We start from the raw sequence: 230,686 nt of genomic DNA, 5'->3' as shown, positions 1-230,686 counted from the left end.
CAAGAAAAGACTTAATGAAACATACATTAACAAAAATTCGTTCAGCGATATCATTAAAACGTCTATAGTTTAAGGAAGTGTCTCTTATGGAAAATTTAGTTATTGGTCTAGATATTGGCACCACCAGTGCCAAAGCAGTCTTATTTCAAAAAAACGGGCTTGTCATTGAGGAAAGCGAAAGCCTTTACCCTGTTCATCATCCTCAACCATCCTGGGCGGAGCAAGATCCACTTGTTATCGAAAAAGCGGCCATTGAGGCTATTGGTACTGTTATTAGAAAAGCAAATGCTGAGAAGAAACAAGTGGTAGCAGTTGGTTTATCCACAGCAATGCACTCGCTTATTTGTATAGATGAAAAACATATGCCACTTTCTCCATCGATTATTTGGGCGGATGGTAGAAGTGTCGAGCAGGCAACACGGCTCCGTTTACAAACCGACATTTATTTAAAGACAGGCACCCCTATTCATCCGATGTCTCCTTTATGTAAATTAGTCTGGATGAAAGAAACGGACTATGAACCATACAAAAAAGCAGACAAATTTGTTTCTATTAAAGAATTTTTACTATTAAGGTGGTTCGGTGAAGCTGTTGTCGATTATTCAGTCGCCTCTGCCACAGGATTATTTAATATCCACTCATTTGAATGGGACGAGGAAGTTCTAAAGGTTGCTGGGATCCGTCGCGAGCAATTATCCAAACCAGTAGCACCTACAACGATTTGCCAGGGACTAAGCCATGAGTTAGCTTCTGAAATGGGACTTGATACGAATACTCCATTTGTCCTTGGTGGAAGTGATGGACCATTAGCTAATTTAGGGATTGGTGCTATTGCTCCTGGAGATGTTGCGATAACCGTTGGAACAAGTGGCGCGATACGACAAATGGCATCAAAACCAAAAACTGATGAATTACAAGAGATATTTTGTTACGCGGTAACTGATGAACGTTGGATTATGGGTGGACCTACAAATAATGGTGGCATCGTTTTCCAATGGCTTCGTGATGTGTTAGGTGAAAAAGAGGTAGAACTAGCGATACAACGCGGCGGGAGCGCTTACGATTTATTAACAAAATCAGCCTCTTCAGTTGCTCCAGGTTCTAACGGTTTATTATTCTTGCCTTTTTTAAACGGAGAACGGGCACCATACTGGGACGCTAATGCCCGTGGTAGCTTAATCGGATTAACGTTGTCACACAAAAAGGAACACATAGTTCGAGCTGGACTAGAAGGCGTTGTTTATAGCCTGTATAGTGTAGGCGAAGCATTAGAGCGCCTTGCTGGACAACCTATTCATTTATTTGCAAGTGGAGGGTTTGCTCGCTCGCCATTGTGGTTACAAATTGTAGCCGATATCTTTGGTCACCCGGTCCAAGTACCTGAAAGTCATCAAAGCTCAGCTTGGGGAGCTGCTTGGTTTGCCCTTCTTGCCGTCGGTGAAGCATCTTCTTTAGAAGAAATTAAGCAATCAATTCCAATGAAGCAAACGATTGAACCAAACGGTGAATCACATAAAGTATATAGAGAACTTTATGAAACCTATCGTCAATTGTACATGGCGTTGAAACCTCATTTTACCACCTTAGCGAATTTTCAACGCAACCATTAGTATAAGCAAAACGCATGGATTTGGAAAATCTCATGCGTTTGCTTTGTTTATTGATCGGTTATCTAAATAAGTCTAGCGTTTTCTATTTCTTATGAGAAAAATAATCTGAATAGTAATTGTTATAAGAAGCGTAGAAGGAAAAACAACGATAAAAGAGGCTATTGAGGCTAAATCCCCCCAGTCTGGCGTTGTAAAATAGACATAACTAGAATAGAGTAGCGAGATTACTAGTCCAATGACCACTCCGTACACAGATATTTTGTACTTCCCCATCAATATCCCTCAGTTCTGCTTAATTTTTCGTAAACATGCTAATGCTTATCTTTCGTTTCAGGCAATTAGCTTTATTATTTAGACGCTAATTCCAATTTAAAGTTACTAACTTTTAAACTCTTGAATGACTTTTTTATCGACTGTTCTCTCTGTAAAATTACCATTTGTGTATTCAGATATAACCTTACGCCAAAAATACTGGGCTGGCACGTTTTTTTCAATTTGAAACACTTCCCAATTCCCTGGGTGTAAGCTGAACATTTCAGTCGCTACAACTCTTCCTACCCCTGTACGGCGAGACTTTTTCATAATGAAAAACTCAGCAATTGAAAAATATGTTCTTTCATTTTCCTCAATTTGTCTCACCAACACAAAGCCAGCATACTTTCCATCCACTTCTACTAGATAAGGAAATCTCGTCTTCTCCTCCCAATAGCTATCCAAATAGGGATAATCACCAAAGCGACCATCCTCCTCCACATGTGCCTCCACGAATTCCGAAAAATCGTAAAAGTAAAATTGCATTAAATTTTTGATGAGTTCTTTATCATGTAGAGCAGCTTTTTTTATTTTCACATTCATGTAGAGATCCCCTTTAATTAGTATTACTAGTAGTATAATTGGGATCTTCCTACTTTGATAGCTTTTTATGGGAATGCGCTTTACAAATTGGTTTGGAGGGATTTCTGCTACAATTTTGCTTGTTTCTTCTTGACTTTTCTTGCATATTAAATCCGTCCTCTAGTTCTTCGTCAATAGAATGATATTTACTTTTGTAAAAAAACTCCCTTGGCAAAAGTAATGGGTTCCGTTTCCTATCACAAACATTAAAAATGCAAGTCAAAATGAGTGCAAATTTACACTCAATTTTTATTGGTGTAAAGCCATTTGGGTAGGGATAACATAAAAATTTGTATAGTGAAATGCACTCCAGAATGTAGGGGTACAATAGCTGTTGTACCCCCACAATTTTAGCCTCAAGTTGATATACAATTTATCTTACGAAAAATTTAAAATAACCGTAGATTTTCCGGTTAAATTGCAGATAGAGTTCGGTACAGGGGAAATAAGCGGAGATTTTCCGGTTAAGCAAAGCAAAATCAACCATTTTCACGTTTTTTGAGTAAATAGTCGGAATTATTCCGTCTATTTAAGCTATTTTTAGTGCTATTTTTTAAATAAGGGAAATTTCACCGCTTATTTATGAACCCCTGCTGATTCCCTCATCTGGTTCCGTTCTTTTATGATTGGGGAAGGAGCAAAAGATTTCGGGGGCATTCAACAGGCAACCAAAAAGGCTCAGAATAGTGAACTGAGCCTCTTTTTTGGTTGCAAAAACAGATACAAAACACCCTACAAATTGTGCTACATTTTCGTTTGCATTTTCGGGTTTTGCGACAGGAAACTGAACCCGTTATGGCAAAAGGGAGTTTCATTACTTCTAAAGTTTTCTTATCCCACCAGTAGCTGCTGATGAAGCAGTGTTGGCATACATCCGTAGGTATTTACTTGCTTCTCGCTTTAAAACCTCTAGGCTTTCTGCACGCTTAGCTAACTCTACCTCCGTTACTTCTAGTTGGATAGAACGATTTGGAATATCAATCTTTATGATATCTCCATCCTCGACCAGTGCTAAAGTGCCTCCTTCTGCTGCTTCTGGACTTGCATAACCAATTGAGAGTCCGGCACTTGCTCCTGAAAATCGTCCATCAGTAATTAGAGCGACACGATCAAACTTACCTAATACTTCTGTACAGCGGTGTAGCTCACGCATTCCTGGCCCACCTTTTGGTCCTTCATAACGAATAACAACGGCATCGCCTTCAAATATTTTGTCAGCTTCATATGCAGCAACAAAATCTTCTTCAGAATTAAATACTTTCGCTGGTCCTGAGAAGGTCAACAAGTCTTTAGAAACAGCTGATTGCTTTATTAACGCACCGTCTTCTACTAAATTACCTTTTAGAACTGCAATGCCACCTTCTTTATTGATTGGCGTTTCCAGAGCATAAATAATCTCACGGTCTAATACATCATGCCCTTCAATATTTTCTCCAACCGACTTTCCATTGACTGTTAGAGCCTCAAGGTGTAACAATGAACGCAACTCTTGCATTAAAGCTGGCATTCCTCCTGCTCTTTGTAAATCATTTGTTGTATATTCGTTATTATTTGGGGTTACTCCAGCTAAGAATGGTACTTTGCGGCTAATCTCATCAAATAAGCTAAATGGTAGTTCTAATCCTAATTCATGGGCGATCGCAGGTAAGTGTAGGCAAGCGTTTAAAGATCCACCCATTGCCAGTAGTACTGAAATTGCATTTTCAAATGCCTCTTTTGTCATGATATCTTTTGGTGTAATTCCTTTTTGTACAAGAGCAACTGCTTGACGACCCGCTTCCTCGGCTGCGTCTAATTGCTCATCAGAAAGTGCTTGCATCCAAGAAGTCTTTGGCAAAGCCATACCTAACGCTTCTGAAAGTCCTTGCATTGTATTAGCAGTTCCTAAAAATGGACAAGCTCCAGCACTCGGATAGTATTGGTTTGTAATCTTCACTAAACCTTCCTCATCAAGTTTGCCTGCTAAGAAATCCTTTCTAGCTGCTTTTGATTCATAAGGTTTAATATGGTTAGGCATGACACCGCCTAAAACTACTAAACTAGGTAAATTTAAACGTGCTGCTGCCATCATCATTCCAGGAACAATTTTATCACAAGAACTTAAAACAACCATTCCATCAAACATGCCATGGCCTTTCACCATGATTTCCACACTGTCAGCAATTGTCTCGCGACTAGGTAATGAATACTTCATTCCATCATGTCCTTGGGCAATTCCGTCACAAACAGCTATCGTATTGAACTCTAGTGGAAGTCCGCCAGCTTCACGAACACCTTTTTTTACACGTTCTGCTAGCTCGCGCAAATGAACATGACCAGGAACGATCTCATTCCACGAATTCGCTATTGCTATTACTGGTTTGTCCATATTTTTATAATCAACGCCACATGAACATAAATGAGCTTTTAAAATCGCTCTCGTAAATGGGGCAATTTGTGATAATTTGTTTTCCATTTTCTACATCTCCTCAAAAATAGTTTTATATGAACCGAGAGTTTAACTTTTGAATTTGATTTGTTATAGCAAAAGTACGCATATACTTAAAGTAAGTTAAGCGCTTGTAAACCTGTTTTTAATGCATCTTTTTCCGTTTCAGTTAATGATCGTAGTGGCAATTTCACTTCTCCGATATCAAGCCCACGTAGTCTTAACGCTTCGTAATATGGTGTAATGTATGAACCTAATTTCAAAACATCACGAACTTGGTTCGCACGGTATTGAAGTTCTTTTGCTTTTTTCATATCGCCTGCTTGATAAGCCTCGTAAAGCTCTACCATCACTTCTGGAAAACAATTACCTACAGCAGAAACCACCCCAGTTGCACCCATTGCTAAAGCTGGATACACTAAGGCATCTGTTCCAACAACAATCTCATACCCATCACCAAGTGAAAATATATAATCTTGCAAACGAGATAAATCCTTAGAACTGTCTTTGATACCTCTTATATTCTGATGTTTTGCTGCTAATTTCTGGACAAGCTTTGGCTTCAGCTCGTTTTTAGCATTGCCAGGGATGTTATATAAGTACAATGGTAAATTCGGGATTGCTTCTGCTACTGCTGAAAAATGCAGTTCCAAGGAAATATCGTCATGCGGAAAATACCAAGGTGTAACGATTGCTGCTGCATCTGCTCCAGCTTCTGCAGCATGTTTTGTCATTTCGATTGTTTCATCTGTCGAGATTGCTCCAGTATGCACAATAACGGGAATTCGATTGTTTGTTTCTTCCACAACAATCGTGATTACTTTCTTACGGTCTGCCACAGACATTAGTGGACCAGATCCATTTGTTCCTAATGGGAATAGTCCATGTACGCCTTTTTCTATCAAGAAATTAACATAGTTACGTAACGCCTTTTCATTCACATCTCCGTTCGTTGTAAATGGAGTAAGTACTGCAGGAATAACACCGTGGATCACAAAAATGACCTCCTAAATGAAAATTATTTTATATTTATTATGATTATACGAAATAAAATTTCTTTTTACTACAGAAAATAAAATTTTATTTCTTAAATATTTAGTTTTAAGAAATAAAATTTCACAAATTGTTCTTAAAAAATGGTTATGAATGAATAACCACTTTTTGGTAATGCTAATTGCATTATCCTGAAAAAAAGTGGTGAATAGTATGTCTATTATTGCTTCAGTTAGTACTTTTAAACCACCTCATACCCTAAAGCAAGAGGTGACAACAGAGTTTGCTAGAGAATTGTTTGGTGATAACTTTCATGATCTTGAGCGCTTATTAACTGTTTTTTCAAATGGTCAAATAGAAGAAAGACAATTTGCCGTTCCTTTAAAGTGGTTTCGGCAAGAGCATTCTTTTCAAGAACGTAATGATTTGTACATCGAATTAGCGACATCCTTTAGTGTTGAAGCAATTAAACATTGTTTAGATAACAATGTGTTTCTTAAAGACAAAATAGCTGAAAATGCAATTGATGCGCTAATAGTTGTTTCTAGTTCTGGGTTATCAACCCCTAGCTTAGACGCTCGTATTATGAATGCCCTACCTTTTTCTCCTTATACAAAGCGAATTCCACTTTGGGGCCTCGGTTGTGCTGGTGGAGCTTCTGGTGTTTCTAGAGCGTTTGACTATTGTCAGGCATATCCTGAGGCAAATGTACTAGTTGTTTGTGTTGAACTTTGTAGCCTCACCTTCCAACGGAATGATCGTTCGAAAAGTAATCTTATTGGGACATCGCTTTTTGCTGACGGGGTGGCATGCTGCTTAATTATGGGTAAAAACTCCAGTTCTCTCAGCCTGCTAAAACAGACACTTCAGCCAAGAATTTTAGGAACACAAGCAACATTGATGCCAAATTCTGAAGATGTCATGGGCTGGGAAGTAAAGGACAATGGTTTACATGTCGTTTTTTCAAGAGATATTCCTAATATTATAAAAAAATGGTTAAAACCAAATGTTGAGAGATTTTTGCAAGCACAAAACATTACATTTCAAGATCTTACAGAGTTTATTGCACACCCTGGTGGAAAAAAGGTGATTGATGCTTACATTGAGGCACTTCAACTCGATCCTAAAATGACTCAAGTTAGCCAACAAATATTAAAGCAGCACGGTAATATGTCCTCGCCAACAGTTCTTTATGTCCTTGAAGAAATTATGAAAAAAGAACACGGAAATGGCGATTTAGGTTTAATGGCCGCTCTTGGCCCGGGCTTTTCCTCTGAACTTGTACTACTTGAATGGAAGGGGTTTTATTCATGATTGGGTTTTATATTTTTATATTCTTTGTAATTTCACAGCGGATCATTGAGCTTTTCATTGCCAAGCGGAATGCAATTTGGATCATTAAAAAAGGGGGATATGAAGTAGGACGTGAACACTATAAATTTATTGTTATTTTACATGCCCTTTTCTTCATTTCGTTACTTACAGAGGTAACACTTAACAAACCTTCTTTCGCTAACTGGGTGATCATACCTTTCATCATTTTTCTGTTTGCACAATTTGGAAGAGTATGGGCTCTGACTTCTTTAGGACCGTTTTGGAATACAAGAATAATGGTACTTCCTGGGGCAAAAGTCATTGCTAAAGGCCCTTATCGGTTTATGCGCCACCCCAATTATTTTATCGTAATTACGGAAATAGCCTTGCTTCCCCTGATTTTCCAAGCATATTGGACAGCTCTTATTTTTACGTTGTGCAATGCCTTAATTCTTTCTGTAAGAATTAAGGCAGAGGAACAGGCACTTCAAGAGGCGACAGATTATCAGGATGTCTTTAAAAAGCGAGGACGTTTTGTTCCTAGTTATGAAAAGTAATTCCCTACAGCCTTGTCTTTCTTTAGTTTTCTATTATGCTATAGATATCACTATTATTGGAGGTACATGATGGAAATTAAAGAAGTTACTAATGACATTCATCTAAAGCTAGCTAAAGATTTATTTAATCTAACATGGGATTTAATCGAGAAAAGCGAGAGAACAGCAGAAGATGACGAAAAAATGATTTATGCAGCAAATGCCTCACGTTTTCATTGGGGGTATGTAGGAACATCGTTGAATTTTGCAAGAGGCGAATGGCAAATCTCTAGAGTGTATGCTCTTTTAAAGAGAAGCGAACCTGCCCTCTATCATGCAAAGAAGTCATTAGAACTGTGTTTAATTAATGAACTTGGTGAATTAGATTTGGGGTTTGCCTATGAGGCAATGGCTCGGGCTGCTACCGTGCAAGGCGACCAGAGGGCACAAGAAAAATACCTCGAACTAGCAGAGGAAGTCGCTTCAAAAATGACGGAAATAGAAAATCAGAGCTGGTTGTTAAAGAATATTAAAACAGTTAAGACGAATACAATTCCTACCTGGTAATCTCATTTAAAGACAATACTTCTAAGGAACTATAGTTTCTTCCTATGTTTAATAGAGGTATACAAATGCCCTTTACTGAAAATAATGGTCTTGTAACTGAGTGAATTTCTTATTCAAACTATATTACCCTTTGTAGTTCGATTGGTTTACACTCAACTACATTAGCTTGACTTAGTGGGAATGATGAAACTCATTAAATTACAATTAATTTTACCAAAGGGGCAAATTTTCTTGGAGTATACCTACATTGTTACCGCCATTCTTGCTATCCTTGTTTGGTTTATGCCTAAGCGTATGAAAAGAAGTGATATGCTAGTCATTTGGATCTTTGTATCCTATATAGAAATAGTAGTAGACTTATTTCTTGGACATCTAGTTGGATTATATTATTTCGTTGGAGAAACCCAAATTAGCCCAGAAGCATTAGGCCTGAAGCTGATCATGTCACCATTGTTTGGGATCATTTTCATTAATTTCATGCCAAAAAAATTCCTACACTTTATCCCGTATTGGCTCGTTTGGGTCATCATTTCTACAGTATTCGAGTGGACTACAGTTCTATCAGGATACTTGACATATTCAGAGTGGAAACTATGGTATTCTTTTTTGTTTTACATCGTAGCTATTCCAGTCACAAGATGGTTTTACTACTATGTAAAAGCGGATCATCCTTAAGGACGATCCGCTTTTTTATAATCTTAAATGGAAGAGATGCGATTTTGCTCTGCCATAAATTAATCTACGATAATACTTGTGATGATTAACTGACCATTTTCTTCATAATACTTAATTGTTACTTTTTCGTTTTCTGGAATGCTTTCTATATACGTCTTTACATCTTCTGAAAGCCGATATACCGTTATATTTCCTGCCGCATCTTGCATTTCAATCGAATTATTATCAATGATCCCATTTAATAAAGCAGTTGCAGTTGTAATATTAGCTATAGTATCTGTGCTTAATGCTAGTTCAATCTCTGTTCGAAGACCATCACTTTCTCTAGCAGATGACCAGATTTCTAGTGAATAAACACCACTTTCTAAAGTAGAAAGCACCTCTGTTAAGTCGATTTCAAAACAAGCTCACCATTAGCTGGAAGTGTTTTCTCTACAAAGGCTTCTCCAAACATCATTTCATCTGAATATTGATGAAGTTTTTTCCCATCCAGTCCTTTAATAATGAAATCAAACTCTTGTAAGCTTGCAAAACTTAACTCGATCTCCTTATCAGTTGTATTTACTAGCTTAAATAGGTACTTCATATCTGCATTTTCTTTTGCTACCATTTCTACGGCAATGGCATCTTCTTTAATAATTGTACCATCGGGATTTTCAGCTGGCTTTTCGTACCCAGTACCAGTGCTACCACCTACTACTTCTTTATTGTTTGTATCTCCTGTGCCACATGCGGCCATAAGTAATGCTGCTAATGCAATACTAGATATTACTTTTGAATACTTTTTCATCTTTCATTCCTCCAAAATTTTTAATAATATATTTTTTATGATTTATTTTTGCTTTCATATTCTTAGTCGACAGTAAAAAGTAAAGGTTACAAGAACATTTCAAATTTATTACAAACATGTTAGTTGCCTATTAGTGATGTTAAGTTTACCTAAACAGCTTAATGCTTGGCTAGGTCTAAAAGCATATTGTTATTACGAAAAAGCTTAATTTGTTTTTTCTTAAATTTAACAACTAATTTTTGTGCAAATCTGCAAAAACACACAAAGAATATTAATAAGATGACTCTGTCTCTTGTCTTAATCAGCACGATCAAATCAACTCATTGAAGCATACCTTCAATCCATTTATAAAACATATTGTCAGTGCAACCTTTTGCTAAAAAAAGCGACTAATTACTGGGGAGTTATAAAAATAATAATGTTTGATTTCTAGCTTGTAAGTTTGTTACAATTGAAAACAGATTTACTTAGGAGGCTAACATTTCATGATTCGAAATATAGAGGAGAATATTGGCTATCATATAGGTGTTGTAGCCCATTTTATTCAAAATAATTATAATGATAAGCTATCAGACTATGATCTAACCGTTTCACAAGCAAAAGTTTTGTACATGCTTGTCAATCATGGTGAACAATTGCAAACAGAATTACAAAATCGCTTATATATCAAGGGTTCCACAATGAATGGAATTATTGAATCGATGCTAAAGAAACAACTGATTGACAAACAAGATAGTGACAACGATCGCCGTTCCAAAGTGATTACCTTAACTAAAAAGGGAAGAGAACTTGAAGAAAAGCTCTGGTTAGGAAGCCAAGATATGGATGCAGAATTATTGAGGGGCTTCTCTAATTCTGAAAAACAATTATTCCTTTCCGCCTTACAACGAATGAAGAAAAATCTACTTGTAGATAATGAGGAGAATAGAGATGCAACAAAAAATTCAAAGTGAACGCTTAGGAAGTGAACCAATTCCTAAATTATTAAGAAACCTTTCTATTCCAGCCATGGTTGGAATGTTCGTAATGGCCTTATACAATATTGTTGATACGATTTTCATCTCATATGCTGTTGGAATTTCTGCTGTTGCTGGCTTAACAATTTCATTTCCAGTCATTATGATTATTATGGCCATTTCCGTCGCCATGGGTATCGGTGGTGCTTCAGTTATCTCGAGAAGGCTTGGAGCCAAGCGAGAAAATGAAGCTAACCAAGTTTTTGGGAATATTATCACCATGATTATTTTGGTAAGTATTATTGGGATAATCGGAGCCTTTACAATTTTAGAGCCGATGCTCGTTTTGTTTGGGGCAACACCTGATATCCTTGGATATTCTTATGATTACATGTTTCCAATCTTAATTGGAACATTTCTTTTTTCTTTTGGTTTTGCAACAAATAGCATTGTTCGTTCTGAGGGAAATGCCCGCTTTTCGATGAATATCATGATTATTTCTTCGGTTCTTAATATTATTTTAGATGCTATCTTTATTTTTGGTTTTGATATGGGCGTTAAAGGGGCGGCCTATGCGTCGGTACTATCCCAAGGAGTCATTACGGTCCTTTATCTACAATATTTCCTTACAGGTAAAAGCTCACTTTCACTGAGATTAGTAGACCTAAAACCAAATTTTGCGATTATTAAAGAAGTATTTTCAGTAGGTTTACCAGGCTTTATGCAGCAGGCGGCAGGCGGAATAATGTTTATTGCAATTAATGCTATGCTCATTCGCTTTGGAAGTGAGTTCCATGTAGGTTTGTTTGGCATTGTCCAGAGAATTTCAATGTTTATGCTCATGCCACTCGTCGGAATTATGCAAGGAATGCAACCAATTGTCGGCTATAATTTTGGTGCCAATAACTTCTCTCGGATGAAGGAAACGATTTGGATTGGTTTAAAAGTCTCAACAATTTTATCTACTGCTATCTTTGTGATTATGATGATTTTTCCTAAGTATTTCTTGATGATGTTCTCTGCAGACCCGGAGGTAATCAAAGCCGGTTCTGAAGCTATTAGAATTTTGTTTGCGACCGCCTTCTTAATAGGTGTTCCAGTCATTTGTGGCGGGATCTTTCAAGCCTTAGGAAAAGTGAAAGAGTCACTTATTTTATCAATGTCACGCCAAATTTTATTCTTAATTCCATTAGTACTGATACTGCCACACTTCTTCGGAGTAAATGGTGTTTGGATCGCTTTTCCAGTCGCTGATCTCTTGTCATTTGGGTTAGCAGCAGTTCTATTATACCGAAACCGCAAAACCATACTCAGGGAAGACGAAGTTATCGATCCTGCTGTATATGAACAAAAAATTAGTTCTCCTGCACAATAAGTTAGAAGAGGCTGGGACAAAACAAAGTGTCAGACACCGCTAGGCACCGCATGTAGACATATTATTAATCTGATTGTCTATACTTAGTAGGATCCGCGTGGTGTCAGACACTTTTGTCCCAGCCTCTTTTCATTTACTGACCGGGTACATCCACAAGAACCCAACGACCAGTCGGGGATTCTCTTTGAGCTTTAAATACATATGTTTTCTCGACTTCCGCTTTGTCTTTTTCCTTAATTTTATAAGTCACAGGCATTTCAAGGACAAGATCGGTTTCTAAGGAAGGGACCAATTTCTTATCCATAATCCTAACCAATTCAATGTCTTCAAGAAGAATTGAATAGTTTTTGTCATAACCATGATAGATCAGTTTTAGCAGATCAAGATCCTGCTGATTTAAGCTGATGAAAAATAACTCAATGACTTCCTGAGCGCTAAGCTGATTTACAAATTCGGGAAGAAGTCCGGCTGCCTTATAGACCATAACCTGGTGAGACAGATCCTTTTTTCTCGTTTTATGGGTAACACTGTCTTTGAAATGTATACAAAAATGGCCAGGAAATCCATTTGCCAATGCCCCTGCTCCATGTGGCATCCCGTGCATTGATGCTGCTATTTTCTGATCATCAACATGAACAACAATCGCTCGTCTTTTCCAGCTCCATTCTCCATCATAAATCTCTTTCATTATTTTTGTGTCTTTTCTTGTTAACGGTTGAACATCCGCATGATTTCTTCCGGCTCTTCTTTGTGCCTGAAAGCTTAATCCTGTCTCTAAATCAGTAATTCTATATGTTGAATATTTCGGTAAGCGTTCATCAACTTCAGTCCAATCAAGGAGCTTGCCGAAATGTTTTCCCTCTAACACCTTAAAATATACATATAATTTTTTGGCAGTAGTTACTGGCACCGCTACCTTCTCTTTACGTAGCATATCAAAAACATCCCCATGTTCATCCATTAGGAAAATCCTTATTTCATCCATATCTTCAATTAATAGATAATTATTGGTATGTGGTAATTCAGATACTTTTTGAAGTGGTTTGGAGGTAATCAAGGACTGATATAATGATCCCGAATTAACAGATAGTACAGACTGGAATAATGAATGACTAGATGCTTTGACTAGAAACGTAAGCTTCGCTTCTGACTCGTTAGCATATGTACCTGAAGTAAATGGTTGGACCCACAAAAGCAAACATAACAAAATAATTATTTTTCTCACGCTTATCTCACCCCATGTCAAAATAAAGAGCCTACTTTACTAAATAAGAAATAAACTTTACGAAAAACAGCCTAATATAATAACTATTTGCTTTTACGTAGTAACCTAATCGGAGTAAATATTGGTATAGGCCTCAAACGAAACAAAGAGGCTGTCCCGTAAACGTTCAGCCTCTTCTAGGAATTTATTATTCTTTTTTCAACGTGAGAATTCCCTCTTTTTTTGCTGGGGTTTTTCCTTTTGATTAATGACAATGCTGTCTTTAGCTTCTAAATTTGTAAAGATAACTGGAGTAACAAGTGAAGGAACACGTTCTTTGACAAAGCTAAGATCTACTTCTAAAAGCAACTGTCCTTGTGTTATACGGTCTCCTTGTTGTACGTGAGTTTTAAACCCCTCACCTTTTAGATTAACTGTGTCTATTCCGAAGTGAATTAATACTTCGAGACCACCTGTTGATTTAATGCCAATTGCATGTTTTGTTGGGAATAGATTAACAATTTCCCCTGCAACGGGTGCAAAAACCTTTCCATCCGAAGGAACGATTGCAAAACCGTCTCCCATCATTTTTGAGAAAACACCTGATCAGGAACTTCGGTAATAGATATTATCTCCCCATTGATTGGATTTAATAGTGATGAGATTTCGTTTGAAAAACCGCTATGTCTCTTTGCCACATCTTCGTTTTCCAGCACATCTGGGAATACATCTTCAATTTGCTCCTGATTTTCAATTTCTGGAGAAACAGGTTTTGGAATTGGTCTTTTACCGTTAATAATATCTTGCATTTGACCTTTAATCGTGTCTGATTTTGGCCCAAAGATCGCTTGAATATTGTTTCCTACTTCCATAACCCCTGCTGCCCCTAATTGCTTAAGACGATTTTTATCAACATTCTGTATATCTTTAACTGAAACACGAAGTCTAGTTATACAAGCGTCTAAGTGCGAAATATTCTCTTTTCCACCCATAGCCTCTAATACTTCGAATGGTAAATCACTCTGTGGGCTATTAGGCGCAGTTCCCTCGTCAGCAGATACTGCCTCACGCCCTGGCGTCATTAAATTCCACTTTGTAATCGCAAAACGGAAACCAAAATAGTAAATAACTGCAAACACTAAGCCAACTGGTATGACAAGCCACCAGGCTGTTCGATTTGGAAGTATTCCAAAAAGGAAATAGTCAATAATTCCTCCTGAGAACGTCATCCCGATTTTTACATTGAGAATGTGCATGATCATAAATGATAGACCAGCAAAAACCGTGTGGATTCCAAACAGAACTGGTGCAACAAACAGAAATGAAAATTCAATTGGTTCTGTGATCCCCGTTAAAAATGATGTGAGTGCCGCTGACGCCATAATCCCAGCAACGATCTTCTTTTGATCAGGTCTCGCACAATGGTAGATCGCTAGGGCTGCTGCAGGTAGACCAAACATCATAAACGGAAACTTACCAGTCATGAATGTTCCAGCTGTAAGCTCGACTCCATCCTTGATTTGTTCAAAGAAGATGCGTTGGTCCCCACGAACAATTTCACCGGCTATATTCGTGTAAGAACCAAACTCAAACCAAAATGGTGCATAGAAAATATGGTGTAAACCAAACGGAATTAACGCCCGCTCAATGACACCAAAGATGAAGGCGGAAAGAGTTCGATTCGTATCAACCATATTATGTGAAAGTACGTTTAAGCCTTGTTGGGCGATTGGCCAAATATATATCATCGCGATCCCAACAATTAAGGCTGATACTGCAGTAATAATCGGTACAAATCGTTTACCTGCAAAAAAGCCTAAGTATGACGGTAATTCAATTTCAAAATAACGATTAAAGAGATAAGCTGCTAAAACACCTATGATAATCCCGCCAAAGACACCTGTTTGAAGGGTATTTATTCCAAGTACATTTGCATAACCTGGATCAGTTGCCACCATTTCTGGAGTTACCCCTAAGAGCACTCCCATTGTCACATTCATGACTAGGTAACCAATAATTGCGGCTAGGGCTGCTACCCCATCCCCTTTAGCTAACCCAATCGCTACACCAACTGCAAATAGTAGTGCTAAATTTGCAAAAACAATTCCCCCGGATTGCTCCATGACATTCGATATCATTGGGAACCAACCTGTTTCAAGAACAGGCAAACGTCTAACTAAATCTGGATTTTGCAATGCATTTCCGATAGCTAGCAAGATACCTGCAGCAGGTAAAATCGCTACTGGTGTCATTAATGCTTTACCGACTTTTTGTAACGTTCCGAATGCATTCTTCAAGTTATATCCTCCTTAAATTCATATCAGAAAAAAACTGATTCTTTTAACAAGTAGGATACCCTAACTCAAAAATTTGACTCCTATCGTCTAATTAAGGAAATACAAGGTAACTAAGTTGACATTTAGAAAAGCGCAATGCGCCCGCCTATCTGGCTAGAGCTAGACAGTTATTATGTCTTAAACTACAAAAAAGACACGGAGAAAACTCATCCGCATCCTTTTTACAGTAGTTATTAAAAAACATTACTAAAGCTCGGAATCAGCTGGATAAATGATGCCGATTTGTTTTCTTGCTTCATCAATAATTTTCAATGTTAGCAGAGAATTTTGATGTGTATTTACTGATGATTCCAACTGTTTCTCTATAATTAACCTAATAAACTCCTCAACTTCATAATACATTGGATTGCTTTCTTGAACTTCAATTAATACTTCTGTCGATCCATCCCGGTACTTAATCTCGACTTTTTCAGGAGGATTTAGTTTGTCGATTATAATAGTCCCCAATTCTCCCTGTATCTCTGTTGGAAGATATGAATTTGATATTTTCGAATGCATAATTACCGCATCCATTTGATCATATTCAAGAATCAAGCTTCCTTCACCGTCAACTCCAGTATCTAACTTATGTCCAATAGCCTTAACATTCTTAGGCTCGCCGAACAAAGAGACTAATGGAAAAATACAGTAAATTCCAATATCCATTAATGAGCCATTTGAAAATTTCGGGTCAAATGCATTAAGAATAATCCCCTCTTTATAGCGATCATAGCGAGAGGAATATTGACAATATGATGCAACGTAACGTCTCACAGGTCCGATTTTCGCTAAATGATTTTTAATAACAGAAAAGGCTGGAACGAAAGTCGTTTTCAATGCTTCCATGAGCAAAACATTGTTTGCCTTTGCAGTATCGATCATCAGTTGAAGCTCTTTGACATTACAGGCCATTGGTTTTTCACAAAGGACATGTTTATGGTGTTTCATAAACAAACAAGCTTGATTGGCATGAAAAGAATTTGGACTTGCAATATAAACCGCATCAATTTCACTACTTTTGGCCATTTCCTCAAGTGAAGTGAAAATTGTTTCTACCTGGTATTTGCTGGAGAATTCCTTTGCTCTTTCTTCAGTTCTTGAGTATATGGCAGTAAGTTTAAAATCTTTATGTTTGCTAGCCGCTTCAATAAAGCTTTCAGTTATCCAATTTGTTCCAACTACTCCGAAACGTACCATCGTTCTCCCCCTATCACTTTAATAATCCTACTAACTGAAGACCATGAAGAATACCATCTTCATCAACATTCTTAGTTACGTGTTTTGCTGCTTTTTTTACATAAGCAGAGGCATTTCCCATTGCCACACTATTTTTTACGGAGGTCAGCATTTCAATGTCATTTAACTCATCACCAAAGGCATACACATGATCAGGATGAACCCCTAGGTGATTTATGACCGCTTCAATTCCTCTCGCTTTTGAGCCACCTGTGGGCACTACATCTAACGCCTGTTCATGCCAGCGAATAAAAGTAAAATCTGCATACCTGCTAATGTAAGGGTGTTCCTCCGCTTCTTTGCATACTAGCCATGATTGATAAATTTCCCGTTCAGAAAAATAGAGCGGGTCGGTTTCTGGATAATAGCTTTTCAAAGAGTTTACAGATTGTTTTAGTCGATGGTCTAGCTCTGTCGTTGATTTCATTCCTAAATGGTCTTGATAAACAATAGGGTGTTTGTTTATTAAGGCAAACTCTGACAATGACTTTAATTTATCTTTTTGTAAGGGATTTTTAAATACTTCTTGACCATCTACAACAACGTATTGGCCGTTAAAACTCACGTATGTATGAATTTCAAGTTCTTCTCTTAATTCTTTAAACATGAATGGCGCACGCCCAGTTGCTATTGCTACCTCGTGTCCTCTTATTTTCAATTCCTTAATAGCCTCTTTCGCAGATTTCGGTACCTGCTTGTTATGATCAAGTAGCGTACCATCTAGATCAAAAAAATGATTTGCTGTTTCTGATTCATGTATTTCACCTCTCAAATATTCTACCATATGAGTGAATTTCATAATTTCTCTAATCGAGCTATATCAATCTAAATAAATGTAGTTGCGAATGGTTTCTACGCAGCTACATTTAGAACTTAGTAGCGAAAATAATGGATGATAAAATTCAGATGAAAGCCTTTTTCCTAATCAACAAAACCTCACAATTAATGTGAGGTTTGTTATCTGTTACTTTTCTAGTACCTTTGCTCTAACTAGGTTTTCAACTTCATCTGAAGTACCAAGACTTAGAGCTTCTGCTACAAGTGAACTTAGCTCTTCTTTTGATAATTTTTTGATTTGACTTCGTGCAGGAAGGATTGAAGTTGCACTCATACTAAACTCATCTAATCCTAACCCAAGTAACAATGGAATCGCTACTTCATCGCCGGCCATTTCTCCACACATTCCGGCCCATTTACCTTCTTGGTGTGCTGCTTTAATAACCATGTTTACTAGGCGTAAAATGGCTGGATTATAAGGCTGGTACAAGTAAGAAACTTGCTCATTCATCCGATCTGCTGCCATTGTGTATTGGATTAAATCATTCGTTCCAATACTGAAGAAGTCTACTTCTTTTGCAAAAAGATCAGCATTAACAGCGGTTGATGGAATTTCAACCATAATACCAACTTCCATCGCTTCAGATACAGCCACTCCAGCTTCCTTTAACTTTTCTTTCTCTTCAGCTAACATTTGCTTTGCCTGACGTAATTCCTCTAAAGTAGCAATCATCGGGAACATTACTTTTAGATTACCAAATGCACTTGCACGCAGTAGTGCTCTTAGCTGTGTTCGAAAGATCTCTTTTTCATCAAGGCATAAGCGAATTGCCCTGTAACCTAAAAACGGATTCATTTCTTTTGGTAAATCAAGATAAGGAAGCTCTTTATCGCCACCAATATCTAATGTTCTAATAACAACAGGCTTACCTGCCATTTTTTCGACAACAGTTTTATAAGCTTCAAACTGTTCTTCTTCCGTTGGCAACTTATCTCGGCCCATGTATAAGAACTCAGTTCTGTATAGACCAATTCCTTCAGCTCCATTGTTAATAACGCCTTCTAAGTCTGCAGGAGTCCCAATGTTTGCTGCAAGCTCTACATGTTGCCCGTCTTTTGAAATCGTTTGTTCGTTAACAAGCTTCGCCCATTCTGACTTTTGTGCTTCATAAGCAGTCTTTTTAGCCAGGTAATCTGCCACTTCTTGAGCTGTTGGATTGACAATAACAACGCCATCAATACCATCGACAATGACTGTTGTTCCGGCTTCGATTTGGTCTGTTGCTGTTTTTGTTCCAACGACTGCTGGTAATTCTAATGAACGTGACATGATTGCTGAATGCGATGTCCGACCACCAATATCAGTGGCAAACCCTCTTACAAATTGGCGATTTAATTGTGCCGTATCTGAGGGTGTTAAATCCTCCGCGATAATAATTACTTCCTCGTTAATTGAGGCAAGTGAAGTTGTTTGCACCCCTAATAAATGACCAATGACTCGCTTTGATACATCTCTAATATCTGCTGCACGTTCTCGCATATATTCATTATCCATGCTCTCAAACATGGAGATAAACATTCCCGAGACATCGTCCATTGCCTTTTCTGCATTAACTTTTTCAGTAGTAATTTTGTCTTTTACATTGTTGACAAGTTCTGGGTCTGAAAGAACAAGAAGATGCGCTGCAAAAATTTCAGCCTTGTCCTTGCCCATTTCTTTTTCAGTATGATCTTTAATGGCACTAACTTCTTCACGAGCTTTTTCTAATGCTTTTTCTAGTTTTTGAATTTCATGTTCTATCGAGTCTACTTGCTTTTGTTCAATTTTATAATGAGCATTTTCTAATTTAAACGCTTTAGCTATAGCAATTCCACTTGAAGCAGCAATTCCGTTTATTGTAACTGACATTATTCGCCTAAACCACCTTTAATAACCTCATCAAGTGCAGCGATTGCAGCTTCAGCATCATTACCTTCTGCTGAAATCGTAATTTGCGCACCCTTAGCAATACCTAAAGACATGACACCCATAATTGATTTTAAGTTCACACTCTTACCTTTATGTTCTAAAGAAATTTCGGCATCAAATTTACTAGCAGTATTAACTAATGTTGTAGCTGGACGTGCATGGATACCTGTTTCATCTGTAATTGTGTAAGTTTTCGTTGTCATTTTAAATTCCTCCATATATGTTTGTTTTAAAAACGCTCTATTCTAAAAGATTGTTGCTATTAGCTTTTAGGTCGTAACCAAGCGAATGCTTGGTTCTTCACGCTTAGCGTGAAGCTTTTGAGAATAAATAAGCCATTGGGACAAATAAATTTGTCCCAAAAAGCTTATTTATTCTCAAAAGGACCTAAAAGCAACAAGTGTGCTTAGAACATAACTTTTATCAATAAATATTAGCTTTACTAATATGATCCAAAACTTAATTCGTTAGCAAAAGCCAGCATATACTTTTTCACAGTTTCAGTTCCAAAGACAATTTGGAACTGGCCACCTATATAATAGACACCATGTACTCCAACTAACTGTTCTATTTCATTTTTGTTTATCCTATTTTCATCTAGAATGCCAAGTCTTAAACGTGTTGAACAGTGCATTGTAGCAATGATATTTTGGCGCCCACCTACGAACGTAAGTAGCTTTTTTTGCAATTTCCTCATTTAACATTGAAAATTGCTCAATCAAAGAGCATTAGCAATATTTTGGATGTGAAGTGCGATATAGGCCAATTCTGACTCCGGAAATTCTAAGTCATAATCCCGTTTTAGGTGTTCTTTTATTTTCGAAGCACAGATATAGGATTCTTTATATTTCATTTTGATTAAGCCAAGCATTTCTTCATCCATTTGTTGCAGTGGATCATTAGTTTCCATTGCTTGTAGGGCAAAACGGATATGGGCAATTAGTCTTTGATATGAAATTGATTCATATTGAACTTTTACATTCAGATGCGCTTCAATAATTTCAATAATCTCTTTAACAATAGCCGCTTGCTTAATTGTACTTTCCATCGAATTAGACTGCTCTTTTGCTGTATGAATATGGAGTGCGATATGGCCAACTTCATCATCAGGAATTGCAATATTTAATCGCTCTTTTATAAGATTTTGCGCCCATTGTCCAACTTGATATTCCTTTTGATAAAGAGCTTTAATTTCATTAAGTAATTTATTTTCAATTAAAAAGCCTTTCCCAATTCTTTCAATTGCAAACGAAAGGTGATCTGTTAAAGCAAGATGAATATGAGTATTAAGCGGGACCCCAAGAGTCGCTTCCGCATAACTGATAATTTCTTCTGCAATCTCTATATGACTTACAGGTAACGTTCTTAATAATTCTTGAAAACGTTCATTTTCCTCAGCCATAACAAAGATTTTCTCAATCTTTTCTTTCTCTATTTCATCACCTTTTCGTTTATTAAAGCCAATTCCAGATCCCATGACGATTTTTTCGTAATGCTCATCATTGACTACAACTGTATTATTGTTCAAGACTTTTTTATTTTCATGCCGTACACTCCTTAACAAACCTTAATTTCGCCTTTTATTATTATTCTTACTTAATATGCCAGAGATTGAAACCTTTTTAACCACTCTATTTTAATAGTAACAATAACAATAATTTTACGAAATAAGCAAAAATAGCAAATCTAATTATGATTTAAGCTTCGTTTGTATGAGTGGTGTAATCCCTTTCTCACATTGTGTTTCATTAAGCTTTTCAATTATTTCCAAAATATCTCCATTTGTAATGACAACTGGGGTGATCGTACTAGCCGCTTTTTCTTTAATGAGTTCCAAATCAAAGCTAATAAGTTTGTCGCCAACTTTTACCTTATCTCCTTCATTCACATGGCCGGTAAACCCTTCTCCCTTCATCGTAACTGTTTCTAACCCAACATGAATAAGGATTTCTAAGCCAGTGGTTGACTTAATTCCAATCGCGTGTTTTGTATGAAAAAACTGGATAATCTCACCGTCAACTGGTGAAACAACTGTACCTTCTATCGGTTCAATAGCAATGCCATCTCCCATCATTTTTTGAGAAAAAACCGGATCTGGAACATCTTCAAGATTTTTCACCTTACCTGTTAGTGGTGCCAAGATTGTTTCTTCCGTCTTTTTAGGAGTTAATCCAAATAATTTTTTCAACATAACTTATAACCTCCTTTACTAATTCGCCAAACCCTCTGTTTTCAATACTTCTTCAATTTTTTCTAATGCTTGCTTTGCGTCTGTTCCATCTGCAGTAATTTTAATTTGTGCATTTTCAGGAATTCCTAAAGACATTACTCCCATAATCGATTTTAAATTTACCGATTTTTCTTTGTATTCTAAGTGGATGTCAGCCTCGAAACCACTTGCCGCTTGGACAAGTAATGTAGCTGGACGTGCATGTAAACCTGATTTGCTGATTACTATAAACTGCTTTTCCATTTTCAACATTCTCCTTTTGTTCGATGAATAGTTTTAGTATTTGTCTAATGTTCCATAAACATAAAAAAGGCATGAGGGAAAAGGTGTTCCAAATATAGACAGAAACGTCCTGTCTATCAACACCATTTTCACTCATGCCTGATCTAATCAGTAACACGTGAAGTTATATTTAATTTTTTATCGAATTAAGGATATCAATACTTTTAAAAAAATGCAACAGTTATACAATCTTTTCAACAGATAGTCACATCTTATTTTTGGTATGGGATGTTGAGTAATTCAGGCACAGTGACAAACTCATATCCTTGCTCTTTTAGTGTTGGAATGATTTGTCTTAGTGAATCGATTGTATTCGTACGATCAGCATCCCAATCACCACCATCATGCATTAATATAATTGCCCCTGGCTGAACGTTGTCCAATACATTAGCGGCAATTACAGCCGGTGGTTCCTCTTCCCAATCTAGGGAATCTACCGACCAAACGATGATGTAATAATTTAGTTCTGCTAACTTTTCAACCAGTTCATTATACAAAAATCCATATGGAGCACGAAATAGTTTTGTTCGATAGCCTATCAGATCATTAAGGGTATCTTCAGTTCTAGTGACCTCGCGCTCTAAGGTTGCGATATCTCCTTCTTTGACAAGGTTTGGGTGAAAATAGGTATGATTTCCGATAATATGCCCTTCATTAATCATCCGCTGGACAATTTCTGGGTAGGCTATGGCTCTTGAACCCATCAAGAAAAACGTGGCAGGTACATTATACTCCCTTAAAACATCTAAGACTTGCTCAGAAAACCGTGGATCTGGACCATCATCAAACGTTATAGCGATTCTGTTTTGGGTTGCCGGACCTTGTAACACGACTGTCTCAGGATACCTTTGTTGCAAGACAATGTTCGAAATCGGTTGTTGTCGATTACGTTCAGAGTTTTCTGACCCACCACCTAAACGGGGAAATTCTTCATCTTTCTTCGTATCTTTTTTCCACCAAAAATGTTGTTCTACTTCCCCTGAATTACTATCATTTGCATAGATAGTCAATTCTCCTGAAACAACAGTAAACACTACAAATAACATGATTAATATAAACTTTAGACATCTTACATACATTTTTTCAGCTCCTACTATTTTTCTTTTACTACCTAAATATTTTTTTCTAATAAAGGAAATCTATTCATCAAACAAAGTCATCTCGTTAATACTATTAGCGTTTTAACGCAGCGTGAAGTTATAACAAGAAAAGCGCAAGCACCCTGTTAAGCCCCGACTAGCAAATGTTCTTCGAGAAAAAAGTGTGCTCTTTCACTTTTATTCTCGAAGGTTATTTGACCTCGAGGGGCTGGGCGGTGGAGCTAGACAGTTATTACGTTGAAATTTTATACATTCTTATCTTTTTAGAAAAGCGCAAGGCGCCCGCCTATCGGGCACAAGCAAATGTTCAGTCAGATTAAAAGTGCTCTTTTCACTTTTATATCTGGCAGGTTATTTGACCTCGAGCCAAGAACATCCTCGAATCAACTCCATCGTACCTTTGCGACGAGTAACGGATGGCGCCTGTAGCTAGACACCAAGTACTAAAAACGCATATGCTTTCTTATCTTTCCATAAAAAATAGGAGTCCAGATTTGGACCCCCATACCTCTTTTACTCATTTACTTGAAACCAGCCATTACTGATTGTTTGCTTATACCAGTAAAAGCTATCCTTTTTTGTTCTCTCGAGTGTGCGGTAATTAACATGAACAATACCGAAACGTTTACTATAACCTTCTGCCCATTCAAAGTTATCTAGTAATGACCATGTTAAATATCCCTTAATGTTAACTCCACTTTCGATGGCCCTGTTTAAGGAAACTAGATGCTGCTGTAGATACTCAATCCGTCCTTCGTCCTTTACACGGCGATCAATTGGTTCGTCGTTGTAGCAAGCGCCATTTTCCGTAATATAAATTGGGGTTTGACCATACGTTTCATGTATATAACATAGTACCTTATAAAAACCTTCCGGATAGACGTTCCATCCAATGTCTGTTTTTTTATATCCTGCATCTACACGCTCATGATCAAAAAGACCAGCATTTTCCTTAAAACGCCCTACACTTCCTGTATAATAATTAATACCTAAGAAATCAATAGGCTGATGGATGATCTCCATATCACCGTCTTCTATCCTTAATTGAACTCCTTTTTTCCCAAACCACTCAACCATGAACTGTGGATAAGAACCCTTAAATACCGGATCAAAAAACCATTCAATAAACCATGCACCGGCTCTAGTACATGCATCAATATCCTCTTGCTTATTACTGTACGGTTCATTCCATTCAACGTTAGGTGCATAACCAATTTGTCCATCAATTTTTAACTCTCTAAATTTAATGACTGCTTTTCCATGGGCGACTAAGAGGTTGTGAGCGATGCTGGTTGCTAATTGCAAGTCTGTATAGCCTGGAGCGTGCAAACCGAGATAATTTGATAAATAAGAAACACACCATGGCTCATTTAATGTGATCCAAAATTTAATTTTCCCGGTGAATTCTTTAAACATAGTTTCTGCATAATTAACAAAAGCCTCGATGGTTTCCCGATTATCCCATCCGCCTTTATCCTGGAGACTTTGCGGGAGGTCCCAGTGGTACAGTGTACACATCGGCTCTATCCCGTTTTCTAGTAGCTTATCAACAAATTTATGATAAAAATCTAACCCTTCCTTATTTACCTTTCCTGTTCCTTCAGGAAAAATTCTTGACCAAGCTACTGAAAAACGGTAAGAGTTAATCCCTAAATCTTTCATAATTTCAATATCTTCTTCAAATCGATGATAGCTATCACATGCAATATCACCATTATCTCCATTTTTCACCTTACCAGGGGTCTTTGAAAACGTGTCCCAAATTGATAGACCTCTGCCCCCTTCCTTTACTGCACCTTCAATTTGATATGAAGCTGTAGCAGCTCCCCATTTCATTTCATTCGAAAATTTAACAATTGCCATTATTCGTCCTCCAATATTCCTGGATTATTTTAAGGTTTACCAAAAACTGAGCAAAGCGATCTTCTGATGTTAGATTATTTTAATAGTTTCAATATATCATAAGGGAGATCAAACTTTTCATTATTAATAATAAGTTTTGGCAAATCCCCTTCGTCAGCCCCTTTAAGTAAATTCATTTCTTTATGAATGCCTTCCATTTTTTTATCTAGTTTAGTAGCTGAAAGTGCTGCATCCTTCAGTTATAGTAAATTTTGTGCTCTAGACTTGCCCTAAAGTCCTTGGCGAACGTATGAATTTGAACTTCGACACAAACATTTTCTTCTCTGTCAGACGAGACCTTAATATATCATGTCGTTACTAGCTATTTTAAAAAGCAAATATCTTTGAGAAAACAGCTTTTTAAAACAACAAAATAGCCCTTAAGACAAGGACCTTATCTAAGAGCTCTACTTTTATAATCTATTTATCTATTTACTAGCTATAGTGTTACTAAAATAATAAAAATTCCAATAACCGATAAGATAGTTAGATGTGCTCCATTTGCTCTTAGACCAACTTGAACACCTGACCACCCTAAAAAGCGACTTACCATTAAATTCAATCCAGAAAATGGACTCAAGACCGTAGATATTGACCAGGAAAGCAAGAGTAAAATAGCTAAACTCAAGGTACTTATCCCTAATTGATGTGGATCTAACTGCATTGCTAACGCAGCTATTACAGCGATCTGATGAATTCCTATATACGTAAAAATTAATACTATACCCATGACAAAGAGGATAAACAGCAAAACAGACTTATTTGCAACCATTGTTAAGTAACCACTTAATTTAATTGCAAAATTTGTTCCTTGAATGGCATGTCCTAGCAACCCTGCACTGGTAAATAACATAATTTCATTGTTAAGCGCGGGAACCGATATATCTTTAAACGCCTTCCATTGAGGATAAAGCCTCTTCCAACCATTCGTCGTGATTCCCCAAACTATCGGAAAAGCAATTGATATTAAACTAACAATGACGAGCATCGACCATTTTGTTACAAACTCAATGACTAATGAAATAATTATTAGACCCGCCACAAACAAAGCCAACTTTATTAGCTGCTTTTGGTGATTACTTCCTATCGGAACTTTTAAATGTTCTTCCTGCACAAGCTGATTTTTCTTTGTCCAGAGAGCAAACATTATATTCCCTACTATTAATGAAACAAACGCCAAGCCGATCCCATATAGAATATATTGGCCAACTGGCATTTCCAAATAATAGAGGACTAAAGATACAGACCCAAAATATGGAGACCACATAATAGCTGTTGAAAATCCGACTAAGTAACTCTTGGCATACACGGCCGGTGGTAGTTTCAATTCTGTTAAGAATTCGTGTATAATTCGGACTGAGCCTAAGCTAAGTATCGGACTTAAAATAAATAATGAAGACGTAATTCCAGCAAACAATTTCCTTGGCTGATAGATTAGTTTCCTTAATAAAACGTTTACTGCTTCAAAATACCCATCTAGTTTTATCGGAACTGAAAGAAGTGGTGTGAGTATAACTAGACATAGTAAAGGTAAGATTACCAAAACCCCTTGACTAACTCCCGCTATCCCAGTACCTTTTTGATATTCTAAAAAAATTCCAAGAACCATCATAAAATCCCAATAGTTCTTGGAAAGCCGGATGACTTGATCGCACTCACTAGAAAAGCTAATAGTACCATAATGACAACAAGTATCTCCAACCAATTAAGATTTAGAAAATATTGAAGCAAAAATAACATACACATTAGTAAAATGACATAACTTCTCATAAAACGAAACACTTCTTTCTACTTAAATTAAATAAGTGAAGAAAGTTTACGTAATTGGTGCAGGATTAAACAACGTCAAATCGTTATGTAATCCCCATTGATCTGCCCAAGTTTTCTTCTTACCACTAGCAACATCTAGGATAAAATGAAACAACTCCCATCCTACATCTTCAATTGTTGCTTCACCAGTCGCAATTGTACCTGCATTAATATCAATTAAATCTCCCCATTGTTCTAAAAGTGCATTTCGGGTTGAAACCTTGATTACCGGTGCCATAGACAATCCATAAGGCGTTCCTCTCCCGGTAGTAAAAACCTGTAAATGCATTCCAGACGCTAATTGCAAAGTACCACAAACAAAATCACTCGCCGGAGTTGCAGCAAAGATTAACCCCTTTTCATTTGCTTTTTCACCTGGAGACAAAACAGCGACAATAGGACTTGTTCCGGACTTAGCAATAGATCCTAAGGATTTCTCAACTACATTGGCCAAACCGCCCTTCTTATTTCCAGGGGAAGGATTAGCACTGCGATCTGCCTCTCCTTTTTGTAAATAATCATCGTACCATTTCATCTCACGAATAAGTGCCTGACCAACTTCGTTACTTACAGCTCTGGGAGTTAGAAGATGAACTGCATCCCTCACCTCAGTAACTTCGGAAAATAAGACAGTTGCGCCAGCACGAACCAATAAATCGGCTGTAAAGCCTACAGCAGGATTAGCAGTTACTCCAGAAAAAGCATCGCTACCACCACATTGAAGCCCCACTACTAAATCTGACACTGAACAGGTCTCTCTTTGGCGACCATTTAATTTATTTAATTTTTGCTCTGCCATTTCCATGATAGTTTCTACCATCTTCATAAAGCCTTGTTGCTCTTGCAAAAATACAATATTTGAACTACTTCCATCAGGGGTAAGTCTTTCAGGAACCAATTTCTCGCATCCAAGACTAACGACCATAACCTCACCACCAAAGTTAGGGTGTAATGCAATATTTTGGAGAGTTCGGATTGGAACTTTTGCCTCAGGTGCATTAATCGCTACACCACAACCGTATGTGTGATTTAGCGCAACAACATCATCAACATTTGGATGCTTAGGTAACAATTCCTCTTTTATTTTCGAAACTACATGATTTAATACACCTGCGACACATTGAACACTCGTCGTAATACCAAGGATATTCTTTATACCTGCAGTTCCATTTTCGTTTCGGTAACCCTCAAATGTATATCCTTCCAAGGGAGGTAACAACTTAGGAATTTTATTTGCTACAGAAAGTTCATCTAGTTTAGGCGGGATTGGCATTTCTATCAATGACTCCTCGACCCAACTACCCTTTTTTATAAATTGATTAGCATAGCCTATCACTTCACCATATCGAACAATCGCTTGACCTTCTTCTAAATCTTGTAAATTCACTTTATGACCTTGTGGAACGCGTTCTCTTAATTTCAAACCACAAGAAAATTCTGTTCCAATCTCTAAACCTCCTGTGTTAACAATAATCGCTACATTATCTTCAGAATGCACTTTTATATATAGGGGAGCTTCTAAAAGCTTTTCATTCATGTTCATTCTTATCTCTCCTCAAGTCACCGAAAGTTATAGTTTATATAGAAAAAGGGACTTGAAACCACGGTCTTATCGTATGAGAGAATGCTAGCAAGTCCAACAAACCCTTTGCTAGTATCCTCCAATCCGTTAGAAACATAGTTTTAAGTACCCTCAATTATTCATACTGACTCTTATTGCATACTATTATATAATTCTTGATATTGTTCGCGGACTTTTGTCATATACTCAACTGCTTCAGCGGGACCCATAAAAGTAGGGGTAACAATATGTGACTCAGAAGAAGTTTTAAATTCTTCGTTTGTCGTAATTACCTTCTCCATTGCAGCTGAGAACTTGTTTACAATCTCTTCAGGTGTTCCTTTTGGGAACCCCCAGTAAAATAATTTATTAACTACTGCATCTACACCTTGTTCTTTAAATGTTGGTACTTCTGGCATTTCAGGTAATCTTTCCTCAGAGATAACTCCTAAAGCTTTCATATCCCCTGATTCGATATAGGCTTGCACTAATCCAAGTTGAGTTGGAAGGATATCAACATGCCCACCTAGTAAAGCGGCAATTTTATCTGCTGCCCCACCTGCGTCTACCAATCTTAATTCAGTATCAGTTGTGTTTTGGAAAGCGAGTAATTGCATGTAAGTATGTGCACCGATTTCAGTGGCAACTGTTACTTGGTTTGGGTTCGCCTTCGCATGTGAAATAAGATCCTCTAATGAGTTAAAAGGTGAATCTCCTTTAACTAGGAACGCATTTCCTTCATCTAAAACACTAATCCCTGCAATCTCAAACTCATCAAACGAGAATTCAGCTAATCCGAAAATATTATTCAAAATAGTTGCATCATGATAAGCAAAGTACAGTGTACCCATCTGCTGGAGAGTCGAGAACTTGTTGTGAACCTACAGTACCACCAGCTCCACCTACGTTAGAACGACAACTGGCTTCCCTAATTCATCTTCTAAAAATCTAGCTAAGTTTCTAGTATTTCGATCTGTGTCTCCGCCAGCACCTACTGGGGCAATTACTTGAATTGGTTTGGTAGGATAGTCAATTTCTTCTGCTGGCTTCTCTTCGTTTGGTGCTTCGGTTTTTGGCTCTTCACTAGGCTTTGGATCATTTTGAGTTTCTGAACTGCTACAACCTATGGCCATTGCCATAAAAAACATCGCTACTAGCAAAAGTAAAATTGACTTAAAATTCTTTTTCATTTAGACCCCTCCTGATACTTTCATTTTTTTTTGGTTATTGTAATTTTTTCCATAGTTTGAAAACTACAGAAAAAACTGCAATTGATAAGAAAAATACTGCAATTGGTTTTGTTAAAAACGGAAGAAAATCACCGTCAGTTAGCATTAAACCTCGACGTAAGTTCGTTTCTAGTAAAGGCCCTAATATAAATCCTAAAATTATTGGTGTTAATGGGAATTTAAATTTGATAAGTAAATAACCTAATACTCCAAAAAATACTAACGCACCTGCATCAAACAACGGTTATTTGCTCCGAAAGCCCCTACTACACATAAAGTAATGATAATTGGTAGTAAAATGTGTTGTGGAATATTTAGTAATCTTACAAAGAAGCGCATCCCACTTAGCATTAGAATAATCATTGCTATATTCGCGATAATTAATGCAGCGAAAATTCCATAAACGACTGTTGGAAATTGTGTAAAAATAATGGACCTGGCTGTATTCCGTGAATGATTAACCCACCCAATAACATTGCTGTAACGGTATCCCCTGGGATACCTAGAGCAATTAAAGGAACTAGTGCGCCTCCAACAGCAGCATTATTTGCCGATTCTGAAGCAACAACACCATCTGGAGTTCCTTTCCCGAATTTCTCAGGTGTTTTTGACTGATTTTTTGCTGCAACATAAGCAATAATATTTGCTGTACCCCCACCAATACCCGGAAGAATTCCAATGGCTATCCCGATTAATGATGATCTTAAAAAGTTCCAGCCTTGCTTGAAGAACTCAGCAATAGAAAACCCAAACCTTTTATTTTGTATTCAATCTTCTTAATCGTTGTCGGATCTATTTTTGTTTCTGCTATCCTTAAAATCTCAGATACTGCAAATAAGCCAATTAATACCGGTAAAAGATTAAAGCCTGCATCTAATTGCTTAAAACCAAAGGTAAACCTTGAGAAGGCATCAATAGGTGCTGAACCTACCATTGCCAAAGAAATTCCTATTAATCCACTTAAAACACCTTTTACAATTGATCCGTCTGAAAGACTCGATATAAGTGTTAATGCAAAGACAGTAATTGCAAAATACTCAAATGGGCCAAATTTTAAAGCAACTCCTGCTAATGGAGGTGAGATTAGTGTTAAGGCAATAATACTTAACAATCCACCTAAAAATGAAAAGACTATCGCTAAGCCAAACGCTTTTCCAGCCTCTCCTTTTTGTGCCATTGGGAAGCCATCGAATGTTGTTGCTATTGATGACGGGGTTCCTGGTAGCTTTAACAGAATTGCTGGAATTAGCCCTCCAGATACTCCCCCTATATAAAGTCCCATAAGTAATGACATCCCTTGGCTAGGACCCATCGCATACGTAATAGGCAAACATATCGCCACTGCCATCGTTGCTGTTAAACCTGGAATTGATCCGAAAATCAATCCAAGTGCTGTACCCAAAAAGATTAATACCATCGTATTGAGTGTAAATATTTCAGCGAACCTGCTAATATTAAGTCAAACATGGGGAAGCCTCCTTATCCCAATAAACCAGCTGGTAGCATTAAATACAGTAAATGCTTAAAAACGTAGTACACGGAAACCGAAACGAATACGGAAATAATTAGGAATAATACATATCTTCGTTGAGTTTCATGTGCCAATAAACACATTTGAATAAAAAGATAAAGAACCGTAGAGATAATAAATCCTAAAAATGGCATTAGAGCTACATAAACAATAATTAAACTTAGGGTAATAAGAACGGACAAGAACTTTTTTGGACTATCTTGATCATCGCTACGAATTTCCTCAGAACCAGTTTCAACATCGCTGCTTGCTTCCGCTGCCAATTCCCGCTCACTCTGCTCCATTACTTCATCTAGCTTTTTCTGAACTCTCACTTTATTAATTCCTTGAATTAGTAAGATTAAGCTAAAGAAGAAGATCCCCCCTGCTACGATTTGAGGTAAAAATTGTGAACCAACTTTTGAAACTGTTAACTGCTTGATACTTAAGGAAGAAAGATAATAAACAACTGCGAATGCTAGCAAGAATATTCCAGCATAAACATCTCCATATTTTTTTAGCATAATGACCTCCATTAACTCATGCTAGATTGCATAACAAATTTGATTAGGATGTAGCTAGTCACCTTTCTATTAAACCGCTTACATTTTCAAGCTGAAATAATTTATCGGAATTTCTATCACAATATAAATAAATTTTATTAAAACAAGAGGGATATTCATCGTTCACGAAGCTAAACTTTCTAACTATTTTTTGTTCAAATGACCAAAAGTTTTTGGCTACTAAACTTTAGTTAGTTAAGTTTTCTTGGATTGATAGGTTAGCCTTGCATTCTATCATTCGCTCTTGCTCAATAATTCTACATATATTTTCTACCGCAAGCTCTAAATTGATTTCGCCAGCTTTAAGTGCATCATCTAAAGAAGTTAGTTCATTTAGGATTCCAATAATAGCTGTAAATCCGTGACTATAAAGTTCTTGAACACCGTCACCTACACGACCAGCGAATGCAATAACTGGTACTCCATGTTTTTCTGAAATTGTCGCTACTCCGAAGGGGGTTTTTCCGTAGATCGTTTGATGATCTATACTACCTTCACCGGTGAAAACATAATCAGCACCAATTATTTTTTCTTCTAGGTTTGTATAATCGATGACAAGGTCGATCCCTTTTTTAAGAAAGGCATCTAAGAATGCAAGTAAACTAGCTCCAAGCCCACCGGCTGCTCCGCCACCTTCAATCTCGGCAATGTCCTTGCCTAATTGTACTTTTACTAGCTCTGAAAAGTGGGTTAGGTTTTGATCGAGCTGCTCCACCATCTCAGGGGTTGCTCCTTTTTGCGGACCGAAGATATATGAAGCTCCATTTTTTCCTATTAATGGGTTCGTAACATCACAGGCAACTTCAAAACTTACACTTGCTAAGCGTGGATCAAGCTGACTAACATCAATTTCATGTAACAACCCTAGGTTTCCACCACCATAAGGAAGTTCGTTTCCATTTCGGTCTTTAAATGAACAACCGAGTGCCTGGAGCATTCCAACTCCAGCATCATTCGTCACACTGCCACCAATTCCCATAATGATTCTAGTAACCCCTTTATCAACTGCGGCTTTTATTAATTGACCAGTACCAAAAGAGGTTGTTTTCAAGGGATTACGCTCTTCTTTTTTTAATAAATGAATTCCACTAGCACTAGCCATTTCGATAATGGCTAGTTTTCCATCACCACTTAATCCATATTGTGCAAATATAGTTTCTCCTAATGGGCCTACAACTTGAGTTTCCATGATTTCTCCATCTGTTAAATCTACTAACGATTCCACTGTGCCTTCTCCACCATCAGCCATCGGTACAATGACACATTTCGCATCAGGAAAAACCTTATGAATTCCCCTTTCCATCGCTAATGCTGCATTTTTAGCCGTCATACTTTCTTTAAAGGAATCTGGCGCTAATACTATTTTCATCTACATCGACCCTTTTCTAATAAGTGACATTCTCATCTCCACGTATTAAAGAGTTAGATAGGGCATTAAGAACTTAATTGTAACCCCCTAACACACTATCTAAATTTATCTCTCTTAATCTTTCTAATTGGTTATTGTTTACCGAACAAGGCAAGGACGCTTATTATTAAATTTCCAATTTGGGATTAGGTATTGCATAGCGACTGAATCATCGCGAGAACCTAGTCCCATATTGTTATACATTTCATGTGCTTTATGAACTTCATCCATATCAATTTCAATTCCTAAACCTGGCTTATCTGGGACTCTGATATGTCCATCTACAATTTTTAATGGTTCTTTTGTTAGGTGTTCAGTTCCTTCTTGCCAAATCCAATGTGTGTCGATCGCCGTAATCTCTCCCGGGGCGGCTGCTGCTACATGGGTAAACATCGCCAGCGAAATATCAAAGTGGTTATTTGAATGAGATCCCCACGTAAGGCCCCATTCGTTACACATTTGAGCTACCCTTACAGATCCTTGCATTGTCCAGAAGTGTGGATCAGCCAATGGAATATCTACCGATTGTAATGAAATTGTATGGCCCATTTGACGCCAGTCAGTAGCAATCATATTTGTGGCTGTTGGTAACCCTGTTTGCCTTCTAAATTCAGCCATAATTTCTCGACCAGAATAGCCATTTTCAGCTCCGCAAGGATCTTCTGCATAAGCAAGGATTCCATGCATGTCTTTACATAATCGAACTGCCTCCTCCAATGACCAGCCACCATTCGGATCAAGTGTAATTCTTGCATCTGGAAAACGTTCCTTTAAAGCTTTAATTGCTTTTATTTCTTCACTTCCTTCTAATACGCCACCCTTTAACTTAAAGTCTTTAAACCCATAGCGTTTTTCTGCTGCTTCTGCTAGTCTAACAACTGCTTTTGGAGTTAATGCTTCTTCGTGACGAAGTCTAAGCCATTCACCGTCAGCATCAAGGTTGCTATAATACGGTAGATCCGTTTTATTTCGATCTCCAATATAGAATAAATATCCTAGAGTTTTTACTTTATCACGCTGTTGCCCTTCACCTAGTAATGCAGCAACAGGGACGTTTAAGTATTTTCCCAATAAGTCTAATAATGCAGCTTCGATGGCTGTCACTGCATGAATTGTTATCCGTAAATCGAATGTTTGAAGACCTCTGCCACCTGAATCTCTATCGGCAAATTTATTTCTTACCTTATTTAAAACGTTATTATAATTTCCAATTGATGCACCAATAACTATAGACTTTGCATCTTCTAGCGTTTTTAAAATTCCTTCTCCACCAGGAACTTCACCCACACCTACATTTCCAGTACTATCTTTTAAGATAACGATATTACGAGTAAAATATGGACCATGTGCGCCACTAAGATTAAGCAACATACTATCTCTTCCTGCCACTGGATAAATCATCATTTCAGTAATAATAGGTGTTACGTTAACTAATTTTTGTAGAGTTTCCATTAACTAAATCCCCTCTTCTCTAAGTTCTTTTATGTACATCTAAGGTAATTATAAGTAAAACTAAATCTTCCACCTTTATATTGCATACGAATTGTCTTAAAGTGAAAGCCTTAGTTTTGCTTATACTCACAAAAGTTTAAAGTAGCAAAAGACTTCTCACTTTTTAAAAGGGGCATGATAGAGCTACTATGGTATGGTCACTCGTGTACTCCCATGCCCCTTTCAACATTACTCTTGTTTTTAAGGAACAAGAGATTATTATCTTCTCACTTCTGTGTTAGCTAGTTTTTCATAATACTTTACTAAACTAGAATGGTCTTCAATATCCAATCCATCTACTTTTAACGCTTGCATCATTTCCAATACTGAGGAAGTAAGAGGAGTTGGTGCTCCAACTTCATGACTTGTTTCAATTACATTTTTTAAATCCTTGATATGAAGGCTAATTCGGAAACCAGGATCAAACTTCCGGTCTAGGACCAAAGGTGCCTTCGCTTCTAAAACCGTACTTCCAGCTAACCCACCTCGAATTGCCTGAAAAACTAATTCTGGTTCAACACCAGCTTTTTGCGCTAAGACTAACGCTTCAGACATAGCCGCAATATTAACTGCTACTATCGTTTGATTTGCTAATTTAGCAATATTCCCAGCACCAATTTCACCTACATGAACGACAGAACCAGCCATTGCCTTCATCACGGCATAATACTTTTCAAAGACTTCTTTATTTCCCCCTACCATTACAGATAAAGTTCCGTCAATAGCCTTTGGCTCTCCACCACTTACTGGAGCATCTAGCATTTCAAATCCTCTTTCTGCTAATGCATGACAAACCTCTCTAGAAACAAGTGGAGCGATTGAACTCATATCAATAAGAACCTTACCAGGCTGAGCTCCTTCAATTAGACCACCTTCGCCTAATGCTACTTCTTTTACTTGTGGTGAATTTGGTAACATCGTGATCATAACATCTGTTAACTCAGCTACTTCTTTGGGGCTATTTGCTACTGTAGCACCTAAGCCTACTAACTCATCAATTACGCTAGGATTTCGATCAAGAACCACGAGTTCATACCCGGCTTTGATGAGATTTTTGCTCATTGGTTTCCCCATTATACCTAGTCCAATAAATCCAATTTTCATTTATCCTTCACTCCACTCATTTATTTTTTTAGCTGCTTTCGTATAGATTTCGTTTCAGTTAGAACGTTATAAAAAGTAACACTTTAGGTCTCACGGCGTCTTTTCTTAGTTATAAAAGGAAACTTTATTTAATCTGGTAAACTTCTAAATCTTTAAGTACTTGGATAAGCTTTTCTCTATTTTCTTTTGACATTTTGCCAATAGGTGCTAACGTTGAGCCTACATCAATACCAATTAAATTTAACGCCTCTTTCATTACTACCGGGAAGCTACCTAAACCAAATGCAATTCTCAAAGGTGCTAATTTGAATTGTAGCTCTCTTGCTTTTTCGAACTCTCCTGCGATATAGGAATTGTATATTCCAGAAACTAGCGCCGGTACAACGTTAGCGGTCCCTGCAATAGCTCCAACACCACCATAGCAAAGGTTTGCAAAAATTAATGTGTCGCGTCCAGATAATACTGAAAACTCTCTTCCTTGAGTTCTTCTGATATATTCAGCCATTTTGGTCATATCGCCACTCGAATCCTTAATACCGATAATATTTTCGACCTGAGAAAGTTCTTCACATGTATCTGGGTTGATACTCACATTTGTCTTCTCATCATTTCCGTATAAAATAATTGGTAATTTTGTAGATTGGGCAATTGACTTATAATGTTCCTTTAGTTCGTTTGATTTGGTGTTATAAAGTATGGAGTTAAAACTGAAACCGCCGATATACCACCTATACTCTCAGCTAGTTGAGCTGTTTTAATACAATCACGGGTTGTAACTTCACTTGCCCCCGCATAGATCGGAACTCTTCCTGCCGTTTGGTCAACAGTAATTTCAAGAGCACGTTTTTTTTGTTCCTCACTTAATCCATATATTTCCCCCGTACTACCTAAGATGAATACACCATGTACGCCACCCTCGATTGTATAATCAATTACTTTTCTTAAAGCATCCTCTAGAATGTTTCCATCTTTATCAAGAGGTGTAACTAGTGCTGGAATAATTCCCTTTGGCTTAAACACTCATAATTCCTCCGCTTCTATACAGTAAAATGTTACTCAATCTCTTATTATTTAAAATTGTAAACGATACCATTTCTTAAATCATCGTTCATGCTACTAAATTTAATATCTTTTTTTTGGTCAAATGAACAAAAACCACAAATAGTAAACTTAGTTAAATCTTTTAAAAAATTTGTCAAAATCACAAAATTTTCACAAAAAAGAAATAAAACTGTGCAAATTCATATTTATTGTAGTTATAATTATTGTAACTTTATCTACTTGCACAAAATTCCAATTTGGTAAAAAACACCCTAATAATTAGCAGTCACAACGCTTTTTAGTTATTTTCCCAAAATGTAGTCAACGTGTTGTCGTTCATTCCTAAAGGTGAGGAGTAGAAATTATGATAATAAATCGTGTACTTGCTGAAGAAATAACTCATAAAGTTATGAAAGTAATACCATATAATGTGAATATTATGGATGAAACGGGATTGATTATCGGAAGTGGTGATTTAGAAAGGATTAACACCTATCATCAAGGTGCCATTGAGGCTATAAACCAAGGAAAGATGGTTACGATTTATGATACTGAGGGAGGAGCAAAACCTGGTGTCAATATTCCAATAAACTTTAGAAATAGGATAATCGGGGTAATTGGAGTAAGTGGAAAACCAGACATCGTAAGTCCCTTCGCTTCTTTAGTACAAGTCACTGCTGAGCTATTAATAACTCAGGAATTTCTATTTACCGAACGAAGAGTAAGGGAACAATTAAAGGAAGAATTTTTGTATCAATGGGCATTTAGAATTCAGGAATATGATAATGCTTTTCAAACGAATGCGGAAACAATTGGAGTTAATCTTAAAATTCCAAGCAAAGCTATTATTCTTAAAGGAAAAAAAACGAAAGAAATTCCTTATATGTTAGACGATGAATATTACATTCGTTTTAGCCCTGATACCATTTTATTTATCGTAAAAGACGACAAAGCATTTCTAAAGCGAATTGAGGCCAATATAAAAAAAAGCAGTTCAATAAAAATTGGTATTGGTAACACCCATACCATTATCGGAAAATCTGTCCAAGAAGCACAAAAAGCAATTGAATTATCAGAGAAACTTCAGCTTTCTGAGAGGCTATGCTACTACGATGAATTAAAGTTCATAGATATTTTATCCCATGCATATCTTGAAAACGCTAACATTTGCAGTATTTTCAAAATGCTTGAAAAACATCCAAAGGGAATTGAATTAATAGAAACCTTCAAATCTTACTATGATAACAATGGAGATATAAATTCTGTTTCGAAAGAATTACATATTCACCGTAATAGTTTGACCTATCGCTTGCAAAAAATAGAAGCTATTACTGGGAAAAATCCAAAAAACTATAAAGACCTTATTCAACTTTATATTAGCTATTTAATCTATAATATCCAGAAAGAATAGTAGGCTAGCGAAGACATTGGTAGATAGAATAATAGAGGAGTGCTTTTAATAAAAAAACTTTCTCATTTAATCTGAGAAAGTTTTTTGTTACTATTTACAAGGTCCTTGGGGAACTTCTCTTTATTGCTAGCTGTTTCGTAACTTTTTGCTTTTTGACCATTTCTTTACTAAATGATAAAAAAAGAGTCGTTTTGCTTAGATACGATCAATATTTTAGGCTCTTTTCTAAAAGATTGTTGCTATTAGCTTTTAGGTCGTAACCAAGCGAATGCTTGGTTCTTCACGCTTTGCGTGAAGCTTTTGAGAATAAATAAGCCATTAGGACAAATAAATTTGTCCCAAAAAGCTTATTTATTCTCAAAAGACGATCTAAAAGCCACAAAGTTTACGAAAAGATCCATATTTTAATAACAACATTCTCTCAAAAAAACTAATTAATAAACTACACCTTTAAATTGCAAATTGATATCAAATATTTCTGTTTCTATATGACGTTTAAATCGATTCGCCTTTACTAAAGCATCCATCATTCCTGTAGCCTCAATTTTAAATTCTTCGTAATGTCCGTTTAGTCTGCTCGATCTATAGAAAAAGATATACTGTTTCATATCATACCTCCCTCATATTAATATTCTCATAACCTATCACTCTCATACTTCGAGGCGATAATTTTTCGTACTTTTATCTTATTCGCTTTGTTCTTTCCTCACCATAAGTTGGTGAGATAGTGTGCCATACTTTTTTACTCACAGAATAGCTAATTCAATTACTTAGAAGAGGGAAATAAAAAAAGGACATAAGTTTAGTGAGTTTCCTCCTAAACTTATGTCCTTTTATATGAAATCTATTTAACAATCATTACTGGGCATTTTGCACCTTTTGCAACTTTATGACTCACGCCACCTAAAACCATGCTTTGCAATCGATTAAGTCCTCTACTTCCGATTACCAAACAATCAAATTCACTCTCATTTGCAAATTCAACAATCGTTTCGCCAGGTTCACCGTGAAGAATTTTCAATTCATGCGGGATATTAGCATTATCCAGTAATGATAGAATATCCTTAAGCTTTTCTTTTCGCTTTTCAGCAATGTCGTGACTATCTTTATTGTGCAGTACATCAGCCTTTGATGTTGAACCATCAACTACATAAACTACCGTGACAAACCCGGTTTCCTTCTTTGTAACTAGGTGAATTGTATTTTCTGTTGCTCTAAGCGAATGCGCCGAACCATCAGCTGCTAAAAGTATTTTCTGAAACATTATGTAACCCCCTATTTTTATGGTACTTGTAAAATCATAATTATAATTAACCTCAATTAATAAAAAAAATGTCAGCCACCTAAACTCCAAAATAACTTTTTGAGGTGAGCTGACACTTATGAAGAAGATTTCGTTGTCTAGTGGCCAGAGTTCTTTGATAAACCACCAATTTGTTTCATTAATAATGAACTTTCTTTATTCAAACCTGTTAAGTTTACTGATATTCCATTTTGTTCATATTTCATTTCAACCTTATCTATGGCACCAATCGCTGAGTCGTCCCAAAGGTGAGCACGACTAAAGTCAATCTCAATTTCCTTGACAACATCTTTGAAATCGAATGAATTTATAAAGTCTGTAACCGATACAAAGAATAATTGACCTTCAACAAAATACGTCTTCTTTTCACCAGAAAGTGATAGCTTAGATGTTACATGAACCTTTGAAATCTTTGCTCCAAAGAAAATGGCACTTAAAACAACACCAGTTAAAACACCAATTGCTAAGTTGTGGGTTAATACAACCGTCAATACCGTTACAACCATTACTGTTGCATCTGTTCTAGGGATTTTATGCAAAGTTTTTAATGAATTCCAATCAAACGTTCCAATTGCTACCATGAACATGACACCTGCTAGTGCTGCCATTGGAATTTGGACTACGACAGAGCCAAGAACAATGATTAAGAACATCAAGAAAACCCCTGCTACTAAAGATGATAAGCGACCACGACCACCTGATTTAACATTAATAACTGATTGACCAATCATCGCACATCCTGCCATACCACCAAAAAACCCTGTAATAACATTGGCAATACCTTGACCACGGCTTTCCTTGTTCTTATCACTTTCCGTGTCAGTCATGTCATCAACAATTTGCGCTGTTAAAAGTGATTCAAGGATACCAACAACGGCTAATGCCAGTGAATAAGGTAAAATGATCATTAATGTTTCAAAAGTTAATGGGATAGATGGAATGAGAAAAATAGGTAGTGTACTTTGAAGGGCGCCCATGTCACCAACTGTACTTACACCTAAACCACCAAAAATTGCTAACGCTGTAACAGCAACAATGGCTACTAACGTTGAAGGGATAGCCGTCGTAAATCTAGGTAAGATATAAATGATCGCTAATGTTAAGGCAACTAATGCATACATTACCCAAGTTACATTAACAAAATGCTGTAATTGCGCCATAAAAATTAAGATCGCTAACGCGTTAACAAATCCGACCATCACAGATCTTGGGATAAATTTCATGTATTTTGCTAATTTGAAAACACCAAAGAAAATTTGTATAATACCAGTCAAGACAGTCGCTGCTAATAAGTATTGAAGCCCATGATCAGCAACTAGGGTAATCATCAATAATGCCATAGCCCCAGTGGCTGCAGAGATCATTCCTGGACGTCCGCCAATAAAGGCAATAACAACTGCAATACAAAATGAAGCATATAACCCCACCATCGGGTCGACTCCTGCAATAATCGAAAAGGCGATAGCTTCAGGAATTAAGGCTAACGCAACAACCATTCCTGCTAGGGTATCTCCTTTAATATTGCTAAACCATTCTTGTTTAATTGCTTGTAAGTTCAAGCTAACACCTCTTTCATTGTTCGTTTTATTCTTTCGACTTTCGACTCTCACGAAAGTCAGTCCGTTGTTAACAAAGTGAATTTTACCACGGATAAGCAATAAACAAAATCTCAATGTAAGCGTACGTCAATACTATTTTTCTCCTAGTTACTCTCTATTACGCTACCATACTATTTTTTTCACAAAACAGTCACAATTCCTTAAGTCTAATAAATCAGAAAATAAAACCGGAGGATCATTCTTGGAAATAGATTATAATGTGTTAGAATTGAGTATAATTAGTAAAAATTTAATCAAGCGGTGATGAAATTGTTAAAAGATACTGGGGAAAGAATTATCCCTAAAGAAATGAAACCAACCAATGGTATGTTATTAGAGCATACAGCTAGGTACTACTTTTCAACGCCATACGTCCGTGGACGTGTCCTTGATATTGCTTGTGGGACAGGTTACGGAAGTCAAATGGTCGCAAAAAAAAATAAGCAAGAAATTGACGAAATGATTGGTGTGGACATAGATGAGGAAACATTAAAATACGCAAAGCAACATTATTATCATCCTATATTAACTTTCCAAAAAGAAAACGCTCTTGATCCTCATCTCCCTGAAAAATTAGGTACATTTGATACGATCTTAAGCTTTGAGACGATCGAGCATATTGAGGACGACGAGTTGTTTATGAAAAATATGTACGAGCTATTAAAACCAGGTGGAACGTTAGTTTTGTCTACTCCTTTCGGAAAAGGTAGAGGCATACCTTCTGGGCAACCCTTTCATGTTCACCAGCTAACAAATGAAGAATTTATTAACCTATTTAAACCATTTTCTGAAGTAGAAATATTTTACCAACGCGGTGTAACCATCGAGCCACCTCGAAAAGGTGTCTATTACCCTTTAGGCGTTGCTGTTGCGGTGAAATAGTCCACTTATACCGAAAAACTCTCTACTTTAAAAGTGGAGAGTTTTTCGATTTTTCCAAAGAGCTATCTTTCCAACACAACAGTAAGTATAGGGTGCAACTTAAGACGCTTGTTGCTTTAGTTCGTTAGTTTTCTTAACAGGTTTTCTAGCCACAAAAGCAAATATTGCAGCAGCGAGTGGAAACACCATCATTAGATAAATGATTTCCTGATAACTTCCAAAACGATCATAAGCTAATGCAAAAGGCAAAGGACCAAAGGCCGAGCCAATCACCATAATCGTTGAGGATATACCTTTAATACTCCCAATATTGGCACGCCCAAAATAATTCGGGAAAATAATTCCTAGACTGATCGCTTCAAAACCACCGACAATTCCACGGGCAACCCCAAACAAAATCGCAGTAGTATAAGAATCTGTCTGAACTAAAAGAACCATGATGCAAATTTGCCCAAGAAACGCTAATGAAAGAACATAATTTGCTTTTACTCTCTCCACAATAAATCCAGCTAAAAATGTAATCGGAAATGATACCATGGCCATAATACTTAAAATAAATGCAGCTTGAGTGCGGCCAATTTCACTTTCCGCTAAGATCGGTACAAAATGAAAAACAATGCCTGTATTAACCATCGATGGCACAGCTACACAAAACAACAGTAGCCAAAGCACCTTGGTTCTCATCGCTTCCTTGAGTGTCCATGCTTCCTCATGAATGGCAGATTTCTCAGAGCCTCTTACCGACACTTCCTCGTCAGATAAATTATCTGGATGTAAACCGACATCTTCAGGTTTATTACGTATGAATAGAAAGGCAAGAGGCACAAAAATTAAAAATAGTAAACCTGCCCAAACAAGCCAAGAAGCTTGCCAACCAACTTTTCCAATTAACCAAGCATTGAAAGGTGGTAAGGCAGCAGCACTTAAAAAGCTACCAAAAGCCATAAAACTTAACGCACGTCCTCTTTTTCCTACAAACCACTGTGGAATAAGCGTCCCAGGGATAAGAGTTAGCGATCCCTGGCCAAATAGCCTTAACATGAAAAAGCCAATGAATAACATAGTTGGTCCTAATAAAAAACTATTAAAGACACAAGCCACTCCTAATAAGGACGCGACAAGAACTGTCATTCTTCTCTGTCCATACTTATCAACTAATCTACCAACAATAAAGAGTAAAAATCCTGCAAGTAAAGTGGCAAATAGATACATCGTCGATACCAATGTACTACTCCAACCGAAATGTTCCAAATAAGCATCAATAAAAATTGAAATGGAAAAGGTTTGACCAGGTCCAGAAAAGAAAATTGCCAATGCTGACATAAAAACAATAATCCATCCATAATAGAAAGGCGGATTAATAGGTAGGTGCGTATTTCTTTTCATTACACATTCCCCACTTCCTACAAAGTATTTCGTCTACCTAAATTTACTTACTAAATATAACAAATAATTGAGGAAGGGTAAATAATTTCTATTTTAGTTAAACAAACTTTATTATAAAACTTGCAAGTATCTTCCCCCCTTGTTTTACTTCAGTTCAAAAGTAAAACAAAGGGGTGGCGCTAAGTGCGCTCACCCCTTTCAGCTAAAACTTAAATAATTTGTACCCCCCTAGAAATTAATACCTCTAACTCATCGCTTTCTTTTTGAAGTCTTTTAAGGTCACGATGTACTTCCTCTTGTAAAGAAGGTAACCAATTATTTTCTTTTAATAGTTCTACTACTTCTAATCTTAAGAGCCAGTCATTTTTGTAACCGCTTCCAAGTTTTCGCCAGACACTTTCAATCACAGATACTGAGTTCTCTGGCTTTTTTTCTCTAACATCTCTAATTTGCTGGTAGAGATCCTCTAATGGTGATGACACGATTGAATGTTCCGTTGCTGTCTGTGAACCGACTTCAACCGTATAATAGGCTTCACCATCCGCTGCACCTGCATATACCGAAGGAATGCACTCACCTACAGCCATATCATAAATTCCCCAATCTGGTGCAAACAAAATTTGTCCTTGGTACGTAACTAGACAGTCTGTAAAGCTAATAATTTGGATTTTTTGATCCTGCTTAACCATTGATTGGACGGTTCCTTTTACTTCTACCCCACTTTCAAATGTGAGCAGGCAATCTCGATTAATTACGATCCCTAAGTTAGCTAACTCTTCCTCGGTTAGACATTCTAATGGACTTTCAACATCCTTTAACCGTCCAATGGGAGCGCCAAATCCTTCCTGGTGAGTTTCAGTCCCATGGCCGGGAAGTTCACAACTTTGATAAGCTAACGCTGTTGGTCCGCTCATTTTTATATAGACAGCTTCATTGTTGTCATTGTATAGTAGCTCGTTGATCACCCCGGTAACTTGTAGGCCAGAGCTATATTCCACTGTTGCTACATTCGCTGATTGTCTGGCTTTTTCGAGACTCTCTGTCCCGCCCTTCATAAACGCCATTTCCATAGCGAACTCTTTGACTCCTTCGATTAACTGCTCGAAACTATCACAAACAAACAATTGTGGCTGTGGCTTGGTGATATCAAAGCCTGTATTGATCATCGTTTGAAGGTCATACTGAATTTTTTCAACCTCTGCACTTAGAGCATTGCGACCTTCTGATACCGAAGACAACAGTCCAGCACCATAAATCTTTGGATGGTCAAGTTCACCAATTAATCCGTATTCGACAGTCCACCAATAAAGCCTTGAAATTCTTTCAGCTTCAGATATGCCTTTTATGGTAGCTGCTACTTCATCTATTTTCCGCTTCGCTTCAGAGATTTTCTCATCTGTAGCTGATCCCTTTTCAAGTAGATTTGAATAAGAACGGACAGCTTCAAAAAGATCATGCTCCTCTTTTGTAGCAATTGCTTTTTTTCCGATTTCTCCAAAAAGCTTTACATACTCTGAATATTTTTCATCACAAAGAATAGGTGCATGTCCTGCAGCCTCGTGAATAATATCTGGTGCTGGAGTATATTGAATATTTTCAAGCTTTCTTATTTCGGCTACTACTGGAAGAATGCCATTTGCTTGAAATTCAAAAAAAGCGACTCCTGGAATAAAGCCATCTATGGTCGCAGCTCCCCAACCAAAAGGTGCTAAGCATTGATTCATTTCTTCTACATCTGGAAGGCGATCAATCGTAATCCCTGATGCCTTAAGCCCGTCAGTATAGGCCTCGTGGGCGAAATCCTTAAGAGTATGATGGTTTTGCCGCATCACATATCGCCAAACTGCATGGTTAATCGCAGTATAATTGTGATATTCTTGCTTTACCGTGTACTTTTGTAAATGTTTTGGTATTTTTCTAGCTTGCATTTTAAACACCCCTTATTTAAGATCATAGTCAATCTACCATTCTCTCTTTCATAACTTTGCAGAAACATTTTTTTCATACTTACTGATAGAACTCATCAAACTTCCCGGCTAATTGAAAATCTAACTTTGTTAAGCCATTCGCACTCCAGGATGAAAGCTTAAGTCGAACAAGTTTGTAATCGATGGTTATAAAGGGATGATGGTTCACTTCTTCGGACAAATTCGCTACTTTTTGGACAAACTCAATCCCCTTTAAATAATCTTTAAAACGGTATTTCTTTTCAATCCATTTTTCGTCGACTAACTTCCAACCCTCTGCCTCGGATAAAAACTTTGTTACTTCTTCTTCAGTCAACCTATCCATTCAATCCATCCTTTCAACTAATATTTACATAGTGTTTATCTTATTATTCCTACTATTCTAAATATACATCAGCTTTACCTAGATAACTACTGAACATTTACATTCGACAAAAAAACCTAAACATTGATTTGCTTAACCACAAAAAAAGAGTGACGCTTTTGTTAACGGGTTCCGTTTCCTATCACAAACATTAAAAATGCAAATCAAAATGAGTGCCAATTTGCATATGCAATTGACACTCATTTTTTATTGGTGTAAAGCCACTTGGGTGGAAAAAACTTAAAAATTTGTATAGTGAAATGCACCCAAAATTTGATATACAATTTATCTTACAAAAAATTTAAAATAAGCGGAGATTTTTCGGTTAGATTGAAGAATAGAGCTCGCTTCTGGGTAAATAAGCGAAAATTTTCCGATTAAGCAAAGCAAATCACCCATTTTCACGATTTTAGAGTAAATAGACGGAATCTTTCCGTCTATTTAAGCTATTTTCAGTGCTATTTCCTTATTAAGAGAAATTTTTCCGCCTATTTATCAAATCCTGCTGACTCCCTCATCTATGTCCTTGAGGGTCGCTCTTTTATAATTTGGTAAGGAGCAGAATATTGAGGGGCGTCAACAGGGAACCAAAAGTCGATAATAAAAATGGCTCAGTATAGTGAACTGAGCCATTTTATTTTTTTCTGCAAAAACAGATACAAAAGGCAGTACAAATTGGGCTACATTTTTCGATTGCATTTTCGGGTTTTGCGACAGGTAACGGAACCAGTTTCGCTTTTGTTCACCCTCTAACTCGGATATGTTTCTTTCAAAAACGTTACAGATTGATTAATCAATGCCTTTAAAACATTTACATCAATATCTGCTACTTTATTGATATAGACACATGCTTTTCCTGATGTATGCTTGCCAAAATCCTTTAATAATTCTTCGCGTTTATCATCACCAGTCGCAAAATATAAACTAATTTTAGCCTTTCTAGGTGAAAATCCAACTAACGGGGCATCTCCTTCGTGGCCAGTTGCATATTTATAATGATAAGAGCCAAACCCAATAATACTCGGTCCCCACATTTTTGCTTCGCAGCCTGTCGTCTCTGAAAAAACCTCTAATAACCTATAAGCATCTTCTCGCTTTTTAGGACTTTCCACCGCTTCAATAAATTCAATGACACTGTGATCAGTTTCTTTTGTTTTTTGTTCATACATCAGCATATCACTCCATTTGCTTTGTTTGCTCATGATAAATGAAAAGAGAGGCACCATGCACATAGACTTAAATGTTAAAGGGTCATCGCTCACTAAATGAATTACAACCTCCTACAAATACATTCTCCACTACGCATGATGAATCCTCTTCATCACTATTTCTTATTGCCAACACATGTATACAAAATCCATTACATTTTTGCCCGTTTCGTCTCCAAAACAGCTTTATATTAGAAATTAAAAAAGCGTTCCTCATTTATTTATGAGAAACGCAAAATGTAATTTTATTTTAATGAACCTAAACTTGCACCCTTTACAAAAAAGCGCTCTATGTTTTTCTCAACGGTTGGGTCGGCAATTAATGGTGGTGCATGATGAGGTTTTGTACGGACATCAATAATGAGATTGTCACAGCCCCAATGTTTATGTTCATAATAACTATTTACTCCATGAATGTCGTGTGAAGGATTGCTTCGGGTAAAGGTAACCCAGAGAAAGTTACTAACAGATTCGCTAATAAATTCACTATCGTCACAAAGGATAATCATTGGACAAGTTGTCATCGAACCTTTTTCCTTGATCGCTGTTTTCAACTCATTCAGTTCCTTCTCAGCATTTTCATGTGTAGTAAAATTCGGTCCCTCGATCGCAACTATGCCTGGCATAATCAGACGTGGATTTCCATACTCTCGGATTTCCTTCAAATTATCAGGGACATCTTTACATAAGTCTCGTTTCTTATCACCATAGGCCGCAATAACAACTTTGCTTCCTGTATTTAAACCAGTACCAGAGTAATCAAGCGTATCAATCGTTGTATTCGTTTGGAAATGGATATCACGATGCAAATCAAGTCGCTCTAAAATGTACGTTAAAAACTCAACCTCTTTATGAGTATCTAGCGGCTGCCCGTCTTCTGCGGTTATAAACAAATACTTAGCTAGACTTAGTTGACCCGTTCCTAAAATCCGGTTGGCGATCGTGAGTAACTCCATTGGTTGTTTGGCATTATCATAAGGCGTATAACGTTCACTACCAATGGCAAAAAGGAGTGGGTGGACACCGGCAGCATCAACAGCATGTACTTCTTTTACGCCTGGAATTTCAGATTTAATCGCGTCACCAGTTAGCTCATGAATAAGATCACCAAAGGCTGTATCCTCCTGAGGTGGTCGACCTACAACAGTAAACGGCCAGATCGCGTTTGGTTTTGCATACACTTTATGTACTTTCATTAATGGGAATTCGTGCGTCAGACTATAATAGCCTAAATGATCGCCAAATGGCCCCTCTGGTTTTGTTTCACCTGGATGAATTTCGCCAGTAATGACAAAATCAGCATCATTACTAATACAATATCCATCAATATAGCTATAACGGAACCTACGTCCAGAAAGCAAACCTGCAAACGTCATCTCACTTAACCCTTCAGGTAATGGCATTACTGCTGACAAGGTGTGAGCTGGAGGGCCACCAATAAAAATACTTACTTTTAAAGGTTGTCCTAACCTCATTGCCTTTTCTTGGTGGACTCCAATTCCACGATGGATTTGATAATGTAAACCAATTTCATTATTTAGTTCGTAATCGTTCCCGCTAAGTTGGACCCGGTACATTCCTAAATTAGCGTTCATAATTCCTGGCTTTTGGGGATCTTCACTATAAACCTGTGGCAAAGTAATAAAAGCTCCACCATCATCTGGCCAGTGCTGGATTAATGGTAAGTCAGAAATATTAATTTCCTGATGTGTTACGGGAAGGCTCGTTGACTTTTTCATTGGTAGTGCTTTTGAAGCTGCTAAGCCAGTAGCCACATGTTGGAACGGATTTTTTAAAGCTGCTACTGGGTCATTTCTAAGTGCTACAACATTTTGCGCACCTTCCCACGTTTTCCGAAAAATAAACTTACTTCGCTCGACGGTTCCGAATAAGTTCGATACTGCTCGAAACTTTGACCCCTTTACATTTTCAAATAACAATGCTGGTCCACCTGCTTCAAATACTTTCATGTGGATAGCAGCCATTTCAAGGTAAGGGTCAACAACTTCATGAATGCGTACTAAATGACCACTATTTTCTAAATCGAGAATACATTCTTCTAAATTGCGATACATTTCACTAGCTCCTATTTCTATATTTTATTTTCATTAATACTGTTATCAAGTGAGTGAATTTCATCATCACCTTAAACCTTAATTATGAAATTCATTTAATTGGATAGTAGAACCATCGTACCTAAATCAATTATACCTTTTCTAGTATCTGTTGTCTTATCTCTGTTGCACGAAGATTTCGCGAGTTTTTGAACATTTTTAAAGGATTTCCTTAAGCCAGCGCGGTAATGAAGTTTTACCTCTCTCCAGAATCTAGGGAGATCCAATTTTCAGCCCAACTCTGAATATCTTGAAAAATTGGTTCTAACGCTCGTCCTTTCTCTGTTAACGAATATTCGACCCGTACTGGAACCTCAGGGTATAGTTGTCGTTTAACGATCCCCTCTTTTTCTAATTCCTTTAACCGTTCTGTTAATAGTCTCCCACTTACTGGTAGTGCTGCTTCTATTTCAGAGAATCGCTGAGGACCTATAAGAAGTTGGAATATCACTAGTCCTGTCCAGCGTTTGCCTAGCAACTGCAAGGCTAATTCAATTCTAGGTCAAAGATTATGCATGAATATCACCTCATTAGATATAGTATACTACGTTTAATTCTATCGAAAGTGTCTCATCGTAAAAATTGTTGTTAGACCTAAAATTAGGAACCAAAATTTGTTTGAGAATATTCAAGTGAGTTTCCTTGACGCATTACACTTACTATTATACACTAACTTACAAAAGGTAAGTAGTTTATTTTATATTGAGAGGAGAAGTAGTATGATTCCATCTTTATTTATATCCCATGGCTCACCTATGCTAGCCCTGGAGAACAACGAATATACAAAGTATCTCAAAAATTTAGGTGAAAAATATACACCAAAAGCAATTGTTATCTTTACTGCTCATTGGGAAAGTGAGATCACTACGATTTCCTTTCGTGATGATGAATATGAGACAATCTATGATTTCGGAGGGTTTCCTAAGGAGCTTTTTGAGGTCAAATATCCTGCCAAGGGATCTACGCTAGTAGCCACTAGCGTTGCTGAACGTTTTGAAGAAAGTGGAATTGCTTTTAAAAGAGACGAAAACCGAGGGTTGGATCACGGTTCATGGGTCGTTTTAAAACTTTTGTATCCTGATGCTAATGTACCTGTCGTTCAGATATCGGTTAATCCATACCTAAGTCCAAAAGAACAATTCCGTATCGGTGAAGCACTGCGTGGGCTAGGAAATGAGGATATCCTAATTGTTGGTAGTGGTGGAACATCCCATAATCTAGGAATGATTAAATGGGGGCAAAGTAATCCTGAACCCTGGACAGTAGAATTTGACGATTGGCTACTCGAACGATTACAAACTAGGGATTTACCTTCATTGTTTGAGTATGCTGAATTAGCTCCACATGCGAAATTGGCTGTACCTAGGGCTGAACATTTTGTACCTTTGTTTTTGGCATTTGGAAGCGGCGACGAAAAGCATCAACCTAAGCTTTTGCACCGAAGCTACCAATTTGGAACACTAAGTCACATTGCATTACAGTTTTAACTACTACTACGAGTTCTTCGTTTCGATAGGTCACGATCCTACTGATCGTGACCTTTTCGACGCTGATGCCTACAACTCCTATACAAAATGGAGCACGATTCCGCTGAATCGCACTCCATTTCTAGCATTCTTTATTTTAGGATATCGTGATCGACATAACGCTCGCCATTTAGCTCACTAATGATGTTAATTGCAACTGAAGCCCCATGACCTGCTGTAATGATCGTATGAACACTAACACCAGCAACTGTCCCTGCTGCCCAAATACCTTCAACATTTGTTTTGCCATCTTGATCTACATTAAGCACAGTTTTTATACGTGGCTCTGTACCTGGTTTCGTTTCTAGACCAAGTTTTTCAGCAAGATCTACAGCTAATCCTGTTGCGAAAATGACATGTTTCCCCTCAAAGCTTTGGTTATCAACTTCAACTGTAAAGCCAGCACTAGATTTAACTACATTTGTCACTTCGGCTTGGATGATCTCCGTACCAAATTTAGCGGCCTGCTCTTTGCCTAGTTCAAAAAGCTCCGGACCAGTAATTTCTAATACACCGTAGTGATTTTCAACCCATGCTTTTTTGGTAATACTTTTGTCACTATCAATAAGTAATGTTTCTTTTCCTGCCTTTGCTGCAAAAAGAGCAGCACTTGCTCCAGCAGGACCTGCTCCAATAATGATAATATCGTACATAACTCATCTCCTCCATTAATTTTAATACGCTCTTTTCTAAAAGATTGTTGCTATAAGCTTATAGGTCGTAACCAAAGGAATGCTTGTTTCATCACGCTTTCTGTGAAGCTTTTGAGAATAAATAAGCCATTGGGGCAAATGAATTTGTCCAAAGTTTACGACTACAGCCTTTTATAAAAAGGATGCTATAGCAACCTTTCCCCCTTAATAAATCGTAGTTCCTTGGTAATGAGACTACGTGAACACAAGTTGGTATAACAACCATTTACTCGCACAATATAAATTATTGTACGTTTTGACGCATTTTAGAAAGAATTCTTTTTAATTCAGCTAACTCCTTATCAGTAATTCCATGACAAACGATCTTATTAAACTTCTCAGCTAATGGAATCACACTATGACCTAACTTTTCGCCTTCTTCGGTAACAAAGAGTCGTTGTGTACGGCGATCATTCGGGCAACTCGAACGTCTAATAAAGCCTTTTTGTTCTAGGCTTTGAGCCATTCGGGCAATATTTGTTTTGTCTTTATCTAGTTGCTTTGCGATCTCATTTTGAGACTGACCATCTTTTTCCCAAAGTAACATCATAATAAGGTTTTGCTCTGGGGCAATGTTGTAGGGCGCTAGCTCTTCTTTCACATAACTTGTCAGGTGTAAATCTGTCTGATGAATAAAAATACTGATATAGTCCTTAAAAGACAAACTCATATCTTCACCTCAATTAGTTGCTATACAAACCTTTTTAACCGTATTTAGTATAATTAAAAAAGTTTAACTAGTCAAATTTTTACCTTCTAAAAAAAGAGATAATCTAAGCCCCAAAACAGAAGAAAGCTGATCAGGATTGTAATATTTGAAACTGTACCCGTAAATTTTTGATCGTAACCAAATTCGACTGAATAGGCTAGGGCAGAAACAGACATTGGCAAAATAAGAGCAACCAAGATGGTATATTTAAACATGGTCTCAAATGGTAAAAAGAAGAATAAAATTGCTCCTACACTTAAACCGACAACATATCTAATTGCCAAGTACTTTCCAATCCGCGAAAAATAACTTTTTTCAAATGAAAAACTCAAATACATACCTAATAGTAGCAGCGATAAAGGCATGTTTGGCTTTCGAGACAATTTCTGTCACGTTAATGATGAGATTTGGAAGGCCGATCCCTAGGATACTAAGTAGGCAAGCAACAGTATACGTGAGTAATGGAATTGACCGTGAAATTTTCACAAAAACACGCTTATAATCCAACTTTTCATCATCACTTGCATAAAAACTGGCAATTAGGTACGTTACGCCAAATACAACAAAGGCATTTCCTATGTCAAACATCCCAAAATAGACAAGTCCTTTATGCCCCCATATTGCTTCTACGAGTGGGTAGGCAAAAAGCCCAATATTAAAACCTGGAACCATCATGACGAGCATTCCCTTAATCCTTCTGGTCTCTTTTTTAAAGATTAGAAACGCTAGGATTGCTGAAAATATTCCATAAACAAAGGCAATTAATATCAGTAAAACGAGTGAGTATTCAAACTCAAATCCATTAAAACTGTAAATGATTAAAGCTGGTAAGGTAAAGTTAAAGATAATTCTCGATAGCGCCTCACCATCCGTTTCTTTAAGAACATGAAATCTTTTTAGTAAGTATCCTAATGTGATAATTGCGATTATATATATAAATTGATTATCAGACAAAAGCCGTTCTCCTCTCTATCAATCTAGTAACTTTACTACAGAAAAGTATTATAGCATGAAAAAATACAGCTTACCTTAAAGGTAGCTGTATTTTACTTTTCCATTTTTTGAAAATCGAATATTGTTTATTACATCGCATGTTAAAACCAAAAATTATTTACTTAACTGCATCAATTTTTCCCAATAACTTTTTTACTTCTTGGTACCTAGGCAAAGATGATATCGCTCCAAGTTTTGTACAAACGATAGCGCCGACTGTATTTGAAAAGACAATCATGTCTTTGATTTTGGCGAAGTCAGCGATAACAGTTTTCGGTGCTTCCACTTGACTTAACTGATAAAGAGTGGCACCAACAAACGCATCACCTGCACCTGTTGAGTCAATTGACTTGATCTTCATACTGCCAATGATTTCATTTTGTTGGCCGTTGGATAACAACGTCCCATCCTTCCCTAGTGTTACAGCTATTAACTTCGCCCCTAATTGATGTAGGATTTGAAGAGCTTCGTTTTTATTAGATGTTTGGGTAATGAGCTCTAGTTCTTCTTCGCTCACCTTCACAAAATCTGCCATTGAAATACACTTTTTAGACAGGCTTACAAACTCCTCTTCTCTTCCTTCCCAAAGCCCTGAACGGAAATTTGGATCAAAAGAAACAAATGAATGGTTCTCCTTTGCATCCTCCAGCAATTGAATATACGTGCTTTGGAATGGATCATTTAATAAGGCTGTTGCTGAACCAAAATGAAGGATTACACCCTCTTTTACTTTTTTTCTATCAATTTCTTCATACGTTAAATGTTGGTCTGCCCCACGATTAAAAACAAAATCTCGTTCACCATTTGCTTGCAATGAAACAAACGCTATAGTTGTTGGTGCTTCATCCGAAAGTAAGAGCATGTTTGTGTCTACACTTTCATCGTCTAAGGTTTGCTTTAAAAAGACTCCAAAAGAATCATTTCCTACTTTTCCTACAAAGGCACTTTTGCCACCAAGCCTTGAGATAGCAGCACACACATTTGCAGGAGCTCCACCTGCTTGCTTGACAAACCGACTTCCAGCTACTAAATTTACATCGATGTCCGTACAAAAGAAGTCTATTAATAACTCTCCGACACATACGACCAAACCGCTCTTTTTCATATCATAATAACTCCTGTTTGATTACTTATTATATACTTCCGTTTATATCCCACTTTTTAACAGTAACTAATTCAATCTCATCGTCTGCAAAAAAGCTAACCGCAGTTGCTTGCTCGCTAGGGTAGATCCGAGCTGTGATAACTTGCTCACCATCGTGAACAAACACTTCAATTGAGGATTTATCAACAAATATTCGTAAATGCAATTGACCATCCTTTAACTGAGCAGGAGCTTTGCGAATCCCTCCTGGTCCGCTCCCTGCTTTATCACGATTAAACGATAGTGTTTCTTCTTTAACATTGTAAGAAAGAACTGTTTCTTGATCGTTTTCTTCATCAACTCTTAGCTTTAATCCAAAATTTGTTGCTATTTTCGCTTGAATGATTACTTCTAATTCATAACAATTACCTGAAATACCTGGTATCTTTTTTTCACCTTTTAATGTGCTGTTTTCATACTGAACTACCTCACCTCGTAAGGCCTTTAACTCAGGTACCGGTTTAGAAATAATTTTTCCATTTTCAAGCTTTAATTCACGTGGCAATGTCATGGCTCCAGCCCAATCGAACTCTTTTTCCGGCATATGACTTTCCCACATCGCCATCCAAGCTACCATAATCCGTCTACCTTGATCATCGACGGTCGTTTGTGGTGCATAAAAATCAAACCCATAATCGAGAAGCTCAAAATTTCCGTGTTCAAGGATCCCGCTATCATAATCTAACGTTCCCATTACATAACCAGATTGGTGTAAATTATGATATAGATCTCCTTCAGGCTTCACTCCTTGGGGTGACATGACGAGAACATCTTTCCCGTCTAGGTGAAAAACATCTGGGCATTCCCACATAAATCCGAAATTCCCTTCTCCTTTTGCTGCAATACTAAGGAATTCCCAATCGGTTAAGTTAGAAGACCGGTATAAAAGGATTTGGCCTGTTTCTTCATTTGTTTTTGAACCTAACACACAGTAGTAGTGTTCACCATTTTTCCACACCTTTGGGTCACGGATATGATTAGGATTTATATTCCCCTCGGGAACATCTGAAATGACTGGATTTTGATCAAGCTTTTGAAAATTAACCCCATCTTCACTTACAGCTAAGCATTGAACTTGCTTTAAATCTGTATCTCGATTTTCACCAGTCCAGGTGTTGCCCGTATACATCAGATAAAGCTTCCCGTCTTTTTCTATCGCACTACCTGAAAAACAACCATCTTGGTCATAGTTTTCACTAGGAGCAAGAGCGATCGCCAAATGCTCCCAATTAGCTAAATCCTTACTTTTTACATGTCCCCAGTGCATCGGACCCCATTCGGCTGAATATGGGTGGTGTTGATAAAATAGATGATATTCTCCATCATAAAATACAAAACCATTCGGATCGTTTATCCAATTCGCTTGAGATGCTACATGGTATTGTAGTCTCCAATGATTATCCGCTACTTTTGTTCTTAGTTTTTCGATATTGCTATTCGCTTTTTCTATATACGTTTGATGTAGACTCATTTTTTCACCTCTATACTTCTACTTAGCTCTTGCTTCCTAATCCACATGACATAGAAAGGTTGTCCTTATTGCTCTTCGCTACTTTCTATAACCACAGATTCATAAGGTCTTAATAAATCTACCTTTAGGTTATCTGCATAAGTAGAAAACAATACTTTTCCATATGAATTTTCCAGTTTCGTTTCTTGATTTGAGAAGTTGCTAAGGACAATAAGTTTCTTCCCATTGTATTTCCTTGTGTAAGCAAAAATATGTTCATTTTCCTCTAACATTGGTTCATATTCACCATAGATAAGGACGTTACTATAGTCACTACTTTTACGTAATTGTATTAATTTTCGATAGTAATGTAGGGTTGATGTTTTCTCATTGAGCTCTTTCTCCACGTTAACCTCTGGATAATTCTCATTAACTTTTAACCAAGGCTGCCCTTCTGTAAAGCCACCATTTTTTGTATCGTTCCATTGCATCGGCGTACGTGAGTTATCACGACTGCGTCTCCAAATGGCCTTTAGTGCTTCTTCAGGTGAATAGCCTTCTTCAATAGCTGTAAAATACTGATCTTTCGATGCAAGATCATCATACTCATCAATCGATGAGTATGAAACATTTGTCATCCCAATCTCTTGCCCCTGGAAGATATAAGGAGTTCCCTTTAACAAAAAGTAGGTTGTTGCTAGCATTTTCGCAGCCTTTTGACGCTCAGAGCCTTCTAGTTCACCTAAATATTTATTCAATGACCTAGGATGATCGTGATTTTCAATATAAAGAGCGCCCCACCCTGTTTTGTTCAGAAGGGCCTGACTGTCGTTAATCGCTTTTTTTAGATCAAAAAGTTTCCAGCTTTTTGGTTCAAACCATTTCCCTTCTTTACCTAGATCAAGGTCAACATGATTAAATTCAAATAACATATCAAAATGACCTTTTTCTCCAATATAACTTGCCATATTTTCTGGACTAACTCCTGGTGCTTCAGCAACTGTTACAAAATCATAGTTTGAAAAAGTTTTTTTCTTCAATTCTTGTAGAAACACTTCAATTCCGTCTCTATTTAAACAAGCATTTGATATGTTGGATAGGCCATCACTATCTGAAGTTGGTAAATCCTCTGTCAACTCACCTTTTTTGATAAAAGTGATTGCATCTACTCTAAAACCACTTACTCCTCTTTCGATCCACCATTTCACCATTTCATGTAAAGCGTCACGCACTTCTTTATTTTCCCAATTTAAATCCGGCTGTTTTCTGGAAAATGTATGAAGGTAATATTGGTTGGTACTCTCATCAAATTCCCAAGCTGAACCACCAAAAATAGAACGCCAATTATTTGGTGGAGAACCATCTGCCTTCGGGTCTTGCCAAATGTACCAATCACGCTTAGGACTATTGACACTTTGTTTAGATTCTAAAAACCATGCATGCTCATCCGACGTATGATTGATTACTAAATCCATCATAATTTTAATCCCACGATTTTTCGCCTCTTCTGTTAGTTTCTCAAAGTCTGCAAATGAACCGTAAGTCTCAGAAATGTTATAGTAGTCAGAGATATCATAGCCATTATCATCCATTGGTGAAGGATAAATTGGACATAGCCAAATCATATCGATACCCAAAAATTCCAGATAATCTAATTTTTCAATAATACCCTTTAAGTCACCAATTCCATCACCGTTTGTATCATTGAAGCTCCGAGGGTAAATTTGATATACAACTGAATTTTGCCACCATTTTTGTTCCATTATTTAATCGCCCCATCTATTACGCCCTTAATTACTTGCTTTTGTAAAATAATAAAGAAAATAATGATTGGTATCATCGCTAGGATAAGTCCTGCCATAGCTGGTCCGAAGCTAGAAGTATATTGACCAAAGAAATAGAAGGTCGATAACGGGATCGTTCGGTTTGCTTCAGCAACTAAAACTAGTGAAGGAAGTAAGAAATCATTCCAAATCCAGAGCACATCTAAAATAACAATCGTTACTGTTATCGGTTTTAACATTGGAAAGACAACCAACCAAAATACTTGTAACCGCGAAGCTCCATCAATCAAAGCTGCTTCTTCAAGCTCTACTGGAATTGATTTCATAAATCCGTGATACATAAACGTCGCTAAACTTAATCCAAAGCCTAAATAAAAGAACATTAACATCCATTTGCTATTTAATAAACCTAAGTTTCCATAAATAGAAACGAACGGAATCATTAACGCTTGAAACGGAATTATCATTGAAGCTACTAATAAAAGTAAGACGAACCCGTTCATTTTCCATTTCCATCTAACAAGAAAATAGGCAAGCATAGATGAAAATACAACGATTAACAAAACAGAAATAGTCGTAATTAAAACAGAATTCCAAAGTGCAGACATAAAGTTCATTGTCTCAAACGCTGTAATATAATTATCAAAAGATAACGTTGTTGGTAATGCTAGAGGGTTACTAACAATATCTAGGCGGTCTTTAAATGAGTTAATCAACACTAATGCAAATGGGAAAAAGTATAATACAAATAGGATGGTAGAAAGACTAAAAAGTATAATTGATTTTATTTTCCTCTTTTTTTGCATTATGATTCTACCTCCATTTTCTTCATGATTTTAACTTGAGTAACCGCAATAGCGGCTACAATAATAAACAGAATAAACGCTTTTGCTTGACCAGAGCCAAAGTTTTGATAGAGAAACGCATCATTATATACGTGCATCGCAATTAATTCTGTTGATCTGAATGGTCCACCACTTGTCAAAGAAAGGTTTGTATCGTAAACTAGGAAACTTCTTTGTAACGTTAAAAATAAACTAATCGTAAAAGCTGGTATCATTAATGGAACTTTAATCTTTATCATTTGTTGCCACGCATTTGCCCCATCTAGATCAGCAGCTTCTAATAATGATTTATTAATCCCCATTAATCCTGCAATGTAGATAAGCATCATGTAACCAGAGCTTTGCCACACCCCAACAATGACAAGTGTCCAGAACGCTTTATCTGGATCCGCTAACCAAGAATAGGAAAATATCGTTAGCCCTGACGCTTCGCCAAAATGAACGACAACTCTAGTAAAAATAAATTGCCAGATGAAACCTAAAATGATTCCACCAATTAAATTAGGTGTAAAAAAGCCCATTCTAAAGAAGTTTTGCCCTTTCATACCACTTGTAACTAAGAGCGCTAAACCAAAAGCAATAACATTCGTTAATACTAGCGTTAATACTACATATTTAAATGTAATCTTCATCGAATCCCAAAACCCTGTATCTGAAAAAGCAATCAGGTAGTTTTCAAATCCACGGAATTCTAACAGTGAACCTGAAAAACCAGTCCAGGTTGTAAAAGTCATCACAACACCTAGTAGTAATGGCAGAATCATCACAACTAGGAAAACAAAAAGAGGTATAAAAGCAAACGTGCCTATTACTTTTAACTTATCAATCAATTTTTTCTCATTATACATTCGGGATACCTCCATCTAGTTCATTATGTGTCAGGTGATAAACAGCCCTAATTTAGAGCAATTGCCCGTCGCAAAACACCCGTATTACTTTCGTACAGATGCTTTGCGACAAGCAGCTCCAAGATATAGTAGCAGCGGGATAAGCGAGTTTGCTTATCCCACTCTACTCATTTATTTTTTAGCGTTTTTCCAATAGTTTTCAAACTCTTGGATAAGCCCTTCTCTATCAATGTTATCTGCTAGAAACTTTTGCATGGAAGCACCCATTGATGCCCATCCATCAGCAGGATAGTAAGAATTCATCCATTCTAATGTGTTATTACCTTCCATATAGCTCAGGATTGATAACGATAACGAATCTTCTGGTTGTACTGTAATACTGTCAAAAACAGGAATGAAATTTAAGTTGTTTACATAGTGATTTTGACCACTCTCAGAAGAGACTAACCAGTTAAGGAAAGCATTAGCAGCTTCTTGCTGGTCTGTCGTAGATTGTGAAGCATCAATTACCCAATATGATGGAACCCCAACTGAGATTTCGTTGTTTCCGAAATGTGATGCATCATTACTTACTGGAACAGGTAAAAACCCATATTCACCTTCAGGATCAATTTCATGTAATTGCGGATAAGCCCAGTTCCCCATAAACCATAAGCCGACTTTTCCACTAGCTAATGCTAACGGGCCATCATCATATTGTGGAGAAAGTGGTGAGTTTTTCACAGAATTATACTCTTTCATTAGTTCAAATGTTGTTAACCAATTGTTAAACACTTCGTTATCAGAAAGGGTAACGTTACCATCTAACATATCTTGCATAAATTGATGACGCTCGTCACGGTCGCTAGACTGAGCTGCAAAGAATGGATTAGATAGATGAGCACCTAAAGACCAATCCATTGGAGACACATGAATGGCACTCGCCCCATCTAATGCATCAATTTGTTCTAGCAAACTACGAAACTCGTCATGTGTGCTTACCGCTGCTGGATCAAAATCTCCACCTACAGCTTGATCAAGAATCCCTTTGTTATAAATAAAACCAAATGCTTCAACAGTTACAGGTTGTCCGTAAATACCACCATCAACAGCAACAAAATCGGTCATACCTTCTTGAACTGTTTCCACCCATGGTTGATCTGATAAATCTAGTAATCTGTCTTTGAACGTTTCAAATTCAGATGCCATCATCATAATTGTTGGAGCATTTCCAGATGAATAAAGCGAAGTCATTCTTTCAAAAGCATTAGCACCTGCTAACGGAATAATTGTCACCTTTACACCAGTTTCATTTGAAAAGTCAGCTACGGCTGCTTCAAACTCTTTAGCAATCTCTGGTTTACCCATTAAAATTGTAATCTCTGTTGCTTTTGCACTACCACCGCCTGTGCTACCACTCGTTTCCGGTGAAGTCTGATCATTTCCACTACCACACGCAGCTAAAGTCAAAAGAGCAGCTACTACTAAAAGTGAAAAAAGTTTTTTCATGTTCTAATCCCCCTTAATTTCGAAAAGCTTGTTTGAAAGTGCTTACAAGTAGTATATTACTACGTCAGTTTTTTTATGTCAAACGTTTTCATATTTAGTTTGGTGTTTTTTTACCGTTTTTTATTAATATTATGATTGTTTTTGGATGTTTAACATTTAAAATCATGTTAATAATCTAAAAAAATCACAAAACACCATCAGTGCCACCCTGTTCATAAGATCTCACTGCAATTAAATGTGGTAATGTTACCACATTGTTGTTATACTATATTTTATTAACAACACGAAAACGCTTACCACAGGTTTAAATTAAGAGTTATAATGAACTAAAAGCAGTGGGTTACTAAAAAACTCTATAGATGATTTTAATGAAAGGAGCTCGCCTATGGCTAACATAAAAGATGTTGCACTACGAGCTGGAGTTTCTGTTACGACCGTATCAAGGGTGTTAAATAATCGTGGTTACATTGGGAAAGAAACGAGAAAAAAAGTCGAGGATGCTATGGCTGCCATGAACTTCTCTCCTAACCAAATTGCCAGAGCACTCCAAAAAAGTCAGTCCTATATCTTGGGAATGATTGTTCCTGATTCAAATCACCCTTTTTTCTCAGAACTGATAAAGCACGTTGAGGTATATGCAAATGAACAAAATTATAAAGTCCTCATATGTAACTCTCTAGATCAATCCGATAAAGAAGCAAAATATATAAACATGCTTACTGAAAATAGAGTTGATGGCATTATCATGTGTAGCCACACCCTTGATGTGGAAGCGTACAAGAATGTAAATTTCCCTATTGTAACGTTTGACAGGATTATCTCTAATCAGTTTCCTTATGTAGCCTCCGATAACTATCGTGGCGGAGAACTTGCTACAGAGCACTTAATTCAGTCTGGTTGCAAGCACCTACTACACATCTCAGGACCGTTAAAGCTTGATTTACTAGCTAATAGACGTGCAGACGCATTTAAGCTCACGTGCATGAGACATAATTTACCACATCAAGTCATTGAGGGGTCTCATGATAATTTAACATTTGACTATTTTAAGGACTTTATCATGAATGAGGTTGCAGATAATCTTTCTAATTTTGATGGGGTCTTTTGTAGTAATGACATTGTAGCTTATGCGCTATATCTCTACGCTACAGAAATAGGGATTAAGATCCCAGAAGATTTAAAAATTGTCGGATATGATTATCATAGTTTCACAAGAATGCTCCAGACTCCAAAACTGACAACAATCGCACAACCTACTAATCGCTTAGGTAAGGTATTGAGCTCAACGATTATTAATATGATTGAAAACAAGGATAAAGATACGGTTAACAATACGATAGTTGATGTAGAATTAATCAAGGGACAGACTACCTGATTACGAAAACAGCTAAATAAAAAGACTAAAGGAAAAATTGAAATTATCCCTTTAGTCTTTTATTTTATTTATACTTACCCATTATTCACTGCTTGTGGATGAGTATCGCTTACGATATCAAGCTCTGCAGCACTAGCATTTAATCTTACTTGTTCTGAATTTTTACATCCAGGAATAACAGTAGTCACTGCTGGATGCTTTAGACACCAAGCTAACGCCCATTGGGCCATATTTACACCCTCTGGCACTTCGTTACGTTGAATTTCTTCAACAAGTCTTAGCTTTTTCGCTACTTCTTGTTGATCATGCCTATGGCGAACATCCTGTGTTCCAAACGTTGCACCTGGCTTATACTTCCCACTTAAATACCCACTAGCTAGAGGAACACGAGCTAGGACACCAAGATCTTGGCGTTCACATGATGGAAATACTTCGTCTTCCGGCTCACGTTCTAAGCGATTATAAACAACTTGTATAGCTCCAGCATTTACTTTTGACGCTAAATCGGTTTGATAAATATTTTGGTTGCTACCAATAGAAATTCCTAGATGACTAATTTTTCCTGCTTCTACTTGTTTATCTAAAGCAGTCCATAAATCATCGTTATTGAACATCTCATCGCTACCAGAATGGAATTGATATAAGTCGATATACTCTGTACGAAGAGATTTTAATGAAGCATCTAGTTGTTGAATGACTTCCGTAGCCGACCAATGATTCGTACGCTCAAAGTTATGATGAAAGTGATGCCCAAATTTAGTAGCTACAATCCAATCTTCTCTTGTGTCTTGCTCTAGAAACTTGCCGATTAAGCTTTCTGATAAGTGATCACCGTAGCATTCTGCAGTATCAATGAGATTAATACCTACTTCTTTAGAAGTAAATAATATGTCATCTACTTCTTTTTGGGTAAAATTCTTTCCCCATTCCCCACCAAATTGCCAAGTTCCTACACCTACCACCGAAACCTCTAAACCAGTTTTTCCAAGTTTACGATACTTCAATTTGTCCCAACTCCTTCTTAAATTTCACTACCTTACATCTGCAAACAGATTTTACAATTTAGTCGTATCTATTTTAACAGATGCCTCAAGCTTCATCGCTTCAAAACAAGCATCAATTACACGGCTATTTTGCACTGTTCGCTCAGTGAGGTCGATGACTTCCTCGTTATTTTGAATGGCTTTTGAAAAGAAATCAACTTGGATCAGATATTGATCGCCATATATGGTCTCAGTTCTAGTAGGTTGCCCTTCCTTCTCAATCACTAGTAATCCTTCGCCAGCGGTAAGATCAGGTCGATAGGCACGTGGTACAGTTACTTTCCCTTTAGTTCCGAAGACAGTGTACTCCTGCTTAAACGGTTGTTCGAAGCTAGATTTGAATTTTGCTTGGATACCTGAAGCATATGTCAATTGTCCTTCTGCAGAAAGGTCGACAGCAAAGTCCTGGTCAATATTGCCGATTACAGTTACATCAATAGGCATACTTTCTAAGAGAAGGTTAAATGTATGAAGGCAATAACAGCCCACATCATATAGGCTACCACCACCAAGGTTCTTATCAAGTCTTATGTTTGGTTTGCTGCGCTCCAATTCAAATGAGAATGTCGCTTGGATTTCTCTGATCTCACCAATTTCACCAGAACTGATGATTTCTTTCACCCTTTGATGCTGAGGGTGAAACTGATACATAAACGCTTCCATAAAAAGAACGTCATGCCCGTTACATACGTCTATCATCTTTATGAGGTTAGCCTCGGTTAATGCAGCCGGCTTTTCACATAATACATGCTTGCCCTTTTGAGCAGCCTTTTCGACCCATTCTAGATGCAAACTATTTGGCAGGGGAATATAAACCGCATCAATGTCGTCACACTCTAGCAGTTCATCGTAAGAGTTATAAACGTTTTGGATTTGGAACTCATCAGCAATTTCCTTTACAGCTTTATTGCTACTAGCAATCGCGATAATTTCACCGGTCGTTGATCTCATCACTGCGGGAATGAAAGATTGACGGGCAATATTGGCAGAACTTAGAACACCCCAACGGACTTTGTTATTCATTTACGCCACTCCACTTTCTATACAATTTTAGAGGCTGTCCAATTTGGTCAGCCTCTTTCACATTTTAACTAATTCAATTTGTTTCTAATAAACCCCGCGAATATGGTCGTGAACAGTTTCTTTATAAAATTGCTGCAATTGCTCTAATTCCTCTTTTGAAAACGAAGGTGTTTGTAGTGCTGCAAGATTTTGATTTACTTGTTTCACATTCTTAAATCCAGGAATAATACAACTTACTCCTGCTTGGTCCAAGATCCAGCGAAGTGCTGCTTGCGCCATGGAGTCTCTTCCATTGGCAATCCACTGTAATTGTTGACTTAATTCCACACCTTTATTGAACTCGAGACCAGCAAATGTTTCTCCGACATTAAACGCATCACCGTTTCGATTAAAGGTACGATGGTCATCTGATGCAAAGGTTGATGCTTCTGTAAATTTGCCAGTGAGTAAGCCACTCGCTAAAGGTAATCGTGCCAGGATGCCGACTCCTCTTTCTTTAGCTGCAGGTAGAAGTTCTTCTAAAGGCTTTTGTCTAAAGATATTTAAGATCACTTGAAGTGCACTCACATTTTCATTTTGAAGGCATAATAAGCCCTGCTCAGCTGACTCTACACTTACACCATAGTAACGAATTTTTCCTTCTGCTTGTAACTTATCTAATACTTCATAGACACTTCCATCTTGGAGAATTTCTGTTGGCGGACAATGAATTTGATATAGATCGATATAATCACGATCCAACCTTCGTAAACTATCTTCGCAATATTTACGGACTGTTGCTTCTGAGTAATTATTAGGATCATGGATGTTTCCAGCACGACAAAATTTAGTCGCAATATGAATTTTATCTTCGATCCCTTTCGTTGCTTTTGCTAATAACTCTTCACTATGTCCATCTCCGTAAACATCTGCCGTATCAAAGAAGTTTACACCCTCATCGATTGCAACTTGAAGAGCACGTAGTGATTCATCATCATGAACTTCGCCCCAAGTCCCACCTATCGCCCAAGTACCGAAGCTCACTTCACTAACTTTGAGATCTGTATTACCTAATTGTCTATATTTCATCTATAGTCCTCCTATTTTATCGTCGAAAACGTATATCTTGTAGACCTAGAATAAGTTTCACCTTTTTTTAAGATTGAAGTTGAAAAATTCGGATGATGAATGGCATCTGGTGGTCCTTGTGTTTCTAGGCATAACCCTAAATGCTTTTTAGATTGAATGCCATTGATTTGATAATGATCTTGAAGCATATTCCCCGAATAAAAAACAACGCAAGGCTCATCTGTTTCAATAATCAACTCACGACCACTACTTAGATCCCTTAGAATAATCTCTTTTTGATGATGTTCATTTAACAAAAACGGATGATCATAGCCATTTCCCACCAAGACATTTTGGTGAAATTCTGAGTTTACTCCATCACGAATTTTTCTACCATTTCTAAAATCAAAGGGTGTATTTTCCACTGGTAGAACTTCACCTGTAGGAATTAAGTCATTGCCAAGTTCTATAAATTTATCGCTTTTTAATTGAAGTTCATGGTCTAAAATATCAGTTTTTAAATCACCACTAAGATTAAAATAAGAATGGTTCGTAACATTTACGATGGTATCCTCATCACTAACACCATGGTATGTAATGTTTAGTTCATTCTCATTTGTTAGTGAATAGGTGACATCCATTGCTAAATTTCCTGGGTAACCCTCTTCACCTGAGAGGCTTGTTCTCGAAAATTTGACAGTTGAACTATCTTCAATTTCGGCATTCCAAATGACCTTATCAAAGCCAACTCTCCCACCATGAAGATGATTTTCACCATCATTTTTTGCAAGCTGATAGGTTTTTCCGTTTAATTCGAATTCTGCCCGACCAATTCTCCCGGCTACACGGCCACAAATCGCACCAAAAAACGGCGAAAAATTTAGATAGTCTTCTAGGTTATCAAAGCCTAAGACGACATTTTCAAAAAGACCATTTGCATCAGGAACACTTATCTCAGTAACGATGCATCCATAATTTATAAAAGAAACCTTCATCCCATGGTCATTTTTTATTGTATATTGGGTTACCTCTTTACCATCTAGAAAACCAAAATGATTTTGCGACAGTTCCATTTCTTCACCTTCTTAAAATATTCGGTTATTTTCGGAAAAAGTTGTTGCTACTTGGACCATTGATAGCATTTGCTAACTACTGGTCCAAGTAGCAGTAATAATAAATAATTTACTATTTAGCCAAACGAATGACGTTCCATGAAGCCTTAGATAACAATGCCTCTATTTGACCATTATTTAATGAAGAGACTCCTTTGTTATGTGGCGCTACTCTTTCTACTTCAATTGTATTAACTGCCTTAAGGTCATCGTTTTCTAACACCAAATGCTCAACAATTTTATAGCCTTCAAAACTCCTAACATCAATTGTTACATCTAAGCCTTCTTCAAGATGACGGTTAAGCGCAAAAATTGTTAACTCTTCTTTTTCTTCATTAAATACAATCGCAGTATCTAAATATGGTACATCAGTAAAATCTTTTGTATCATAAGCTGGAGATGAAACAACTGGTTTTAAGGAAACGCCTCGACCATACGTTGACACATGAAGATATGGATAGAAAATCGTCTGTTTCCATGCCTTCCCACCATTTTCAGTCATGATTGGTGCGATAACATTGACAAGCTGAGCCATACAAGCAATTTTTACTCGATCTGAATTGCGTAATAGGGTCATTAACATTGAACCTACTAATAAAGCATCCTCAAAATTATAATTATCTTCTAATTGAGGAGGTGCAATTGACCAAGGTTCAAGTTTGGCATCTGCATCATTGGAATGAAACCAAACGTTCCACTCATCAAAGCTAAGATTGATTGTTTTCTTACTACGTTTTTTAGCTTTAATAAAATCACACGTCGAGATGACTGTTTTAATAAATTGTTCCATTTCCATCCCGTTTGCTAAGAAGTTTGCAGAATCATTATCACGATTACCAAAATACTGATGAAGCGAGATATAATCCGCTACATCATACGTATGCTCAAGAGTCGTCGCCTCCCACTGTGGGAATGTTGGCATGCCAGAACCCGAACTACCGCAGGCAACTAATTCAATAGAAGAGTCAACTTGCTTCATTGCTTTTCCAGTTTCAGCAGCTAGACGACCATATTCTTCAGCTGTTTTTTGACCAATTTGCCACGGTCCATCCATTTCATTTCCTAAGCACCATGTTTTAATTTTATGAGGAGCTTCATACCCATGGCTTCGACGAAGGTCACTCCAGTAAGTTCCACTTGGGTGATTGCAATATTCAATAAAATTTCTTGCTTCTTCAATTCCACGTGTACCTAAATTTACTGCCATCATTACTTCTGCATTGACCTTTTTTGTCCAATCCATAAATTCATTTGTACCGATTTCATTTGTTTCAATCGTTCGCCAAGCCAATTCAAGTCGTCTCGGTCGGTCTTTTCTTGGGCCAACACCGTCTTCCCAATTATATGCTGAAACCATATTTCCACCTGGATATCTCAGGATTGGCACCTGTAATTCTCTTACAAGACTGATAACGTCTTCGCGAAAGCCAAGTTCGTCTGCTTCGGGATGTCCTGGTTCGTAGATCCCTCCGTAAACAGCTCTACCTAGATGTTCAATAAATGAACCATAGATCCGTTCATCTATTTCTGCAATTTTAAATTCTTTATCAATGACCATTTTTGCTTTTTTTATGTTTGTCATATAATTCACCGCTTTCGAGTTTTTAGTTAATCTACTTCTATCTGAAAATATTCTTTTGCATTGTTGTAGCAAATGCTTTGAACAATTTCTCCTAAGTGTTTATAATCTTCAGGTGCTTCACCTTTCTCAACCCATCCACCAATCAATTGGCAAAGGATTCTACGAAAATACTCATGACGAGTATACGATAAGAAACTTCTGGAGTCGGTTAGCATGCCGATAAATGTACTTAATAAACCAAGGTTTGAAAGATCGGTCATTTGACGGAGCATGCCATCTTTCTGATCGTTAAACCACCAACCAGAGCCAAATTGAACTTTACCCTTCACTTCTGACTGAAAGTTTCCACAAGCGGTTGCAATCACATAGTTGTGAACTGGGTTAAGTGAATAAACTATCGTCTTTGGTAATTCATTCGTTTTGTCTAATTCATTTAAGAAACCATTTAATTGTCTAGCTAATGAAAAGTCATGAATGGAATCAAAACCTGTATTTGCGCCAAGTAAAGCATGCATTCTCTCACTATTATCACGAATAGCACCAACATGCAGTTGCATCGCCCAGCCTAACGAATGATAGAGTCTTCCTAAGAATAATATTGTATGCGTTTTGTACTTCATTTCCTCGAGGAATGTAACTGCCTCTCCTTGTCTAACCTTTAAGAAAATCTTAGAAGCCTCTTCAAAGGTACACTCTTCAAAAGGCAACATTTCTAATCCATGGTCAGAAATTCGACAACCTACTTCGTGAAAATAGTGAGCACGATTATCTAATGCTCCTAATAACTCTTCATAGTTTTTAATTGGCACTTCAGATACTTCAGCCAACTTATCTACATACTCATTAAAAGTGCTTTTTGTTAGTTCGATCGCTTGGTCCGGACGAAATGTTGGAACAACTTTGGTTTTAAATTCTGAGTTCTCTTTCATTATCTGATGATAATGCAAATCATCAATTGGATCATCTGTCGTACCTACAACTTTTACATTAGACTTCTCAATTAACTGTCGGGGGCTAAAACTTGGCGTTTGTAATAATTCATTACAATGGTTCCAAACTTCTTCACTCGTGTCTTCACTTAATAGTAGATCTGTCTGAAAATATCGTTTAAGCTCTAAATGACTCCAATGATATAGAGGGTTTCCAATCGTATTGGGAACCGTTTTCGCCCAAGCTTTAAATTTTTCATAATCATTTTTCTCGCCAGTAATGTAGGGTTCAGGAATTCCAAAACTCCGCATTGCCCGCCATTTATAATGGTCACCATGCAGCCAGATCTCTGCTAAATTGCCAAACGATTTGTTTTCAGCAATTTCTTTCGGACTTAAATGGCAGTGATAATCATAGATAGGCATATCTTTCGCATAGTCATGGAAAAGAATTTTAGCTGCTTTACTATGTAATAAGAAATCTTCATGTATAAAAGGTTTCATAATCCCCTCCATATAATGACTATCAATGAGGATGTCCCAAAACAAAGTGTCAGACACCGCTAGGCACCGAATATAGACATATGTTATATCTGTACGTCTCTATTTAATAGGATCCGCGTGGTGTCAGACACTTTTGGGACATCCTCATTTTCTTAGTTAGTGCCTCTTGCCAATTTAACTTCGTTTACAAATTTCCGCGCTCGCTCCGTTAGCTCTGTGCAATAAGCCTCATCAATCACTGCCTTTGTATTCACTAATGTACTACCGACTCCAGCTGCAATTGCTCCAGCTTTTATATAAGCACCAACATTAGAAACATCAATTCCACCAGTTGGCATCATTGGAATGTGAGGTAATGGCCCGCGAACGTCTTTAAAATAACCAGGTCCTACGACGTTAGCAGGGAATACTTTAATAATATCTGCTCCGTGTTCATAAGCAGTCAGGATTTCCGTTGGTGTAAGTGCACCAGGCACACTCAAAACTCCATAGCGTTTTGTCATTTTAATTGTTTCGACATTTACAACCGGTGAAAAGACAAATTTAGCTCCTGACATAATTGCTGCCCTAGCAGTTTCAGGATCTAACACCGTACCAACACCGACAATGGCTTCTTCTTTTAATTCATCAGCAACCATTTCTACCAATGATAAAATTTTTGGCGTCTCTACCGTTAATTCTAAAGCTGTTACGCCACCTTTACTCAATGCTTTCGCGATGGGAATGATGTTGTCTTTATTCGCGCCACGAATAACCGCCACAATTCCACTATCCTTTATTTGATAAATAAGATTCATAGGACCTCCAAGAAAAATATTTGTATATTTTTATCTACTAACGTCTTCATCTGAAGAAGAATACATGAATTGGTTTAATTCAAAGCGGTCAGGCAAACCTTCAAAATCCCCCATCACCTGGGTCGCAAGGGCACCAATTGCATTCCCCCTCTCGACGATCTTTTCTAATGGTAGGTTATCTAATAATCCAGAAATGATACCCGCAGCAAACCCATCTCCTGCTCCTACCGGGTCGACTACTGTTTTCACAGAAAAACCTGGTACAAATTGCTTCTCGGACTCCGTAAAATAGTAAGCACCTTTTGCTCCTGCTTTTAAAATAACAACGGACGCTCCATGTTGTAAAAATAATTCTCCTAGTTTTTCAGGGTCAGTTTCACCGAACATAAATGAACCTTCATCGATACCAGGAAGAATGATATCTGCTAAGGCTGCAATTTCTAATAAAACACTTCTCGCTTTTTCTTCAGACCATAGCTTCTTACGCAGATTCGGATCGAAAACAACCTTTAACCTGTTTGCTTTGGCAATCGCAATTGCATGAAGGACCGTTTGATAGCAACTATCACTTAATGCAGGGGTTATTCCAGTAATATGTAGATACTTGGCCTTTGCGATATACGCTTCCTCTAGATCATTTGGAGTCAAGGTACTTGCAGCCGAACCTTTACGATAATATTGTACGCGTACATTATCACCACTTCTAACCTCTTTAAAATAAAGCCCTGTTGGTGCATGCGGATCAATTTTCACTTGGCTCACGTCAATGCCTTCCCCACGAACAAATGATAAAAGCGCTTTACCAAATTCGTCGTTTCCCGCTTTACTGATCCAGCCAACTTGATGCCCTAATCTGCTCAAACCAATAGCAACATTCGTTTCGGCTCCACCAAACCTCTGTGAGTAGGTGTGAGCGTATCTCATTAATGGTGATGAATCTGGGGTGAAACAAACCATTGTTTCACCAATCGTCACAACATCCATGTCTTAGCCTCCTTTGGAAAAAAACTTAAACTCCTGAATACGACATAAAGCCGCCATCAACTGGAACCGAAATTCCTGTGACAAAACCTGAAAGGTTCTCATCTGCTAACCATAGTAAGGTTCCAAACAAGTCTTCAGGTGAACCAAATCGTCTCATCGGAGTATGTGAGATGATTTTTTCAGATCTTGGTGTGAGTGAACCATCTTCATTTTGTAGTAATCGTCTGTTTTGATCAGTCAGAAAAAAACCAGGTGCAATGGCATTTACGCGAACTCCCACTGGTGCCATATGAACCGCTAACCATTGTGTAAAGTTATCAATCCCTGCTTTGGCCGCACTGTAGGCAGGTACTTTTGTCATTGGAGAAGGTGCGCTCATTGAGGATATGTTAATAACAATGGCACCTTTTCGATTGATCATTTTTTTCGTAAAAATTTGTGTCGGGATGACTGTGCCAATAATATTTAAGTTAAAGACATGGTTAAAACCCTCGAAGCTTAAATCAAAAAAACTTTTTATCTCAGGATTTTCAATGTCTTCTATGTTCAGCGTTTCATTTGTCGTTGAACCGTCAGGATGGTTACCTCCGGCGCCATTAATCAAGATGTCACAAGCGCCAAATTCGGCCGCTACAATTTCTTCTGCTTGCTTCACACTTTCAACATCAACAACATTACAAGCAATCGCTATTGCTTCGCCACCTGCTTCTCTAATTTCAGCGGCTACGATTTCTCCCTTTTCCTTGGTACGGTTAAGGATCGCTACTTTCACTCCGTGTCTGGCCAACTCTTTTGCCATCGCCCCACACAGAACGCCACCTCCGCCAGTGACAACTGCCACTTTCCCTTTTAAATTTTCATTTAAGGTTATCATTAATTAACCTCCTCTTTCATTCTCGTTAAGCTATCCCAAATCCCCCACATATACATAATTCCTAATCCACGATCATATAATCCATACCCTGGTCGACATTTCTCGTCCCAAATATGTCTGCCATGATCAGGTCTTGCGTACCCCGTAAAGCCTACTTCGTGATAAGCCTTAACAATTTCATAAATATCAACCGTTCCATCTTCACTGCGATGTGAAGTTTCAACAAAGTCACCATTTTCATATACTTTTACATTTCTAATGTGAGCAAACGGAATCCGATCGGCAAACTCTCTAACCATATCAGCAACATTATTTTCAGGGTTTGCACCTAAAGAACCACTGCAAAGGGTTAAACCGTTTGAAGGGCTATCTACTAGGCTTAGAAGTCTTCGTAAATTTTCTTTACATGTCATAATTCTCGGTAAACCAAAGATTGGCCAAGGTGGATCATCCGGATGAATGGCCATTTTAATATCATTTTCTTCAGCTACTGGAATGATTTCTTCTAAAAAATATTTCAGGTTGTCCCAAAGGTCTTCTTCTGAAACTTCTTTATAAGCTTCGAATAAACTAGATAATTGCTTTAAGCGCTCTGGTTCCCAACCTGGCATTGTAAAATCTGGGTTATCTGAAATCATCGAAACAAGTTGTAGTGGATCCATATCATCAACGATCGCTTTTTCATAAAATAAAGCTGTAGAACCATCCTCTAATTCCTTAAAAAGATCGGTTCTCGTCCAATCAAAGACAGGCATAAAGTTGTAGCAAATAACCTTTACTCCTACTTTTCCTAATTTTTTAATTGTCTTTTTATAGTTTTCAATATATTCATCTCTCGTCGGTAAACCTAGCTTAATATCTTCATGGATATTGACACTTTCAACGACATCAATATTTAAACCTACCTCATCAGCTTGCTTTTTGACCTCAAGAATTTTATCCATCGGCCATTCAACTCCAGCTGCAAGATCATGTAACGACCATACAATTCCTTCTACACCTGGAATATGCTTTATATGCTTTAAACTAACAGTATCGTTTCCTTCTCCAAACCATCGAAACGTCATTCTCATAATAAAAACCTCCTTCATCTTTTGCATAAGGATCCTGAAGAGGCATTTAACCTCAATGGATTCTAAAAACAATCCAAAAAGACAACTTGGCTATTCACCAAGTTGTCTTTTTATGGCGTAAGCCTAATTCTTATTTTTTTGAGTACATCCTTTTAGCTAGGGTGAATGCCCCACTTTTAATAGATCTTTCTATTCTTCTCATCAGCAATACCTGATTTACGATAAAAATAGGTATTAATGATATCGCGCCATTCTTGTGAATGCTCAGCTTGCTCTTCTTGCCTTGCTAACACATGCTTAAATCTTGCATCGTCAATTTTCCCTTCTAAGGCCAACCAACGATTTTTTAATTCTTCTGCTTGTTCAACACCTTCAAAGTGTGTGTTATAAATATGCTGAATGACAGTAATGCCAGACTTTAATTCGTGCGTGTATGGTACGTGATGGAAGAACAATAAGAGTTCATCAGGACAAGTCTCCAGCGATTCGTAAAGACTCGCATTTTCTTCGAAGTATTGCCCCGTAAAGCCAGTCCCTGTTGCCACCGTTCGATCAACACCGATCCCTTTGCAATCCGCAAAGTGATATGTGCCCCATCTATCGTATTCATAGCCGTCGACATTCGGACCATAATGATGATTTGGATTTACCATCCAACCTACACCAAGTGGCGATGTGTAATTTTCATAAATCCCCCAAGATGAAAGAAGCATTTCTGATACTGTTTCGATTACATTTGGATCAGTTCCAAACGTAGCTTTTACCCACTCATCAGTAATTTCTTCAGAAGACAATTCTGGGTTCCAAATTAAGCGACCGTAACCATAAAGATTCGCTTGCGCTAATGTGTGTCCAGTCCAGTTTTCGTCGTTACCAACATTGACAACTGCCGTTATTCCTGAATATTTATACTGATACATACTACCGTCAACAACAGACTTCACGGTTGATCCTTCACCTTTAGCATACGTGTCAAAATCAAGGATTTCTTTCCATTGCGGAATTAAATAGCATAGATGTCTTTGTTGCCCCGTATATTCTTGGGTTACCTGGAACTCTAAGATTTGATTGGTGTTAGGCATTGCACCAAATAGTGGTGAAACTCCTTCACGTACTTGGAAGTCCATTGGACCATTTTTAATTTGTAACAATACATTCTCTTTAAATTGTCCATCTAAAGGTTTGAAGTGGTCATAAGCCGCCCTTGCTCGGTCTATCGAACGATCACGCCAGTTTTGTAAGCAATTGTAAACAAAGCATCTCCAAAGCACGATACCGCCAAACGGCTCTAGTGCTTCTGCTAACATGTTTGACCCATCGGCATGATTTCTACCATACGTAAACGGGCCAGGACGGTGTTCTGAGTCAGCTTTGACCACAACCCCACCAAAATCAGGGATATAGCTGTAAACTTCTTTTGCTTTCTCTTTCCACCAGTTGCGAACATTTACATCAAGCGGATCGGCTGTTCCTAAACCACCAAGTTGGATCGTACTAGCATAGTTAACACTTAAAAACAGTTTTACTCCATAAGCTCTAAAGATATCAGCAACCCTTGCTACATCAGGAAGGAACTTAGGCGTAATCAAATACGTTTCAACCTCATGGACATTTACGTTATTAATCGTCGTCCCATTAATTCCAATCGAAGCTAAAAGTCTTGCATAATCCTTAATTCTTGAGAAATCTTCTACAAAACGATTGTCTTCAAAGAAAATGGATTTCCCAGCGTATCCTCGCTCAATGCTCCCATCCATATTATCCCAATGATTTAACATCCTAAGCTGATTTTTCGGATTTTCTATGACCTCTAAATTGATCAAACTTGTTTTAGTTTGTAACAGTCTAAGCAAATGAAAGACACCATAAAGTACTCCTTTATCTGTGTTTCCGTAGATAACAAGCGCATTATTATCATTAATAGCCTTAATTAGGTAACCTTCATCATTAAGCTGAGAAGGAAGGTTGTTACTAACTATTCCACTTAGTAAATCAACGTTACTTTTCGTAATTAACTGAACATACGAATGTCCTTCAGGAATATTCGTAACTTCTAAACTAGTGTCTAAAATCGATGAAAGACCGTTCAACAGTTCGTCTTTTGCAGAAGTTAATACTTCTGTAGTTTCAGTTACAACGATTTTTTCAAAGAAAGAATGATATTCTTTACGTAATTCAGAATTTGTAAGTTTACTATAACGTAACCAACCTTCATAACCTGTATTTCCTTTTAGGTCGTTCATGCTATATACCTCCAACCTGTTTCATGGATGACATGAAACTGCTTTATTTATTTGATATCAGTAATTTTCCAAAACGATTCTTTTGGTGTACCTTTTTCATCCAAGACAAATGGCCAATTTTTTCTTCCAGGCACCGGAAAATTACTTAACCACGTATACGCATCATTCGCTCCCCAGAACGTTACATTTGTAATAACGTCACGATATTCCCGGAAAAGTTTAAAGAACTCTTCATACCTTTTTGCTTGTAGCTCAAGAATTTCCTCTGTAGGTTGTGTTAAATCTGTACGTCGGTCATCCCAGGCAAAAGCAGAAACATCCATTTCCGTAATTTGTAGTTGTAAGCCTAATGACGCATAACGTTCGATTGCTGCACGAATATCATCTAAGTTTGGTGCATACAAGTTCCAGTGGGCTTGTAAGCCAATGCCATGAATTGGGACATCTTTTTCTAGTAAAGATTTGACAAGACGGTATATTTTCTCGCGCTTTTCTGGATCAGACTCATTATAATCGTTATAAAATAACGAAGCATTAGGATCTGCCTTATGAGCAAATTCAAAGGCTTTTGCAATAAAGTCCTCACCAATGATTTCTAACCATTTCGATTGGCGCAAATATTCCGCATGATCATCAGAGATCGCTTCATTGACAACATCCCAACTATAGAAGCTCCCTTTATAACGACCCATTACGGTTGAAATATGAGCTTCCATTCTTGCAAGAAGCGTATCACGATCCACTTGCAATCCATCTTTATTTGTAAAAATCCAGTCGGACGTTTGGTTATGCCAAACTAGTGTATGACCTCTTAGCTTCATCCCATTTTCATCAGCAAACGCCACTAGTTTATCAGCTTGATCAAAAGTATATACACCTTCTTGTGGTTGCAGAAGTCCAAATTTCATTTCATTTTCAGCTGTTAAACTATTAAAATGCTTTTTTAATAATTCTTTGTCAGAACTTAATGTCTTCGAATTAACTGCCGCACCAATTGAAAAATAGTCTTTATAGACTTCATGAAGTGCAGGTATAATTGTACGTTTTTGATCCATGGTTTTCGCCTCCGAGTGCTTTAACATTAAAATTTCACCCGTCTACTGGGTAATCGAGATAGACGGGTGATTTTGTTTTTATATGGCTGTTTCTAAAAGATTGTTGCTTTTAATATAGCTAGTATTAACAAGCTATATTTTGCCTCTTACTAGGGACTCTACTTATTCTTCTAGCCAAAGAATGCTTGTGACTCCACGAGGATAATATTTACTACCTGAAATTTCTCCAGAAATGATCTGATCACTCCAACTCCAAATAGATAATGTCGGATGTGTTAACCATTCAACGTGAGCAGCATCTGCTTTCGCGCCTTTTTCCTCCCAAGGTAGATGTAAAATGTGACGAGCAATAAATTGAGATAGATAAATTTTACTTAACCACGAATTATTGCTAGTAGAGGAAATTTTCCATCCACCATTTTCGAATAAGCAAATACCTTCTTCTAAGACCACTTCTAAATGGTTTTCTAATACTTGAATATAACTTGCAAAACGTCCATTACGATCTAAGGCTTCCTGGCAATTTGTAAAGTAAGGGAATACTAATCCTTCAATAGCAGGAATTATCTTTGAGTCATTGCCTTCTCCGATAACTGCAGGAATATACCCATGCTCCGTAACATTTTCTGTCATTGTCTTCGCTGCTATATCTGCTTGAGTTCCAGCAGCCTGCGCCAACTCAGCTAAACCTTCTCTAGCAAAGATCTTTTCTAGTGCAACATAGGCTGCCCAACATTTCCCTGCTAAATAGATATTATTTCGGGCCTGACCTAAAGAAACATCAAGGCTGTCGTAAGTAGTAATTTCTGCTCCACCCATCGTTCTTGAGCTATCAAGACCCATTAATCCATTTCTTTTGTCTGGTTCAGGATGGTCACGATTTAACATACTTTGGAAGCATTGTTCAACTACTGATAGGTTTGCTTGTAACCACTCTTGGTCTCCTGTTTGCTCAACATATACAGCTGCACATAAAATCCAGTTTACTAACTGCTCTTGTGTCATGTGGGAGAAACACCCATCTAAACCGTATAGCTCATAAGACGAGTAATGTTGTCTTGAAAACGTGTTGGCAACTCCCATATCATGGGTAAAGCTTAGTCCACCCGGATACTCTGTATCATCACCAGGAAAGCGAACTTTGTCTTCATAGCTGTACCTTGCAACAAACAAATCAAGCACATTTTTTACAGTCCAAGGGTTCATTTTCATTTCAAAGAATAATTGGTCTACCGTAAGATCGAACGTATTCATCATACGATATTCCCCTTCGTTAACGACCCATAATGGCTTGCCTTCATGTTCTAATAATTGTGTACAACCATAATAACTTCTAATTGCATGAGCCATCATAAATTTTTGATCATCTGATAGCTTTGCTTCTGTTATCATGCCATTAGATTTTACTGCTTTCTCTACTAATTTTCCGAAATTCGCAAGTGCATACTCGCCAACCTCTTCAATATTTTTAAAATACTTAGTATAAAGATACGTTGTATCTAAACCAGCTGTAGCAAACCCATGACGATGGAAGCAAATCGCAAATTGATACGTTTTTACTTCACCAGCTGGTGTATCCATGATTAAAGCGCCGACCTTACCTAATCCAAACGTCCAATTCTCTTGGAGGGGATTAAGCAAAATATCTTCCATACTAAAGTGCATAGCCGACTTAATACTAGGATCGTTGGATACGATCGCTGTTAAGCGTCCTTGGCCAACACCTACTAAATTTGATGTATCGTCAAGACGACGCATTGAACTATATGGATCAGAGCCTTCATAGCCGAAAAATGCTCGTCTTGTTTCTTTCCCATGTGAATTGTCTACGGTTAGTTCTGCAATTACTGCAGGCACTAGCGCTAACTTCAAGTCTGCTTCCAAAGCACTTGAAGGATCAGGAACAGCCTGTATTGGGGAATAAATTGTAAATGTAAGATCCCCTGCCTTCCAAGTATCAGTTGAAACATTAAATTCTCGCTTCAATTTTTCATTTGCGTAATGTACTAATATTTCCGGCTTATTCGGATTCGGATCAGGATTTTCAATATCATAACGTGCTGCTTCACTTTCAGCATCTAAATGAAATGGGAGTGTTTCGAAAATCCCCTTTTCCGCTGTTTCAAGTCCAATATAAACGTTTTGTCTTGGGGAGCGGCCTAGTTCTAAATCTAAGCCGCCACCATTACCTGGAAAACCTAATGTAAAACTTGAGAATGCCCCAATAGGAGAATGATGTGCATTAAAAAAGATATTTTTTGGAGTAGACATAAATTAACTAGATTCCTTTCTGAAACAAATTAGAATGATAGTCTTGTACTCCCAAAATGAAAGTGATATACTTTCTCAGGGTACATATTAACTTTTTTAAGTTGACAGAAATGACTATCCTTTTACTCCACCTAAAGTTAATCCTTTTACGAAATACTTTTGTAGGAATGGGTAAACACAAATAATTGGAATACTTACAATCATTGTCATCGCAGCTCGAATTGATGTCGGTGTTACAGTATTAGCACTTACGTTTTGTGCATTAGCAAACGCATCAGCCGTTGTTCTTGATGCTGTATTGGCACTTGAGCTTTGGAGTATTTTCATTAATTCATATTGAAGCGTACTTAGTTCTGGCTTTGATGAGTTGTAAAGAAACACATCGAACCATGAGTTCCACTGACCTACAGCAACGAACAATGAGATTGTTGCAATTACTGGAATACAAAGTGGTAAAGCAATTTTGAAAAACATTGTGAATTCGCCTGCACCGTCAATTTTCGCTGACTCGAAAATTGTTTCTGGTAAACCTTCAATAAACGAGCGTACAACAATTAAGTTAAATACACCGATAATTCCTGGTACGATATAAATCCAAAATGATCCGATTAATGAAAGCTCTCTCATTAATAAATAAGTTGGAATTAGACCACCATTGAAGTACATAGTTAATACGAAAGCAATCGTAACAAACTTACGTAAAACAAAGTATTGACGACTAATTGTATAAGCTACCATTGCTGTACAAATAACTGAAATCGCTGTACCAACAACAGTCCTTAAGACTGAAATTACCCCAGCTTGTAATAGTTGGGCTTCTCCAAACACATGCTGATAGTTATATAGCGTGAACTCCCTCGGCCAAAGGTAAATCCCGCCTCTAACAGAGTCAGTCGCTTCATTAAATGATACCGCTAATGTATTTAACATCGGGTATAACATGACTATACAAAGTAAAATCAGGAAAACCGTATTGGTTGAATCAAAGATAATATCATCTACTGAACGCTTACGGTTCGTTAATTTTCGTAAAAATTTCATGATGCCCCTCCTATCTAGAATAGTCTTGCTTGTCCTAGTCGTTTCGCAATATAGTTTGCGGAGAATAAGAAGATGAAGCTGACTACGGTTTTAAATATCCCTGCTGCTGTTGCTAATGAGAAATTCCCCATCGAAATACCATATCTTAAAACGAAAATATCTAGATTTTCTGCATAATCCATATTCATTGGGTTCATTAATAAGTATTGTGCTTCAAACCCTGAATCCAGGATATAACCCATGTTCATAATTAATAGAATGATAATAACTGGTTTCATAGCTGGTAGTGTAATATACCAAATTCGTTGAATTCTCGTAGCTCCATCCATCTCAGCTGCTTCATATTGTTCTGTATCGATCATCGCAATTGCCGCTAAATAAATAATGGAATTCCAACCAACGTTTTTCCAAACATCTGAAGCTCCAATAATACCCCAGAAATACTCTGCCTTTCCTAACCATAAAACTGGCTCGCTAAGAATTCCTATGTTAACTAAAACAATGTTTACGATACCGTTTTCCATTGATAGTGCATAAGAAACGATACTTGCTGCTACTACCCATGATAAAAAGTGAGGCATGTAACTAATTGTTTGGACGATTCGCTTGAATGATAGATTACGAAGTTCATTTAGTAGGATTGCCAACCCAATTGCAGTAACAAATCCGAGCACTAAATTAATAAAACTCATGGCAATCGTATTTCTCATTACTTCCAAAAATCTTGGATTAGAAAATAAAAATTCAAAATGTTTAAACCCAGCCCATGTTTGTTCTAAAATTGGTCTTGCTGGTTTAAAATCCTGAAAAGCCATTGTCCATCCGTACAGTGGAACATATCTAAAGATAAATAACCAAATTAAAAACGGAAGACTCATAATCAGTAAAGCTCTTTGTTCTTTACATCGGTGTAAAAACAACTTAAAACCTTTAGGTCTTTGTACTGGTCTCATTGGATTTTGTCCAATTGGTGTTTGCGGTAGTGACAATGTTGCTCCCTCCTTGTTGTTCAACGTAGAATGGTTAGGAAAAGCAAGGATTTTCGCCACACTATGAGGCTAGCCTTGCTTTTCCTAATACATAGGATCTTCATTTTTTTGCATCTAATTTAGAGATGCTCCCATAGCTTTGAAAAAGTGAAGCTGTGACAATCCAGTTATTCGGTTTGTCACAGCCTCTACTTTTACCAAACTGTATTTATTACCATTCGCCTCTTACTCGTTGCTTTACTACTTCTGTATAGAAGATTTCATATGCATCTACATCTAACTTTCTATAGTCAGTTGTGAAATCGTTCCACTGAGCCTCAAACTCGGCTTCAGAAGCTGCAAGAACAAGTCTTGGGTAATATCTTCTAACTAACTCATCAGCTTGTTGGTTAAAGATTTGCTGTGGTGAACCTTGCTCCATGTTTGCACTCCAAGCAGGGTACCAAGGACGATCGTCTGGATCAGAGAATAATTGTGCGAATGTTTCAATTCCGTAAGCATTTAAATATTCTTTATCGCCTTCTGTGTAAGAAGCTAAAGCAACTTCTGGTTGTCTACGTGGCTCAACAGCGTTTCCGTCTGAGAATGAACCGTTGATACGTGGCCAGCTCCACTCGAAGTAAGTCATACCTAGTGCTTCTCTCTCTTCTTGTTTTTCTGTTAATAATAATTGCTCTTCTGTGCGGTAGTAACGACCGTTAGCATCTACAGTGTAATGCTCGCCTTCAAAGCCCCACATTACTAATTTTTGTGTTTCTTCTTTAATTAACTCATTCCAGAATTGGATAATACGCTCTGGATTTTTCGCACTTACAGTGATACCTACACCACGGTTGTTTGTGAACGCTGGTGGATCTAAATATTGGTCTTTAGTATTCTCATCAAATACGATTGGTAATGCCATAAACTCACGTTCAGGATTTCCAGCAGTTCTTAACGCGTCACGAGCTTGACCCCATTGCCAGCCGTAATCGAAGAAACCAAGTACACGTCCTGAAGTTAATTTTGCTAAATACTCATCGTAGTTCGCAACGAACATTTCTCTGTCTAATAAACCTTTAGAGTTAATTTCATTTAACTTTTGTAAATATCTCTTAGCATACTCAGAGTCTGCATAAACAGATGCTTCGTGAGTATCCATGTCAATCATAACGCCACCGTCATTTGGGTAACCAGCTAAGTGGTTTGGTGCGTTAGAGAAAGCGAAAAACCTCCAGTCATATGTTAAACCTGTGTATGGAATTACATTCATTCCATCGATTTGCGGATTTGCTTTTGCATAGTTTTCGATTAATTCGAAGTATTGATCTAAAGTTTTGATTTCTGGGAACCCAGCCTCTTTAAGAATTCCACGTTGGATCCAGAAAGCACCTTGGTCGATGTTTGGATTAGGAATATATTCGTTAACTGTTGGTCCGAAAGGAATATAGTAGATCTTCCCATCTTCGTGAGTCATATGTTGAATATAGTCACCATAAGCCGCTAATAGATCTGGGCCATGCTCTTCAAGTAAATCGTTAAGTGGAATTAACGCACCTGCATCTAATAATGTATCGATTGCAGCATCTGGAACGATTACGTCTGGGTAATCACCACTCGCTACCATAACCCCGATACGTGTGTTCATATCTCCTACAAGATGCTCAACTTTAAAGTTAACACCTGTTTTTTCTTCAAGTATTTTACCAATTCTAGTTGTGTTTGTATCAATGTCTTTTAATGATGTTGCTGCATTAAAATATGAATAAGTTACTGGTGTTGTATCAATCTTAGCTTCTTCAGAACCCTCAGTAGGTGATTCTGTTTTCGGATCTTCTTTTGCTACTTCGTCTTTGTTCGAACATGCAGCAAAGACTAGTACAAAGGACAACATTAATAATAATAACAAATTACTTCTTTTTAACATTTTGCAACCCCTCTCTTTTTTAAAAGATGCTTAACTCTTGTAAGCACTTTCATTATAGCGCTTTCAAAACTTAAACATGACCCACTAAACTATAGTTTTAACCCTGAAAAATTTAGTTTATTTTTGAATTCATAATTTAATATTTTTCGCTACTAAGTTCTAAATGTAGTTGCGCGAGTGCCATTCGCTACTACATTTAGATTGATTGATATAGCTTGATTAAGGTAATTATGAAATTCACTCTATTCCCCCAACTTTTTTCTAGTTCCAAATTAATGAAATGATGGTTCAAATAAATATAGATGAAAGAGGCTGGGACAAAAGTGTCTGACACCACGTGGATCCTACTAAGTATAGACAATCAGATTAATAATTTGTCTACATTCGGTGCCTAGCGGTGGCGGTGTCTGACACTTTGTTTTGTCCCAGCCTCTTTTCTTTTTCTTATAAATTCCCTCGCGGGTCACAACGTAACTTGATAATTACGGTTGTCCCCACATTTGCTGTACTTTCTATTGTAAAACTAAAATCATCTTTAAAATATAGTTTCAAGCGATAATAGACATTTTTTATACCTACACTATCACCCATGCTATTTTCATTTTTTAACCCTTCAAGTAACTCTTTTAATTTTTGTTCAGACATACCAGCGCCATTATCGGTGAGTGTGTAGACTAGCTCACCATTGACCAATTGAATTGAAAGATGGATTTCACCTTTTTCTTTCACTGCCTCTATTCCGTGAATACTTGCATTTTCAACAAAAGGAAGGAAAGCTAAATTTGGAATAATACAATCATGAGCAGCTTCATCAACTTCGATATGATACTCTAATTTATCCCCAAAACGGTACTTCTGTATTTCAAGAAAACAAATAATTAACTTCATTTCCTCTCGTACTGTAACCCATTCCTTACCCCATGTTAAAGAATTTCTAAAGATTTTAGCCATATTTTGAATGATCTTTGCTGTTTCACTCTCATCTTTCATCACACTACGCATTCTGATTGTTTCAAGTGCGTTAAATAAGAAATGAGGATTGATTTGACTTTGAAGTGCACTAAGTTGAGCTTGCTTCTCTTTAAGCTCGAGATCTTTCTTTTCAAGATTTGCAAGGTAAACATCATTAATGAGTTTTTTAATCGTGCGTGACATTCTGTTAAACTCTTTTGTTAATTCGCCTATTTCGTCCATATCATCAGATGAGGTAATTGTCGCAAACTCTTGATTTTTCATTTTTTTCATATGTCTTAAAATACGTGACAGACGAACATTAATCGATCTAGAAATAAGGACAATAACGAGTGTTGGTAACAAGAAGTTAATACTAGATAAGATAATAATAAAAAGTCTAGAGTTTTTGACTTCTTCTAATATTTCCTCTTGTGAAATGGTACCAACAATTTTCCAATCACCGAAATAATTCGTTGGTAATTGCTTTTCATCCAAGAAGATTGTGTCCTTATCCATTGTTAATGAATGAAAATTAATAATCTCACTACGCCAGTCAACATAACTATTATTTGAATATTCAATGTTACCTTCATCGTTTATCAAATATACATTTCCTGGATAGGCGACGTTATCAAAGATTGATCTTATTGTTAAAGGATTGATATCAATTTTAATGATTTTTTGAAACTTGTCTTTCGTTCTGTAATAATCTAACTCACTGATAACACTAAATGAGTTGCTATCTACAATTGGGTTCGCCCTGATTACGATTGGATAACGCTCTTCTTTTACAAGATTGTACCAACTAGTATAAGTCGTTTCCTCTGTAATTGGTCGGACACCACCAGCATAAATCATCGTAGGGTTATCCGTATAAAACGTAATAGATTGAATCGAGTAATATAGTGGGCTAAAACGTGAGTACCCCCGCAAAGTAATATCATATGCTTCTATGTACTCAATTGTCGTTTCATACTCTTGTTCAAAGAAATCATATAAATTGTTATCGGTGTAAAATCGCGTTGAGATCCCGACAGCTTGGTCAACTGTAGAAACGAACTCATTTGTGATTTGATCTAATACAAGTTGAACGTCATGCATTTTTTGTTTTTTGATATTATTGATTGTGACATTATAGAACGCTACATTCGTAAACACAATCGGAATAAACACTAAAAAAATATATAAAATTAATAATTTATTTCGTAACTTAACATTGTTAAAGCTATATTTAGAAGGTTTCATTTTTCATTCCTTCTCAATCTTTATTTTTTAATAGTTGATTTCTGTATTCAGTTGGCGTCATTTTGTTTATTTTCTCAAACTGAGTGACAAAGTAATCTGTACTTCCAAACCCTATTTTATCCGCCACTTCATATACCCGCATATCCGTTTGCCTAAGAAGTTTCTTCGCTTCATCAATTCTAATCTTAAGTAAGAATTCCTTAAAGTACACACCAAAGGTTTTTTTAAACAATTGCCCCATATACACAGGGTTCATGTAGTATTTATTCGCAATACTCTTTAAGCTAATATTTTGGTGATAATTATTTTCAATATAAGTTTTTATTTTGTATATATCACCCTTCATATTGTCTTTGCGTAAATTCTGAATAATCGCTGAGCATTCAAGAATAAATGTAGTGAATGTTTCTATTAATTCTTTTAATGTTAGGTTACGCTCCCCCCATGAAATCATCGATTGAAGAGTTGAAATATTTTTTTCATCACCTTCCATATTATTGATCGTTTGAATCATTCCATGTATACATCTGTTAATAGATGTCTTTACTGATCTAGGTGCGAACCTCTTTGTTTGGAATTCGAGAAAAATATCCTCAACAATTTTCTTGATCCCAGCGACATTATTTTCCTCAATCATTTCCATAAGTGATATATATATTTTACTATCTAGCTCGTTATAGTTAACATCGATATCTTTGATATTTTCGTAATTAATCGGCGCCTCATCAGTAAGAATGTATTTATAACTCCGGACATGGTTAGCCGTTTCATAAGACATCTTTAGATCCTCTAACCTATTTACTTTCTGCCCAATACAAATCGTGATTGCATGATTTGTAGTTTGTGACAAATTCTTTTTACATTGGCTTGCAAACTTTGTAACATCACCATTATACTTTTTTAAGAGTCCATTTGGTATTACCATTCCTAAAGCAAAATCAGACTGTTCATATAGTGGTGTATCTTGAGAGCTACCTGACATTTTAATTATCACTTCCGGGATAGCGACTCTCAAATGATCTAGAGAAACATCAGTAACATCAGTAACTTCCGCAATGTTGTTAACCTCTACTAAGGCATAGTAAAAATATTCTTCATTCGTAATATGTAGTAATTCGGCTAAATCATTGACTTCACTTTCGTCAAAAGCGCCCTCTATTAGTTGTGCAAATGCCTGCTCAATTCGACCTCTTTGTTTTTCAGTTGTTTCCGTTTTTTCTTGGTTCAGCGTTTTCGCAAGTTTCTCCAGCGTTTCTTCAAGTTCATCCTGGTCAATAGGCTTTAAAACAAAATCAAGAACTTTGTACCTAACCGCCTGTTGAGCATATGAAAAGTCATTATAACCAGATACGATAATAAATTTTGTTTCATTATTATCTAATTCTCTAACCTTTTTTATTAAAGATAAGCCATCAACTACAGGCATTCTTACATCCGTAATAACTAGGTCTGGTTTCTCTTCTTGAATGATGTTAAAGGCGTCCTCTCCATTCTCTGCCTCCCAACCTATCTCGAAGCCGTATTTTTCCCAGTCAATTAAACTCATCAAACCTTTACGTACAAACACTTCATCATCAACTAAAAGAACTTTATACATTTTAACAACCCTACCCTTCTCTTTGAAGAATTTTTTAGGAATAAGACTATTTATTGAGTTTTTATATTAGCTCATGTAGCCAGCTGATCACTTGCCTGAAGCTAGACAACAATTCTAAAAAAGCTTCCTTTCTTATCTAGAAAAAATGAGCCTTGAGACAAGTTTTTGTCTCTAAAGCTCATTTTTCTCTAAAGACTCTCTAATGAGCAACAATGTTAGAATGAATTCTAATTGCATAAAATCTTTATTAAAAATATTTATTGAGTGAAATTCTTAGTTTTTTTCAGAACTTACGCTAGTATACTGTTTTTTTGGATAATCTTTTCCTTCTTTTGCTCCACCCGTGAAAATGCCATGGAAGCTGGCCACATGATAGCCATACCGATCATAGAGATACTAAAGAAAGGAATTAATCCTGGAACTAGATAAAAAAGATAAAGAAGAAGAAGTAAACTTGCCAGTAATGTAATAAGTGCTAATGGGTTTACTAATCCAATAATAAACGCCACCTTAACATACTGAACTAGTTTATAGTCATAATGAACGTAAACAGGAAAAATAAAGAATAAGGTAATCAAATAAATAACTGTAGCAATTCCCACTCCCACCAAAAGCACCGTGTGCATAAAACCACTTAACGTACTTAGATATAAGAAGTTAAAGTAAATGACATAGCCTATACCAGCAAAAATAAGTCCTAGTACATTTATTTTAATAAATTCATTTTTGTAGGTACTAAGAAACGTTCGAATAACAGAAATATCTGGTTCTTTCATAACCCACTTCCGTAATACAGCAAACATCGCTACGGTTGCTGGTAAGATCCCAAATACGACTAAACCTGCTAATGTTGCAAATAGCCATAATAAGTTCACATAAGCAAACCTCCATATCCACTCACATGTACGGTAAAACTTACTAGACATCCAGCTTACATTCATTTTTTTACCCCCTTTTTTATACTGTATGGCATCTCAATGACTCATAATAATTGCTCTAATATTTGTTTCCCAATCTCCTGATAAGGGCTGTGTTTGACAATAACAGCTAGTAAAGGTGTTGAGCTTTCCAAGCCTAGTTTTTGTAATAGTTGTGAGTCATTAGACAACGGGACTGCATATAAATGAAGCTCACCACTTTCATCATCCTCCAGAATATATTCTTCATAGGAGATTGAACTTGGGATAAAATCGATAAATTCATCTAACGGCGATAATCCATAAGAATCTAATATGATATGTCTAAGTGAGTAATCGACAATAAATAGATCGACCTTCTTTGCAACAATCTCAATCGCTAACTTTTCATGAGAAGCCGGAAAAAGGTTTAAATCTAGTTCAACTTCTCCCAAAATAGGAGAAATCATATTGACAACACCCTGCTCATAGGCTGAAGGGATTTGTGAAAGAAACATGACATGTAAGGATTTATCTTCCTCAACGGCCTGCTTATTTCCACAAGCTGTCATTAGAATTAACACCAGAAATGGTAGTAGATAGAAATGTATTTTCTTCTTCAAGTAAGTCCACCGACCTTTCTTTACTCTTGGCTCTTTTCTAAAACATGTTGCTAAAATAATTTGGAAATCCCTTAAAAGAAGAGATCACCCAATAAATTTAGTAAGAAATGAAATCTAAATATTCATGTGTAATATCCGGCTTTTGGGATTTTTACGAAAGCAAACAAACTTCGCGAAAACAGCCCTACTCTTTGAAAACGCTTTAATAACTTCAAATGTGAAAATCCCCTTCAACAAAAGTAAGGAATACTAAATTTTAACTTAAAAAAGAACAGAAAAAAAGGAATAAAACTAAAGTTTATACCTAAAAAAACTTACAATTTTATTGGAAAATTTCACAATATCGATCGGCTGCGAAAGGTTTAACGCAACTACAATTAGAACTTAGTAGCGCAAATAATGAATTTTGGAACTTAAATAAATTTTATTAGTATACTAATTCATTTTACCATAATGACGTTGTGAAACTTACTCACTATTTTTTCCAGAAGGTACGCTTTAAATTTTTCATTTTACCCGTAGCATATATACTCAACGTTATCCGCTCTTAATAAGAAAACTGACTATAACCCTGAAAAAAATCTTTATTTTGCAATGTAAATCCTTTATTTTACATCCTTACTTTAAGGATTAGAGGTTGTTATACTTACAAAAGCAACAAGAAGGTTACAGTTAAGCTTTGTGAGCTACTCTGTAAAAACATCAGGGATGGTGAACGTGAACTTCTATTTTGGAACTGACTTTCTTTATTTTTGTAAATGTAAGCGTTTCCCATTTTTGCGTTTTGATAGCCTATAATTTATTTGAGGAGGTTTTATTTTAATGAAGAAAACAGATGGTGCTTTTTATACAGGAGAATACCGAAATGTATTTAAGGAATATGGATATTCAGAAGTTGAAATCTCTGCACGTGTTCAAGATACGTGGGAACAATTATTTTTTGGTGACGAAGAAATGAGAATTTACCACGAGGTTGGCGATGACCTTGGTTATATGCTCGATACTGGAAATATCGATGTCCGTACAGAAGGAATGTCTTACGGGATGATGATGGCAGTTCAAATGAACAATAAAGATGTTTTTGATCGACTTTGGAAGTGGACTTATACCTATATGTTTATGACAGAAGGAGAGAATGCCGGTTACTTTGCTTGGTCTTGTAGCCCTGAAGGAAAGAAAAATTCTTATGGTCCTGCTCCTGATGGTGAAGAATACTTTGCATTGGCATTATTTTTCGCCTCACATCGTTGGGGTGATGAGACTGAAGCGCCCTTCAACTATAGTCAGCAAGCGAAGGATTTACTTCACACTTGTATTCATAAAGGCGAAGATGGTGTTGGTCACCCAATGTGGAACCCAGAAAATAAACTGATCAAGTTTATTCCTAACTGTGAGTATTCGGATCCATCCTATCATTTGCCTCATTTTTATGAGCTATTTAGCTTATGGGCATATGAAGAAGACCAACAATTTTGGAAAGAAGCAGCTCAAGCTAGCCGCGAATATTTAAAAATTGCTTGTCACCCTGAAACAGGACTTTCTCCTGAGTATGCCCATTATGACGGCACACCTAATGACGAGAGAGGGTTCGGGCACTTTTACAGTGATTCCTACCGTACAGCAGCTAACATTGGCCTTGACTACGAATGGTTTAGAGGGGATGTTTGGGAGACTGAGGAAGCAAATAAAATACAGGCCTTTTTCTCTGACAAGGAACCTAGTGATTATCGACGCTATAAAATTGACGGAGAACCATTTGAAGAAACAGCTCTTCACCCAGTTGGTTTGCTTGCAACAAATGCAATGGCTTCTTTAGCAACGGTGGACGGCCCAAACGCTCGGGCGAGTGTGGATCTATTCTGGAATACACCGTTACGTACAGGAGTAAGACGCTATTATGATAACTGCTTATACTTGTTTGCAATGCTTGCTTTAAGTGGTAACTTTAGAATTTGGATGCCGAAACTTTGAGTTTTGAGTTGTTTCAGTGATGCTTTGAAGTGCATCCCTCAAAAACCTTCACTAACTCATAACTCATACTTCAAAACTCAACACAATTCAATTTCGAATATGTCGACCCGTTACCTACTCCCTTTGTTTTTCCCAACGACAAAGTTCTATTACAGGATTAACTGAGTAGAGATGTAATATAAAAGCTATTTTATATTTTAGGAGGCGGTATTATGTTATGGTTAACGGTTATTGTGGTCGTCCTCGTCATTTTCATCTTTACTGCTATGTATCTTAAGAAAGCCACTCCTGCACCAGAAAAAGAAGTTATGGAGAAGCATTGTAAAAGTTGTTTAAATATCATTCCACAAGATTACACCAAATCATTATGCCCTCATTGTAGAAAGTTTTTGATGTAGAAGTCACATAATAAAAAAGCTCATACTTAGTCAAAGAACTAAGTGTGAGCTTTTCCTTTATTTCAATATTTTCTTAAACTGAGAAACAACGTTCTCAACTGTAAACCCGTATTCGGATAAAATTTTGTCCATTGGTGCAGATGCCCCGAATTCATCAATCGCTAGTACAGCGCCTTCGTCACCAGTGTATTTATGCCAGCCAATGGAAGAACCCATTTCAATTGCTAAGCGAGCCTTCAAATGTTTAGGAAGAACAGTTTCTTTGTATTCTGTTGTTTGCTCCTCAAAGCGTTTCCAGCTTGGCATACTAACTACTGAAACAAAGATCCCTTCTTTTTCAAGCTCTTTTTGCGCTTCAACTGCAAGTGGCACTTCAGAGCCTGAAGCTAATAATAAACCTTGTTCCGTGCCTTGTGCTTTTGAAATGACATATGCACCTTTTGTCACACCTTCATAAGCTGCTTCGGCTGTTGGAACAGTTGTCATTAAATCTTGACGACTTAATAAAAGGATTGTTGGTTCATCTTTACTTTCTAACGCTACTTTCCAAGCGGCAACCGTTTCATTACTATCCGCAGGGCGAATGACGTTTAAGCCCGGCATTGCTCTAAAAGATGCCAATTGCTCTACTGGCTCATGAGTAGGTCCATCTTCACCAACAGCAATACTATCGTGCGTAAACACAAATGTAACCGGAAGCTTCATTAATGCCGATAATCGAACCGCAGGGCGTAAATAATCTGAGAATACAAAGAATGTAGCCCCGAATGGTTTGACACCACCGTGTAATGCCATTCCGTTTACGATTGCTCCCATCGCAAATTCTCGAACCCCGTACCAGACATTACGTCCGCTGTAGTCATTGCGTGAGAAATTTGCCTCTCCCTTTAGTAACGTTTTATTTGAAGACGCTAAGTCTGCAGACCCACCAAAAATTGCTGGAACTTTTTGAGCAAATGCATTTAATGCCTCTCCACCAGAGTTACGAGTTGCCACTGCTTTTCCAACTTCATATACAGGAGCATCTGCATCCCAACCTACTGGCAGTTCACCTTTGATTGCTACTTGCAGCTTTTCAGCTAATTCTGGGTAAGCTTTGCTGTATTGCTCAAGTAACTCGTTCCAACTTTTTTCATGTTCCCCGCCTTGCGCTTTTACTTCTGAAAAAAATTGGGCAACCTCCTCTGGAACATGGAACTCTTCCGAATAACTCCAACCATACACTTCTTTTGTTTGCTTAATTTCATCTAAACCAAGTGGAGCCCCGTGTGACGCTGATTTTCCTGATTTATTAGGAGAACCATATCCAATCGTCGTTTTTACTTCAATTAAAGTTGGACGCTCATCTTCTTTTGCTTCGTTAATCGCTTGATTAATGGCTTCAACATCGTTGCCATCTTCCACACGAATGTAGTGCCAGTTATATGCCTTAAAACGTTGTTCGACACTTTCAGAAAATGACATATGAAGATCTCCATCTAGAGAAATATCATTCGAATCGTATAGCACCACTAATCGTCCTAACTGTAAATGCCCAGCTAATGAAGCAGCTTCAGCAGAAACGCCTTCCATTAAATCGCCATCACCACAAATGCAGTACGTATAATGATCGACAACATCAAAATTCTCTTTATTGAATGTAGCAGCTAAATGCCTTTCAGTCATCGCCATCCCTACCGCCATGGCGAAACCTTGACCAAGTGGGCCAGTTGTAGCATCAACACCAGCGGTATGTCCAAACTCAGGATGTCCTGGAGTTTTGCTCCCCCATTGACGGAAACTTTTAAGATCATCTAGAGATACATCATATCCTGTTAAATGTAAAATGCTGTATAACAACATAGAGCCGTGCCCAGCTGATAAGACAAAGCGGTCACGATTAAACCAATTTGGATTAGTAGGGTTATGTTTCATTAAATTGCCATATAGAGCAAAGGCCATTGGAGCTGCTCCCATCGGCATCCCAGGGTGTCCAGAATTCGCTTTTTCGATACTATCAATCGAAAGCGTTCGAATCGTATTAATCGCTAATTGTTGAATTGTCGCTTGTTCAGTTGCCAAAAAAATCACTCCTCGATTTGTTTTGTCACTACTTGGTTATTTTTAAAAAGCAGAATACTCGATTCCTCTTTGTTGTTCAGCCATTCTAAAGACTCACGAACAAACTTCTGTGCCAGCACTCGGTCTAATGCCGTTGGGTAAGGACCCATACATTGTGCTTCATCGATTGTCGTTAACCTAAAGTCAAAAGGTTCAATCAACTTCGCTTTCACCTCTTGCGGATCAACTTCTTCATTCATTAGTAAAAATACGAACGTTTCACCACGAACAACTTTTTTTTCAATTTCAGCTTGTACCTGAGCCATTGTTTCCAAGCTTTTGATTTCAACACCATCTACGGCAATGGCTGCATCCGTAAGAAGAGTACCTCGGGAGTTCCCTGGAATTTGAATGCAAAATAAACGAGTTTCTTTTAGTACTAATGAACTGGCCGTATCTTTCACTTGTAGGATAGATTTAACTACAGAGTTTAAGGCTGTATCATATCCCAACGTGTAATCAGACTCAGAAACATCATTATAGATCGATGAAGGTACACATAAAACAGTTGTAACTCCTTTGAGTAAGCGTTGAATTTGAAGAGCATCCTCTAACGGTCCGATAACAATCAATTTTTGAAGCGCCATCTTCGCAATCGAATTTACAAATAGCTTACTTGAGTCTCCTTTAAACTGAAGGCTTCTTAGTTCAGGTAATGATTGTCGTCCACTAATCGTAGTTGCCTTTTTTTCAAATGGTTTAAACACATAATGGGAGTTTTCATAATCAAATTCAACTCCTATTAGAGAAGCATCTTCAGGCATATTCTCATTTAAACTTTTTAGAAATTGTTTAAGACCGCCATGAAAGGATCCTACGTTAACAACACCAATTTCCATATATTCGTTCACCTCTTTAGGAAAAGCTCTGACCAGAGGCAGAGCTATATATTTCATCTCATTAAATTAGTTTTTGCGGAAGCTTTTTAAACCTTCGTTTAACCCTTTTGTTTGTTGATAAACATCTTTATATAATGTAAATAATGCTTGATATTTTTCCACGTTTTGTGGAATTGGTTCGTAAACCTTATCCTCAGCCGTAAACACTTCTGCACATTCTTGTAAAGAATTGAACCATCTAGATCCGTAGGCTGCGAGCATTGATGCCCCTACTGCTGGTCCTTGTTCACTAGACAACTTGACAATTTTTGCATTAAAAACATCCGCTTGGATTTGTAACCAAGTTTCGTTTTTAGCGCCACCGCCAATCGAGATAATTGTATCAATTGTTTTGCCACTTTCTCTAAAGATTTCAATTGATTCGTTTAGCGAGAATGTGATGCCTTCAATAACCGCCCTTGCAAAATCAATTCGCTCATGTGAGGCATCCATGCCAATAAAGCTTGCACGTATCGTTGCGTCCGCATAAGGAGTTCGCTCACCAACTAAATAAGGGGTAAAAAGAAGTCCATTAGCTCCAATCGGTACTTCGCTTAGTCCATCTAATAGAGCTTCAAACGTTTCCGTTTTGGCAAATGTATCTTTAAACCAGCTCAAGCTATATCCTGCAGCTAGGGTTACACCCATGGTGTAATAGGCATCTTCTTGTCCGTGATTAAAGTAATGAACCTTTCCACCAAAATCACGATCTTTCGTTTCTTCATAAGAAAGGACAACACCTGAGGTTCCGATACTACAAAGTGTTTTTCCTTCTGTTAAAATGGCTGAACCAATTGCTCCACAAGCATTATCTGCGCCACCAGCAAATACTTTTGTTGTCTTTGCTAGTCCGGTAGCTTGGGCAAAAGTTTCTGTAAGTTCACCAACGAAACCATGAGATTCAACAAGTGGTGGGCACAATGATGGATCAAGTCCAACAAGATCGCAAATTTCGTTGCTCCATGCTTTTTCTGCAATATTTAAAAGTAGTGTACCAGCAGCGTCCGAGTATTCACTATGGATTTGCTCTGTCATTTTATAACGTAAGTAATCTTTTGGTAGCATGAACACAGCAGCTTTTTCTAACACTTCCGGTTCATATTGCTTCACCCATAAAAGTTTTGGTAAAGTAAACCCTTCTAAAGCAGGATTTTTCGTGATTGCAAGTAGACGTTCTTCCCCAACAAGATGATAAATTTGTTGGCACTGTTCCGTCGTTCTCGTGTCATTCCAAAGAATGGCGTTGCGTAAAACCTGGTTATTATCATCCAATAAAACCAGTCCGTGCATTTGGCCTGAAAAGCTAATACCTTCGATCGAAGCAACGTCTCCATCAAACTGTTCAACCAAATCTTTCAAAGCCAATGTTGTTTTTTCAACCCATTCATGAGGATCTTGCTCACTAAACCCGGACTTCTCTTGAATTAATGGATATGATTTCGAAACTTCGTGACAAACTTTTCCTTCTTGATTCATTAACAATACTTTTACTGCGCTTGTACCAAGATCTACACCAATTACGTATTTCATTCACTGATCACCCTTATCCATTTTCTATCATTAGAATGTTTTGTAAAGGCTCTTTTCGTAAACAAGTTGCTTTGGCTTTCTAACCTATTTAAAAGAATAACTAAGGACTTTATCCAGGTTCAACTTCTATTAGTTAGAAAAGTGCCCCAGAGAACTTAATATTTCAGGGCTTAATTGAAAAACAACAAACTATGCGAGAACAGCCTTTGTAAAAAACATGCTGGAAAACTAATGTCATCCAGCATGTTTTTGTTCATTAATTTTAATATTCTTAAGCTTTTACAGTTGCATATGCCTCAAGGATGTATTTATTTAAAGTGCCTTTTAGGAACTCTTGTCTGCCTGACTTGTTCTTGATTTCTCCAAGACTTAAAGCATGCTTCTCTAATTTGTGGAAATCTGTCTTACCTTCAACGATTTCAAGACCAATTCCTTCAGTGAAACTGCTATAACGGTCAGCAACAAAGTTTTCTAATACTTTATCTTCTAATAAACGTTGTGCTACTTTCGTACCAACTGCAAATGCATCCATACCAGCGATATGAGCGTGGAATAAATCTTCTGGATCAAATGAACCACGACGTACTTTTGCGTCAAAGTTTAAACCACCTGAACCTAATCCATCATTTTTGATGATTTCATACATTGCTAATGTAGTTGAGTATAAATCTGTTGGGAATTCATCTGTATCCCAACCAAGAAGTGGATCACCTTGGTTTGCATCTACAGAACCTAACATGCCATTAATACGAGCTACATGTAATTCATGCTCAAATGTGTGACCTGCTAATGTTGCATGGTTAGCTTCGATATTAAATTTGAATGTATCTTTTAAGCCATACTGCTGTAAAAATGCCATTCCAGTAGCTACATCGAAATCATATTGGTGTTTAGTAGGCTCTTTTGGTTTTGGTTCAATTAAGAATTGAGCATCGAAACCGATTTCGTTAGCATAATCCTTTGCCATATGGAAGAAACGAGCAAGGTTGTCTAATTCAAGCTTCATGTTTGTGTTTAATAATGTTTCGTACCCTTCACGACCACCCCAGAATACGTAGTTTTCTGAGCCAAGCTCTTTACCAACTTCTAAACCTTTCTTAACTTTCGCTGCAGCATAAGCAAATACGTCTGCGTTTGGAGCTGTCGCTGCCCCATGTAACCAACGTGGGTGTGAGAACATGTTAGCAGTATTCCATAATAATTTTGTTTTACTTGTCTTCATATAGTCTTTTATCATCGCAACAATAATATCAATGTTCTTAAATGTTTCACTTAAGTTATCTGTTTCAGGCGCAACGTCAAAGTCATGGAAACAGAAGTAAGGAACATCTAACTTTTCGAAAAACTCAAAAGAAGCTTCAACACGAGCTTTCGCTAAGTCGATACCAGATAGGTTATTGTATGGACGAACCATTGTTCCTTGACCAAATGGGTCAGTACCTTCTCCAGTAAATGTGTGCCAATAAGAAACTGCAAAGCGCATGAAGTCTTCCATTCGTTTACCGTTAATCATTTCTTCCGGATTATAAAATTTATACGCCAGTGGATTAGACGAATTTGGTCCTTCAAATTTTATTTTGTTAATGTTATTGAAATATGTCATTTATATTTCCTCCATTTATGTTCTATTTATTATATTTGGCTGTTTTCGCAAAGTATGTTGCTTAAGTAAATACTAAGATTTCATTACTTATTTTGTAAGTACTGCTCTTTTCTTACAATTTATTGAGTGTTATCTTCAACTAATGAATTTTTTCATTTACTTTAGCTTAAAAAGTTACCCCTTATATTTCTAAAATAGCTGGGCGCTTAATGGTCTCACCAGTTCTCACTTGAAAACTCTGTAGCGGCCAACCACTTTCTGATACCGTAATAATTTCCGGTGTTGTATCCACAACTATAATAGTATCTTCTGACTTGGTTCCTTTAATCGATGGATTCCATGCAAATGCTTGGTTTTGTTGGATAAAATACTCTGTAGTAGCATTTACTAAATATTCACGGTTTTGATACCCAATCGCGCCACCTTGGTGATGTTGTTGCCATTCGCCATAGTACCCTACATCTTCATAAAGCTTCTTCATTTGATCAAAGATTTCTATTGTAGATTTCCCAACTGTTGATGTAGCTATTAGTTCCGAAGCCACTTTTGCTGTTAAAGTGAATTTTTCACTTAGTGCTTGTGGGAGTTTTCCTGAATAAACCATTCTTGTAAGGGCAACAACCAACCCTTTATAGGAAACACATGAGACAACCATACATTTTTTTACGAAACGATTTTTTGTTGCAATTGGATGGCGGAAGAGGTCTATTCGATCTTCACATCCGACTAAAGTTACGGTTGGAAGCAAACCATTCGCTAAGTAAGTTCTATTCAACCCTGCAGCAATTTCTAATTCAGTTTGCCCTGGAACAATTGACATGCAATATTTTTCCATTAGTGTTGCTGCTGTCTCACCTAAATATCTGTACCTAACCTGCTCCAACTCCGTTAACGAAAAACGCAGTTTACTTAGCTCAATTGTTCTAACGTCCATTCCCTCTAGTGGAGTATCGGAAGCTACTCTTCCTTTTCGGACAGTTTTCCAGACAGTTTCATTTATATCCTCATACCATGGATAATCAATCACTTGAATTGGTAATGAGGCAATCTCTTCATTGACGACACGAGGTTTTTCACTGGAATTTGTAATTAAGTAAACAACTTGCCTAGTGACTAATAAGCCACATTGGCCATTCTCACTATTGTACAAAATTCCATTATGACCTCCGCTTGTTAGCCACGCGAAATTATCTTGGCGTTGATAAAAAACGGCTTCGTACTGATAATCATCCAAGAAACCCCTTACAATTTCTAGTTTGATGTTCATGTCTTCTTTTTGCGAGATTACTTCTTTTAGTGCTTCAACCTCTCTAAGCATTTTCCACCCCATTCCAAGAAGCTTTTGTACCTTAGTTGAATTGTAGCATGTAAAACTTAGTTTGTATATCGAATGAACTAAGTTTTCACTTAAAAAAGTATAGTTTATACCGTGTAAATTTAATTATAAGATCTTTTTAGCGGTCATATTTTCCAAATGAACTTCAGTTAGTACATCGGTCAAACAAAGTTTTTCTTTTTAGGTTCATTATGTTATTATGATGTGAAACAGATCAAATTTAGGGAGTAGAAAACCATGAGCTGGAATCAGCAATTAGTAAAACTAAACAATAAATCGCTTGTTTTACAATCCATTAAAGATCATGGCCCCCTGTCTCGAGCTGACATCTCTCAACGTCTAGGTTTAACCAAAGGCACTGTTTCTTCGTTAGTTACCGAACTTTTGAATGAACAGCTTTGTTATGAAACTGGACCTGGCGAGTCTAGTGGAGGACGTCGTCCTGTTATGCTGGTTTTTAACCAGACATCAGGTTATGCAATCGGGATTGATTTAGGGGTCAATTATATATTAGGCGTATTAACAGACCTTAATGGAAACATCACTAACGAACAGACAATCTATTTAAATAAAACAAATTATGATGATACTTTAATAGCAATCAAGAAGATCATCCGGAACCTAATTTCAAGAGCTCCCGACAGCGTTTATGGGGTCGTTGGAATCGGCATCGGTGTGCCCGGTATCGTAAATAAACTAGGAGAGATATTGTTAGCTCCCAATTTAGGATGGAAAAACACCAAACTTCAAGAACAAATCGAACAAGAGTTTCAGCTACCTGTCATCATTGATAATGAAGCAAATGCAGGAGCCTATGGAGAAAAGTGCTTTGGTGCGGGGCGGGATTTTGAAGATATCATTTATATAAGTGCCGGCATTGGAATCGGAGTAGGTTTTATTTTAAATAATGAACTTTACAAAGGGAAAAACGGTTTCTCAGGCGAATTGGGTCATATGATCATTCAAGTAAATGGAAGAGAATGTAGTTGCGGAAGTAAGGGATGTTGGGAACTCTATGCTTCTGAAAAAGCACTCTTACTTGAAGCCAGGCAAGTAGATAGTTCAATGAGCGAGGAGCTTAGTTTAGAGCATTTAATTGATCTCGCACCAACGAACCATGAGGTGCAGGAACTATTCCAACATGTGGGCCACTATTTAGGAATTGGCATTAACAACATTATCAACACCTTTAATCCTGAGCAAATTATTATTGGGAATCGCTTAGCGATGGCGAAAGAATGGTTAGACAGTCCATTAAAACAAGTGGTAGAAAGCTACACTCTAAAGCAACATCAAGCGAACTTAGAGATTACTTTTGCAGAGTTGTCTATTTACTCCTCCGCTCTAGGGGTTTCAGCATATGCAGCAGAAAACTTTTTGAGATCTGATTTATTAAACCAATAACATTTTTGCACACCAATCCATAGGTTGGTGTGTTTTTTGTTAACAAACTTGGCTAAGGTGCCTTCATAGTGATAGATTTCTAGACAATTACTCATCTCCTTAGTAACAGTCTACAGGATAATGTGGACATATTCGTGGATAACTAACGATTTGCTGTTGGTAAACCGTTAACAACCTGTTGATATGTTCATAACTTTGTTAATAAGTTATCTAAGTACATTGAATTTTGTTAAAAAACAAAAAATATTAGGGCCTTATTACTATGAGATAACACTTGGACAGTACTTTTGTTTTAGTTTTTATGCTCGTACCTCGTACAAATCGTTAATGAAAAGCAAAAAATATTTTTTTAAATTTAGCTTCGTAATTAACATTCTCATTAGCCAGCAAAAATAGCCGAGTTCAAACTGCCCTCGGCTATTTTTGCATATTTACTTAAGACAAAGCTTCATACCTGACCCAGTCAAAGAAGGCTGGGGTCTTGCACATCTCGCCGTTCCCTGTAGCATAAAGACCGATACAAACACCTGTAAATCCTCCATTTTTTTCAGGAGATAGGGATGCAGCTAAAGCTTCGCCAAGAAGTTTCCATTCTTCATTTTCATCAGCATATAAAAAGTAATAATTTTCCTCATCTGATCGAACGGCCAATTTAACAACGTCTGCTTTCACTATTTTACGACCCAGTTCGTTTGTTTGTCCATTTACAGTTTCACTTACAACGATAAAGCGCTCATCATTAATCATTTTAACACCAATTTCAATATGGGCTTTCTCATTATATCTGACAGCTAGTCCCGCCTCTTCACCGCCCTGGTGAGGTACAAACTCCATGAACGTACTTAATTCCATCTTTACATGTTGCTGACGTCTGCTGACAAATAAAGTTGCTCCTAAATCGGTTAAGTTTTTTTCGTTCCCCAATAGTTTCAACCAGCTATAACGATCTGTTAACGAATATGCTGTTTTATCTTCCTGGCGTAAAAACGACCATGAAGGTACCAAATTCTCTAAAGTAAAATCGTCATAAAAACTAGGAACTTGAGTTTGCTCAGTTCCTAGCAAATCCGTTTCCACAATTAATCCTACGCTACCTTCATTGTTATCTATGGTTGGCCAGTCGTCCTCTGTCCAAGTAATTGGCGCTAGAAACGTTTCTCTTCCTAGGACACTATACTCGCCGTTCACTGGTCGAACACCTAAGAATACCGCCCACCAATTGCCGTTTAAGTCTTCCACAAAATCAGCATGACCCAAGTTATGGATCGGGTGTTCCGGAAGTTGATTGTGCGTTAATATCGGTTGATCATAAAGCTCATAAGGACCATACGGTGCTGAGCTTCTAGCAATAATTGCCCGGTGCTCATATCCTGTTCCGCCACAAGCACTCAAGATATAATACATGCCGTTAATTTTATATAAATGAGGTCCCTCCGTCCATTCTCCCCCATCTCCCCAAAAGACTGCGACAGGTTCTGTTAAGGCTTGACCGGTTTTAATATCAATTTCGTATTGGATCACGTGGGAATTATCAGCTTCACCATTTTGGGCAGTCACATAAACCTTCCCATCTTCATCAAACATTAACGAGGGATCAATATTTCCATATGGAATTTTTATTGGATCAGACCAAGGACCAGTTGGATCTTTGGCTGTGACATAAAAGTTTCCGATACCATAAACATCCGTGGTAATCATGTAAAAGGTACCCTCATGATATCTTAAGGTCGGTGCAAATATCCCTTCTGAGCTTTTACGTGTTCCTAAATCAACTTGACTTTTACGTGTTAAAACATGGCCGATTTGCTTCCAATTTACAAGGTCTTTGCTATGAAAAATCGGCACACCTGGAAAATATTCAAAAGAACTCGTAATCAAATAATAATCCTCTTCCACTCGTATGATACTTGGATCTGGATGAAACCCTGAAATAATCGGATTTTTATATTTTATAGTCATTAACCATACTCCTTCGCCTGCAAAATGTAATCGCATTCATACTTCAAAGTATATCCCAGTAATAATGAAAGAGTCATTGAAGTTACTATACTTTCTATTGTAGTAATTAAAGATGTTCGCTTTTCATTATTGATTTTTATGAGAAAAAAAATGATTATAAAAGGATACTAGTTTTAAGGAGCTTATCATGGAGAAAAGCAATGTCAAGAAACTAACCCTTTTTGCGATTACATGGCCCATCTTTATTGAATCTTTGTTACATATGTTTCTAAGGACTGCTGATACATTTATGCTAAGTAAAGTATCGGATGAAGCTGTTGCTGCAGTTGGGGTCGCTAATCAGTTAGTCATGTTTATGTTCTTTCTGTTTAATTTCGTATCAGTTGGTGCGGCAGTTGTGATTGCTCAGTATCTCGGGGCAAAAAGATATAATGATATTCATAAGTTCGCTGCAAATGCGCTTTCATTGAACTTTTTGTTTGGGATATTTATTAGTCTTACCATTACGCTTTTTAGTACGACCTATTTAAATCTATTTAATCTAGACGCATACTTATTTTCAGAAGCTAGAATTTATATGTTAATCGTTGGTGGAGCTTTATTTTTACAAGCATTGATGCTCACGGTTTCTGCGATTATCCAAGCTCATGGTCATACAAAGTATACGATGTATGTTTCGGTAGGGATGAACATCCTCAATATCACAGGAAATTACCTCTTTATTTTTGGAGCACTAGGTTTTCCACAACTAGGGGTAACAGGGGTGGCCATCTCCACCGTTGTCAGTCAATTTTTAGGATTAATTGTGAACTTCCTTATTCTATTTAAAAAAGTAAAAATTCAATTACCAACCAAAGATTTACTTCATTTGCAGAAGCAGCGTGTAAAACAACTATTAAGTATCGGCGTACCATCTGCAATTGGTCAAATCTCTTATGCTGGTAGTCAGGTGGTAACAACCGGTTTTATTGCTACGCTTGGCACACAGCTGTTATCAACAAGAATTTATACTTTAAATATTTTATTCTTTGTGATGATCTTGTCGATTTCCTTAGGAAGAGGCACCCAAATTATCATCGGTCACTTCATAGGCGCTGGTGAAAAAGAAAAAGCCTATCAAGAGGCCTTCAGAAGTTTAAAATTAAGTATGGTACTGACTCTTTCGGTTACAACTGTTATGGTTTTCTTTAGAGAGTCCTTGTTAGGTCTTTTTACAGATAACCCTGAGATTATTGTTACCGGGGCAGTTTTACTACTCATGGGCTTTCTCTTAGAACCTGGGCGATGCTTAAACATTGTTCTAGGCCAATCTCTTCAAGCCGCAGGTGACGCCAGGTTTTTAATGGTTTCAACAATTCTTGTTATTTGGGGTTTTAGTGTACCACTCTATTATGTTTCGGGAATATACCTTGGGTTTGGATTAATTGGCATTTGGGTCATATTTATTGCTGATGAATGGGTACGCGGGATTTTACTTTGGTGGCGTTGGCGATCAAGGAAATGGGAACAAAAGGCGTTAGTAGGTAAAACGAAGCAAGAAGCAACTGGTTAGTTAGTAGATTTACTGCTTTTGGGAGAAAAAGGAGCCTACAAATTGAATTGTCTGGCTCCTTATTTTTAAAAGCTTTGTTATACGAACAGCGGTTTTACATACCAAACAAAAAGGGTAGCAAAAACAATAACGGCTATAAACATTGTAATAGTAGCCTGAGTTTTCTTTCGCGGTTCCTTAACAATTGTCCGATACCGATATAGTAACACTCCGAAAATCGTTAGTCCTAACAAAAAGTGGATTAGGGAATGTTCTACCTCAAAAAAGTAAAGTCGCAATACATAGATCCAAAATACTAAAAATATTATCATTAAAAAGCGGTTTTGATACATTTAATTATTCCTTTCTAACTCGTTATATGACAGGTTCGTCCAGTATGAGACCACAAATACAGCTGGCGAATTCCAATAAATGGTCACTTCATTTGTAGAATAGCTATCTACGTGATCGATATAACAACAAGCAGGTGATCGCCCAGCCAGATTCGTCTTTGCACAATCATCCTCTAGACCTCGGTTAGGACCTCCTAAGACAAGCCCCGCTACCGGCTCAATAACACCATCACCAACAGATGGCCGATGATGAGGATGTAAAACTTGATTCGTCCCATGTCCCGTGACATAACTAACATTTAGGACATTTCGACCTAATAAGTAATGTAGATGATTTAAGGCACATTCAGCATATCTTTCATTATTATGAAAAAAGTGAGCAATGAGTAAAAGCATCCCATGGTTCAGGACTACCATATTACTTCCCCAAATGTACTCGGTCTCTGAGAGTGAGATGAGATAACCATTATCAGTACTTTTCTCAACTAGTTTGTCTGCTTGTATTCGTAATCCCTCTAGCAATTCACTATAAACCTTACTATTCCCTTTTTCTTCGCCATTTAAAAGATAAGCTATCGTTCCATAACCACCGACATTTGCCCACCCAAGTTCATACTTTGGAAAGTCAGCCTCTACCAATAAAAGAAATGCCTGCTGATACCTATCGTGACCTGTTGTTCGATAAAGCTCAGCAGCTGCCCAATATCGTTCATCCTGATCTTCGTCGTCTCCATACTCCCCTGTTAGAATGTCATCTGGATTTTTATAACCGCTAACCTCTTTGTGTATTTGAAGCCAGTCCCACCCTCGTTTTGCTGCAAAAAGACATTGCTCAGAAAGAACCTTATCAATATTTTTGTAGATACGAGCGGCTATTGACATTACCGCTACAAAACAACCTGTTGCCGTTGCAGATATCGGTGACAGATATAAATCACCAAGATCATTTTCTGGCATGACATCTAAACTAGGAAACTCTTTGGTTGTGACCTTATGAAAGACCCCACCTGTGAGAGGATCTTGCATTTTTAATAACCAGGTTAGCTCATACCGACATTCATGAAGAATATCAGGAATACAATTGTCTGTTTCAGGAATAGGCAAAGCTCTACTAAATGCATGCGGATAGAATTCATACGCCAATAACAAATCGGCAACCGCCTTTGCTGCTGGGACGACATACTTACCGTAATCACCAGCATCATGCCAGCCGCCACTACAATCTATTATTCTATTTTGGTCAGTATAGACAATTGCAGGAATTGTATGACATGCCTTATGGCTCCAACTTCCCGCATATTTTTCTGGTAAATCACTCCCACAACGGTAAAAATAAAACGCTTTCAGTAAACTTTGTTGAAGCTCATCGTAGGGTTGCTCAGTTACCAAAAAACTAGCAGAAACAAATTCGTTAGCTCTCACTCGGTATTGTCCTGGTCTTTTTAAGAGAGAAAAATCAGCGTGGCTTACTGAAGAACCACTAGCATTGTCCAGTGTCAACTCTCCCGTTTCTCCACAATAAACGACAGACCCATTCTCATCATCAACAATTTCAAAGGCTCCTTGAAACTCGTTAATAATCGCTACTTTCTTTTGGCTACTAGGATAACCTACTTGATTGACTTGAATGTCCAAAATCTCAACTCCCTTTTTATATAAAATGGTGTATTTTTATCAGGCTCTTTTCGTAAACATTGTGGCTTTTTAACGTAAAATAATTGGGGGAAATTGCTTAGATGAAGATATCACTCAATAAATTGAGTAAGAAAAGAGCACTACTTACTAAATAAGTTGTGAGATCTTAGTATTTTTGTGTAAAAATCCGGCCTTTGGGATTTTTACGAAAGCAACAAACTTTGCGTAAACAGCCTTTTACTAATCAGGAGATACTAACATTTAACTTTTTAGACAGCATCAAACATAAATTATACCCTTCCCTGTTGACTTGGACATTAGAAGAACTAAAGGCGATTTCGAAAAAATTAAAGTTTTTTTGCTTGAGTCTATTTTTTCGTATATCAAAGTACAATGTGCAGGAAAACTTAAAGAACTATATAACATACTGTATAAAATGAAGACCTTTGTGCAGAACGGTTGTATCACACTCTAGATCTCGTTTAATAAAAGCGTTCTTATTCCATAACTTTAAAGGGGCGGATAAAATGTTTGGGGTTAATTATATTGAACATACGTTAACAAGCGAAAATTTCAAGCTTGCCCATAACAACGAAGCTGCACCAATCTATGTAGCTAGTTATGACTATTCTGGTGTAGTTAGAGCAACGCATGATCTGCAGGCTGACATTCAACGAGTAACAACCGTCATTCCGACGATAACTCACGAAATATATACATTAAATAGAGGTATCGTAGTCAAGTCACGTAGACTCGTTCTATGTGACCCACTCTCCTGAATTATTGTAAATCTACTACCTAGATTCGTTCTACGCGCCCAATCCCCCTAATTACTGAAAAACCCAGTCTAATACAATCGTCTTAGGAACCGCATCCGATTACTTAAAAAAAACATGCTTGGACCTCAGTCCAAGCATTTCCTCAATCTCATTACCGGTCCCAATCAAAGCCGATCTCACGCAAGAAGGCTCGAGCAAGGACCATATGTCCAGTTGCTGTGGGGTGCACACGATCCCATGCTAGTGTCGATGAATAGAGATCCTTTAGCACAACATTAAAAGCCGCTTGCGTATCGATAAAGATGCAGTCATATTTTTCAGCTAACTGTTTTACAACTTCACCATATTGATCCATGGTTTGGCGCATGGCATCCTGCTCATTGCTTTCTAAGTAATAAGGAGTCATTAGCACTAGGCCTTTCACCTTGGGCTTCGTTTCCTGAATTAACTTCTCTAGAGTCTCCTCATATTCTTCTATATACACATGCCAGTCTTTTATGAAAGGTGTATCGTATTGGCGCCAAACATCGTTAATACCAATCATAATTACTAACCAGTCTGGGTTTTGCTCGATTACATCTGCTTGCCATCGATCCTTTAGTTTCCTTACAGTGTTGCCGCTTATCCCTTTATTGACGACTCTGATCCCTAGTTCAGGGTAAACAGATTGCAAGAGTGCATCAACGAATGACACATATCCTTTTCCTAGTGCGCCAAACAATCCTTCACCTTCAGGTTTCCCCCGATCACAATCCGTAATTGAATCTCCGATAAACAATAGTTTTTGCCCTTTTTCAAGCTTCATATTAATTCATCCTTTCTTCTGCTAACCGCAATAACTCACTTACAGTTACAAGTTTATATCCCTGACTGTGAAGTTCCTTAACTAGTAGTCGTACTGCCTCGATGGTTTGTGAACGGTCACCAAATCCATCATGAAAGATTAGGATACTTCCTTTTTTTATCTGCTCGCGTGACTTTGAGAGGATATGTTCCACGCCTGGTTGCTCCCAATCCATAGCATCAAGGTTACACGCACCTATCATGCGATAGCCTAAGTTTTCACATATTGAATGTGTTTCATTATTATAATCAAAATAAGGCGGACGAAATGTCGTCGGACTTTGCCCAGTCATTTCTTTCGTGATTTTATCTGAAAGTTTGATCTCATTGACATGATCACTAGAATTCAGATCTGTTAGCTTTGGGTGTGTGTATGTATGATTTCCGATTTCATGGCCTTGCTCAATTGCCGCTTCGACGATCTCAGGGTATTTAGTCATTTGATTACCAATCATATAGAACGTAGCTTTCCCAGAAACTTCCGCAAAAATCTCTAGAACCTGTGAAGTATACAATGGGTTAGGTCCGTCATCAAACGTAATCGCAACAACTTTATGTTGAGTTTGAACTTCATTAATAATCCTTGCCATGTTGTTACCTCCTATTCCAAAAAGATATAATAATTCTAGTAACACTTTATACGATCATTTTTAAAATGTCATTGAATTTTATTTACTATATTCCTTTGTTTTTTTAGAAAGTGAAACCCTTTATTAGAAAAAGTCGTCTGTATTAATAAAGGTTGTTGCTAAAAAAATTGTAATAATTTTACCCAAAGAATTTTTGAGGAGGACTATATATGAAACTAAAAATATCGTTATTATTTTGCACTTTATTGGTTTTCGGAGGTCTATTGATTGGATGTAGTGGTCCTGAAAATAAAATTTCCAGTGAACTTCTTATAACGGAGAAAGTTCTACCAGTAGACTTTTACGAGCTTGCTAACCAAGGTGTTTTGGTTAACAAAGTTACAAACCAAGAGGAATTCAACGAGCAGTGGACTTTTTATCAGTTACAAGGAACCCCAACGGAATTGGATTGGAACGATAAAGTAGCGATATTTTTAGGCGTTTTTGAATCTGGATCCTGTCCTTATGGTTTGGATTTTGTTGAAATCAACACCGAAAAAACAGATTTAATTTTCAATCTCAAGAATAATTCTAAAGGCAATGCTTGTACAGACGATGCTACACCTAGAACATTTGTGGTCGCTGTCAATAAAGACGAAATTGCCGATGTTACCTTCGTGGTAGTTGAGAACTATAGCGGGATTAGGCCACGAGTTGAATTTTATAATGTAAGATAGTAAAAGGCACGGAGATACATCAATCTCCGTGTCTTTCCTTATGTAACTCTATTTTTAAAATAAAAAACAAATACACATATTGAGCTTAAACTAAGTGCAACTAAAACGAAAAAGCTATTTTGGTAGCCAACTTCTGAAGAGAACCAGGTTAATAATATTCCAGTCATCGTCACTCCGAACGCTCCACCAAAAAATTGAATTAATTGTGCCATCCCAATGCCCGAACCAATCTCTTCAACGGCTAAAATTCTTGTATATTCATTGGAGATACTTGAGGTCAGCGCTGAAAAACCTGTACTCATAAACATATAGGTAAAAAGGATGAAAATCGGTGCGATTGATGCTGTCAAAGTAAATAGAACCGTAGCAATCACAAACAAGGTTTGACCAAAGATAATTAATGGAATATTTCCAAAGCGATCGATAAAGCGTCCGATGAATTGGGCAGCAATTGCCGATAAAATTGCGCCTGGAAAAATGATCATTCCAACTGCAGCTGGTTCTTTCTGAAACACGAGAGTTAGGATAATTGGCAGTAAAAATAGCGTTGAAAAATGAATAACAAATCCAATAAAACCAATATAAAGCAACTTTCGATATTGCTTATTTTTTAGTAATCTCGGTTGAATAAACGGCTGGTCACGAAGGTGGATATGGCGCCATAAAAGAAGCGCTACGACAAGCGTAAGGATTAACAATACTACTGAAAATGACGAAAGAAATAGTAACAAGCCTGTTACACATAACCCAGTAAGGATACTCCCGACTAAATCAAACTTACCAGCTTTAACCACCTCTTTTGGCAAGAGCTTCATAAATATAGGAAGCAAGAAAAAAACGAAGCCTGTAACAACAAAAAGATAATTCCAGCCTAAGTATTGAGTGATTGCTCCACCAATCACAGGACCAAGCCCAAAACCTAACGAAGCCGCTGAAGCAATATAGGCCATTGCCCTTCCCCGCCTAGTGATCGGGATATAACGACCTGCGAGTACCATCGCTAGCCCCGGAACAGCCCCTGCTCCAGCAGCTTGAAGAATACGAGCAAATAACAAAGCATAAAATTGGGTAGCGAAAAAGCCGATGACAGAAGCTACCCCTAAAATGATTAATCCAATCAGCAGCAAACGGGAAATCGGAATGAAATCAGATAGACGACTATAGGTTAATGTCGCAATCGCAAAAACGATGGAATACCCCGAGACGACCCAAGCTGCGGTAGCTGATGTTAAAGAAAGGTCAAGGAGTACATTTGGTAAGGCAATATTAAACATGGTTGTATTCATTACGACAAGCCACACAGTGAAACTCCAGATGAGAACAACTTTATTCTCAGAGAATGTCTCGGAAGTACCACGAGCTAGCGCTTCATCTGCCATAAAATCCCCCCTCATAATTACAGCAGTCTACTTACCTATTTTATTCCTGAATTAATCTATATACCATATTTTCTTTCATAAAGGCTTTTTTAACGTGAAATAATAGAAAAATTCCTAAGATGAAGATATCACTCACTATATTTAGTAAGACAAGAGCACTACTTACTTAATAAGTTGTGAAACCTTAGTATTTTTACGAAAGCAACAAACTTTGCGAAAACAAAGCATTTCGCTTTTACGAGACTGTTTTTACCATTTACTAGGAGGTCGCGGGACGTATTTCATTTTTACGAGACTACTTTTACCATTTACTAGGAGGATGAGGGTCGTATTTCATTTTTATAAGACTGTTTTTACCATTTACTAGGAGGGCGAGGGTCGTATTTCATTTTTATGAGACTGTTTTTACCATTTACCAGGAGGATGAGGGTCGTATTTCATTTTTATGAGACTGTTTTTACCATTTACTAGGAGGGCGAGGATCGTATTTCATTTTTATAAGACTGTTTTTACCATTTACTAGGAGGGTGCGGGTCGTATTTCATTTTTATGAGACTGCTTTTACCATTTACTAGGAGGATGAGGGTCGTATTTCATTTTTATGAGACTGTTTTTACCATTTACTAGGAGGATGAGGGTCGTATTTCATTTTTATGAGACTGTTTTTACCATTTAATAGGAGAACCTGGGTCGTATTTCATTTTTACGAGACCGTTTTTACCATTTAATAGGAGGACGTGGGACGCATTTCGCTTTTATGTAACTACTTTTACCATTTACTAGGAGGATGAGGGTCGTATTTCATTTTTATGAGACTGTTTTTACCATTTAATAGGAGAACCTGGGTCGTATTTCATTTTTACGAGACCGTTTTTACCATTTAATAGGAGGACGTGGGACGCATTTCGCTTTTATGTAACTGCTTTTACCATTTACTAGAAGGGCACGGGACGCATTTCACTTTTATGAGACTGTTTTACTAGGGAGACTCGGGACGTATTTCATTTTACAAAGACTGTAAAAATTAAAAACGACACAACTAGCGTGTGTCGTTTCCGGTTCGTATAGGTACCCTAAAGGAAATTTGCAATTGGTGGTTATCTGTTGTCACTTCACTAGTAGTGGCAAAGGTGGATGCATTTTTTTGTGATACGAAAACTTGTTAAGGAACTCCACACCTATTTTTTCAACAATAAATACATGAAATAAGGGCCACCGATGAGCGCAACCATAATACCTGCAGCTATTCCTTCTGGTTCAACCAAATTCCGACCTATGGTGTCAGCAAATAATAATAGCGAACCTCCTAGTAAAATCGCAATTGGCAAAAACAATTGGTTTCTCGGACCCACTAAGGCTTTTGCCATATGTGGTGCCATAAGTCCAATAAAAGCAATTCCCCCTGTAACTGATACAGCTGATGCAGCTAAGGCCACTGCCGTTAGCAATAAAACAATCCGTTCTTTTTCTATTGAGACCCCAACTCCCACTGCTATTGGCTCGCTAAGTCCAAGTAGATTTAGGCGATTTGCTTTGTACAATGTGAATGGAATCAGGATCACAAGCCATGGTAAAAGTGCCCAAATAAATGGCCAATCAGAACCCCAAATATTACCTGCAAGCCATTTCGCGATAAACTCTACTTTAAAACGGTCAGCAGATGAAATTAAGACGATCATCACTCCTGATAAGGCCATTGAAAAGCCGACGCCAATGAGCACTAAGCGAATCGGCTGAAGCCCAACTTTCTTATCATAGGCTAGCAAATAAATAAGCGTCGCTGTGACAAATGCACCGATAAAGGCTACAACTGGAAGTAGGAAAACAAAAGAACCTACTTTTAGTGGTGCAAATAAAAAGAATACAGCAATCGCGACACCTGCTCCCGAGTTAATACCGATAATCCCAGGGTCTGCTAAATCATTTCGGGTAACTCCTTGCAAGATAGCTCCGGATAGGGCTAGAGCCATCCCTGCTAATAAGGTAATGACAATTCTTGGCAAACGAACTGAAAACAAAACAAACTCTTCTTTAAAAGTTCCCTGCCCTAATAAAGTCGGTATGAGTCTTTGATAGGATAACGACGAGTACCCCGATGCCATCCCTACCACAACTGTTAGAAGGATCATCACAACTAAGATCACGAAAATAATTCGTTGTTTTTTTAGAATGTCTGGGTGAATCATCATGAGAATTCCCTACCTCCTTTACGGACAATAAATAGGAAAAATGGTAGTCCCATGATTGCTACAATTGCCACAACAGAAGTTTCATAAGGTGCATTAATTACCCGTCCAATTGTATCCGCTAACAACATAAACGTTGCGCCAATAATGGCAGACATTGGGATGATATATCGATAATCCGTTCCAACAAAGGCACGGACAATATGAGGCACCATTAAGCCGATAAATGCCATATTACCGACAAGGGAAACTGAAGCACCTGTCAGTAAAATGATTACAATAAAAGAATTGCTTTAATGCGGTTTATGTTTTGCCCAAGTCCAACTGCAACTTCTTCATTTAGACTAAGGATAGTAAGTTGTCTTGATAGAAAAAGAGCAATAAAAATTCCAATAAGAACAAACGGAATAATGACTTGAAGTTGGATCCACGTTGTCCCAATCAATCCTCCAGCCGTCCACATTGAAACATCTTTTGAGATCTTAAAATAAATTCCTATGCCTTGTGCGATTGCATATAAAAAAGCAGAAACTGCTGCTCCAGCCAAGACAATTCGAAACGGAGAAAAACCGCCTTTTTTCATCGCAGCAATTCCAAACACCATAATCGCTCCCACCGCTGCACCGATAAAGCATGCAATCATGATACCGAAGTAGTTTAAGGCAGGTATAAAAGCAATCGCTATGGCTAGACTTGCATTTGCTCCCGCAGTCAACCCAAACAATCCCGGGTCAGCAAGAGGATTTCTTGTCATTCCTTGCATAATTGCACCTGAAACGGCAAGAGCTGCTCCTACAAAAATTGCTCCAACCTCACGTGGCAAGCGAATTTCGCGGATGATTAAGATCTGATCATTTGTCATATTCGTTGCTACTGCTAACCATACATCCTTGACTGTAATGTTAGCCGCCCCAAAAACAAGAGCTACAAAAACATAGCAATGAACACAAGTATTCCCAAAAGTAGTTTAAAAATAAATGGTACGGAATGTTGGGTTTGTTTCGTCATCTGTTATCATCTTTTCTTTAGTAGAATAAGGAAAGAGGGTGTTCAAAGGGAAACATATCTTTTCTAGAAACAACATAAGTCCATTTTTATTGGAGCGTATATTATCTAAGATTGATATGTTTCCCGGATCACCCTCAAGGTATTATGAAATTAATTTTTCAGAAAATTATTAATGAAGAACTCTAATTGAAATTCTAATGTTATCGGATCATTAAAATAAAATTCTTTCGCGTTTACTTCAAAGACTTGATTATTTTGTACAGCAGGGATATTTTTGTATGTTTCAGTTTCTTGGAACGAAGTATCAGAGTCTGAATTCTTACTGAAAATAATGTAATCACCTGCAACCTCTGGTAACACTTCAAACGACAATGCATAATATCCTTGTTCTAAAGCCAACTCTTTAACCTTTTCAGGCATTTTTATGTTCATTTCTTGGTATAAGATTTCAGTACCACGAGCCCAGTTATCTCCGAAAACATACAACTCTTTGTCAAAGTTTTCAACAACAGTCACGGTTGCGTCTTCACCGATTTTTGCTTTGATTTCTTCGCCCGCTGCTTGTGCACGTGATTTAAAATCATCGATCCATGCTTGTGCTTCTGCTTCTTTGTTTAACAGCTTCCCGATTTCTAAATGCTGCTCTAAGTAGCCTAATGCTCCGTAAGTGAATGTTACAGTAGGAGCGATTTCACTTAATTTATCTACATTATTGGCATAAGATAGTCCAATAATTAAATCTGGATCTAGTTCGATAATCTTTTCTAAACTCTCATCTGTTACTTCTTCTACATTCGCTAAGTCATAGCGTGGGTTCATTTTTGACCAAGGATCAACCCCAACAACATTAACATCTAATGCCAATACATTTCCTGCAAATGTAGCAAGGACAATTACTCGCTCAGGATTAGCTGGTACCTCAATTGGCCCATTTTCAGATTGGTAAGTAATCGTTTCTTTGTTTGTTTCAACCTCTGCCGCTACTTCCGTTGCCTCAGGTTCTGTTACTTCTGTGTTCGTTTCTGCATTGTTTCCGCAAGCACTAATAAGCAGTACCAGTACGAGCATAAACGGAATTAATAATTTTTTCATCTGTCATTTCTCCTCTTAGTAGGTTGTAGGTGATACACATTGGTTTATTCGTTCTCGGATCTCTTCCGATTTCTGCATCAATATTGAATACTTTTTTCAGGACATGATGGTTGATCACTTCTTCGCAGTTTCCGGCTTTCACAATTTGGCCTGCTTTTAAGGCAATAATATAATCTGCAAAGCGAGCGGCTTGATTCAAGTCGTGTAGTACCATAACGATTGTACGACCTTGCTCTCTATTCAAGTTTTGCAAAAGCTCTAACACCTCAAGCTGGTGCGCCATATCTAAATATGTTGTCGGCTCATCTAAAAAAATAATTTCTGTTTCCTGGGCAAGAGCCATTGCAATCCAGACCCGTTGACGTTGGCCTCCTGACAAGGCATCTACTGGACGATACTTAAAGTCGATGGTTCCTGTAACTTCGAGTGCCCAATCAATCACTTCATAATCTTTTTTTGATAAACGACCGAACCCTTTTTGATAAGGAAAGCGACCGTACGATACTAACTCACCAACCGTTAATCCACTTGCACTTTCTGGTGTTTGCGGTAGAATGGCCATTTTTTTTGCGAGGAGCTTGGTGCTCTCTTTTGAAATGTTCTTTCCGTCTAGAACCACTTCTCCCGATTGATGGGTAATAATTCGAGTGATTGCTTTTAGAAGTGTCGATTTCCCGCACCCATTGGATCCAATAATGGTTGTTATTTTCTTATCAGGTATTTCAACACTCAACTCTTTAACAATCAAACTTTCACCATATCCTATATTTAATTGATTGGTATAAAGCCTTCCCATATTTCCCACCTCGTTTTGGATTAGTGATTGATAATGATAATGATTATCAATATCGTATATATGTACTATAAATCCTGACTCCCTTTCCGTCAACAGTTTTTTATCAATCGTCACTTTTTGTTCACTACTTAATTTTTTTACTAGTCTTCATACAACGATTATGGTAAGTTAATGTACAACGAATAACGAGAAGCGAGGATGGTCAAATGAAGACAGTAAATTTCAGAGATAATGCGATCACTTCAGAAGAAGAGCTAAGAGAACTCATCGGTAGCCCTCATGAATTAGTTGCAAACAAAACCGTTACAATCATCGATGAAACAGCCAAAAGGTTTATCGCAGCATCACCACTTCTCTTTCTTGCGACATCAGATGCAGCTGGTAACTGTGATGTGTCACCAAGAGGAGACAAACCTGGTTCCATCTATATCCTAAATGATCAGCAATTAGTCATCCCAGATCGTCCTGGCAACAAGCGGCTTGATTCAATTTTAAACATTCTTGCAAATCCTCACGTTGGTTTACTATTTCTTATACCAGGGTTCGACGAAGTATTACGTGTGAATGGTAAAGCTACGATTATTAAAGATGAAGCAATATTAAAACAAATGAGTTTGAAGGGGAAAGCGCCAATTCTTGGCATCGGTGTTGACGTTGAGGAATGTTTTATTCATTGCCCTAAAGCGTTTAAAGAATCAGATATATGGAGAAGCGATTCGTGGCCTACCGATCAAGAAATCCCTTCTATGATGGAGATCTTCCGTGCTCACCTGAAAATGAATGGAATTGAATATTAGAAAAACAAAACTGTTCAAATACTTATATCACTCCTAAGGAAAACCTTACTGCATTAGGCAGTAAGGTTTTTTGGTTATTACAGTTTTTGCATACCTTTTTTCATTTCTACTCTTTCTTCGTCACTCATTCTTGGACAGCTATAACACTTCGCAGTCGCACCTTCTGTTTGGTAATACAAACAGCAGGATGGTCGCATGCGAATCAATTTATCATCTTCATAAGGGCTATCAATCATCCTGAAATTTATATCTAGTGGATTTTTCGTTAGATTGAAGATTGATGGTTTTAGCTCTTTTGTTACAAAACTGAAATCTACTTCTACTTTCTTTATTTCTTCCGAAGAGAGGGCAATCGCTAAGCTTTTATCGTGGCCATGATATAAACCGTTTGCTAGTTGCCCATAGAGATCTTTTATTCTTACATTTGTTGCTTGATGAAATAGATTGAGTAAAGGGACGACATGATTAGAATACAACTCTTCTAACGCACCGTGTCTGTCTGATACAAATACTCCGTGGGTATCTAATAACCGAAAACAAATTCCACAATAATTATGTTCTTCATCATAATAAACTTGTAACTCAATATTTGATAGAGATAGGTTAAGGCTAGTGTCAGAAAATGAAAGTATGTAGTGAAAACCGGACAATAACCAACCATATGCACTGCAAAAGTAAGTAGCAACTACATCTGGGTTATTAGCCTTTAATTTACGACCATAGATATTAAAAAATTCATCGATGCTTATTCTATTTTCAAAGTCTGCAAGGATAACAGAATAAATTTTCTTTGGATGATCCTCTAAACGAAAATAATAAAAATTCTTTTCTAAAAAATCAAAGTCGATGGTTGTCATTATGAATCCCCTCTTACCGAAAATGATATTCATTATCAATTGTTAATTTGAATTTTATCATGCTAGAGGTAGAAGTCAACACCATTTGTGAGGATTTATCATCTAAAGGTTTAAATATTTAGGGTCCTGAAATACGAAATTCTCTAATTCTAATTTCAGCAATGCTAAGCTATGCAATAACTATGTTTTCTTTCTTAAATAACTACACAGTTTAAGGTTACTTCTATATATCTATATAATCCATTTACTTTAGAATCAGAAAACCCATACTGTGGGTATGGGTTTTTAGATTAAATCAAGATACTACTAGTCCTATTTTACAACTTCCTTGTTGAACTTCTTACGACCAATTCCGGCTCATATAAGAAAGACTCTACTTTTACGTCTAGTTTTCTATTCCCTTCTTTCGCTTTTACAAGCTCAACAATCATGTTCGCTGCGGTTTCACCCATTTCTTTTTTCGGGTGCTTTACCGTTGTCAACTTCACTTCAGAGGCTTGAGCTAAAAACGAATCATCGTAGCCAACGATTGAAATATCTTGAGGGACCTTCAATTCTTTTTCTCTTAGAATATCAAGTAAAAATAACGCCAGTTCATCATTATAACAAACAAGGCCAGTTGGCTTTTCCCCAGAATTCAATAACTTTTTTAACTCTTCAATAGGCTTAATTTTTCTTTCCTCTGAGCTATAAGTAATAATATTGTTCGGGTTAATAGGGATTTGATGTTTTCGATGAGCTTTAATATAGCCCTTCATTCGTTTTACACCTTGAATATCATCGTTTTTGAAAAAACCAACAATATTCTTGTGACCTAGCTTAATTAGATGTTCGGTTTGAATATACCCGCCTTTTTCATCGTTCATAACTAAACAAATCGGTTCAAGTTCATCATAAAATGCATTGATCATGATATAAGGGATATTTAAGCGTTCAAGATTAAAGTAGTAATTGATATTTGGGTTTGAAAACGCACTTTTTGTTGGTTCAATAATAACGCCATCGATATTTTGAGAAAGGATATTTTCCAAAATACGCATCTCATTTTCATGATTATTATTGGTGCTATATAAACTGACCTGATATCCTTGTTGACTTAAATATGATTCTGCGCCACGAATGATTGATGGAAAAATATAATCAGAAATATACGTTGTGACAATTGCAATATTTTAGATTTTTTCTCGTATCTAGGTTCTTCGTTCAATCGGTCAGCGACAAACGTTCCGGCACCTTGTTCTCGATATAACCAACCTTCACTTACTAATTCCCCAATAGCCATTCGTATGGTATGACGACTTACCTCAAACTCCTTCATTAATTCGTTTTCAGAACTAATTCTTTGTTGTGAAGTAAACGTTCCATCGAGAATTTTCGATTTAAGATTTTGCTTAACCATACTATATTTTGTCTCCATATTGGCACCACCTTTTTCCTACCTTACAACATTGGATTTACTCTACTTTTCTAATTCTGAATAGCTATATACCACCTTAGTTGGCGTATCATTTGTTTCAGGTTCTCTGTGTCGATAGTTATACCAAATGCTATTCCAACCTGCCTTCAAAGGAGGCACTACATCGTTTCTCCAGGAATCACCAACATAATAGCAATTTTCAGGTTTTATTCCAAGTACCTCATTCACATGCAAAAAAATTCTAGGATCTGGTTTAGCAATCCCTACGGCATCAGAAATAAATATATGGTCCTTTGAGATATACCTATCTAGCTTAAGGGCATGAATTTTCCTCCATTGATGTTCAACTGGGCCATTGGTAATCAAGCCAATCAAAAAACCTTGGTTCTCTAGTTTTCTGATACATTCAATAAACTGGTCAAATAATTGAATATGCTGTTGTCTTTCTTCATACTTCTCTTGTATTTCCTTGGCTCGATTTTCTTCTAAATGGAAGCCAAAGTCATCGAAAGCCCGAACTAAACGTTGCACCCTTAAGTCCTCTAGGCTTATTTCCTGATTACAATATTGGTTCCAGAGAATATCACTGTATTGCCTTGAAAGCTTAAAGACTTCCTCGAAAGGAAAATCTACAGTTAAATTTTCAACGTAGTTAACCGCATCTTTAAATGGTTTTGATTGATCATAAACGGTATCGTCAACATCAAAGAAAAAAGCTTTTACTTCATTCATCCCAGTTTTTGTCATCATCAATTTCTCCATTAGTATCTAAGTTTTTTTCCAACAGTCAAAGGGTTACTCTAATTTAGAATAACCCTATCAACTATAGATTTCTACTTTTCGGCAAATATTTTTACTATTAGCAACTAAAACCGACGCGCAATATCATTCCATTTTAGTTCATTTTGAAAAGCCATAACATTTGTTGAGTTATTAATAAAGACACACTCAATGTCCGTCATGATTGACCAATCAAATAACTGTTCAGGAGTGACTTTGAAAGAAAACACAGTATGATGTGCCCCACCTGCATGGATCCATGCTTCCGCTGATTCACTTAACGATGGTTGTGACTTCCAAAGTACTTTTGCTACTGGTAGGTTAGGCATTTCTTTCATCGGCTTAACTGCGTCTACTTCGTTTACAACTAAACGGAATCGGTTTCCTAAGTCAATGATGGAAGCATTTAATGCCCGTCCTGCATCGCCATCAAACACCATGCGGGCTGGATCTTGTTTTCCACCTATCCCTAGTGGATGAACTTGAATTTTAGGGCGATTTGCAGCGATGGTTGGACATACCTCTAACATATGTGATCCTAGAACTAATTCGTTTCCTTCCTCAAAATGATACGTGTAGTCCTCCATAAATGAAGTGCCTTTTCCGCCAGCAATGATCTTCATCATTCGTAATAATGCTGCTGTTTTCCAATCTCCTTCACCACCGAAGCCATATCCTTGTTCCATTAACCGTTGAACAGCTAAGCCAGGAAGTTGCTTCATCCCATGAAGATCTTCAAAGTTTGTCGTGAAAGCACTGAAGCCGCCTTCTTCTAAAAATGCTTTCAAACCTAACTCAATTCGTGCTTGTTCTAAAATTGCATTCCGATAATCTATTGAAGAGTTTGCCTTTGGGTCAATCTCATACATCTGATCATATTCTTCATAAAGAGCCTTTACTTCTTGCTCGGAGATGTCATTCATTCGTTGCACTAAATCACCAATTCCAAAACCAGAGGTTGACCAACCAAATTTAATTTGCGCCTCAACTTTGTCTCCCTCAGTAACCGCTACTTCACGCATATTATCTCCGAAACGAGCCACTTTAAGGTTCTTTCCATCTGTAAAGGCAATTGCCGTTCGCATCCACTCTGCTGTTCTTTCTCTTACTTTTTGATCTTGCCAATGACCGACAACAACTTTGCGTGCAATTTTCATCCGCGCACCAATAAATCCATATTCACGGTCGCCATGTGCCGACTGATTTAAATTCATGAAATCCATATCAATTTTATCCCAAGGAATATCACGGTTAAATTGTGTATGCAAATGCAATAATGGTTTTCTTAATTCAGATAGACCGGCAATCCACATCTTTGCTGGTGAAAATGTGTGCATCCAAGTAATCAGTCCAGCACAATTTTCATCCGTATTAGCCTCCATACATAATCGGCGGATCGCATCTGGTGTGGTTAACACAGGTTTTAAGATAATTTCAAACGATAGAGTCTCATCTGCATTCAGACCTTCAACGATTTGACGAGAATGATCTTCAACCTGCTGGATTGTTTCAGGACCATATAAGTGTTGGCTACCTGTGACAAACCAAAATTGGTATTGTTTTGTTTTTAACATAGCGTTTTCCTCCTAGTAACTTCAGTTTAGAATCATAGAGTGCTTGTTTATTAGCTTTGTTCTTTCATCGCTTTTAGACGCTTCATCACATTATTTTCACCGCGACCAAAATAGTCATGCAATCTTGAGTATTCTTGGTATAACTTGTCATACACAGCGACATTTTCGGGAATTGGTTTAAACGTTTCTTCTTTTACACGGCCCATTTTTTGAGCTGCCTCTGTGATCGATTCGTATCCACCGTTAGCGCTTCCTGCAGCAACCGCTCCGAACATCGCAGCCCCAAGAGCCGGTGTTTGTTTAGAAGCTGCCACTTTGATTTCACGGTTTGTTACATCTGCATAAATTTGCATTAATAACTTATTTTTCTGCGGTAAGCCACCACAGGCATACAATTCTTCTACAGGAACTCCATTATTATGAAAAGCATCAACAATTTTTCTCGTTCCAAATGCAGTTGCTTCTAGTAAAGCCCGGTAGACTTCTTCTGGCTTCGTTAACAGCGTGTACCCTAATAACATGCCTGTTAAGTCTGTATCAACCAACACTGAGCGGTTGCCATTCCACCAATCTAGTGCCAATAGCCCTGTTTCACCTGGTTTGTATTGAGCCGCTTTTTGCTCGAGTAAAACGTGAACATCTAAGCTTTTTTGGTCGGCTTCTTCCTTTATATAGGCCGGTACTGCTTGATCAACGTACCAAGCAAAAATATCGCCAACTGCTGATTGCCCTGCTTCATAGCCAAGAAAACCAGGAATAATTCCATCCTCAACTACTCCACACATTCCTTCAACGTTTTTCTCTTCTGTCCCAAGCAACATATGGCAGATGGATGTGCCCATTGCCATGACTAATTTTCCTGGCGTCGTAACACCAACCCCTGGTACTGCTGCATGAGCATCGACATTCCCTACCGCAACGGCAGTTCCTGGTTTTAACCCGATAAGCGTAGCCATTTCTTCCGTTAATTCTCCTGCCTTCGTCCCAAGTGGGAAAATATCCCCTCGTAGCTTTGTTTCTATTAAACTTTCAAGTCTAGGGTCAAGTGCTTTAAAGAACTCTTTTGAAGGATATCCCTCTTGTTTATGCCAAATTGACTTATAACCAGCTGTACAGCTGTTTCTTGTCATGTTTCCAGTTAACTTAAACACAACCCAATCAGTAGCTTCAAGGAAGCGGTCGGTCATATCATAAATTTCACTATCTTCATTTAAGATTTGCCAGATTTTTGCGATCATCCATTCTGATGAAATTTTCCCACCATATCTAGCTAAGAAATCCTCGCCTCTTTTTTCCGCAATTTCATTTAATAGAGTAGCCTCATCTTGGGCTGCATGATGCTTCCAAAGCTTTAACCAGCTGTGAGGTCTTTCTTTTAGTTCAACCTTAAAACAAAGAGGTTCTCCCTCTTCGTCAATCGGCAGCATCGTACAAGCCGTGAAGTCGACCCCAATTCCGATTACATTTGCAGGGTTAACTCCAGATACTTCCATAACTGCCGGTACAGATGTTGTTAACACTTCAAGATAATCAAGTGGATGCTGTAGTGCCCACTCATGTTCTAACTTAATACCTGAGTCAGGAAGTCTCTCATCAATTACTCCATGACGATAATTCGTAACGTGATCAGCTACCTCTGCTCCATTAGAGAGGTCGACGAGAACTGCACGCCCCGAAAGAGTTCCATAATCAATGCCAATTGCATACTTTTTAGTCATGATCTATTATCCTTTCATACTTTTATTATTTTTGTCCGTAATAAGCATTTGCTCCATGCTTTCGTAAGAAATGACGATCTAATAATGTTTGATCCATTGAAGGAGTATATGGATTAAGTGCGAGAGTATTTAGCCCCATTTTGGCAACTTCCTCTAAAACAACCGCATTATGAACGGCACTAAAGGGATCCTTTCCCCACGAAAACGGTGCATGTGAATGGACAAGTACACCAGGGATTTGCATAGGATCTAATGACAATGTCTGAAATGTTTCAACAATAACATGGCCTGTTTCTAACTCGTACGGACCTTTTATTTCTTCTGCTTTCATTTCACGTGTGCAAGGAATTTCTCCATAAAAGTAATCAGCATGAGTGGTACCAAATGCAGGAATTGATTTCCCTGCTTGTGCCCAGCTTGTCGCACTTGTTGAATGTGTATGGACAATGCCTCCAATTTCAGGAAAAGCTTTATATAAAACAAGATGTGTAGCTGTATCAGATGATGGATTTAAGTTTCCTTCAACGACATTTCCATCTAAATCAACAACAACCATATCCTCCACTCTCATTTCTGAATACTCAACACCACTTGGTTTAATAACGACCAAACCACTTTGGCGATCAATACCACTAACGTTTCCCCAAGTAAATGTCACAAGGTTGTGTTTAGGTAATGCAAGGTTTGCCTTGAAAACGTTTTCTTTTAACTGTTCTAACATAATGTCCGTACCCCCTAGCACTAATTTCTCTACTTTCATTATACACTTGTACGGACAAATTTCTAGAGGCAATTTTTACGAATTTCGTTATTAACAGTATTTCCCCATTTTCTTTTACGCTCGTAACCTTACTGAAACATAAGCTTTTCAAGTATTACCTCTAAAAACTATTAAAAACTAGCAAGTTCTATCCAGTACACTAATTGTACGTACAACTATAAAGGTGAATTTTCATTTATTGGCTATATCCCTTAAACAAATTGTTTTTCGGATAGAGAAGATATGAGCATAATAATAAGTGAATTTTCATTCACATGGTGTGATCTAATTGCCTTTTTACATATCGCTTGTTACGATAATCAATAGTATAATGAAACAAAAAAATCCCTCTTAAGGAGCCAAATATGAACCAACCAAGACAGAACTTTTCTATAAACGTATTACTCGAAATATTACTTGTATCTACAAAGCTCGGTTTAACATCTTTCGGTGGCCCGATTGCTCATCTTGGCTATTTTCATGAAGAATATGTTCGTCGAAGAAAATGGATGGATGAAAAAAGCTATTCTGATTTAGTGGCCTTGTGTCAGTTTCTACCTGGGCCTGCTAGTAGCCAAGTGGGTATCGGAATTGGCGTCATGAGAGCTGGGGTTATTGGTGGGATCCTTGCGTTTATTGGCTTTACTCTTCCTTCCGTTCTTGCGTTAATTATCTTTGCCTTGCTACTACATAATCTAGGGTTTCAAGATTTCGGGTGGATTCACGGGTTAAAAATTGTGGCGGTCGTCGTCGTTGCTCACGCCATTTTAGGAATGGCAAAAAATTTAACCCCTGATTTACAAAGGAAAACAATTGCTCTAGGTGCTCTAGTCCTGACGCTTTTATGGCAAACCGCATTCACTCAAATAGCGGTAATCTTGATAGCGGGAGTTGTTGGTTACTTACTATATAGACAACAAACGATTGATGATCAGTCTACAGGAGCACATTTCCCGATTAGTCGTCGTTTTGGCTATATTTGTTTAGCCTTATTCTTTGGATTACTAATTTTCCTTCCTATCGTAACTGAGGCAACTGCCTGGAATTGGCTAGCCATGTTTGACAGTTTTTATCGTTCAGGTTCGCTCGTATTTGGTGGCGGTCATGTTGTGTTACCGCTCCTTGAACGTGAATTTGTTCCAACTGGCTGGTTAACTGAAGAGCAATTTCTTGCTGGTTATGGCGCTACCCAGGCCGTGCCTGGACCTTTGTTCACATTTGCAGCCTACATTGGAGCTGTGATTTGGGGCTGGCAAGGTGGGTTATTAGCCACTTTCGCCATTTTTCTACCAGCTTTTCTACTCATTTTAGGGACACTACCTTTTTGGGAAAACTTGCGTAGAAATACGAAGGTAAAAGGGGCACTTATGGGGGTGAATGCTGGAGTTGTCGGAATCTTAATCGCTGCGCTTTACCATCCAATCTGGACTAGTTCGATTTTATCAACAGTTGATTTTGTCTTTGCAGCTTTCCTTTTCAGCATGTTAGTATTCTGGAAATTGCCACCTTGGGTAATCGTTCTGACAGGAGCAATTGGCGGTTTCTTGTTATCTTTGATATAAAGAAAGAGAGCCTAGAATCAGAAAAAAAAATGATTAATCCCATGAAATTGCGACCTATCTGCTTAAGCTGATAGGTCTTTTTACTTCGCTCTTTTCTAAAAGTTTGTTGCTATTAGCTTTTAGGTCGTAACCAAGCGAATGCTTGGTTCTTCACGCCTTGCGTGAAGCTTTAGAGAATAAATAAGCCATTGGGACAAATAAATTTGTCCCAATGGCTTATTTATTCTCTAAAGACGAACTTAAAGCAAAAAAGTTTATGAAAAAAACCTTTTACTTTGATATATCACGTATTTAAAAATTGCCTCTTAAAAATGTACCATTTTCAACTTGTACAAATATATCCCCTTACTATTCAAAAACAGAAAATATAAACTAAACGTGGTTTTTTCTTCGTACTATTATGAGACATTTCTCTTCAATTCAATAGGATTTTGTTACCTATTATCATGAATTGTCTTCGTCACTTCTGTATTCTAAAATGTCACCTGGTTGGCATTCTAAAGCTTTGCAAATGGCCTCTAACGTTGAAAGCCTAACCGCTTTAGCCTTTCCATTTTTCAGTATCGAAAGGTTAGCCATTGTTATGCCTACCCTCTCAGAGAGTTCAGTTACGCTCATTTTCCTTTTTGCCAACATCACATCAATATTGATTATTATTGCCATGTTAATCACCTCAGACCGTTAAGTCATTTTCTGATTTTATATCAATCGCTTCTTTTAACAGTTTTTGAAGAACAGCTGCAAAGACCGCAATTACCGTTGAAGCAAACATAACGACCAAGCCGATTACGATAATACCTGGAGCGTCGTCCATCTCCGCGACGAGATAAAAGAGTGGCATGCCTAGCACATACAAAATACTGATTGTAATTGCACTATCCTTTATTTTTTTTATAGCTCTAACAGATAATTCCGAGAAAGCATTGTTCTTATCAATATAGCTTAAAAGGGTAAAAGTTTGATAAAGAGCAAAGTAAAATGGGATCGCCGTTCCATAAAAAAACAGGAAAACGAAATATTTAATATAAGGAAGGTTGGGATATAATTCCGCTGCAAAATTCGCTATCTTAGGCACCAAAAAGATGCACAAAGCCAGAATAGGAATTCCGATCAGTATAACAGCTAACTTTAAAAAAAGCGTTGACACTTGTTTCATAAAAAGCACCTCACAAAGTTATTGTCAATTTGAATTTAACACATTATTTATTGTTTTACAATAAATATTTATTCATTATGATGATGTTTTTGTTGCTATTCATAACCTTCCATCCTATAAATTTAAACCGTTAATTCTAAAGAAAAAACCTCCCAATGTGGAAGTAACGGGTTTACTTAAGAGGTGCAAAACGGAAAAACGCAGGCAATTACACTCGCTAAATCACACAACTTTCACAACCGAAATCACAGTATAATTCGCATATTAAAATGGCACGAAGGACTTCGTGCCATTGTTTTTCTATTTGCTTATCGAACGCTAATCACTCCTTATTCATTATTCATGGCCCCACTCGGACCAATGAGGGAATCAACAACATGGGTTGATATAATAAGGGGAGAAACTTCCCTTAAATAGGAAACGTCACTGAAAAGAGTTAAAATAGAAGGAAAATTTCCCGCTATTTACTAAATAAACATGATAATTTGATTATTTTGCTATATTAAAGGGAAAACCTCCCCTTATTTCCCCCTAACCAAGCTATATTCCGAAGCTTAAGGGGAAAATCTCCACTTATTTTAAGTACCTTTGGATAATACACATAGCAAATAGAAATCACATCGAAATCACAAGAAGGAAATATTATTTCCACCTATGTGAAAGGGGAGGTGAATTACTTTGTGATTTCAAATCTATTTAGTAATGAAAAACTGATATAACAATAAAAAACACATGTGATTCTGCTGTGAAATCACATGTGTTTTTTATTGTGAGTGGCTTGTTTGCACCTTTGAAGTAAACCTGTTAAATGTGGAAGGTTACGTTTAAAATTAGATTAGTTCTTTAAGCCATTTCATTATTTCTTTTTGCTTGATGACCGACCACTTGCCTTTATAACTCCATTCATTTGATACTGTAGGTATCGCAAACACTCCATAATTGACGATTTCTTCTAGGTCCGTAATTTTTTTTACTGTAGCCTTTATTCCTAGTTCATTTACCGCGGCAAAAACTACTTTTTCTAATTGAAGACAGATACTACATGTGCAACAAACTTTGTGAAAACAGCCTATTTAATAGAGAAGCTTCCACTAAACCTCATTTAGGACAATTTTCAAAAGAGCCCCTTCGTCCTTTATGTTAATTTGACGTTGACCAATAAGTTCAATCCAGCCTTTTTCTTGGAAGAGTGAAAGCTTACGGCTTAAACTTTCCGGAGTAATACCAATAAATTTAGCCAAGTCACCCTTTTTTACATCCAATTTAATGTCTGGAGTTTGTTTGTTCTGTTTGTCTCTATGTTCCTTCATTAAATCCATTAATATTGTAGCAACACGTTGATCGATGCTTTGCATTTGTAAAATGTTCAGCAACTGCTCGGTTTTCTTCAGGCGTCTACTAACCTCTGTTAATAGCTTTAGCCCAATAGCAGGAGTCTCGTTAATTATTTTTTGCATATCTTTCAGACGAATGATACACGCTTCAGCTGGTTCAATGGCTTCAGCAAACGTATCAGTTAGTTTTTCTTCAAATAGTGTATCTTCACCGATGAAGTCACCCGTAGCAAGAATGCGAATAAGATGTTCCTGACCTGAACTTGTAACTCTGCTTATCTTCACTTTCCCTACGTGTACGATAAACAAGCAATCCAGCTTTTGCTCTTCTAAAAAAAGCATTTCCCCTTTTTTATAACTCTTCCTTGTAACTAAAGAACTTACTTTTTGCGTTTCCTCGTCTGATAAGGACTTGAATATGGGTACTTTTCCTACACAAGAAAGGATGCAATCACATTTCATTCGTCAAAACTCCTTTTTCCTTTATTGGTAAGCTAAGCTTCGAAGTTTCTTTTTCCTTTTTTTCTTTAAACACAACAATGCGAAGGGCATTAAGAATAACAAGAAGAACACTTAGTTCATGAATTAGCATCCCACTAGTCATAAAAATTACATTACCAATCACACCTAAAATAAGCAATAGAACGACAGTGAGGGAAAGAAGATGTTTTGCTTTAAATTCTTCATTGTAAAACGGCTAATTTTAAATAGGTACGCTAATTGTGATAGTTTATCATTCATAAGAATAACATCTGCGGTTTCCATCGCCACATCGGTTCCTGCTACCCCCATTGCAATACTCGTATCTGCCACTGCTAGAGCAGGAGCATCATTAATTCCATCCCCAATCATCGCAACTTTCCTACCATTTTTCTGAAAACTTTTCACGACATTTACTTTATCAGAAGGTAGTTTTTCTGCATATACTTCATCTAAACCAAGCCTATTGCCCACTGCAGTTGCAGTTGCTTGATTATCCCCCGTTATCATAATTACTTTTTTAACCCCAGAGGCTTTTAATGCCTTAACTAAGGTGTAGGCTTCCTCCCTAATTTCATCCGCAATCGAGATAAGGCCGTGTACCTCAGAGTCTGAGGCTGCGATGACGACGGTTTGCCCTAAGTTCTCCTCGATTAGTAGCTCTTTTTCGATGTGCTCTGGAAGACTTCCAAGTTTTTCAGAGATAAATGTACGATTGCCAACAAAAATAGTCTCATTCTCAATCGTTGCGATGATCCCTTTTCCTAACACGACCTCAAAGTTTTCTGGAGTGACGAAAGAAGTAATTCCAATCTCTCTTGCCTTACTAACGATCGCTTTTGCCAATGGATGTTCAGAAGCTCGTTCCGCACATGCCACTTTTTTTATCAGTTCTTCAACTGACACACTTCCAAAGACTTTCACATTCATCACTTTCGGCGTGCCTTTCGTTAAGGTACCAGTTTTATCAAATGCGACAACATCAATTTCCGCTAGCTTTTCCATATATTCTCCACCCTTGATCAATACCCCATTTCTTGCTCCATGGCCAATACCTGCAACAATAGAGATGGGAACAGAAATCACAAGTGCACCAGGACAGGAAATGACGAGCATGGTCAGCGCTAAGCGAATATCTTTTGTGAAGATCCATAACAAAATGGCAAGTACAATGATTAAAGGCGTATAATACTTGGCAAATTTCTCTAAGAACATTTGAGTCTTTGCCTTTGATTCTTGAGCTTCTTCGACTAATTCAATGATTTTAGATAAGGTTGTTTCTTCTCCTACGTGGATAGCTTCAATATGCATATACCCTGACTCATTAATGGTGCCACTAAATACATCATCCTTTTCTTGTTTGAATACAGGAATTGATTCACCAGTAATCATCGATTGATTAATACTGGCATTCCCTTTTAAAATGATTCCATCAACGGGAATTTTTTCACCTGGTTTGACAATGACAATATCACCTTCGACTACATCATCAGCATCTATCACCAATTCCTCGCCATTTTTTAGGACGGTTGCTTGAGATGGATAATATTCCATCAGCTTTTCAAGTGAAGAGCGCGTTTTCTCTAGTGTTCTCGCCTCTAAATATGAACCAAGCATAAATAAAAAGGTTACGGCGGCTGCTTCCCAATATTCACCGATGATTATTGCACCGATCACCGCGATTGTGACTAGAAGTTCGATCCCAATTATTTTAAAGCGTAATCCTTTCAAAGCCTTTGTAAAAATATGATACCCGGCGACAAACGCTGAGATGATCATAAAGATATCGCCTAAATACCAGACTTCCATTCTACGAAAGAGAAACGATAGGACAATCAATCCACTTGCAATCAGTAGCGTTATACCTTGAGCCTTTCTTGACATACGTAACATCCCCTTTAAAATGCTAGTTACCTAGGATCGGACCTTACTTCCAATAACCGGATAACCTAATTTAGTTAATACTTCCTCTAATTTGGAAACTGTGATTTTATGCTCTTCGAAGGTAATATTTATTTTATTACTAAAGAATTGAATTTTAACTTCTCCTACACCTAGTTGCTTACGTAAAACTTTTTCAATGATAGCTGCACAAGAAGGACAGCTAAATGGTTCCATCTTAAAGATCACTGTTTTCATTTGATCGTCTCCCCTTTTCTTGATTTCTTCTATAGTGTACAAAAGTTTGATTTACGGTTCTTTGATTTAAATCAATTTTTCCGTTTAATATTTTTTAAAGGCTCTTTTCTAAAACATTGCTCCTGCGGTTACTCGTCGCACAAAAAAACTTGTTGCTTTTTAACCTAAAATGATTGGAAAAATTCTTTATATGGAAATATCACCCAATAAATTTAACAAGAAAAGAGCAATACTTACTAAATAAGTAGTGAAATTCTAGTATATATGTGTAAAAATCCGGCTTTTGGGATTTTTACGAAAGCAACAAACTTTACGAACAAACAGCATTTTAAAACAGAATGTCTTGTAACGTGTTTGCAAAAAAAAAGAGAAGACTGTTCTTTAAACAGTCCTCTCCTGTAAATAAGTTTATATAAAAGGTAATATACCTGTAATTAATCCTATGTAGAAATACATAAACGGAAAGTTGGCCTAATTGGAGGTACGATAAATTTTTTAATTGTTTCTATAATTATTCATCAAATTGTCACATTATAAATCAGTAAAATTGATAATACTTGGAGGGTAAAGCTCTTGTTTACATTAGCCTAGCCTCCACCTTAGAAGAATTCTTACAAGAGCTTTCTATTTTTAGATACATTAGCTGTGATAGTTGGTAGGATTGGATTCAGCTCGCTAGTTTAGACAAACTAAGTTTTATCAAAGAATATATATTTCTGCACCAAGGTGCGCGCGTACTTAATAGGGAATGACCCTCAGGGAAGCTCTGAAGGATCATTTCCTATTTTAAAATTAGATCGTACACCATTACCCTCTTTTGTTCGGAAAGAAAGTTCTTGGTAAGTCATTGACTTCGTGTGCAGCACGGATTCCTGACTCGATTGCACCTTGGATCCAAGCGTGGGCCGTTGAGGCATGTTCACCAGCAAAATGAACCCTTCCTTCTGGAGTAGAAATATAGGGAGATAATTCCTTTATCTGTTCAGGTTTAAACATTGTGAAAGCTCCAGCAGAATATGGATATCGAATCCAACTGTGGCTTACTCCTCCCTGAAATTCCCGATACACCTGATCTCCATGAATGGTAGCTAAGTTTCTTAATACATACTCTAAGCGTTCATCGTTTTCCAAACTATCCCAAGGTATCGCATCATCATCCCAAGTATAGCTCCCCAAAACTACTCCTGATCCATCTGAACCGAGGTCATGACTCGGGTATTGGGCATATTTTATCGGGAGATCGGTAACAGTTTGCCCACCGTACAAACCTTCTTTTTCCCAAAATCTATTTTTAAACTGAATGCCAGTCTTTGTAGAGCCAGCATAGTTAAGTTCCCGAATTGCCTTCCACTTGCTATCAGAAAATGAATTACGCGGTTCAATCTCTACAAACTGTAAAACAGAAAAAGGTATAGTCACAATCACAAGATCCGCAGTTATTTGAGTTGGCTCCAAGATTTTATGGATAGCATGAACTGTTACCTGGTTTTCATGCTGCACAATTTTTTTCACCTTTTGCCCATAAAATATATTATCTTTCAATTGGTCCGTAAATGCTCTTGGAAGAAGGTCGTTACCACCGGTGATTTCAAAAAAACGGATATCAGGAGTGAAAAGGATTAATAGTTCGCGTAACAGTTCTAAGAAAGAAAGCTCAGTAAGTCCTTCTAGTGTAAGAATCACTTTAATCATTTCGATGGCACCCGGAGATAATCTGACGCCAAACGGATTGTATCTTAAATAAGAGTCCATTGAGTATTTATCCAATTCTTCTATGACCCAAGGCCAATTTCTCCTCGGATTTTCTTCAATAAAATCAGTCACCGGTTTTATGGCTAATTGAAGTAATTCCGTAGCGGTTTTCCCTCTTTCATGTGGATATACAGGAAAACGCAAAATATCAGGATTTTGTTCATACGCCTTAAAGCGAGCTTTGATGCCTTTAACATAGATAATATCGTTAGGTGTTGAATTAATAAACCTATTCACTTGGAGTTTGAATTTATTAATATATTCCAAAGTCAACGAATGAGTGTGAGGGATCCGCATTGCACCAGCTTCTAGATATTGACCATCCCTTAAATCTCCTCTTATCGTATAGATTCTCCCTCCAACCCTATCCGTAGCTTCAATGACGGTAACATCGTGTCCGGCTTCCTTAAGTAAAGAAGCTGAGACTAATCCTGCCATACCTGCACCGACAATGATAATCTTCTTAGGAGTTTTGGTTTTTTCAAGTCCATTTCTGATGATTGAAATCATACGATCAGTTGGTAACTCTGGAAATACGTAATTTAACAAGCTTTTCACCCTCTCCAATGATGATAAAGCCCGGCTACTAGGAAACAACAATATGGCTTACTGCCATCTTATTCAGTTTAAAAGTAGTACTATGCATAAAAGGGCAACAACTTATCAAACTTGGACAAGGTTCTACTCTTAAGAATAAATTAGGCCTAATAGAAAAATAAAACAATAGAAATAGAATGAGCAATACCAAACGGTAGTTGTTGTACACTATTTGAAGTAATAGTCTCTAAAATAGAAAATAAAAAAAAAGCCTTTCACCATTTAAAATGGCAAATGGCTATTAGTCTAGACAGCTTGAAGCAGATAATTTGTTTGTAACACTAAAACAATGACAGTTGCGGAATGATTAACTTATTCTTGCTTTCTTTTCCACATCGCTTATCCCTGCTATAGGGAAATGTAAATAGAAGGTTGTTCCTTGATCACCCGTCTCAAAAGTCATTTTGCCAGAATGTCTAAGTAGGATTGTATGGCAAACAGCTAAGCCTAATCCGGTTCCACTTGACTTCGTGGTATAAAAAGGCTCTCCAATCTTATCCTGGATTTCTTTAGGGATACCTTTACCTTGGTCGGAAATTGATACAATAACATGTGAATTATTTTCATATGTTTTTATTGATACCAAGTCGCCATGTTCACTTACTTCAATTGCATTATTTACAATATTTAAGATCACTTGTCGAAATTCATTCTTACAAATATTGACGTTCGAAATCGTTTCAAAGTTGGTTTCAAGGCTAACATTTTCTTTTAACGCATGTGCGTTTAATAAGATTAGGATTTCATTAATTTCATCATTAATAGAAGCTACTTCCATGATAGAATTATCTGTTTTCGCTAATGATAAGAAATCACTAATGATGTCATTTGCTCGATTTAGTTCATCAATTATCAGGTCTAAGAACGTCTGATATGGGAGAAATTCAGGTTTTAATAAAAATAGTTGAGTAAACCCTTTAATGGTAGTCAGAGGGTTACGTACTTCATGACCAATACTAGCAGCCACCTGACTTATCGTATGCAGCCGATCGAGCTTTGCTATCGCGTCTTCATATTGTTGTTGCTTGGTTATATCTAAGGCTATAACTAAATACTGAGTTGTGTTAGCTTCTCTTATTTTTACATAATTAACGAAAGCAGCGCGTTTCTTATTAGACTTAGTAGTGTATGTAAGTAGCAAATGCTCTTCACTTATATGTTCAACTTGGCAAAAACTTGTGAAGTATACGGACAAATCTTTTAGAATTGCAAGATCATTTACATCAGTGCTTAAGATTTCTTCTTGACTATAACCGGTATATTCAGCCCAAGACTTATTGACTTGGATACAGCGGTTATCCTTCACAATCGCCTTCATGACAGGACTATTTGTAAAAAGACTCTGAAAATGGTTTTTACTATTTTCTAACAGTTCTTTATTTTCTTGTAGTTCCTTATTGGTTTCTAATAGATTAAACGTTCTCTCTCTGACCTTTTCCTCGAGGTTATGAACATGCTCATATATAAGATCTGCCATTTTATTAAAGATATTGATATTCTTCCAATTTCATCATTTCTTAGAATGGTTGCTCTTTCGGATAAATCACCTTGTGAAAACTTTTCAGTTGTTTCTATAAAGCTATCAATCGGTTTAAAAAACTTATTTGTTAGCAACCAGTAAGTAACTATTGAAACTAAAAGAGCGATTAGGGTCAGTAGTATGGCTAATTTCATATTTGTAAAAATTCCAGCTACTAATAGACTTTCAGGGAATGCTGTAATTACTAGCCAATCTAATCCAGCTTTATTGTATTCAGTAAAACTAATATACAGTTTGTCACCTTCATTTGGTACTCGAATGTTATTTTCTGCCGTACTTTGGTAGGTTTGATAAGCTTGAGCGATCGCGTTATTCTCGATCTCTTCAATCATCATTCTTTTTACTATTCCACCTTCAAGAGTTTTAAAATTCTCAATATCAAGGGAATTAGCAATCAACTCTCCAGAGTTTTTATCAATAATAAAGGCCAATCCATTTTTATCTTGAACGATTTCTTGAAGAAATTTATTTATTTTTGTAAGGGTAATGTGTGTTCCCAATACCCCTTGAAACCCTCCATCTTTATCGAAAATAGGATAAGCTGCTGAGACAGTTAAATCATCCATTACAAAATGTTTATAAATCGGAGAAAATACAGGCTTTTGTGTTTCTTTTGCTGCCTTATACCAATCTCTTGTTGTGACATCAAATTTCCCAGCTTCTACAACAAGTTTTCCCGCAGTCAAATCTTCAGTTACGGAATAATACCAGGAGTTTCCACCAGTATCTGTATTATTCCTCATAATTTCAATTTCATTGTTTTCGTTTCTACGAGCACCATAATATTCTCCATTTTCTATACCAATGGAGAAACTGTATACAACCTCATCTTTCAAAAATTTCATAACACCAACAAAAAAACTATCACGCTCGGTTTCATTGTCTATATTGACAATACCATTTTCAATAAATTTTGAGTTCATTTCATTAATATGTAAGGGCAGATTCACGAAAGCATTAACTTTATTATCAATCTCATAGTTCATGTCTTCAGCCATAATTTCTATCGTTTTTTCAGCTGAAGAGAACCAGTTTGAAAATACAAAATAGCCTATTACACCAACTGTGGATAACATTAATAGGATAAAAACAAAGATCATAGAGGTTCTTATTGAGAAGTTACTATATTTTTTGATTTTTCTCATGGTTCCATCCTTAGTAGAATTAATGAATAAACTTTAGGTAAATGTTAAAAAATTTCAGCGGTTCAGCAGAATAATAATCACTCTAGCAGAATGATTATTCAGATAATTCAATTTACAATAAAAACATAAAAGTATAACGATTGTTATTTAATGTACTAATAGAAAATACCAGCATTAGGAAACCTATTAAATATAAAATAACATACCTACACGGGCACTAAAATGGATACTTGTTACAGAATTATGAATTATTTGGTAATAAAAGTTTGTACATAAAAATACAGAAATACATTCCTAAAGCATAGGTTGAAATCACTTGCTTTTGTTTCGATCTTAAAAAGAATAAATAGATTTCTAGTTTTGCCTGGGGCTGTTTCGGACTGTTTTTGCTTTTAAAGATAGTTTTCCTGACCGGAAAAGCAAGTAAAGGAGACTCAGTGAAAGGAAACATAAAAATAAAAGGACTCAACTTACCATTCAGCAAGAAGAGTCCCTTCCTTTATTTTTGCAAAACTACTACTAGCGTGAATTTCATTATCTTAATTAAGCGACATATGGAACTTAATAGCGATGTAAACTAAATCACCTTTAATAAGTATCCATCAATCACAAAACATCGTCCTTAAAACTATCATCCTACCAAATCCCTAAAGTGAAACCGGCCTCTTTCAACCCATTCACCTATACGAAAATCAATCTTCTGTTTAAACAAAGGCCCCTCAAAGGTAAACGTATGAAATTCTCCATTCTCTCCGCACGGATCAACATTCTTGGGTAATTCCTTAATAAAATGCTCGTCCATTTCTCTACCAAGAAATTCACTTGTCACCTTTTCAGTATCAATACAAGTTGTAATTGTCTTAAATCCTACTGAAAAAAATTCGTTAATTAATTCATCCGTTGATTGTCCCCAGAGTGGGAAGATTGCTTTCATCTTAAGCTTTTCAATTAGTTCTTCTCGATAAGCTCTTACATCTTCTAAGAAAATATCGCCAAATACGATGGTTTCGATTCCAACATTTTTCAATTCTTTTAATTGCTCAGACATTCTTTTTTGATAAACTTCGTTGGAGCTTTCCTGAGGGATATACATTTTTTTCAGAGGAATAGCAAGGCTCTCTGCTTGTTTTTCGAGTAGACTTTCTCTAACACCATGGATACTGATCCTATTAAATCCCTCTGTAACTGTTGTCAGTAGTGCTTCCACTTTGTATTGGTCAGCTTTTAAGATTTTATAAAGTGCGAATGTACTATCCTTTCCTCCACTCCATGACACAGCTGCTCGTTCTTTCATAACTATCACCTACTTATTTTTTTCACACAAAGGAGTCTTAACTACTTAGTTGGATTTAGAATAATCTGCGGTGAATCCTTCTGACTCGGATGATCAATGACAAAAGGTTTGGTATTGTAAATCGTTCCTATTAAATTTCCATCTATGACTGAAGTTGGCGTACCTACCTTTTCAACTTTACCTTCTTTTATCATTATGATTTTATGACAGTACAACGATGCTATGTTAAGGTCGTGAAGGATAACTACCACTGTTAATTGACACTCTTCTTGCCACCTCTTGACAATCTCCATCATTTGTAGCTGAAAGCCGATATCTAGAAATGTCGTAGGTTCATCAAGCATAAGTATGCTCGGTTCTTGAGCCATAACTTTACCTAAGGCAACTCTTTGTCTTTCCCCTCCACTAAGATTATCAATTGATTTATTTTCTAAATGTGTTAAATTCAATTTCCTGATCGTCTGATCAACAACATCATACTGATGAAGCCTTTCAGTAATCTCTTCACCCATCCAGTTTTGATAGGGATATCTCCCCATCTCGATAATCTCACGGACTGTAAAGCCTATATGTGGCAATGCTTCTTGCTGTAGTACAGCTAGCTTTCTAGCTAATTCTTTAGGTTTGTACTTCTTAATCGGTTTTCCATTTATCTCAACGGTCCCTCCCGTAGGAACTTCAGCACCAGATAATAGCTTCATTAGGGTTGATTTACCACAACCATTCGGTCCAATAATCCCTACGATTTCACCAGAATTTACTGACAAATTTACCTCTTTCAAAACTTCCTTTGATTCATACTTCTTAGAAAGATTTTTTGCTACAATCATAAATTCACTCCCCTTTTTCCTTTCTTTAATAGATAAGCAAAGAAAGGTGCACCTAAGATGGCAGTGACAACACCTAAAGGGATTTCTTTTGGCATTAAGATCATTCTTGCTATCGTATCAGCCCAAAGTACATAGACTGAGCCAATAAAAACAGAAAGTGGTATGATAAGCCGATAGTCTGGACCGACAACCATTCGAATGAGGTGAGGGACAACTAAACCTACAAATCCAATTACCCCCGAAACAGAAACGGCTGCTGCAGTTAATAAAGTTGATGTTATTAAAACGATCATCTTTGTTCTTTCGACATTAACACCTAAGTGAAGAGCTTGTCTTTCACCCAATGTAAATAAGTTCAATGCTCTTCCTTGCGTTAATAAAATCACGATTCCTACTAAAACATATGGTGCCATAACTTTTGTGTATTCCCAGCCACGCATGGTTAAACTGCCCATCATCCAAAAATGATCTCATTTATGACTGTGTTCGACATTGAAACCATTAGCGAAATAAATGAACCTAGAAACGCCTGAACGATCACTCCAGATAGTATTAGTGTTTCTTTTTTTATTTGACCATTTTTCATGGCTATTTTGATTACTACTAACAAAGTTAGTACTCCTGTTATAAACGCAACAACTGGGATAGAGTACTTACCAAAAGTGCAGTTTGTAAACCAAACAAAATGATAAATGCAGCTCCTACTGAGGCACCCGAAGATACACCCAAGATGTACGGGTCGGCTAATGGATTTCTTAATACCCCTTGAAAACCAGCTCCTGCAACCGCTAAAGCCGCCCCAACTAGAATAGCTAGAACAATTCTGGGTAATCGAACATTTAGGATAATTGCTTTACTAACATCATCTCCATCGCCTAGTAGAACAGACCAAACCTCAGTGAGCGGAATCATCGCGGATCCTATCGATAAGCTTACTATAAAGGAAAAGAAGAGGAGCAGTGTTGCCCCTCCCAGATAGAGAAGTAATCCCCTTTTCACTACTCAGCTAACTCCGGATGAAGTACTTTAAAGATTTCAAGTAAACTATCAGTAATTCTCGGTCCGACACGACTAGCTTTATTTGAGTCAATTCCAATGACGTTATCATTTGAATGGCTGAAATAACTTCCCAACCGTCTCTTGAGATAATCTGTTCCTTATTCTCTTCCTTTATCCCTTCTTCACCAGCTGTATATAATATTACCTCTGGGTTTCTCTTAATCACTTCTTCAGCACTTACTTCAAACCAACCTGTCTGGTCAGCAAAAATATTTACTCCGCCCGCTAACGTGATTAAATCATTAGCAAATTCACCTGTACCAAATGACCATCCTGCAGAATACTCTGCATATACTTGTTTCGGAGCTACATTGGCGACTTTTACTTTTACAAATTCTAGTTTTTCTAACATTCCCTTTGTCACAGCTTCAGCTTCTTCTTGGTGATTAAGGACGACGCCGATTTCCTCGATTGCTTGAATAATTTCTTCAACTGATTGTGGGTTTGACCCAAACACCTTTAAGCCCTGTTCTCTTAATTCTTGTGCTACTTGCGCTTGTAACGCAGCGTTAATAAAGATGACATCTGGTTGCAAAGCTATTAATTGCTCTAAATTCAATCCAGAATATGTACTTCCAAGCTTCGGAAGACCAGCAGTCTGTTCAGGAAAATTGGAAAAATCATCTACTGCTAGTACCTTATCACCTGCTCCGATTGCGAACAGAATTTCTGTTTCACTTGGGATGAGTGAAACTAGCTTTGTCGGCTCTACTTCAAATGTAACTTCTACCCCTGTTGCATCTGTTAATGTTAAAGGATATTGAGTTTCTAGTTTTGGTTCTACCTTTTCCTCAACCGCCGAATCTGTGGATACCTCTGGTTTAACTTCTACCTTTACTTCCTTTGTGTGTTGCAGCCTACTAAACCAACAGCTAATAAGACTGTTATGATTAGTACTGCAAGTTGTCTAAACATGTTACTCATTTTTCTTCCTCCTCAATGTGTTTTGTTTCCTTGCAAAGTAAAAACCCTCTACTAAAATAGGTAGAGGGTGGTTAAAGGCACATGTAAAGCATATATACAAAAAAACGTAAGAATACGGTATGTATATATCGCAATGTATCGCCAATAGCCATCCTTTTACCACGAAGGATATAGCTAAAAGATATTGGCGACGTGTCTGACTTTAACAGTTGCGGGACAGTGTCGGATTTTCACCGAACTTCCGTCATCCAAGATCTTATATGCTTAAGTTGTAGTATGCTAAAAACTCTTAATTTAGTTAAATACTAAATTTGTTATTTACTATAACTCTATTTATCTATTAAATCAATAATTTTATTTAAACTTTTGCTTGTACAAACCCTGTGTCGAAAATAAAATACATTTAATACACTTTCACTTGTCTTGTGGCACTAATATTACCTTTTGAATCTTTTGCAGTAACATTAATGAGTGTTTCTTTGCGTTGTTTCGGAATATAAATCGTAAAACTCCCATAAGCGTTTGCCTTAGCTGAATAAACCTTTGTACCAATTTTAGCAGTAACAACAGAGTACTTTTCTGCTTTACCAGTAACTGTCGTAGAATAATACCTAACTGGATTTACAACTGGTATATTCGGTGCTACTTTTACTACCTTTACGTTTCTAGCATAGCTAACCGCCCCTGAACTATCTTTTGCTGTAATGGAAAGGGGCGTCTCAGCATTTTGAATAGGAATCGATACTTTGAAGTTACCATTCGCATCTGCTTTACTAGAATACGTTTTTGTTCCGATTTTCACAGAAATCATGGCATACTTTTCTGTTTTCCCCGTGACTGAAGTGGCTTTGTTATTTACCGCATTGACGACAGGGAGATTTGGCGCAACCCTTGTGACCGTTACAGTTCTAGTCGCACTAGTATTTCCGGTACTGTCTTTCGCTTTAACTGAAATGATTGCTCCAGCATTCTGGACGGGAATTGATAGTTTATAATTACCCTTTTCATCCGCTTTACTTGAATACGTTTTTGTTCCGATTTTCACCGAAATGGTAGCATACTTTTCTGTTTTTCCTGATAAAGACGTTGCTTTATTATTTACTGTATTGACGACAGGAACATTTGGCGCGACCCTTGTGACCGTTACAGTTCTACTGGAACTAGTGTTTCCAGAATTGTCTTTCGCTGTGACTGAAATGACTGTTCCGGCATTCTGTATTGGAATTGATAGTTTATAGCTACCCGATTCATCTGCTTTTCCTGAATACGTTTTTGTTCCAATCTTCACGGTAACTGTAGCGGCTTTTTCTGTTTTCCCAGAGATAGTAGAAGCCTTATTCGTTACCCCATTTACTTGTGGAACAGCCGGGGGGTCACATCTTTAACGGTTACGTTCGTTGATGCACTGATGTTACCCGCATTGTCTTTGGCAGTTACCTTAATGACCGTACCTGCAACTTGGACAGGAATTTTAACAGAAAAACTACCATTTATATCGGCCTGACCAGCCCCAATAACACTAGTACCAATTTGAACTTGAACAGTTGTCAAAGCTTCAGCCTTACCAGTAACAGCACTACTCTTATCCGTCACTATGTCCACCACTGGCTTTGTAGGAGGAGTAACGTCTTCAACAACAACTTCTGTTTTTGTTTCATTTCCAGCATTATCTTTAGAAATGATGGTTAATTTCGTTCCAGCCAGTTGGTGAGGGATAGCTACCTTAAAGTCAGGGTCATCAGCAACAATAGTTGTACCGATGAGTAACCCATCTTTTAATACGTAGATTTCGGCACCTATTTCGGATACACCATAAAGGTAGTCGCCATTGTCTCCTAATCGGTATACATAAAGAGGAGGCGGGGTTACATCTTTCACCATAACAATTAATGGCTCACTTTTGTTCCCTGCCTTATCTATAGCAATAATCTCGATCATTGTTCCTGGCTTTTGTGGTTGAATATAGCTTCCAAATTCTCCATTGGAACTTGCAGTTTGACGTAATAGTTGAGTAGAACCTGAAGTCACAACAACGATTGATCCTGGTTCTGCAAGTCCCCTAATAAAATTGGCTGCGTCAGTAATTTCCTCAGTTAATTGAGGTTTCGCTGGAGGAGTGACATCTGCAACTGTAACTGTAACAACTAAGCTCTTATGGCCAGCATTGTCTTCAGCTTGGACCTCTATCATACTATCTGCATGGAGTACGCCTGTTCTGATCTTAAATTGGCCGTCTTGATCGGCATTGCCTATAGCAAGGACTTTCCCCACTGACGAAACAGTAATCTTAACACCAGGTTCAGCTTTACCCGAGACGTAATCTATCGCATCTGTCACTTCGTCAACAATCGGTGCCTTAGGAGGCGTCGTATCGAGAACAATGGTAGTTAAAGGTTTACTATAACGGTTATAGCTGTCAGTTACGAATATCGTAAGCTCAGTTCCAACTCTTTGGTTTGGAATATCCACTGAAAATGTTCCATCATGAATCGAGAAGCCTGTGCCTATCTTGCCATTAGCGTTCCAAACTTCGATTTCGCTATCAGCATCCGTCAGACCAGTAACCACTTGATGACCATCCCCCACCGAATGAACGAAAGGCACAGTAAGTTCTCCAAATGGATATCCATGATCAAATGGCTTGTAGGCAATCGGATCTATTTTTAACAAAGCTCTATAATTTAGGTTATCACTTGCATCAATGATGAATTGGTTTGCTTTTGTTATGTCTGTAGTTCCCCAGTAATTATTTGCTCCATCAAAGGTGAGCAGTTTATCACTTTGAAATTTTATAAAAGCATGATCTAATCCGAAAAAGTTATTTCCTGACAATTCAAGGTTTGGACTTTGACAGTCATAACTACAACCAATACTAATGTCAGGGGACTTTGCATCACCCGTGATGTTTAAAAATGTATTATTGGTAATTTTTGTATTTTTAGATCCAAGCCAAACATCTATTGTAGCGTTTTGTTGAAATAAATTACCTGAAATCACTGGTTTAATTGTTTTCGGGGTTGATACAGATATCGAACCATTGGAAAATCTATTGTTTTTTAAATAAACATTCGCCCCTGTCACCAAATAGCCACCGTTAAATCCGCGGCTAATATTGGTATTTTCAAGATGAACATAGGTTTCTGGAAAAGATGTGCTTTGAATATAGGCAGTATTAAAATTAATTCGCTCACCTTCTGTCTCTCCACCAATTGCAACCAATTTCCCAGACGTTTGGATCCAGACACCAATTTTACCGACAACAGACACGCCAGGATCGATCGTTAGCGTGACATTCTTCGGTATTGTAAGATTTCCTATTAACCTATAAGGTGAGCCTTCTTTGGTCCATGTCGTGTCCTCATTTAATAAACCACTAACTACTGTTCCCTCTTCCACTTCTGCATTTATAACAGAAGGAAAGTGCGAAAAAATTAATACAAAAACAAGGAACAATTTTACCAATCTCTTTAAATCAATTGCCATCCTATTCGCCTCGATTTCAATAACGTTTCTACTATCCTGATAGTATATTTAATATATCATCCTTTATTGATTTTAAATAGAAAAATATGAAGAGGAACTTTGGTAGATTTTTACTAGAAAGTACTAATAAAAAAGTAACGGAATCTAGCCATTTAGACGAGGAACTTATGTAGCTTTTTTATCCTAAGTGCTAAAATTTATTGAAGTATTTTATAGGGAATTGCAGTTTATTTTTTACAAAGTTCGTTTCGTAAACCTCTTTTTTTCGCAAAAGAATGAGCCTATTACAAAGAAAAACCGTATTTATAGAATATAAATATAAACTGTAAATATACGGCTATAACTAAGTAATTTAACCTATATATCTTACAGAAGGCAGTTTATTATGTTTGTTTATTAATTGTCTGTTGTTTCTTAAATCCTGTATTCGACAAGTCCTTTTAAATAGAAATGCGCCCAACAGTAAGGACGCATTTCCATTAAAAAATAGTATTACTTTCCATCAACCTTACAATATTTTCTTAATAAATTTTTGTGGTCATTCTTTTGATCCTTATTTATCTCTTACATCCTTTTTCAATTAATCTATTTTCTTTCTAAGATTAAATTCATCAAGTGACAAAATGGATTCGTTGGAGAGAAGATTTCCTTCTTCATCGATGGCAAAAATTCTTAGTTCGTAGTCTTCAAACTGATTAGGTAATGTAAAACCTGCTTGAAGATCAATAGTTTCTAAGCTATCAATATGTTTTTTTACGGATGTGATTGATGCAACACTTCCATCTGATGCTACAAGAGAAATGATAAACTCTCCATTTAGCGAATTTTGTGTAGAATTTGTAATCTCTACACTAGCTATGACATGTAACAATTTATTCAGCTCTTTAATTGGTATATTACCTTTCATATTAGATACAACAGGTGTTTTTACAAGAAGTGGTTTTTGTGGTGTTGCCGTAACTACACTAGAAAAATCACTTTCACCAAAATTATTTAATGATTTTACTTTATAATAATAGGTGATTTCATTTTCAAGGTTCCTATCTACGAAGGTAGTAGTTTGTAAATTTTCTACAATAACTTCATATGGACCAGCTTCTTTTGTACTTCTTTCAATAGTGTATGCATTAGCATTTTCTGCTTCGTCCCAAGTAATCGTTATTTTAGCGTCACCTGCAGCAAGTTGAACATTTTCAGGTACTGAAGGAGGCTGAGGTTCACTTGTCGCAATAATAAGAACAGGATAAGCAGACTGGTCTTTGTGTTCTTTAGTTGCATAATCTGCTCCGAGTCCAGAAGTGATCCCTCTCAAGCGGAAACTAACGATTCCTTCTTCATATCCCCTCAAATATTCTGTAACATCCAAATATACATACTCATTTGCTTTATTTACGGTTGCGCTCCCAAGTGAAACCCCATCTTCTAATGGTACATTCGAATATACCAAAGTACCTTCACTCCAAGTATTATCTTTAATCCCTTGAGCCCCAATTTCATAAGAAGTTGTATTACTATCAAGTTTTGTAACGTAAAGTCTTAGCTTAGCAGATTCTAATAGCCCATTTAGTTCAGGGACAGTAAATTTCAAAAACGCATCACGATTTTCTGTAGATGTCTTTTTAATTTTAAAGGTTGATTCACTTCCTTGAGGTGACGTTTTTGAGGCTTCAACATAGGTATCCTCTATTGCAACGTTTTGATAATACCCATAATATACATGTAATACGTGAACAGGAGATTGATAGTCCTTATAACTAACCGTAATTTCTGTGTCCCCGATTGAGAGGGCTGTTATTATCCCAGCTTCAGAAACCTCGGCTACTTCCTTGTTACTACTAGTAAAAAAAAGGTCTTCTTCCACTACTTCTAGTGATCCATCATTATAACTAGCCAAAACAGTAATAGGTTGATTATGATCTGCCAAAGTCATTGGTTTGATTTTCTCAAGGACGATACCTATCATCTCTTTGTCTAGGGTAGTAACTATTAATTCATTACTTTCCAATGAGTAATTTCCAGCTTCATCGAATGCTTGAACAGTATAAGTGTATATGGTTCCTGGGTTTAATCCAGTATCCGTGAAGGATGGCGATGATGCTGTTCCTACTCCGATTCCATCGCGAGATATCTTATACCCTACGACACCTACATTATCAGTGGATTCCTCCCAACTGATTTCAACTTGATCATGTTTCACATTCACAGCAGTTACAGCTGTAGGAGTAGAAGGTCGTTCTTCATCTAACTCTTGAGTGTCTCCTTCTGTGAAAACAACATGTAAGTAAGGTGGATTTTCATTAGAATTCTCTTTTGTTGCAAAATCTCCACCTCTGCTTGTTTCAACTCCTCTTAATCTTATACTTGCTAACTGTCCTGTTTTTTCATTGATAAAGTCTGTTACATCAAACGTTACGTACGTTCCGATTTCATCTTGACCGACAAAGGCTGTGTCTAAGACTTCTCCTCCAGCTTCAGGTGCATTATTATACGTAATTGCACTTTCACTCCATAGATTATCATCTATCCCTCTTGCTTCAATATGATACCCGTCGGGGGTTGCACTCTCTAATGAAAGAACGTACAGTTTTAACTCAGCACTATGAACTTTTCCGCTAATCTGGGTTAAATCGAATTTTAGAAAAGCATCTCGATTTTCTGTTGAGGTTCTCTTAATCTTTATATTTCTATCGGTTCCGTAGTTCCGATCGGAGTTGCTTCCACCATTCACCCAGCTATCTTCTATTGCTATAAGCTCAGCTACCTGCTGTTCCTGATTTTGCGCTGATGTAAATAGTTGGAGTGGAATCAAACTTAGCATCAAAGAAAAACATAATATTATGCTTACATATTCTTTCTTTATCATTCTGTACCCTCCAAGATTATTTCATTAGACAACTCTGTTAATTCTTCAAAGCTATCCCAAAATGATACCTTTACATAATACCCAGTTAGTTTTTCAGGTAAAATGAAACCTGTACTAAGTACTTCCGTCTCCCATGGTCTAACTTCATTATTAATGAAAGACATCTCAACTAAGTTACCCTTTTTGTCATATAATCCCATAAACATTAATACTTGTTGACTTTCTTGCTGATTATTTGTCAATGGGGCAATAATTTGAACAAAATCTCCGTTCGCTAAGGCTGTCATTTCCTTTCCATCACGATCTAGGAATCGTATATTCCCTACTGTAACTGGATCAAGTCCATCAGCAACGGTTCCATAAATAGCAGTTTCTGATAAACTATTCCAAGTACTAGAGGAATTACCATGACCAATCAATTTTACATAACGTCCGTGTATATTTTCTAGTTCATATGCCTCAAAGTCGGATGTGTGCCCACTACTAGCTCCGTTGGTTAAAATTGGTGTCCAATTCACATTATCTGTAGAAACCTCAATGCTAAAAAATGTCTGTCTTGTATGGCCATTATGCCAAGCTAACTTTATATGACTTAAAGTTTGAATAGAACCTAGATCGTATTTTATCCATTCACCATCGCCATTTGCAGACCAACGTGTACCTAAATCACCGTCAATTGTATTTTCAGGAACATTTCCATCATGTGAACTTGCGTAAAGATCTGATATTTCTAGTGGTTTCATGTCATCTGGGTCAGGTAAGCTGATAAAAGCCAAGTTGGATAATCCTGAAATGTTCGATGCTTTATCCCTGGTTTTTATTGCAAAGAAATACGACCTTCCAGCTTTAAGATCAGCTACATTTACTGTTTGATGAGATCCTACTATTTCTGGAGTAGGTGGGTTATTAATCAAAGTTGCTGCATCCCAGCTCTCTTCGGTAATTGGCTGTGTACTATAACGTATTTCATAGGAATCGGCCGTGCCGAAATATCCATCATCTCCAGGTGCTGTCCATGTTAAATTAACAGAATCTGAAGAAACAGCTTCAACTTTTAAATCTTTAATATTTGCTGGTGCTGTTGTATCTGGTGCATAATCTGTTTCAATAGCTACTACATTAGACAATCCTGAAAGATTTAAAAATTCGTCTCCTGCTCTCATGGCAAAATAGTAGGAAGTGCTAGATCTTAGTCCTTCTATATTCATAGATTGAGACGTTCCAGCAATTGTAGGGGTAGGTTCATTTGCTACCTTAACTGAATCATCCCAATTGTCGTCTGTAATTGGTGAGGTATTGTAACGGATATCATAAAAATCTGCTGCACCTACGTCACCATCATTTCCTGGTGCTGTCCATGTTAATGTTACTGTATCTGAAGTTTGATCGGTTGCCCTAAGGTCCTTAATATTTCCTGGAGGAATTTTATCCTGTTCTCCATTCTCAATAAAAATAATCGCAATATCACCTTTCCCATATAATCCAGTTAGGTGAACATACCCTTCTTTATTTTCAAAAGAAACGGATTGACCATTAAATATCGCTTGATCTGCAACTTTCCCAGCAGGGTTTCTGACTGACAATGTAAAGTTTTCCTTTTCCGATGAAATCGTACCCGAATATCTATCTCGATCACTTTGATCAAGAGCCAATGTTATGTGATGCGAAGAACGAAATAGAAAATTTCCCCGATAACTAAGTGCAGTTGCCTCCCTCGCTGACCAATGTTCTACAAGACCATTTTCCCTCACATAAGCGAAACTTCCATTCGTTCCAAGTTCTGCAAGGGTCACATCTTGATTTCCTTGTTGGACAACAAATGTGTCCAAATTACCATCCATCGCTACCGTTCCACCCACTCTATGGTTGTCACTAAATTCGGTAACCTGTGGTAGCGTTTTCGTTATTTCTAACGGGACTAATACTTGAATAAAATTCGTTTTTTCAGCATGTGTACTAGCTTTTACAAAATCGTACATACCATAATCATCTTTAACATAGGATACTTCTCCTTCATGATTAGAGAACGTTGCTCCATCTGAGAAGATCCAGGTCGCCATCTTGGCAGCACTTCCATATACATCATTTCCGTAAGTCCATAACCGATGATTACCGGTTCCACTCATAATCCCTCTACCGCCATGTAAGTATAAATCGAATTCTCTAGGTGTCGAAGTCTTGCTCCTCAAATTATCGATCACAACAAAATAGTCTTGACCTGGAAAAGCAATCGCCCGTTCAAAATAACCAAGACTTTCGCTATCAGGTGGAAAATGTAATCGACTTTCCCCTCGCGTTGTTTCATTCTCATTTTCTATGAATCTAGCTTCCTTCTGTTGGAAATCAAAGAAATCAGTATCGATATCATATCTTGAAGTTGGGGTTACATTTTGTGCCATATCAACAGGCCAAAAACCATCTAGTGTAACCGTGTTATGCGCGGGTGCTGTACGATACCATTCTCTCCTTACAGCATCCCCGTACGCTGACCTTGTATAGCCTGAATCACTTGCCATCATCTGATTCTCTGCATGGATAATAAAGCTTAAGTGGTCAAAATGATTATGATTATCTGCTTCTGCTACACCTTGAAATAGTAAATAACGACTATTTGGGTCATTAGTATTCCAATTGTTTCTAAAAATCGTTTGACCACCTTCATTAAAAAAATGCGTACCAGTTCCAGTTGGTTTGATCGCTTCAATACTAGGTTCATAAGTTAAGTATTTATCTAAATCCATCGTATCGTCATAGCTTGCTCCAGTATTATTTCCAAACTCTCCTCCCCACGGCGTTGTATCTGTTGTAGCATATCTCCATTGAAATAGATTTCCCCATTTTGCCGTTGGGTGGATAGGTGTGATATCTTCTTCAGACATAAACTGTGAGGCGACCATGTGCATGTAATTATGTCGTAAAAAGAATCTGCAAAATTTGGCATCCAACCATTATTATTAGAAACATGGAATTCCCAAATAAATGCAGGCTTAAATATTTCGAAATGGTTCACATTTGAGACGTTTTTATAGTGATATAAAAATGGAACGAAGTTGATGTGGGAGTAGATATAATATTGCGAACCTTCTCGATATACTCCATCTGAGCTAAAGAAATAGCTTGTATTCGTGTTAGCTGCTCTTAATCCTGTTTCTAACCATGTGGCTGCATCGGGATGGTCAGAAAGAACAAGTGCTAGTGAACCTAGTCCCCAAGCTGGTTTGGAACGATGGTTATGGGGTCTTGGTCCCCAAATAAACAAATTGTCATTCGTTACCTGTGCCTCATAGGCTAATTTTTCACGGATAACTTCATTTTGTTCTGGTGTTAATTCATGATAGACCCAGTCATAGGCTGCTGCGTAATTTTGTGCCCACATGGCTCGGTATGTTTCATCAATAGGGCTTCCAGATACCGTCGGATCAATTGCTGCACAATCATAAATCGGTCCATCATAAGCTCTCATTAGCGCCTCAATTGCTCGTTGTCTATGAACTTGATTGCCCTCCATCACAAACATGAAAGCATTATATTTTGCGATCCGTGCCATATGGCCATAATAACCATGGATAAAGCTTGAGTTCGATTCACACCTTGGTACCTCAGGAAATTTCATTGTTAAGTAATTACTCGTTGAAATCGAGTTCCAAAGAGTTGCCGCATAATCATCTTGTAATCTCTTGTTATACAAGTCTGAAATTTCAGACTTATTAAACCACAATTTTGGATGAACTTCTTCAGCCGGAAGTATCGGTTCTTCTGGAACCGTAAAGCCATTATAGCTTTCATAATCAATACTATAATTGGTATTCCCATATATGTTGTTTGGAATTAAACCTAATATTAGGGTAAAGCACAACATCAGTAACATAGATCTTTTTAGTATAATTCGTTTCAAAATTCAATCCTCCTAGTAATAAAAAATAATTGAACTATCCTTAAGAAGTAAAGCTCGTACGCATGAAGCTGTACTTTTTATTTTAATAAAGCAGTCGTGCCATTTATTGTCCTTTTTTTATCCCCCCTACTATTTGCATGTTTTGATACTAAACGTTTAAAAATCACTCCTTTTGCCAAGTCTTTATTTTTGATAGGGAGTAATTGAGTGAATCTCGTGATTGCTTTTTCATTATGAAATTCACTCAATTACTATAATTAATTATTCATCTAAGCCTCTACTTCAAAACCTTTACTCCCATATCTCCTATTTCAGTTAATACACTATCATCTGTTTTCGAATTGGTTACCAAGAAGTCAACATCAACTAAACTTGCAAATGAAACTAACGCTGATCGATTAAATTTAGAGTTGTCCGCTAATAAAGCAACTTCTTTAGCCGACTTTATCATCGCTTTCTTTAGTTCAACTTCATCATAACTAAATATCGATAAACCCTTTTCAATATCTACCCCTGTAGCTCCGATAAAAGTTAAATCTATATTAAAATCGTGAATCATTTGAATAGCGGTCATCCCTATCACGGTTGATGTCCCTTTACGCTGCATCCCTCCAAGTCCTATAAGGTTAATACTTGGAGCATCCATTAACGCGAACATAATCTTTATATCATTTGTAATCACAGTTAACTGGCGATTAATAATAAGCTTCGCCAATTCTAATGTTGTCGATCCTGCATCTAGTAGTAAGGTTTGGCCATCTTCAATTAGTTGAAATGCTTTATTAGCAATTTCCTCTTTTTCAGTAGTAAAGCTTGTTTGGCGTCGATTAATAGGCAACATCGAGTTACCCTTATCAGGTAAAATTGCTCCACCACGAACCCTTTGGATAATTCCATCTTCATCTAATTTATCTAAATCTTCCCTTATTGTTTTTTCGGTAACTTGAAGCTGTTCACTTAATTCCACTACTTTAATAGCTCCTTTTAAGTTTAAGATTTCTATAATCTTCGCTTGTCTAACATTGGTTAACATGAAAATCCCATCCATTCAATTTAATAAGTTAAAATATATTACAGGTTTGTTAAAGTTCCTTTTTTTCCTATAATATCACCAAAACTCCCGTTTTAGAAGTAGTTTTCAGAATTATTTTACTCTTTTCCGTACAAAAATTACCGAAAATGTTCTTTTTATAAGTAAAAAAAGGTTTCTTTATATTGAGGGGTCAACTGATTTCAGGTAAATAAAGGAACTTTGTCCACCTATTATTTAAGGTAGGCTTTTTGATAGAAATAGCAAATCGTGCGTCCAAAAGCTAACTAAGATCCTAAAATTAAAAACAATCTTCAGTTTATCTCTGAAGATTGTTTGGATTAATTGTTTCACTTCAATATATAACTACTTTCTAAACCTAAACCACCCAAAATCAAACTTCGATCCTGGCAGGAAGATGAAGGTTACTTTTTGCCTTCCTGTGATTTTACCCAACTCAAAAACTCGTTTTTCGTATTCATCTGAGTACGTAAATTCGAAAAGTTGATTACTTTCTCCTTCTTCGTTTTCAAAGCGGATATGAATTGTATTTTTATCAATTGGAGATCTTCCAGATAGGACTAGGCTTGTAGCACCTTTTGTTGAAGGCGCTTTCTAAAACCTCTAGACTACTTTTGGCAAATTCCCATCCGTTATTAAACAGGATCTTCTGATTCATAGGTAGACAAGTCACTTTATTTCACAGGTTTTTATGTAATGTCATTCCGATATTTTGCTCTGTGATTACTCATCACAGGAGATTTTGGTTGCTTTTAACTAAAATACGTACCACGCTTTTTCCCTTATTTACTCAAATGGTAGGTTAGATTGTTCTACCTTCTTAATTCGTTTTTTCTGAATTTGAATAGTTAATTCAATTTTGGATATTGTATCATTATTGTTTTCTAGGATAAATAAACACCAACTTTTATCATTTATAAGTCTATAATAACTCATAATGACGGTCGGTGTTATTTATTCCACCTAAGAAAAAACGAACCCTCAACTATGTTGATGGTTCGTTTTCCATAACTTTATATTACCTCGTTACAGTTTCGATCATAATCGGCTTGTCCAAAGGCTCACCTTCTACTAACTGGCATTCGGCAGAGGTTTTCGTGATTTCTACCCGTAGCAATCTGCCCTTATATTGTATCGTAAAGGCAAGCTCATCCCAATTATTTGGAAGTGATGGCTTCAAAGAAATCCCTTCTTCCTTTAGTCTCAGTCCTGCAAACCCAAAGACAATCGCCAGCCAGGTGCCACCCATATTTGCCATATGGAGTCCATCTTTCGTATTGCCATGTGTATTGTCTAGGTCTAGCCGTGCTGTTTCAATAAAATAGTTATATGCTTTTTCATGATAACCAAGCTTTGAAGCCATAATACTATGAACACAATAAGACAATGATGAATCGTGGGTTGTTATTTTTTCATAATAATCAAATGAATTTTTCATAGTTTCAAAGCTTTGTTCATCCTCAAGCAAAAAGTGTGCCAATACTGTATCTGCTTGTTTGCACACTTGATAGCGGTACAGTGTTAACGGGTGATAATGGAGCAGTAAAGGGTGATGTTCCTTTGGGGTATTTTCAAAATCCCAAACTGCTTTCTTTAAAAACGAGTCGTCCTGTGAATTAATTCCTAACTCCTCATCGTAAGGTAGATACATTTTCTCTGCTGCTGCACTCCACTCACTTATCTCTTCTTCAGTAATCTCAAGGCTACTAAGTAATTCTACTAATCTACTAGAGTCTTCTTGTTTAAGAATCGATACGATCTTTGATGCCCAGCTTAAATTATGTTTTGCCATTACATTTGTATAGTAATTATTATTCACAATACACGTGTATTCATCTGGTCCGGTTACATTATCAATTCTAAATTGGCCGTTGTAAAAGTGACCGGTATCAAGCCACAATCTTGCTGTTTCAAACACAACCTCTGCCCCAAATTCAAATAAGAAAGTGATATCCTCTGTAGCTACGTAGTATTGAATAAAGCTATAGGCTACGTCAGCACTTATATGGTACTGGGCTGTACCAGCTGGAAAAAACGCTGAGCATTCTGTTCCTGAAATGGTTCGCCATGGAAATAATGCTCCTTTTTTATGCCCCATTTCCTTTGCACGAGCTTTTGCCCCTTCCAAAATTGAGTAGCGGTAGTTCAAAAGCTGTTTGGCTATTTCAGGATTGGTAAATAGAAATACCGGAAACATATAGATCTCTGTATCCCAAAATAATGACCCTCGTACCCTTCACCAGATAGTCCTTTCGCCGCAATATTACTTACTCCATCACGTCCTGCTGACTGTAGTAGGTGAAATAAATTAAAGCGAAGCCCCTCCTGAAGGTCGTCATCCCCTTTGATTGTAATATCAGCTTTTTTCCAAAAATCATCTAAATACATTTGCTGGTCGTACAGATAATCATGAAATGTTTTTGAACGGTTTTCCTTACAAAGACTAATTGCATATTCAGCTAACCTTGATCCATGCCTCAGTGTATCAGTATAGAAATTTGCCTTTAAAAAACAAATTGGTTGTTTCCCTTTACACGTATAAACTTCCGTTATGCCTGTTTGAGAAGCGGTAGACGAATACAAATGGTCCACATCAATTTGAGTTGTCGAAGCACAAGCAACTTTTAACTCTGAGACATACGTTTTATTTACAACTACATTCATACGGTCTAGGTGTTTCACGTCAACTACCGAAAGTCGCTTAGCATGACCTGAAGCGACACGTGGGTCATTATTATCAACAAAGTTGCTCACGTCTCCATTTACTGTTGATACGAGCTTAACTTCTTCGATGTCTGAGATCGGATCTATGCTGATCTCAATTGCAAAAAGCTCCTTTGTTTTAAAGGAAACGAGTCGACGGAATGTTAGTCTAAGCTCTTTTCCACTCGGAGATTTCCAATGAATGTTGCGCTCTGCTATTCCCTTATCAAAATGTAGCTGGCGCTCAAAGGCTAATACCTCTCCTTCAAATAAAGAAAAGGGCTCTCCATCGATAAAAATCTCGACTGATTGCGCATCAATTAGATTTAATAATTTCTGCTGAGTCTCAGGAAAGGCAAATAGTTTCTCACCATACGTAATATCTGTTATATCATGAAACGCATTGATATACGTTCCCCTTATTGATTTATAACTAGCTTGATAACCCTCTTCAAAATTTCCGCGAACACCTAAATAACCATTACCAAGTGAAAACAAGCTTTCATCTACTAATAAACCTGCTTGGTCAAGCTTATTACTCGTGATTTTCCAAGTCATTCTAAATCACCTCTATTTTGTTTTACTATTCTTAAAATGGTCAATGAGCCTAGCAAAAGTAAGGTCTGCCGTATCTTGATAAATCACGTCGGCTTGTTTTAACGCTCCCATAGAACCTATTCCAATCGCAAACATATTCGCTGCCTTAATTGCTGTTACTCCAGCCACAGCATCCTCAACTCCAACACAGTTTTCATAGGAAACTTGTAACATATCTGCTGCCGTCCTAAAAATCTCGGGATCTGGTTTCCCGTTTTTCACTTCAGCCGCATTCACGATGTAATTAAAATAGTCGTTAAGCTCTAGACTTTTTATCACTTGGAAAGCATTTTTACTTGCTGAAGCGAGGCCAATTTTTATCTTGTGATCCTTTAACTCTTTTAAAAGCTTTTCAATTCCCGGCAAAATGTCATTGGGAGTAATAGTACGAATTAGCTCTAAATAATATCCGTTTTTTCTTTCGGATAATTCAAGCTTTTCATCATTCCCATAATCTAATGACTTACCAGCTAAATCGAGGATTAACTCTAGCGATTCCATTCTACTAATTCCCTTTAACAGCTCATTTTGCTCTCTAGTAAAAGTAATTCCAAGGCTTTCAGCTAAGCTCCGCCAAGCTAAAAAGTGATATTCTGCTGTATCGGTAATGACTCCATCTAAATCAAAAATAACTGCCTCTAAATTTTGACTCATGTTTTCTACTCCTTTGTTTCAATCATTACGAATGGGGGCTGATCCAAAAGTCTCATCCCACCACATTGTCAAAATATATAAGAAAGTGTAAGTTGTTCACATTCTCTATATATACTTGTGGTGACTGATTACTTGCTTTTGGACAGCCCCTTCATTTACGAATTAAGCGTGACTAACGACTAGATCAATTTTTTCTCTTATTTTCTCTACGCTTACCTGCTTTGGACTAATTGATTCCTGCACAGCGATGCTTGCTGCTACTCCAGCTGCCTCACCTAGAGCATAGCACGTTGGCTGAATTCTTAATGAGGAATGTGCTTCATGCGTCGCTGAGATACATCTTCCAGCCACTAATAAGTTGTTAAGGTCTTTCGGTAATAAACAACGGTATGGTATGTCGTACCATTGACCTTTTGGTAGGATGACCTTTTCAGTCCCTGCACCCGTTGGATTATGGATATCAATCATATATGAGCAATGGGCAATCGCATCATCAAACTTTTGACACTCTAGTACATCTTCTGTTTTTAACACATATTCACCCATAATTCTTCTTGATTCACGAATTCCGATTTGAGGCCCTGTTGTAATTAGATAAGCATTATCAAAACCTTCTACATTTTCTACAAGATAATCAACGATTTCTTTTACTTGTTTTCTTCCTTCAATTTCTGCACGGCTAAGATCCTCCCCGTCAAGGGCGTTAACATTAACAATTCTTGTCATGTTAATCACAACTTCACCTTCTCGAGGCATTTTAAAGAACAAGACCCGGCCTTGAGGTAAGCGCGCATCTTCAACAGCATATTCCCATGCTTTTCTTCGGTTATTTACGCCACCCATTTTAAACATAATACTTGCTGGTTGTACTTGACCGTCGCTTTCACGACCAACCTTGAATTCCGCCCCAGCCCTCGCTGCTAAATCTCCGTCACCAGTACAATCGATGTACGCCTTTGCTTCGATCACTTGTCTACCAGACTTACTTTCAATCACTACACCCGTGATCGAGCCATCTTCTGTTACAGCATCGACTACATACGTGTGAAATAAGAGCTCAACGCCACTTTCTAACGCTAATTCATTAAGGGTAAATTTATATTCCTCAGGTTCAAACGACCATGCATGACCTGTACCACCGTAGGCTCCTCTTTCTTTCAAGCGATCGACTACTTCTTGAAAAACTCCTTTTACTAATTGTGTTCTACCAGAGAAATAGCTCATAAATGGATTTACTAAGGCGGCCGTTCCCATACCACCTAAAAACCCATGTTTTTCAAGTAAAACTGTTTTTGCACCATTTCTAGCAGAAGCAATCGCTGCTGCTATTCCTGCTGGGCCACCACCCGCTACAAGAACATCTACTTTTTTTACTACTGGTATTTCTTTTGTTTGAATTACCGTTTTCATCTACTAATCACCCTTCCTTGGAGTTCAATATTAATTACGTTGTTTCAGGTTCAGTAGTTATCGTTTTATTTAACTCTTCTAAACTTAAAAAAATAGATAAAGAACCCGACATTAAGATCAAGCTAAAAGAGCTTACGCCGATAAATGGTAGTAATCCCGGCATAAAATTTAACAAAAAATAGATGCCGATTAGCCCGAACGCAATTACTATCGTTTTGAATGGTTTTGTGATCCCAATAAATAAAGCGTGCTTTAAATATTGCCAATAACTCACATCGTAATGAGTAAAAACCGGAAAAATATACATAAGGATCACTAGGTAGAGGATCACAAGTCCATACATTAGATATTCCAGCACCTGAAAAATACCTCCATCTAGCTGTTGGAAAAATTTAATATCAAAAAACAGAACAATGCCAATAAATATGAGAATAAACCCTAGTACATTCGATTTGATAAATCCTGATTTATAGGTTTGCCAAAAGAAACGGCATACTTTTATTTGGTCATCTCCCCTAAGCCACTTACGCAAAAGGGTAAATAAGGCTACTGTTGCCGGCATGATACCGAATACAACGCCTCCTAGTAAGGTAAAGATGATCCAAAGTACATTTACGTAGACCAATCTCATAAACCATTCTGTTATTTTATAAAATCCACTTGTTAATCCTGTTCCCATGTTAAGACCCCACTTTTTACGAATTATCCTTTAACTGCAGAGCTTGCAACACCTTGAATGATGTATCGTTGTCCAATGAAAAAGAGAATGAGAATTGGAATAATCGAGGCTGAAGCAGCAGCCATCATCCCGTTATAATCAATCGTAAATTCATTAACAAAATTGTTTAATCCCAGAGGTACTGTAAATAACTTTTCATCGATTAAAAACACAAGCGCATCCTCATAGTTATTCCAGTTCCAAGAAAAATCGAGAATAGCGAATGTCATAATCGCTGGCTTAGCTAGCGGAAGAAAGATTTGGAAGAAAATTCGAAAATGCCCTGCCCCATCTATAAATGCTGACTCTGAAATTTCATTCGGTATACTTAAGAAAAATTGTCTTAGAAAAAACACTCCAAAAATCGTAAACATTGTCGGTATAATTAATGCCCAATGCGTATTATAGATCCCCGCAAAATCAAACATGATGAACTTCGGTACGAATAGAACTTGCGGTGGAACCATCATCATTAGTAAGTAAAAGAGGAATATCAGATCTCTACCTTTAAAATGAATTTTCGCAAATCCATAGGCAGCTAAGGATCCAATGAAAATGGCTCCAACTGAACCAATAACGGCAATTTTTAAAGAGTTTGCATAATATTTTAAAAAGCTATTTTCACCAGTCCAAACCTTTAAATGATGATCCCATTGAATATCAGCAGGGATCCACTTAATCGGAAAATCAAATACTTCCGATGGTGTTTTTAGGGATGTACTGATCATCCATAAAAAAGGCATAATCATAAAAAGAGCAATGACTAACATACCAACTGTCAGCCCGACTTTCTTCAAATGGTCATTTCCTTTTAGCTTGAAACGTGGTTTTTGAACACTGGTTTGTTTATTCACTTTTATTTGCATCGTTCAGCATTCCTTTCATTAGTGATGAACCCACTTTTTCTGTCCATACCATTGCACCAACGTAATAACTAAAATGACTAGAAAAAGAATGACCGCTATTGCAGATGCATACCCTAATTCATAGTATCTAAAAGCAGTTTGATAGACATATAGAGCTAAAACAGTGGTGCTATCACCAGGTCCTCCGCCTGTAACAGCTTGAATCAGACCAAAGTTTTTAAAGGTATTAATCATTCCAATTATAAGTAGGAATAATGTAATCGGGCTAACAAGCGGGAAGATGACATGTCTTGTGATTTGCCAACGTTTTGCTCCATCCATTTTGGCTGCTTCTTCAAGCTCTTCTGGAACGTCCTGAAGGGCGGCTAAATAAATAATGATATTAAACCCTAAGATTTGCCAAATAGACATAATATTGATGGCATACATAGAACTACTTGTTGATGATAACCAACCCGGGGGATTCAAAATCCCAATTAACTTTAAGATCTCATTGATTGGACCTTGAGTCGGATGGAATAAAAGCATCCATACAAATCCAATCGCAATACTACTTGTCAGGTAAGGTAAAAAAAAACATTGCCCTTAAGCTACTTTTCATAAAAACTCGTTTATTTAGGATATTGGCGATAATAAAACCTAAGATGACAGCGACTGGAACGTGTAATAAATAGATAATGGTGTTTCCAAAAGCCGTATAAAAGATTTCATCATTAAATAACCGTTGAAAGTTTTGTAGACCAATAAATTCTGTCCCGATACCAGTTGGCCCGCGCCAACTGGTAAAACTAAGTGCGATTGTAAAAATTAACGGGACAAAAAAGAACAAAGTGATCCCAGTAACGCTAGGTAAAATAAATAAATAGCCTAGCAATTGTTGTTTACGCATCCACTTCAAAATCCTCTACCTCCTTAACTGGGAAAAAGAAAAGGAGATTCTATTAAATAGTTTCTCCCTCTCCGATTGTCTTATATAAATGTTAGTTTCTAGCTAAATGGTCATTATGAGACTTGACCATCCGCTCTATTGTGTCGTCGATTGACTGATCCCCTAAATAGTACTTTTCAAACTCTCTGACGATTGCATCAAGAACTTGGTAAGGTGGTACTACTACTGGCTTTGTAGTTTCTAAACTATAAACATTACTTAAAGAAGCTTGGTCATAGCTTTCTGTAGCACCTATTGTAATAAGAGCTAAAGCTTCCTCAATTGGTGCATCCACTGACGCTGGAACTCGACCACCTGGAGATAGAGCAAGCATTCCTTCATCTGCATACCATTTAATAAATTCCCAAGCTGCTTCAGCATGCTTTGAATAAGAAATAATTGAGATTGCATCTTCAACAGTATGAGCTGGGTTATCTTGACCAGCAAAAGATGGAACCGGAGCAAACGCAATATTAAAATCTCTTGGATAATCAGTTAAGTTATTTGTCATACGAAACTTCCAAGCACCCGCTTGGTACATTGCGATTTCACCATTTAAAAACATATGATCTACTGCCATGTTTGTCGCTACTTGTTCTGCATATTTAGGCATCGTTTGATCTTGGTGCATCATTGCATACATTAATTCAAGACCTTTTTTTACATTCGGATGGTCTAAGTTCGAACTTCCGTCTTCTTTTACCCATCCATCTTCAATTAAGGCATTTAAAATAATTCCGTTTAGGTTCCCGTGATCAATTGCATATCCGATTTGTGTATCTGTATCTAACGCATTCGCATATTCACGAACATCTTCCCACGTCCAGTTTTCTGGAACAGCTAAACCAGCTTGGTCTAGTAAATCTTTGTTTAATAAAAAGAATTGGGCATTTAGATTTGTCGGTACCGCATAATACGTATCGTTTCTTTTCCATCTAGCTGCAGCTGCACCGATTTTCCCTTCAATATCAAATCCTTCAAATTCAGTTAAATCTAAAACAAAGCCTGATTCAACTCGTTGTTCAAAATCGTTTGGTGAATGTGACATTAGAATATCAATTTGTTGCTTTGTCTGAAGTGCCGTATTTACACGTAGATTTCCACTATCATCATTGACATAACGAGTATATTCAATTTGAACATTTGGATTGTTAGCATTCCAAGCATCAACAGCATCCTGTGGACCGTTTTCTGCAGGAACACCACCCCAGAAATGAAGTGTAATTACTTCATCTTTTCCTTCAGTACTTTCAGTTTTAGTAGCATCGGTACTTGATGTTTTGTCATTCCCACAAGCTACTAAGACGCTGATTAGTAAAAGGAACGTGATAAAAATGAAAGCCTTTTCTTTAAATCTCATAATTAAACCCCCTAAGATTTGAGTTATTCTTTACAAGTTAAACTATAACAGCGCTTTCTCTTTTAAATAACGAACAAATCTTATGAATTAGTTGAACATATATTAGTTCTTTTTTTGGCATCGATATTCATTTGGCGTTATATTCATTAGTCGCTTAAACATTTTGATAAAATAGTTATCATTTTCATAGCCAACATTATGACTAATCACACTGATCGGTAAATTAGTCTTTTCTAAATAATCTTTTGCATGGGTAATCCGTATTTTATGAAGGTATTCAATGAGTGAATAACCTGTCTTCTTTTTAAAAAGACTACTTAAATAATTTTCGTTCATTGCTATATATAGCGACATCATTTTTACTGTAATTTGTTCATCATAGTTCATTTGAATATACTCTATAACTTTGTTTATTTCGCTATGATCCGTATAAGCGCATTTTTGATTCTTTCTGTACTCTAGATAACGATTAGTAAACTCTAACAGCTTTTCTTTTAGTTGGTCATGGCTTGTACTAGTAATAATTAGTTCTGTCTCTTGGTCAGGTGTATTGCTAACTCGGCAAAAGATATTATTTAAGCCTAAGGCAATCTCTTTAACAACCGTCAATGAAACTACATTTTGTTGCAGTTGAAACCATAGATCATCAATTAACTTTATACACGTTTTTTGTTTCATTTGCATAAATGCTTGAATAATCTCATTCTCAATTTCCCAAAGCTCTTCCCCTCGCTCTGAGGACTGTTGTTGTTTACTATTAGTGGTAGGTTCATCCAATCCATACCACGCTAGGTCTAATTTTTGTAATAACGATTTCCATTCAACACTTATGTTAGATAAATTAGATAGTGAGGAATAAACTATTTTCTGTGTAATCCCGTTACTTTTTATTAAAGGTATTTTTTCTGACCAATAGAAAACCGTTGATTGTCCATTGTTTTGAAAAAAGTGAATGATTGCTTCTTCATCCTTTGGAAAAATATCCTTTTCCAAAAGTTTCTTATAAGTCATGACAATCGTTAAGGTATAAGTCTCCGGAATAAAAGGTGGTTTTCCCAGCTCCATATGTTCTTGTGGAGGACTTGTTAAAACTTGTTTCCAAATCTTTTGATAATACTCTTCGATTTCTTTGGAATTTCCATTGATGCGTTTAATTATTTCTGGTCTAATCTTTTTCAGCATATTTTCAATCGCATCGATATCCATCGTATGTTTTAACAAATAATTTGAAGCTCCGTATTCCAATGCTTGTTGGACATATTCAAAGTCACTCATGCACGACAACATGACAAAATTTGTCTGGAAGCCTTCTGCCCTTGTCTGTTTTAAAAGTTCTACACCATTCATGATTGGCATCAGGATATCTGTAATCACAAGATCTGGTTGTTCTTCCCTGATAAAGTGTAAAGCATCCTCCCCATTGCCAGCTTCTCCAATAACTTGAAAGCCAAATTGTTCCCAATTGATCATCTCTTTGACAGTTTCTCGAACCAATATTTCATCTTCAACGAGTAATACTTTCCACAAGAAAATCCCCACCTTTACCATTTAAGTTTAATAAAAAGGACATTGTATTTCGGCTTTTATCCCTTGTTCTAACGGAATTAACTGTACAGAAGCATCATCTTTAAACATTAACTCTAATCTTTCCTTTAGGTTAGCTAATGCTATACCATGGTTTTTATGAACTGATTCGTTTTTGCTCTTTTGAATGCCAATCCCATTATCAATGACTTGAACAGTTAGTCTATGATTCAAGGGTAAAAAAGCACGTATGATAATCATGCCTTCACCGTCGAGCTGGGAAATTCCATGATATATGGCATTTTCAACTAATGGTTGAAGACTTAGTTTTGGAATTAAAGCCTCTTCTACCTCAGCTTCAATCTGATATTCAACGCGGAACTGCTGTTTATATTTATACTTTTGGATATCGACATACGAATTTACTAGCTTAAGTTCATCTTTTAAAGAAATCATTTCTGGTTCAATCTTTAAACTAGACTCAATAATTTCACCTAAAGCAATACAGATTTTTGTAATATCTTGATTTCGTTCGCGGATTGCAATCCACTTAATGGTATTTAAGGTATTTAATAAAAAGTGCGGATTCATTTGGGAAACTAGCATTTTGACTTTAATAGCCTCTTTTTGCCTTTCTTCAATTTTTAATTGTTCGACCAAATCGTTTAAATCGCTCATCATCCGATTAAAATTTTTCGTAAGTGAAGAAATTTCCAAACTATTGTCATTTTCAGGTAAGTAAACGTTTAAATTTTCACTTACTACCTCAGACATTTTTTCTTGCAGTTTTTCTAACGGACTTGTTATTCTTGAAGCAATCATATACGTTACAACAATAAAGATTGCCGTCAGAAAGATAAAAACAAACAGTAATCGACTTCTTAACTCCTCTACCTCTGCAAAAAGGACCTGCAGTGGAATTCGACTTATTAAATACCAATTTAAATGCTCAATAAAATTGTAACTAATTAACATTCCCGAAGATTCATCTACTAAAAATCCTTCTGTATCATGTCTTTCAATAATTTCTTCGATGTTTTCTAAACCGATGTTTGATCCATTCCCCGTTTCAGCAACAGATTTCCCTAAATGGTTAATAATAAAAAACTCCTGGTCACTACTAGAGCTTTTCATCACCTGCTCAAACCATTTTGAAATATCTAAACTTATTCGCGAAACCCCATAAGGCTGATTTTGATAGTCTCGTAAAACGCTGTATAGTGACAATAAGTACGGACTCGTTGTTTCATTTGGATGAATATAGCTTCGTTCGTTCGTTTCCCATTGATAAAATTGTCCACTATTTACAAAATCAACATACCAATCTTCATTAATGACACTGGTATATTCCAAGCCGCGCCTTGATTGAAAGGATGAATAGATATTTTGATGAAAATCAATCACCGTAAAATAAATCTTGGGGCTCGCTAAAAACAAGCTGTTGTTAATACTATTAAATTTATCATCTAACCGATAATGCCTGTCTAATAGCTGAAATTGCTGAGGATTTTTTAAGATATGCTCGACGGCTGAATCTTGATCTAAAAGGATAGCCGTATTTAATGTCAAAACCATCGTATCCTCAAGAGTACGATTTAACCTTTTTAACTCCTCCCTGTTCTGCTGACTGATTTGATCCTGCATAATATGTTCGATTTCTTGAAAGTAGTAAACACTTAGTAGAAAAAAGGGAAAGATAATAAATAGTAAAAATGCTAAGACAAATTTGTTCTTTAACGTTGTAGGAAATAGTTTTTTGTACATGAAATTGATTCTCCAATCTATTAGAGGCTAGAACAATATAATTCTAAATTCGCTCAACCTATTATAAAGCATTATTTATATTGATATAATCATTTTGCGTTTTAAAAATTATGGAAAAGTCAATATGGATTTTACAGCTATGGGGACTTGTAATCATGAAGGATTTATGAATATGGGATTTTTGGTTGGTTGTGGTGGACAAAGTGTCCGCGTAATGGTTAGGCTTTATTAGTGAAATAGAGGAATCTCAGTCCGCGTACCATAACTGAATAATTACAAACAAAAATATACGACACAACTCCCCTCATACCGAGCAAAATTGTGTCGTTTGTCATGTTTATAAATATTTTTAAATGCATCAATCTTTGTGAAAACAACTTTATAAAAATTACTTTAATTGGAAATAACAAATAAAGTAGCCTAGTCTTAATAGATTACAAAGAACCACGACTTTTTCTTTCTGTAAAATAGTCACAATACATAGTTATGATGGAGTGAAACAATGCCAGAGTATATGGAAGTAATGATTAGGACAATTGTCGCTTTTAGCTTGTTATTAATTGGAGCGCGTTTTTTAGGGAAACAAACGATATCTCAGATGACTATTTTTGATTTTATTGCTGCCATTACGCTCGGCGCAATTACAGCAGCTTTAGCTTATAATGTTAGGTTAAAACCACATACATTAGTTTTTTCCTATATTATTTTTGTTCTTGTTATATTCATGACTGCCTTTATATCTACAAAGAGTAGAAAATGGCGAAAGTTCTTCGCAGGTGACCCTACTGTTGTCATTCAAAATGGTAAAATACTCGAATCTAATATGAGAAAAATGCGCTATACTCTAGATTATCTCAATCAACAATTACGCGAAAAAGAAGTTTTTAATATAGACGAAGTACTTTTTGCCATTATTGAAACAAACGGTACGTTAACCGTACTAAAGAAACCTCAATATCGTAATGTAACGAGACAGGATTTAATGATTGCAACAAATCCAGAATCAAGACTCCCGATTGAACTTATCATGGATGGTGAAATTATTGAGAAAAATTTAAAAGAAAATAAACTACCACAAACTTGGTTAAATACTGAATTAAACAATCGGAATTTACATCTTAAAGAAGTAGTTTATGCAGTTTTATTAGCTAATGGAAATATTTATATTGATACGTACAGAGATCACCTTTTAGCTCCTATTGATAAGGAATAGTATACTCAATACTGGTTATGCGTTAAAAAGTATAAAAACCAAACAGCATGATTTTGTTCATCTGCTGAAGCTCTTTTAAAATGTTCTTTCATAGTTGGATCAGTCAACTTTTCGGCGATGTCGAGATAAAAGTCCGTTGTTTCTTGCTCATCTTTAAATGAGGTGACTAATCCGGAACGATAGTCACTCGGACATTCCTCTGTAATTTGCGGCGTTAGTTGTCCCCCAGTTAATGTTGTATAGATTTCAGAAAACACTTGAAAATGTCTTATTTCATCGTTTCTAATTTCAAGAATTTGATCTCTTGCCTCTTGAGTCGGTGCCATTCTTGCTAATTGTTGGTAACAAGCTATTGCTGAATACTCCCCATTTATCGCTTTTGTAATATCAGCGATTAGTTGATTTTCTGGTCGAAAGTAATAATTATTATACATCCACAACTCCCCTTTACTCTTACTTCTTAGTACATTATGAGAGGACAGTTGTCTATGAATTTTGTCCAGCTAAATATACAAGCAAATACCGTGGGAAACTCATGATTACCAACTTTAAAATGATAAAACTAAGCAGAAAATAAACCCTTGGTAAGCCAAGGGTTTATTACTTTTATTTGAATGTAATTATAGACACTTAAACTCTATCCATTCAATTTCCAAATCAGACTTTAAAGACTCTAGATTTAACTTATAAAGTCCTTCTTCAAGTTCAATTTTCACAAGTTTTTGTCTAATCCATTTACCATCTGTACCATTGGTCTGAATCGTCGTCACAAATTCATCATTCAGTTTAAGATTACAAGCTGTTTGAGCTAAATTCGTTTTTGGTGACATAATTTTTACAATAATACGATACATGCCAGCATGTTCTACTTTCATAAACGTCGATGCCAAGCGTGATGGTGTTATCCTAGGGTTTTCAGATAGATTTTGCACTTCTTCTGGTGATAGAGATGGATTCGCTTCAAACTTCGTTACGGATTCTTCAATCTCTTGTTTGCGTGAAAATACAGGTGCATGCATTAAGAAATCACATATATTCATTGCAGCACGTTGTAACTCCCCACGTGTTAAAGATCCATTCTTTAACGATTCAATCGTATTGTCATTTCCAGAGTTGATTTCTGCTCCATAGTTATTAACAACCATGTATAGATCATTTTGGGAACGAACCATAAAGTTCGTATATTCAGTTGCCGCTTCTCCTCCAGTTACGACATCATTCATTTTTGCCCACCAATCAGTCATCACGATTCCTTTGAAGCCCCACTCCTTGCGAAGTACAGTCGTCGCTAAATCGTAATTGGAAGCGGTCCAATGCCCATTGATCGGATTATATGCCGTCATAATGGAATTGGCACCACCTTGTTTTACTGCCAGTTCAAACCCTTTTAAATAAATTTCCCTAATCGCACGTTCTGAAACAACGGCGTCTACATTGTGTCGGGCTTTCTCTTGATTATTACAAGCAAAGTGTTTCAGCGTTGCATTTGATCCACCTTTCATGATTCCACGAGTAACAGCTGTCGCGAAAACTCCTGTTATTAGTGGATCTTCTGAAAAGTATTCGAAATTACGTCCATTTAGTGGACTACGTCTAATATTCATCCCAGGGCCAAGTAAAACATCGATGTCATTTGAGACTAATTCTTTTCCTTCCATTTCATAAAGTTCTTCAACTAATTCAATATCCCAAGTCGCAGCAAGTAAGGTTCCAATTGGCACCTGCGTTGACAATGCTCCACTTTCCATTCGAATTCCTGATGGGCCATCAGCTGTACAAGCAATTGGAATACCTAAGGCGAATAAACGATCACTTAGGCCACCAAAGGCTGAAGCGGTTCCAGGTGTAACCAATGGACTACTCATTCCTTCTCCTCTAACAATCGTTGCAAGTTCTTCATCTGTTAACTGAGCGATAAAGTCTTCCATACCAACTTTTTGATCAAAGACATCTCTTAATTTATAGCCTTGATCACCCGTCTGCTCCAACGTTTGAGGAAGGTTCTTTTCTATTCGACCTGCTAAACAAATCTTGCGTTTCGGAACATCTTCATACGTAAATTCATAAGAACCGTCTTCTTTTTGAACACCTGGTTTCATTCTCGTAAAACTCTCTACTGGTGCTAACGCTTCTTCTAATTGTTCGATTACTTGCAGTTCTTCAACGAAGTAACCACTTTCTCCATCAATCTCAACTTTTTCAACCTTCTTAACACTCGTTCCTACATAAAAGTTGTACCATCCGCTTTCTATTACGTAAGCAGAAGGATGACCAGTGACGCCAGCATCGTCATAAGAGGCGATACTACTCACTGGAAAACTAACAGAGACGCATTGAGACTCTCCAGGCTCTAGTAATCTTGTTTTCGTAAATCCAGCTAGCACTTTAGCTGGTTTGCCTAACTTTCCTTGTGGTGCTTCATAGTAAACTTGTACAACTTCTTTCCCTGCATATGTTGCTCCAGTGTTTTTAACTGTCACCACAACTTCAACATGCTTTTCACCATCTTTTGTCAGAAGTTTAGCACTGTCAGTTTCTACCGCAAACTCGGTATAAGATAAGCCATAGCCAAATTCAAACTGAACTTTCTCAGGGCAAAACGTCTCAAAGTAGCGATAACCCACATAGATATCTTCCTGATAATAGTTTTTAAGTTCATCGCCATAATTACGGGTAGACGGATAATCATCAATCGAATAGGCAATTGTATCCGTTAATTTACCACTCGGAGTAATATCGCCAACGATGACATCGGCTGCGGCATTCCCTCCTTCCATTCCTCCTTGCCATACGTAGAGGACGGATTGAATCGAATGAAGGTAATCTTCATCATTCAACCAAGCCATATCAATAATGTTCGATACATTCAAGACAATAATGACTTGCTCAAAATTCTTGGTCACTAGTCTAATCATGTTCTTTTCGTCATTTGTCAACTGATAGCTTCCTGGCTCATCAGCGTTATCTTTATCCTCACCAGCGGTTCTTCCAATCACAACGATAGCTTTATCGGACTTATTCCTTGCCTTTGAAACGATCTCTTCTGTTAATGGCATTTCCTTTTGAAACCATGGCTCGGCTGCCCAGCCACCACCACCATTATCAAAAGGATTTTCTTCTAACCACTTCTCATATGTTGTCGCTAAATCTTCATCGACATTGACTGTTTTCTTATTTCTAAGTCCTCCCAATAAATTGGTAGTGTACTCAACATTTACACTACCACCTGATCCCGTTCCACTTCTATAGTAGTCAATTTGACTTCTTCCAAAAATTGAAATACTTTCTCCTTCCTTAATAGGAAGAGCTTGTCCTTCATTTTTTAATAAAACGGCACCATCAGCAGCAACTCTTCTACTAAACTCCGCAAATCCTTTTAATGGAACCCCGTATGTCTTCTTTGTCATTACATCTACCTCCTATTTTTAAGCAATATTTGATTAATCAGCTAATCTATCTGCCCTTAATATATGATCAATCAACTGTAGCTCTTCCGAACTGAAATCAAGGTTATTGAGGGCTGCTACATTCTCTTCAAGTTGACTCACTTTACTAGCACCGATTAAACAAGAAGTGATCTTTTGTTCACGAAGCACCCATGCAATCGCCATTTGCGCAAGAGATTGACCACGTTCTTGTGCTACTTCATTTAATTTTTGTACTTTTTGAATGACTTCTTCTGTAATATCACCACGATTTAAAAAGCTATCTGCTTTAGATGCACGAGAATCTGTAGGAACACCATTTAAATAACGGTTTGTTAACAATCCTTGTGCAAGCGGAACAAAGGCAATACATCCTACCCCTTCTTCTTGTAGGAGAGATGTTAACCCGTCCTCAACCCAGCGATTTAACATTGAATAAGCTGGCTGATGAATAAGTAACGGTGTACCTAATTTTCTTAAAATATCAATTGCCTGCTTCGTTTCCTCTACCCCATAATTAGATATTCCAACATAAAGGGCTTTACCTTGTTTGACGACATGATCAAGCGCCATCATTGTTTCTTCAAGAGGTGTCTCCGGATCTGGTCTATGGTGATAAAAAATATCCACGTAATCTAGTCCCATCCTGTTTAAACTTTGATCAAGACTTGAAACTAAATACTTCCTTGATCCCCACTCACCATATGGCCCTTGCCACATTCCGTAGCCTGCTTTTGTAGATATAATCATTTCATCTCTATACCCCGCAAAGTCTTGACGTAAGATCTTCCCGAAATTTTCTTCTGCCGATCCGGGTGGCGGTCCGTAATTATTAGCAAGGTCAAAGTGCGTAATGCCTAAATCGAAAGCTTTTCTAATCAGAGCACGTCCATTTTCAAAAACATCTACTCCACCAAAGTTGTGCCATAATCCTAGTGAAAGGGCCGGTAGTTTAATACCAGACCTACCACATCGATTGTAAACCATTGATTCATATCTTTGCTCATTCGGTTTATATCCCATTTTTATTCCTCCATAAATTTAAAATGTACTTTTACCAAGCTAGAGGGTTATTCGCCAACTCTTCTTCCCAAAGCTCCTGTAGTACTTTTACACTTTCATTAGACAATTGGAACTCACTAGCTGAAAAATTTTCTCTTAATTGTTTCACTTCTCTAGCACCTGGTATGACTGTTGATACAGCTTGACTAGCTAAAATAAATCGAAGGGCAGCTTGAGCTAAGGTAGTTTCTTCATCTGTTAAAAAAGTTAATTTTGAAAGCAGTGTTGCCCTTCTCTCAATTTGTTCTTTAGACCAACGGTTTCGTACACCGTCAAAACGACTATACTGATCATATTTACCTGAAAGCCACCCTGAATCTAACGGTACTTTCACGATTAATCCTACTTCTTTCTCGTGAGCAAGCGGAAAAGCTTTTGCAGGTTCTTGATGAAAAATATTGTACATGACTTCAATGACTTGGCAATTTGTCATTTCCAATAATTCTAATACTTCATGACTAGAATCTACTGAAGCTCCGAATGCACGAATTTTCCCTTCTTCTTTCAATTTTTCTAAGATCTCGAATTGTGGACTGCTGCCATTGAAACATTCAAACGGTGGATTATGTAAAAGAAGGCAATCAACATAATCGGTTTGAAGACGTGTAAGACTTGCTTCAAGGGAAGAACGGATTAGTTTCGCATCGAAATTTTGAGTGTTATCAGAATGATGACCAAACTTTGTACTAATAACGACTCTATCTCTTTTTCCGAGAAATGCTTTCCCTAACAACTCTTCGCTTTTTCCTAAACCGTAGTTAGGAGCAGTATCAAAAAAGTTACACCCAAAACTAATAGCCTCATGGACTAAGCAAATAGCTTCTTGATCGGACATTTGTCCCCAATCTCTTTGGTTTCCTAACTGCCATGCACCAAAACCAACTTCGGAAACTTTTATTCCTGTATTACCTAATCGTCTATAGTTCATCACATGTATCCTCACACTTCTTTATTATCATTACGTTCTTTTCTAAAGACTCTCTTCGTTGCTATTAGCTTTTAGGTCGTAACCAAGCGAATGCTTGGTTCTTCACGCTTTGCGTGAAGCTTTTGAGAATAAATAAATTTGTCCCAAAAGGCTTATTTATTCTCAAACGACCTAAAAGCCACAAAGTTTACGAAAATAGCCTATCATTAAAACAGAATAGCATGGTCCCCACCAATTACGACTTCTCTAATCTTGCTTTTTTCTTTTCAAAATTATTAAAAGAAATTAAGGTGATTGACATAACCGTCATTCCAATCATACTTGGTAAAAATAACCCCACGTAAACGGGAAAGTATATGAAGAGATGGTAGATTATGAAAAAAAGGAAACATATCAATAACAAGTGATGGATATTTATCAAACCCATGAGAAATGAATGCTTAAAATATTCACGAAACTTTAACTTATAATGAACGTATACAGGGAAAAAATAGATGAATGTTATTAAAAATATGAACCCATTAATAATTAGCCCTATAATAAGAATGCTTTGTAGTGGGCCACTGCCATGGAGTATATAACTAAAATTAGTGTATAAAATGGCAGCTGCAAAAATAAAAATAAACCCAAAAATATTCGAACGAATAAATTCCTTTTTAAATTCAAAGAAAAAACTCTTAAAAATTGGTATATCCGTATCTTTCATTAGCCATTTTCTAATAATCGAAAGTAAAGCTACTGATGCAGGGAAGACTCCCAAAATGACTAATCCGATCACCGTGAATAAAATCCATAATAAATTTAAATAAGCTATTTTCATAAATAAATCGAGAGCTTGATATACCTTTCCACCAAATCCTTCTGATTTCATCTAATCACCTCCTAATTCCGCAGTTTGTAAGTCAAAGTCTGCAGATTAATTTTCAAATGTTAAATTGCTACTTGTAATGAAACTAGGTTCTCAAAATCAATCCTCTGAAAGGTTCTACCAATGATGGTCTTGATTAACTTTTACAAATTGAACACAATTTAAAACTAAGATTGCCAATATTAAATGCAAAAATGTCTGACTCATTGGGAGAACAGACATTTTTACCTTTAATACCATAAAATATTTAAGCCAAATTTCTTCTGCGTTTCACAAAGAGAGCGATTCCACTTAGGATAATTAACGTTAAACCTACTAGTAACAAGTTAAAACTATTTGTCGCTGTATTTGGTAATTTCTTATCCGTATCTTTTTTAGTTTTTGGATCTTTACCTGGTTGATCGTCTTTTGATTTTTCACCTTTTTTATCGTCTCTTGGTTTTTCACCTGGTTGACCGTCTCCTGGCTCTTCACCTGGTTGACCATCTCCTGGCTCTTCGCCTGGTTGACCGTCTCCTGGCTCTTCACCTGGTTGACCGTCTCCTGGCTCTTCACCTGGTTGACCGTCTCCTGGCTCTTCACCTGGTTGACCGTCTCCTGGCTCTTCACCTGGTTGACCGTCTCCTGGCTCTTCACCTGGTTGACCGTCTCCTGGCTCTTCACCTGGTTGACCGTCTCCTGGCTCTTCACCTGGTTGACCGTCTCCTGGCTCTTCACCTGGTTCAGTTCCCTCTACTTCTTCAACTTCTACTAATCTTACGTTGTCGATTAAAATTGTGTATGGTGTAGATAATTCTGGATCTGCGCCTTCTCTACCTAATCCAAACATAAGGCTATAATTTCCTGTTTCAGTCACTTCAATAATGACCTCATGTGTTTCCATCGTAGCATCTACATTAAATTTCTGAATTCCAGTGCCTGAACCTACTAATTCTACGTTTACAGGGCGTTCATGGTCTGATTGCATATCAAAGGCAATTTTATACGTTCCGCTTGGGACCGTAACAGCTTGTAGCAATTGAATATGCCACCAGTCCCAACCAACTTGCTTAATCTCTGCATGTAAGACACCATCAACTACAGAAAAGTCTGCAAGACCTGCCCATTCTTCATGGACACCTTGGTTGTGTACATTCCAAGGTAAGGTACTACCTGGGTTACCAAACTCAGTTGTCGTATCGAAAGTACCATCAATGATTAAGTTATCTCCAACTTCTTTCCACACTTTATCATCTGGATTAGCAGGTTCTGTTGGTTCTTCATCATCTTGACTTCCATTTAATACTTCACGAGCACCTTTTACTTCTAGTCTTACATTATCAATGAAGATATCGTGACTATCAGCTATGACGCCTCCTACCGAACCTAGTAAAAATTTTAATGCAGTTACGTCAGTTGAATTCATATCGAATTCATATTTATATGTTTCAGTCTGAGTTGTTAATGAGATTTCTTCTGAGAAATAACGGTGGTAACTTGCATTTTCAACAATTAGTTCAATATTTCTATTGATTGACGCACTTCCATCAAATTGAATGACATATGTTAGTCCTTCTTCTAACGTAATGTTATCTTGGAAAAACTGTACATGCCAAGTATCATTTCCAGTGTGATCGACAGTTATTTTAGCTTTTCCATCTTCTTCACCAAAAGAAGCCCTTGATTGTCCTTCCCAAACACCTTGAACGTGATTGTGCCAACCTTCTATTCCATTAATGAAGTCACCATTTGTTAATGGGAAATATCGTTCTCTTTCACCTTTAACCTCAAGCTTTACGTTATCGATGACTACTTCATGATTGCCAATATCATCAGAACCAACAATTTTTCCTAATAAGAATTTCAAGTCTACTGTCTCATCATTACTCATTACAAATTCATATTTATATGTTTGTAGGGCATTTGTCAATTCTACTTTTTCTGCAAAATATCGTTGATAACTTGCGTTTTCTAATACTACTTCTATGTTTCTATCTACTGTAGATTTCGCATCAAACTCTACTACATACGTTTGGTTTCTTAAAAGTTTCATCCCATTTTGCATTAATAGGACATGCCACGGCTCCCAACCCGTATTAATAATATTAGCTTTGAATGTACTATCTACAACATCAAACGTCGCTTCTGAAGATGGCTCATAAACACCGTGAATATGTTGGTCCCAATGTTTCAAACCACTTGAGAAGTCACCATTCTTCAATGGGAAAGCTTGCTCAACTGTAACACTAGCATTATTATTCGTTGTGCGAACCATTTTTAAGTTATCAATTACTATATCACTAGCATTTCCACCTAAGAAGAATACTAGTTGTCCTTCAATGTCTTGTACATTCGGCATAACCAATGTTGCTTCTTTTGTTCCCATATTCGTAGTTAACGAGATCACTTGATTGCCCGAGTAATTTACGCTACCATCTTTGCTCAGCAATGCAACTTCGATATTTCTAGCTGCTCCTGCTTTAGCATCAAACGTTAACTTATATTCATCAGTTGGAAGAAGATTCATTCCTTTTTGTACTAGTTTAATAGAATCAACGCTAGTACCACCGTCAGTAATTGCAACAGCTAGTTTTCTAGTATCAGGGTCAACAGAAGCCTTTGCAATTGCTCCTTCTGTATCGAAGTTCCAATACGTCATACGGTCCATTCTACCTTGATCGAATGTACCATTGTAAACATGGTTTCCATCTCTCAAAGGACGCTTCGCTGCATCTTCATTATAAGGATCTAACGCGTCTACTTCTTCCACTACGACATTACCAATCCATACAGGGTTTGAGTTAATACCTAAGTTAAACTCAAGACGTGCACGAGGATCAGTATCATGTTGCATTTGGAATACCATTTCATACGATTGCACTTCATTTGTTAAAGAATAATCCATATTTGGAGAATACGCTGTCCAACCACGATCTGCTCCCCCACCAATTTTTACATTGATGTTCCGGTTAGTGTTGGATTTTGCGTCAAAACTTAACTTGTACCATCTTCCTGTACCCATTGTTACGTTTTGAATTAATTGGATTGAATAAGTTTGATTCCCACCATTGGCGATGTCAACTTTTGCAAATTTATCGCCGTTTAACGTATCAACTGAAACTGAACCTGTCCCGTTAAACTCATTTAAATTTAAGAAATTCCAATAAGTATTGTTCCATTCTTCTTCACCAGATCTTAAAACTGTGAAACCTTTTTCATAGTTTGTGTCATACACATAGTTTCCATCGACTGCTACTTTTGCATCAGCAGGTAATTCCACCGGTGCAAATACTGGCTCTACCGGCTCACGATAATCTCTCCCTGTTAATTCATACACACGAACATAATCGACGAGCATTTCTCCAGGAAATGGTGTTGTATCATTAGGGTTCCCACCATACCAGCCCCCGATAGCTAGGTTTAAAATAATATAAAATTCTTGATCAAAAGGAGCTGGATATGAAAATTTCGCAGGATTTCCATTACTAGTAGAACTCCAATTGTTTACTGTTTGGTACAAAACATCATTTACATACCAACGAATTTCCCCTGGCTCCCACTCAACAGCATATAAGTTGAAATCAGTAATGTCTTTTCCATCTGGGAAATAATAATCTTTTGCTGTATACGTATTATTTGGCCATTGGCCTCCGTAATGAATTGCGCCACCAATCTTATTTAGATGACTACCAGCGTTCTCCATAATATCAATTTCTCCAGAAGCAGCCCAGCCACCATAGACGTCCTCTTCAGGCATCATCCAAAACGCTGGCCAATATCCTTGTCCTTCAGGGAGCTTGATACTCGCTTCAAATCTACCATATTTTTGACTGAACTTGCCTTGGGTGTGAACTTTCCCAGAAGTGTAATTATATGTACCTGTACGATCAGTAACAGTTTCTTTACGCCCTTCAAGGATCAATTTCCCATTCTCAACTCTTACATTATCATCTTGATACGATTGTAACTCTTCATTTCCCCAACCTGGGATAAATGTTCCATCAGCTTGAAAAAATCCATTACCAAGATCACGAGTCCACTTCGTTCCGTCTAATTCATCTCCTTCAAACTCATCAGACCAAACTAGTGTCCAGTCATCTTGTGCTTCATCCATTTCATTCGCACCTACAACCATACTAAAATTAGAAAGAATTAATAGAAATACTAAGAACATATTAATAGATTTCTTTAACATAAATTGACTTCCCTCCATTTTAATGAATTTCATAATTCATCATTTTCACTATATAAGTATTAAATGTCGTTTCGTATAAAGCTTTCGAAACTGCATTTAGATGGATATAGCTCGTTTAAGGTAATTATGAAATTCACTCTAAAATAAAATAACAGGTAAAAATTAAGAATGACGTTGTAAATCACCTCCTTAATTACCTAAATTGTTATATGGGTGAGAATCATGGATGTTTAAACTAAAAATCGAAAGCGCTTTCGATTTTATCGAAGAGTAGAAAGTAGGCAAGTTCATTACCTACTTTCTATCACCCAGTTTCAATAAAACTAAGCTAATGATTTTCAGAATTCATTATTTTCACTAATAAGTTCAAATTGTAGGTACATATAAGTATTCGTAACTACTAGCTTGATTAAGGTAATTATGAAATTAACCTAATTGAACTTGAATTTTTGTTATCTTACCATTTCGAATATCTTCAGCATGGGTTCCTCTTACAGAGTCACCTTGGAGAGTAACACTCTCTCCATTGCCATAAGTGATTGTGTATTGTACAGGTAGGGCTGCGTTATCTCCAAATGTGTCCACCTTCTTAGTGTTTACGTACGTAAGTTCACACGCTCCGAGGAACGTACAAGAGACTTCACCGTTTTCTGTAAACATCCAGCTTGGAAGGATTGGAGACAGTTGACAAACAAGTTCTTCACCCTCCACCTTAAATGGTTTACCACCTGTCATCATCACAAACCACATATTCATAAACTCAATCGTTGAACCACTTAACCTTGATACAAAGCCACGACCGTGTAGCTTCGGATTAGGGTTTGCACTACTTGCAATAAACGAACTATTCTCTAGCGTACTTCTTCCATATACTTTTGGATCTAGGAATGGGATTAACGCTGTTTTCATATCCTCATAAAATTCCGCTGCTAATCCTGACTTAAGTGTCGCTAACAAGTACTTATATTCCATATGCAAGAAGATCGACTCGTTCTCTAACCATCCAGGGGTAAATGCGTTTGCACGTCCAAGCTCATTCGGCTCTTCTTGAATTGACATCGACGTCTTGTACATACCTAACTTGTTATCATAAATATCAGAAGCACGAACGGCATGATAAATCTTTTTCGCTTCCTGCCTGTCTTCTGTCAATTTTAATGATTTGACAATCCCCTCAAGAAACGGTGTTACTGCTTTTGGTGTCCACTCTAGCTCTGAAATCGCTGGTACTCCATTATCTAAACTGTTCTTCGGTTCAAAATAGAAGTACGTAGGAACAAGCTCTCCATTATAAGAACGAACTCGCTCAATTCCTTTCTCGACTCTGGCCTTAAGGGTTTGACTGATTTCTTTCATTTCTTCTATCGTGTATACAGACTCTTCACCACTAATGCCTTGATATATTGTCTCACGGTAGTTCTCTCTTAGTGTCGCTACCTCATGCCAATACACGTCTTCACTAATTGCTGAAACTTCGACTTTCTTAATTGCATTTATAACGCCACTTAGAAAATCAGCTGCTTCGATTGGCAGTGCTACTTTCTCTTCATCAGTTACCTCTAAAAGAAGGTCAAATAGACGTTTTACTTCAAATAATTCTGAAGTACTCGCACCAATCATTCCTGGTAAACCATTTAAAGAATCGTTCCACCCAGGTTTATCCGCTTCCATTTCTACACCTAGTCCCATTGGAGCTAGTGTTGCTGTTTTTACGAGACCGAGAAGAAATAGCTTAGAGTAAAGTGTTGTTTTATAAATATCACCTTGTCCACGGTTCTCTTTTATCCACATTACTCCATTATTTGGGGCAGCTTCATGCTCTTTTTGTTTATCTTCGTAAATCGCACCGTACTGACGCAACTTACCATTGTTTATGACATATTTATCAGCACGTTTCTTAACTCTAGCTGGGCTCTCAAAGTACTGATACTCTTTGTTGAAATATAATTCTTCCTTTTTATCTGGATAAATCGCTAGATAACTTTCAATTAAATCAAGGTTATATGTCCAGTGGTCCATCCAATACCCTTCGCCGAACTCGGCTTGGAATAAATGTTCTGAAACACTCAAGACTTCCGCTAAAAACTCATCGAAGGTCGTCGACAATGTTACTTTTTCATCCTCTAAGAAATGTTTAAGCTCTCCTGGCGTGTAAGAAGAATTGAAGAATTCCCTTACTTTCTCTTCAGCTTCTTTTGGTACGTAAGGAGTAAAATCAAACGACCTCGAATTGATTGAAAACCTAACACCTTTCACTCCAAGGGGATTGTATCCATCTAGTTGAATTAAATTCATAAACAGTTTAACATTGTAATCCTTTACTTTTGGCTCAAAAAAGACATCACAACGGCGATTTTGGTTAATATCACGATAATTCCCATTCCCTTGAGAATAGTAAGTAGGACTAAGTGAGAAGAAGTTGTAATCTCGTTCTAAATCACCATGCTTACGTGAATATAAATAATACAAGCTTTGCGTTTCGTCATTTCCAAACACAACCGGGAATCCACCACGAAGGCCATTATCTAAATAGCTTTGGCGACTATATGCATCAAAGAGCGGTTGGCCTGTTTTGCTTTTAATCGGTTTAGTAATTTTATCAGTAATGGTCGCTGCAATCTTCTGCATGTTGCGTAACCGTGATATTGTAATTTCTTCTTTCACATACGTATTAACGGTTTGAAGCTCACTAGCATGACCAACAACTGTATAAATCTCTAGTTCTTCATTCGGCTCTAACTCCACTTTAGTCGCTGTAAAACCACATGACACTTTATTCGTTGTCTGCCCTTCTTCAGCCATTAACGCTTCGATCGTCTCTTTCATAAAGTTTTGAGGCAATTGTAATGTTGTATCCGTTCCAAAGATGATATCACGATCAATAATTGGCTTCGAACGTTTTTCCTCACCACGGTAAGAGATCAAGCTCATAAAGAAGTTTCCTTGATGTACTTCTTTTACTTCAGCCGTGTCTTCCATGCTTCCTCTTAATTTATAGAAAGGGATGTCATTTTCAAGATTATAAACATCAAACCAGCTCTTAATCGTATTTCCTAATTCCTTATACGCAGCATTAGGAACTCCACTAGGAAATACAGACGGTAGTCCATCTAATAATTCAATTTGCTTTTCATTATTGGATAAGTTTTGGAACTTCACATGACGAACGAGGCCAGCCACAGGTGACTCTGGTAAAATAAAATACTCTACACTCATCTTAATGCCGTGTGCTTTGTTGACGTATTCTAGAGCGAGTTTGTTCTCGGAAATCACCATTGTTTCTTTCGCGTCTGAGTAACATTGGGACGAAAATGGCTCTAAAAACGTTGTCTCGCCATTCTCAATAATCTTAATGAATGTTCGAAATCCTTGGACTTGGACAAGCTGATACGATTTATCGGCTGGTAAAAATTCCATAATTGCATGATTTTTATCTTGGACCCCAAAGCTCGCAATTCCTTGGCCGCGATTTACGTAAAATACCCACATTGGAATTCCATCTACGCCAGCGATCCCTGGTAAAAAACTAGAGAATGTCGGGCGTTGTTGAAATTGTTCAATCTCAAAGTTTTGATTTTCTTTTAGTGAATACATGTCATTCCCCCAAAACGGTCATTCATTATTTTCGCTACTAAGTTCAAAGTGTAGTTGCGTAAAAACCATTCGAAACTACGACGTTTAGATTGGTAAAGCTCGATTAAATGATAAATGTTGCAATTGAACGTCTTTCAACCTCAACTTCAACAAATTCATCTTCGCTATCCTGTTATTGGGCTCTCTTAAAATTATATCGATCTATTCTTTACAATTTCCTTATAACGTTTCGCACTATCTTTCCAATATCTTTGTTGTGTCTTGAAATCAACATAAAAAATCCCAAAACGTTTTTCATATCCGAAGGCCCACTCAAAATTATCAAAAAGCGACCAAAGAAAATAACCAGCCATATTCATGCCTTCTTCATCTAGCTCACGAACTGCAGTAATATGTTTTACAACATAGTCGGTTCTTTCTTTATCGCGGACATTTCCATCTGCTTCTAAAACATCGTCATATGCCGCTCCATTTTCAGTGATATAGATTGGCAGATCTGTATATTCTCGTCTTAGACGATGAATTAATTCTTTAAACTCTTTTGGTGAAACATCCCAGCCCATTCCAGTTTTAGGATAGTCCGAATATGCAGAAGTGAAGAGAAAATTACTTGTTCCGTCAAACTCCACTAGTGCGCGATTGTAGTAGTTAATACCAAAGAAATCACATTCAACTGCGATTGTTTCTAAATCACCTGTCTTAATAAAACCAAAATCATGAACTGACTTCGAGAAAAGATTCACCATATCTAGTGGATAACTTCCCTTAAAGATAGGATCTAAAAACCAACGATTTGTATAGCCATCAATGTTATTACTAGCTACTTGATCATTAAATGAACCACTCGCAGGATACGTTGGAGATAAATTCAGTGTAATTCCAATCGGAGTCTTAGAATTAAATTTCCCCTTTAAGAGTTGCACCGCTTTTCCATGAGAGAGAAGGATATGATGAGCTGCTTTCAATCCTTCTTCAATATTTTTATGACCTGGTGCATGGTGTCCTTGAATATAGCTTAAGAAACTTGCACACCATGGCTCATTATGAGTGATCCAAGAATACACATACTTATCTAATTCCTCAAAGCATTTTTCAGCGAATTCAAGAAACCACGAAACAGAGTCTCTACTCACCCAGCCACCTTTTTCATGTGCCCACATCGGTAAATCCCAGTGATAAAGAGTTACCATTGGCTTTATTCCGGCTTTCAACAACTCAGAAATTAACGATTTATAAAAATTCATTCCTTCTTCGTTATAGACACCTTCTTGTGGGAAAATTCTTGGCCATGCAATTGAAAGACGGTAAGAATCAACACCTAACTCTTTAATAAGCTGAACATCGTCCTCATAACGGTGGTAGTGATCACAAGCAACATCCCCCGTATCACCATTGATAACCTTCCCTGGAGTTCTAGCAAATGTATCCCATATAGATAGAGAGCGACCACCTTCATTGTAGGCTCCTTCAATTTGATAGGAGGACGTTGCTGTTCCAAAAATAAATTCTTTCTTAAACTGTGACATATATGACACCTCTTCTAAAATTCTGTTATTCCTTCACTGATCCTGCTGAGATACTGCTGATAATGTATTTAGATAAGAATAAGAACATAATCATGATCGGTACTACTGAAATGGCAATTCCCAAATACATTGCCCCGATATTTGACTCTACTTGCGAACCTCTTAAAGCCCCCATCATAACTGGTAATGTATATTTGCTCGGAGTAAAAAGTACAACAAGCGGGAGAATGTAATTGTTCCATGAGCCAATGAATGTAAAAATCCCCATTGTTGCAATTGCCGGCATCATAATTGGAAAACCAATTTGATGGAATATCCTTAATTCACCTGCTCCATCAATTCGTGCTGCTTCTAATAACGATGGATGCAAAGTCGAAACAATAAACTGCCTCAAAAAGAACACTGTAAACGGAGCTGCAATTGAAGGAATAATTAATGGAATATAACTGTCAAGAATGCCTAATGTTTTCGCTAAATCATAAAACCCGATTAAGCCTAATTGACCTGGTACCATCATTAGTACCAACACCGTAACAAATAAGATACTACTCCCCTTAAACTTATATACTGCAAAGCCATATGCTGTTAATGCAGAAAAATATGAGCTTAAGACTGTAACACTTACAGCGATAAATAAACTGTTTCTAAAACCCTTCCAAACATCCATATAACTTAATAACACGTTATAATTGTCAAGTAACGAACTGCCAGGCAATAACGTAAAACCATGTCGTAAAATATCCGCTGTAGAACGCGTAGCATTAATGATCATCATATAAAACGGTATGAAGCTAATAATTAAAAGCATTATTAATAGGGCATAAAATATACCTTTTGCGATACCTCTTTTACTCACTGTTGTTCACCCCTAGTTCACACTTTTGCGATACATTGCTTTAAAAGTAATAAATGAGAATATTACGGTGATAATAAACAATCCATATGCCACCGCTGCTGCATAACCGTAATTGTTAAAACGAAATGCTTGATTGTACAAGTATAATACCATTGTGTTTAATGATCCTTGTGGAGCACCTAAGCCATTAGTGATTAACATCGGCAAGTCAAAAATTTGCAAGCCACCAATCAAAGATGTAATTAACACATATAATAATATCGGCTTTAGTAATGGTAACGTGATATTAATAAATGTCTGAAAACGATTAGCTCCATCAATAAGTGCTGATTCATAATAATCATGGGAAATCCCTGAAATACCTGCCATTAAGACAATAAACGTATGACCAAACCACATCCAAGCACCAATTAAAGCGACTGACCAGCGTGCTGTGGTAGGACTATTCAACCAGTTAATAGGTTTAGAAATTATTCCAAGGTCTAATAATAGATGATTTAGCGTACCATGGTGCCATCCTAACAATATTCCGAACAATAAAGCCACAGAGGCAATTGTGATTAAATTTGGTAAATAGAACATCGCTCTAAAAAATCCTAAACCTTTCATTTTTAAACGAATATCTGAAAATAGTACAGCTAATCCAAGAGCAATTCCTATTTGAAAGATAAAGTTAATCCCCCAGATATACCAAGTGTTAATAAACGCTTGAAGGAAATACGTATCTGTGATTAATCTTTTGTAGTTGGCTAAACCAATAAATTCCGGTGTACCCATGCCTGAATAATTCGTAAAACTATAATAGAAAGTTAATAAAATAGGATATATGCTAAACGTAGCAAAGACGATAAAGAAAGGTAAAATAAACAGATATCCATAATAGTTTTTATTTTTCATGATAAGCGCCTTCCTTCTCCGATCTTATATAGACTGTTTTCTTAAAGATTGTTGCTTAAAAAATAGCTTGTATTGACAAGATATACCAAGCTCTCAGGGCAATTTTTCTAATATTTGAAGTTTGTAAGCGTAGAAATATCGAGTGTTCTTATTGAATTAATACCCAAAGCGACAATGTTTACGAAAAGAGCCTTTATATAAAAGGGGATAGTAACAAGCTGCTATCCCCTTTCATTATTATTATTGTTGATCTGGTGTTTTAATTTGTGGGTAAGCGTTTCTTACTAAGTTATAAAATTCTTGAATTGCTTCCTCTTTTGTTTTTACACCTTCTACATACTCTGAAACCATATTTCCGAATAAAGTATCAATTTGTTGGTCGTATCTTGTAACAAGACCAGGGTTAATACTTTCAGCTTGATCTAAGAAGTATGTGTAGTTATTTTGTCCAGCTAAGAACGGCTCACTAAAGTCACCTTTAATCTTTTCTGTTACAGGAAGATACGAAAGTACATCTCCGCTTTCTTAGCCCAGTTTGTTAAAAACTCTTCATCATGTGTCATCATTTTCACAAATTCCCAAGCTAGATCTTTATTTTTCGAACCACTATAAATTCCTAACCAAGTTCCACCCCAGAAGTAAGGGTTTGGTCCATTTGTAACAGCCCAATCACCAACAGATTCTTCAGTATTCGTCTTAAGAACACTATGAAGGCCCCAAGTTGGTAAAGCATAAGCAAATACTTCTACTTCATTTGAAGAGTTTTCTTCTACAGCATCCCAACCTGCATTATAGTTGATTGGGCCATCCATTGCAGCAAACCATGCTGGAGACCATTCTGGTGCAAACGCTGTTAAATCTTTTTCACGTAATTCCTTTGCATAATCAAAATGATTTAAACGACCTTCTGTCATTACTAGTTCGTCATTTGCATTTACCCATGCTTGAGGATCATTCCCTTGGGCAAACCAACGAACAGCACCTTCATCAGGGAATAAACGGTATCCCTTAGCTTTTAATTCTTCCCCTACTTTAAAAGTCCGTCCATTGTACTGAACTTCTCACCAATTACTTGAGGATCGTCTGTACCTAAAACTTCTTTAGCGATACTTCTTCTATAGAAAATACCACCTGGTGTTGTTTGCCATGATAACGCTTTAATGTTGCCGTCAGAACCACGACCTAAATCGAAAACGTAATCAACAAAGTCACCTTTTAATTCTTCAACATTATAAGGTGCTTGAGAAAGGTTTTCCCAGTATCCTTGTTCAACCCAATCTTTAATAAATGCTAATTCACCAGTAAAAATATCAGGTGCACCTGAACCACTTTCAAGAACTGGTCTTAAACGTGTTGGATAGTCAGCAATTGGAATAATTGTTAACTCAATCTCAACATCATGTCTTTCCATGAAAACATCAATTGGTTCTTGAAGTTCATCTGTGAACGACCAAACAGTAAGCTTTTCTTTACCACCTGATTTTTTCGCATCACCATTCGAATCTGAACTATTACATGCGATAAGACCAAAACTTAATACAGATACTAGCAAAAACAAAAACAATTTCTTCATTTTCTTTCCCCCATTTCGTTTTTTTTAGTTTTAGTTTCCATTCACTATTTATCCGTTAATAGGAAACCATTTATTATCCAAAGCGCTTTCGGAAAGTAGTAAAAACAAAACAATCTTTTACAACTCAGCCAAAAACTCTTGTGAATACAACATCATTATCCAAAGCGCTTTCGGTTTAGTAAAAAAACATAGTTTCTCTACCATTGTTCCAAAAACTCTTGTGAATGCACTTCTATATCCAAAGCGCTTTCGGGATAGACAGGAACTACTTTGATGTAGTCCTCTATCCGGTTAAAGCTCTCTAGTTGATTCTCTTGTAACTAATTGAACAGGTATAGTCACAGCCGAAAACACTTTACTATTGTCGTTAATTTGATTTAACAAGACTTTTGCGGCATTTTCACCTATTAAATCGGTGTCCTGCCTCACTGTTGTTAATTTTGGAGTGGTATACTTCGCTATCTCGATATCATCAAAACCTATGACTGAGATATCCGCTGGTACATTTAGTCCACTTTCATTTATTGCGCTTATTGCACCAATCGCCATCATATCACCAGCTGCATATACTGCCGTTGGACGTTCTTTTAAATCAAGTAATTTTTTCATTCCAAGGTATCCATCTTCATAAGAGAAGAAACCACCCTCAACAATGTATGAATCCGGAATATCTAAATTAAGCGTTTCTACTGCCTTTTTAAAGCCTCTTAATCTTTCAATTCCTGCAAATGTTCTTTGGTGACCGCTAATATGGGCGATCTTGCGATGGCCAAGAGCATATAAATGGCTGACAGCCATCTCACTGCCTGAAAAACTATCACTGTAAACAACACTTGACTTATTACTATGCAAGTCAATAACAACACTCGGTACTTCAGAGTCCATTAAATGTTGAACTTCTGGGTTATCATAGTTTGAACTAACGACAATGATCCCATCAACACCACGATGTAGTGCGTGATCTAAGTAGCTCTTTTTTTCTGTACCAATATTTTGGCTTAGGAAAATAATATCGTAACCAGAACTTTCAACTCTTTGTTTAAAACTCTGAATAACCGCACTAAAAAATGGATGCTTAATACCGACACCTAAGTCTTCAATAAAGATTACTCCTAATGTCCACGATTTCTTTGTTGTTAAAGAACGAGCAATAGAGTTTGGGTAATATCCAATTTCTTTTACCGCATCTAAAATAATCTTTTTGGTCTTTGCACTTACATCAGGATAATCATTTAGTGCTCTAGATACTGTTGTTATGGAATATCCAGTTTTTTTTGCAATGTCATAAATTGTAGGCACTAGTCATTCCTCCAATATCCGAAAGCGCTTTCGAACTAATAATATAACCATTTAGTTAAAAAGTCAAGCCTTCTCAAAAAAGAAAATTGTGTCGTTTTTAAGGCTATTCAAAGATTATAGTTTGTTATTTACAGTAAGGCCAGAGAAGCATTTTTCTTTCATTTCAAAAGATTAGAAAGCAGAATATTGTCAATTAAGAACCAACTGGTGTTCGAAAACAGCCTTACAATTTGAACGAATCTATTTTTTCTGAAAGACTATCCGCCAACCTAGTTAGTCCGCTCGAAGACACCACTAACTCTTCTGTACTTTTCTTTTGTAAATTTAAATTGGTCGCAATGGAAGCCACTGCATCCCTATTTTTTTGTGAGAGATTTTCAATATCTACGACAGAAGAATACACTTCTTCAATTGTGGCAGAAATCTCTTCTGATGTAGCAGAAAGGATATCAGCTTGACCCGTTAATTCTTTCACCGAATAGTCGATTGTTTCAAATGAAGATACAATCTTTGAGATTACATTTACTCCTTCAGTAATTCCACATTCATTTTTGTTAAGCGAATCGACTGATCGTTTTGAACTTTCACTTATCGCTGCAACAATTGTATTGATATCCTCAGACGCTTTTGCACTTTGTGCTGCAAGTGCTCTTATTTCTTGAGCTACTACAGCAAACCCTCTGCCGTTTGCTCCTGCACGGGCAGCTTCTATACTAGCATTTAGAGATAGTAAGTTTGTTTGTTCGGCTAAATTCTTAATGATTGTCACAAATGAGCTAATGTCTTTTAGCGAAGACACTAATTCGGAAACATCTACTTTTATTTGGGCTGAATTTTTTGAAATCTCATCAAACTTCTCTACACTACTATTTATTAATTGCGTACCTGAATTTGTCTGTTCATTTACCTTTTGAATTTCTTCTGCAAAAACAGATAAAGTATTAACAATTCCACTCACTGCGACTGCAACACTATCCAATGCGGTTGAACTTTCCTGTAAATTAATATGCTCTAACTCTACACTTTTATTAATTTCATCCACCAAAACCGTAATTTCTTCGATTGCACATAAACTACTCTCAGCCAAAGATAATCCTTCGTCAGCTGAATTGTTCAATTTCGATGATGAGCTTTGTATAACCTCGATTAAACTCTTCGTATTCTCACGCATAACTGATAAACTTCTTGATATATCACCTATTTCGTTGTTTTTCTTTAAAAACTTTTGTTCGATTAACGATCGATAATCATACTCAGCGAATTCAGTGACTGTTGAGGATAACTTCTTGATAGGATTTAAATTGATATGTAGATAAATTAATGTAATCGTTCCTACTAAAACAAGTAATACTAAGAAAATAATTGAAGTAACAACCATATCTTCTATTTGTTGTTGTTTAAATTTATCGATTGGAAAACCTACAAATAATACACCAGCAAGATCACCATTTGTCAACTGGATCGGATAATAGCCACCTTTAATGACTCTTCCATTTTTCAGTGTTTCTTCCCTAACGATATAGTCACCTTCCATTAATATCGGCTCTAGCAATTCTTTATCTTCTAACTCGAGTCCGATAAGTCTACTCTCAGGGGTGTTTGGAATATCTTCATCTAAGTCAAAGATCGTAGATACGACACTTTCAGTCCCATTAAAAATAGTTACCTCAGTTCCGGTAGCATGAACTAGCTGATCGAAATACGCATTATCAAAGTATTTTGCTATTTCGACAAATCCAACCAATTCCTTATTTGCGTTATAAATTGGCCCAACTGATCTTAATTCCATACCATGTTGGTTTACAGATTGTTGTTCTAGTCTCTTCCTTGTTTCTAGAGCTTTTTGTAAAAATGGATCTTGACTCAGGTCACGATTATTATTATTAATATAGAAAACTGAGCTCATATCTGGAGAATATATAGCAAAAATATTAGTTTTAAAATTTGTAGCAAAATTCAAGTGATATTGATAGGATTGGTCTTTGATTAGTTCTTTTATGCCTTCGACTCTATCTCCAGAAAGGCTCTCTTGAAAAAAATTTGAAACAGCAATTGTCTCAACTAGAGCCGATAATCTTAAATTTTCTTGTTTCATAATAGTATCAAATACTAAGTAGTTCTCATCAATACGATCATTCATGACTTGATTTGTATAATGATAACTTCGATACATTAGTGAGCTAGATACTACGGTCAATGATAGTAATAAGGTACCAATAAAGAATATTGTCAATTTAGCCTTCAAGGAAGATTTAAACATAGTGACCTCCAAATTAGATAAATAAGAGCTCTTTTTTCCAAAGCGCTTTCGTTTTTAAACAGCATCATTCCTCCCTAATGGTTTTTGTACCGGAAGCGCTTTCGGAGTTAGTTTATATTTGTTGTTGCTCGTTGTCAATGATGTTTTCAAAACTTTCACGGACACAGTGTCCGCAAAAGTTTTGTTTTAGCACTGCCTATCAACCAACTATAAAAATCTACACAACATTAGATAGCAAGTTAAATGAATTACTCAGCAGTATTATAAGCAAATACAGTAGCAATTTATTAAGTTGTATTATGCAAAACTATTTTCCCATGAAAAAATAGTTTGATTTAACGTTCTATGAATTCCTTAGATTTTTATTCTAATTGGCTTTATTAAAGGCTCACCTTCTAGTAAATGACATTGGGCAGAGTGTTTAGTAATTTCAACCCGGAACAACCGTCCTTTAAATTGAAGGTTAAATGCAAGTTCTTCCCAATTATTAGGAAGCGATGGGCTTAAGGAAATTCCTTCTTCCTTTAATCTAAGACCAGCAAAACCAAAGACAATTGCTAACCACGTTCCGCCCATATTAGCCAAATGAAGTCCATCTTTGGTATTGCCATGAGTATTGTCTAAATCTAAACGAGCTGTTTCGATAAAATAGTTATATGCTTTCTCATGGTAACCGAGCTTTGACGCCATAATACTATGAACGCAATAGGATAATGAGGAATCATGAGTCGTTATTTTTTCATAGTAGTCAAAAGAGTTTTTCATTGTAGCATAGGTTTGTTCATCCTCAAGCAAAAAGTGTGCTAACACTGTATCTGCTTGTTTGCATACTTGATAACGATACAATGTTAATGGATGATAATGAAGCAGTAAAGGATGATGTTCCTTTGGGGTATTCTCAAAATCCCAAATTGCTTTCTGTAAAAACGAATCGTCTTGTGGATTAATACCCAATCCTTCATCATAAGGCAGGTACATCTTCTCTGCTGCTTCACTCCACTCGTTGATCTCAGTTTCAGAAATCCCTAATCTATTAGTTAATTCTAATAATCTGCTTGAATTTTCTTGTTTAAGAATCGAAACGATTTTCGAAGACCATCGTAAATTATGTTTTGCCATCACATTTGTGTAGTAATTATTGTTAACGATGCAAGTATATTCATCAGGGCCAGTTACATTATCAATTCTGAAGTGCCCATCGTAAAAGTGACCAGTATCGAGCCATAATCTGGCTGTTTCAAACACAACCTCTGCACCAAACTCAAATAAATAGTCGATATCTTCAGTTGCTAAATAGTATTGGATAAAACTGTACGCTACATCAGCACTTATATGGTATTGAGCCGTTCCAGCTGGAAAAAATGCTGAGCATTCAGTTCCTGAAATGGTTCGCCAAGGGAATAATGCTCCTTTTTTATGCCCCATTTCTTTCGCGCGAGCTTTTGCACCTTCCAATATTGAGTAGCGATAGGTCAAAAGCAGTTTGGCTATTTCAGGATTAGTAAATAGAAATACCGGAAACATATAAATCTCTGTATCCCAAAAATAATGACCCTCGTATCCTTCTCCAGATAGTCCTTTGGCCGCAATATTACTTACTCCGTCTTTTCCTGCTGACTGAAGCAGGTGAAATAAATTAAAGCGGAGTCCCTCCTGAAGGTCGTCATCCCCTTTGATCGTAATATCAGCTTTTTTCCAAAAATTATCTAAATACATTTGCTGGTCGTACAGATAATCATGAAATGTTTTTGAGCGGTTTTCTTTACAAAGACTAATTGCATAGTCAGCTAACATCGATCCATGTCTTAATGTATCCGTATAGAAGTTTGCCTTTATAAAATGAATTTGTTGATCCCCTTTACACGTATAAACTTCTGTTATACCTGTTTGAGAAGCCGATGATGAATAGGAGTGTTCCACATCGATTTGGCTTGTTGATGCACAAGCGACTTTTAACTCCGAGACATATGTTTTATTCACAATTAAACTCATACGGTCTAGGTGTTTCACGTCAACTACAGATAGTCGCTTTGCATGCCCTGAAGCCACACGCGGGTCATTTTTATCAACAAAATTGCTAACGTCTCCATTTACAGTTGATACGAGCTTTACTTCTTCTATGTCCGAAATTGGATCTATGGTAATCTCAATTGCAAATAGCTCCTTTGTTTTAAACGAAACAAGTCGACGAAATGTAAGTCTTAGCTCTTTTCCACTTGGAGATTTCCAACAAATGAGTCGCTCAGCTGTTCCCTTGTCAAAATTCAGGTGCCGCTCAAATGCTATTACTTCCCCTTCAAATAAAGAAAATTGCTCTCCATCAATAAAAATATCGACTGATTGAGCATCAATCAGATTTAATAATTTTTGTTGGGTTTCAGGAAAAGCAAATAATTTCTCACCGTAAGTAATATCAGTAATATCGTGGAACGCATTGATATAAGTTCCTCTGATCGATTTATAGTTAGCTTGATACCCTTCTTCAAAATTTCCGCGTACACCTAAATAACCATTCCCAAGAGAAAACAAGCTTTCATCTACTAATAAACCAGCTTGATCAAGCTTAGTACTCGTGATCTTCCACGTCATCTTAAATCACCTCTATATTTTTGTACTGTTCTTAAATTGGTCAACGATCTTAGCGTAAGTAAGCTCAGTTGTATCTTTATAGATTACGTCGGCTTGTTTTAACGCCTCCTCAGAACCTATCCCAATAGCAAACATATTTGCTGCCTTAATTGCGGCTACCCCAGCCTCGGCATCCTCAATCCCAACACAATTTTCATAAGAAACTTGTAAAATATCTGCTGCAGTCCTAAATATCTCTGGATCTGGTTTCCCGTTTTTCACATTTGCCGCATTTACGATGAAATCAAAATAATCATTAAGCTCCAGACTATTTATCACCTGAAAAGCATTTTTACTAGCTGAAGCTAGGCCGATTTTTATATCGTTCCCTTTCAACTCTACCAAGAGCTCCTTAATTCCGGGTAAAATGTCTTTGGGAGTAATGTTACTAATTAGCTTTAAATAATTTTCATTTTTTCTTTCGGCTAATGCAATTTTTTCTTCATCAGAATACTCTAAAGACTTTCCACCTAACTCCAGGATTAAATCTAGCGATTCCATTCGACTAATACCCTTTAACAACTCATTTTGGTCTCTCGTAAAAGAGATCCCTAAGCTTTCTGCCAAGTTCCTCCAAGCTAAAAAGTGGTATTCTGCTGTATCTGTAATAACGCCATCTAAATCAAAAATAACTGCTTTTAAATTATTGTCCATAAAACTCTACTCCTTTCTAAAAATACCAAATCAACACTAACACGAAAGGAGTAGAAAAAAACTTCTACTCCTTTCGTTAATTATTAAGTATCGGGGGGGCTAGCAACTCCCCCGTTTTCTCTACGTTATCTAATCATTTAATCATTATTAATAATTAAAAGGTTTATTTTTTTATTAAGTCCCACCAAGTTGCTCTTTCTTTCTTACTATTTTATTAAATATGCGATGTGAAATCCACGTGATCCAAACCCCACTCAAGCTCACAGCATACAATATAAATAGAACAGGAAACATTCCTAATAAATATAACAAAGGAATTATACCCACTATGGTTAAGATACTATAAACCGGGTTAAAAATCGCAATAAGCAATGAATTTTTAAAGTATTCCAAAAAAGTTAATTCATAATGAACGAACATCGTTAACAGATATGGACAGGTAATTAAATAGACAATTGTAAAAAATACTATAAGTACTTTTAAGAGGAAAAATCCTTCTTGGGTTAGAGTAAATAAAATATTTACATAAAGAATTACTCCAATACCAGTCATGATAATACCTAAAATTTGTGATTTTAAAAATTCTTTTTTATATACACCAAAAAAGGTATTGAAAATTGAAATTTCCTTTTCTCCAATAATCCATTTTCTAGTGATCGCCAACATTGCAACAGTAGAAGGAAACAATCCAAAAATAACTAACCCTAAAATAGTAAAGAGTATCCATAATACTCCCAGGAAGGCTACCCGAGTTATCCATTCACAAGTACGATATAAACCACCTATAACCCCACCTATTTCCATCATGTTCCCTCCCTCGTATTATTAACCCTTAATACCCGATAAAGTAATACTCTCAACAAAGTATTTTTGACCTAAGAAAAATAAGATTAAGGATGGCAGCATTGTAACTACCGAAGCAGCCATCAAGAAATTCCATTGTGTTTCGTTAACATTTTTAAAGAAATTTATCCCTAAGGATAAGGTATATAATTCTGGCTTATTTAAATAAATTAACGGACCCATAAAATCATTCCATGCTCCATTGAACTGGAAAATGGCCACAGTAATTAAGGCAGGAACTGTTAAAGGTAAAATTATTCTATAAAGTATGCCAATTGTATTTAAGCCATCTATTCTTGCAGCTTCTTCAAGCTCAATTGGTAATGTTAAGAAGAATTGTCTCAGTAAAAATATAAAGAATGCATTTCCGAAAAAGCTAGGAACAATAAGTGGTAAATATGTGTTTACCCACTCTAATTTCAAAAATAGATAGAAAACAGGAATCATAGTTACTGCCCCTGGTAGCATCATCGTTGCCAGCATAAGCATGAATAGTACGTCTTTACCTCGTGCTTTAAATCTCGCAAAACCATATGCAACAATTGTACATGAAAACAAAGTACCAATAATTGTTAGCAATGTAATAAAAGCAGTATTTAATGCCCATTTCCCAAACGGCAAGGAAGTAAATGTCGTGATAAAGTTATCCCAACGTATCGGGTCAGGAATCCACCTTACTGGATATTCAAAAACCTGCCAAGATTCTTTTAAAGCTGTTGATAACATCCAGAAAATGGAATTAACATAACAATGGATCCGGATATTAATAGTGTATAAACAATTAACTGCCAAATAAATTTAGAAGTCTTCATACCGAAGCCTTTTTTAGGAGAAGAATATAACTTTTTATTTGAATGATCTAAGTTTGCCATTTATTATCTCCTTTCTCCCTCGTAGTAAACCCATAGTTTAGATGATTTAACAACTAAGAGTGTAAAGAATAAAACAATTACAAATAACACCCAAGCCAAAGCTGATGCATATCCCATTTGAAAATGCTCAAAGGCTTTTTGGAATAAATAAAAATTAAAGAACAAAGTTGAGTTTAAAGGGCCGCCCCCTGTCATTACGTAGGCTTCTCCAAAACTTTGAAGTGCTCCTATTATTCCCATTACTAAATTAAAGAATATTGTTGGCGTCAACATTGGAATTGTCACATATCTAAATCTATGCCAAGCATTTGCACCATCGATTTTAGCAACTTCATACAAGTAATTTGGAATACTATTTAAACCTGCTAACCAAATGACCATTCCACCACCGACACTCCATAAACTCATGATGATTAAAGAAGGTAATGCCCAATCTGGATCATAAATCCACTTTGGCCCTTGGATTCCGATATAACCTAAGATTGTATTGAACAATCCAATTTCTGGGTTGAAAATCCACATCCAAAGAACCATTACAGAAACACCACTAACAACAGCAGGAAGATAAAATATTGTTCTAAAAACTCTCATACCTCTTACACCTTGGTGTAATAACAAAGCAATTAATAAGGATGCAACCATACCGATAGGAACTGAAAATAATGAATAGATTAAAGTTACCTTGATAGATTGTTTGAAAAGTGGATCTTTAGTAAATGCATAAACATAGTTATCGAAACCTACCCACTTAGGCGACGTAAATAAGTCCCAGTTTGTAAAACTAAAGTACAATGATGCAATCATTGGTCCTCCAATAAAAAATAAGAACCCTAATATCCATGGGGAAATTAATAAGTAAAATGTCAGTGTTTCTTTACGACTGCTATTCCACCATGATTTCTTTCTATGGACAGACTGATTATCGTTTTTGTGTATGGGTTTCTTTTGATCAGTTGCCATTATATCACCTCAAATTAGGAATAGAGAGGTGAGGAAAATCCCTCACCTGCCCTTAATTATTTATCCTGTGCTTGTTTTAATAATTCATCTGCTTCTTTTGCTAATCTATCAAGTTCTTGGTTAATATCCATTTCGTAACCTAAGGTAATCTTCTCGAGTAATTCTTTAATAACCACCGCACCTGATTGAGCAAAATGTGGAGTTAATAGAGATGGTTTCGGACGTATATGCTCGTTTCCATCAGTAAATCCTTGATACACAGGTTTTGTTAACTGACCAGATTCCTCAGCTACAGATTGAACAGCGACAAATGCATGTTCCGCGAATTGTGAAGTTCCTTCTTTACCTGCTAAATATTTAAGATAATCCCAAGCAGCCGCTTGGTTTTTTGATTGAGAATAGATCCCATAACCTGCATATGCAATACTATTCCCTGCTCCTGCAGGTCCTTCTGGCAATGCTACCGTACCAAACTCTAAATTCGGATTATCTATATATCCAGCTGCTGGCCAACGACCATGGACACTCATAGCAACAATTTCAGAACCGAATAAGTTTACACCTGCGAAGGCTTCTCTATCTACGTCTGTTGGCGCAATGCTATCTTTAAAGTACATATCGTAATACATTTGCAAAGCTGTAGCCGTACCTTCACTGTTTAAATATCCTTCAAATTGAGTACCATCCTGGCTTATTAAATCTCCACCATATGCATAGATTAAAGGTAAAATTCTTGTAAGGTCAGTACCCGGTAACTGTACTCCCCATTGCGTAATACGATTTCCATCTTTTACCGTTAATTTTTTAGCAATTTCATAAAATTCTTCCCAAGTCCAACCTACCTCTGGGTGCGGAATCCCTGCTTCATCAAATAATCTTTTATTATAATAAACAGCTATATTACTGAAATCTTTAGGTAGTGTAAACAATTTACCATCAATTCTACCAATATTAAGTACTGTATCAATATAATCTGCTTCAGAAAATTCACTATCGCTATTAGTAAAAGTGGTTAAGTCAATAATTGCACCACGATCAGCATAAGTTCGAATGTCATCTTCTCCAATTTGAAAAATATCAGGTGCCACCCCAGAAGCTACTTGAGTTAAAATTCTTTGACCATAACCATCTGGTACAGATTCTACTTCGATTTTTATATTTGGATTTTTATCCATATACTCTTCTGCTAACCTTTGTTGAATCTGAAAAGCGTCTCCACCTTCCCACGTTCCAATACGTAATGTTATTTGATCACTGTCTTTACTTGAATCTGATGATGAACATCCTGTTAGTAAGATTAAAAACGCAAGCACTAAAACTGAAAACAATTTCCAAAAGTGGTTTTTCATTAATTTCCCTCTCCTTTTACTAATTTTATATTGAAGTAGACTTCTCCAAATTAGGATTATCTAACTCTCAATCAAATTTGTTTTTCTTCATTAATAATCGTTAATCCAGTGGTATTAGCCAATACCTCAAGTAAGACATACTCACCTTCTTTGATAAGCTGAACAGAAACATGTCCTTTTCCAATAGCAATATCCTTAACAGTTAACTTATTAACTGAGCTAGGTAAGGATGGTAAGAATTTAATTAAACCATTTGGCACATCAGGTTTAATTCCAAGCATTGCCTGAATCATGACTAAGGAAGTTCCTGCAGCCCAGGCTTGCGGTGAACACGCAACAGGATAATCAACAGGATATGGTTCCTCACTTTTGCTATAGCCACAGAATAATTCTGGGAGTCTATTGTATTCAAAATGATTTGCCGCATCTAATAGTCCTTGGATCACCTTCATCGCTTCTTCAGCATAACCTTGTTCTTTCATTCCTAAGAAGATAAGTGAATTATCGTGTGGCCATATAGAACCATCATGGTAACTCATTGGGTTATAGCGTGTAGAAGTTGAACTCATTGTTCTAATTCCATAACCAGTAAACATATCATCTGAAACTAATCTTGCTACAACCTTTTTCGCTTGTTCTTCATTTAATAGGTTGGACCACAAGCAATGGCCAGGGTTTGTTGTGACACTTTCAACCTTCTTTTTATGTTTATCAAGAGCGATTGCAACGAATTGTTCCTCTTCTAACCAAAATTCTTTTGCAAATTTCTTCTTTAGCTCTGCCGCTTCATTTGTAAGCTGTTCAGCTAAATCGATATCGCCAAACTCTCTAAAAATAGCTGCTAATTTAACTTTTGCGTCATATACATAACCTTGTACCTCTGCAATTGCGATTGGTGCTTTAGCAAATTCCCCATTACGGTGAACAACTGAATCACCAGAATCTTTCCATGCTTGATTAGCAATACCTTTACTCGATTCTTGATAATACTCAACAAAACCATCACTATCACGATCACCATACTGTTCTATCCACTGAATAGCATGTTTGATGTTTGGTAAAATTTGAGTGATCGTTTCTTTATCACCTGTCCATCGATAATACTCAACAGCAAGTACCAAAAACAGTGGAGTTGCATCGACTGTTCCATAGTATGGGGTATGAGGAATTTCATTATTATTTGCTAGTTCACCAAATCTAATTTCATGAAGTATTTTTCCAGGCTGCTCATCTCTCCATGAATCTAAATTTTTACCTTGATACTTTGCGAGAGTTTTCAAAGTTCCTTTTGCGATTTCCACATTGGCAACTAACATTTGAATAGCTGCTATGAGACTATCCCTTCCAAAAGGTACAGCAAACCAAGGGATTCCAGCTACTGGAAATGAACCTTCACCCAGATTAGTAAGAAGAGCTCTTAAATCATCTAAACTTCTCGAATATATGTCATTCAATAGTTTCGAATCTGATTCTATTTTTGTACTTTTAGCATTCCATTCTTTATAGCTCGATTCTAGTTGGTGAAGCGCTTTATCGAAAGGAACCTTCTCAGCAACACTTCCAATTACCGGAGTAATCAATACATCAACCGTTGTCGTGCTTTCAGGGCCTAATTCTAGTGTTAAACCTATTTCTCCCGCTTCTTCGATTAAGTCTGGTCTTGGTGAAATTTCTATCTTCGTTTGTCTAGTAATACCATCACTACCTTCGTACCCTAAAACAATGCCTTCTTTAATTACCTTATTCGGAGTACGTACCCCTGTTTTTCCACCTAGAAAACCGCGAACAATAAACATATCACTATAATCTGCAGCTACTTCAAATCTAGGCTTTAAGGTTACAGAGTGTGTATTATAATTTTCAAAGTAAATTCTTTCATAAAAAGCATCATTATAAATAAAACGCTTTCTTTTTATACCAATCGATTCCCGCCATAGTACGATATTGTCGTTTTCTTTCACTTCAGTATTCGTTAACCTGAAGGTTCCAACATAATTCTGTCTAGCTTCGGATGATAGAAGAACTAACTCTATTCCTTCAATCGATAATTTATAAGTGCTTAAAAACCTTGTGTCTTTCGTATATAATCCATATTCTGTAGATGTTGCTGAAGGTATATTTCCTGATTTATCAGAAAGAATAAATAAATCATTCTCCTTGATTACTCGATAATCCATTGACTTACCACCATTCTTTATAAATTTTATATTTCATTCTTCTTACTTACATTTTTATGAAAATATATTTTTCTCTAAGAAGCGAGCAACACCATCTTCTTCATGGTGAAAGGTGATATATTTTGCTGCCTTTTTCGCCTCATCAATACCGTTTTCCATTGCTACTCCATAACCAACATTTTCAAGCATATCTAAATCATTATCATTATCTCCAAAAGCCATCGTTTGTTCTGGTTTTATCCCATATAACTCAAGCACATCTTTTAGAGCATGCCATTTTGATGACGGTTGAAACATCGCTTCAATATAACCAGGTTTATTGATAATGTATATATCATTTGGTAATGTCTTCTCATGCTCCTTTGGATAAACATCGTCTAATTTGTTTAGAAATATTTCAAATTTAGTAATGTTATCGCCAATAAGACTAGAATAATCTCCTATAAAACTTGGACTTCTTTTTTCATTTTCGGACCAAGATTTTACGACTTCATCTTCATATAAACTGAAAAAGTCATCATCATAATGGGCAAGGATATTCCTAGATAAAGGCTTAAAGTGATCCAAAATCTTTCGTGCATTCTCTTTATTTATAGCTAATCTTTTAAATGCTTTTTGACCAACAAAATCGTATATTAATGCACCATTTGAACAAATCATGTATGTATCTAACCCTAATGCCTTATGATACATTACACTTGCTGCTGGTACTCTACCCGAGGCTAAGACCACCTTAATCCCTTGATTTAACGCCTTTAAAACAGCTTGCTTATTTCGTTCTGAGATAGTGCCATCTCTTTTAATAAAAGTTCCATCTAAATCAAGCGCTATCGCTTTAATATCTTTCATTCTTCCACCCCTAGCATTTTCTTTTGGTGTATGCATTCTATAAAATTGATCACTAAAAATTGGTACTATCATTTATCATTTTGCCACTTTAACTAAGGCCATATGTCCATGTCTTATGAAAAGCTTCAAAAACAGATCATTTATTAACCGAAACGTTTTGGATTTCTATTAAAATAAAAACCGAAACGTTTCGGTATATTTTGTTAAAACAACTCCCCCCATTCCGGGGAAGTTAACAATGTTTTTCAGCTGTTGTTTGCCTAATCACTAAGTGGTTATCAAGTACCTTTACTCGGGAACTATCTTTTGAATTTAAGATATTAATTAGTAGGTTAGCAGATTCATACCCCATTTTGTATTTATCCTGAGCAATTGTTGTGAGTGGTGGATTGACATATGATGCTAAAAGAATATCGTCAAATCCAACAACTGATAGATCACTAGGAATGTTGAGACCTAAATTTTTAGCTGCTTTCATTACACCCATTGCCATTAAGTCACTGGCACAAAAGATAGCAGTAATTTCAGGGAAATTCTTAAGTAGCTGAATAGTTACTTCTTCTGCGTTTTGTTCAGAAAATCCTCCGTCAACAACATAGTTTTCATTAAAAGGGATGTTGGCTTCACTTAACATTTTTTTATATCCTTGTAGCCTTCTTATACTAACTAATGCTTGATCGTGACCATTAACCATAGCAATATGACGATGACCATAATTATACAAATGCTTTACTGCCATTTGTGCCCCAAATTCATTGTCCGTTGTCACATACCCAACATTTTCACCCTGCATTTCAATATCTACAAGAACACACGGAATTTCACTATCAATGATCTCTTTCAAATAAGGATCATCTTTCTTCATACCTTGGAAAATAACACCCTCGACTTGTCTTTCACGGCAAAGTTGAGTATAACTCTTCTTTTTTTGTTTATCTGGATTTGTATTAAAGAGAATTAAATCGTAACCTAAGTCTCCAACACAATCATTTATTCCGCACATCACTTCAAAAGTGAAATTGTCTTTAACTCCTGAACGGTTAAGCTCAGAGACTAATAAACCTATTGTGTTTGTCTTATTCATCACAAGACTTCTTGCAAGTGTATTTGGACTATAGTTTAGTTGGTCAGCAACTTCTTTTATTTTCTTTCTTGTCTTTTCATTTACATCGTGATAGCCATTTAACGCTCTGGAAACAGTTGTCACAGATACCCCAGCAGCTTTAGCAATATCTTTAATCGTAGCCATGATCCAAACCTCCAAAACGTTTCGGATATTTCTTAATAACAACATTACTACACTTTTAAAACGTTTTCAATAGATCTTTTCATTTTTCTATAATATATTTTTTTTAGGATTGATACTTCCTTTAGGTGTTTTAAACTAGGGAATAATTATCGGGGGTTGCACTGTCACCAAAACAATAAATTTCTGAAGACTCGACTTTCTATATCAACAGATAGCCGATTCCTTTGACACGCTACGGTAACTTGGTGTACCACAGGCACCACTATGTTCTTTTGCATTGATGTAACTCGTCTTAGTAGCGATCATTTAAAGAGGATGGAGGCTTGCATGACCAAACACTTAAACTTTTGGCTGCTGGAAATTATAAATGAGGTATACTTATAAAACGGTCATAGGATCACTTATTTTCTTAAAAAAAAGCTCTTTTTTCTCAATTTTTGAACAAATAAAGGAACTCTGCAAATTCTACATGCAATATTAAAAAACGACCCCATTCCTTGCTTTAGCAAGAAACGAAGTCGTTATGTACGTTGGTTGGCGGAGACTAGCGGGAGCCTTCCACTAAAAAATTTTGGTTAAATATGCAATTAATTTCCTATCCAACACCATTCGTGAAACATTTACTTTTCAAGGAAAGTAAATAAGGCCATAAAAATATAGACCGAGCAAGCGAAAATAAGATAAACGCTAACCATAAGCCATGGTTGCCTAATATAGGAACAAACACATAATAGGAAATCAGAAAAATAAGTAAAGAAAGAATGATAGAATTCCTTAAAGGTCTACCCTCTGTTGCACCTGTAAATATCCCATACAATTGTAAACCCCAAAAGCTGACTAATGGAAATAATAACAGCCAATACATAAATTGATTAGCCATTAATAGAACTTCTTCAATTGATGTAAATAGCGGTAAGATCCAATCACTAAATAAGAGGAGGAGAAGTGTAAGAGTAACAGCTGCTATGCCTCCCCATTTTGCCGACATTTTTACTGTTGCATCATAAAGGTCAATCTGTTTGCCCCCCACCGCTCTACCAATTAAGATACTGCTAGCATTTGAAAATCCACTGATGAAATAGGCAAGAATAAGGTGCAATTGGTATAATATTGCGTTAGCCGCAAGCTCAACTTCCCCCATTTGTCCACTTTTTGATGTAAACATTGTAAAGACTGTCAGTAAACAAACAGTTCTAATAAACAAATCACGATTTACTTGGAGCATTTTTACGAACGGGCCATGTTGAAACAACTTCTTCCATTGTGTATTGAGATCTTTTGGAATCATGTTAAGCTTCCAGAGGATGACCAAACCTATCACAACCGAACTAATTTCTGCTATTAAACTAGCTAGAGCAACCCCTTGAACTCCAAGATTAAAATTTAATACAAAAACTACATTTAAAATAATATTTAAGACATTGATAAATATTTGTGAAAAAACCGTTATACGAATTTGTGATGATCCAACTAACCAACCAAGAATAACATAATTTATAAGGGCAAATGGTGCTCCCCAGATACGAATATCAAAATAATTAGCTGCTTGAACGTAAACACCTTCACTACTTTGAATGATCGAAAAGGCTACCCATTTTATTGGCGATTGAATCAGAAGGAAAAAGCAACCTAACATAGCCGCTAAAAGAAATGGTCTAATAAATGAGTAAAAAAGTTCTTCTCGGTTGTTAGCACCTTTCGCTTGAGCTGTAAATCCTGAGGTGCTAACTCGAAGAAAACCTAATAACCAATACAATTGTGAGAAAATTAAGCTACCTACTGCAACCCCACCAATAAAGACAGGGTCTGATAAATGACCTACGACTGCTGTATCAACCGCACCTAATAATGGTGTTGTTAGTGTTGAAATGATTAACGGAATAGCTAATGCTAAATACTTGCGATTAGTTAAGGCAGGACGATTATTCGAAAGGTCTACTGCTAATGTATTCAACACTTACAGTCCTTTTTCCATATGAACCGTTTCAAAAGGATCACCTTCATCAAGAATAATTGAAAAACCTTTTTTCCTCCAAAACGTGAATCCCCCTGGTAAAAACTTATGAGTATGGAGATACATTGTTTGATAGCCTGCTCGTTTTGAAAACTCTGTTGCCTTTTCAAAAAGTAAACTACCAATGCCTTGTCGCCGTTTATTTCGATCTGCATAACATTTGATTACTTCACATGTAGCATCCAAATCAAAACGCCCTCTAAGAGCTTTAATTCGGTTGTCATAACGGTCAATAGCTAAAGTTCCCACCACTTTCCCCTCAAAAAATGCCGCCAAAAATGTTGCATCTTTACGGTCTAAAAAGCGTTCTTTCATTTCCTCTAAATCTCGTAAAGATCTCTGACTTAGTGGGAATGGAAAGACTTCACCCATTGTACTAAGTAAGAAGTGGCTCACAGCCTCAATCTCAGTGTCGTTTACCTCTCGAACATCTATCATTTTTCAACACCTCTTTTACTAGGATGTTTTCTCCTAGTTTGCAATTAGTAGTAGTCACTCTAATTTCAAGGTATCAGGGGGCAGCTTTTATTATAATAATGAAATGAAATTGATCCCTAATAGCTTATTTTATTTCAAAAGAAGACCACATTAATTTTTTAATACGAATTAGCTTGAATTAGCTGCCGCGTGTATAAATTACGATCAGAATGCAATAATTGCTGCGTAGAAAACTGATCGACAATTTCCCCTTCTTTCATCACAATCATTTCATCACTCATATATTGAACGGCAGCAATATCATGACTTATAAATAAGTAAGACATCTCTAGGTCTTTTTTTAGTTCTTTTAACAAATTTAGTATTTGCGCCTGAATAGAAGCATCAAGGCTAGCCGTAGGTTCATCGCATATGATTAAATCTGGTCCTAAACTGATGGCTCTAGCTATGGCTACTCGCTGCTTTTGTCCACCACTTAATTCATGCGGATAACGCTTTAAAAAATCGCTTGAGAGACCAACCATCTCTAATAGTTTAATGGCTGTTTCTTCTCTTGAATGTCTAACATCAGCTAAAAAAGAAGGCTTTACTTTTTTAAAATTATCTAAAGGTTCCATCACAGAGGTGAAAATGGATAAGCGCTCATTTAGAGAAGATGTAGGATCTTGGAACACCATTTGGATATGCTTTCGCATTTGCCTTAGCTTTTCACCCTGAAGTGTATCTAGCCTTGATCCGTGGAAATAAATTGCCCCTTTATCTAGCTTCACAACAGATAGGATTGCGCGGGCAATTGTACTTTTTCCACTGCCACTCTCACCAACTAAACCCAAACATTCGCCAATTTTTATTTGAAAAGAAACGTCTTTAACTGCGTAGAATTGGTCCTGATACTTTTTTTCAACATGACAAACATCTAACAAAACACTCATTGTTACCGTACCTCATTGCAATAAAATTGTCGGTCAAACAAGTGACAAGAGACCCGATGATTAGCTTGTAAATAAACTAATTTTAGGTTACTCTCCCAACACTTTTCCACTCTACTCGGGCACCGATTTACAAATGGGCAACCTAGTTCCGAGACATTCCCTGGTTCTCCAGGAATTAATTTTAGTTCAGTAAACTCATTGGTTAACTGTGGTCTAGACTGTAGAAGTAAGCTTGTATACGGATGTTGGCCAACTATTCTAGTTGTTCCTTCTTCTACTAGATGTCCACCATACATCACTGCGATACGATCAGACCATTTCAACACTTCACCTAAATGGTGTGAAATTAATAAAACACCACATTTCAATTCACTTTGAAGATCTTTGATGAGTTCCAAAATCCGCTCTCCCGTTACAACATCTAACGCCGTAGTTGGCTCATCTGCAATTAACAAGGCTGGATGTAGCATCATTGCCATAGCAATAGCGACACGCTGCTTTTGTCCACCACTTAGCTCAAAAGGATAATTTTCAAACACTCTTGTTTCCGGAAGCTTCACACGCTGTAAAGCTTCTAAGGCACGTTCTCTTGCTTCCTTTTTCGTTATCTTTTCATGGATACGAAGTGTTTCTATCATCTGTTTTCCTATTTTAATAAACGGAGTTAGACTGCCGTTGTAATCTTGAAATATCATTGCCATATGTCTTCCACGCAATGGGCGTAGTCGTTGTTGAGGTAAATGATCAATTCTATTCCCTTGAAATGAGATTTCACCTTGATTTATTTCTAGTTGCCTTGGTAGTAACCCTAAAATAGCAGATGCAGTTATACTTTTCCCACTGCCGCTTTCACCTACAAGGCCAACCATTTCACCTGGGTTAATCGTTAAATCCAAGCTATGAAGCAATTGTTGCTTGTTTTGCTTATTTTTAATAGATAAACCTTTTATCTGCAACACAGGGCTTGTATCTATTAAACTAGTTCTCATTACGATCACCTCACGATCTATTCTTTATATCAAGCGCTTCTCTAAGACCATCGCCAATTAAGTTGAAACTAAGAACAACCATCATAATTGCCAAACCTGGATAAATCATCAAGGTAGGAACTGTTTGAAAATAAGGTCTTGCATCATTTAACATCGCTCCCCATTCAGGAGTTGGAGGTTGAGCTCCAATACCTAAGTAAGATAACGATGCAATAATTAAAATAATCTTTCCTAAATCTAAACTACCAACAATCGCCACTTGGGAAGCAATATGAGGAAATAAATGTTTAACAATAATTTTTGGATGACTTGATCCGTTCAGTTTTGCTGCAAGAATGTAGTCCTTCTCTTTTTCCGCTAGTGTACTACTTCGAACTAGCCGTGCATAGCTAATCCATTTTACGACAATGATGGCTATAACAACATTCTTCATATTGAGTCCTAAAAATCCTGCTATAGCAATTGCCAAAATAAAGTCAGGAAACGCAATTAACCCATCAACAATCCTCATCAAAATGGCGTCTAGTTTGCCTCCTACATACCCAGAAATTAAACCAATCGGAACACCTATAGAAAGAGCTGCTAATAGAACGAGTGTCGATAAGCCTAAGGTATATTTTGCCCCTTCAATTAGTCTAGAAAAAATACATCTTCCGAAAAAATCGGTTCCTAATGGGTACTGTAACGTCGGTCTAGCAAAACGATTTCCCATATTCATTTCAAATGGATTATTAGGAATGACAAAAGGACCAATTATTATTAACATCATAACGATTGATAAAATCAAAAATCCTGCTACTAACATCGGATCACGAAAAAACTCTTTCACAGTCACTAATGTCCACCCTTCCCGTAACGAATTCGAGGGTCTAGAAACCGGTAAGATAAATCTACAATTAAATTTACAAAAACAACGACAACCCCTGTAAAGAGAACGTACCCTTGAATTAGTGGATAATCTCGTTTAAACACCGCATCAACCACTAATTTACCTAATCCAGGATAAGAAAATAACACTTCGACAACCACTGATCCTCCTAATAAACTACCAAAGCTCATCCCAAACATAGTTATGACTGGTACCAAGGCTGAACGCAAGGCGTGAACTCGCAAAATTTGCCACTCACCTATACCTCTTGCCCGAGCAGCGCGAATGTATTCTTGAGAGTAGCTCTCTAATAGTCCTGCTCGAAGTAACCTAGCATAGACTGCGGCAAGACCTAGACCTAACGTAAAAGATGGAAGTATCAAACTCTTGATACCTCCATGTTCTAACGCTGGCAGAATTGCAAATTTCACCGAAAACAGATAAATCATAATGAGACCAAGCCAGAAGGTAGGAACACTTGCCCCAGCGAAAGCTAGTAACCTACTCAGGTGATCAATCCAGCGATTTTGATAAATAGCAGCAAGACTTCCTAAAAGTAAGGCGATACCCATCATTACTGCAAGGCCGCCCATAGTTAAAAACAAGGTCGGCATAATTCTACTGCCAATTTCTTTCGTTACAGGCTGTTGACTTACGAAAGATTTCCCTAGATCTAATCGAACTATATTTTTTAACCAATTTCCATATTGGATAAGAATTGGCTGATCAAATAAAAGTTCTTCTCTTAGACTTTCCTTTTCTTCAAAAGTGATGATTACTTCATCAACTTGTAGCATTGTCCAAATAGGGTCACCCGGTGCAAGCTTCATCAAGCTAAACGTAATTATTGTTAGCATAAAGATAACAAACACCATTTGCCCTAGTCTGGCAAAGATAATTTGAATCACCTATTTCACATCCAAAGTATTTGTAAGTAAATAATATTCCTCTGCACCTGGCTTCCAATTGATCACCCGTTCATTTACACCGACAACAATGTGTGGATAAACAATAAAGGATTGTGGTACCTGTTCTTGAATTATTTCAACACCGCGACTCTTCAACTCGTTCCGAGTGAATTGATCACTCGTTGTATTAAGTACCTCAATAAGCGAAGTAAGCTCTGGGTTATCAATCTGCCCAGGATTTAACGAAGCAGCAGGAAGATAAGCTACGTTAAAGAAATATCCTCCATCTCCACGAGGAGTTGTTAAAATACTATAAGTAACCATATCCCACTCATCTTGGTTTTCGAATAAATAGCTATCCACATTCTCAACAACAACTATGTCTATTTCAATTCCTACTAAAGATGCTTCTGCAAGAAGATATTGGGCCATAAGAGGCAGTTCTGGGCGTCCTTGATATGTCGCTAGTTTTAAAGATAAAGTTTGGCCATCCTTTTCCATCAACCCTTTTGCGTTTAGGTGATAACCTGCTTCTTCTAATAAAGCTTTAGCCTTGTCAGGATCAAAGGCAGTTATCTCTTTTGGACTCCCAAAAGGTAGGTTCTTGTTAAATGGACCATTTGCCTCAGTTGCGTGACCATTCATAAGATCCTTTGCAATTACTGGACGATTTATTAACATATCTAATGCTTGGCGTACTTTTACATCTTTCATCGTTGCTTTATTATTGTTGTAAAGAATAAAATGCGCGCGAAGACTTGGAATTGACTCAATTCTTAAGAAATCTGACTTCTCAATTATCTCTATGCTTTCAGTAGGAATATGGTAGGCAATGTCCGCATCTTTTGACTGTAAACTTAACGAACGAACATTTCCGTCAGAGTTAAACTTAACAGTTGCTTTCTCTAACTTAGCCACCCCATCCCAATACCCCTCAAAACGTTCCAACTGTATTTGGACATCTTGAATATATGATGTCACTTTAAAAGGTCCAGTACCAATTGGTGCATGCTCAATGTTCTCAGCATTCACTTGAATAACTGAGGCATTTGTATGTACTAGTTCAGAAATAAACGCTGGGTACTCATCGGTTGTTTTAAACGTTACTTGCTGACCATCTGCCTCAATAGACTCAATCTTTAAAAGGGATTGAAGTGCTTTACTTACCTCAATCGCTCTTTCAAATGAAGCTTTAACCGCCTCTCCATCAACAGGTAGCCCATCGTGGAACGTAACTCCTTCTCTCACCTTAAACCTCCATGTTTTACCATCTATTTGTTCCCAACTTTCGGCAAGCCAAGGCTTAATTTCTAGATTTTCATCAATTTTTACTAACGTCTCAGTAATTCCTGCTCTCACCGTAATGGACTCTGTGTGAGGATCTAGGCTACCAGGGGCAAAACTATACAGTAACGTAACCGACTTTGGTTCAGTCCCTGTCCCCTCTTCAGAAGCTTTTGTCTTCGTTTCAGTAACCTCAGACACTTTAGAACAGCCCATTGTTATAAAAAAAATAGCTATGAAAAACAACACTAAATTATACTTTTTCAATAGTAACCTCTCCTTTAAATCAAAATAATTACGATTTACAAATCATAATGATTACGATTTTTCTCTATTACAAAATATAATCAATTTATACAAATCTGTCAAACTAATTAGTTAGAACAATATTTTTGTAACATAGAAAAAAATGTACAGTACCTTATTCTTTTACTCATTTCGATAACTGAGCAGATAAGATGCCACCAAACATAGTGCAATACATTATGCTCTTTGAAAACAACAGTCTATGGGAAAACAGCCTGGTCTAAGAAAGCTATGATATCATCGTCACTTTCAAACATGCAGTCACTACATTTGACCTTAATGGCATATGTAACTTTTAAAGGAAAAGATAAGGTAACTGTAATCTTAGAATGATCAACTTTTAGAGTTCTAGTCACGATCTAATCAGTTATATTTCTTTCCCTTAATCATTTCTTGCACAAGCAATCTATGACTTTTTGAGACTGGTATGGAGTAAAATAATTTATAGTTGGCATTATGTTCGCAAAATACACAACACACTTTATATTTTTCATCTTTAATTGAAGCTATGTGTGGTGTGTTGAGATATTGTAATCCATGTTTAATATGGTGTTTACAAACTACTAACAAGCTTATCCCCTCCATTTTTCAAGCTTACTCTGTTAAAAAGTTCAGATTTACTTAGGTAAATTTACCACAGTTCGTTGATAATGATAATTGTTTTCAACTAAAAACCTAATTTTTACACACTTCCCTGTCTATAAATTACTAATTTACTCTTCAAGAGGGAACAATGAACAATGAAAGAAAGGAGGGATTTTTATGGCGGAAAAAGATCACCACGTTCACACGAATCATAACCATAAACATAGTATCGCATGTGGACATACGAAAATAAGGCATAATGACCATATTGATTATATTCATAATGGACATTTGCATCACGAACACGAAGGGCATTGGGACGAGTGTACAATCGAAGTTTCTGAGGTCAATCCTGCAGAATGTAAACCAATGAATTGTGGTTGCAATCACGAAGAAGATTGTGGACATGAAATGGTCCCCCATGGAGACCATTTCGATTATTTAGTTAACGGTAGACTGCATCATGTTCATGGTGACCATTGTGATGACCATGGTCCGGTTGAGTTGATTACAGTTATGTAAGGTCATTTAGTGGCTCCTATTAAGGGGCCTCAGAGTGTCTAGAGACCCCCTGTTAAAAAAACAGAGGGTTTCTTATATAGGTTGAAGACTTAATTTTTTTATAGAAAAAAGAAAACTAAATGAGGCAGTGGGAAAATGAATTTGTCTCACTGCCTCATTTAGTCTTCAAACGTCACGCTATGCGCGAAGAGTCAAGCTTGGCTGGTATCTGTATTGTAATAAAAGTGGCTGTTGAGACTTCCTCAACAGCCTGAGGCACCTATTAAAGTGCCTCTTTTAAATTGCATTTTTTTGTCTTAAACTTAGTCGTTAACCAATATATTATTGAGGTAAATAATCTAATAAGGCTGTTGCGATTGAGAAGTAAATAATTAATCCCATAATATCATTTATAGTTGTGATAAATGGGCCTGACGCAACTGCAGGATCGATTTTTAACTTATTAATAATTAAAGGAACTGTAGCTCCAACCATGGTAGAGAAGCTGAGAGTGAAAAATAAGGAAACACCCACAATAGCAGCTAGTATTAATCCACCATCGTATAAAAACGGAATAATAATTAGCAATGTAATGGCACAAATTAGCCCGAGCATAAGTCCAGTTCCAAATTCGCGCTTCAGCATTTTCTTAACAGATGATCCGTCAACAGATCCCAACGCTAATCCACGTACAACTACTGCTAAAGCCTGTGTACCGGTATTTCCTGCTGAGTCCATAATTAACGGAATAAATACCGCTAATATAATGACTGCTTCTAGGGTTTCCTCAAATTCTCCAATTACACCAGCGGTTACCAGCCCTAAAAACATTAGCATGATAATCCATGGTGCGCGTTTCTTAGCTGCAGCAAAAGCAGTAACATTGGCATCAATGGAACCTCTAACAGCTGAAATCTCACCAAAATCTTCCTCTGTTTCTTCCTCAACAACATCCATAATATCATCAACTGTGACAATCCCAACAAGCATTCCTTGAGCAGTTACTGGAATGGCAAGGAAATCGTATTTTTTCATTATCCTTGCCACTTCTTCTTGGTCCGTGTGTGTTTCAACCGATCTAACCCTTGAAAGCATAACTTCTTCAATACTTTGATCTAAAGGTGAAACAATTAAATCTCTTAATGATACAACTCCTACTAATTTCAACTGCTCATCAATAACGTAAAGGTAGTAAATTGTTTCTGCTTCAGGTGCCTCTAACCGTAGGCGGTTCATAACGTTCCCAACGGTATCTGATGATGCCACGGATATATACTCTGTCGTCATAATTGCACCGGCTGTTTGGTCATCATACTTTAATAGGTGGATTACTTCCGCGGCTTCATCCTTATCCATTTGACTCAAATACAATTCTTTCGTGCTTTCGGGAAGCTCTGCAAAAAAGTCAGCTATGTCATCGTAAGGCATATTATTGATAACATCGATAGCATAGTTCTGTTGCAATTCTGAGATATACAATTTTTGCTTACTAACTTCCAGCCCTTGAAATATCTCCGCAAACTCGTCAGGTTTCACAAATTTATAAAAAACAGCACGCTGTTTTTTGGTTACTGAATTTAAGATGTCTATTTGATCTGTAGGATGTAATTCAAAAAAAAGTTCTCTAAAATCAGTCATATTTTGGTCAATAATTGTTTGAATGATGTGATTTTGATAAGTTTCACGAGTTTGTTGGTCTAATTTTACCATGGCACTTCCTCCTAATTGGAATTCAGCAGACCTAACACCAGAGGTGTAGAAATGGAACTCCTCAATATCTTAGTAATAGTTTGTATTAAGTTAGTTTGTTTTATCAAAAAGTTGTTATTTGTCCTACTATCCGAGTCACTATCCATTTCCCCACCTCCGATTTCTTTGAAACGTAAAAAAACACCTTCACGAATGAAGGTGTTTGATGCGCAACAAAAATACAGTGTATAGACCTATAAATAGGCAACACAAATAAATACTTTCCCTCCATTCGTAGAGCTTTAGCACTGTGCGGCATAGGAATAGTTCCAGCTACGTTAAAAACCACCTTAATTCGATGGTTCCTGTTGACCCATTGGCGTCTTTCGACATTTTTGGGCAGCAGCATATCTCCAGCACAGGAGCCTCACCTAACGAGGTATTTAATTCTATATTGAGGTTAACGGAATCATTACGATTTGTCAACATATATTTTCATGAAAAATAAATCATTTGCAGTAAACTTTGTAGCCGTTCATAGCTGACTCCGTTTAAAACATTAGACATTTTTTGTCTTTGACATCATCTTACTAACCAATGAAATTCTTGTCGACGATCTTCCAGTGCTTCTCAATAATTTTTATTGCTGCGAAAGCTGTTCTTTCACTTAATGATTGATTTGAAAACTTATGAACAATTCTCATAACAGTTGTGTGAATTCGCTTTCGCCAAAATTATTTCATATCTATATGATACAAATTTTATCTAATGGCTCTTCTAAAATATTGTTGCTAATAGTTTTAGGTCGTAACCAAACGAATGCTTGGTTACGACCTAAAAGCCACAAAGTTTTTGAAAAAGCCTATCTAATATATTACTTAAAGCGATGTATATATCACTTTCACCACTCACCACTATATGCTCTTGCTGCTAATGTAGTAATAATTACGGTAATCGGTTTCGGTTTGTCATCACCAAACATAATATCTCGATATCTCTTTAATATTTGTATACAACTCTGAAAGGACTTGTTTATATAATGGTACTTTGTACACTTGAGCGTGACTGTGGGCTTTAAGACCAGCACTGTAAACTTCCAATCACCTAGAGCAGATTGAAGATCACTCAGTTAAAATTCTCTTTCTTTGATAAGAAAAGGATAAATGGCCGACCAATCTAAACAAGATTAGTCGGCCAAAGAATTGTCGAATACTTTTAGGGCGAGTATTCATTATCTAGTTTGTATTATATTTATAAAAATATCCCCTGACTAGAAGGATATTATATAAACTTAGGAACCATTCACGCTTAAATATTACTATTTGAGTGAATTTCAATTTATAACCTAGCTAGGCAATCTAATATAGTTACGAATGGTTTTTATCCAACTACATTTAGAACTTAGTAGTGAAAATAATGAATTTGGAAATTTATTAATCCATGTTTGTTAATAATTCTGTTTTCAAAGCATACTTAACTAGGTCCGACTTTTTCTTTGCACCAATCTTATCCATTAATCTTGCCTTATAAGTTTCTACAGTTTTAATACTAATAAAAAGCTCTGTCGAGATTTCCTTTTGTGTATAACCTAGAGCTATGAGCCTTAAAACCTCTTTTTCTCTTTGACTAAGTAGATCATCTTCAACACTAGTGTTTATATCTATATTTTGTTCTTTAGGTTTACCATATAAACTAGGAATTAAAGTTGGATAAATATAGTGTTCGCCTCTAATTACTGTCTTGATTGCAGTAATTAGTTCTGTATCTACAGCTCTTTTTAACACATACCCAGAAGCACCTGCATTAAGACCCTCTTTCAAATATGCCTCATCTGAATACATTGTTAAAATTAATATTTTCACATCAGGATTTTTGGCCATAATTTCTTTTGTTGCTTCAATACCATCTTTTTCAGGCATATTAATATCCATTATGATGATATCCAGATTAGTTCGACACGCTTTTTCGATGGCGGTCTTCCCATTATCAGCCTCAGCAACAACTTCAAAATTTTCTTCTGCTAGAATAATAGTTTTTAAACCGGAACGAAATACAGGATGATCATCAACTAGCATGATTCTGACTGTCAAGTATATCTCCCCCCTCAGGTTTTAACGGAATTTTAACCATAATTACTGTACCTTGATCACGTTCAGATTCGATGTTAAGCGTCCCACCTAATAAAGAAACTCGTTCCTGCATTCCTCTAATACCTAAATTGTATTTTGAAGGGTCTTTATTTAACACTGCTTCAATATTAAAACCTACACCATCATCTTCAATAATGACTGAAATGATGGATCGATTTTTCATAATTATAACGCTTACTGATGTAGCATTGGAATACTTCAAAATATTCGTTAATGACTCTTGAACAACCCGAAAAATGGCTGTCTCTATCTCTGGTCTTAGTCTATCCGTCTCAATTCCGTTAATTATTAAATCAAACTCTGCCGGAAATTTCTTTTTAAATTCTTCAATATACCGTTCAATTGCTACTTTTAGACCGAATTTATCAAGGATGCTCGGTCTTAACTGCCAAGCTAATTCATGTACCTCTTCAATCGTATTATGGGTTAGTTCTCTTAATTTTTTTATCTCATTTTTTCTGACTTCATCTGATGGGGATTCTTGTAAGACTTTTAAACCTAATAAAATCGATGAAAGGGAATGACTCGTTTCATCATGCAGCTCTCTTGCAATTCTCTTCCTTTCCTCTTCCTGCACGGTCATTACTTTTTCTAAAAGCATTTCACGGATTTTTTCCTTCTTTTTCAGCTCTTGCCAAAGTTGAATATTCTCAATGGTTACTGAAAGTTGATTTCCGATCGTTTTTAAGATTTTTACCGAATAAGGATCCAATTCTTTCGTATTACATATTTGTATTTTCCCTACATATTGATCTTTCACTAATAATGGAAAAGTATTATTTACTTTAGCCTCCTCGTTTTCACATAAACATCTTGGTTCCTTGATTTCTGCCTCATTACTATACATGTCTAAAAAACACTTTTCCTTTGAATCAGAAATCACTTCGATTTGATCTCCTATTTTTATTTGAATAAATGCACTATTTAATGAAAGTTCATGTACGATTTTCTGAACAAACTTTTGCAAAACCTTTTTCATTTCATCGATTGATGTTATATTTGCTGAAATACTGTTTAATAGAGTTAATTCTCGATTCCTAGTTAATATTTCTTTAAAATATTCTTCTTTTTCATTTCTTTCTTTTTCGAGATTCCCAAGCATTGAATTAAAAGAATGTGTTAGTTTTCCAATCTCATCATTCGGAAAATTACTTATTCTTGAACTGAAATCACCTATTGCCACTTTTTTAGTTAAACCCACTAATTTTGTAATTGGAAATGTAATGATCCTTGTTAATCCCAAAACAATTACAACAGATACAATTAATACAAAAAACATAATCGTAAATATATGTTTCGTTACATCGACTAACGCTTTGTTCAAAGAATCATTTCGTAAACCTACTCTTGCAGTTCCACCCAACCCCTTTACGACTGGAACTGCAACATCACGAATTATTCCTTTCTCAGAGTTAAATAAAACTAAATTTACATTGTCGTTATTATCTACTTTATTATATAATTTGAGCTCGTCACTTAACATTTGATTTTCATAAGTATGAACAAGTGGTTTCCCACGTTCATTTAGAATAAAAACATATTCAATGTCTTTATTATTAGCTTTCGTATCATTTACAAGTTTTTGTAGGGCATAAATATTATTTGTCAACATAAGGTCACTACTTTTTGCCGCTACATCACTACCGATTGATTTTACCCTATCATCTAACTGTTGAGATAACGTCTCAGTGATTGACATTCTTATTGCAAATAAACTAAAAACTGTCACTAAAGTAATTACAATGAAAACCATTCCATAAATTTTAATGTGGATGGAAGCCCCCAAAAAAAGCTCCAGTGTTTTCTTTTAATATTCATAGTTATTCACCCATTAAATTTAATACGTTTCTTATTGGTTCATAGTTCTCTTGGTTAATGACTACAAATTCTTCAATCATTAATTCTTGTAAGATTATTTTCCCAGCAGGATCATCTTTTAAAGATAAGATTAAATCCTTTAATTCTTTTTTTAAATTGGGATCAATTTTATGTGAAACAACTATTGGCGGTGCTCCTGCCAACGGCCCCTTATCTATAACTCTAATTTGCTTAGCATCTTCATTTTCAATTTCTACTAACATGTCGAAGGTAATTCCATCAACCGTTGCAGCATCAACAGCACCTCTCGCTACTGCTTTTACTGAATAGTCATGACTGTACGTATAAAATGTTTCATCAAAAAATGTATCTTCTGAATATCCGTAATCATCGAGCATCCCTAATAATGCTAACTTACCTGAATATGAATAAGGATCAACAAAAGCAAAATTTTTCCCTCTTAAATCTTCAATTGAGTATATATCACTATTAATATGGGTAATGATATATGCTTGATAATGATCATTTCCATTAATCTTAGTAGTTGCAATATCTAGTACATATCCCTCTTCCTTACCGATAACATAGGAAAGTGAACATATAAAAGCTAAATCAACATCCCCATCTTTTAATAACTGATTAATTTCATCATACGTCTGTCTTTGAATAACAGTAATCGGTTTGTCAATTTTTCTTTCAATATATTTAATTAATAATTCATATTTATATCGCGTTTCTTCTGGAGAAACAACAGAGGCAAAAGCAACTTTTACTGTAGCGTCGTTTTCTTCTTCAACAAAGACTTCTGCTGTATTTTTTTCGACTAAATGAATAAACTCTAACTCGGGCGTTTTATCACATGCTACTAATATAAATAAATAGAATAGGAATAAATATTGTGTTTTAATAATGTTCACCTCATTTAACATGGTAATGTAGACGCAATTCCAAAAGTTAAGCTCATACAGTTCAAGTATTAACAATTAAAATAATCCACAAAACTAATATACCTTTATTTAAGTTACTTTTGCTGATTTCTCGTTAATTGTCATTAAACGTTTATAAATAACAGCACCTTAGATGAGTAAATTTCATAATTACCTTTACCGTGCTATATCAAATTAAATGTAGTTGCGAATGGTTTCTACGTAACTACATTTAGAACTTAGTAGCGAAAATAATGAATTATGAAATTCATTAAGATACAAAAACAAAAATATAACAATTCGTAGTTTAGTTTTGATTTCTTACATTTTGTAGAAAATCAAAAAAGTAGTTAATACTTAAATTAACTACTTTACATTATAGATTTTTACCTTTTTTCCACTCAGAAGGAATAGCCCCTTTCAAGACTCTAGGTAAAACCACTCCTTCATAAAGGCACGTTTGAAGTGCTCGATTTATATATAAACAGCTGTCACTGCAAAGTTCACAATCTATACACTGTATTACATTATGCGATAAGGTTATCCCCTCGTCGTTATTTACAATGTTTAATGCTCCAGTTGGACAATGATTTACGCACTTTTCACATAAATCACAATGATCATCTACCGTTAATGTGATTAATTTAAATTTTTCAGCTAAATTTACTGACAAGTACATTTCCTGCTTTTCACGTTTTAGATATTCAGCAAGATACTTTCTTCTTTCAGGTGTTGGGATTTTATTTTCAATATTAATTTTACTTGTTCAATTAAAATTAATTTCTCCGTTTGTTCATTTGACTTCTGTTTATGAAACGTAAACCATTGTTGTTTTTTTAGGCTTTTTTTCCTTGCCTTTTTATCAAACTCATCATCAATAAGCTCAATATCATAGTTAGTAATGTAATCTAGTTCTCTTAGAGTTTCCATTGTTTTTGAAACGTTATGGTTTAAAGGGCAATTTCTACATTTATGATGATTATAAAAAACTTGAACCCATTTGTTATGCATGTGTGCAACTAAAATAAGTTCTGGTGTAATAACCGATAGACATGGTAAGACGATATCATCTTGATGCCTTTTTGTTTTTTGCAAGTCAAACAAACATATTCTCTAGATGCGATCTGTTTTCATAATGATACAATGTTTCAGTTTCCAAAAATAAAGCATCTGTTGGACAGTGGTGAACGCACACACTACATTTATTACATTTAGTATGATCAAGTTCTATTTTGTCATTTTTAAATATAATTGCATTTGTTGGACAAACATTTCTACAGTGTGAACAGTTAATTTCCTCGTTTATAAAATTCAGACAATAACTCTCGACCAATTGTATTGAAGTGCTATTACCAAACGGATTAGCCAACCATTTTTGTAACATTTTATTTATGCACCTCTTCGCTAGATATATAAGTAATTTATTATAATCTATCAAATAAGCTTTGAGCGATTTCTCTTTTTTTTATGCAGATAGGGCACAAATCTTGTGTATCACCTAAACTTCTAATACTATCCCCACAATCTATACATCTTCCAGTGATCAACTCTGCTATTTGCTGTTTATTAGTGTGAATATAATCGTATGCAGAAATAGGCAGAACCGAAATTGATCCCATTGGACAACTTTCACAACGACGACAAGCAATACACTTTTGTGGAAAAAAGTTTAATGTTGAGTTACTGTTGTTATCTTCCCAAATCAAAGCTTTAGTAGGACAGATTTTTTCGCAAATACGACAATGAGTACATGGCTCCTTTTTCTTTACCATTGCAAAATCTGAATGAGGTAATACGTTACAATTATTTTCAACTTGATCTTGAAAAAGCGTAAACCCTTGATTAATTAATTCCCGTTTGTATTTAAATTTTCCCTTCACATTTAATTGCTCAGGAGCAGTATCTTTCGTTTCTATTTCTTGTTCTTCTGTACGTTTAAAAAAGTTAAACGCTAGGCTTTTAAGTAATGTCCTTCGAGTAATCCCATCAGCAGCCTCTTCATCTATTTTAGAAAAGTAGTGCTTATCATCTAATGAGACAACTATCTTTATAGCCATACCTACTTGATCAAACCATTCTTGAATTTGTGTCAGATGATCTTGCACTGATATATATATATGCTTATTTTGAGGGCAAGATTCACAGCTTCCTATATATAATTCCACAATCATATTATTCTGATGGTCTGTCGGTAATTTTCTATTAACTGTGACATAATGAATGAGCATTGCAGTATCAAGGTGTAAATAACATGGTACTTTAATACCTTTTTGGTATTTTTCAAATTGTTCGCATGTAATTGAACTATTAGGATAAGCAGTCATTTGTTTAATTGTTTTTGTATATGGCTTTGAGATGAAATCAAATGCTAAAACCGAGCAGTCACTGACACATTTCCCACAATATAAGCACTGTTCTTTAAGAAAATCTATTTCACTTTTATTGTTTAATTGTAATGCATTAGTTGGACAGCCGCCGATACACTTATCACATACAACACTGCGACTTTGCTTATTCAAACATTGAACTAAAGATAGATCCATTGAATGCCCCTCAATCCACTTACTTATTGCTGTGCTCATATACTATCAACCCCTCTCCCTCTATGCTTACAATTACATAATTTGTTCATGTTCGTTTTTTTATTTCATTTAAGAATTTGAATCTAATTCATTGACTGTTTGTATTGCTCTTTTATATCATTCAATAATCTATAATCTTCTTTAAGAAACTCGTTAATAAACTTTACTAGTCCACTGAATAATTTCAGATTTGTAGTTTCTACAGTTTTTTCTACAAACTGTGGTACCCATTTAATTAAGTGCTTTGCTAAAAATTGTTGTTGAGCATCTACTAATTCTATTGCCTTTAGATAATCCCTTTGCTCTCTAGCATCTTCTTCTTTAGCTGCTAAATAATAGATAAATTCCAATTCAATTGCAATGTGATCTGGAAAGCACCCTGTGTTTTCAGACAATACAAGTCCCCAATTCAAATATTCTTCAAGAGCCATTACTGCCGACTTATTCATTGGTATCATCGTGTCAACATAATAGGAACCGAACGGTGGACAAGGAATCTTTTGTGGTCCGTAGAACAATCTGCAAAATTCTAATACTGCATCTTTCTCACTATAGTTTTGATTGAGGGTTTCTTCCATTTCAAGTATCGGTGCTTCCAAATTGTTCATTCCAATATAAGCTAGCGCTTCCCTTAATGTAGAAAAATCAAATTCAGTGTATTTTTCTCCATTCGGAGTTACAAATTTTTCTTGTAACCACTTGTAAATATAAGCTCTAGCCTCAGATTTGTTGTCAATTACGTTTAATTCTGTAGATTGTGACATAAGATGTCTCCTTTCGATTTTGACGGAGTGACTTAATAAGAGACAACAAACAACTGATCTTGTAACCAGTTGTTTGTTGCTCATTCTTCTTCTTATATGACTATTGTTTACTCATTTTTTCTTCATATTTTTCAAACTTCAGTATAGTGCTTGCAATCATGTAAAGGAGACCTGCGATTCCAAACAATCCTGCAAAGAACATTATTTCTAAAGCGTTGGCACTATATGATGCCAATCCTTGCTCAAATGGACGCGATAACTGCCCTACAATTACTAGATTTAAACGAGCCATCACTAAACCTGTTAATACTAGAATTGCTGAAAGTACAATACCACCTTTTGTTCTCATTGATTTATTTGCAAGGATAAACATAGGAACTAATATTCCAATGATTACTTCAAATACCCAGAACCTAACTGCGTATTCACCGAATAATAACATTTGTGTTTCTACTTTTCCTGCGTAAAGTCCAGCAACTGACTTCCAAAATATGAAGAATAGTAATGCACCTAAAGCATAAGCCAAAATTCGACCGATTTCACTTAACAGACCTTCTAACTTATAAGGGATATATTTTTTTTGAGACCCATAAGATAAAAAGATAAACAATGATAATGCTGCTAATCCAGATACAAATGCTGAAAGAATAAAGTAGATTGGCATATATTCTCCGTACCATAAATCTCTAGCATAAAGCATCCCGAATAATGCACCTAATGTTCCGTGAGCAACTAGCGCTGAAAGAACACCAAGTGTTCCCCAGATTTTTGTTGCTTTATGGTTACCTTTAATTATAGATATTAGCTCCATCACTAATAAGAAGCCATAAACCCCATAAAGTAATCCCATCCAGAACATAGGTGATGTTGGATTTGGTGAAAACAACATGTTAATCATCATTAGCGGACGGCCTATGTCTAAAAGAATTGCCATCATACCTACCGCTAGCATAATTAACGACATAGTTACTGCTCTTTTACTTATAATTTCATACCTGTGAATTCCAACAACGTGGCCAAATGCAGATATGAAACATAGTCCAGTACTCGTAACAACAAAGAATACATAGGCTGATACAAAGATATTCCATGGAACTAAGTTTGTCGCTGCTAGTGAAGACTGACCTTGAACTAAAATGGTTCCAGCAGCGAATAGTCCTACTGCAGCTAAGACCCCAAAAACAACAACCCATATTAACGCCGTACCTGAAGGAATAATAGAATTCTTTAAAGGTACGTTTGTTTGAACTTCTGTGTTAACTGACATTTTAATACCTCCCTTTCTTTAGGAATTTATTTATCCCACACGTAATAAACTTTTGGCTTTGTTTTTTGCTCTGGTCGTAAAGGTTGAGCGTGCTTTCTTCTAATCAGTTGATTTATTTCACTGTTTGGATCATCAAGATCACCAATATACCGTGCCTCTGAAGGGCAGGCTACTACACATGCTGTAGCAGCAATTCCATCACTAGCGTCTTGGCGATGGCTACAGAAATCGCACTTTTCAATAGTATGTCTTGGAGATAGACTCGAACTAGGATTTATAAACTCTGGCTTTTCGTCATACTCTTCAGTAAACGGTGCATATTTATTGAAATTTCGAGCTTCATACGGACACGCTGTCATACAATATTTACATCCCATACATTTATCGTTGTCTTGTATAACTATTCCATCTTCCCTCATATATGTTGCCTTAATTGGACAAACCTTCACACAAGGTGCATCATCACATTGCATACAGCCCATTGAGACAAATTGCATAGAGACATTCGGAAATTTACCTTTTGGTCCAATTGGGTAGATATTTGTTCTTTGAATACCTTTTGGAAGATTATTTTCAGAGCAACACGCAATCGTGCAAGCTTGACATGCTGTACATTTATCTATATCTATTACCATTCCTATTCTCATTTTTTACACCTCCCTAAACTTTTGTTACTTTTACGCGTGTATTATAGTAACTTGATGATCCTGAAATATATTCATAATCTGTACCTTTTAAATCGTTCGGGTTTACGCCTTTATCTTTCGCAAATCTTCCATAAGCCCAGTGACCATTACCATAAACCATGGCTAAGATATCAGGATGAATTCCTTCCGAAAGCTTGGCTTGACATTGTACTTCTCCAAATAATGACGACACTTTAACTAAATCACCTTCGTTAATCCCCCATTTTTCTGCAGTATCTGGATTAATCTCAGCAAAAGTCGTATTTCCCGCTCCATACTGGACTAAGAAACGATCTTGAGCCCAAGGGTTATTTGCTGTACGACCTTCACCTGCAAGTGCTGATTTATAGGAGATTAATAATAGCGGATACTCTTCTTTAGTACCTAAATCCTTAGGTTTTTCCCAATGTGGAAGGTAAACTAGATCGCCTCTTGCATCAACCTTTATACGTGCCATGTCAGCATCATTCGTTACAGAAATTCCTCTTTCTTCAAATAATAGTTTAGTAGTGTTCGCGAAAAATTCAAACTTCCCAGTAGGTGTTGGAAAACCTATCTCTCGGGTAGAACCAATCTTATACGGATCTTTTACATGAATTCCTTTTTCCATCCACTCATCCCAAGACTGCATTTCTCCTAAGCGTGCCTTAATATATTCTTGAACATTAACCCCTTCGAATGTCTTTGCCACTGATCCCCCAATACGCTTTGCAAGCTCAAGTGTAATATCAGCCGTTTGCATCGTGTCATATAAAGGCTGTACGACAGGTGTAGAAATTCTTGTTTCCGCATAAAGACCTGATTTTACTGGGTGTGTGTAATTCCATTTCTCAAAGCTCGTTGGTGTAGGTAAAATAATATCAGCATAGGTCGTGAGTTCAGCCATCATTGGTGTAATATGAACGATAAATGGAACTTTAGCATAAGCCTCTTCATATACTTTCGTATTTGGAATTGAGAATGTAAAATTGTTAAAATACGCTAAAATCATTTCAACATTATAAGGGTCTTCATTTAATATGGCTTCCCCTAATTGTGCTGTAACAACACCCGCATTTGGAAATTGCTTTGAACGACGGTTATCTATACGAGGTTGCTCTAAGCCTTTGTTAGCAATATCGTCCATTACCACTGTATGATCTATTGGATCCTCTGCATATGTTGAACCTGATGGATAAATAATTCCTCCGGGTACATCAATGGATCCAACTAACCCATTTAATACGTATACACTGTATGTGCAATAGGCTCCATTAGGCCGCATTCCCGTTCCTCGACCACTCCAAGCATACGCAGGTTTTGTTGTCGCAAATTCTTTCGCTATTTTAATAATACGATCTGCAGAAATACCTGTAATATCTGCCGCCCATTCAGGGGTAGCATCTTTTAAAACCATGTTCCACCATTTTATTAACCCATGGGTTTCATTTTCAACAAATGTTGGTATCGGTTCACCAGCTTCATTAGTCCCTGATGTTTCCATAATTGTTTTTCCAGTTGTAAACTTATCTTCTGGATTTACAAAGTCTCCCACAAAATTCTTATCCCATAACCCTTCGGTTAGGATAACATGTGCTATAGCATTAGCAAGAGCTCCGTCTGTTCCAGGATTTAATGCAACCCATTCATCTGCCTTAGCAGCGGAAACACTCATTCGCGGATCTACGACGACCATTTTTATACGGTTGGCTCGATCTCGAACCTTTCCGAAAGCATTAAGTAATCTTGTATATGGACGATGAGCTTCTAGCGGGCTCATTCCAAAACATAATAGATAGTTCGTTCTTTCTAGGTCAATTCCCACATAATCCCATACTCCATCTGCCATCTGTCTACCTTGCTTCGTTGCCTCAGCACAAATTGAGCTATGAGATATATTATTTGGAGTTCCATAAACTTTACAAAAACGTTCGTACAATAAATGAACATCTAACGTGTTGTAACGACCACGATTTAATACTACTTTGTGAGCATTACCACTATTACGTAGCTCCTTCATTTTATTTGCTACTGTTTCCAATGCTTCATCCCATGAAATAGGTACAAATTGCGGATCTTCATTTTTACCTTTCTTAGGATTCGTTCTTTTCATCGGGCCTTTAATACGATCTGGATCATACATTTGTTGAAGACCTAAATGGCCTTTAGGACAAATCTTCCCGCCAGTTGTTTTTGAAAGTGGGTTTCCCTCAACGTGAACTGCCTTGCCGTTTACCACTCTAACTCGTAAAGGACACCAACCTACACAGTTAGTACAAAAACTATTAACCCATTTTTCTTCTTTCATTGCATCTGCTTTGACTCTCGATTCTTCTAAATTACTTAATGAAATTGGCATTGCACTACTAACCGCCGCTAATGCACCAGCTGCTGCACTTGCTTTAAGAAACGTACGTCTTCTCATGCACTTTTCCTCCTCTTCATCTATATCCTTTTTTAGTTACTCTTTTGTCTTATCCTGTGATACTTCGTCAAACTCTGTTAATTGACGGGTTGATTTTTTGAACTCCTTTAATGTTTCACCTATTGCTCTACCCATTTCAGGTAGCTTTTTAGGTCCGAAAATAATAAGTGCGATGACTAAAATTAAAATTAATCCTGGTATTCCGATATTTGATAGCATTTAATCCCCTCCTTCTTTTTAGTACACTTAAACTATAACACGCATTTCGTTCTCTTTGTGAAATTATTCACAAAGTGCATTAGTTGATCAATATATTGGGATATTTTTCATTGTAGTGCCTGTTGTTATCTTCATTTTGCACTAATTGTGATTTTTATCACTATCAGGAAAACGGATATCTCTTGTAGGGAAAAAACGTAATTGTGGCAATAATATTCCCTACAAAAAAAATCGTTGATATTACTGAATGATCAGTTAAACTATTCGTAAAAAGAAGTCTCTTTCTAAGAATTCATTTTTGACATTTCAGTGAAGGAAGGAAGATATGTATGAAAATCGATCGTAACCCAATTAAAATACAAGAGGCAGTGGAAAGAGTCATGCAATTTTCAAGAGAAAGTGTGTGTGAATATGTTTCATTAGATGCAAGTGATAACCGCATATTACATGCGCCAATAAAAGCAGACCATGATATTCCACCATTTAACCGCTCTCCATTAGATGGATTCGCTGTTCGAGCTGAGGACACAGTTTTAGCATCTCAAACAAACCCAATTGAACTTGAAGTAATTGAAACAGTTGGAGCTGGTGGGATCGCAAAAAAGGTTCCAAAACAGGGGCAAGCAATTCGAATTATGACCGGAGCAAAAATGCCAAAAGGAACTGATGTAATTGTTATGTTTGAATTAACGAAAGAAGTGGTCAGAAGTGGAAATACCTATGTCGTTATTAAACGATCTTTTAAGCCTGGGGATAACGTTTCGTTCCAAGCAGAAGAAACACGTATCGGTGAAATACTTGTTGAGCCTGGACGCAAGATAGAACCCGGAGTGAAAGCTTTATTAGCTACATTTGGATATCATAAAGTACCAGTAACTAAAAAGCCTGTTATTGGAGTGTACGCAACCGGTACTGAACTACTAGATGTTCATGAAGCACTTAAACCAGGAAAAATAAGGAACAGTAATTCTTATATGATTGTCTCGCAAATAATAAAAGCCGGTGGGGATCCAAAATACTTCGGAAAACTAGATGATCAATTCGATCAATGTTTTGAGTCTATTGTTTCTGCTTTAGGAAAAGTAGACACTCTAATTACGACCGGGGGAGTATCAGTAGGAGATTTTGATTTTTTACCAGCAGTCTATGAAAAGTTAGGCGCTAATGTCCTCTTTAATAAAATAGGGATGCGACCCGGAAGTGTAACAACAGTTGCTGAATACAAAGGTAAACTATTATTTGGTTTGTCCGGAAATCCTTCTGCTTGCTTTGTCGGTTTTGAGTTATTGGCTCGACCATGGATTCAACACTACTTAGGTTCGGAGAAACCACACTTACAAAAAATTCAAGGACTTCTAAAAGTAGATTTCCCTAAACCGAATCCTTTTGTCCGTTTTATTCGTAGTAAAATGAAAATTGAAGAAGGTAAAATTTACGCCCAACCTGTAGGGCTAGATAAATCGGGGGTAGTTAGGTCACTTGCAAACTCAGATTGTTTGGTTGTTTTACCAGGCGGTACTAGAGGCTATAAAAAAGGAGATATCGTGGACATTCTTTTGCTAAATGGTGAAGGAAGTAGTAATGTGCTGAAGATATAAAGTTAGCAGTCAAACATAAAAGGATTAGATGAAATTTTTCACCTAATCCTTGAATTATTGCTAGTTCATTTTATTTATTTGCGAATATTCTAGATAACGTTTCTTTCATCTCTGGCTTTACATTTATTTTCGGTCTAGCTTCCTTAGCTATTTTTTCTGCCTCATCAATAGAATTTGCTTTACCTAAACGAAGCAACGTGCCTATTGCTACTGTACCTGTACGGTTACTTCCGCCTTGGCAATGAAAATAAATATTTTTTCCTTCATTATATGCCTTAACTACTTGTTCAATGGATTTCTTAACAGATTCATCTTGGTCCGCTGCATCATCAACGATTGGACTGTGCACGCGATTATAGTTTACTTCTTCTGTTGGCGCCTCTGCCCTTAAGTCAAATACAAGATCTACTTTTTCATTATCAAGTAAATCATTAACGTCGTCTGCTCCACCAATATATATCCGATTTTTAAATAATTCATGGTAATTCTTTGTTGTCATTACATCCATTCTCCTTTTGTAATTCTTTACTTATTCCTATTCAACTAATAAAATCCTTTAAGCTGTTATATCCTATTTTTTCCTCATGGAACCAAGGAATAAGCGCAGCATTATTTGCCTGCTTATCATGTACTTCTTGAATCCACACTTGCTCTGCTAATGCTTTTCCTTTTAAAATGGGATCAGTTGTATTCGTTGCAAATAGACTTTGATTAATTACCCACCACTTCGGATGAATACTAGCACGTCTTAGATCATCTTGTAACCTTGAAGCTTCTAAAACAGGTGTCGCCTCTGCAAGCGTTACAATGACTACAGCCGTTTCTTTTGGATTTCTTATTTGTGGCAATAGCATTTTAGCACTTTCTGGAACATCCCCTGTTGATCTTGCTATTTCCTTGCTATAGGATTCGGAAGCATCTAATAATAATAAGGTATGCCCAGTTGGTGCCGTATCAATGACAACCACTTCATTTTCTGTTTTGGCCACCACTTCTGCGAACGCTTGGAAAATGGCAATTTCTTCTGTACAAGGTGATTCTAAGTCCTCTTTTAAATAAGCAAGACCTTCTTCATCTAAATCCTTACTCGAATTTTCCAGGACTTTTGCTTTATATTTTTCAACTTCTACCTTAGGATCGATTCTGCTAATCGTTAATCTTTCATTCTGCTGTTCAGATTGGAATTGATATTCTAAGTGAGCTGCAGGATCGGTAGTCGTTAAATGCACACGATGTCCTTTTTCGACTAATCCAACAGCGATCGCTGATGCAACCGTTGTTTTACCCACGCCTCCCTTGCCCATAGTGAATATTAACTTCGTACCATTAGCAGAAAAGTCAGCGACAACTTCCTTTAACCCTGGAAGGTTGATCTCCCTTCGTTCAACATCCGCTGCCATTACTTCCGCTTTGTACGGTTGAAATAGAATACGTAAATTCTCTATTCCTGTTAACGAGTAAGGTACATACGGTAATGAGTAAACCTTCATTTGGTTTAAATTCTCTGGTATTGTCCTTAAAGCCTCTCTTTGACGCATGTAAAAGGTAGACGCCACTTCATCACTTTCGTTATGCTCCTGTAGGAGCCCATTAACAATCAAGATTTGATTATTGATGCCGATCTCTTTTAATTCTCGGGAAGCACGATCGGCTTCTATTAGGGATGAACTTTCAGGTCTTGAAACAAGAATTAACGTTGTTCTCGCCACATCAGATAAGGCAGATACCGCCTTTGCATATAAATCCTTTTTATCTGCAAGTCCCGATAATGGCCCCAAACAAGAAGCTCCGTGAGTACTTTCTTCTAAAAATCCATTCCAAGCCGTTGGTAATTGTAATAGTCGTAACGTATGGCCTGTTGGAGCTGTATCAAAAATAATATGCTCGTACTGATCTACAATCTCGCTATTGGTAAGAAAGCCCGTAAATTCATCAAATGCTGCAATTTCTACTGTACAAGCACCTGATAACTGCTCTTCCATTGTAGCCACAACAGCTGCTGGCAATTTGTCACGATATGGGCCTACCATTTTTTCGCGATAGGCTTTTGCTGATTCTTCTGGATCAATATTGCTAACAAATAAATTCGCAACCTTTGGAATAGCTTTCGGTTTACTCGTTAATTCGATATTAAATACATCTTGTAGATTAGAAGCGGGATCGGTACTAATTAGTAGTACTTTATCTCCTCGATCTGCTAATGCTACAGCTGCTGCACAAGCCGTTGATGTTTTACCTACCCCACCTTTTCCCGTTAAAAATAAAAACTTCGTCTTGATATGATTAGGGTTGAATAGTGGATACATTGTTTCACCTACTTTCAAATTTACTTAAGGTTATTTAAATTAATGGATAGTCGAGTTTTTGGTTTTTTGGTTAATTCTTCGGACTCAACGTTAAACCACTCAGCTAATTCTTCATTTGATGGATAATTACCAACTTTTTCAACTTCCCCATCAACTAAAACAACAGGTAAAGCATCTGGTCCTTTTTCCATTAAGATACGATTTATTTCCTTGTTATCAGCAAATTTATCAGGATCATTTGTTAACTGATATCGTTTAATATCGAACCCCTTCTTTTCGAGTAAATAAACAGCTGCTGCTACCCTTGTTAATTCTGGATCGACACTCGGACCACAAACCCCAGTCGAGCAACACATTGCAGGATCAAAGATTTCTACTTTTTTCATTGATAAAACCTCCACATAGATAATGGTATATAAGCAAATACTTATATATAGATTAAGAAGAAAACCAAGAGAATTTTCTCTTGGCTATTTGATTATTATTCCCCAGTTTCAGCAAATCGTTTTATTCTGTCTCCCACTTCATCACGTACACGTTGGAAAAATGCCCACTTTTCTTCTTCTGTTCCTTCAGCCTTAGCAGGGTCGTCAAAGCCCCAGTGCTCTCGCTTTACATGTGGTGGTGTCATAGGACATTTATCGGCTGCGTCACCACATAATGTGACCACCAAATCAGCATTATTTAAAATCTCAGGATCAATAATATCCGATGTTTGATTTGAAATGTCAATTCCAGCTTCTTTCATTGCTTTTACAGCATTCGGGTTTAACCCATGGGCTTCAATCCCTGCACTGTAAACATTCCACTCATCCCCTAGATGTTCCTTTGCCCAACCTTCTGCCATCTGACTTCTACAAGAATTACCTGTACATAAGAAATAAATTGTTTTTTTATTCATAATAATACTCCTTCTGAATGACTATAATTTTGACTACCTATTTTTATCTTGCCCATTTTTGTTCAGGGAACCAGTGTCTAGTATTATTTGCTATTTTCACTAAATACAGCATCAGCGGCACTTCAACTAGTACACCTACTACCGTTACTAACGTAGCCCCTGAATTCAATCCAAATAATGCGATCGAAACAGCAACAGCTAATTCAAAGAAATTACTCGTTCCAATCATGGCTGCTGGTGCAGCAACACTATGATCTAAACGCCATTTCTTAGCCCAGAAATAAGCAATAATAAATATAAAGAAAGTTTGAATAATTAAAGGAATAGCTATCAATCCAATATGGAATGGATTATTTAAAATCACTTCACCTTGGAAAGAGAAAATAATAATTAAAGTAAGCAGAAGACCTACCATCGTAAACTTTCCTGCCCGTTTTAATAGACTTGCTCGAACCACTCTTTACCTTTATTTTTTATTAGTACAACACGGGATAAGTATCCTGCCACTAAAGGAACAACAATAAATAACACGACTGATAAAATGACTGTTTCATATGGTACCACGACATTGTTAATACGAAGTAAAAACATAACAATTGGTCCATAAGCAAAAATTAAAATCAAATCATTTACTGATACTTGAATAAGTGTATAACTAGCATCTCCTCTAGTAAGATAACTCCAAACAAATACCATGGCTGTACATGGAGCAGCACCTAAAAGAACGGCACCAGCAATATATTCAGTAGCTAATTCCCCTGAGATAAAAGGTGAAAAAATCACTTTAAAAAAGATCCACGCAAAGAAAAACATAGTAAAAGGTTTGATGATCCAGTTCACTACAAGTGTAATCACTAAACCTTTAGGCTTCTTTCCTGCATTAACAATGCTAGTAAAATCAATTTGCGCCATCATAGGGTAAATCATTAACCAAATAAGTATGGCAACAGGAATAGAAACTTGGGCATATTCAAATTGACTTAAAGTTTCAGGTACTACAGGTAACCACTGACCAATAGCTAAACCAATAATAATACACAAAGCAACCCATACCGTTAAATATCGCTCAAAAAAACCAATTCCTTGTTTATCTTCTTTTGTACTCATTCCTTCACTCTCCTTTGTTAATCACATGAAATACGTAAACCTTGTTCCTCTAACTCTTTTAATTTATAATCTTGGTTTTTTATATAGTGCAAAACACTTAAGACTAAAGGATAATAGACACTTTCTTTATTTAGAGAATAAAAGATCCATTGACCCCTCCTTGTTTCTCGGACGATACCAATATCTTTTAACTTACGAATATGTTGACTAATAGCAGGTTGGCTAGTTTTAAATATTTCAACAAATTCGCAAACACAACAATCATGCGAATTTAAAATCTTTACCATTGTTAAACGTGTTTTATCCCCTAATAACTTTAATACCAATGTAGCCTTTTCAAGTTCAACAACATGCTCCATTTTAGCCCCCCTTAAGTTCCATATAATTAATTACTTATATAATAAATCACTTATATGCTATCTTACTTTTATACTTATATCAAGGATTTTTTTTTGAAAAATTGTATTATTTATTTCCTATCATTTCATAACTTAATGTATTTTATTTATTATACTTCCTTAAGAAAAATCTTTACAAAAGTTTTATTTACTTTGATTTTAACTTTTTTTAGGGAAAGATTATAATTGTAGGAATTTGTCGAAAGAAAGGATGTTACTAATAATGGATTTACAAACAATGTTATTTATGTTTTTTGGGGGATTAGGGATTTTCCTATTTGGGATTAAATATTTAGGCGATGGACTTCAAAAAGTTGCGGGGGAGGGGCTTAGAGATCTACTTGATCGTTTTACCACTAACCCTGTGATGGGGGTGATCGCGGGAATTTTTGTAACTATTTTACTTCAGACAAGTACAGGTACGACAGTTCTAACCATCGGATTAGTTAATGCCGGATTTATGACTTTAAAGCAAGCAATTGGTGTTATAATCGGTGCTAATGTCGGCACAACTGTTACAGCATTTATTATTGGGATAAAAATTTCCGCATATGCACTACCAATTATTGCTTTAGGGACTTTTTTCATTTTCTTCTTTAAAAATACTAGAATTAATAATTATGGGCAGGTTATCTTCGGTTTCGGTGCATTGTTTTTAGGGCTTAATTTTATGGGTGATGGGCTTCGTCCGTTGCGAGATGTGCAAGCATTTGCTGATTTAACAGTTAGTATGAGCGAAAACCCTCTTTTAGGTGTTTTAATTGGTACTATATTTACCATTGCTGTACAAAGTTCTACAGCGGCTATCGGCTTACTTCAAACTCTTTTTGGACAAGGGTTAATGGACTTAAATGCTGCATTACCTGTTCTTTTTGGTGATAACATTGGGACGACAATTACCGCTGTATTAGCAGCAATAGGGGCGTCAGTTGCTGCAAGACGTGCTGCTGCAGCTCATGTTATTTTTAATTTAATCGGAACTACTATTGTATTAATCATTTTAGGTCCTTTTACAGTTTTAATTGAATACATCCGTGATAGTTTAAATTTAAACCCAGAAATGACAATTGCCTTCGCGCATGGTATTTTTAATGTTTCAAATGCAATTATCCAATTGCCGTTTATTACTGTTCTCGCTTGGATAGTTGTCAGGATCATTCCTGGTCAAGATTCAGCCATTGCTTATAAAGCAGTTCATTTGGACGAAAAGTTTATTAGACAATCACCTGGTATAGCACTAGGTCAAGGGAAAAAAGAAGTATTGCGTATGGCCGAGTTATCTGAAAATGGACTAAAAGAAGTTGGCCTTTACTTAAAAACACAAGGAAAAAAACATAGAGAATTAATCCCGCAATACGAAGATGCCATCAATAATTTGGATAAAAAAATTACTGATTACCTTATCCAAGTATCTTCACACTCATTATCGAACCAGGACACAAAACTTCACCACACTCTCATGAATACTATTAGAGACTTTGAGCGTATTGGTGATCATATGGAAAATATAATGGAACTTGTGGAATATCAAATAACAAATAAGGTCAAGTTTTCAGAGTCAGCTATTGCAGATCTTGAAGAAATGTTTGAGTTAACTTTATCCACATTAAAACAAGCTATTAAAGCATTAGACTTGGAAGATATTGATGAAGCTAGGGCGGTTCTAGAAAAAGAAGAAAAAATTGATAAAATGGAGCGCGAACTGCGTAAGAAACATATCCTACGTTTAAATGAAAACAGATGTACAGGACAGGCTGGCATTGTATTTGTGGATATAGTGAGTAACTTTGAACGCATTGGTGACCACGCGGTGAATATTGCTGAAGAGGTCATTGGAGAAGAATAAATGTTACTTTCGTTGAAACGACTAGGATTAAGTTCTGGTCGTTTTTTCTCGGAGTTATTAATACGTATACTCCCTACGATATTTTATTTTCCTTCTCGATCTTAAAGCCTTTACATAAACTTAACAAACTGCATAATTGATTTAAGTTTTACAGTAACTTAATATATAAGTAATTAATTATATAATCGATTTTTAATCTGCATCGTTCCCCCATTCTTGAAAATAGGGAAATAGGAGAGGGTATTTTTTGGAATTCATAGAGGAAGATATAAAAAAAATAGCATTGTTAGAAGATGAACCGTCTCATGCACTTTTAATTAGCTATAACCTTGAATCACGAGGAGTAAGGGTTTCACTATTTGAGAGTGCTGAACAATTTCTGAATTGTAGTCAAAAATCCTTTGATTTAATTATTATTAATGTAAACCTTCATGATGTAAATGGACTTCAACTATGTTCAGACATTAGAAAAAAGGGCATAGATACGCCTATTTTATTTGTTAAAACAAGTCCATCAATAAATAAATGCTTATGTGCTGATAACAATCTAGAACTTTTAATAAAACCATTTTCCATCAAAGACCTGCTTTTAAAAGTAAATCAGTTATTAACCAAATAAGGTCTGAAGAACACCGATAAAACACCTCGTTCTTCACAATTATTTAAAGAATACCTTATAAAAAACATTCATTCTTTATTATTCGTTAATTTCTGTTTCATCCAGCAATCTCACAATCACCATACCTTCTTTTAATACAGTCAATTTTTCAACTCCCTCAGTTAGATACTATTATCTCCTCGAATGCTCACTTATTCGCAGAATTTCAATCCATTTGTTAGAACAATAACGGATGAATGGAATGAGTGTTGCTAGTTTTGCAACATAGAGGCATGGGGAAATAGAGGAGATAAAACAAACTATATTTATTACCATATAATGTAGATATTCTCTACGCCACCCCTGGAGGCAATCCCTCCCATTCTCAACTTGTCTAAGCCACCTCATTCCTTCATCATGCCTGCCCAAGGGGATGGGTGCCCGTTTTGCTAACGCAACGGGTCTGTGCTCTTAGAAGACATCCGGTACTCCGTGCTTTCTTTAAGATCCTACCATTTACAGTCTCAAAGAGCTTCTTAAAGAAAAAAATAACGAATTCAGTTGTAATAAAAAGAGTGGAACTACTCGTATCTATACTCAATTAAGTGGAAAGTTGAGACAAAAATTTTAAGAATAATACTTCAAACTTGAGTTATAAAACTTTTGCTACTTTGCCTGTTACTTTTTCTATTGTGATATTCATCGTTCATCAACTTAGACCCTCTAGTTGTGTGAGGTATTCTAGTTTTTAATTCTCACATTTTATTTTTGGTACATACTCAACTCCCATCAAGGAATTTCAGTTGGTTAGTAACTAAACGAAAAGTAGGTAAAGTAAAAAAACGCTTACTCCGTACTAAGTAAGCGTAAAAGTCTTTATCGGTCAATTTTTAGATTTTGACCATTATCAAATTTCACTTCAAGTTCAAATTCATCCACATCAATTGGATTCACTTGTAAAGTCGATAGAATTTGTTTTTTTAGTTCTTCTTTGTTTATATCTGGTGATACGTTCCATTGATTTAGTAAGGGTTCAATTAAAGCTTGTGCTTCTTGGCCATATTTTGTTGCTTGGCCAGGGACTTTATATTTGGCTTCAATTCTCTCCCCTTTTACCTCATACTCAATATCGTATTCAGTATCATTTTTTAATTCGACTTCTAACTCAAAATCGATAACCTTCGGAGCAGCTTCAACTACACTCATCCCCGATGCACCTAATACTACTAGACATAAAGTAAAAGCCATAACAATATACTTAAGTTTCATTTTAATTCCTCCTTCAATCTTTTCGTAATTACTTTTTCCCATTTACCGTAATATCATTCCTAGAAAGGTTAATGGTGGAAGTTGCATATACCTTATCTTTATCCACCAATATATTTATTAACATTTCAAATAAATTTTGAATATATTAATCTAGGTGAGCTGGATGTTAAATAAACTAATAAGAGTACTCTCGTGTGTTTTTAGAAAAGCAAAGGGTGAAACGCTTCATAATAACCCATATAGAAATTCAAATACTAATCATGAACTACTAAGTAAGCACCAAAAATTATTTCATGAAAAGATAATAAAAATTATCTTAAAAATGCCACCAGTACAAATAAAGGACAAAGACCCATCGCGATCTTAGTTGGTGGAGGGACGGCTTCAGGTAAGACTTCATTAAGAAAGTCGGTTATACCGCAGTTACTTAAAAGAAAAAAGATTGAAGCTATTGCCATTGACCCTGATGAAATAAAAGAAATGTTACCAAAATATCACCTATTAAAAAAAGACAATCCAAAACAAGCCGCTAATCTTGTTCATAAGGAGTCACGCGCCATATGTAGTAAAGTATTAATGAAATTAATTAAGCACCGTAAACATTTTATTTATGAAGAAACGATGGCTCGGTCAAAAAAGTATGTAAAATTTATAGAAAATTTAAGAAAAGCTACTATGAAATTCATGTATATGT

The 230,686-nt window shown here is 36.7% G+C and carries 187 protein-coding genes, 10 pseudogenes and 2 riboswitches (1 of these 199 cut by a window edge); of the genes and pseudogenes, 26 read left to right on the top strand and 171 right to left on the bottom strand.

Features of this window, described 5'->3' with window-relative positions; genetic code table 11:
- On the top strand, positions 1-68 hold the final stretch of the coding sequence (locus H1D32_RS05230; protein WP_261177154.1) for a MurR/RpiR family transcriptional regulator. It extends 781 nt beyond the left edge of the window; only the last 68 of its 849 coding nucleotides appear in the window; its start codon lies off the left edge, out of view; it ends in the stop codon at positions 66-68.
- A gap of 18 nt (positions 69-86) precedes the next feature.
- The gene (locus H1D32_RS05225) at positions 87-1,610 is read left to right on the top strand and encodes a gluconokinase (RefSeq protein ID WP_261177153.1); all 1,524 of its coding nucleotides are present in this window, start codon (positions 87-89) and stop codon (positions 1,608-1,610) included.
- 378 nt (positions 1,611-1,988) lie between these two features.
- Here the strand turns inward: H1D32_RS05225 and H1D32_RS05220 are convergent, their stop codons facing one another.
- The 3 genes from H1D32_RS05220 to dapA (H1D32_RS05210) all read right to left on the bottom strand — a co-directional run bounded on the left by H1D32_RS05220 (position 1,989) and on the right by dapA (H1D32_RS05210) (position 5,927).
- Positions 1,989-2,465 (bottom strand): GNAT family N-acetyltransferase, encoded by a 477-nt coding sequence (locus H1D32_RS05220; protein ID WP_261177152.1) that lies wholly within the window; start codon positions 2,463-2,465, stop codon positions 1,989-1,991.
- 859 nt (positions 2,466-3,324) lie between these two features.
- On the bottom strand, positions 3,325-4,959 hold the full coding sequence (ilvD, locus tag H1D32_RS05215; protein WP_261177149.1) for a dihydroxy-acid dehydratase: 1,635 nt from the start codon (positions 4,957-4,959) through the stop codon (positions 3,325-3,327).
- Between the two features lie 86 nt (positions 4,960-5,045).
- Positions 5,046-5,927 carry a 4-hydroxy-tetrahydrodipicolinate synthase gene (gene dapA, locus H1D32_RS05210; RefSeq protein WP_261177146.1) on the bottom strand — a complete coding sequence of 294 codons (882 nt, stop codon included), beginning with the start codon at positions 5,925-5,927 and terminating at the stop codon, positions 5,046-5,048.
- Between the two features lie 211 nt (positions 5,928-6,138).
- Between dapA (H1D32_RS05210) and H1D32_RS05205 the strand changes: the two genes are divergently transcribed.
- The 4 genes from H1D32_RS05205 (at position 6,139) to H1D32_RS05190 (ending at position 9,017) form a co-directional block, all read left to right on the top strand.
- Positions 6,139-7,239 carry a type III polyketide synthase gene (locus tag H1D32_RS05205; protein ID WP_261177145.1) on the top strand — a complete coding sequence of 367 codons (1,101 nt, stop codon included), beginning with the start codon at positions 6,139-6,141 and terminating at the stop codon, positions 7,237-7,239.
- The gene (locus tag H1D32_RS05200; RefSeq protein WP_261177143.1) at positions 7,236-7,796 is read left to right on the top strand and encodes an isoprenylcysteine carboxyl methyltransferase family protein; all 561 of its coding nucleotides are present in this window, start codon (positions 7,236-7,238) and stop codon (positions 7,794-7,796) included. The genes H1D32_RS05205 and H1D32_RS05200 overlap by 4 nt, the downstream gene beginning before the upstream one ends.
- Before the next feature lie 69 nt (positions 7,797-7,865).
- A complete protein-coding gene (locus H1D32_RS05195; RefSeq protein WP_261177142.1) occupies positions 7,866-8,342 on the top strand; it encodes a hypothetical protein in 477 nt (158 codons plus the stop codon).
- A 180-nt stretch (positions 8,343-8,522) separates the two neighbouring features.
- A complete protein-coding gene (locus H1D32_RS05190) occupies positions 8,523-9,017 on the top strand; it encodes a CBO0543 family protein (protein ID WP_261177141.1) in 495 nt (164 codons plus the stop codon).
- Between the two features lie 59 nt (positions 9,018-9,076).
- Here H1D32_RS05190 and H1D32_RS05185 read toward each other — a convergent pair whose 3' ends face one another.
- Positions 9,077-9,397, bottom strand: a complete 321-nt coding sequence (locus H1D32_RS05185; protein ID WP_261177140.1) for a hypothetical protein — start codon at positions 9,395-9,397, stop codon at positions 9,077-9,079.
- A 5-nt stretch (positions 9,398-9,402) separates the two neighbouring features.
- On the bottom strand, positions 9,403-9,807 hold the full coding sequence (locus H1D32_RS05180; protein ID WP_261177139.1) for a BsuPI-related putative proteinase inhibitor: 405 nt from the start codon (positions 9,805-9,807) through the stop codon (positions 9,403-9,405).
- Positions 9,808-10,292: 485 nt separating this feature from the next.
- Between H1D32_RS05180 and H1D32_RS05175 the strand changes: the two genes are divergently transcribed.
- Together H1D32_RS05175 and H1D32_RS05170 are read left to right on the top strand one after the other, a co-directional pair.
- The gene (locus H1D32_RS05175; protein WP_261177138.1) at positions 10,293-10,760 is read left to right on the top strand and encodes a MarR family winged helix-turn-helix transcriptional regulator; all 468 of its coding nucleotides are present in this window, start codon (positions 10,293-10,295) and stop codon (positions 10,758-10,760) included.
- A complete protein-coding gene (locus tag H1D32_RS05170) occupies positions 10,738-12,138 on the top strand; it encodes an MATE family efflux transporter (RefSeq protein WP_261177137.1) in 1,401 nt (466 codons plus the stop codon). Before H1D32_RS05175 ends, H1D32_RS05170 begins: the two co-directional genes overlap by 23 nt.
- A gap of 133 nt (positions 12,139-12,271) precedes the next feature.
- Here H1D32_RS05170 and H1D32_RS05165 read toward each other — a convergent pair whose 3' ends face one another.
- The 26 genes and pseudogenes from H1D32_RS05165 to dapA (H1D32_RS05040) all read right to left on the bottom strand — a co-directional run bounded on the left by H1D32_RS05165 (position 12,272) and on the right by dapA (H1D32_RS05040) (position 36,869).
- On the bottom strand, positions 12,272-13,363 hold the full coding sequence (locus tag H1D32_RS05165; RefSeq protein WP_261177136.1) for a hypothetical protein: 1,092 nt from the start codon (positions 13,361-13,363) through the stop codon (positions 12,272-12,274).
- 198 nt (positions 13,364-13,561) lie between these two features.
- On the bottom strand, positions 13,562-13,930 hold the full coding sequence (locus H1D32_RS25285; RefSeq protein ID WP_396126146.1) for a PTS sugar transporter subunit IIA: 369 nt from the start codon (positions 13,928-13,930) through the stop codon (positions 13,562-13,564).
- A complete protein-coding gene (gene ptsG / locus H1D32_RS05160) occupies positions 13,927-15,639 on the bottom strand; it encodes a glucose-specific PTS transporter subunit IIBC (RefSeq protein WP_396126145.1) in 1,713 nt (570 codons plus the stop codon). The genes H1D32_RS25285 and ptsG overlap by 4 nt, the downstream gene beginning before the upstream one ends.
- Before the next feature lie 246 nt (positions 15,640-15,885).
- Positions 15,886-16,875, bottom strand: coding sequence for a Gfo/Idh/MocA family protein (locus tag H1D32_RS05155; RefSeq protein ID WP_261177135.1), 990 nt, complete (start codon positions 16,873-16,875; stop codon positions 15,886-15,888).
- Positions 16,876-16,888: 13 nt separating this feature from the next.
- Positions 16,889-17,698, bottom strand: coding sequence for a Cof-type HAD-IIB family hydrolase (locus H1D32_RS05150; RefSeq protein ID WP_396126157.1), 810 nt, complete (start codon positions 17,696-17,698; stop codon positions 16,889-16,891).
- 180 nt (positions 17,699-17,878) lie between these two features.
- The gene (gene ptsP / locus H1D32_RS05145) at positions 17,879-19,600 is read right to left on the bottom strand and encodes a phosphoenolpyruvate--protein phosphotransferase (RefSeq protein WP_261177133.1); all 1,722 of its coding nucleotides are present in this window, start codon (positions 19,598-19,600) and stop codon (positions 17,879-17,881) included.
- Complete coding sequence (locus H1D32_RS05140) at positions 19,600-19,863, bottom strand: phosphocarrier protein HPr (protein WP_261177132.1); 264 nt, start codon at positions 19,861-19,863, stop codon at positions 19,600-19,602. The genes ptsP and H1D32_RS05140 overlap by 1 nt, the downstream gene beginning before the upstream one ends.
- Before the next feature lie 239 nt (positions 19,864-20,102).
- A complete protein-coding gene (locus H1D32_RS05135; RefSeq protein ID WP_261177131.1) occupies positions 20,103-20,348 on the bottom strand; it encodes a PTS glucose/sucrose transporter subunit IIB in 246 nt (81 codons plus the stop codon).
- A 30-nt stretch (positions 20,349-20,378) separates the two neighbouring features.
- Positions 20,379-21,224: a PRD domain-containing protein gene (locus H1D32_RS05130; protein WP_261177129.1), complete on the bottom strand. Its 846-nt coding sequence runs from the start codon at positions 21,222-21,224 to the stop codon at positions 20,379-20,381.
- A 126-nt stretch (positions 21,225-21,350) separates the two neighbouring features.
- Positions 21,351-21,851: a PTS sugar transporter subunit IIA gene (locus H1D32_RS05125; protein WP_261177128.1), complete on the bottom strand. Its 501-nt coding sequence runs from the start codon at positions 21,849-21,851 to the stop codon at positions 21,351-21,353.
- Positions 21,852-21,869: 18 nt separating this feature from the next.
- The gene (locus H1D32_RS05120) at positions 21,870-22,133 is read right to left on the bottom strand and encodes a phosphocarrier protein HPr (RefSeq protein WP_261177127.1); all 264 of its coding nucleotides are present in this window, start codon (positions 22,131-22,133) and stop codon (positions 21,870-21,872) included.
- Positions 22,134-22,384: 251 nt separating this feature from the next.
- Positions 22,385-23,251 (bottom strand): polysaccharide deacetylase family protein, encoded by an 867-nt coding sequence (locus H1D32_RS05115; RefSeq protein WP_261177126.1) that lies wholly within the window; start codon positions 23,249-23,251, stop codon positions 22,385-22,387.
- Positions 23,252-23,785: 534 nt separating this feature from the next.
- A complete protein-coding gene (locus H1D32_RS05110; protein ID WP_261177125.1) occupies positions 23,786-25,135 on the bottom strand; it encodes a GH1 family beta-glucosidase in 1,350 nt (449 codons plus the stop codon).
- A 74-nt stretch (positions 25,136-25,209) separates the two neighbouring features.
- Positions 25,210-25,332, bottom strand: a complete 123-nt coding sequence (locus tag H1D32_RS05105) for a hypothetical protein (protein ID WP_261177124.1) — start codon at positions 25,330-25,332, stop codon at positions 25,210-25,212.
- A gap of 281 nt (positions 25,333-25,613) precedes the next feature.
- Positions 25,614-26,786 carry a hypothetical protein gene (locus H1D32_RS05095; protein ID WP_261177123.1) on the bottom strand — a complete coding sequence of 391 codons (1,173 nt, stop codon included), beginning with the start codon at positions 26,784-26,786 and terminating at the stop codon, positions 25,614-25,616.
- 204 nt (positions 26,787-26,990) lie between these two features.
- Positions 26,991-28,526, bottom strand: a complete 1,536-nt coding sequence (garD, locus tag H1D32_RS05090) for a galactarate dehydratase (protein WP_261177121.1) — start codon at positions 28,524-28,526, stop codon at positions 26,991-26,993.
- Positions 28,527-28,696: 170 nt separating this feature from the next.
- On the bottom strand, positions 28,697-29,356 hold the full coding sequence (locus H1D32_RS05085; RefSeq protein ID WP_261177120.1) for a tripartite tricarboxylate transporter substrate binding protein: 660 nt from the start codon (positions 29,354-29,356) through the stop codon (positions 28,697-28,699).
- Between the two features lie 90 nt (positions 29,357-29,446).
- On the bottom strand, positions 29,447-29,734 hold the full coding sequence (locus H1D32_RS05080) for a type 2 periplasmic-binding domain-containing protein (protein WP_261177118.1): 288 nt from the start codon (positions 29,732-29,734) through the stop codon (positions 29,447-29,449).
- 34 nt (positions 29,735-29,768) lie between these two features.
- Entirely contained in the window at positions 29,769-30,014 is a 246-nt protein-coding gene (locus H1D32_RS05075; protein ID WP_261177117.1) for a hypothetical protein, read from the bottom strand.
- Positions 29,993-30,513 (bottom strand): annotated as a pseudogene (locus H1D32_RS05070) (tripartite tricarboxylate transporter permease). The gene H1D32_RS05075 and the pseudogene H1D32_RS05070 overlap by 22 nt, the downstream one beginning before the upstream one ends.
- Complete coding sequence (locus H1D32_RS05065) at positions 30,477-31,175, bottom strand: tripartite tricarboxylate transporter permease (protein ID WP_261177116.1); 699 nt, start codon at positions 31,173-31,175, stop codon at positions 30,477-30,479. Before H1D32_RS05065 ends, H1D32_RS05070 begins: the two are co-directional and overlap by 37 nt.
- 77 nt (positions 31,176-31,252) lie before the next feature.
- A complete protein-coding gene (locus H1D32_RS05060; RefSeq protein ID WP_261177114.1) occupies positions 31,253-31,807 on the bottom strand; it encodes a tripartite tricarboxylate transporter TctB family protein in 555 nt (184 codons plus the stop codon).
- A gap of 226 nt (positions 31,808-32,033) precedes the next feature.
- A complete protein-coding gene (locus H1D32_RS05055; RefSeq protein WP_261177113.1) occupies positions 32,034-33,215 on the bottom strand; it encodes a glycerate kinase in 1,182 nt (393 codons plus the stop codon).
- A gap of 138 nt (positions 33,216-33,353) precedes the next feature.
- Positions 33,354-34,706: a glucarate dehydratase gene (gudD, locus tag H1D32_RS05050; RefSeq protein ID WP_261177112.1), complete on the bottom strand. Its 1,353-nt coding sequence runs from the start codon at positions 34,704-34,706 to the stop codon at positions 33,354-33,356.
- 258 nt (positions 34,707-34,964) lie between these two features.
- On the bottom strand, positions 34,965-35,849 hold the full coding sequence (gene garR, locus H1D32_RS05045) for a 2-hydroxy-3-oxopropionate reductase (RefSeq protein WP_261177111.1): 885 nt from the start codon (positions 35,847-35,849) through the stop codon (positions 34,965-34,967).
- Positions 35,850-35,973: 124 nt separating this feature from the next.
- Positions 35,974-36,869: pseudogene (gene dapA, locus H1D32_RS05040) on the bottom strand (4-hydroxy-tetrahydrodipicolinate synthase).
- A 385-nt stretch (positions 36,870-37,254) separates the two neighbouring features.
- Here dapA (H1D32_RS05040) and H1D32_RS05035 point away from each other — a divergent pair.
- Positions 37,255-38,301 carry a CdaR family transcriptional regulator gene (locus H1D32_RS05035; protein ID WP_261177110.1) on the top strand — a complete coding sequence of 349 codons (1,047 nt, stop codon included), beginning with the start codon at positions 37,255-37,257 and terminating at the stop codon, positions 38,299-38,301.
- A 434-nt stretch (positions 38,302-38,735) separates the two neighbouring features.
- On the opposite strand, the gene H1D32_RS05030 is transcribed toward H1D32_RS05035, so the two are convergent.
- The 3 genes from H1D32_RS05030 to H1D32_RS05020 form a co-directional block, all read right to left on the bottom strand.
- Positions 38,736-38,909: a hypothetical protein gene (locus H1D32_RS05030; RefSeq protein ID WP_261177109.1), complete on the bottom strand. Its 174-nt coding sequence runs from the start codon at positions 38,907-38,909 to the stop codon at positions 38,736-38,738.
- Between the two features lie 236 nt (positions 38,910-39,145).
- Complete coding sequence (locus H1D32_RS05025; protein WP_261177108.1) at positions 39,146-39,565, bottom strand: universal stress protein; 420 nt, start codon at positions 39,563-39,565, stop codon at positions 39,146-39,148.
- Positions 39,566-39,702: 137 nt separating this feature from the next.
- Entirely contained in the window at positions 39,703-41,163 is a 1,461-nt protein-coding gene (locus tag H1D32_RS05020; protein WP_261177107.1) for a SulP family inorganic anion transporter, read from the bottom strand.
- Positions 41,164-41,466: 303 nt separating this feature from the next.
- Here H1D32_RS05020 and H1D32_RS05015 point away from each other — a divergent pair, with 303 nt between their 5' ends.
- Positions 41,467-42,084: a class I SAM-dependent methyltransferase gene (locus H1D32_RS05015; RefSeq protein ID WP_261177106.1), complete on the top strand. Its 618-nt coding sequence runs from the start codon at positions 41,467-41,469 to the stop codon at positions 42,082-42,084.
- Positions 42,085-42,183: 99 nt separating this feature from the next.
- Here the strand turns inward: H1D32_RS05015 and H1D32_RS05010 are convergent, their stop codons facing one another.
- The 6 genes from H1D32_RS05010 to H1D32_RS04985 all read right to left on the bottom strand — a co-directional run bounded on the left by H1D32_RS05010 (position 42,184) and on the right by H1D32_RS04985 (position 49,619).
- The gene (locus H1D32_RS05010) at positions 42,184-43,470 is read right to left on the bottom strand and encodes an MFS transporter (protein ID WP_261177105.1); all 1,287 of its coding nucleotides are present in this window, start codon (positions 43,468-43,470) and stop codon (positions 42,184-42,186) included.
- A gap of 209 nt (positions 43,471-43,679) precedes the next feature.
- Positions 43,680-45,398 carry an aromatic amino acid hydroxylase gene (locus H1D32_RS05005; protein ID WP_261177103.1) on the bottom strand — a complete coding sequence of 573 codons (1,719 nt, stop codon included), beginning with the start codon at positions 45,396-45,398 and terminating at the stop codon, positions 43,680-43,682.
- 79 nt (positions 45,399-45,477) lie between these two features.
- Positions 45,478-45,762: a 4a-hydroxytetrahydrobiopterin dehydratase gene (locus H1D32_RS05000; protein ID WP_261177102.1), complete on the bottom strand. Its 285-nt coding sequence runs from the start codon at positions 45,760-45,762 to the stop codon at positions 45,478-45,480.
- A gap of 788 nt (positions 45,763-46,550) precedes the next feature.
- Complete coding sequence (locus tag H1D32_RS04995; RefSeq protein WP_261177101.1) at positions 46,551-46,970, bottom strand: DUF1801 domain-containing protein; 420 nt, start codon at positions 46,968-46,970, stop codon at positions 46,551-46,553.
- A 284-nt stretch (positions 46,971-47,254) separates the two neighbouring features.
- Positions 47,255-49,084 carry a UbiD family decarboxylase gene (locus H1D32_RS04990; RefSeq protein ID WP_261177099.1) on the bottom strand — a complete coding sequence of 610 codons (1,830 nt, stop codon included), beginning with the start codon at positions 49,082-49,084 and terminating at the stop codon, positions 47,255-47,257.
- Between the two features lie 235 nt (positions 49,085-49,319).
- Positions 49,320-49,619, bottom strand: a complete 300-nt coding sequence (locus H1D32_RS04985) for a winged helix-turn-helix transcriptional regulator (RefSeq protein WP_261177601.1) — start codon at positions 49,617-49,619, stop codon at positions 49,320-49,322.
- Between the two features lie 223 nt (positions 49,620-49,842).
- Here H1D32_RS04985 and H1D32_RS04980 point away from each other — a divergent pair, with 223 nt between their 5' ends.
- On the top strand, positions 49,843-50,610 hold the full coding sequence (locus tag H1D32_RS04980) for a DODA-type extradiol aromatic ring-opening family dioxygenase (protein ID WP_261177098.1): 768 nt from the start codon (positions 49,843-49,845) through the stop codon (positions 50,608-50,610).
- 131 nt (positions 50,611-50,741) lie between these two features.
- On the opposite strand, the gene H1D32_RS04975 is transcribed toward H1D32_RS04980, so the two are convergent.
- From H1D32_RS04975 to H1D32_RS04930, 10 genes are all read right to left on the bottom strand, one after another.
- Positions 50,742-51,302 carry an FAD-dependent oxidoreductase gene (locus H1D32_RS04975; RefSeq protein ID WP_261177097.1) on the bottom strand — a complete coding sequence of 187 codons (561 nt, stop codon included), beginning with the start codon at positions 51,300-51,302 and terminating at the stop codon, positions 50,742-50,744.
- 283 nt (positions 51,303-51,585) lie between these two features.
- A complete protein-coding gene (locus tag H1D32_RS04970; RefSeq protein WP_261177096.1) occupies positions 51,586-52,011 on the bottom strand; it encodes a MarR family winged helix-turn-helix transcriptional regulator in 426 nt (141 codons plus the stop codon).
- Positions 52,012-52,097: 86 nt separating this feature from the next.
- Positions 52,098-52,334 carry a hypothetical protein gene (locus H1D32_RS04965; protein ID WP_261177095.1) on the bottom strand — a complete coding sequence of 79 codons (237 nt, stop codon included), beginning with the start codon at positions 52,332-52,334 and terminating at the stop codon, positions 52,098-52,100.
- Positions 52,335-52,365: 31 nt separating this feature from the next.
- Positions 52,366-53,004, bottom strand: coding sequence for an AEC family transporter (locus H1D32_RS04960; protein WP_261177094.1), 639 nt, complete (start codon positions 53,002-53,004; stop codon positions 52,366-52,368).
- A gap of 157 nt (positions 53,005-53,161) precedes the next feature.
- On the bottom strand, positions 53,162-54,148 hold the full coding sequence (locus tag H1D32_RS04955; RefSeq protein ID WP_261177093.1) for a carbohydrate kinase family protein: 987 nt from the start codon (positions 54,146-54,148) through the stop codon (positions 53,162-53,164).
- A 28-nt stretch (positions 54,149-54,176) separates the two neighbouring features.
- Entirely contained in the window at positions 54,177-55,658 is a 1,482-nt protein-coding gene (locus H1D32_RS04950; protein ID WP_261177092.1) for a glycoside hydrolase family 32 protein, read from the bottom strand.
- A gap of 65 nt (positions 55,659-55,723) precedes the next feature.
- A complete protein-coding gene (locus H1D32_RS04945; protein WP_261177091.1) occupies positions 55,724-57,400 on the bottom strand; it encodes a glycoside hydrolase family 13 protein in 1,677 nt (558 codons plus the stop codon).
- Complete coding sequence (locus H1D32_RS04940; protein WP_261177090.1) at positions 57,400-58,227, bottom strand: carbohydrate ABC transporter permease; 828 nt, start codon at positions 58,225-58,227, stop codon at positions 57,400-57,402. The genes H1D32_RS04945 and H1D32_RS04940 overlap by 1 nt, the downstream gene beginning before the upstream one ends.
- Positions 58,227-59,114 carry a carbohydrate ABC transporter permease gene (locus tag H1D32_RS04935; protein WP_261177089.1) on the bottom strand — a complete coding sequence of 296 codons (888 nt, stop codon included), beginning with the start codon at positions 59,112-59,114 and terminating at the stop codon, positions 58,227-58,229. Before H1D32_RS04935 ends, H1D32_RS04940 begins: the two co-directional genes overlap by 1 nt.
- Before the next feature lie 171 nt (positions 59,115-59,285).
- Positions 59,286-60,602, bottom strand: a complete 1,317-nt coding sequence (locus tag H1D32_RS04930; RefSeq protein WP_261177088.1) for an ABC transporter substrate-binding protein — start codon at positions 60,600-60,602, stop codon at positions 59,286-59,288.
- 385 nt (positions 60,603-60,987) lie between these two features.
- Between H1D32_RS04930 and H1D32_RS04925 the strand changes: the two genes are divergently transcribed.
- A complete protein-coding gene (locus H1D32_RS04925; RefSeq protein ID WP_261177086.1) occupies positions 60,988-61,977 on the top strand; it encodes a LacI family DNA-binding transcriptional regulator in 990 nt (329 codons plus the stop codon).
- Positions 61,978-62,051: 74 nt separating this feature from the next.
- Here the strand turns inward: H1D32_RS04925 and H1D32_RS04920 are convergent, their stop codons facing one another.
- The 20 genes from H1D32_RS04920 to H1D32_RS04825 form a co-directional block, all read right to left on the bottom strand.
- The gene (locus H1D32_RS04920; RefSeq protein ID WP_261177085.1) at positions 62,052-62,981 is read right to left on the bottom strand and encodes an aldo/keto reductase; all 930 of its coding nucleotides are present in this window, start codon (positions 62,979-62,981) and stop codon (positions 62,052-62,054) included.
- 51 nt (positions 62,982-63,032) lie between these two features.
- Positions 63,033-64,043, bottom strand: coding sequence for a Gfo/Idh/MocA family protein (locus H1D32_RS04915; RefSeq protein ID WP_261177084.1), 1,011 nt, complete (start codon positions 64,041-64,043; stop codon positions 63,033-63,035).
- Between the two features lie 84 nt (positions 64,044-64,127).
- Positions 64,128-65,111: an aldo/keto reductase gene (locus H1D32_RS04910; protein ID WP_261177083.1), complete on the bottom strand. Its 984-nt coding sequence runs from the start codon at positions 65,109-65,111 to the stop codon at positions 64,128-64,130.
- 11 nt (positions 65,112-65,122) lie between these two features.
- Positions 65,123-66,163, bottom strand: a complete 1,041-nt coding sequence (locus H1D32_RS04905) for an aldose epimerase family protein (protein WP_261177082.1) — start codon at positions 66,161-66,163, stop codon at positions 65,123-65,125.
- Between the two features lie 112 nt (positions 66,164-66,275).
- Positions 66,276-67,784 (bottom strand): arabinosylfuranosidase ArfA, encoded by a 1,509-nt coding sequence (gene arfA / locus H1D32_RS04900; protein ID WP_314733348.1) that lies wholly within the window; start codon positions 67,782-67,784, stop codon positions 66,276-66,278.
- Between the two features lie 26 nt (positions 67,785-67,810).
- Positions 67,811-69,217, bottom strand: a complete 1,407-nt coding sequence (uxaC, locus tag H1D32_RS04895; protein WP_261177081.1) for a glucuronate isomerase — start codon at positions 69,215-69,217, stop codon at positions 67,811-67,813.
- Positions 69,218-69,369: 152 nt separating this feature from the next.
- Entirely contained in the window at positions 69,370-70,014 is a 645-nt protein-coding gene (locus tag H1D32_RS04890; protein ID WP_261177080.1) for a bifunctional 4-hydroxy-2-oxoglutarate aldolase/2-dehydro-3-deoxy-phosphogluconate aldolase, read from the bottom strand.
- Between the two features lie 30 nt (positions 70,015-70,044).
- Positions 70,045-70,998 carry a sugar kinase gene (locus H1D32_RS04885; RefSeq protein WP_261177079.1) on the bottom strand — a complete coding sequence of 318 codons (954 nt, stop codon included), beginning with the start codon at positions 70,996-70,998 and terminating at the stop codon, positions 70,045-70,047.
- Positions 70,999-71,023: 25 nt separating this feature from the next.
- Positions 71,024-71,872 carry an SDR family oxidoreductase gene (locus tag H1D32_RS04880; RefSeq protein WP_261177078.1) on the bottom strand — a complete coding sequence of 283 codons (849 nt, stop codon included), beginning with the start codon at positions 71,870-71,872 and terminating at the stop codon, positions 71,024-71,026.
- The gene (uxuA, locus tag H1D32_RS04875) at positions 71,872-72,945 is read right to left on the bottom strand and encodes a mannonate dehydratase (protein ID WP_261177077.1); all 1,074 of its coding nucleotides are present in this window, start codon (positions 72,943-72,945) and stop codon (positions 71,872-71,874) included. Before uxuA ends, H1D32_RS04880 begins: the two co-directional genes overlap by 1 nt.
- 176 nt (positions 72,946-73,121) lie before the next feature.
- Complete coding sequence (locus H1D32_RS04870) at positions 73,122-75,188, bottom strand: alpha-glucuronidase family glycosyl hydrolase (protein WP_261177076.1); 2,067 nt, start codon at positions 75,186-75,188, stop codon at positions 73,122-73,124.
- A gap of 47 nt (positions 75,189-75,235) precedes the next feature.
- Positions 75,236-76,243, bottom strand: a complete 1,008-nt coding sequence (locus H1D32_RS04865) for an endo-1,4-beta-xylanase (RefSeq protein WP_261177075.1) — start codon at positions 76,241-76,243, stop codon at positions 75,236-75,238.
- A gap of 162 nt (positions 76,244-76,405) precedes the next feature.
- The gene (locus H1D32_RS04860) at positions 76,406-78,514 is read right to left on the bottom strand and encodes a glycoside hydrolase family 52 protein (protein WP_261177074.1); all 2,109 of its coding nucleotides are present in this window, start codon (positions 78,512-78,514) and stop codon (positions 76,406-76,408) included.
- A 114-nt stretch (positions 78,515-78,628) separates the two neighbouring features.
- The gene (locus tag H1D32_RS04855; RefSeq protein ID WP_261177073.1) at positions 78,629-79,555 is read right to left on the bottom strand and encodes a carbohydrate ABC transporter permease; all 927 of its coding nucleotides are present in this window, start codon (positions 79,553-79,555) and stop codon (positions 78,629-78,631) included.
- A 14-nt stretch (positions 79,556-79,569) separates the two neighbouring features.
- Positions 79,570-80,508 carry an ABC transporter permease gene (locus tag H1D32_RS04850; protein WP_261177598.1) on the bottom strand — a complete coding sequence of 313 codons (939 nt, stop codon included), beginning with the start codon at positions 80,506-80,508 and terminating at the stop codon, positions 79,570-79,572.
- A 247-nt stretch (positions 80,509-80,755) separates the two neighbouring features.
- Positions 80,756-82,450: an ABC transporter substrate-binding protein gene (locus H1D32_RS04845; protein WP_261177072.1), complete on the bottom strand. Its 1,695-nt coding sequence runs from the start codon at positions 82,448-82,450 to the stop codon at positions 80,756-80,758.
- 444 nt (positions 82,451-82,894) lie between these two features.
- Entirely contained in the window at positions 82,895-84,649 is a 1,755-nt protein-coding gene (locus H1D32_RS04840) for a sensor histidine kinase (RefSeq protein ID WP_261177071.1), read from the bottom strand.
- A 13-nt stretch (positions 84,650-84,662) separates the two neighbouring features.
- Positions 84,663-86,246, bottom strand: a complete 1,584-nt coding sequence (locus H1D32_RS04835) for a response regulator transcription factor (RefSeq protein WP_261177070.1) — start codon at positions 86,244-86,246, stop codon at positions 84,663-84,665.
- 290 nt (positions 86,247-86,536) lie between these two features.
- The gene (locus H1D32_RS04830; protein WP_261177069.1) at positions 86,537-87,187 is read right to left on the bottom strand and encodes a YesL family protein; all 651 of its coding nucleotides are present in this window, start codon (positions 87,185-87,187) and stop codon (positions 86,537-86,539) included.
- Between the two features lie 41 nt (positions 87,188-87,228).
- Positions 87,229-87,765 carry a hypothetical protein gene (locus H1D32_RS04825; RefSeq protein ID WP_261177068.1) on the bottom strand — a complete coding sequence of 179 codons (537 nt, stop codon included), beginning with the start codon at positions 87,763-87,765 and terminating at the stop codon, positions 87,229-87,231.
- A gap of 822 nt (positions 87,766-88,587) precedes the next feature.
- On the opposite strand from H1D32_RS04825, the gene H1D32_RS04820 reads away from it, so the two are divergent.
- Both H1D32_RS04820 and H1D32_RS04815 read left to right on the top strand, forming a co-directional pair.
- Positions 88,588-89,736 carry a family 8 glycosyl hydrolase gene (locus H1D32_RS04820; protein WP_261177067.1) on the top strand — a complete coding sequence of 383 codons (1,149 nt, stop codon included), beginning with the start codon at positions 88,588-88,590 and terminating at the stop codon, positions 89,734-89,736.
- A gap of 212 nt (positions 89,737-89,948) precedes the next feature.
- Positions 89,949-90,134: a hypothetical protein gene (locus H1D32_RS04815; protein ID WP_261177066.1), complete on the top strand. Its 186-nt coding sequence runs from the start codon at positions 89,949-89,951 to the stop codon at positions 90,132-90,134.
- A gap of 57 nt (positions 90,135-90,191) precedes the next feature.
- Here H1D32_RS04815 and tkt read toward each other — a convergent pair whose 3' ends face one another.
- The 5 genes from tkt to H1D32_RS04790 all read right to left on the bottom strand — a co-directional run bounded on the left by tkt (position 90,192) and on the right by H1D32_RS04790 (position 97,563).
- Complete coding sequence (gene tkt, locus H1D32_RS04810) at positions 90,192-92,195, bottom strand: transketolase (RefSeq protein WP_261177065.1); 2,004 nt, start codon at positions 92,193-92,195, stop codon at positions 90,192-90,194.
- Between the two features lie 5 nt (positions 92,196-92,200).
- Entirely contained in the window at positions 92,201-93,073 is an 873-nt protein-coding gene (locus tag H1D32_RS04805; protein WP_261177064.1) for a 6-phosphofructokinase, read from the bottom strand.
- 66 nt (positions 93,074-93,139) lie between these two features.
- Positions 93,140-94,642: a xylulokinase gene (xylB, locus tag H1D32_RS04800; protein ID WP_261177063.1), complete on the bottom strand. Its 1,503-nt coding sequence runs from the start codon at positions 94,640-94,642 to the stop codon at positions 93,140-93,142.
- Between the two features lie 271 nt (positions 94,643-94,913).
- Positions 94,914-96,245, bottom strand: a complete 1,332-nt coding sequence (xylA, locus tag H1D32_RS04795; RefSeq protein ID WP_261177062.1) for a xylose isomerase — start codon at positions 96,243-96,245, stop codon at positions 94,914-94,916.
- A 181-nt stretch (positions 96,246-96,426) separates the two neighbouring features.
- Positions 96,427-97,563 carry a M24 family metallopeptidase gene (locus tag H1D32_RS04790; RefSeq protein ID WP_261177061.1) on the bottom strand — a complete coding sequence of 379 codons (1,137 nt, stop codon included), beginning with the start codon at positions 97,561-97,563 and terminating at the stop codon, positions 96,427-96,429.
- Between the two features lie 255 nt (positions 97,564-97,818).
- On the opposite strand from H1D32_RS04790, the gene H1D32_RS04785 reads away from it, so the two are divergent.
- The gene (locus H1D32_RS04785; RefSeq protein WP_261177060.1) at positions 97,819-98,985 is read left to right on the top strand and encodes an ROK family transcriptional regulator; all 1,167 of its coding nucleotides are present in this window, start codon (positions 97,819-97,821) and stop codon (positions 98,983-98,985) included.
- Positions 98,986-99,420: 435 nt separating this feature from the next.
- Here H1D32_RS04785 and H1D32_RS04780 read toward each other — a convergent pair whose 3' ends face one another.
- Positions 99,421-100,944, bottom strand: coding sequence for a glycoside hydrolase family 43 protein (locus tag H1D32_RS04780; RefSeq protein ID WP_261177059.1), 1,524 nt, complete (start codon positions 100,942-100,944; stop codon positions 99,421-99,423).
- A gap of 187 nt (positions 100,945-101,131) precedes the next feature.
- Here H1D32_RS04780 and H1D32_RS04775 point away from each other — a divergent pair, with 187 nt between their 5' ends.
- Positions 101,132-102,496, top strand: a complete 1,365-nt coding sequence (locus H1D32_RS04775) for an MATE family efflux transporter (RefSeq protein ID WP_261177058.1) — start codon at positions 101,132-101,134, stop codon at positions 102,494-102,496.
- A gap of 332 nt (positions 102,497-102,828) precedes the next feature.
- Here H1D32_RS04775 and H1D32_RS04770 read toward each other — a convergent pair whose 3' ends face one another.
- A complete protein-coding gene (locus H1D32_RS04770; RefSeq protein WP_261177057.1) occupies positions 102,829-104,463 on the bottom strand; it encodes a glycoside hydrolase family 9 protein in 1,635 nt (544 codons plus the stop codon).
- A 527-nt stretch (positions 104,464-104,990) separates the two neighbouring features.
- Between H1D32_RS04770 and H1D32_RS04765 the strand changes: the two genes are divergently transcribed.
- Complete coding sequence (locus H1D32_RS04765; protein WP_261177056.1) at positions 104,991-105,242, top strand: hypothetical protein; 252 nt, start codon at positions 104,991-104,993, stop codon at positions 105,240-105,242.
- A 151-nt stretch (positions 105,243-105,393) separates the two neighbouring features.
- Here the strand turns inward: H1D32_RS04765 and H1D32_RS04760 are convergent, their stop codons facing one another.
- Complete coding sequence (locus H1D32_RS04760) at positions 105,394-106,047, bottom strand: SGNH/GDSL hydrolase family protein (protein ID WP_261177055.1); 654 nt, start codon at positions 106,045-106,047, stop codon at positions 105,394-105,396.
- Position 106,048: 1 nt separating this feature from the next.
- Entirely contained in the window at positions 106,049-106,675 is a 627-nt protein-coding gene (locus H1D32_RS04755) for a polysaccharide deacetylase family protein (protein ID WP_261177054.1), read from the bottom strand.
- Between the two features lie 209 nt (positions 106,676-106,884).
- On the opposite strand from H1D32_RS04755, the gene H1D32_RS04750 reads away from it, so the two are divergent.
- Positions 106,885-107,391, top strand: coding sequence for a hypothetical protein (locus H1D32_RS04750; RefSeq protein ID WP_261177053.1), 507 nt, complete (start codon positions 106,885-106,887; stop codon positions 107,389-107,391).
- Between the two features lie 38 nt (positions 107,392-107,429).
- Here H1D32_RS04750 and H1D32_RS04745 read toward each other — a convergent pair whose 3' ends face one another.
- The 5 genes and pseudogenes from H1D32_RS04745 to H1D32_RS04725 all read right to left on the bottom strand — a co-directional run bounded on the left by H1D32_RS04745 (position 107,430) and on the right by H1D32_RS04725 (position 113,852).
- Positions 107,430-108,770, bottom strand: a complete 1,341-nt coding sequence (locus tag H1D32_RS04745; RefSeq protein ID WP_261177052.1) for an MFS transporter — start codon at positions 108,768-108,770, stop codon at positions 107,430-107,432.
- A 1,178-nt stretch (positions 108,771-109,948) separates the two neighbouring features.
- Positions 109,949-110,956, bottom strand: coding sequence for a FecCD family ABC transporter permease (locus H1D32_RS04740; protein ID WP_261177597.1), 1,008 nt, complete (start codon positions 110,954-110,956; stop codon positions 109,949-109,951).
- Positions 110,956-111,974 (bottom strand): annotated as a pseudogene (locus H1D32_RS04735) (FecCD family ABC transporter permease). Before H1D32_RS04735 ends, H1D32_RS04740 begins: the two are co-directional and overlap by 1 nt.
- A gap of 140 nt (positions 111,975-112,114) precedes the next feature.
- Positions 112,115-113,056: an iron-hydroxamate ABC transporter substrate-binding protein gene (locus H1D32_RS04730; protein WP_261177051.1), complete on the bottom strand. Its 942-nt coding sequence runs from the start codon at positions 113,054-113,056 to the stop codon at positions 112,115-112,117.
- Positions 113,007-113,852 carry an ABC transporter ATP-binding protein gene (locus H1D32_RS04725; RefSeq protein ID WP_261177050.1) on the bottom strand — a complete coding sequence of 282 codons (846 nt, stop codon included), beginning with the start codon at positions 113,850-113,852 and terminating at the stop codon, positions 113,007-113,009. The genes H1D32_RS04730 and H1D32_RS04725 overlap by 50 nt, the downstream gene beginning before the upstream one ends.
- 206 nt (positions 113,853-114,058) lie before the next feature.
- Between H1D32_RS04725 and H1D32_RS04720 the strand changes: the two genes are divergently transcribed.
- The gene (locus H1D32_RS04720) at positions 114,059-114,649 is read left to right on the top strand and encodes an MSMEG_1061 family FMN-dependent PPOX-type flavoprotein (RefSeq protein WP_261177049.1); all 591 of its coding nucleotides are present in this window, start codon (positions 114,059-114,061) and stop codon (positions 114,647-114,649) included.
- A 77-nt stretch (positions 114,650-114,726) separates the two neighbouring features.
- Here H1D32_RS04720 and H1D32_RS04715 read toward each other — a convergent pair whose 3' ends face one another.
- The 6 genes and pseudogenes from H1D32_RS04715 to araD all read right to left on the bottom strand — a co-directional run bounded on the left by H1D32_RS04715 (position 114,727) and on the right by araD (position 121,716).
- Positions 114,727-115,506 carry a (2Fe-2S)-binding protein gene (locus H1D32_RS04715; protein WP_261177048.1) on the bottom strand — a complete coding sequence of 260 codons (780 nt, stop codon included), beginning with the start codon at positions 115,504-115,506 and terminating at the stop codon, positions 114,727-114,729.
- 317 nt (positions 115,507-115,823) lie between these two features.
- A pseudogene (locus tag H1D32_RS04710) lies at positions 115,824-116,923 on the bottom strand (substrate-binding domain-containing protein).
- A 42-nt stretch (positions 116,924-116,965) separates the two neighbouring features.
- Entirely contained in the window at positions 116,966-117,673 is a 708-nt protein-coding gene (locus H1D32_RS04705; protein ID WP_261177045.1) for an HAD family hydrolase, read from the bottom strand.
- Between the two features lie 116 nt (positions 117,674-117,789).
- Positions 117,790-119,277 (bottom strand): L-arabinose isomerase, encoded by a 1,488-nt coding sequence (gene araA / locus H1D32_RS04700; protein ID WP_261177044.1) that lies wholly within the window; start codon positions 119,275-119,277, stop codon positions 117,790-117,792.
- Positions 119,278-119,327: 50 nt separating this feature from the next.
- Positions 119,328-120,995 (bottom strand): ribulokinase, encoded by a 1,668-nt coding sequence (locus H1D32_RS04695; RefSeq protein ID WP_261177042.1) that lies wholly within the window; start codon positions 120,993-120,995, stop codon positions 119,328-119,330.
- A 25-nt stretch (positions 120,996-121,020) separates the two neighbouring features.
- Positions 121,021-121,716, bottom strand: coding sequence for an L-ribulose-5-phosphate 4-epimerase (araD, locus tag H1D32_RS04690; protein ID WP_261177041.1), 696 nt, complete (start codon positions 121,714-121,716; stop codon positions 121,021-121,023).
- A 404-nt stretch (positions 121,717-122,120) separates the two neighbouring features.
- Between araD and H1D32_RS04685 the strand changes: the two genes are divergently transcribed.
- Positions 122,121-123,317 carry a chromate transporter gene (locus tag H1D32_RS04685; RefSeq protein WP_261177040.1) on the top strand — a complete coding sequence of 399 codons (1,197 nt, stop codon included), beginning with the start codon at positions 122,121-122,123 and terminating at the stop codon, positions 123,315-123,317.
- Positions 123,318-123,761: 444 nt separating this feature from the next.
- Here H1D32_RS04685 and H1D32_RS04680 read toward each other — a convergent pair whose 3' ends face one another.
- The 31 genes and pseudogenes from H1D32_RS04680 to H1D32_RS04535 all read right to left on the bottom strand — a co-directional run bounded on the left by H1D32_RS04680 (position 123,762) and on the right by H1D32_RS04535 (position 161,383).
- Positions 123,762-123,980, bottom strand: coding sequence for a helix-turn-helix domain-containing protein (locus H1D32_RS04680; protein ID WP_261177038.1), 219 nt, complete (start codon positions 123,978-123,980; stop codon positions 123,762-123,764).
- Between the two features lie 10 nt (positions 123,981-123,990).
- Complete coding sequence (locus H1D32_RS04675) at positions 123,991-124,473, bottom strand: DUF2975 domain-containing protein (protein ID WP_261177037.1); 483 nt, start codon at positions 124,471-124,473, stop codon at positions 123,991-123,993.
- Positions 124,474-125,303: 830 nt separating this feature from the next.
- The gene (locus H1D32_RS25280; RefSeq protein WP_396126156.1) at positions 125,304-125,510 is read right to left on the bottom strand and encodes a thioredoxin family protein; all 207 of its coding nucleotides are present in this window, start codon (positions 125,508-125,510) and stop codon (positions 125,304-125,306) included.
- A gap of 54 nt (positions 125,511-125,564) precedes the next feature.
- Entirely contained in the window at positions 125,565-126,269 is a 705-nt protein-coding gene (locus tag H1D32_RS04670; RefSeq protein ID WP_261177036.1) for a Crp/Fnr family transcriptional regulator, read from the bottom strand.
- Positions 126,270-126,434: 165 nt separating this feature from the next.
- Positions 126,435-128,171, bottom strand: coding sequence for a heavy metal translocating P-type ATPase (locus H1D32_RS04665; RefSeq protein ID WP_261177035.1), 1,737 nt, complete (start codon positions 128,169-128,171; stop codon positions 126,435-126,437).
- Between the two features lie 30 nt (positions 128,172-128,201).
- Positions 128,202-128,426 (bottom strand): heavy-metal-associated domain-containing protein, encoded by a 225-nt coding sequence (locus tag H1D32_RS04660; protein WP_261177034.1) that lies wholly within the window; start codon positions 128,424-128,426, stop codon positions 128,202-128,204.
- A gap of 807 nt (positions 128,427-129,233) precedes the next feature.
- A complete protein-coding gene (locus tag H1D32_RS04655) occupies positions 129,234-130,727 on the bottom strand; it encodes a flavin monoamine oxidase family protein (protein ID WP_261177033.1) in 1,494 nt (497 codons plus the stop codon).
- Positions 130,728-131,082: 355 nt separating this feature from the next.
- Entirely contained in the window at positions 131,083-132,252 is a 1,170-nt protein-coding gene (locus H1D32_RS04650; protein WP_261177031.1) for a two-component system sensor histidine kinase NtrB, read from the bottom strand.
- Positions 132,180-133,460, bottom strand: a complete 1,281-nt coding sequence (locus H1D32_RS04645) for a cache domain-containing protein (protein ID WP_261177030.1) — start codon at positions 133,458-133,460, stop codon at positions 132,180-132,182. Before H1D32_RS04645 ends, H1D32_RS04650 begins: the two co-directional genes overlap by 73 nt.
- A 631-nt stretch (positions 133,461-134,091) precedes the next feature.
- Positions 134,092-134,754 carry a Dph6-related ATP pyrophosphatase gene (locus H1D32_RS04640; protein ID WP_261177029.1) on the bottom strand — a complete coding sequence of 221 codons (663 nt, stop codon included), beginning with the start codon at positions 134,752-134,754 and terminating at the stop codon, positions 134,092-134,094.
- Positions 134,755-134,795: 41 nt separating this feature from the next.
- Positions 134,796-135,584 carry an ABC transporter ATP-binding protein gene (locus tag H1D32_RS04635; protein WP_261177028.1) on the bottom strand — a complete coding sequence of 263 codons (789 nt, stop codon included), beginning with the start codon at positions 135,582-135,584 and terminating at the stop codon, positions 134,796-134,798.
- Positions 135,581-136,583, bottom strand: a pseudogene (locus H1D32_RS04630) (FecCD family ABC transporter permease). The gene H1D32_RS04635 and the pseudogene H1D32_RS04630 overlap by 4 nt, the downstream one beginning before the upstream one ends.
- A 7-nt stretch (positions 136,584-136,590) precedes the next feature.
- Positions 136,591-137,328: an ABC transporter substrate-binding protein gene (locus H1D32_RS04625; RefSeq protein ID WP_261177596.1), complete on the bottom strand. Its 738-nt coding sequence runs from the start codon at positions 137,326-137,328 to the stop codon at positions 136,591-136,593.
- 382 nt (positions 137,329-137,710) lie between these two features.
- Positions 137,711-137,837, bottom strand: a riboswitch (adenosylcobalamin (AdoCbl) riboswitch).
- A gap of 133 nt (positions 137,838-137,970) precedes the next feature.
- Positions 137,971-138,765: an Ig-like domain-containing protein gene (locus tag H1D32_RS25275; protein ID WP_396126155.1), complete on the bottom strand. Its 795-nt coding sequence runs from the start codon at positions 138,763-138,765 to the stop codon at positions 137,971-137,973.
- Positions 138,739-138,906 (bottom strand): annotated as a pseudogene (locus tag H1D32_RS25270) (Ig-like domain-containing protein); the annotation flags it as partial. The gene H1D32_RS25275 and the pseudogene H1D32_RS25270, both read right to left, overlap by 27 nt.
- Before the next feature lie 11 nt (positions 138,907-138,917).
- Positions 138,918-141,050 (bottom strand): Ig-like domain-containing protein, encoded by a 2,133-nt coding sequence (locus H1D32_RS04610; protein WP_261177027.1) that lies wholly within the window; start codon positions 141,048-141,050, stop codon positions 138,918-138,920.
- Between the two features lie 580 nt (positions 141,051-141,630).
- Positions 141,631-143,913 (bottom strand): CBM96 family carbohydrate-binding protein, encoded by a 2,283-nt coding sequence (locus H1D32_RS04605; protein ID WP_261177025.1) that lies wholly within the window; start codon positions 143,911-143,913, stop codon positions 141,631-141,633.
- Positions 143,910-146,654: a discoidin domain-containing protein gene (locus H1D32_RS04600; protein WP_261177594.1), complete on the bottom strand. Its 2,745-nt coding sequence runs from the start codon at positions 146,652-146,654 to the stop codon at positions 143,910-143,912. The genes H1D32_RS04605 and H1D32_RS04600 overlap by 4 nt, the downstream gene beginning before the upstream one ends.
- Positions 146,645-147,808: a hypothetical protein gene (locus tag H1D32_RS04595; protein ID WP_261177024.1), complete on the bottom strand. Its 1,164-nt coding sequence runs from the start codon at positions 147,806-147,808 to the stop codon at positions 146,645-146,647. The genes H1D32_RS04600 and H1D32_RS04595 overlap by 10 nt, the downstream gene beginning before the upstream one ends.
- Before the next feature lie 277 nt (positions 147,809-148,085).
- Positions 148,086-148,841: a DeoR/GlpR family DNA-binding transcription regulator gene (locus tag H1D32_RS04590; protein ID WP_261177023.1), complete on the bottom strand. Its 756-nt coding sequence runs from the start codon at positions 148,839-148,841 to the stop codon at positions 148,086-148,088.
- A gap of 363 nt (positions 148,842-149,204) precedes the next feature.
- Positions 149,205-149,435, bottom strand: a pseudogene (locus H1D32_RS04585) (carbohydrate-binding protein); the annotation flags it as partial.
- 442 nt (positions 149,436-149,877) lie between these two features.
- Positions 149,878-152,120: pseudogene (locus tag H1D32_RS04580) on the bottom strand (glycoside hydrolase family 65 protein).
- Positions 152,121-152,132: 12 nt separating this feature from the next.
- Complete coding sequence (pgmB, locus tag H1D32_RS04575) at positions 152,133-152,813, bottom strand: beta-phosphoglucomutase (protein WP_261177022.1); 681 nt, start codon at positions 152,811-152,813, stop codon at positions 152,133-152,135.
- Positions 152,814-152,975: 162 nt separating this feature from the next.
- Positions 152,976-154,223: an FAD-dependent oxidoreductase gene (locus H1D32_RS04570; RefSeq protein ID WP_261177021.1), complete on the bottom strand. Its 1,248-nt coding sequence runs from the start codon at positions 154,221-154,223 to the stop codon at positions 152,976-152,978.
- Positions 154,224-154,257: 34 nt separating this feature from the next.
- The gene (locus tag H1D32_RS04565; protein ID WP_261177020.1) at positions 154,258-154,902 is read right to left on the bottom strand and encodes a YesL family protein; all 645 of its coding nucleotides are present in this window, start codon (positions 154,900-154,902) and stop codon (positions 154,258-154,260) included.
- A 23-nt stretch (positions 154,903-154,925) separates the two neighbouring features.
- A complete protein-coding gene (locus tag H1D32_RS04560; protein WP_314733346.1) occupies positions 154,926-155,807 on the bottom strand; it encodes a carbohydrate ABC transporter permease in 882 nt (293 codons plus the stop codon).
- An 18-nt stretch (positions 155,808-155,825) separates the two neighbouring features.
- Positions 155,826-156,335 carry a carbohydrate ABC transporter permease gene (locus H1D32_RS04555; RefSeq protein WP_261177019.1) on the bottom strand — a complete coding sequence of 170 codons (510 nt, stop codon included), beginning with the start codon at positions 156,333-156,335 and terminating at the stop codon, positions 155,826-155,828.
- 22 nt (positions 156,336-156,357) lie between these two features.
- Complete coding sequence (locus tag H1D32_RS04550) at positions 156,358-156,705, bottom strand: carbohydrate ABC transporter permease (RefSeq protein ID WP_261177018.1); 348 nt, start codon at positions 156,703-156,705, stop codon at positions 156,358-156,360.
- 82 nt (positions 156,706-156,787) lie between these two features.
- Positions 156,788-158,095 (bottom strand): ABC transporter substrate-binding protein, encoded by a 1,308-nt coding sequence (locus tag H1D32_RS04545; protein WP_261177017.1) that lies wholly within the window; start codon positions 158,093-158,095, stop codon positions 156,788-156,790.
- A 102-nt stretch (positions 158,096-158,197) separates the two neighbouring features.
- Positions 158,198-159,622: a response regulator transcription factor gene (locus H1D32_RS04540; RefSeq protein ID WP_261177016.1), complete on the bottom strand. Its 1,425-nt coding sequence runs from the start codon at positions 159,620-159,622 to the stop codon at positions 158,198-158,200.
- A 27-nt stretch (positions 159,623-159,649) separates the two neighbouring features.
- Positions 159,650-161,383, bottom strand: a complete 1,734-nt coding sequence (locus tag H1D32_RS04535; RefSeq protein WP_261177013.1) for a sensor histidine kinase — start codon at positions 161,381-161,383, stop codon at positions 159,650-159,652.
- Positions 161,384-161,885: 502 nt separating this feature from the next.
- Here H1D32_RS04535 and H1D32_RS04530 point away from each other — a divergent pair.
- The gene (locus H1D32_RS04530) at positions 161,886-162,596 is read left to right on the top strand and encodes a DUF421 domain-containing protein (RefSeq protein ID WP_261177012.1); all 711 of its coding nucleotides are present in this window, start codon (positions 161,886-161,888) and stop codon (positions 162,594-162,596) included.
- A 5-nt stretch (positions 162,597-162,601) separates the two neighbouring features.
- On the opposite strand, the gene H1D32_RS04525 is transcribed toward H1D32_RS04530, so the two are convergent.
- The 30 genes and pseudogenes from H1D32_RS04525 to nikA form a co-directional block, all read right to left on the bottom strand.
- Positions 162,602-163,030, bottom strand: coding sequence for a ferritin-like domain-containing protein (locus H1D32_RS04525; RefSeq protein ID WP_261177010.1), 429 nt, complete (start codon positions 163,028-163,030; stop codon positions 162,602-162,604).
- Positions 163,031-163,216: 186 nt separating this feature from the next.
- The gene (locus H1D32_RS04520) at positions 163,217-166,003 is read right to left on the bottom strand and encodes a glycoside hydrolase family 3 protein (protein ID WP_261177009.1); all 2,787 of its coding nucleotides are present in this window, start codon (positions 166,001-166,003) and stop codon (positions 163,217-163,219) included.
- Between the two features lie 33 nt (positions 166,004-166,036).
- Positions 166,037-167,044: an L-glyceraldehyde 3-phosphate reductase gene (gene mgrA, locus H1D32_RS04515; protein ID WP_261177008.1), complete on the bottom strand. Its 1,008-nt coding sequence runs from the start codon at positions 167,042-167,044 to the stop codon at positions 166,037-166,039.
- Positions 167,045-167,075: 31 nt separating this feature from the next.
- Positions 167,076-168,011: an aldo/keto reductase gene (locus H1D32_RS04510; protein ID WP_261177007.1), complete on the bottom strand. Its 936-nt coding sequence runs from the start codon at positions 168,009-168,011 to the stop codon at positions 167,076-167,078.
- Between the two features lie 235 nt (positions 168,012-168,246).
- Positions 168,247-168,882 (bottom strand): YesL family protein, encoded by a 636-nt coding sequence (locus H1D32_RS04505; RefSeq protein WP_261177006.1) that lies wholly within the window; start codon positions 168,880-168,882, stop codon positions 168,247-168,249.
- Positions 168,883-169,126: 244 nt separating this feature from the next.
- Positions 169,127-173,053, bottom strand: coding sequence for a carbohydrate binding domain-containing protein (locus H1D32_RS04500; protein ID WP_261177005.1), 3,927 nt, complete (start codon positions 173,051-173,053; stop codon positions 169,127-169,129).
- 426 nt (positions 173,054-173,479) lie between these two features.
- Positions 173,480-176,647, bottom strand: coding sequence for a hypothetical protein (locus tag H1D32_RS04495; RefSeq protein WP_261177003.1), 3,168 nt, complete (start codon positions 176,645-176,647; stop codon positions 173,480-173,482).
- Between the two features lie 191 nt (positions 176,648-176,838).
- Positions 176,839-178,173 carry a GH1 family beta-glucosidase gene (locus H1D32_RS04490; RefSeq protein WP_261177002.1) on the bottom strand — a complete coding sequence of 445 codons (1,335 nt, stop codon included), beginning with the start codon at positions 178,171-178,173 and terminating at the stop codon, positions 176,839-176,841.
- A 25-nt stretch (positions 178,174-178,198) separates the two neighbouring features.
- Entirely contained in the window at positions 178,199-179,029 is an 831-nt protein-coding gene (locus H1D32_RS04485) for a carbohydrate ABC transporter permease (RefSeq protein WP_261176997.1), read from the bottom strand.
- Positions 179,030-179,041: 12 nt separating this feature from the next.
- Positions 179,042-179,926, bottom strand: a complete 885-nt coding sequence (locus H1D32_RS04480; RefSeq protein ID WP_261176996.1) for a carbohydrate ABC transporter permease — start codon at positions 179,924-179,926, stop codon at positions 179,042-179,044.
- 491 nt (positions 179,927-180,417) lie between these two features.
- Positions 180,418-180,852: pseudogene (locus tag H1D32_RS24880) on the bottom strand (extracellular solute-binding protein); the annotation flags it as partial.
- 101 nt (positions 180,853-180,953) lie between these two features.
- Complete coding sequence (locus tag H1D32_RS24875) at positions 180,954-181,499, bottom strand: ABC transporter substrate-binding protein (protein WP_314733345.1); 546 nt, start codon at positions 181,497-181,499, stop codon at positions 180,954-180,956.
- Positions 181,500-181,790: 291 nt separating this feature from the next.
- Positions 181,791-182,798: a LacI family DNA-binding transcriptional regulator gene (locus tag H1D32_RS04470; protein WP_261176994.1), complete on the bottom strand. Its 1,008-nt coding sequence runs from the start codon at positions 182,796-182,798 to the stop codon at positions 181,791-181,793.
- 223 nt (positions 182,799-183,021) lie between these two features.
- On the bottom strand, positions 183,022-185,058 hold the full coding sequence (locus H1D32_RS04465; protein WP_261176993.1) for a methyl-accepting chemotaxis protein: 2,037 nt from the start codon (positions 185,056-185,058) through the stop codon (positions 183,022-183,024).
- Between the two features lie 354 nt (positions 185,059-185,412).
- On the bottom strand, positions 185,413-187,647 hold the full coding sequence (locus H1D32_RS04460; protein ID WP_261176991.1) for a glycoside hydrolase family 65 protein: 2,235 nt from the start codon (positions 187,645-187,647) through the stop codon (positions 185,413-185,415).
- Between the two features lie 12 nt (positions 187,648-187,659).
- On the bottom strand, positions 187,660-188,340 hold the full coding sequence (pgmB, locus tag H1D32_RS04455) for a beta-phosphoglucomutase (RefSeq protein WP_261176989.1): 681 nt from the start codon (positions 188,338-188,340) through the stop codon (positions 187,660-187,662).
- Between the two features lie 174 nt (positions 188,341-188,514).
- Positions 188,515-189,147, bottom strand: coding sequence for a YesL family protein (locus H1D32_RS04450; protein ID WP_261176984.1), 633 nt, complete (start codon positions 189,145-189,147; stop codon positions 188,515-188,517).
- An 18-nt stretch (positions 189,148-189,165) separates the two neighbouring features.
- Positions 189,166-189,975 (bottom strand): carbohydrate ABC transporter permease, encoded by an 810-nt coding sequence (locus H1D32_RS04445; RefSeq protein ID WP_261176982.1) that lies wholly within the window; start codon positions 189,973-189,975, stop codon positions 189,166-189,168.
- An 83-nt stretch (positions 189,976-190,058) separates the two neighbouring features.
- The gene (locus tag H1D32_RS04440; protein WP_261176981.1) at positions 190,059-191,015 is read right to left on the bottom strand and encodes a carbohydrate ABC transporter permease; all 957 of its coding nucleotides are present in this window, start codon (positions 191,013-191,015) and stop codon (positions 190,059-190,061) included.
- A 56-nt stretch (positions 191,016-191,071) separates the two neighbouring features.
- A complete protein-coding gene (locus tag H1D32_RS04435; protein WP_261176980.1) occupies positions 191,072-192,364 on the bottom strand; it encodes an ABC transporter substrate-binding protein in 1,293 nt (430 codons plus the stop codon).
- Positions 192,365-192,435: 71 nt separating this feature from the next.
- Entirely contained in the window at positions 192,436-194,541 is a 2,106-nt protein-coding gene (locus tag H1D32_RS04430) for an amylo-alpha-1,6-glucosidase (protein WP_261176979.1), read from the bottom strand.
- 54 nt (positions 194,542-194,595) lie between these two features.
- A complete protein-coding gene (locus tag H1D32_RS04425; RefSeq protein WP_261176977.1) occupies positions 194,596-195,462 on the bottom strand; it encodes a Cof-type HAD-IIB family hydrolase in 867 nt (288 codons plus the stop codon).
- A 160-nt stretch (positions 195,463-195,622) separates the two neighbouring features.
- Complete coding sequence (locus tag H1D32_RS04420; RefSeq protein ID WP_261176975.1) at positions 195,623-196,639, bottom strand: LacI family DNA-binding transcriptional regulator; 1,017 nt, start codon at positions 196,637-196,639, stop codon at positions 195,623-195,625.
- Between the two features lie 595 nt (positions 196,640-197,234).
- Positions 197,235-198,593 (bottom strand): MATE family efflux transporter, encoded by a 1,359-nt coding sequence (locus H1D32_RS04415; protein ID WP_261176973.1) that lies wholly within the window; start codon positions 198,591-198,593, stop codon positions 197,235-197,237.
- 3 nt (positions 198,594-198,596) lie between these two features.
- Complete coding sequence (locus tag H1D32_RS04410) at positions 198,597-199,091, bottom strand: GNAT family N-acetyltransferase (protein ID WP_261176972.1); 495 nt, start codon at positions 199,089-199,091, stop codon at positions 198,597-198,599.
- 158 nt (positions 199,092-199,249) lie between these two features.
- The gene (locus tag H1D32_RS04405) at positions 199,250-200,023 is read right to left on the bottom strand and encodes an ABC transporter ATP-binding protein (protein WP_261176970.1); all 774 of its coding nucleotides are present in this window, start codon (positions 200,021-200,023) and stop codon (positions 199,250-199,252) included.
- Positions 200,024-200,025: 2 nt separating this feature from the next.
- Complete coding sequence (locus tag H1D32_RS04400) at positions 200,026-201,012, bottom strand: ABC transporter ATP-binding protein (RefSeq protein WP_261176969.1); 987 nt, start codon at positions 201,010-201,012, stop codon at positions 200,026-200,028.
- 10 nt (positions 201,013-201,022) lie between these two features.
- Positions 201,023-201,847: a nickel transporter permease gene (gene nikC / locus H1D32_RS04395; protein ID WP_261176967.1), complete on the bottom strand. Its 825-nt coding sequence runs from the start codon at positions 201,845-201,847 to the stop codon at positions 201,023-201,025.
- A complete protein-coding gene (gene nikB / locus H1D32_RS04390; protein WP_396126144.1) occupies positions 201,847-202,788 on the bottom strand; it encodes a nickel ABC transporter permease in 942 nt (313 codons plus the stop codon). Before nikB ends, nikC begins: the two co-directional genes overlap by 1 nt.
- On the bottom strand, positions 202,789-204,339 hold the full coding sequence (gene nikA, locus H1D32_RS04385) for a nickel ABC transporter substrate-binding protein (RefSeq protein WP_261176966.1): 1,551 nt from the start codon (positions 204,337-204,339) through the stop codon (positions 202,789-202,791).
- An 801-nt stretch (positions 204,340-205,140) separates the two neighbouring features.
- On the opposite strand from nikA, the gene H1D32_RS04380 reads away from it, so the two are divergent.
- The gene (locus H1D32_RS04380; protein WP_261176965.1) at positions 205,141-205,485 is read left to right on the top strand and encodes a hypothetical protein; all 345 of its coding nucleotides are present in this window, start codon (positions 205,141-205,143) and stop codon (positions 205,483-205,485) included.
- Between the two features lie 321 nt (positions 205,486-205,806).
- On the opposite strand, the gene mgtE is transcribed toward H1D32_RS04380, so the two are convergent.
- The 13 genes from mgtE to tatA form a co-directional block, all read right to left on the bottom strand.
- Complete coding sequence (gene mgtE / locus H1D32_RS04375; RefSeq protein WP_261176963.1) at positions 205,807-207,174, bottom strand: magnesium transporter; 1,368 nt, start codon at positions 207,172-207,174, stop codon at positions 205,807-205,809.
- A 258-nt stretch (positions 207,175-207,432) separates the two neighbouring features.
- Positions 207,433-207,599: riboswitch (M-box (ykoK) riboswitch) on the bottom strand.
- A gap of 987 nt (positions 207,600-208,586) precedes the next feature.
- Positions 208,587-209,243, bottom strand: coding sequence for a response regulator transcription factor (locus H1D32_RS04370; RefSeq protein WP_261176958.1), 657 nt, complete (start codon positions 209,241-209,243; stop codon positions 208,587-208,589).
- Entirely contained in the window at positions 209,218-211,089 is a 1,872-nt protein-coding gene (locus tag H1D32_RS04365) for a histidine kinase (RefSeq protein ID WP_261176956.1), read from the bottom strand. Before H1D32_RS04365 ends, H1D32_RS04370 begins: the two co-directional genes overlap by 26 nt.
- Before the next feature lie 34 nt (positions 211,090-211,123).
- Positions 211,124-212,104, bottom strand: a complete 981-nt coding sequence (locus tag H1D32_RS04360) for a substrate-binding domain-containing protein (RefSeq protein WP_261176955.1) — start codon at positions 212,102-212,104, stop codon at positions 211,124-211,126.
- A gap of 319 nt (positions 212,105-212,423) precedes the next feature.
- Complete coding sequence (locus H1D32_RS04355) at positions 212,424-212,720, bottom strand: 4Fe-4S dicluster domain-containing protein (RefSeq protein ID WP_261176953.1); 297 nt, start codon at positions 212,718-212,720, stop codon at positions 212,424-212,426.
- 23 nt (positions 212,721-212,743) lie between these two features.
- Positions 212,744-213,151, bottom strand: coding sequence for a hypothetical protein (locus H1D32_RS04350; RefSeq protein ID WP_261176952.1), 408 nt, complete (start codon positions 213,149-213,151; stop codon positions 212,744-212,746).
- The gene (locus tag H1D32_RS25265) at positions 213,144-213,431 is read right to left on the bottom strand and encodes a 4Fe-4S binding protein (protein WP_396126143.1); all 288 of its coding nucleotides are present in this window, start codon (positions 213,429-213,431) and stop codon (positions 213,144-213,146) included. Before H1D32_RS25265 ends, H1D32_RS04350 begins: the two co-directional genes overlap by 8 nt.
- A 40-nt stretch (positions 213,432-213,471) precedes the next feature.
- Positions 213,472-214,629 carry a DUF362 domain-containing protein gene (locus H1D32_RS04345; protein WP_261176950.1) on the bottom strand — a complete coding sequence of 386 codons (1,158 nt, stop codon included), beginning with the start codon at positions 214,627-214,629 and terminating at the stop codon, positions 213,472-213,474.
- Between the two features lie 83 nt (positions 214,630-214,712).
- Positions 214,713-215,393 carry a TorD/DmsD family molecular chaperone gene (locus tag H1D32_RS04340; protein ID WP_261176949.1) on the bottom strand — a complete coding sequence of 227 codons (681 nt, stop codon included), beginning with the start codon at positions 215,391-215,393 and terminating at the stop codon, positions 214,713-214,715.
- 100 nt (positions 215,394-215,493) lie between these two features.
- Positions 215,494-216,660, bottom strand: coding sequence for an NrfD/PsrC family molybdoenzyme membrane anchor subunit (gene nrfD / locus H1D32_RS04335; protein ID WP_261176948.1), 1,167 nt, complete (start codon positions 216,658-216,660; stop codon positions 215,494-215,496).
- Between the two features lie 26 nt (positions 216,661-216,686).
- On the bottom strand, positions 216,687-217,307 hold the full coding sequence (locus H1D32_RS04330) for a 4Fe-4S dicluster domain-containing protein (protein ID WP_261176943.1): 621 nt from the start codon (positions 217,305-217,307) through the stop codon (positions 216,687-216,689).
- A 13-nt stretch (positions 217,308-217,320) separates the two neighbouring features.
- Positions 217,321-219,750: a molybdopterin-containing oxidoreductase family protein gene (locus tag H1D32_RS04325; protein WP_261176941.1), complete on the bottom strand. Its 2,430-nt coding sequence runs from the start codon at positions 219,748-219,750 to the stop codon at positions 217,321-217,323.
- Between the two features lie 36 nt (positions 219,751-219,786).
- Positions 219,787-219,969, bottom strand: a complete 183-nt coding sequence (gene tatA, locus H1D32_RS04320) for a twin-arginine translocase TatA/TatE family subunit (protein ID WP_261176939.1) — start codon at positions 219,967-219,969, stop codon at positions 219,787-219,789.
- Positions 219,970-220,298: 329 nt separating this feature from the next.
- On the opposite strand from tatA, the gene H1D32_RS04315 reads away from it, so the two are divergent.
- Positions 220,299-221,567: a molybdopterin molybdotransferase MoeA gene (locus tag H1D32_RS04315; RefSeq protein ID WP_261176937.1), complete on the top strand. Its 1,269-nt coding sequence runs from the start codon at positions 220,299-220,301 to the stop codon at positions 221,565-221,567.
- Positions 221,568-221,637: 70 nt separating this feature from the next.
- Here H1D32_RS04315 and H1D32_RS04310 read toward each other — a convergent pair whose 3' ends face one another.
- The 6 genes and pseudogenes from H1D32_RS04310 to H1D32_RS04285 form a co-directional block, all read right to left on the bottom strand.
- Positions 221,638-222,066, bottom strand: a complete 429-nt coding sequence (locus tag H1D32_RS04310; RefSeq protein ID WP_261176936.1) for a protein-tyrosine phosphatase family protein — start codon at positions 222,064-222,066, stop codon at positions 221,638-221,640.
- A gap of 40 nt (positions 222,067-222,106) precedes the next feature.
- Entirely contained in the window at positions 222,107-223,873 is a 1,767-nt protein-coding gene (gene arsA, locus H1D32_RS04305; RefSeq protein ID WP_261176935.1) for an arsenical pump-driving ATPase, read from the bottom strand.
- A gap of 20 nt (positions 223,874-223,893) precedes the next feature.
- Complete coding sequence (gene arsD / locus H1D32_RS04300) at positions 223,894-224,259, bottom strand: arsenite efflux transporter metallochaperone ArsD (protein WP_261176934.1); 366 nt, start codon at positions 224,257-224,259, stop codon at positions 223,894-223,896.
- A gap of 95 nt (positions 224,260-224,354) precedes the next feature.
- Positions 224,355-224,774, bottom strand: coding sequence for an arsenate reductase (thioredoxin) (gene arsC, locus H1D32_RS04295; RefSeq protein ID WP_261176933.1), 420 nt, complete (start codon positions 224,772-224,774; stop codon positions 224,355-224,357).
- 43 nt (positions 224,775-224,817) lie between these two features.
- Positions 224,818-225,881, bottom strand: a pseudogene (gene arsB, locus H1D32_RS04290) (ACR3 family arsenite efflux transporter).
- Between the two features lie 17 nt (positions 225,882-225,898).
- On the bottom strand, positions 225,899-226,240 hold the full coding sequence (locus H1D32_RS04285) for an ArsR/SmtB family transcription factor (RefSeq protein WP_261176932.1): 342 nt from the start codon (positions 226,238-226,240) through the stop codon (positions 225,899-225,901).
- 262 nt (positions 226,241-226,502) lie between these two features.
- Here H1D32_RS04285 and H1D32_RS04280 point away from each other — a divergent pair, with 262 nt between their 5' ends.
- Together H1D32_RS04280 and H1D32_RS04275 are read left to right on the top strand one after the other, a co-directional pair.
- The gene (locus tag H1D32_RS04280; RefSeq protein ID WP_261176931.1) at positions 226,503-228,125 is read left to right on the top strand and encodes a Na/Pi cotransporter family protein; all 1,623 of its coding nucleotides are present in this window, start codon (positions 226,503-226,505) and stop codon (positions 228,123-228,125) included.
- Positions 228,126-228,372: 247 nt separating this feature from the next.
- Positions 228,373-228,744 carry a response regulator transcription factor gene (locus tag H1D32_RS04275; protein WP_261176930.1) on the top strand — a complete coding sequence of 124 codons (372 nt, stop codon included), beginning with the start codon at positions 228,373-228,375 and terminating at the stop codon, positions 228,742-228,744.
- Positions 228,745-229,599: 855 nt separating this feature from the next.
- On the opposite strand, the gene H1D32_RS04270 is transcribed toward H1D32_RS04275, so the two are convergent.
- The gene (locus H1D32_RS04270; RefSeq protein ID WP_261176928.1) at positions 229,600-229,992 is read right to left on the bottom strand and encodes a YusW family protein; all 393 of its coding nucleotides are present in this window, start codon (positions 229,990-229,992) and stop codon (positions 229,600-229,602) included.
- A gap of 354 nt (positions 229,993-230,346) precedes the next feature.
- Here H1D32_RS04270 and H1D32_RS04265 point away from each other — a divergent pair.
- On the top strand, positions 230,347-230,686 hold a 340-nt coding region (locus H1D32_RS04265), incomplete at its 3' end, for a zeta toxin family protein (protein WP_314733365.1).

Source organism: Anaerobacillus sp. CMMVII (assembly GCF_025377685.1).
Lineage (GTDB): Bacteria > Bacillota > Bacilli > Bacillales > Anaerobacillaceae > Anaerobacillus.
Note: the sequence above shows the minus strand (reverse complement) of the source record. Positions and strands in the feature narration are given on the sequence as shown.

Coding starts and splice junctions, on each gene's coding strand:
- H1D32_RS05225 (WP_261177153.1), top strand. CDS start 87: ATGGAAAATTTAGTTATTGGTCTAGATATTGGCACCACCAGTGCCAAA.
- H1D32_RS05220 (WP_261177152.1), bottom strand. CDS start 2,465: ATGAATGTGAAAATAAAAAAAGCTGCTCTACATGATAAAGAACTCATC.
- ilvD (WP_261177149.1), bottom strand. CDS start 4,959: ATGGAAAACAAATTATCACAAATTGCCCCATTTACGAGAGCGATTTTA.
- H1D32_RS05205 (WP_261177145.1), top strand. CDS start 6,139: ATGTCTATTATTGCTTCAGTTAGTACTTTTAAACCACCTCATACCCTA.
- H1D32_RS05200 (WP_261177143.1), top strand. CDS start 7,236: ATGATTGGGTTTTATATTTTTATATTCTTTGTAATTTCACAGCGGATC.
- H1D32_RS05195 (WP_261177142.1), top strand. CDS start 7,866: ATGGAAATTAAAGAAGTTACTAATGACATTCATCTAAAGCTAGCTAAA.
- H1D32_RS05190 (WP_261177141.1), top strand. CDS start 8,523: ATGATGAAACTCATTAAATTACAATTAATTTTACCAAAGGGGCAAATT.
- H1D32_RS05180 (WP_261177139.1), bottom strand. CDS start 9,807: ATGAAAAAGTATTCAAAAGTAATATCTAGTATTGCATTAGCAGCATTA.
- H1D32_RS05175 (WP_261177138.1), top strand. CDS start 10,293: ATGATTCGAAATATAGAGGAGAATATTGGCTATCATATAGGTGTTGTA.
- H1D32_RS05170 (WP_261177137.1), top strand. CDS start 10,738: ATGCAACAAAAAATTCAAAGTGAACGCTTAGGAAGTGAACCAATTCCT.
- H1D32_RS25285 (WP_396126146.1), bottom strand. CDS start 13,930: ATGATGGGAGACGGTTTTGCAATCGTTCCTTCGGATGGAAAGGTTTTT.
- H1D32_RS05155 (WP_261177135.1), bottom strand. CDS start 16,875: ATGGTACGTTTCGGAGTAGTTGGAACAAATTGGATAACTGAAAGCTTT.
- H1D32_RS05150 (WP_396126157.1), bottom strand. CDS start 17,698: ATGGTAGAATATTTGAGAGGTGAAATACATGAATCAGAAACAGCAAAT.
- ptsP (WP_261177133.1), bottom strand. CDS start 19,600: ATGTCAGTTACAATAAACGGAATTGCTGCTTCAAGTGGAATTGCTATA.
- H1D32_RS05140 (WP_261177132.1), bottom strand. CDS start 19,863: ATGACAACGAAAACTTACACAATTACAGATGAAACAGGTATCCATGCA.
- H1D32_RS05125 (WP_261177128.1), bottom strand. CDS start 21,851: ATGTTGAAAAAATTATTTGGATTAACTCCTAAAAAGACGGAAGAAACA.
- H1D32_RS05120 (WP_261177127.1), bottom strand. CDS start 22,133: ATGGAAAAGCAGTTTATAGTAATCAGCAAATCAGGTTTACATGCACGT.
- H1D32_RS05115 (WP_261177126.1), bottom strand. CDS start 23,251: ATGTATGTAAGATGTCTAAAGTTTATATTAATCATGTTATTTGTAGTG.
- H1D32_RS05110 (WP_261177125.1), bottom strand. CDS start 25,135: ATGGCAATTGTTAAATTTTCGAATGAAATGAAATGGGGAGCTGCTACA.
- H1D32_RS05105 (WP_261177124.1), bottom strand. CDS start 25,332: ATGGAAGGCATTCATAAAGAAATGAATTTACTTAAAGGGGCTGACGAA.
- H1D32_RS05095 (WP_261177123.1), bottom strand. CDS start 26,786: ATGATGGTTCTTGGAATTTTTTTAGAATATCAAAAAGGTACTGGGATA.
- garD (WP_261177121.1), bottom strand. CDS start 28,526: ATGAACATGAATGAAAAGCTTTTAGAAGCTCCCCTATATATAAAAGTG.
- H1D32_RS05080 (WP_261177118.1), bottom strand. CDS start 29,734: ATGAAAAAGAATTTTAAGTCAATTTTACTTTTGCTAGTAGCGATGTTT.
- H1D32_RS05060 (WP_261177114.1), bottom strand. CDS start 31,807: ATGCTAAAAAAATATGGAGATGTTTATGCTGGAATATTCTTGCTAGCA.
- H1D32_RS05055 (WP_261177113.1), bottom strand. CDS start 33,215: ATGAAAATAGTATTAGCGCCAGATTCCTTTAAAGAAAGTATGACGGCT.
- gudD (WP_261177112.1), bottom strand. CDS start 34,706: ATGGAAACTCTACAAAAATTAGTTAACGTAACACCTATTATTACTGAA.
- garR (WP_261177111.1), bottom strand. CDS start 35,849: ATGAAAATTGGATTTATTGGACTAGGTATAATGGGGAAACCAATGAGC.
- H1D32_RS05035 (WP_261177110.1), top strand. CDS start 37,255: ATGATAATAAATCGTGTACTTGCTGAAGAAATAACTCATAAAGTTATG.
- H1D32_RS05030 (WP_261177109.1), bottom strand. CDS start 38,909: ATGAAACAGTATATCTTTTTCTATAGATCGAGCAGACTAAACGGACAT.
- H1D32_RS05025 (WP_261177108.1), bottom strand. CDS start 39,565: ATGTTTCAGAAAATACTTTTAGCAGCTGATGGTTCGGCGCATTCGCTT.
- H1D32_RS05015 (WP_261177106.1), top strand. CDS start 41,467: ATGAAATTGTTAAAAGATACTGGGGAAAGAATTATCCCTAAAGAAATG.
- H1D32_RS05010 (WP_261177105.1), bottom strand. CDS start 43,470: ATGAAAAGAAATACGCACCTACCTATTAATCCGCCTTTCTATTATGGA.
- H1D32_RS05005 (WP_261177103.1), bottom strand. CDS start 45,398: ATGCAAGCTAGAAAAATACCAAAACATTTACAAAAGTACACGGTAAAG.
- H1D32_RS05000 (WP_261177102.1), bottom strand. CDS start 45,762: ATGGATAGGTTGACTGAAGAAGAAGTAACAAAGTTTTTATCCGAGGCA.
- H1D32_RS04995 (WP_261177101.1), bottom strand. CDS start 46,970: ATGTATGAACAAAAAACAAAAGAAACTGATCACAGTGTCATTGAATTT.
- H1D32_RS04990 (WP_261177099.1), bottom strand. CDS start 49,084: ATGTATCGCAATTTAGAAGAATGTATTCTCGATTTAGAAAATAGTGGT.
- H1D32_RS04980 (WP_261177098.1), top strand. CDS start 49,843: ATGATTCCATCTTTATTTATATCCCATGGCTCACCTATGCTAGCCCTG.
- H1D32_RS04975 (WP_261177097.1), bottom strand. CDS start 51,302: ATGTACGATATTATCATTATTGGAGCAGGTCCTGCTGGAGCAAGTGCT.
- H1D32_RS04970 (WP_261177096.1), bottom strand. CDS start 52,011: ATGAGTTTGTCTTTTAAGGACTATATCAGTATTTTTATTCATCAGACA.
- H1D32_RS04955 (WP_261177093.1), bottom strand. CDS start 54,148: ATGAAAAAGAGCGGTTTGGTCGTATGTGTCGGAGAGTTATTAATAGAC.
- H1D32_RS04950 (WP_261177092.1), bottom strand. CDS start 55,658: ATGAGTCTACATCAAACGTATATAGAAAAAGCGAATAGCAATATCGAA.
- H1D32_RS04945 (WP_261177091.1), bottom strand. CDS start 57,400: ATGGAACAAAAATGGTGGCAAAATTCAGTTGTATATCAAATTTACCCT.
- H1D32_RS04940 (WP_261177090.1), bottom strand. CDS start 58,227: ATGCAAAAAAAGAGGAAAATAAAATCAATTATACTTTTTAGTCTTTCT.
- H1D32_RS04935 (WP_261177089.1), bottom strand. CDS start 59,114: ATGTATAATGAGAAAAAATTGATTGATAAGTTAAAAGTAATAGGCACG.
- H1D32_RS04930 (WP_261177088.1), bottom strand. CDS start 60,602: ATGAAAAAACTTTTTTCACTTTTAGTAGTAGCTGCTCTTTTGACTTTA.
- H1D32_RS04925 (WP_261177086.1), top strand. CDS start 60,988: ATGGCTAACATAAAAGATGTTGCACTACGAGCTGGAGTTTCTGTTACG.
- H1D32_RS04915 (WP_261177084.1), bottom strand. CDS start 64,043: ATGAATAACAAAGTCCGTTGGGGTGTTCTAAGTTCTGCCAATATTGCC.
- H1D32_RS04910 (WP_261177083.1), bottom strand. CDS start 65,111: ATGAAATATAGACAATTAGGTAATACAGATCTCAAAGTTAGTGAAGTG.
- H1D32_RS04905 (WP_261177082.1), bottom strand. CDS start 66,163: ATGGAACTGTCGCAAAATCATTTTGGTTTTCTAGATGGTAAAGAGGTA.
- arfA (WP_314733348.1), bottom strand. CDS start 67,784: ATGACAAACATAAAAAAAGCAAAAATGGTCATTGATAAAGAATTTAAA.
- uxaC (WP_261177081.1), bottom strand. CDS start 69,217: ATGAAACCTTTTATACATGAAGATTTCTTATTACATAGTAAAGCAGCT.
- H1D32_RS04890 (WP_261177080.1), bottom strand. CDS start 70,014: ATGAATCTTATTTATCAAATAAAGGATAGTGGAATTGTGGCGGTTATT.
- H1D32_RS04885 (WP_261177079.1), bottom strand. CDS start 70,998: ATGGATGTTGTGACGATTGGTGAAACAATGGTTTGTTTCACCCCAGAT.
- H1D32_RS04880 (WP_261177078.1), bottom strand. CDS start 71,872: ATGATAACCTTAAATGAAAATTTAAAAGGGAAAGTGGCAGTTGTCACT.
- uxuA (WP_261177077.1), bottom strand. CDS start 72,945: ATGAGAATGACGTTTCGATGGTTTGGAGAAGGAAACGATACTGTTAGT.
- H1D32_RS04870 (WP_261177076.1), bottom strand. CDS start 75,188: ATGAACGACCTAAAAGGAAATACAGGTTATGAAGGTTGGTTACGTTAT.
- H1D32_RS04865 (WP_261177075.1), bottom strand. CDS start 76,243: ATGGATCAAAAACGTACAATTATACCTGCACTTCATGAAGTCTATAAA.
- H1D32_RS04860 (WP_261177074.1), bottom strand. CDS start 78,514: ATGTCTACTCCAAAAAATATCTTTTTTAATGCACATCATTCTCCTATT.
- H1D32_RS04855 (WP_261177073.1), bottom strand. CDS start 79,555: ATGAAATTTTTACGAAAATTAACGAACCGTAAGCGTTCAGTAGATGAT.
- H1D32_RS04850 (WP_261177598.1), bottom strand. CDS start 80,508: ATGAGACCAGTACAAAGACCTAAAGGTTTTAAGTTGTTTTTACACCGA.
- H1D32_RS04845 (WP_261177072.1), bottom strand. CDS start 82,450: ATGTTAAAAAGAAGTAATTTGTTATTATTATTAATGTTGTCCTTTGTA.
- H1D32_RS04840 (WP_261177071.1), bottom strand. CDS start 84,649: ATGAAACCTTCTAAATATAGCTTTAACAATGTTAAGTTACGAAATAAA.
- H1D32_RS04835 (WP_261177070.1), bottom strand. CDS start 86,246: ATGTATAAAGTTCTTTTAGTTGATGATGAAGTGTTTGTACGTAAAGGT.
- H1D32_RS04830 (WP_261177069.1), bottom strand. CDS start 87,187: ATGAATGTAAGCTGGATGTCTAGTAAGTTTTACCGTACATGTGAGTGG.
- H1D32_RS04820 (WP_261177067.1), top strand. CDS start 88,588: ATGAAGAAAACAGATGGTGCTTTTTATACAGGAGAATACCGAAATGTA.
- H1D32_RS04815 (WP_261177066.1), top strand. CDS start 89,949: ATGTTATGGTTAACGGTTATTGTGGTCGTCCTCGTCATTTTCATCTTT.
- H1D32_RS04805 (WP_261177064.1), bottom strand. CDS start 93,073: ATGGAAATTGGTGTTGTTAACGTAGGATCCTTTCATGGCGGTCTTAAA.
- xylB (WP_261177063.1), bottom strand. CDS start 94,642: ATGAAATACGTAATTGGTGTAGATCTTGGTACAAGCGCAGTAAAAGTA.
- xylA (WP_261177062.1), bottom strand. CDS start 96,245: ATGACATATTTCAATAACATTAACAAAATAAAATTTGAAGGACCAAAT.
- H1D32_RS04790 (WP_261177061.1), bottom strand. CDS start 97,563: ATGCTTAGAGAGGTTGAAGCACTAAAAGAAGTAATCTCGCAAAAAGAA.
- H1D32_RS04785 (WP_261177060.1), top strand. CDS start 97,819: ATGAGCTGGAATCAGCAATTAGTAAAACTAAACAATAAATCGCTTGTT.
- H1D32_RS04780 (WP_261177059.1), bottom strand. CDS start 100,944: ATGACTATAAAATATAAAAATCCGATTATTTCAGGGTTTCATCCAGAT.
- H1D32_RS04775 (WP_261177058.1), top strand. CDS start 101,132: ATGGAGAAAAGCAATGTCAAGAAACTAACCCTTTTTGCGATTACATGG.
- H1D32_RS04765 (WP_261177056.1), top strand. CDS start 104,991: ATGTTTGGGGTTAATTATATTGAACATACGTTAACAAGCGAAAATTTC.
- H1D32_RS04760 (WP_261177055.1), bottom strand. CDS start 106,047: ATGAAGCTTGAAAAAGGGCAAAAACTATTGTTTATCGGAGATTCAATT.
- H1D32_RS04755 (WP_261177054.1), bottom strand. CDS start 106,675: ATGGCAAGGATTATTAATGAAGTTCAAACTCAACATAAAGTTGTTGCG.
- H1D32_RS04750 (WP_261177053.1), top strand. CDS start 106,885: ATGAAACTAAAAATATCGTTATTATTTTGCACTTTATTGGTTTTCGGA.
- H1D32_RS04745 (WP_261177052.1), bottom strand. CDS start 108,770: ATGGCAGATGAAGCGCTAGCTCGTGGTACTTCCGAGACATTCTCTGAG.
- H1D32_RS04740 (WP_261177597.1), bottom strand. CDS start 110,956: ATGATTCACCCAGACATTCTAAAAAAACAACGAATTATTTTCGTGATC.
- H1D32_RS04730 (WP_261177051.1), bottom strand. CDS start 113,056: ATGAAAAAATTATTAATTCCGTTTATGCTCGTACTGGTACTGCTTATT.
- H1D32_RS04725 (WP_261177050.1), bottom strand. CDS start 113,852: ATGGGAAGGCTTTATACCAATCAATTAAATATAGGATATGGTGAAAGT.
- H1D32_RS04720 (WP_261177049.1), top strand. CDS start 114,059: ATGAAGACAGTAAATTTCAGAGATAATGCGATCACTTCAGAAGAAGAG.
- H1D32_RS04715 (WP_261177048.1), bottom strand. CDS start 115,506: ATGACAACCATCGACTTTGATTTTTTAGAAAAGAATTTTTATTATTTT.
- H1D32_RS04705 (WP_261177045.1), bottom strand. CDS start 117,673: ATGATGACAAAAACTGGGATGAATGAAGTAAAAGCTTTTTTCTTTGAT.
- araA (WP_261177044.1), bottom strand. CDS start 119,277: ATGTTAAAAACAAAACAATACCAATTTTGGTTTGTCACAGGTAGCCAA.
- H1D32_RS04695 (WP_261177042.1), bottom strand. CDS start 120,995: ATGACTAAAAAGTATGCAATTGGCATTGATTATGGAACTCTTTCGGGG.
- araD (WP_261177041.1), bottom strand. CDS start 121,716: ATGTTAGAACAGTTAAAAGAAAACGTTTTCAAGGCAAACCTTGCATTA.
- H1D32_RS04685 (WP_261177040.1), top strand. CDS start 122,121: ATGAACCAACCAAGACAGAACTTTTCTATAAACGTATTACTCGAAATA.
- H1D32_RS04680 (WP_261177038.1), bottom strand. CDS start 123,980: ATGGCAATAATAATCAATATTGATGTGATGTTGGCAAAAAGGAAAATG.
- H1D32_RS04675 (WP_261177037.1), bottom strand. CDS start 124,473: ATGAAACAAGTGTCAACGCTTTTTTTAAAGTTAGCTGTTATACTGATC.
- H1D32_RS04670 (WP_261177036.1), bottom strand. CDS start 126,269: ATGAAATGTGATTGCATCCTTTCTTGTGTAGGAAAAGTACCCATATTC.
- H1D32_RS04665 (WP_261177035.1), bottom strand. CDS start 128,171: ATGTCAAGAAAGGCTCAAGGTATAACGCTACTGATTGCAAGTGGATTG.
- H1D32_RS04660 (WP_261177034.1), bottom strand. CDS start 128,426: ATGAAAACAGTGATCTTTAAGATGGAACCATTTAGCTGTCCTTCTTGT.
- H1D32_RS04650 (WP_261177031.1), bottom strand. CDS start 132,252: ATGGCAGATCTTATATATGAGCATGTTCATAACCTCGAGGAAAAGGTC.
- H1D32_RS04645 (WP_261177030.1), bottom strand. CDS start 133,460: ATGAGAAAAATCAAAAAATATAGTAACTTCTCAATAAGAACCTCTATG.
- H1D32_RS04640 (WP_261177029.1), bottom strand. CDS start 134,754: ATGAAAGAACGAGCAGCTGTGTCATGGAGTGGAGGAAAGGATAGTACA.
- H1D32_RS04635 (WP_261177028.1), bottom strand. CDS start 135,584: ATGATTGTAGCAAAAAATCTTTCTAAGAAGTATGAATCAAAGGAAGTT.
- H1D32_RS04610 (WP_261177027.1), bottom strand. CDS start 141,050: ATGGCAATTGATTTAAAGAGATTGGTAAAATTGTTCCTTGTTTTTGTA.
- H1D32_RS04605 (WP_261177025.1), bottom strand. CDS start 143,913: ATGATAAAGAAAGAATATGTAAGCATAATATTATGTTTTTCTTTGATG.
- H1D32_RS04600 (WP_261177594.1), bottom strand. CDS start 146,654: ATGGATTTAGATAAATACTTAACTTATGAACCTAGTATTGAAGCGATC.
- H1D32_RS04590 (WP_261177023.1), bottom strand. CDS start 148,841: ATGTTAACCAATGTTAGACAAGCGAAGATTATAGAAATCTTAAACTTA.
- pgmB (WP_261177022.1), bottom strand. CDS start 152,813: ATGAGTCAAAATTTAGAGGCAGTTATTTTTGATTTAGATGGAGTCATT.
- H1D32_RS04570 (WP_261177021.1), bottom strand. CDS start 154,223: ATGAAAACGGTAATTCAAACAAAAGAAATACCAGTAGTAAAAAAAGTA.
- H1D32_RS04565 (WP_261177020.1), bottom strand. CDS start 154,902: ATGGGAACAGGATTAACAAGTGGATTTTATAAAATAACAGAATGGTTT.
- H1D32_RS04560 (WP_314733346.1), bottom strand. CDS start 155,807: ATGCAAATAAAAGTGAATAAACAAACCAGTGTTCAAAAACCACGTTTC.
- H1D32_RS04555 (WP_261177019.1), bottom strand. CDS start 156,335: ATGCTTTTATTCCATCCGACTCAAGGTCCAATCAATGAGATCTTAAAG.
- H1D32_RS04545 (WP_261177017.1), bottom strand. CDS start 158,095: ATGAGATTTAAAGAAAAGGCTTTCATTTTTATCACGTTCCTTTTACTA.
- H1D32_RS04535 (WP_261177013.1), bottom strand. CDS start 161,383: ATGTACAAAAAACTATTTCCTACAACGTTAAAGAACAAATTTGTCTTA.
- H1D32_RS04530 (WP_261177012.1), top strand. CDS start 161,886: ATGCCAGAGTATATGGAAGTAATGATTAGGACAATTGTCGCTTTTAGC.
- H1D32_RS04525 (WP_261177010.1), bottom strand. CDS start 163,030: ATGTATAATAATTATTACTTTCGACCAGAAAATCAACTAATCGCTGAT.
- H1D32_RS04520 (WP_261177009.1), bottom strand. CDS start 166,003: ATGACAAAGAAGACATACGGGGTTCCATTAAAAGGATTTGCGGAGTTT.
- mgrA (WP_261177008.1), bottom strand. CDS start 167,044: ATGGGATATAAACCGAATGAGCAAAGATATGAATCAATGGTTTACAAT.
- H1D32_RS04510 (WP_261177007.1), bottom strand. CDS start 168,011: ATGAACTATAGACGATTAGGTAATACAGGAATAAAAGTTTCCGAAGTT.
- H1D32_RS04505 (WP_261177006.1), bottom strand. CDS start 168,882: ATGAAATCAGAAGGATTTGGTGGAAAGGTATATCAAGCTCTCGATTTA.
- H1D32_RS04500 (WP_261177005.1), bottom strand. CDS start 173,053: ATGTTAAAGAAATCTATTAATATGTTCTTAGTATTTCTATTAATTCTT.
- H1D32_RS04495 (WP_261177003.1), bottom strand. CDS start 176,647: ATGTATTCACTAAAAGAAAATCAAAACTTTGAGATTGAACAATTTCAA.
- H1D32_RS04490 (WP_261177002.1), bottom strand. CDS start 178,173: ATGTCACAGTTTAAGAAAGAATTTATTTTTGGAACAGCAACGTCCTCC.
- H1D32_RS04480 (WP_261176996.1), bottom strand. CDS start 179,926: ATGAAAAATAAAAACTATTATGGATATCTGTTTATTTTACCTTTCTTT.
- H1D32_RS24875 (WP_314733345.1), bottom strand. CDS start 181,499: ATGAAGAAATTGTTTTTGTTTTTGCTAGTATCTGTATTAAGTTTTGGT.
- H1D32_RS04465 (WP_261176993.1), bottom strand. CDS start 185,058: ATGTTTAAATCTTCCTTGAAGGCTAAATTGACAATATTCTTTATTGGT.
- H1D32_RS04460 (WP_261176991.1), bottom strand. CDS start 187,647: ATGACGTGGAAGATCACGAGTACTAAGCTTGATCAAGCTGGTTTATTA.
- pgmB (WP_261176989.1), bottom strand. CDS start 188,340: ATGGACAATAATTTAAAAGCAGTTATTTTTGATTTAGATGGCGTTATT.
- H1D32_RS04450 (WP_261176984.1), bottom strand. CDS start 189,147: ATGATGGAAATAGGTGGGGTTATAGGTGGTTTATATCGTACTTGTGAA.
- H1D32_RS04440 (WP_261176981.1), bottom strand. CDS start 191,015: ATGGCAACTGATCAAAAGAAACCCATACACAAAAACGATAATCAGTCT.
- H1D32_RS04435 (WP_261176980.1), bottom strand. CDS start 192,364: ATGAAAAACCACTTTTGGAAATTGTTTTCAGTTTTAGTGCTTGCGTTT.
- H1D32_RS04430 (WP_261176979.1), bottom strand. CDS start 194,541: ATGGATTATCGAGTAATCAAGGAGAATGATTTATTTATTCTTTCTGAT.
- H1D32_RS04425 (WP_261176977.1), bottom strand. CDS start 195,462: ATGATAGTACCAATTTTTAGTGATCAATTTTATAGAATGCATACACCA.
- H1D32_RS04420 (WP_261176975.1), bottom strand. CDS start 196,639: ATGGCTACGATTAAAGATATTGCTAAAGCTGCTGGGGTATCTGTGACA.
- H1D32_RS04410 (WP_261176972.1), bottom strand. CDS start 199,091: ATGATAGATGTTCGAGAGGTAAACGACACTGAGATTGAGGCTGTGAGC.
- H1D32_RS04405 (WP_261176970.1), bottom strand. CDS start 200,023: ATGAGTGTTTTGTTAGATGTTTGTCATGTTGAAAAAAAGTATCAGGAC.
- H1D32_RS04400 (WP_261176969.1), bottom strand. CDS start 201,012: ATGAGAACTAGTTTAATAGATACAAGCCCTGTGTTGCAGATAAAAGGT.
- H1D32_RS04380 (WP_261176965.1), top strand. CDS start 205,141: ATGGCGGAAAAAGATCACCACGTTCACACGAATCATAACCATAAACAT.
- mgtE (WP_261176963.1), bottom strand. CDS start 207,174: ATGGTAAAATTAGACCAACAAACTCGTGAAACTTATCAAAATCACATC.
- H1D32_RS25265 (WP_396126143.1), bottom strand. CDS start 213,431: ATGTTACAAAAATGGTTGGCTAATCCGTTTGGTAATAGCACTTCAATA.
- H1D32_RS04345 (WP_261176950.1), bottom strand. CDS start 214,629: ATGAGCACAGCAATAAGTAAGTGGATTGAGGGGCATTCAATGGATCTA.
- H1D32_RS04340 (WP_261176949.1), bottom strand. CDS start 215,393: ATGTCACAATCTACAGAATTAAACGTAATTGACAACAAATCTGAGGCT.
- nrfD (WP_261176948.1), bottom strand. CDS start 216,660: ATGTCAGTTAACACAGAAGTTCAAACAAACGTACCTTTAAAGAATTCT.
- H1D32_RS04330 (WP_261176943.1), bottom strand. CDS start 217,307: ATGAGAATAGGAATGGTAATAGATATAGATAAATGTACAGCATGTCAA.
- H1D32_RS04325 (WP_261176941.1), bottom strand. CDS start 219,750: ATGAGAAGACGTACGTTTCTTAAAGCAAGTGCAGCAGCTGGTGCATTA.
- tatA (WP_261176939.1), bottom strand. CDS start 219,969: ATGCTATCAAATATCGGAATACCAGGATTAATTTTAATTTTAGTCATC.
- H1D32_RS04315 (WP_261176937.1), top strand. CDS start 220,299: ATGAAAATCGATCGTAACCCAATTAAAATACAAGAGGCAGTGGAAAGA.
- H1D32_RS04310 (WP_261176936.1), bottom strand. CDS start 222,066: ATGACAACAAAGAATTACCATGAATTATTTAAAAATCGGATATATATT.
- arsA (WP_261176935.1), bottom strand. CDS start 223,873: ATGTATCCACTATTCAACCCTAATCATATCAAGACGAAGTTTTTATTT.
- arsD (WP_261176934.1), bottom strand. CDS start 224,259: ATGAAAAAAGTAGAAATCTTTGATCCTGCAATGTGTTGCTCGACTGGG.
- arsC (WP_261176933.1), bottom strand. CDS start 224,774: ATGAATAAAAAAACAATTTATTTCTTATGTACAGGTAATTCTTGTAGA.
- H1D32_RS04285 (WP_261176932.1), bottom strand. CDS start 226,240: ATGGAGCATGTTGTTGAACTTGAAAAGGCTACATTGGTATTAAAGTTA.
- H1D32_RS04280 (WP_261176931.1), top strand. CDS start 226,503: ATGGATTTACAAACAATGTTATTTATGTTTTTTGGGGGATTAGGGATT.
- H1D32_RS04270 (WP_261176928.1), bottom strand. CDS start 229,992: ATGAAACTTAAGTATATTGTTATGGCTTTTACTTTATGTCTAGTAGTA.